Origin of the sequence: Vibrio sp. Scap24 (assembly GCF_013394185.1) — a bacterium.
GTDB classification, from domain to species: Bacteria; Pseudomonadota; Gammaproteobacteria; order Enterobacterales; family Vibrionaceae; genus Vibrio; species Vibrio pomeroyi.
In genome coordinates, this window is sequence record NZ_CP041332.1 from 2,076,178 (window position 1) to 2,306,863 (window position 230,686).

General features: G+C 45.1%; 188 protein-coding genes, 23 tRNA genes, 9 rRNA genes, 1 other RNA gene and 1 riboswitch (1 of these 222 cut by a window edge). Of the genes, 161 read left to right on the forward strand and 60 right to left on the reverse strand.

Annotation, left to right across the window (positions count from 1 at the left end; genetic code table 11):
- Positions 1-88: 88 nt before the first annotated feature.
- The 3 genes from FLM53_RS09185 to rsgA form a co-directional block, all read right to left on the reverse strand.
- Positions 89-1,504 carry a DASS family sodium-coupled anion symporter gene (locus FLM53_RS09185; RefSeq protein WP_176680786.1) on the reverse strand — a complete coding sequence of 472 codons (1,416 nt, stop codon included), beginning with the start codon at positions 1,502-1,504 and terminating at the stop codon, positions 89-91.
- 297 nt (positions 1,505-1,801) lie between these two features.
- A complete protein-coding gene (gene asd, locus FLM53_RS09190; protein WP_176680787.1) occupies positions 1,802-2,713 on the reverse strand; it encodes an archaetidylserine decarboxylase in 912 nt (303 codons plus the stop codon).
- Positions 2,714-2,838: 125 nt separating this feature from the next.
- On the reverse strand, positions 2,839-3,894 hold the full coding sequence (rsgA, locus tag FLM53_RS09195) for a small ribosomal subunit biogenesis GTPase RsgA (RefSeq protein WP_176680788.1): 1,056 nt from the start codon (positions 3,892-3,894) through the stop codon (positions 2,839-2,841).
- 150 nt (positions 3,895-4,044) lie between these two features.
- On the opposite strand from rsgA, the gene orn reads away from it, so the two are divergent.
- The 17 genes from orn (at position 4,045) to FLM53_RS09280 (ending at position 6,604) form a co-directional block, all read left to right on the forward strand.
- On the forward strand, positions 4,045-4,590 hold the full coding sequence (gene orn / locus FLM53_RS09200) for an oligoribonuclease (RefSeq protein ID WP_176680789.1): 546 nt from the start codon (positions 4,045-4,047) through the stop codon (positions 4,588-4,590).
- Positions 4,591-4,770: 180 nt separating this feature from the next.
- Positions 4,771-4,846: transfer RNA gene (locus tag FLM53_RS09205), tRNA-Gly, on the forward strand.
- A gap of 53 nt (positions 4,847-4,899) precedes the next feature.
- Positions 4,900-4,975, forward strand: a tRNA-Gly gene (locus FLM53_RS09210).
- 36 nt (positions 4,976-5,011) lie between these two features.
- Positions 5,012-5,088, forward strand: a tRNA-Met gene (locus tag FLM53_RS09215).
- A 33-nt stretch (positions 5,089-5,121) separates the two neighbouring features.
- A tRNA-Gly gene (locus FLM53_RS09220) sits at positions 5,122-5,197 on the forward strand.
- Between the two features lie 85 nt (positions 5,198-5,282).
- A tRNA-Met gene (locus tag FLM53_RS09225) sits at positions 5,283-5,359 on the forward strand.
- A gap of 33 nt (positions 5,360-5,392) precedes the next feature.
- Positions 5,393-5,468 (forward strand) — tRNA-Gly (locus FLM53_RS09230).
- Positions 5,469-5,504: 36 nt separating this feature from the next.
- Positions 5,505-5,581, forward strand: a tRNA-Met gene (locus FLM53_RS09235).
- A 33-nt stretch (positions 5,582-5,614) separates the two neighbouring features.
- Positions 5,615-5,690, forward strand: a tRNA-Gly gene (locus tag FLM53_RS09240).
- 36 nt (positions 5,691-5,726) lie between these two features.
- Positions 5,727-5,803, forward strand: a tRNA-Met gene (locus FLM53_RS09245).
- A 33-nt stretch (positions 5,804-5,836) separates the two neighbouring features.
- Positions 5,837-5,912, forward strand: a tRNA-Gly gene (locus tag FLM53_RS09250).
- Between the two features lie 36 nt (positions 5,913-5,948).
- Positions 5,949-6,025, forward strand: a tRNA-Met gene (locus FLM53_RS09255).
- Between the two features lie 33 nt (positions 6,026-6,058).
- Positions 6,059-6,134: transfer RNA gene (locus tag FLM53_RS09260), tRNA-Gly, on the forward strand.
- A 49-nt stretch (positions 6,135-6,183) separates the two neighbouring features.
- Positions 6,184-6,260 (forward strand) — tRNA-Met (locus FLM53_RS09265).
- A 33-nt stretch (positions 6,261-6,293) separates the two neighbouring features.
- Positions 6,294-6,369 (forward strand) — tRNA-Gly (locus FLM53_RS09270).
- A gap of 49 nt (positions 6,370-6,418) precedes the next feature.
- A tRNA-Met gene (locus FLM53_RS09275) sits at positions 6,419-6,495 on the forward strand.
- A gap of 33 nt (positions 6,496-6,528) precedes the next feature.
- A tRNA-Gly gene (locus FLM53_RS09280) sits at positions 6,529-6,604 on the forward strand.
- Positions 6,605-7,237: 633 nt separating this feature from the next.
- On the opposite strand, the gene queG is transcribed toward FLM53_RS09280, so the two are convergent.
- Positions 7,238-8,380, reverse strand: a complete 1,143-nt coding sequence (queG, locus tag FLM53_RS09285; protein ID WP_176680790.1) for a tRNA epoxyqueuosine(34) reductase QueG — start codon at positions 8,378-8,380, stop codon at positions 7,238-7,240.
- 211 nt (positions 8,381-8,591) lie between these two features.
- Here queG and tsaE point away from each other — a divergent pair, with 211 nt between their 5' ends.
- From tsaE to hflC, 8 genes are all read left to right on the forward strand, one after another.
- Complete coding sequence (gene tsaE, locus FLM53_RS09290; RefSeq protein WP_017632706.1) at positions 8,592-9,056, forward strand: tRNA (adenosine(37)-N6)-threonylcarbamoyltransferase complex ATPase subunit type 1 TsaE; 465 nt, start codon at positions 8,592-8,594, stop codon at positions 9,054-9,056.
- Positions 9,050-10,771 carry an N-acetylmuramoyl-L-alanine amidase gene (locus tag FLM53_RS09295; protein ID WP_176680791.1) on the forward strand — a complete coding sequence of 574 codons (1,722 nt, stop codon included), beginning with the start codon at positions 9,050-9,052 and terminating at the stop codon, positions 10,769-10,771. Before tsaE ends, FLM53_RS09295 begins: the two co-directional genes overlap by 7 nt.
- A gap of 103 nt (positions 10,772-10,874) precedes the next feature.
- Positions 10,875-13,034 carry a DNA mismatch repair endonuclease MutL gene (mutL, locus tag FLM53_RS09300; RefSeq protein ID WP_176680792.1) on the forward strand — a complete coding sequence of 720 codons (2,160 nt, stop codon included), beginning with the start codon at positions 10,875-10,877 and terminating at the stop codon, positions 13,032-13,034.
- Between the two features lie 143 nt (positions 13,035-13,177).
- Positions 13,178-14,110, forward strand: a complete 933-nt coding sequence (gene miaA, locus FLM53_RS09305) for a tRNA (adenosine(37)-N6)-dimethylallyltransferase MiaA (protein WP_176680793.1) — start codon at positions 13,178-13,180, stop codon at positions 14,108-14,110.
- Positions 14,111-14,303: 193 nt separating this feature from the next.
- Entirely contained in the window at positions 14,304-14,567 is a 264-nt protein-coding gene (gene hfq, locus FLM53_RS09310; RefSeq protein WP_017059927.1) for an RNA chaperone Hfq, read from the forward strand.
- Between the two features lie 44 nt (positions 14,568-14,611).
- Positions 14,612-15,919: a ribosome rescue GTPase HflX gene (gene hflX, locus FLM53_RS09315; RefSeq protein WP_017059928.1), complete on the forward strand. Its 1,308-nt coding sequence runs from the start codon at positions 14,612-14,614 to the stop codon at positions 15,917-15,919.
- 27 nt (positions 15,920-15,946) lie between these two features.
- Positions 15,947-17,143, forward strand: a complete 1,197-nt coding sequence (gene hflK / locus FLM53_RS09320; protein ID WP_176680794.1) for an FtsH protease activity modulator HflK — start codon at positions 15,947-15,949, stop codon at positions 17,141-17,143.
- A gap of 2 nt (positions 17,144-17,145) precedes the next feature.
- The gene (gene hflC / locus FLM53_RS09325; protein ID WP_017632701.1) at positions 17,146-18,123 is read left to right on the forward strand and encodes a protease modulator HflC; all 978 of its coding nucleotides are present in this window, start codon (positions 17,146-17,148) and stop codon (positions 18,121-18,123) included.
- Between the two features lie 162 nt (positions 18,124-18,285).
- Here hflC and FLM53_RS09330 read toward each other — a convergent pair whose 3' ends face one another.
- On the reverse strand, positions 18,286-18,474 hold the full coding sequence (locus FLM53_RS09330; protein WP_026084436.1) for a DUF2065 domain-containing protein: 189 nt from the start codon (positions 18,472-18,474) through the stop codon (positions 18,286-18,288).
- Positions 18,475-18,646: 172 nt separating this feature from the next.
- Here FLM53_RS09330 and FLM53_RS09335 point away from each other — a divergent pair, with 172 nt between their 5' ends.
- Both FLM53_RS09335 and FLM53_RS09340 read left to right on the forward strand, forming a co-directional pair.
- Complete coding sequence (locus tag FLM53_RS09335; protein ID WP_010434108.1) at positions 18,647-19,963, forward strand: adenylosuccinate synthase; 1,317 nt, start codon at positions 18,647-18,649, stop codon at positions 19,961-19,963.
- 298 nt (positions 19,964-20,261) lie between these two features.
- Complete coding sequence (locus tag FLM53_RS09340; protein WP_017632699.1) at positions 20,262-20,897, forward strand: tetratricopeptide repeat protein; 636 nt, start codon at positions 20,262-20,264, stop codon at positions 20,895-20,897.
- A gap of 145 nt (positions 20,898-21,042) precedes the next feature.
- Here FLM53_RS09340 and FLM53_RS09345 read toward each other — a convergent pair whose 3' ends face one another.
- Positions 21,043-22,452 carry an amidohydrolase gene (locus FLM53_RS09345; RefSeq protein ID WP_176680795.1) on the reverse strand — a complete coding sequence of 470 codons (1,410 nt, stop codon included), beginning with the start codon at positions 22,450-22,452 and terminating at the stop codon, positions 21,043-21,045.
- Between the two features lie 248 nt (positions 22,453-22,700).
- Between FLM53_RS09345 and rnr the strand changes: the two genes are divergently transcribed.
- The 5 genes from rnr to rplI all read left to right on the forward strand — a co-directional run bounded on the left by rnr (position 22,701) and on the right by rplI (position 27,894).
- The gene (gene rnr, locus FLM53_RS09350; protein WP_176680796.1) at positions 22,701-25,202 is read left to right on the forward strand and encodes a ribonuclease R; all 2,502 of its coding nucleotides are present in this window, start codon (positions 22,701-22,703) and stop codon (positions 25,200-25,202) included.
- A 176-nt stretch (positions 25,203-25,378) separates the two neighbouring features.
- Positions 25,379-26,119, forward strand: a complete 741-nt coding sequence (gene rlmB, locus FLM53_RS09355; RefSeq protein ID WP_017632696.1) for a 23S rRNA (guanosine(2251)-2'-O)-methyltransferase RlmB — start codon at positions 25,379-25,381, stop codon at positions 26,117-26,119.
- A 554-nt stretch (positions 26,120-26,673) separates the two neighbouring features.
- Entirely contained in the window at positions 26,674-27,063 is a 390-nt protein-coding gene (rpsF, locus tag FLM53_RS09360; protein ID WP_004741278.1) for a 30S ribosomal protein S6, read from the forward strand.
- A gap of 112 nt (positions 27,064-27,175) precedes the next feature.
- A complete protein-coding gene (rpsR, locus tag FLM53_RS09365; protein WP_000090472.1) occupies positions 27,176-27,403 on the forward strand; it encodes a 30S ribosomal protein S18 in 228 nt (75 codons plus the stop codon).
- Between the two features lie 38 nt (positions 27,404-27,441).
- Positions 27,442-27,894, forward strand: coding sequence for a 50S ribosomal protein L9 (rplI, locus tag FLM53_RS09370; protein WP_017632695.1), 453 nt, complete (start codon positions 27,442-27,444; stop codon positions 27,892-27,894).
- A 201-nt stretch (positions 27,895-28,095) separates the two neighbouring features.
- Here the strand turns inward: rplI and FLM53_RS09375 are convergent, their stop codons facing one another.
- Entirely contained in the window at positions 28,096-28,980 is an 885-nt protein-coding gene (locus tag FLM53_RS09375) for a DUF481 domain-containing protein (RefSeq protein ID WP_176680797.1), read from the reverse strand.
- A 175-nt stretch (positions 28,981-29,155) separates the two neighbouring features.
- Here FLM53_RS09375 and FLM53_RS09380 point away from each other — a divergent pair, with 175 nt between their 5' ends.
- The 3 genes from FLM53_RS09380 to FLM53_RS09390 are packed head-to-tail and all read left to right on the forward strand — an operon-like array spanning position 29,156 to position 32,868.
- Positions 29,156-30,547 (forward strand): replicative DNA helicase, encoded by a 1,392-nt coding sequence (locus tag FLM53_RS09380; protein ID WP_016767560.1) that lies wholly within the window; start codon positions 29,156-29,158, stop codon positions 30,545-30,547.
- Between the two features lie 6 nt (positions 30,548-30,553).
- A complete protein-coding gene (gene alr / locus FLM53_RS09385) occupies positions 30,554-31,639 on the forward strand; it encodes an alanine racemase (protein WP_176680798.1) in 1,086 nt (361 codons plus the stop codon).
- 23 nt (positions 31,640-31,662) lie between these two features.
- Complete coding sequence (locus tag FLM53_RS09390) at positions 31,663-32,868, forward strand: BamA/TamA family outer membrane protein (RefSeq protein WP_176680799.1); 1,206 nt, start codon at positions 31,663-31,665, stop codon at positions 32,866-32,868.
- A gap of 117 nt (positions 32,869-32,985) precedes the next feature.
- On the opposite strand, the gene FLM53_RS09395 is transcribed toward FLM53_RS09390, so the two are convergent.
- Entirely contained in the window at positions 32,986-33,405 is a 420-nt protein-coding gene (locus tag FLM53_RS09395) for a secondary thiamine-phosphate synthase enzyme YjbQ (protein WP_176680800.1), read from the reverse strand.
- A 326-nt stretch (positions 33,406-33,731) separates the two neighbouring features.
- Here FLM53_RS09395 and pgi point away from each other — a divergent pair, with 326 nt between their 5' ends.
- Complete coding sequence (gene pgi / locus FLM53_RS09400) at positions 33,732-35,384, forward strand: glucose-6-phosphate isomerase (RefSeq protein WP_176680801.1); 1,653 nt, start codon at positions 33,732-33,734, stop codon at positions 35,382-35,384.
- 140 nt (positions 35,385-35,524) lie between these two features.
- Here the strand turns inward: pgi and FLM53_RS09405 are convergent, their stop codons facing one another.
- The 5 genes from FLM53_RS09405 to FLM53_RS09425 all read right to left on the reverse strand — a co-directional run bounded on the left by FLM53_RS09405 (position 35,525) and on the right by FLM53_RS09425 (position 38,332).
- Entirely contained in the window at positions 35,525-35,986 is a 462-nt protein-coding gene (locus FLM53_RS09405; protein ID WP_017059940.1) for a chemotaxis protein CheX, read from the reverse strand.
- A gap of 17 nt (positions 35,987-36,003) precedes the next feature.
- Positions 36,004-36,462 carry a zinc uptake transcriptional repressor Zur gene (gene zur, locus FLM53_RS09410; protein WP_026084434.1) on the reverse strand — a complete coding sequence of 153 codons (459 nt, stop codon included), beginning with the start codon at positions 36,460-36,462 and terminating at the stop codon, positions 36,004-36,006.
- 479 nt (positions 36,463-36,941) lie between these two features.
- Positions 36,942-37,334 (reverse strand): hypothetical protein, encoded by a 393-nt coding sequence (locus tag FLM53_RS09415; protein ID WP_176680802.1) that lies wholly within the window; start codon positions 37,332-37,334, stop codon positions 36,942-36,944.
- 12 nt (positions 37,335-37,346) lie between these two features.
- The gene (locus tag FLM53_RS09420; protein WP_176680803.1) at positions 37,347-37,619 is read right to left on the reverse strand and encodes a hypothetical protein; all 273 of its coding nucleotides are present in this window, start codon (positions 37,617-37,619) and stop codon (positions 37,347-37,349) included.
- Between the two features lie 101 nt (positions 37,620-37,720).
- Positions 37,721-38,332 carry a S24 family peptidase gene (locus FLM53_RS09425; RefSeq protein WP_017078247.1) on the reverse strand — a complete coding sequence of 204 codons (612 nt, stop codon included), beginning with the start codon at positions 38,330-38,332 and terminating at the stop codon, positions 37,721-37,723.
- Positions 38,333-38,472: 140 nt separating this feature from the next.
- Between FLM53_RS09425 and FLM53_RS09430 the strand changes: the two genes are divergently transcribed.
- From FLM53_RS09430 to FLM53_RS09515, 20 genes are all read left to right on the forward strand, one after another.
- Positions 38,473-38,736: a pyocin activator PrtN family protein gene (locus FLM53_RS09430; protein WP_176680804.1), complete on the forward strand. Its 264-nt coding sequence runs from the start codon at positions 38,473-38,475 to the stop codon at positions 38,734-38,736.
- 2 nt (positions 38,737-38,738) lie between these two features.
- Positions 38,739-38,933, forward strand: a complete 195-nt coding sequence (locus FLM53_RS09435) for a hypothetical protein (RefSeq protein WP_132941225.1) — start codon at positions 38,739-38,741, stop codon at positions 38,931-38,933.
- A gap of 2 nt (positions 38,934-38,935) precedes the next feature.
- Positions 38,936-39,130, forward strand: a complete 195-nt coding sequence (locus FLM53_RS24000; protein WP_048662771.1) for a hypothetical protein — start codon at positions 38,936-38,938, stop codon at positions 39,128-39,130.
- On the forward strand, positions 39,130-40,959 hold the full coding sequence (locus FLM53_RS09440) for a replication endonuclease (RefSeq protein WP_176680805.1): 1,830 nt from the start codon (positions 39,130-39,132) through the stop codon (positions 40,957-40,959). Before FLM53_RS24000 ends, FLM53_RS09440 begins: the two co-directional genes overlap by 1 nt.
- Before the next feature lie 65 nt (positions 40,960-41,024).
- Positions 41,025-41,342 carry a hypothetical protein gene (locus FLM53_RS09445; RefSeq protein WP_176680806.1) on the forward strand — a complete coding sequence of 106 codons (318 nt, stop codon included), beginning with the start codon at positions 41,025-41,027 and terminating at the stop codon, positions 41,340-41,342.
- Positions 41,335-41,874 (forward strand): hypothetical protein, encoded by a 540-nt coding sequence (locus FLM53_RS09450; protein ID WP_176680807.1) that lies wholly within the window; start codon positions 41,335-41,337, stop codon positions 41,872-41,874. Before FLM53_RS09445 ends, FLM53_RS09450 begins: the two co-directional genes overlap by 8 nt.
- The gene (locus FLM53_RS09455) at positions 41,861-42,328 is read left to right on the forward strand and encodes a hypothetical protein (RefSeq protein ID WP_176680808.1); all 468 of its coding nucleotides are present in this window, start codon (positions 41,861-41,863) and stop codon (positions 42,326-42,328) included. The genes FLM53_RS09450 and FLM53_RS09455 overlap by 14 nt, the downstream gene beginning before the upstream one ends.
- Positions 42,237-43,052 (forward strand): hypothetical protein, encoded by an 816-nt coding sequence (locus tag FLM53_RS09460; protein WP_370780645.1) that lies wholly within the window; start codon positions 42,237-42,239, stop codon positions 43,050-43,052. Before FLM53_RS09455 ends, FLM53_RS09460 begins: the two co-directional genes overlap by 92 nt.
- A 131-nt stretch (positions 43,053-43,183) precedes the next feature.
- On the forward strand, positions 43,184-43,312 hold the full coding sequence (locus tag FLM53_RS24005; RefSeq protein WP_256099348.1) for a hypothetical protein: 129 nt from the start codon (positions 43,184-43,186) through the stop codon (positions 43,310-43,312).
- Between the two features lie 12 nt (positions 43,313-43,324).
- Entirely contained in the window at positions 43,325-44,140 is an 816-nt protein-coding gene (locus tag FLM53_RS09465) for a major capsid protein P2 (RefSeq protein WP_050621038.1), read from the forward strand.
- Between the two features lie 9 nt (positions 44,141-44,149).
- The gene (locus tag FLM53_RS09470; RefSeq protein WP_004735826.1) at positions 44,150-44,422 is read left to right on the forward strand and encodes a hypothetical protein; all 273 of its coding nucleotides are present in this window, start codon (positions 44,150-44,152) and stop codon (positions 44,420-44,422) included.
- 2 nt (positions 44,423-44,424) lie between these two features.
- Positions 44,425-44,571, forward strand: a complete 147-nt coding sequence (locus FLM53_RS09475; protein WP_170960258.1) for a hypothetical protein — start codon at positions 44,425-44,427, stop codon at positions 44,569-44,571.
- Positions 44,571-44,777 (forward strand): hypothetical protein, encoded by a 207-nt coding sequence (locus FLM53_RS09480; RefSeq protein WP_004735824.1) that lies wholly within the window; start codon positions 44,571-44,573, stop codon positions 44,775-44,777. The genes FLM53_RS09475 and FLM53_RS09480 overlap by 1 nt, the downstream gene beginning before the upstream one ends.
- On the forward strand, positions 44,758-45,681 hold the full coding sequence (locus tag FLM53_RS09485; protein WP_176680810.1) for a hypothetical protein: 924 nt from the start codon (positions 44,758-44,760) through the stop codon (positions 45,679-45,681). Before FLM53_RS09480 ends, FLM53_RS09485 begins: the two co-directional genes overlap by 20 nt.
- Complete coding sequence (locus tag FLM53_RS09490) at positions 45,678-46,328, forward strand: hypothetical protein (protein ID WP_102435957.1); 651 nt, start codon at positions 45,678-45,680, stop codon at positions 46,326-46,328. Before FLM53_RS09485 ends, FLM53_RS09490 begins: the two co-directional genes overlap by 4 nt.
- Positions 46,328-47,011: a hypothetical protein gene (locus FLM53_RS09495; RefSeq protein ID WP_176680811.1), complete on the forward strand. Its 684-nt coding sequence runs from the start codon at positions 46,328-46,330 to the stop codon at positions 47,009-47,011. Before FLM53_RS09490 ends, FLM53_RS09495 begins: the two co-directional genes overlap by 1 nt.
- Positions 47,012-47,084: 73 nt before the next feature.
- On the forward strand, positions 47,085-47,513 hold the full coding sequence (locus tag FLM53_RS09500) for a M15 family metallopeptidase (protein WP_176680940.1): 429 nt from the start codon (positions 47,085-47,087) through the stop codon (positions 47,511-47,513).
- A 36-nt stretch (positions 47,514-47,549) separates the two neighbouring features.
- A complete protein-coding gene (locus tag FLM53_RS09505; RefSeq protein WP_176680812.1) occupies positions 47,550-47,768 on the forward strand; it encodes a hypothetical protein in 219 nt (72 codons plus the stop codon).
- On the forward strand, positions 47,768-47,929 hold the full coding sequence (locus FLM53_RS09510; RefSeq protein ID WP_176680813.1) for a hypothetical protein: 162 nt from the start codon (positions 47,768-47,770) through the stop codon (positions 47,927-47,929). The genes FLM53_RS09505 and FLM53_RS09510 overlap by 1 nt, the downstream gene beginning before the upstream one ends.
- 862 nt (positions 47,930-48,791) lie before the next feature.
- Entirely contained in the window at positions 48,792-49,181 is a 390-nt protein-coding gene (locus FLM53_RS09515; protein WP_176680814.1) for a hypothetical protein, read from the forward strand.
- Positions 49,182-49,279: 98 nt separating this feature from the next.
- Here the strand turns inward: FLM53_RS09515 and FLM53_RS09520 are convergent, their stop codons facing one another.
- Positions 49,280-50,353, reverse strand: a complete 1,074-nt coding sequence (locus FLM53_RS09520) for a site-specific integrase (RefSeq protein ID WP_176680815.1) — start codon at positions 50,351-50,353, stop codon at positions 49,280-49,282.
- Between the two features lie 104 nt (positions 50,354-50,457).
- On the opposite strand from FLM53_RS09520, the gene dusA reads away from it, so the two are divergent.
- The 22 genes from dusA (at position 50,458) to FLM53_RS09630 (ending at position 74,681) form a co-directional block, all read left to right on the forward strand.
- Positions 50,458-51,462: a tRNA dihydrouridine(20/20a) synthase DusA gene (dusA, locus tag FLM53_RS09525; RefSeq protein ID WP_019822275.1), complete on the forward strand. Its 1,005-nt coding sequence runs from the start codon at positions 50,458-50,460 to the stop codon at positions 51,460-51,462.
- A 211-nt stretch (positions 51,463-51,673) separates the two neighbouring features.
- Entirely contained in the window at positions 51,674-51,895 is a 222-nt protein-coding gene (gene pspG, locus FLM53_RS09530; protein ID WP_017632687.1) for an envelope stress response protein PspG, read from the forward strand.
- Positions 51,896-52,030: 135 nt separating this feature from the next.
- Positions 52,031-52,702: a TIGR04219 family outer membrane beta-barrel protein gene (locus FLM53_RS09535; protein WP_256099349.1), complete on the forward strand. Its 672-nt coding sequence runs from the start codon at positions 52,031-52,033 to the stop codon at positions 52,700-52,702.
- Between the two features lie 201 nt (positions 52,703-52,903).
- On the forward strand, positions 52,904-53,134 hold the full coding sequence (locus tag FLM53_RS09540; RefSeq protein ID WP_017632684.1) for a hypothetical protein: 231 nt from the start codon (positions 52,904-52,906) through the stop codon (positions 53,132-53,134).
- Positions 53,135-53,257: 123 nt separating this feature from the next.
- Positions 53,258-55,123 (forward strand): assimilatory sulfite reductase (NADPH) flavoprotein subunit, encoded by a 1,866-nt coding sequence (locus FLM53_RS09545; protein WP_176680817.1) that lies wholly within the window; start codon positions 53,258-53,260, stop codon positions 55,121-55,123.
- Positions 55,123-56,850, forward strand: coding sequence for an assimilatory sulfite reductase (NADPH) hemoprotein subunit (cysI, locus tag FLM53_RS09550; protein ID WP_176680818.1), 1,728 nt, complete (start codon positions 55,123-55,125; stop codon positions 56,848-56,850). The genes FLM53_RS09545 and cysI overlap by 1 nt, the downstream gene beginning before the upstream one ends.
- Positions 56,843-57,619 (forward strand): phosphoadenylyl-sulfate reductase, encoded by a 777-nt coding sequence (locus FLM53_RS09555; RefSeq protein ID WP_176680819.1) that lies wholly within the window; start codon positions 56,843-56,845, stop codon positions 57,617-57,619. The genes cysI and FLM53_RS09555 overlap by 8 nt, the downstream gene beginning before the upstream one ends.
- A gap of 641 nt (positions 57,620-58,260) precedes the next feature.
- A 16S ribosomal RNA gene (locus FLM53_RS09560) occupies positions 58,261-59,815 on the forward strand.
- Between the two features lie 349 nt (positions 59,816-60,164).
- A 23S ribosomal RNA gene (locus FLM53_RS09565) occupies positions 60,165-63,056 on the forward strand.
- 129 nt (positions 63,057-63,185) lie between these two features.
- A 5S ribosomal RNA gene (gene rrf / locus FLM53_RS09570) occupies positions 63,186-63,301 on the forward strand.
- A gap of 376 nt (positions 63,302-63,677) precedes the next feature.
- Positions 63,678-65,232: ribosomal RNA gene (locus FLM53_RS09575) — 16S ribosomal RNA — on the forward strand.
- 67 nt (positions 65,233-65,299) lie between these two features.
- Positions 65,300-65,376, forward strand: a tRNA-Ile gene (locus FLM53_RS09580).
- Between the two features lie 14 nt (positions 65,377-65,390).
- Positions 65,391-65,466, forward strand: a tRNA-Ala gene (locus FLM53_RS09585).
- 294 nt (positions 65,467-65,760) lie between these two features.
- A 23S ribosomal RNA gene (locus FLM53_RS09590) occupies positions 65,761-68,652 on the forward strand.
- Positions 68,653-68,746: 94 nt separating this feature from the next.
- Positions 68,747-68,862, forward strand: a 5S ribosomal RNA gene (gene rrf, locus FLM53_RS09595).
- 375 nt (positions 68,863-69,237) lie between these two features.
- A 16S ribosomal RNA gene (locus FLM53_RS09600) occupies positions 69,238-70,792 on the forward strand.
- 67 nt (positions 70,793-70,859) lie between these two features.
- Positions 70,860-70,936 (forward strand) — tRNA-Ile (locus FLM53_RS09605).
- Between the two features lie 14 nt (positions 70,937-70,950).
- Positions 70,951-71,026 (forward strand) — tRNA-Ala (locus FLM53_RS09610).
- A gap of 294 nt (positions 71,027-71,320) precedes the next feature.
- Positions 71,321-74,212, forward strand: a 23S ribosomal RNA gene (locus tag FLM53_RS09615).
- A 94-nt stretch (positions 74,213-74,306) separates the two neighbouring features.
- Positions 74,307-74,422: ribosomal RNA gene (rrf, locus tag FLM53_RS09620) — 5S ribosomal RNA — on the forward strand.
- Together the 16S, 23S and 5S rRNA genes with 6 tRNA genes alongside form the textbook arrangement of a ribosomal RNA operon.
- Before the next feature lie 45 nt (positions 74,423-74,467).
- Positions 74,468-74,544: transfer RNA gene (locus FLM53_RS09625), tRNA-Asp, on the forward strand.
- 60 nt (positions 74,545-74,604) lie between these two features.
- Positions 74,605-74,681 (forward strand) — tRNA-Trp (locus tag FLM53_RS09630).
- A gap of 831 nt (positions 74,682-75,512) precedes the next feature.
- Here the strand turns inward: FLM53_RS09630 and FLM53_RS09635 are convergent.
- Positions 75,513-76,793, reverse strand: a complete 1,281-nt coding sequence (locus FLM53_RS09635; protein ID WP_176680820.1) for a sodium:proton antiporter — start codon at positions 76,791-76,793, stop codon at positions 75,513-75,515.
- 169 nt (positions 76,794-76,962) lie between these two features.
- On the opposite strand from FLM53_RS09635, the gene metH reads away from it, so the two are divergent.
- Entirely contained in the window at positions 76,963-80,640 is a 3,678-nt protein-coding gene (metH, locus tag FLM53_RS09640) for a methionine synthase (RefSeq protein ID WP_176680821.1), read from the forward strand.
- Positions 80,641-80,756: 116 nt separating this feature from the next.
- Here the strand turns inward: metH and lysC are convergent, their stop codons facing one another.
- A complete protein-coding gene (gene lysC / locus FLM53_RS09645) occupies positions 80,757-82,124 on the reverse strand; it encodes a lysine-sensitive aspartokinase 3 (protein ID WP_176680822.1) in 1,368 nt (455 codons plus the stop codon).
- Positions 82,125-82,232: 108 nt separating this feature from the next.
- Positions 82,233-82,410, reverse strand: a riboswitch (Lysine riboswitch).
- Positions 82,411-82,586: 176 nt separating this feature from the next.
- On the opposite strand from lysC, the gene FLM53_RS09650 reads away from it, so the two are divergent.
- Complete coding sequence (locus FLM53_RS09650) at positions 82,587-83,726, forward strand: alanine--glyoxylate aminotransferase family protein (RefSeq protein WP_176680823.1); 1,140 nt, start codon at positions 82,587-82,589, stop codon at positions 83,724-83,726.
- Positions 83,727-83,830: 104 nt separating this feature from the next.
- Here the strand turns inward: FLM53_RS09650 and FLM53_RS09655 are convergent, their stop codons facing one another.
- The 4 genes from FLM53_RS09655 to FLM53_RS09670 form a co-directional block, all read right to left on the reverse strand.
- Positions 83,831-85,594 (reverse strand): PglL family O-oligosaccharyltransferase, encoded by a 1,764-nt coding sequence (locus FLM53_RS09655; RefSeq protein WP_176680824.1) that lies wholly within the window; start codon positions 85,592-85,594, stop codon positions 83,831-83,833.
- Between the two features lie 96 nt (positions 85,595-85,690).
- Positions 85,691-88,522: an excinuclease ABC subunit UvrA gene (gene uvrA / locus FLM53_RS09660; protein ID WP_176680825.1), complete on the reverse strand. Its 2,832-nt coding sequence runs from the start codon at positions 88,520-88,522 to the stop codon at positions 85,691-85,693.
- A 149-nt stretch (positions 88,523-88,671) separates the two neighbouring features.
- Positions 88,672-89,544: a UTP--glucose-1-phosphate uridylyltransferase GalU gene (gene galU / locus FLM53_RS09665; protein WP_176680826.1), complete on the reverse strand. Its 873-nt coding sequence runs from the start codon at positions 89,542-89,544 to the stop codon at positions 88,672-88,674.
- 157 nt (positions 89,545-89,701) lie between these two features.
- Positions 89,702-90,349 (reverse strand): LuxR C-terminal-related transcriptional regulator, encoded by a 648-nt coding sequence (locus tag FLM53_RS09670; RefSeq protein WP_176680827.1) that lies wholly within the window; start codon positions 90,347-90,349, stop codon positions 89,702-89,704.
- A gap of 278 nt (positions 90,350-90,627) precedes the next feature.
- On the opposite strand from FLM53_RS09670, the gene FLM53_RS09675 reads away from it, so the two are divergent.
- The 26 genes from FLM53_RS09675 to tldD all read left to right on the forward strand — a co-directional run bounded on the left by FLM53_RS09675 (position 90,628) and on the right by tldD (position 122,027).
- On the forward strand, positions 90,628-91,185 hold the full coding sequence (locus FLM53_RS09675) for a single-stranded DNA-binding protein (protein WP_176680828.1): 558 nt from the start codon (positions 90,628-90,630) through the stop codon (positions 91,183-91,185).
- Positions 91,186-91,346: 161 nt separating this feature from the next.
- Complete coding sequence (gene csrD, locus FLM53_RS09680; protein WP_176680829.1) at positions 91,347-93,362, forward strand: RNase E specificity factor CsrD; 2,016 nt, start codon at positions 91,347-91,349, stop codon at positions 93,360-93,362.
- Between the two features lie 2 nt (positions 93,363-93,364).
- Complete coding sequence (locus FLM53_RS09685; protein WP_176680830.1) at positions 93,365-94,807, forward strand: MSHA biogenesis protein MshI; 1,443 nt, start codon at positions 93,365-93,367, stop codon at positions 94,805-94,807.
- Positions 94,807-95,454 carry a type 4a pilus biogenesis protein PilO gene (gene pilO / locus FLM53_RS09690; protein ID WP_176680831.1) on the forward strand — a complete coding sequence of 216 codons (648 nt, stop codon included), beginning with the start codon at positions 94,807-94,809 and terminating at the stop codon, positions 95,452-95,454. The genes FLM53_RS09685 and pilO overlap by 1 nt, the downstream gene beginning before the upstream one ends.
- On the forward strand, positions 95,447-95,779 hold the full coding sequence (locus FLM53_RS09695; RefSeq protein ID WP_176680832.1) for an MSHA biogenesis protein MshK: 333 nt from the start codon (positions 95,447-95,449) through the stop codon (positions 95,777-95,779). Before pilO ends, FLM53_RS09695 begins: the two co-directional genes overlap by 8 nt.
- A 15-nt stretch (positions 95,780-95,794) precedes the next feature.
- A complete protein-coding gene (gene mshL, locus FLM53_RS09700) occupies positions 95,795-97,432 on the forward strand; it encodes a pilus (MSHA type) biogenesis protein MshL (RefSeq protein WP_176680833.1) in 1,638 nt (545 codons plus the stop codon).
- Positions 97,433-97,485: 53 nt separating this feature from the next.
- Positions 97,486-98,325, forward strand: coding sequence for an ExeA family protein (locus FLM53_RS09705; protein ID WP_176680834.1), 840 nt, complete (start codon positions 97,486-97,488; stop codon positions 98,323-98,325).
- Between the two features lie 2 nt (positions 98,326-98,327).
- A complete protein-coding gene (locus FLM53_RS09710) occupies positions 98,328-99,479 on the forward strand; it encodes a lipopolysaccharide assembly protein LapB (RefSeq protein WP_176680835.1) in 1,152 nt (383 codons plus the stop codon).
- Positions 99,469-101,193 (forward strand): GspE/PulE family protein, encoded by a 1,725-nt coding sequence (locus FLM53_RS09715; protein ID WP_176680836.1) that lies wholly within the window; start codon positions 99,469-99,471, stop codon positions 101,191-101,193. Before FLM53_RS09710 ends, FLM53_RS09715 begins: the two co-directional genes overlap by 11 nt.
- Positions 101,194-101,205: 12 nt before the next feature.
- Entirely contained in the window at positions 101,206-102,429 is a 1,224-nt protein-coding gene (locus FLM53_RS09720) for a type II secretion system F family protein (protein WP_176680837.1), read from the forward strand.
- 3 nt (positions 102,430-102,432) lie between these two features.
- Positions 102,433-102,888: an MSHA biogenesis protein MshF gene (locus tag FLM53_RS09725; RefSeq protein WP_176680838.1), complete on the forward strand. Its 456-nt coding sequence runs from the start codon at positions 102,433-102,435 to the stop codon at positions 102,886-102,888.
- 79 nt (positions 102,889-102,967) lie between these two features.
- Positions 102,968-103,543: a prepilin-type N-terminal cleavage/methylation domain-containing protein gene (locus FLM53_RS09730; protein ID WP_123924416.1), complete on the forward strand. Its 576-nt coding sequence runs from the start codon at positions 102,968-102,970 to the stop codon at positions 103,541-103,543.
- A 35-nt stretch (positions 103,544-103,578) separates the two neighbouring features.
- Positions 103,579-104,037 carry a prepilin-type N-terminal cleavage/methylation domain-containing protein gene (locus tag FLM53_RS24135; RefSeq protein ID WP_176680839.1) on the forward strand — a complete coding sequence of 153 codons (459 nt, stop codon included), beginning with the start codon at positions 103,579-103,581 and terminating at the stop codon, positions 104,035-104,037.
- Positions 104,038-104,183: 146 nt separating this feature from the next.
- Positions 104,184-104,675: a prepilin-type N-terminal cleavage/methylation domain-containing protein gene (locus FLM53_RS09740; RefSeq protein ID WP_176680840.1), complete on the forward strand. Its 492-nt coding sequence runs from the start codon at positions 104,184-104,186 to the stop codon at positions 104,673-104,675.
- Complete coding sequence (locus tag FLM53_RS09745) at positions 104,672-105,241, forward strand: prepilin-type N-terminal cleavage/methylation domain-containing protein (RefSeq protein WP_176680841.1); 570 nt, start codon at positions 104,672-104,674, stop codon at positions 105,239-105,241. The genes FLM53_RS09740 and FLM53_RS09745 overlap by 4 nt, the downstream gene beginning before the upstream one ends.
- Positions 105,242-105,988 carry a prepilin-type N-terminal cleavage/methylation domain-containing protein gene (locus FLM53_RS09750; RefSeq protein WP_176680842.1) on the forward strand — a complete coding sequence of 249 codons (747 nt, stop codon included), beginning with the start codon at positions 105,242-105,244 and terminating at the stop codon, positions 105,986-105,988.
- Entirely contained in the window at positions 105,978-106,406 is a 429-nt protein-coding gene (locus FLM53_RS09755) for an MSHA biogenesis protein MshP (RefSeq protein WP_176680843.1), read from the forward strand. Before FLM53_RS09750 ends, FLM53_RS09755 begins: the two co-directional genes overlap by 11 nt.
- Positions 106,407-106,409: 3 nt before the next feature.
- The gene (locus tag FLM53_RS09760) at positions 106,410-110,996 is read left to right on the forward strand and encodes a DUF6701 domain-containing protein (protein ID WP_256099350.1); all 4,587 of its coding nucleotides are present in this window, start codon (positions 106,410-106,412) and stop codon (positions 110,994-110,996) included.
- A gap of 150 nt (positions 110,997-111,146) precedes the next feature.
- Entirely contained in the window at positions 111,147-112,190 is a 1,044-nt protein-coding gene (locus FLM53_RS09765) for a rod shape-determining protein (protein WP_017062957.1), read from the forward strand.
- 94 nt (positions 112,191-112,284) lie between these two features.
- Complete coding sequence (gene mreC, locus FLM53_RS09770) at positions 112,285-113,172, forward strand: rod shape-determining protein MreC (protein ID WP_176680844.1); 888 nt, start codon at positions 112,285-112,287, stop codon at positions 113,170-113,172.
- Positions 113,162-113,650, forward strand: a complete 489-nt coding sequence (gene mreD, locus FLM53_RS09775; protein WP_010434372.1) for a rod shape-determining protein MreD — start codon at positions 113,162-113,164, stop codon at positions 113,648-113,650. Before mreC ends, mreD begins: the two co-directional genes overlap by 11 nt.
- 7 nt (positions 113,651-113,657) lie before the next feature.
- On the forward strand, positions 113,658-114,302 hold the full coding sequence (locus FLM53_RS09780) for a nucleoside triphosphate pyrophosphatase (RefSeq protein ID WP_176680845.1): 645 nt from the start codon (positions 113,658-113,660) through the stop codon (positions 114,300-114,302).
- Between the two features lie 20 nt (positions 114,303-114,322).
- Positions 114,323-115,792 carry a ribonuclease G gene (gene rng, locus FLM53_RS09785; protein ID WP_017061363.1) on the forward strand — a complete coding sequence of 490 codons (1,470 nt, stop codon included), beginning with the start codon at positions 114,323-114,325 and terminating at the stop codon, positions 115,790-115,792.
- Between the two features lie 10 nt (positions 115,793-115,802).
- A complete protein-coding gene (locus FLM53_RS09790) occupies positions 115,803-119,675 on the forward strand; it encodes a YhdP family protein (RefSeq protein WP_176680846.1) in 3,873 nt (1,290 codons plus the stop codon).
- 74 nt (positions 119,676-119,749) lie between these two features.
- On the forward strand, positions 119,750-120,562 hold the full coding sequence (locus tag FLM53_RS09795) for a carbon-nitrogen hydrolase family protein (protein WP_176680847.1): 813 nt from the start codon (positions 119,750-119,752) through the stop codon (positions 120,560-120,562).
- A 19-nt stretch (positions 120,563-120,581) separates the two neighbouring features.
- Positions 120,582-122,027: a metalloprotease TldD gene (gene tldD, locus FLM53_RS09800; RefSeq protein WP_008220563.1), complete on the forward strand. Its 1,446-nt coding sequence runs from the start codon at positions 120,582-120,584 to the stop codon at positions 122,025-122,027.
- Positions 122,028-122,134: 107 nt separating this feature from the next.
- Here the strand turns inward: tldD and FLM53_RS09805 are convergent, their stop codons facing one another.
- Positions 122,135-123,514 (reverse strand): PhoH family protein, encoded by a 1,380-nt coding sequence (locus tag FLM53_RS09805; RefSeq protein WP_061019100.1) that lies wholly within the window; start codon positions 123,512-123,514, stop codon positions 122,135-122,137.
- A gap of 467 nt (positions 123,515-123,981) precedes the next feature.
- Here FLM53_RS09805 and rapA point away from each other — a divergent pair, with 467 nt between their 5' ends.
- Entirely contained in the window at positions 123,982-126,891 is a 2,910-nt protein-coding gene (gene rapA / locus FLM53_RS09810; protein WP_176680848.1) for an RNA polymerase-associated protein RapA, read from the forward strand.
- Between the two features lie 110 nt (positions 126,892-127,001).
- Here the strand turns inward: rapA and FLM53_RS09815 are convergent, their stop codons facing one another.
- Positions 127,002-128,279 (reverse strand): NRAMP family divalent metal transporter, encoded by a 1,278-nt coding sequence (locus FLM53_RS09815; RefSeq protein WP_123306216.1) that lies wholly within the window; start codon positions 128,277-128,279, stop codon positions 127,002-127,004.
- 158 nt (positions 128,280-128,437) lie between these two features.
- Here FLM53_RS09815 and FLM53_RS09820 point away from each other — a divergent pair, with 158 nt between their 5' ends.
- Together FLM53_RS09820 and FLM53_RS09825 are read left to right on the forward strand one after the other, a co-directional pair.
- On the forward strand, positions 128,438-129,172 hold the full coding sequence (locus FLM53_RS09820) for a pseudouridine synthase (protein WP_176680849.1): 735 nt from the start codon (positions 128,438-128,440) through the stop codon (positions 129,170-129,172).
- Positions 129,173-129,209: 37 nt separating this feature from the next.
- A complete protein-coding gene (locus tag FLM53_RS09825; protein ID WP_176680850.1) occupies positions 129,210-130,172 on the forward strand; it encodes a D-2-hydroxyacid dehydrogenase in 963 nt (320 codons plus the stop codon).
- Positions 130,173-130,276: 104 nt separating this feature from the next.
- Here FLM53_RS09825 and FLM53_RS09830 read toward each other — a convergent pair whose 3' ends face one another.
- The 4 genes from FLM53_RS09830 to argR form a co-directional block, all read right to left on the reverse strand.
- The gene (locus tag FLM53_RS09830) at positions 130,277-130,714 is read right to left on the reverse strand and encodes a universal stress protein (protein WP_017630727.1); all 438 of its coding nucleotides are present in this window, start codon (positions 130,712-130,714) and stop codon (positions 130,277-130,279) included.
- Positions 130,715-130,821: 107 nt separating this feature from the next.
- A complete protein-coding gene (locus tag FLM53_RS09835; RefSeq protein WP_176680851.1) occupies positions 130,822-133,401 on the reverse strand; it encodes a TRAP transporter permease in 2,580 nt (859 codons plus the stop codon).
- 255 nt (positions 133,402-133,656) lie between these two features.
- Positions 133,657-134,625, reverse strand: coding sequence for a TAXI family TRAP transporter solute-binding subunit (locus FLM53_RS09840; protein WP_017630725.1), 969 nt, complete (start codon positions 134,623-134,625; stop codon positions 133,657-133,659).
- A 343-nt stretch (positions 134,626-134,968) separates the two neighbouring features.
- The gene (argR, locus tag FLM53_RS09845; RefSeq protein ID WP_004740827.1) at positions 134,969-135,439 is read right to left on the reverse strand and encodes a transcriptional regulator ArgR; all 471 of its coding nucleotides are present in this window, start codon (positions 135,437-135,439) and stop codon (positions 134,969-134,971) included.
- A 332-nt stretch (positions 135,440-135,771) separates the two neighbouring features.
- Between argR and mdh the strand changes: the two genes are divergently transcribed.
- Both mdh and FLM53_RS09855 read left to right on the forward strand, forming a co-directional pair.
- Complete coding sequence (gene mdh / locus FLM53_RS09850) at positions 135,772-136,707, forward strand: malate dehydrogenase (RefSeq protein ID WP_176680852.1); 936 nt, start codon at positions 135,772-135,774, stop codon at positions 136,705-136,707.
- 126 nt (positions 136,708-136,833) lie between these two features.
- A complete protein-coding gene (locus FLM53_RS09855; RefSeq protein ID WP_026084232.1) occupies positions 136,834-137,028 on the forward strand; it encodes a hypothetical protein in 195 nt (64 codons plus the stop codon).
- A gap of 98 nt (positions 137,029-137,126) precedes the next feature.
- Here the strand turns inward: FLM53_RS09855 and ispB are convergent, their stop codons facing one another.
- Entirely contained in the window at positions 137,127-138,098 is a 972-nt protein-coding gene (ispB, locus tag FLM53_RS09860; RefSeq protein WP_176680853.1) for an octaprenyl diphosphate synthase, read from the reverse strand.
- 268 nt (positions 138,099-138,366) lie between these two features.
- On the opposite strand from ispB, the gene rplU reads away from it, so the two are divergent.
- The 6 genes from rplU (at position 138,367) to folA (ending at position 142,318) form a co-directional block, all read left to right on the forward strand.
- Positions 138,367-138,678: a 50S ribosomal protein L21 gene (rplU, locus tag FLM53_RS09865; RefSeq protein WP_004740823.1), complete on the forward strand. Its 312-nt coding sequence runs from the start codon at positions 138,367-138,369 to the stop codon at positions 138,676-138,678.
- 19 nt (positions 138,679-138,697) lie between these two features.
- Positions 138,698-138,955, forward strand: a complete 258-nt coding sequence (gene rpmA, locus FLM53_RS09870) for a 50S ribosomal protein L27 (protein WP_004735905.1) — start codon at positions 138,698-138,700, stop codon at positions 138,953-138,955.
- Positions 138,956-139,221: 266 nt separating this feature from the next.
- Entirely contained in the window at positions 139,222-140,394 is a 1,173-nt protein-coding gene (gene cgtA / locus FLM53_RS09875; protein WP_176680854.1) for an Obg family GTPase CgtA, read from the forward strand.
- 165 nt (positions 140,395-140,559) lie between these two features.
- Positions 140,560-141,327 carry a threonine/serine exporter ThrE family protein gene (locus FLM53_RS09880; protein WP_176680855.1) on the forward strand — a complete coding sequence of 256 codons (768 nt, stop codon included), beginning with the start codon at positions 140,560-140,562 and terminating at the stop codon, positions 141,325-141,327.
- On the forward strand, positions 141,327-141,800 hold the full coding sequence (locus FLM53_RS09885; protein WP_176680856.1) for a threonine/serine exporter family protein: 474 nt from the start codon (positions 141,327-141,329) through the stop codon (positions 141,798-141,800). The genes FLM53_RS09880 and FLM53_RS09885 overlap by 1 nt, the downstream gene beginning before the upstream one ends.
- Before the next feature lie 38 nt (positions 141,801-141,838).
- Positions 141,839-142,318, forward strand: coding sequence for a type 3 dihydrofolate reductase (gene folA / locus FLM53_RS09890; protein ID WP_017632189.1), 480 nt, complete (start codon positions 141,839-141,841; stop codon positions 142,316-142,318).
- Between the two features lie 76 nt (positions 142,319-142,394).
- Here folA and FLM53_RS09895 read toward each other — a convergent pair whose 3' ends face one another.
- The 6 genes from FLM53_RS09895 to lptD form a co-directional block, all read right to left on the reverse strand.
- Positions 142,395-143,198: a symmetrical bis(5'-nucleosyl)-tetraphosphatase gene (locus FLM53_RS09895; protein WP_176680857.1), complete on the reverse strand. Its 804-nt coding sequence runs from the start codon at positions 143,196-143,198 to the stop codon at positions 142,395-142,397.
- A 29-nt stretch (positions 143,199-143,227) separates the two neighbouring features.
- A complete protein-coding gene (gene apaG / locus FLM53_RS09900; protein ID WP_004735899.1) occupies positions 143,228-143,608 on the reverse strand; it encodes a Co2+/Mg2+ efflux protein ApaG in 381 nt (126 codons plus the stop codon).
- Positions 143,609-143,696: 88 nt separating this feature from the next.
- A complete protein-coding gene (rsmA, locus tag FLM53_RS09905; protein ID WP_017632191.1) occupies positions 143,697-144,512 on the reverse strand; it encodes a 16S rRNA (adenine(1518)-N(6)/adenine(1519)-N(6))-dimethyltransferase RsmA in 816 nt (271 codons plus the stop codon).
- The gene (gene pdxA / locus FLM53_RS09910) at positions 144,509-145,498 is read right to left on the reverse strand and encodes a 4-hydroxythreonine-4-phosphate dehydrogenase PdxA (RefSeq protein ID WP_176680858.1); all 990 of its coding nucleotides are present in this window, start codon (positions 145,496-145,498) and stop codon (positions 144,509-144,511) included. The genes rsmA and pdxA overlap by 4 nt, the downstream gene beginning before the upstream one ends.
- Complete coding sequence (gene surA, locus FLM53_RS09915; protein WP_176680859.1) at positions 145,488-146,783, reverse strand: peptidylprolyl isomerase SurA; 1,296 nt, start codon at positions 146,781-146,783, stop codon at positions 145,488-145,490. Before surA ends, pdxA begins: the two co-directional genes overlap by 11 nt.
- 42 nt (positions 146,784-146,825) lie before the next feature.
- Positions 146,826-149,165, reverse strand: coding sequence for an LPS assembly protein LptD (gene lptD / locus FLM53_RS09920; RefSeq protein ID WP_176680860.1), 2,340 nt, complete (start codon positions 149,163-149,165; stop codon positions 146,826-146,828).
- 149 nt (positions 149,166-149,314) lie between these two features.
- Between lptD and djlA the strand changes: the two genes are divergently transcribed.
- Both djlA and FLM53_RS09930 read left to right on the forward strand, forming a co-directional pair.
- The gene (gene djlA, locus FLM53_RS09925) at positions 149,315-150,169 is read left to right on the forward strand and encodes a co-chaperone DjlA (RefSeq protein ID WP_176680861.1); all 855 of its coding nucleotides are present in this window, start codon (positions 149,315-149,317) and stop codon (positions 150,167-150,169) included.
- 58 nt (positions 150,170-150,227) lie between these two features.
- The gene (locus FLM53_RS09930; protein ID WP_019826910.1) at positions 150,228-150,773 is read left to right on the forward strand and encodes a DUF924 family protein; all 546 of its coding nucleotides are present in this window, start codon (positions 150,228-150,230) and stop codon (positions 150,771-150,773) included.
- A gap of 97 nt (positions 150,774-150,870) precedes the next feature.
- Here the strand turns inward: FLM53_RS09930 and FLM53_RS09935 are convergent, their stop codons facing one another.
- The 5 genes from FLM53_RS09935 to leuA form a co-directional block, all read right to left on the reverse strand.
- Positions 150,871-151,653 (reverse strand): DUF547 domain-containing protein, encoded by a 783-nt coding sequence (locus tag FLM53_RS09935; RefSeq protein ID WP_176680862.1) that lies wholly within the window; start codon positions 151,651-151,653, stop codon positions 150,871-150,873.
- A 206-nt stretch (positions 151,654-151,859) separates the two neighbouring features.
- Positions 151,860-152,462: a 3-isopropylmalate dehydratase small subunit gene (gene leuD / locus FLM53_RS09940; protein WP_017632198.1), complete on the reverse strand. Its 603-nt coding sequence runs from the start codon at positions 152,460-152,462 to the stop codon at positions 151,860-151,862.
- 14 nt (positions 152,463-152,476) lie between these two features.
- A complete protein-coding gene (gene leuC / locus FLM53_RS09945) occupies positions 152,477-153,889 on the reverse strand; it encodes a 3-isopropylmalate dehydratase large subunit (protein ID WP_017632199.1) in 1,413 nt (470 codons plus the stop codon).
- Between the two features lie 117 nt (positions 153,890-154,006).
- Positions 154,007-155,098: a 3-isopropylmalate dehydrogenase gene (gene leuB / locus FLM53_RS09950; protein ID WP_176680863.1), complete on the reverse strand. Its 1,092-nt coding sequence runs from the start codon at positions 155,096-155,098 to the stop codon at positions 154,007-154,009.
- 98 nt (positions 155,099-155,196) lie between these two features.
- Positions 155,197-156,744, reverse strand: a complete 1,548-nt coding sequence (gene leuA / locus FLM53_RS09955; protein ID WP_048657988.1) for a 2-isopropylmalate synthase — start codon at positions 156,742-156,744, stop codon at positions 155,197-155,199.
- A gap of 568 nt (positions 156,745-157,312) precedes the next feature.
- Here leuA and FLM53_RS09960 point away from each other — a divergent pair.
- From FLM53_RS09960 to FLM53_RS10005, 10 genes are all read left to right on the forward strand, one after another.
- On the forward strand, positions 157,313-157,972 hold the full coding sequence (locus FLM53_RS09960) for a TetR/AcrR family transcriptional regulator (RefSeq protein WP_176680864.1): 660 nt from the start codon (positions 157,313-157,315) through the stop codon (positions 157,970-157,972).
- Positions 157,972-159,309: an efflux RND transporter periplasmic adaptor subunit gene (locus tag FLM53_RS09965; RefSeq protein ID WP_176680865.1), complete on the forward strand. Its 1,338-nt coding sequence runs from the start codon at positions 157,972-157,974 to the stop codon at positions 159,307-159,309. Before FLM53_RS09960 ends, FLM53_RS09965 begins: the two co-directional genes overlap by 1 nt.
- Positions 159,306-162,413, forward strand: a complete 3,108-nt coding sequence (locus FLM53_RS09970) for an efflux RND transporter permease subunit (protein ID WP_176680866.1) — start codon at positions 159,306-159,308, stop codon at positions 162,411-162,413. Before FLM53_RS09965 ends, FLM53_RS09970 begins: the two co-directional genes overlap by 4 nt.
- Positions 162,414-162,623: 210 nt before the next feature.
- Entirely contained in the window at positions 162,624-163,148 is a 525-nt protein-coding gene (locus tag FLM53_RS09975; protein WP_176680867.1) for a phosphatase PAP2 family protein, read from the forward strand.
- A gap of 54 nt (positions 163,149-163,202) precedes the next feature.
- Positions 163,203-164,258 (forward strand): MJ1255/VC2487 family glycosyltransferase, encoded by a 1,056-nt coding sequence (locus FLM53_RS09980; RefSeq protein ID WP_176680868.1) that lies wholly within the window; start codon positions 163,203-163,205, stop codon positions 164,256-164,258.
- 346 nt (positions 164,259-164,604) lie between these two features.
- On the forward strand, positions 164,605-165,564 hold the full coding sequence (leuO, locus tag FLM53_RS09985) for a transcriptional regulator LeuO (RefSeq protein WP_176680869.1): 960 nt from the start codon (positions 164,605-164,607) through the stop codon (positions 165,562-165,564).
- A gap of 201 nt (positions 165,565-165,765) precedes the next feature.
- Positions 165,766-167,574 (forward strand): long-chain fatty acid--CoA ligase, encoded by a 1,809-nt coding sequence (locus FLM53_RS09990; protein WP_102321197.1) that lies wholly within the window; start codon positions 165,766-165,768, stop codon positions 167,572-167,574.
- Between the two features lie 459 nt (positions 167,575-168,033).
- Positions 168,034-169,773, forward strand: a complete 1,740-nt coding sequence (locus FLM53_RS09995; protein WP_176680870.1) for an acetolactate synthase 3 large subunit — start codon at positions 168,034-168,036, stop codon at positions 169,771-169,773.
- Between the two features lies 1 nt (position 169,774).
- Positions 169,775-170,269, forward strand: a complete 495-nt coding sequence (gene ilvN / locus FLM53_RS10000) for an acetolactate synthase small subunit (protein ID WP_008219984.1) — start codon at positions 169,775-169,777, stop codon at positions 170,267-170,269.
- A gap of 113 nt (positions 170,270-170,382) precedes the next feature.
- Positions 170,383-172,266: a GGDEF domain-containing protein gene (locus tag FLM53_RS10005; RefSeq protein WP_176680871.1), complete on the forward strand. Its 1,884-nt coding sequence runs from the start codon at positions 170,383-170,385 to the stop codon at positions 172,264-172,266.
- Between the two features lie 583 nt (positions 172,267-172,849).
- On the opposite strand, the gene FLM53_RS10010 is transcribed toward FLM53_RS10005, so the two are convergent.
- Complete coding sequence (locus FLM53_RS10010; RefSeq protein WP_176680872.1) at positions 172,850-173,521, reverse strand: GntR family transcriptional regulator; 672 nt, start codon at positions 173,519-173,521, stop codon at positions 172,850-172,852.
- Positions 173,522-173,696: 175 nt separating this feature from the next.
- A complete protein-coding gene (gene pykF / locus FLM53_RS10015) occupies positions 173,697-175,109 on the reverse strand; it encodes a pyruvate kinase PykF (RefSeq protein ID WP_017061403.1) in 1,413 nt (470 codons plus the stop codon).
- Between the two features lie 429 nt (positions 175,110-175,538).
- Between pykF and FLM53_RS10020 the strand changes: the two genes are divergently transcribed.
- The gene (locus FLM53_RS10020; RefSeq protein ID WP_176680873.1) at positions 175,539-176,309 is read left to right on the forward strand and encodes a DeoR/GlpR family DNA-binding transcription regulator; all 771 of its coding nucleotides are present in this window, start codon (positions 175,539-175,541) and stop codon (positions 176,307-176,309) included.
- Positions 176,310-176,415: 106 nt separating this feature from the next.
- Positions 176,416-178,248: a glutamine--fructose-6-phosphate transaminase (isomerizing) gene (glmS, locus tag FLM53_RS10025; RefSeq protein ID WP_176680874.1), complete on the forward strand. Its 1,833-nt coding sequence runs from the start codon at positions 176,416-176,418 to the stop codon at positions 178,246-178,248.
- Between the two features lie 103 nt (positions 178,249-178,351).
- Here glmS and FLM53_RS10030 read toward each other — a convergent pair whose 3' ends face one another.
- From FLM53_RS10030 to rpsU, 6 genes are all read right to left on the reverse strand, one after another.
- Positions 178,352-179,620, reverse strand: coding sequence for an O-acetylhomoserine aminocarboxypropyltransferase/cysteine synthase family protein (locus FLM53_RS10030; protein WP_176680875.1), 1,269 nt, complete (start codon positions 179,618-179,620; stop codon positions 178,352-178,354).
- Positions 179,621-179,823: 203 nt separating this feature from the next.
- Positions 179,824-179,899, reverse strand: a tRNA-Ile gene (locus tag FLM53_RS10035).
- Positions 179,900-180,062: 163 nt separating this feature from the next.
- Positions 180,063-181,907 (reverse strand): RNA polymerase sigma factor RpoD, encoded by a 1,845-nt coding sequence (gene rpoD, locus FLM53_RS10040; protein WP_017629389.1) that lies wholly within the window; start codon positions 181,905-181,907, stop codon positions 180,063-180,065.
- A 99-nt stretch (positions 181,908-182,006) separates the two neighbouring features.
- The gene (gene dnaG / locus FLM53_RS10045; protein ID WP_176680876.1) at positions 182,007-183,758 is read right to left on the reverse strand and encodes a DNA primase; all 1,752 of its coding nucleotides are present in this window, start codon (positions 183,756-183,758) and stop codon (positions 182,007-182,009) included.
- A 119-nt stretch (positions 183,759-183,877) separates the two neighbouring features.
- Positions 183,878-184,321: a GatB/YqeY domain-containing protein gene (locus FLM53_RS10050; RefSeq protein WP_123326438.1), complete on the reverse strand. Its 444-nt coding sequence runs from the start codon at positions 184,319-184,321 to the stop codon at positions 183,878-183,880.
- A 25-nt stretch (positions 184,322-184,346) separates the two neighbouring features.
- Positions 184,347-184,562 carry a 30S ribosomal protein S21 gene (rpsU, locus tag FLM53_RS10055; RefSeq protein WP_004396009.1) on the reverse strand — a complete coding sequence of 72 codons (216 nt, stop codon included), beginning with the start codon at positions 184,560-184,562 and terminating at the stop codon, positions 184,347-184,349.
- Between the two features lie 258 nt (positions 184,563-184,820).
- Here rpsU and tsaD point away from each other — a divergent pair, with 258 nt between their 5' ends.
- Complete coding sequence (tsaD, locus tag FLM53_RS10060) at positions 184,821-185,837, forward strand: tRNA (adenosine(37)-N6)-threonylcarbamoyltransferase complex transferase subunit TsaD (RefSeq protein ID WP_123284137.1); 1,017 nt, start codon at positions 184,821-184,823, stop codon at positions 185,835-185,837.
- Positions 185,838-185,943: 106 nt separating this feature from the next.
- On the forward strand, positions 185,944-186,759 hold the full coding sequence (locus tag FLM53_RS10065; RefSeq protein ID WP_176680877.1) for an alpha/beta fold hydrolase: 816 nt from the start codon (positions 185,944-185,946) through the stop codon (positions 186,757-186,759).
- 60 nt (positions 186,760-186,819) lie between these two features.
- Here the strand turns inward: FLM53_RS10065 and plsY are convergent, their stop codons facing one another.
- Positions 186,820-187,416, reverse strand: a complete 597-nt coding sequence (gene plsY / locus FLM53_RS10070) for a glycerol-3-phosphate 1-O-acyltransferase PlsY (RefSeq protein WP_017629384.1) — start codon at positions 187,414-187,416, stop codon at positions 186,820-186,822.
- Positions 187,417-187,554: 138 nt separating this feature from the next.
- Here plsY and folB point away from each other — a divergent pair, with 138 nt between their 5' ends.
- From folB to FLM53_RS10085, 3 genes are read left to right on the forward strand one after another with little or no spacing between them, the layout of a single operon-like run.
- Positions 187,555-187,914 (forward strand): dihydroneopterin aldolase, encoded by a 360-nt coding sequence (gene folB / locus FLM53_RS10075; RefSeq protein ID WP_004735969.1) that lies wholly within the window; start codon positions 187,555-187,557, stop codon positions 187,912-187,914.
- Positions 187,911-188,393: a 2-amino-4-hydroxy-6-hydroxymethyldihydropteridine diphosphokinase gene (gene folK, locus FLM53_RS10080; RefSeq protein ID WP_123287345.1), complete on the forward strand. Its 483-nt coding sequence runs from the start codon at positions 187,911-187,913 to the stop codon at positions 188,391-188,393. Before folB ends, folK begins: the two co-directional genes overlap by 4 nt.
- Positions 188,394-188,409: 16 nt before the next feature.
- Positions 188,410-189,213, forward strand: a complete 804-nt coding sequence (locus FLM53_RS10085) for an undecaprenyl-diphosphate phosphatase (RefSeq protein WP_176680878.1) — start codon at positions 188,410-188,412, stop codon at positions 189,211-189,213.
- A 91-nt stretch (positions 189,214-189,304) separates the two neighbouring features.
- On the opposite strand, the gene FLM53_RS10090 is transcribed toward FLM53_RS10085, so the two are convergent.
- Complete coding sequence (locus FLM53_RS10090) at positions 189,305-190,621, reverse strand: multifunctional CCA addition/repair protein (RefSeq protein WP_176680879.1); 1,317 nt, start codon at positions 190,619-190,621, stop codon at positions 189,305-189,307.
- Between the two features lie 36 nt (positions 190,622-190,657).
- Here FLM53_RS10090 and FLM53_RS10095 point away from each other — a divergent pair, with 36 nt between their 5' ends.
- Together FLM53_RS10095 and FLM53_RS10100 are read left to right on the forward strand one after the other, a co-directional pair.
- Positions 190,658-192,328, forward strand: coding sequence for an ExeA family protein (locus FLM53_RS10095; protein WP_176680880.1), 1,671 nt, complete (start codon positions 190,658-190,660; stop codon positions 192,326-192,328).
- Positions 192,328-193,302, forward strand: a complete 975-nt coding sequence (locus FLM53_RS10100; RefSeq protein ID WP_176680881.1) for a general secretion pathway protein GspB — start codon at positions 192,328-192,330, stop codon at positions 193,300-193,302. The genes FLM53_RS10095 and FLM53_RS10100 overlap by 1 nt, the downstream gene beginning before the upstream one ends.
- Before the next feature lie 124 nt (positions 193,303-193,426).
- On the opposite strand, the gene FLM53_RS10105 is transcribed toward FLM53_RS10100, so the two are convergent.
- The 3 genes from FLM53_RS10105 to FLM53_RS10115 all read right to left on the reverse strand — a co-directional run bounded on the left by FLM53_RS10105 (position 193,427) and on the right by FLM53_RS10115 (position 196,315).
- Positions 193,427-194,038 carry a TIGR04211 family SH3 domain-containing protein gene (locus tag FLM53_RS10105; RefSeq protein ID WP_017629377.1) on the reverse strand — a complete coding sequence of 204 codons (612 nt, stop codon included), beginning with the start codon at positions 194,036-194,038 and terminating at the stop codon, positions 193,427-193,429.
- A gap of 205 nt (positions 194,039-194,243) precedes the next feature.
- Positions 194,244-195,506: an inorganic phosphate transporter gene (locus FLM53_RS10110; RefSeq protein ID WP_176680882.1), complete on the reverse strand. Its 1,263-nt coding sequence runs from the start codon at positions 195,504-195,506 to the stop codon at positions 194,244-194,246.
- A 128-nt stretch (positions 195,507-195,634) separates the two neighbouring features.
- Complete coding sequence (locus FLM53_RS10115; protein WP_017629376.1) at positions 195,635-196,315, reverse strand: TIGR00153 family protein; 681 nt, start codon at positions 196,313-196,315, stop codon at positions 195,635-195,637.
- Positions 196,316-196,522: 207 nt separating this feature from the next.
- Between FLM53_RS10115 and FLM53_RS10120 the strand changes: the two genes are divergently transcribed.
- Positions 196,523-198,040 (forward strand): inorganic triphosphatase, encoded by a 1,518-nt coding sequence (locus FLM53_RS10120; protein WP_176680883.1) that lies wholly within the window; start codon positions 196,523-196,525, stop codon positions 198,038-198,040.
- A 51-nt stretch (positions 198,041-198,091) separates the two neighbouring features.
- Here the strand turns inward: FLM53_RS10120 and FLM53_RS10125 are convergent, their stop codons facing one another.
- Positions 198,092-198,841, reverse strand: a complete 750-nt coding sequence (locus FLM53_RS10125) for a potassium channel family protein (protein WP_176680884.1) — start codon at positions 198,839-198,841, stop codon at positions 198,092-198,094.
- A 97-nt stretch (positions 198,842-198,938) separates the two neighbouring features.
- Here FLM53_RS10125 and FLM53_RS10130 point away from each other — a divergent pair, with 97 nt between their 5' ends.
- From FLM53_RS10130 to hldE, 3 genes are all read left to right on the forward strand, one after another.
- On the forward strand, positions 198,939-200,195 hold the full coding sequence (locus FLM53_RS10130; RefSeq protein WP_176680885.1) for a methyl-accepting chemotaxis protein: 1,257 nt from the start codon (positions 198,939-198,941) through the stop codon (positions 200,193-200,195).
- 211 nt (positions 200,196-200,406) lie between these two features.
- The gene (gene glnE, locus FLM53_RS10135; protein ID WP_176680886.1) at positions 200,407-203,256 is read left to right on the forward strand and encodes a bifunctional [glutamate--ammonia ligase]-adenylyl-L-tyrosine phosphorylase/[glutamate--ammonia-ligase] adenylyltransferase; all 2,850 of its coding nucleotides are present in this window, start codon (positions 200,407-200,409) and stop codon (positions 203,254-203,256) included.
- 120 nt (positions 203,257-203,376) lie between these two features.
- Positions 203,377-204,807 carry a bifunctional D-glycero-beta-D-manno-heptose-7-phosphate kinase/D-glycero-beta-D-manno-heptose 1-phosphate adenylyltransferase HldE gene (gene hldE / locus FLM53_RS10140; protein ID WP_176680887.1) on the forward strand — a complete coding sequence of 477 codons (1,431 nt, stop codon included), beginning with the start codon at positions 203,377-203,379 and terminating at the stop codon, positions 204,805-204,807.
- 98 nt (positions 204,808-204,905) lie between these two features.
- On the opposite strand, the gene tolC is transcribed toward hldE, so the two are convergent.
- Positions 204,906-206,231: an outer membrane channel protein TolC gene (gene tolC / locus FLM53_RS10145; protein ID WP_176680888.1), complete on the reverse strand. Its 1,326-nt coding sequence runs from the start codon at positions 206,229-206,231 to the stop codon at positions 204,906-204,908.
- A gap of 227 nt (positions 206,232-206,458) precedes the next feature.
- Between tolC and nudF the strand changes: the two genes are divergently transcribed.
- From nudF to parC, 6 genes are all read left to right on the forward strand, one after another.
- The gene (gene nudF, locus FLM53_RS10150; RefSeq protein WP_017629370.1) at positions 206,459-207,088 is read left to right on the forward strand and encodes an ADP-ribose diphosphatase; all 630 of its coding nucleotides are present in this window, start codon (positions 206,459-206,461) and stop codon (positions 207,086-207,088) included.
- Between the two features lie 4 nt (positions 207,089-207,092).
- Positions 207,093-207,533 (forward strand): DUF1249 family protein, encoded by a 441-nt coding sequence (locus FLM53_RS10155; RefSeq protein ID WP_008222561.1) that lies wholly within the window; start codon positions 207,093-207,095, stop codon positions 207,531-207,533.
- 58 nt (positions 207,534-207,591) lie between these two features.
- Positions 207,592-208,416, forward strand: coding sequence for a 3',5'-cyclic-AMP phosphodiesterase (gene cpdA / locus FLM53_RS10160; protein ID WP_176680889.1), 825 nt, complete (start codon positions 207,592-207,594; stop codon positions 208,414-208,416).
- The gene (gene yqiA, locus FLM53_RS10165; protein ID WP_176680890.1) at positions 208,416-209,021 is read left to right on the forward strand and encodes an esterase YqiA; all 606 of its coding nucleotides are present in this window, start codon (positions 208,416-208,418) and stop codon (positions 209,019-209,021) included. Before cpdA ends, yqiA begins: the two co-directional genes overlap by 1 nt.
- Before the next feature lie 239 nt (positions 209,022-209,260).
- A complete protein-coding gene (gene parE, locus FLM53_RS10170) occupies positions 209,261-211,141 on the forward strand; it encodes a DNA topoisomerase IV subunit B (protein ID WP_017629367.1) in 1,881 nt (626 codons plus the stop codon).
- Positions 211,142-211,144: 3 nt separating this feature from the next.
- On the forward strand, positions 211,145-213,403 hold the full coding sequence (gene parC / locus FLM53_RS10175; RefSeq protein ID WP_176680891.1) for a DNA topoisomerase IV subunit A: 2,259 nt from the start codon (positions 211,145-211,147) through the stop codon (positions 213,401-213,403).
- A 117-nt stretch (positions 213,404-213,520) separates the two neighbouring features.
- Here the strand turns inward: parC and degS are convergent, their stop codons facing one another.
- The 3 genes from degS to zapG form a co-directional block, all read right to left on the reverse strand.
- A complete protein-coding gene (degS, locus tag FLM53_RS10180) occupies positions 213,521-214,585 on the reverse strand; it encodes an outer membrane-stress sensor serine endopeptidase DegS (RefSeq protein WP_176680892.1) in 1,065 nt (354 codons plus the stop codon).
- A gap of 158 nt (positions 214,586-214,743) precedes the next feature.
- Positions 214,744-216,099, reverse strand: coding sequence for a Do family serine endopeptidase (locus tag FLM53_RS10185; RefSeq protein WP_176680893.1), 1,356 nt, complete (start codon positions 216,097-216,099; stop codon positions 214,744-214,746).
- Between the two features lie 127 nt (positions 216,100-216,226).
- On the reverse strand, positions 216,227-216,682 hold the full coding sequence (zapG, locus tag FLM53_RS10190; RefSeq protein ID WP_017629363.1) for a Z-ring associated protein ZapG: 456 nt from the start codon (positions 216,680-216,682) through the stop codon (positions 216,227-216,229).
- 220 nt (positions 216,683-216,902) lie between these two features.
- On the opposite strand from zapG, the gene zapE reads away from it, so the two are divergent.
- The 8 genes from zapE (at position 216,903) to sspB (ending at position 223,241) form a co-directional block, all read left to right on the forward strand.
- Positions 216,903-218,006 carry a cell division protein ZapE gene (gene zapE / locus FLM53_RS10195; protein WP_176680894.1) on the forward strand — a complete coding sequence of 368 codons (1,104 nt, stop codon included), beginning with the start codon at positions 216,903-216,905 and terminating at the stop codon, positions 218,004-218,006.
- A gap of 247 nt (positions 218,007-218,253) precedes the next feature.
- On the forward strand, positions 218,254-218,682 hold the full coding sequence (gene rplM / locus FLM53_RS10200) for a 50S ribosomal protein L13 (RefSeq protein WP_010434689.1): 429 nt from the start codon (positions 218,254-218,256) through the stop codon (positions 218,680-218,682).
- Positions 218,683-218,695: 13 nt separating this feature from the next.
- Positions 218,696-219,088 carry a 30S ribosomal protein S9 gene (gene rpsI, locus FLM53_RS10205; RefSeq protein ID WP_004740758.1) on the forward strand — a complete coding sequence of 131 codons (393 nt, stop codon included), beginning with the start codon at positions 218,696-218,698 and terminating at the stop codon, positions 219,086-219,088.
- A 330-nt stretch (positions 219,089-219,418) separates the two neighbouring features.
- Positions 219,419-220,009: a ubiquinol-cytochrome c reductase iron-sulfur subunit gene (gene petA / locus FLM53_RS10210; RefSeq protein ID WP_004740757.1), complete on the forward strand. Its 591-nt coding sequence runs from the start codon at positions 219,419-219,421 to the stop codon at positions 220,007-220,009.
- Positions 220,009-221,274 carry a cytochrome bc complex cytochrome b subunit gene (locus tag FLM53_RS10215; RefSeq protein ID WP_017629361.1) on the forward strand — a complete coding sequence of 422 codons (1,266 nt, stop codon included), beginning with the start codon at positions 220,009-220,011 and terminating at the stop codon, positions 221,272-221,274. The genes petA and FLM53_RS10215 overlap by 1 nt, the downstream gene beginning before the upstream one ends.
- Positions 221,271-222,008 (forward strand): cytochrome c1, encoded by a 738-nt coding sequence (locus FLM53_RS10220; protein WP_017629360.1) that lies wholly within the window; start codon positions 221,271-221,273, stop codon positions 222,006-222,008. The genes FLM53_RS10215 and FLM53_RS10220 overlap by 4 nt, the downstream gene beginning before the upstream one ends.
- A gap of 97 nt (positions 222,009-222,105) precedes the next feature.
- Entirely contained in the window at positions 222,106-222,741 is a 636-nt protein-coding gene (sspA, locus tag FLM53_RS10225) for a stringent starvation protein SspA (protein ID WP_017629359.1), read from the forward strand.
- 5 nt (positions 222,742-222,746) lie between these two features.
- Positions 222,747-223,241: a ClpXP protease specificity-enhancing factor gene (sspB, locus tag FLM53_RS10230; protein WP_256099351.1), complete on the forward strand. Its 495-nt coding sequence runs from the start codon at positions 222,747-222,749 to the stop codon at positions 223,239-223,241.
- Between the two features lie 91 nt (positions 223,242-223,332).
- On the opposite strand, the gene FLM53_RS10235 is transcribed toward sspB, so the two are convergent.
- Genes FLM53_RS10235 through FLM53_RS10250 form a run of 4 tightly spaced genes read right to left on the reverse strand, consistent with a single transcriptional unit; the run spans position 223,333 to position 226,750 of the window.
- Positions 223,333-223,938: a BON domain-containing protein gene (locus tag FLM53_RS10235; RefSeq protein ID WP_176680896.1), complete on the reverse strand. Its 606-nt coding sequence runs from the start codon at positions 223,936-223,938 to the stop codon at positions 223,333-223,335.
- A gap of 16 nt (positions 223,939-223,954) precedes the next feature.
- Positions 223,955-224,545 (reverse strand): phosphoheptose isomerase, encoded by a 591-nt coding sequence (locus FLM53_RS10240; protein ID WP_010434705.1) that lies wholly within the window; start codon positions 224,543-224,545, stop codon positions 223,955-223,957.
- Positions 224,546-224,547: 2 nt separating this feature from the next.
- On the reverse strand, positions 224,548-224,946 hold the full coding sequence (locus FLM53_RS10245; RefSeq protein WP_017629356.1) for a YraN family protein: 399 nt from the start codon (positions 224,944-224,946) through the stop codon (positions 224,548-224,550).
- Positions 224,933-226,750, reverse strand: a complete 1,818-nt coding sequence (locus FLM53_RS10250) for a penicillin-binding protein activator (RefSeq protein WP_176680897.1) — start codon at positions 226,748-226,750, stop codon at positions 224,933-224,935. The genes FLM53_RS10245 and FLM53_RS10250 overlap by 14 nt, the downstream gene beginning before the upstream one ends.
- 61 nt (positions 226,751-226,811) lie before the next feature.
- Here FLM53_RS10250 and rsmI point away from each other — a divergent pair, with 61 nt between their 5' ends.
- From rsmI to FLM53_RS10275, 5 genes are all read left to right on the forward strand, one after another.
- Positions 226,812-227,678 carry a 16S rRNA (cytidine(1402)-2'-O)-methyltransferase gene (gene rsmI, locus FLM53_RS10255; protein WP_017062903.1) on the forward strand — a complete coding sequence of 289 codons (867 nt, stop codon included), beginning with the start codon at positions 226,812-226,814 and terminating at the stop codon, positions 227,676-227,678.
- 195 nt (positions 227,679-227,873) lie between these two features.
- An RNA gene (gene rnpB / locus FLM53_RS10260) (RNase P RNA component class A) lies at positions 227,874-228,313 on the forward strand.
- A 228-nt stretch (positions 228,314-228,541) separates the two neighbouring features.
- Positions 228,542-229,492, forward strand: a complete 951-nt coding sequence (gene rsmH / locus FLM53_RS10265) for a 16S rRNA (cytosine(1402)-N(4))-methyltransferase RsmH (protein ID WP_017629354.1) — start codon at positions 228,542-228,544, stop codon at positions 229,490-229,492.
- Positions 229,493-229,495: 3 nt separating this feature from the next.
- Positions 229,496-229,813: a cell division protein FtsL gene (gene ftsL / locus FLM53_RS10270; RefSeq protein WP_176680898.1), complete on the forward strand. Its 318-nt coding sequence runs from the start codon at positions 229,496-229,498 to the stop codon at positions 229,811-229,813.
- Positions 229,810-230,686, forward strand: partial view of a penicillin-binding transpeptidase domain-containing protein gene (locus FLM53_RS10275; protein ID WP_132762223.1) — the beginning only. It continues 881 nt past the right edge of the window; only the first 877 of its 1,758 coding nucleotides appear in the window; the start codon lies at positions 229,810-229,812; its stop codon lies beyond the right edge, outside the window. The genes ftsL and FLM53_RS10275 overlap by 4 nt, the downstream gene beginning before the upstream one ends.

Consider the following 230,686-nt stretch of genomic DNA (forward strand, 5'->3'; position numbering starts at 1 on the left):
CCGATAGTTATCCGTGATATAGCACGAATAGGCGCTAAATTTACATTTAGCGCCTTAGTCAGGAGTAAGGGTGATCGTTGAACGGTTATTAGGTAATGATGAACAACGCGAGGTAAACCATCAACAAGCCGACAATCCCCAAGATGATACCCATCTTAGCCATGTCTTTGCTTTCGATAAGCCCAGTCGAGTAGGCCAGTGAATTGGGCGGTGTTGATACTGGAAGAATCATGCCGAGTGATGCAGAGAAGGCAACCACAACCAACAAGCCTTGTAAGCCACCAATCGCAACTAGGCTTTCCATCGATGCACCAATCGCAGCGGCTATTGGCATCAGTAAGTTAGCAGTCGCGGTGTTCGACATGAAGTTTGCCATTAACCAGCACACGATAGACAACGTGAGAACGACGGCAGCAGGTGAGAGCGACTCATAGTCAATCGCGTGTGCTAACGCTGCTGCTAAACCTGTCTTATCAAGGCCGATACCAATCGCAATACCACCTGCAACCAGCCAAAGCACATCCCAGTTGATCAGCTTGAGTTCTTCTTTGCCCATGATGCCTGTCAGAGTGAACACAGCCAGTGGAATGATAGAGACCACGTAGGTGTTCATGCCGTGCAGCTTGGTGGTCATCCACAACAAGATGGTCGCCGCGAAGGTGATGTAAACCACGATCGCTCGCCAGCTCTTTCTGAACTGCCCATTGAGCTTGAGTACCATGTTTTTCTGCTTGGAAGGAAAGATTTTCTGAAGAAGGAACCAAGCTATAGTGAGTTGGATGATCACAAAGGGTAAGCCCATCATCATCCAGCTCAAGAAGTCGATGGTGTTTTCACCGGTTAGGTATTGCAGTGCGATGGCATTGGGTGGAGTGCCGATGGGTGTCGCGATACCGCCAGTATTGGCCGCGATGGGAATACACAACACGAGCGCTTTGATACCCATATCGCCTTTTGGTGCAGATGCCACGATAGGGCCGAGCAGTGCTAGCATCATAACGGTGGTAGCGGTATTCGACATGAACATCGAGAACACAGCAGTGATCAACATTAAACCGAGCATGATGAAGCGCGGTTCTGTACCAAATGGTTTCAATAGAACTCGAGCTAGATTGTTATCGAGTTCGTACTTAGATGCAGAGATCGCAAGTGCGAAACCACCCATGAACAGAATAATGATTGGTGATGAAAATGCACCGAATATGTCGGTATATTTGATTAAATCACCGAGATCGTGACCTGCTGGTGGGTTTCGAAATAGGTGCAGGCCTTTGTCGGAAATCATCACCAGTTCAAGTGCAATGATCAGTATCGAGGTGGCGAAAACTGGAACGGGCTCAAGTACCCAAAGCAGGGCAGCAAGTAGGAATATCGCTAGCAGGCGGTGTTGAATCAACGTCAGGTCATCGATAGGTATTGAATCTATTGGCATGAATAACACGCCTAAGGGAATCGCAAAACAAATCAACAGCTTGACCATAACGCCAACATTGAGTTTAGGCATGTACAAAGACCCTATGAATAAAATATCTTCAAATAGAGTAAGTTATCTGGATTTTTGGTACTTGGAGACGGGTTATAAAATCGAAAAGTTGTTTAAGGTTTCGACAGTTGTTTTGTTTTTGGTCAATCTTTTTTCTTGGTAATTCAACGTACTGATCGTTGAGAGCAAGGTTGTCGGTAGTTAGATTGATTGAAATCTTGAAGGGAAGCGTCTCGAACTAGATAAGAAAAAGGCGCGTTCTTCTCTGAAATAGAAAAAGTAACGCGCCTTTAAAACTGAATGAGTTAACTCAAACGGTTAAGCTTGGTCAGTATTCTCTGCTGAATCAACAGTTTCAGTCTCAACTTCTTTGCCAGCAATGTGCGCGAAAGGTGTACCTAGAACGGTCTTTTCGCCATTTTGCATTGTGTCGTCGAACTTGATCGCATCTTTCGCAAACAGGTTAATAACCGTTGAACCAAGCTTAAAGCGACCCATCTCTTCACCTTTCTTCAAGATGATAGCTTTATCACCTTGTGCTGGGTAATCCCACTTGTAAACCGAGTTACCGCGTGGTGGAGTGATAGTGCCAGCCCATACTTGCTCGATGCAACCTACGATAGTTGCACCAACCAACACTTGTGCCATTGGGCCAAATTCCGTATCAAAGATACACACTACGCGCTCGTTACGTGCGAATAGGTTTGGAACGTTCTCTGCTGTTAATGGGTTTACAGAGAAAAGGTCACCCGGAACGTAGATCATTTGGCGCAGTGTGCCGTCGCATGGCATGTGCACACGGTGGTAATCACTTGGAGACAAGTAAAGCGTTGCGAATTCACCGTCTTTAAACTCATCTGCTAAGGCTGCATCACCACCTAATAGCTCGCGAGCTGAGTAATTGTGACCTTTAGCCTGAATCAGTTGGCCGTCAGTAATTGGACCAAATTGGCTTACGCGAGCATCGGCAGGGTGAACGATAACAGACTCGCCTTCAGCGATAGGGCGCATGCCTTCTTTCAATTCACGTACGAAGAATTCATTGAATGTTTTAAAGTGCTTTGGATCGCTATGCAGAGCTTCATCCATGTTCACTTTGTATTGCTTGATGAACCAGTTGATGATCGCTGTCGTTAAGCCGCCCGCTTTAGCAGACGCAAGTTTGCCGACTAGACGAGTCAGTCCATGTTGTGGAATCCAGTACTGCAATCCAACTTTAATCTTATCCATTGTATTAATTTTCCAATGCTATTTGTTGTTCAATTAAATCTGTCGATGATGCTTTAGGGCGCGAGATGTTACTTAAATTCGCGCCAATTGTCAGTAAATGCACACATTTGTTCACAAAAACGCGATTAGAGATCCGCTTTTTTGTTGCGTGAATACTGACGGTTATCTTTGTTATTTGCCATGCTTTCAATGATGCGATGGTAGTTGTCGAAACGCAGTCGACTGATCTTTCCATCTTCAACAGCCTCGCGCAGGATACAGCCAGGGTCATCATTGTGCTTGCAGTCGCGGAACTTACAGCCGCCAAGGTAAGGCTTGAATTCGATGAAGGCTTCAGTGATTTCGTCCGCTTCAAGGTGCCATAGGCCGAACTCACGAACCCCTGGAGAATCGATAAGATCACCGCCAGAAGGGAAGTGGTACAAACGAGCTGCGGTGGTGGTGTGTTGGCCAAGACCTGAGTTCTCAGAGACTTCACCCTCTTCAATGTCTAGCGTTGGCATTAACGCATTCACTAGGCTTGATTTACCCACACCAGACTGACCAACGAAGATGTTGATGCGATCTTTGAGCTCAGCTTCCAGCTCTTTGATGCCGTAGCTAGATTCTTTACTCACGAACATCACTTTGTAGCCGATCTTCTCGTACTCTTTAAGCGTCTCACGGTATTCCGCAATCTGTTCTTCGGTCAGCAAGTCTACCTTGTTCAGAACAACAAGAGGTGCGATGTTGACCGTTTCAGAAGCGATCAAGTAGCGATCGATAATATTAAGTGATAGCTCTGGTAGCACAGCCGATACGATAACCATTTGGTCAACGTTAGCCGCAACCGGTTTTAGGCCGTCGTAGTAATCAGGGCGAGTCAGCATTGAAGTTCTTGGTTCAACGGCTTCTACAACGCCAGAAATACCAGCCATGGATTCTAAGCCTGCACGCCAAGTCACTCGGTCACCAGAAACCAATGTCTCGATACTACGGCGTAAGTTACAACGATGAACTTCGTTTGTTTCAAGATCTTCGATATCAGCATGTTGGCCAAAGCGCGTAATCACGAGTCCGCTTTTGGTTCCGCCAAGCATGTTCTCATCCCATTGGATAGAATCTTCTTTCTTGAGTCGCTTGTTCTGGTTGCTACGTACTCGACGTACCTGACCTTTGGTTAACTTCTTTTTTTTAGCCACAATTTTTCACTTAACACATCTAACTTGATGATTGGGAACTCAAACTGGGTGTTGCTGGTGCCACATGATTTCGATGGCCCTAAAGCTAGTTTGAGTATAGTTATTTGGGTATAGTACCTCTTTTACACTTAAACAAATAGGCGACGCCTTATGTCCTTTAGCGATCAGAACCTAATTTGGGTAGATCTAGAGATGACAGGACTTGATCCTGAAACTCATAAAATCATTGAAATTGCGACTATCGTTACCGATAGTGAGCTTAACATCCTTGCTGAAGGACCTGTTTTGGCTATTCACCAACCTAAGAGTGAATTAGACAAGATGGACGAGTGGTGCACAACGACTCACACCGGCAGCGGCCTAGTGAAGCGAATCCAAGAAAGCACGGTTTCAGAGCAAGATGCCATCCAACAAACGATTGAGTTTCTTGAGAAGTGGGTACCAAAAGGTAAGTCTCCAATCTGTGGCAATAGCATCGGTCAAGATCGCCGCTTCCTATACAAGCACATGCCAGAATTGGAAGAGTACTTCCACTACCGTTATGTCGATGTAAGCACGCTGAAAGAGCTGACTCGTCGTTGGAAGCCTGAAGTGTTAGACGGTTTTTCAAAGTCTGGAAGTCACCTAGCACTTGATGATATTCGAGAGTCGATCGCAGAGCTGCAGTACTACCGAAAAACGATTATTAACATCTAGTCGGATAAAATGATCACGTTTATCTAACTTTTCAGGGACATAAGAGCTAATTTTTTTGCAAATCTGTGTGCTTTTACAGCAGTTGAGTAAAAAGTTTCGTAATTTTGCATTAAGGACTTGCATCACAAAAAAATGCTCTTATAATTCGCAGCCCTGAACGGCGAAAGACGTTTTCAGATTGCGATACTAGCTCAGTTGGTAGAGCGCAACCTTGCCAAGGTTGAGGTCATCGGTTCGAACCCGATGTATCGCTCCAATTTGTAGGTTATGGCGAAAGCGGTAATCGAAAGGTGAAAGACCTTTTATAATGCGATACTAGCTCAGTTGGTAGAGCGCAACCTTGCCAAGGTTGAGGTCATCGGTTCGAACCCGATGTATCGCTCCAAATTAAAGAATCATCAACTTAAATGATGCATCCGGACGCGGGATGGAGCAGCTTGGTAGCTCGTCGGGCTCATAACCCGAAGGTCGTCGGTTCAAATCCGGCTCCCGCAACCACATTACAGTTAAGCGCGACAGCGATTAACTTATGCGATACTAGCTCAGTTGGTAGAGCGCAACCTTGCCAAGGTTGAGGTCATCGGTTCGAACCCGATGTATCGCTCCAAATTCAATTCTTAGAAGTCATCTCCTTGAGAAAGTACTCAGAATGAAAATGGTTTAGTCTCATTGTCTTAAACAATGCATCCGGACGCGGGATGGAGCAGCTTGGTAGCTCGTCGGGCTCATAACCCGAAGGTCGTCGGTTCAAATCCGGCTCCCGCAACCACATTACAGTTAAACGCGATAGCGGTTAACTTATGCGATACTAGCTCAGTTGGTAGAGCGCAACCTTGCCAAGGTTGAGGTCATCGGTTCGAACCCGATGTATCGCTCCAAATTAAAGAATCATCAACTTAAATGATGCATCCGGACGCGGGATGGAGCAGCTTGGTAGCTCGTCGGGCTCATAACCCGAAGGTCGTCGGTTCAAATCCGGCTCCCGCAACCACATTACAGTTAAGCGCGACAGCGGTTAACTTATGCGATACTAGCTCAGTTGGTAGAGCGCAACCTTGCCAAGGTTGAGGTCATCGGTTCGAACCCGATGTATCGCTCCAATTTAAAGCCTCATTGTCTTAAACAATGCATCCGGACGCGGGATGGAGCAGCTTGGTAGCTCGTCGGGCTCATAACCCGAAGGTCGTCGGTTCAAATCCGGCTCCCGCAACCACATTACAGTTAAGCGCGATAGCGATTAACTTATGCGATACTAGCTCAGTTGGTAGAGCGCAACCTTGCCAAGGTTGAGGTCATCGGTTCGAACCCGATGTATCGCTCCAATTTAAAGCCTCATTGTCTTAAACAATGCATCCGGACGCGGGATGGAGCAGCTTGGTAGCTCGTCGGGCTCATAACCCGAAGGTCGTCGGTTCAAATCCGGCTCCCGCAACCACATTACAGTTAAGCGCAACAGCGGTTAACTTATGCGATACTAGCTCAGTTGGTAGAGCGCAACCTTGCCAAGGTTGAGGTCATCGGTTCGAACCCGATGTATCGCTCCAAATTAGTCTCCTAGAGACAAGACTCATTGACTTAAACAATGCATCCGGACGCGGGATGGAGCAGCTTGGTAGCTCGTCGGGCTCATAACCCGAAGGTCGTCGGTTCAAATCCGGCTCCCGCAACCACATTACAGTTAAACGCGACAGCGGTTAACTCATGCGATACTAGCTCAGTTGGTAGAGCGCAACCTTGCCAAGGTTGAGGTCATCGGTTCGAACCCGATGTATCGCTCCAAATTAGTCTCCTAGAGACAAGACTCATTGACTTAAACAATGCATCCGGACGCGGGATGGAGCAGCTTGGTAGCTCGTCGGGCTCATAACCCGAAGGTCGTCGGTTCAAATCCGGCTCCCGCAACCACATTACAGTTAAGCGCGACAGCGATTAACTTATGCGATACTAGCTCAGTTGGTAGAGCGCAACCTTGCCAAGGTTGAGGTCATCGGTTCGAACCCGATGTATCGCTCCAGCTTTCTTCTAAAAAAGCTAATAAGATACTTTAAACCACCGTGTTTTTCTTTAGATCACAGAGTTTAAAGGCGACCTTAGAGGTCACGCTCTTTCTTTAATGCTGCGAAGCATAATCCCCCAAAAAAGCAAATAATCCTCCATCATGGTGGATATTTTTTTGTCTTAAATTTTTCTTAGCAGCTGGAATGCTAGTAAACATCAGGTCTCTGAAGCAGATACTTGAGGTTTTTCACATCTATAAACAGACTTATCCACAAATAGTTCGATGTGGATAACTTGGTTGATAAAGTTATTTCAGGCTTAATTCTTTATATATCTCAAAAAGATCTTTCTTGTTTTCAATATATTAGCTGAATCATAGTGTTGGTAACTTGCTGTTTTTTATAAGGTTAGTTGTGTATCTTTAATTTGATAAAAGATCGTTAACTTGTTGTTTTTTGATCTTAATCATTTATCAGCACTGTGTTTAACTTTGTGCGGGTGTCGGAAGTTTACGAGAGATCTGAATTTTTTCCACATTGTTAAAATTGAGAACAAGGTCAAACATTGTTCTAAAATTATGTGCAACGGGTTGTCTTAAATATTGGACTGCTGATGTGGTGCAACGAGACAATCCTTGATACTTAAAGGGCTAGGCATCTCTTGGAAGGCCTTTCTCAACAATACGTATCAATCTATGCTTTTTAGTGGCGATTTTGCTGCTACCTTCTTGCGCGCTATTTGAGTTGGGTAACTGCTGTAGTTGTTTTTGCAAAGCCCACTCAATGTGAACGTCCAGTAAGTCACTTTCCCCTCGATGAGACTCAAGCGTTTCAACAATACGTTGTTGAAATGGTGCATTGCCCATCGCGACGAAAATATTGCGTAGCCATTGGGTGTGACCAATGCGTCTTATTGCTGAACCTTCCATTTTCTTCAGGAAGGTTGCTTCGTCCCAACTTGAAAGTGAAACGAGATCAGCTTCTTGGAAATCTTCTCTACGGTGGAAGTCAGTTTGTTCTGTGATATCAGCTTCACGATTCCACGGGCAAACTAATTGGCAATCATCGCAACCGTAAATACGGTTTCCTATCGCGTCTCGAAATTCTTCAGGGATCACGCCATCATATTCGATGGTTAAGTACGAGATACATTTGCGCGCATCTACAATGCCATCTGCAATAATGGCACCTGTTGGACAAGAAGTGATACATGCGGTGCATTTACCACACTGGTCAACACTAGGCTGATCGACTGGAAGAGGGATATTAACCAGTAGCTCTCCTAAGAAGAACCAAGACCCAGCGTCTTTATCGAGAATAAGCGAGTGTTTACCTGTCCAACCCAGTCCTGCTTTTTGAGCAAGCGGCCTTTCCAAGATAGGCGCTGAATCCACGAAAGGGCGTGAGTCTAAACCTTCGACCTCTTTCTCTATTCTTTGTCCCAGCTTTTTCAACTGGTTACGGAACAATTTGTGATAATCGCGGCCTAAAGAGTAACGGCTGATATAGCCTTGAGTGGTATCGCTTAGGTTAGAGGCAAATTGAGCTGCTGGTGGTAGGTAGTTCATTCGGGCGCTGATCACTCGAATGGTGCCAGGGTGAAGCTCATCAGGACGTGCTCGCATCATTCCATGTCGAGCCATCCAATCCATTTCGCCGTGATTACCCGCATCTAGCCATGCTTGAAGAGGAGCTTCGTGTTCACTTAAATCAACATCGCAGATGCCAACTTTTTGAAAGCCTAACTCTTTTCCCCAAATTTTAATTTTTTCAGCAAGATGGTCTAGGTTCATGGCTTGATTCTTATCGATTAAAATTAGGTTCGGCAAAAATGGGGGCGGATCTTAACGGATCTTAGTGGTATTGACCAGAACAGACGTGTTTTGAGCAGTATTTTTCATAGAACTTACACTTGAGTGCTTGTCTCCCAAAAGCATCACGGTTTACTATTCTTGTTCTTTTGATTTTTATATAGTCAACGATCGATTTTTAGAGAACGTATTCATGAGCACTAAACAATTTACTTTGAAAGATGAACAAGCAACGATTCAACTAGGAACGGAGCTTTCTAATCTTTGCTCACAGCAGACGACTATTTATCTGCATGGTGATCTTGGCGCAGGTAAAACGACGTTCAGTCGTGGCTTTGTAAAAGCACTTGGCCATCAAGGAAATGTAAAGAGCCCAACGTATACTTTAGTTGAACCTTATCAACTTGCAGATTGGCAGGTGTATCATTTCGACCTATATCGCCTAGCCGATCCTGAAGAACTCGAGTTTATGGGGATTCGTGATTACTTTACCCCTGACGCGATCTGTTTGGTTGAATGGCCTGAAAAAGGCTATGGCATGCTGCCAGAAGCGGACATGGATATTGATATTCGTTACCAAGACGATCACCGTATTGTTTCTTTAACCGCTAATAGTGAATACGGACAGCGCTTACTTAGTCAGTTGGAGTTATGTTGATTTCTAAACGCCTTTTTTCAACGGTAGCCATGATGGCTGCTGTTTTCTCTTTATTGTTTTCATCATTTGTTTCTGCGAATTCACTGAAAGGTTTGAGGGTTTGGCCCTCACCTGAAGAAACTCGTGTGGTTATCGATCTCAAATCAGAAGTCGACTTTAGCTATTTCACCTTGAGTAGCCCAAGTCGTTTAGTCGTCGATCTAAAAAATACTGAGTTAGCAACCAAGCTACCTGTCGTGGTGAAAGATAGCCCTGTGTTATCGAAAGTTCGTAAGAGCTCTCCACCGCAGAAAGGGACGTATCGCTTAGTTTTTGAATTAAAGAAATCCTCTAATGCAGAACTCTTTAAACTGAGCCCAACACCGGGTGGTCAATATGGTCACCGCTTGGTTATCGATCTTCCTCACGGTGCGAAGAGTAAGAGCAAACCAGCTACAACGCCGAGCAAGCCGACCGTAAGCAAAGACATTAATCAGGTTAAGCGTCAAAAAGACATTTTGATCGTGATTGATCCTGGCCACGGTGGTGAAGACCCGGGTTCGATTGGTCCTACGCGTAAATACGAAAAAGACGCGACTCTAAGCATTTCTAAAAAGCTCGCGGCACATCTCAATGCAGTGCCGGGAATAAAGACACGCTTAACACGTAATGCCGATTACTTTGTAAACCTGAACCGACGTGTTGCGATTGCTCGTGAGAATGAAGCTCACTTGATGATCTCTATTCACGCCGATGCTTTCACGACGCCTCAACCAAGAGGTGGTTCGGTGTTTGTATTGAATACTCGACGTGCAAATACAGAGATCTCTCGCTGGATTGAGAACAAAGAGAAGCAGTCTGAACTGCTTGGTGGTAGCGGTGCGGCTTTCACCGGCAATATCGATGATAAGAACGTGAACCAAACCTTGTTGGATTTGCAGTTCAGTCACTCGCAAAAAGAAGGTTATAAGCTGGCAACGGCAATTCTTTCTGAAATGGGTAAGGTTGCTAAGCTACACAACAGCAAGCCGATTAACACCAGTTTGGCAGTATTACGTTCACCACAGATTCCATCAGTACTTGTCGAAACTGGCTTTATTTCGAACCCGACGGAAGAGAAACTGCTTTTCCAGCGTTCGCACCAAGACAAACTAGCGCGTGCTGTAACCAAAGCCGTGGTGAAGTATTTAAAAGCTAACCCACCTGAAGGGATTATCTTGTCGAATGCAACATCATCAACGGGCAGTGTAAGCCAACATAAAGTGTCTCGTGGCGAATCTTTATCGGTGATCGCGAGCAAATATGGCACATCAACGCAGGCCTTGATGAAACTGAACAATCTGAAATCAAGCAGCCTAGCGATCGGCCAAGTGCTTAAGATTCCGGGCAACGCTTCAAGTTCATCATCAAGCAGTGCTGTTAAAACGAAAACTATTACTCACACGGTTAAGTCTGGAGAGTACCTAGGCAAGATAGCCAGCCGCTACAAAGTATCGGTGGCAGATATCAAACGTGAGAACCGCTTGAAATCAGAGACGGTGAGAGTGGGCCAAAAGTTACGTATTACGGTTGAAGTTAAAGATGTCCCTCTGCGCAAACATAAAGTCGCAAGAGGCGATTACCTTGGCAAGATTGCGTCAAAATATGGCGTGAGCGTTAACAGTATTCGCCAAGCGAACAAGCTACGCTCTGATGAACTGGCGATAGGCCAAGTTCTGATTATTCCGCATAAATAATTTTGGTAACAACTCAGTGACTTCAAGCGCGAGAATACTAACTTAGAAGTGCGAACATAAACGTATAAGCGTTTTCATCAATGGCAGTAAGGTAGCAATTAATATGACGATCAAAATACTGCCAGCTCGCTTAGCGAACCAAATCGCAGCGGGTGAAGTGGTAGAAAGGCCAGCCTCTGTTGTAAAAGAGCTGGTTGAGAACAGTTTGGATTCTGGTGCGACACGTATCGATATTGATATCGAGAAAGGTGGCGCCAAGATGATCCGCGTTCGTGACAACGGTAAAGGCATCGTTAAAGATGAGCTTGCCTTGGCACTGAGTCGTCATGCTACCTCCAAAATCCACACTCTTGATGACCTAGAGGCAATTGTCAGCCTTGGCTTCCGTGGTGAAGCGCTGGCGAGTATCAGCTCTGTTGCGCGCTTAACTATGACTTCACGCCCTGCGACTCAAGATCAAGCGTGGGCTGCACACAGTGAAGGCCGAGATATGCAGGTGAAACTGCAGCCTGCGGCGCATCCCATTGGCACCTCTGTTGAGGTGTTGGACTTGTTCTTCAACACGCCTGCTCGTCGCAAGTTCTTGCGTACCGAGAAAACCGAATTCACGCATATTGATGAGCTGTTGAAACGCATCGCACTGAGCCGTTTTGATGTGACGATCAACCTTCGTCATAACGGCAAGATGATTCGTCAGTATCGTGCGGCAAAAACGGATGTTCAGGCTGAGAAACGTATCGCTGCAGTGTGTGGTAATGCGTTTGTTCGTCACATGCTTAAGATTGAACTTGAACATCAAGGGTTAAAACTTCATGGCTGGATCACTACGCCTGAAGGGGCAAGACAGCAAAGTGATCTGCAATACTGCTATGTGAATGGCCGTATGATGCGTGACAAACTGATCAATCACGCGATTCGTCAAAGCTACGAGACCAGTCTGCGTCCAGACCAATTCGCAACGTATGTGTTGTTTATTGAGTTGGACCCACATCAAGTCGATGTGAATGTTCACCCTGCTAAACATGAAGTGCGTTTCCATCAAGCGCGCCTTGTGCATGACTTTATTTACCAAGCATTGAGTGATGGCTTAGCACAGAGCAAGCAGATCGATGCTGCACCTATCAATCAGTCTGCTTTCCACCAATCAGAAGCGCCGAATTATCAACAAGATGGTTCGATGTCTGATATTGGTAATACCGCGGGGTTCTCTGAGCCAGCAAACAGAACACCGACTAACTCGGATTATGCATCGGTCTCAGATAGGGAGCGACACGCCATTGAGCAAACACCAGCCTACCCAAGAAAAGCCGAATCTGAGCAGGCTCATGATAAGCCTCAACACAGCGTTAATGATGGTGGGCGACACTATGCTTCATCAAGCAGTCCAAGTTCATCAGCTGGCCGAAGCTCGTCTGCCAGTGAAAGTAGTTTTACAGGATCGCCTCGCCAAGAGTGGATAGAGTCTCGATCTGCACCGAAGAAAGAAAAAGAACCACACCAACATCATGCTGAGCCAGCACCTTCAAAGCGCGAAGTTAAGGCCTATAAAGAGCTTTTAAAAACGCCAGACTTTGATGAGCACACTGTGGAATTCACCTCTCCTCAAGAACAGGTGGTGCAAACAACGCCTGCAGAAGCAGAGATGGTTCCACAAAAAACAGTTAGCTTGAAGCCAAGAGCACCAGTGACGGATTTAGGGAAAGCGGTTTCGATTGTTGATCGTCAATATCTCGTGATGGGCAATAAGAATGGCTGTGTCTTGGTTTCTTTAGCCAAGGCTGAATTATTGCGTGTTGTTGGTCAGCTTGATACTCGAGATGGCGGGTTAAAAAGCCAACCGTTATTGGTTCCGTTATCTATCAAGCTTGGTAGCGAGTTGGTTGAGGTTGCGAAAGCGCTGAGTCCAACATTGGCATTGCTGGGTATTGAGCTTAAAGCTCGAAACAGTGAAGCTGTGATGGTGATGGGTGTACCGTCTCCTTTGAGGCAGCAAAACTTACAAATTCTGATCCCAGATCTGTTATCGTACGCGGCTTCAATAAATACCCAGAGTGTAATGAAGCAGTCTAACGACCTGTTGCCATCCTTGGTTAACTGGATCGGGATTCAAACCGCACAAGTAAAAAGCGACTACACTTTATCTGAAGCGGTTCAATTAGTTGGGGAACTTGAACAACTTTGGCATGGTCTACTTCCATTAGATGATCCAGAGTTTGTTAATCCTATCGACTTTTCAGCGACTATTGCGGCATTTATGGCTTAATTTACGAGTACATTAAGCTTATTTACGGCTTCGGCTGTTTATGATTTAACTTTTGGCGATGACACCCCTTTTTAGCGGAATGTATCGCGATATAAAGCCCTTTGCTAAAAAGCGCTATAACAGAGAAACAAATACTAAATATCATGACTGAAAAATTACCTTTAGCGTTGTTTTTAATGGGCCCAACGGCATCAGGAAAAACAGATTTAGCTATCCGCTTACGTCAGAAATACCCAGTAGAGATCATCAGTGTCGACTCGGCATTGATCTACAAAGACATGGATATCGGCACCGCTAAACCGGATGCGGAAGAGCTTGCGCTCGCGCCTCATCGCTTGATTGATATCCTGGATCCAAGCGAAGCGTACTCTGCGGCAGATTTTCGTCGTGATGCGATCAATGAAATGAATGCAATTGTAGCGGAAGGCAAAATTCCGCTGCTTGTTGGCGGAACCATGCTTTACTACAAGGCATTGTTGGAAGGTTTATCGCCATTACCCGCAGCGGATCAAGAGATTCGTAAGCAGATTGAAGCGGAATCTATCGAGCAAGGTTGGCAGGCTCTGCATGATCAATTAAGAGAGATAGATCCCGTATCCGCTGAAAGAATACACCCAAATGATCCACAAAGGCTTTCAAGGGCATTGGAAGTTTATCGAATTTCGGGTAAAACATTAACTGAGCTAACTCAAACGAAAGGCGATAGCCTGCCATTTCGTGTAAAACAATTTGCTATAGCTCCCAAGGAAAGGACTGAACTCCATCGCCGCATTGAACTGCGTTTCGAGAAGATGATAGAAGCGGGTTTTGAAGAGGAAATGAAGGCGTTGTACGCCAGAGAAGATCTTCACCCTGAGCTACCATCGATCCGATGCGTTGGTTATAGGCAGATGTGGGATTATTTAGACGGTAATTGTGATTTAGACGAAGCGGTTTTCCGTGGTGTCTGTGCAACCCGTCAGTTGGCCAAGCGACAGATCACCTGGTTGCGCAGCTGGGATGATTTAACTTGGTTAGATAGCGAAAACATTGAACAAGCGTTAGAAACTCTTTCAGATGCAATAGCATCTGATTAGTATTGCTGTGTATAATGTGATCGCTTTTGCGTGAATATACTCTGGAAAGGATCCGTTATTGAGGCTTTTAAAAAATCACAGCCTTTCAATAACAACGGAGTTTTTTTATTCATTTAGCTCAGATGCAAAGGCCGCACCTTTTTGTGCACCACTAGCTAAATAATTACAACAAAATACAAATAAGGAAAATAAAATGGCTAAGGGGCAATCGCTACAAGACCCATTCCTAAATGCACTCCGTCGTGAGCGCATTCCAGTCTCTATCTATCTTGTTAACGGCATTAAGCTGCAAGGTCAGATCGAGTCTTTCGATCAATTCGTGATCTTATTGAAGAACACTGTAAACCAAATGGTTTACAAGCATGCGATTTCTACTGTGGTACCTGCACGTGCAGTAAGTCACCACAGCGGCGAGCAACGCACGCCATCTGATCGTCCAGAGAAGACTGAAGATTAATCGTTCAATTGATACAGCTTGCGCTGTAATAAGGAGTTGGTTGCTTGTTTGACCGTTATGAATCCGGCGAGCGAGCCGTACTTGTTCATATCAACTTCACGCAAGAGGGAGAATGGGAAGACCTGAGCGAATGTGAAATGCTGGTCTCCTCAGCGGGGGTAGAAACGCTACAAGTTATTACTGGTAGTCGACAATCCCCACTCCCTAAATACTACGTTGGAGAAGGTAAAGCCCTAGAAATCGCACAAGCTGTTCAGCTAACTGGTGCTGAAATTGTGATTTTTAACCACTCCCTCTCTCCTGCCCAAGAGCGAAACCTCGAGCAATTGTGTAAATGTCGTGTGATTGATCGCACGGGTTTGATCTTAGATATCTTTGCACAACGTGCACGAACTCATGAAGGTAAGCTACAAGTTGAGCTCGCTCAGCTTCGTCATATCTCTACTCGACTGATTCGTGGTTGGACTCACCTTGAAAGGCAGAAAGGTGGTATTGGTCTTCGTGGTCCAGGTGAAACTCAACTGGAAACCGATCGACGTTTGTTGCGTGACCGTATAAAGGCAATATTACGTCGTTTAGCGAAAGTGGCTAAACAGCGTGAACAAGGACGACGTGCTCGTAATCGAGCTGAAATCCCAACAATTTCTTTGGTTGGTTATACCAACGCAGGGAAATCAACACTTTTCAATCGAATCACTAGTGCAGGTGTTTATGCTGCAGACCAACTGTTTGCAACCTTAGACCCAACACTACGTAAGATTGATTTGGCAGATGTCGGGCCTGCAATTCTCGCAGATACCGTAGGTTTTATCCGTCATCTACCACACGACTTGGTCGCTGCGTTCAAGGCTACGTTACAAGAGACGCAGGAAGCTGACATTTTGTTACATGTTGTTGATGCCAGTGACGACCGCTTTCGTGAGAACATTCAGGCGGTTCATGAAGTATTAGAAGAAATCGATGCTCATGAAGTGCCAACCCTTGTAGTCATGAATAAGATTGACTGCATGGAAGACCAAAAACCTCGAATTGAAAGAGACGAAGAGGGCGCACCTCGCGCTGTTTGGGTTTCTGCAATGGAAGGAGAAGGTATTGAACTGCTGTTCGAAGCTTTAACTGAGCGTTTAGCTAGCCAGATGGTTCAATTCCGGTTGTGTATTCCACATCAACATCAGGGTCGTATTCGCAGCTTATTCTTCGAGATGAAATGTATTCAACAGGAAGAGTATGATGAAAATGGTAACTTGTTGATAGATATCCGAATGCAACAAATAGATTGGTCTAAACTTGAAAAAAGAGAAGGGGCGCTCTTAGGTGACTTTATCGTTACCAAAGAGACTGCTACAGTATAACGTCATATCAAATGATGGAGCTTTCTAATGGCGTGGAATGAGCCTGGAAATAACAACAACGGCGATAATAACGGCCGCGATAATGACCCTTGGGGTAATAAAAATAATCGCGGCGGCCGAGATCAAGGACCGCCAGATCTAGACGAAGTTTTTAGCAAACTAAGTCAAAAGTTAGGTGGCAAGTTTGGTAAAAAGGGTGGCAACGGACCATCTATCGGTGGTGGCGGCGCAATTGGCTTTGGTGTCATTGCCGTTATCGCGATTGCTATCTGGTTCTTCGCGGGTTTCTACACCGTTGGCGAAGCAGAAAGAGCAGTAGTACTTCGACTGGGTCAGTTCGACCGTATCGAAGAACCTGGTCTTAACTGGCACCCACGCTTCATCGATGAAATCAGTGATGAGCAGCTAGTAAACGTTCAAGCGATTCGTTCTCTACGTGCGTCAGGCACCATGCTGACTAAAGACGAAAACGTTGTGACCGTTGAAATGGGTGTTCAATACCGTGTTTCTGACCCATACAAGTACTTGTATCGTGTAACGAATGCGGACGATAGCTTACGCCAAGCGACAGATTCTGCGCTTCGTGCAGTAATTGGTGACTCACTGATGGATAGTATCCTGACAAGTGGTCGTCAACAGATTCGTCAAAGCACTCAAGAAACGCTAAACCGTATTATCGATAGCTACGATATGGGTATTCTTATTGTTGACGTGAACTTCCAGTCAGCACGTCCACCTGAGCAAGTTAAAGATGCATTCGATGATGCAATCGCGGCTCGTGAGGATGAAGAGCGTTTCGAACGTGAAGCTGAAGCATACCGAAATGACATTCTTCCCAAAGCAACAGGTCGTGCTGAGCGTTTGAAGAAAGAAGCGGTGGGTTACTCAGAGCGCACAGTTAATGGTGCTCTAGGTCAAGTAGCTCAGTTCGAGAAACTGCTACCTGAATACCAAGCAGCTCCTGAAGTAACACGTAACCGTATGTATCTAGATACAATGGAAAAAGTGTACTCAAGCACATCTAAAGTCCTGATTGATTCTGAATCAAGCGGTAACTTGCTATACCTACCAATTGATAAGCTAGGCGCTCAAGGTGGTTCTCAGTCGGGCACTCGCCCTGCAAAAGCACCATCAACTTACGATCAAATTGAGTTAGAAACTCAAGCGGATCCAAAGTCTAGCACTCAAACTCGTTCAGACAGTTCACGCCAAGGGAGATACTAATAATGCGTAAATTAATGATCCCTGTATTAGTTGTGACGATTGCTCTTCTATTGATGTCACTGTTTGTGATTCAAGAAGGCGAGCGTGGCATGGTAATTCGTTTTGGTCGAGTTCTCGATGACAACGGCGTATCACGAATCTATGAACCAGGCCTGCACTTTAAACTGCCAATGTTTGATCGCGTAAAAGTACTTGATGCTCGTATTCAAACGATGGATGGTCGTTCTGACCGTTTCGTAACATCAGAGAAAAAAGACGTTCTAATTGATACTTACGCAAAATGGCGTATTGCTGATTTTGGACGTTTTTATCTGAGTACTGGCGGCGGCAATATCATGACGGCAGAAGCACTTCTTGAGCGTAAAGTGACAGATGTTCTTCGTTCTGAAATCGGTTCTCGTGAAATTAAGCAGATCGTATCAGGCCCTCGTAATAAAGACATCCTGCCAGACTCTGCTGATAGCGAAGTTGTTACAACGGTAGCGGCTGCAGAAGCTTTAGAAGTTGATGGCGAACGCGATAAGATCATGGAAAACGTTCTATCTGGAACGTCAGAAAGTGCGATGGCTGATTTAGGTGTTGAAGTTGTTGATTTCCGAATGAAGAAGATTAACCTTCCTGACGAAATCAGTGAATCTATCTACCGCCGTATGCGTGCAGAACGTGAATCGGTTGCTCGTAGACACCGTTCTCAAGGTCGTGAGAAAGCAGAAGTTATCCGTGCTCAAGCTGAGCTAGAAGTAGCGACTGTTCTTGCGGAAGCTGACCGTACTGCTCGAGTGACTCGTGGTGATGCTGATGCAGAAGCTGCGAAGATCTACTCTGACGCGTACAACAAGGACCCTGAGTTCTTTGGCTTCATGCGTTCACTGCAAGCTTATGAGACATCATTTAGCGATAAGAGCGACATTCTAGTACTGGATCCGAAGACAGACTTCTTCCAATACATGAATCAAGCAAGCGGTGTTCAAGCAAAATAAGCTGATTCGTTAGTTGAAAAGCGAACGCTTAGTTCAAGTAGCGAAATACACTAAAGTTAAAAAGGCTCCCACCATGGGAGCCTTTTTGTTTTCTGGCAGCTGAACATTCACTGTTTTGGAATCTCAGGGAAGCCGCTCAACAGCGTTGTGCTTTGAGATAGCCTAACGGTAAGTCATGAACGCGATAACCACTCCTGCAACAACAAGGCAGCCTCCGATACGGCGCAGCTGAGTGTCTGGCTGTTCACTGAGTTGAGCGACCATGTTTCTCCAACCATTGGGCGCAATTAAGGGACCAAGCCCTTCGACGATAAGAACAAGCCCAATAGCGAGCCAAATTGATTGAGACATGCTTCTGCCTTTTGTCTGTAAAAACACAATGATATCAGTATCTTTACACATCTTCGTTCGAATATCGCTGGTTTATTTTTGTACAGCGTTAACGTTTATGAACAAAAAGTGACTGCAAGAAGTGTGATTCAGTGCTAGAATCCATTTTTAATTAGCAACAGAAATTGGAAAGATGGGAAATAACGTAGTCGTTCTAGGCACCCAATGGGGTGATGAAGGTAAAGGTAAAATCGTTGACCTTTTAACTGAAGATGCAAAATACGTGGTTCGCTACCAAGGCGGTCACAATGCAGGTCACACACTTGTAATTGACGGTGAAAAAACCGTTCTTCACTTAATTCCATCAGGCATCCTACGTAATAACGTTAAATGTGTTATTGGTAACGGTGTAGTATTATCGCCTGACGCACTTCTTAAAGAAATGAAGCCTCTTGAAGATCGCGGTATTCCAGTACGTGAACGTCTTTTCATCTCTGAAGCTTGTCCTCTAATTCTTCCGTACCACATTGCTATCGACAACGCGCGTGAAATCGCTCGTGGCGCTAAAGCTATCGGTACAACGGGTCGTGGTATCGGTCCAGCTTACGAAGATAAAGTTGCTCGTCGCGGTCTACGCGTTGGCGACCTTTTCGATAAAGAAGCATTCGCTGAGAAGCTAAAAGAAGTTATGGAATTCCACAACTTCCAACTAGAGCACTTCTACAAAGCTGAAACAGTAAGTTACGAAGAAGTTCTTGAGCAAGCGATGAGCTACGCAGACATGTTAACTGCGATGGTTATCGACGTAACTGACGAACTAGACGCAGCACGTAAGCGCGGCGACAAGATCATGTTCGAAGGTGCTCAAGGTACGCTACTAGATATCGACCACGGTACTTACCCATACGTAACGTCTTCTAACACTACTGCTGGTGGTGTTGCTGCAGGTTCTGGTTTCGGTCCTCGTCACATCGGTTACATCCTTGGTATTACTAAGGCTTACTGTACTCGTGTTGGTTCAGGTCCATTCCCAACTGAGCTATACGATGGCCTTGAGAAGCAAGACCCAGTTGGTAAGCACCTAGGCGATGTTGGTCACGAGTTTGGCGCAACAACTGGTCGTCTACGTCGTACTGGTTGGTTCGATGCTGTTGCTATGCGTCGTGCAATCCAAATCAACTCTCTATCTGGTATGTGTCTAACTAAACTAGACGTTCTAGATGGCCTAGAAGAACTGAAAATCTGTACTGGTTACAAGATGAAAGACGGTTCTATCCTAGAAGTTTCTCCAATGGCTGCTGAGTCATTCGAAGAAGCGACGCCAATCTACGAAACAATGCCTGGTTGGTCTGAAAACACATTTGGTGCTAAATCTATCGACGCGCTTCCACAAGCTGCTCTAGATTACATCAAGCGTATCGAAGACCTAACTGGCGTTCCAATTGATATCGTATCAACTGGTCCAGATCGTAACGAAACTATCATCAAGGTTCACCCATACGGCGCATAATGCCTGTTGAGTGATTACCACAGCACGTAAAGTGCTTGATAATTAAATCGTTTCTAAAAGCCGACTTTATTAAGTCGGCTTTTTAATACCTGCAATTTAGTGTCGAAACGTTAGGTGATGATCTTTTGAACGCCATCTGGCAAAATATTGCCCATTAGCGGCAAGTTTTGTCTAAAGCCGTCAAGGTTATTGCCGATACAGATATCATGGAAAGTGAAGTTCACCCTGTTTTGGTGCGTGTAGACATTGTCTATCGCCCTCAATAGATAACTTTAGCGACAGATAATAGAGTGCAGGTATGAAGCTACGAATTGTAGCAGCTTCATTGATAATGGCGCTGAGCTCACCCTTGAGTCATGCTAATTTGGCTGATGTGGGAGAGCCTGTTCCAATCTATACAGAAGCTGAACTGATAAAATTAATCGAAAATAATCAACACCTAGAGCGAGTGAAAGCTGATAAGTGCCAGTTAGTCGAAGATATCGTTGCTCGTGCAACGCGTATTAGCTTGCCTTCTTATGAGTTTTTATACGGTGATATGCTGGCTTGGGGCGTGTGTGTTCCACAAGATGTAGAGCTTGGTCTTTACTATATGGAAAACGCAGCACATCAAGGCTTACCAGCGGCACTTGAACAGTTAGGACGTTATTATTCTCGTGGCACCTTGGTGCAACAAGACAAAGAGCGCGCGATTCCGTATCTACGTGAAGCGGCGTCTATGGGCAACTTAAGTGCGAGTATTCACTTAGCTGAACTGCTGTTGCGCGACTATGGTAGCCCGCTGGATTATGAAGATGCTTACCGTTGGTTATATAACTCGGTAACAGCAGACCAAAGACAGCACAAGCGTATTACTGTGCTTAGAAGTGGCTTAGAACAAAGAATGCCAGACAATATTATTGCTCGAGCGAAACGTCGAGATGTGTTCTGGTAATTGAGAAGGCTATTGAAGGTTGATGATTAACTCCTGCACTCGTTAATCATCAATATTAAGGTAGTTAGAAATAGAAAGGCCTCGTTGGTGAATACCTGCGAGGCCTTTTTGATTTCAACGGAAAGCCGTTCATTAACTATTGGTGTTATTGAACCACTTCACCTGACTCAATCACGGTATCACGAACGACTTTAGTGAAATCGAGCGCTTCTTGGCGGATCTTGTCTTCGTCTACCGTTAGCATGTCGCGATCTTTCATGATGATCTTGCCATCAACGATCGTGTGACGAACGTTGCCTGAGTTTGCGGAATACACTAACGCTGAATATGGGTTGTACACTGGCACCATGTTTGGAGCCTTAGTATCGATCACTATGATGTCCGCTAGCTTACCTGTTTCAAGAGAGCCGATCTTATCTTCCATATGTAGTGCTTTTGCTGCACCCATGGTTGCCATGTCGATCACTTTGATCGGCGGCATCGCTGCACGATCTTTGTTTACTAGCTTGTGAACCTTAGCTACTTGGTTGAACTCATCAATCGTGCTCAGTGTGTTACCCGACATTGGTCCGTCAGTACCTAAACCGATACGTACGTTCTCGTCATACATCTTAAGTGCTGGTGATACGCCTTTTGCCGATTTGATGTTGGCACTCATGTTATGAGCCACACCCATATCCGATTTCTTCACAAGTTCGATGTCATGGTCATCAACAAGGATCATGTGCGCACCAACTAGGTTCTTGTTTAGCGCACCGATGCTGTTCATGTACTGAACCGGAGATAAACCATCTGAGCGTTCTGCAATTTTCTCTTCTTCACGGTGCGACTCGGCAAGGTGAATCATTACTGGTACATCAAGCTCTAGTGACAACTTAGAAATCTTCTGCAGGATCTCTGTGGTGTTGGTGTAAGGGGCATGCGGCGCAAATGCTGGCGTAATACGTGGGTGATCTTTGTATTCTTCAATGAAGTTCAGCGCGTATTTGATGCCTTCTTCCGCATTGGCAGCATCGGCAACTGGGAACTTAATTACGGTTTCACCAAGAATGGCACGCATACCGATTTTATCGACGGTTTTTGCCACTTCATCCTCGAAGTAGTACATATCGGCATAAGTGGTCACGCCGCCTTTTACCATTTCAACGTTACCTAGGTTGGCACCAATACGCACCATATCGCGCGATACTAGCTTCTTTTCTAGTGGGAAGATGTAGCGGTGCAGGCGGTCTGGCACATCATCGGCCAGCGAACGGAAAACCGTCATCGATACGTGAGTGTGAGTATTGATAAGACCCGGCATCACGATATCACCATCAACGTCTAACACTTGCTTCGCTTGGTACTGCTTTTCCAATGAAGCATCACCAACAGCAATGATTTTGTTGTCTTTGACGACAACTGTACCGCTCTCATAAACCGTTTTGTCTTGGTTCATGGTGAGAACCATCGCATCGGTAATCATTAGGTCAGCTTTTTCCATTGCAGAACTTGCGAATGGGAACAGCGCTAGGCTCGCCATAGCTGAAGCCAATAGGGTGCGTTTTAATTTCATATCAATACTCAGAACAGGAGTTGGTAAAGTGCGTGGATAATAGTGTATTTCATTCATGGCGCAAACGTTTGTTTTATCGATTGCTTAAAAATCTGATGATAGTCCACAGCTATGAAGTGATGTTTCACAAAATGAAGATATGTATCAATCTGAGGTTATTTGAGGGTTTTCTAAAGCATATCTGTAGCTTACCTCTAGCATCAGATATACTAGGGGTATATACCTTCCTTGCTTAAGCAGGCCCGCCTATGTCAAAAAACACACCGATGTCAGAAAACACGACAGCTACAACCAATGTTGACCCTTTTGCCGACCGAGAGTCGAAAAATTACGACAACCCAGTACCAAGCCGAGAGTTCATTCTATCGTTTCTAACAGAAGCGAATATCCCAATGAACCGCAACGATCTATTCGAAGCTCTTGGCCTTGCTGGCGAGGAGCAATACGAAGGGCTGCGTCGCCGTTTACGTGCTATGGAGCGTGATGGACAACTGGTCTTTACTCGTCGCCAATGCTACGCACTACCTGAAAAGTTAGAGCTGATTAAAGGCTATGTGATTGGTCATAAAGACGGTCATGGCTGGGTTCGCCCAGATGGCAGCGTGGGTAAAGATAACGATATCTTACTTCCACATCACCAGATGAAAACCATCATGCATGGTGACTATGTATTGGCTCAGCCTACTGACAACAGTAAGCGTGGTCGTCGTGAAGGTCGTTTGGTTCGCGTACTTGAAGAGCGTACCACTCCGTTAGTGGGTCGTTTTTTCCTTGAGTACGGTCATTCTTACGTAGTTGCTGATGATTCACGTATCAGTCATGACATCCTAATTCCAACCGAGCATAAAGGCGGAGCTCGAATGGGTAATGTGGTTGTGATTGAAATTACGGATCGTGGCGGTCGTTCTCGTAACATGATGGGCAAGGTGACTGAAGTTCTTGGTGAGAACATGGCGCCGGGTATGGAAACGCAGATCGCGATCCGTACTCACCAGATCCCACAAGAGTGGCCTGAAGCGGTTGATAAGCAAATCGAAAACCTAGGTGAACATGTTCCTGAAGAAGCAAAAGAAGGCCGTGTTGATCTGCGCAAGCTGCCACTGGTTACCATTGATGGCGAAGACGCGCGTGATTTCGATGATGCGGTTTTCTGTGAAGCGAAGAAAGGCGGAGGCTGGCGCCTATGGGTGGCGATTGCTGACGTAAGTTACTACGTTCGCCCAGATACAGCGTTAGACAAAGAAGCGATTAACCGTGGTAACTCGGTATATTTCCCATCGCAAGTTGTGCCTATGCTGCCAGAAGTACTTTCTAATGGCCTGTGTTCATTGAACCCGCAAGTAGACCGTCTGTGTATGGTGTGTGAGATGACTATCTCAGACAAAGGTAAGCTATCGGGCTACAAGCACTACGAAGCGGTAATGAACTCTCATGCTCGTCTTACTTACAACAAAGTAGGCGCGATCCTAGATGGCAACGAAGAGCTTCGTGAGCGTTACGTTCAAGAAGTGCCGCATCTAGAAGAGTTGCATAAAATGTACAAAGTGCTGAAGAAGACTCGTGATGAGCGTGGTGCGATTGAGTTCGAAACAGTAGAAACCAAGTTTATCTTTAATGCGGATCGTAAGATTGACCGTATTGAACCTGTTGTTCGTAACGATGCACACAAGATCATCGAAGAGTGTATGATTCTTGCGAACATCGCATCGGCGTCTTACGTAGAAAAAGCGAAAGAGCCGGCTCTGTACCGTGTTCACGAAACTCCAGGTGAAGAACGCTTAATGGGCTTCAAGAGCTTCTTAAGTGAATTAGGTTTAACACTGGAAGGTGGTCTGTCGCCATCTCCGGTAGACTACGCACAACTGATGCAACAGATTAACGAGCGTGAAGATCGTGAGTTAATCCAAACCATGCTATTGCGTTCAATGAAGCAAGCGGTCTACAACGCCGATAACGCAGGTCACTTTGGTTTAGCTCTTAAGCGCTATGCTCACTTTACCTCGCCGATTCGTCGTTACCCTGACTTGCTATTGCACCGTGCGATTAAGTACCTAATTGCGAAAGAAGGTGGTCGTAACAGTGAACGTTGGACGCCAACGGGTGGTTACCACTACACTTTCGATGATATGGACTTCTACGGCGAGCAGTGTTCTATGACTGAGCGTCGTGCTGATGATGCAACGCGTGAAGTGAACGACTGGCTGAAATGTGAATACATGCAAGACCATGTCGGTGAAGTGATGGATGGCGTGATTGCCAACGTGACTGGCTTCGGTTTCTTTGTACGTCTAACGGAACTGCACATTGATGGTTTGGTACACATCTCTGCGCTTGCGAACGATTACTACCAATTTGATGCTGTTGGTCAGCGTCTGGTTGGTGAAAGCTCAGGTAACATCTACCGCTTGGGTGATTCGGTTAAAGTGAAGGTTTCTGCAGTTAACTTAGAAACTCGCCAAATCGACTTTGACTTAGAAGACACCGATCGTCAGCCGCGTGGTAAAGGCAAAACAGCCAAGAAGCGTGCAGCAGAAGCGATGAAAAAAGCGAAAAGCAAGAAGCGCTCTGCGGTGAAGAGCAATAAGCCGGGCGTTTCAGCGAAGCCTTTAGTCGAGCCAACTAAGCGACCAGATGGAAGCAGCGAAGGCCCAGCTAAGAAGAAAAAGTCATCGAACAAAACTGGTGCTGCTAAAGCGCGTGCTAAGAAAAAGCGTGCTGCAACCCGTAAGCCAAAGGCTGATAAGTCTTAAGACAAGGTCATTAAGGCGCTGTGCTAATTAGCTATAGCGCCTCACTCAGTTAATATGAGCGTATCTAAATGCGAGGGTATCAGGCGGAAGATGCATGCTCTCGAAATAAACAATACAGAGATGAATACGTCGGTTTGATGTCATTCTTCTCTGAGCAATAAGAGTAATTTGAGACAATGAGTAACGAATTTATTTACGGTATTCACGCGGTGAAAGCCGTACTAGAAAAAGATCCAGCACGTTTTATCGAAGCGTATGTACTGAAAGGTCGCCAAGACGAGCGTCTTCTTCCATTACTAAATCAACTGCAACAGTTCGGTGTGTCGATCCAACAGATGGGCCGTAAGCCGCTTGATGAAAAAGCACAAGGTGCGAATCACCAAGGTATTATCGCTAAGGTGAAGCCTGCTAAGCAGCTTAATGAAACTCACCTAGACGACATTTTAGCGCAGCACGAACAACCGCTATTGTTAGTTCTAGATGGCGTAACAGACCCTCACAACCTAGGTGCTTGTCTGCGTAACGCGGATGCGGCGGGTGTGGCGGCAGTTATCGTACCGAAAGACCGTTCTTCGCCGTTAACGGCAACAGTTAGCAAAGTAGCGTGCGGTGCAGCTGAAACAGTTCCTCTAGTACGTGTAACTAACCTGGCTCGCACAATGCGTGCACTGCAAGAACAAGGCGTATGGTTTGTGGGCACGGCAGGTGAAGCAACGCATGACATCTACCAAGCAAAACTAACAGGCCCACTTGCGGTTGTGATGGGCGCAGAAGGTGACGGTATGCGTCGTCTAACGCGTGAAACCTGTGATGACCTGATCAAGATCCCGATGGCTGGTAGCGTATCAAGCCTGAACGTGTCTGTGGCGTCTGGTATTTGTTTGTTTGAAGCGGTACGTCAGCGCCTAGCTCAATAACCTTCGACGGAACACAGTATAGCGACTTAAGTATCTGAATTTATTAGCGCTCACCACTTGCTGGTGGGCGTTTCTTTTTAGGCTGTTATGAAAGAAGTGATTGGTTTGTCAGATGGCAAGGGGCTGTTGCTCTTTCGTGGTTGAATTTTGTTCGAGATAAAATCGTTTTAGGCGCGGCGAAGAGTATATAGCCTAGTCATTCTAAGCAAATATTCTTCAACAAAGCATAAAACGATTTTAGCCGAACCCTTCGGGCAGCCTTTGTGGTTCATTTCTACTGCGTTATCGGCTTTTTATGTAGGCTAGCTACACGTCAAAGCCTCTGTCTTGTATAAATTTCCCACAAAGAGCTGCAAAAGCCAGCTCGAAAGATTAACAGCCCCTAAATGGCGAAAGAAAAACTGTTTCATTATTCGCCAAATACCGCTTGCCAATACAGGGTTCTTTCTATAATATTTGCCGTCCTTAAAACTCGGTCATTTATCTTTAGTTCCTTGCTTCCTCTGGACGACCGGGCCACTCGTGGAAGCTAATAATCCGTAAGGAGCAACCAAATGCGTCATTACGAAATCGTATTCATGGTTCACCCTGATCAAAGCGAGCAAGTTGCTGGCATGATCGAGCGTTACACTGGTTCTATCACTGAAGCTGGCGGTACTATCCACCGTCTAGAAGACTGGGGTCGTCGTCAAATGGCTTACCCAATCAACAAGCTTCACAAAGCTCACTACGTTCTTATGAACGTTGAAGCTGGTCAAGAAGTGATTGACGAGCTAGAAACTGCTTTCCGTTTCAACGATGCAGTTCTACGTAACATGATCATGCGCACTAAAGGCGCTGTGACTGAGCAATCTATTATGCTTAAGCAAAAAGAAGAGCGTGCAGAGCGTGCTCCTCGTCGTGAAGAGCGTACAGAAGCTAAACCAGAAGCAGCTGCTGAGTAATTCTTTTTTGGCTTAATGCCTTAAAAAATTCTCAACTTGTTTTAGGTCGTTGATAGTTATTTCGATAATTGTGAAAGACCGCTTTACTAAATTTAAGATCAGGAGATAGCCCATGGCTCGTTTCTTCCGTCGTCGTAAATTCTGCCGTTTCACTGCAGAAGGCGTACAAGAGATTGACTACAAAGACGTAGCAACTCTTAAAAACTACATCACTGAAGCTGGTAAAATCGTACCTAGCCGTATCACTGGTACAAGCGCTAAGTACCAGCGTCAACTAGCTCGCGCTATCAAGCGTTCTCGTTACCTAGCTCTACTACCGTACACTGACAAGCATCAGTAATCGGTAATAGTTAATAATAGTTTAAGAGGACTAAGATAATGCAAGTTATTCTACTTGATAAGATCGGTAACCTAGGTGGCCTTGGCGACCAAGTAAACGTTAAATCTGGTTACGCTCGTAACTTCCTTATCCCACAGGGTAAAGCAGTTATGGCAACTAAAGACAACGTTGCTATGTTCGAAACTCGTCGTGCTGAACTAGAAGCTAAAGTTGCTGAGCAACTAGCTGCTGCTGAAGCTCGTGCAGAGAGCGTTAACACTCTAGAAGGCGTTTCAATCGCTTCTAAAGCTGGTGACGAAGGTAAACTATTCGGTTCTATCGGTACTCGTGACATCGCTGACGCTATTACAGCGGCAGGTGTTGCAGTAGCTAAGAGCGAAGTACGCCTACCTGAAGGCGCTCTACGTAACATCGGCGAATTCGAAGTAAGCATCCAACTTCACTCTGAAGTTTTTGCTACTGCGAAAATCGCTATCGTTGCAGCTGAGTAATTTCAGTACCAAGACGAATTCTTTCTTTATGAAAGTTTTAAACACCAGCTTCGGCTGGTGTTTTTTTATGTCTGGAATATAGGAAAAATAAGGGAAGGTTAAAGTAAGCAAAAAGCTTACGGTGATCCATAAGCTCTTATTGCTGAACAGACAGTACCGTTAAGAATGGAATTGCTCTGAAGATAAGAATTAGTTTTAACATTAGAATTGGAAGAGCAGGTTAATCGATAGTACAGAGTCTTCTTTGCTTAACCCTTCAGGTACCTTATCGTGGTATTGGCGAGAGTGAGCGATTTTAAGTGCGATATTGTCAGTAATATCGTTGATCGCTTCTAACTCGGTATCGAACTTCAAGTTACTGTGACCAGACACCAGCGTCACATCGGCTTTCAGCTGCAAATTCTTCAACACCTGCCAAGACGTATTCACGTTGCCACGAAAAATCGCTTCTTCAACAATCTCGGGGAAGATGATGTCATCATCGTCTAATTCATCGAGATTAGGTTCTTGGTAACGAAAACCCGGACCTACTTCGACTTCCAACACAAACTCTTCGGTATTCGAAAACTGGTAACCCAAACCACTAGATACTGTGTAGTCCTTAAAGTAGGCGCTGTATCGAGAGTCGACACCTTTAAAGCTGCCGTAAAGATAGGTTTTAGGGCTTAACTTGTAGTCACTCTGAGCTGAGTAAGTCGATTGCCTTTTATCTTCTTCACCGTCTTTGTAGAGGTTGTAGTATTTCCATTCGCCACTGGTTCTGTGACGGCCAGCCGTATACTCACCGTTTAGGCGTGCATTCAACGAACGTGAATCAGAATTACCAGTATGCGACTGATATCCAAATTCGACTTCAGTTTTGAGTGGGCTTGGCAGTTCTGTGTCACTCGTATCACTTGGTGCGATATCCATATCTTTTTCTTCAGGTGTCGGTGCAACGACGATCGGCTCAGTAGTAGGTTCTGGTACTACTATAGAGTCGAGGATTGCATCAACAGAGCCTTTAGCATCATCAGCGAAGGCCATCGGAGTGCTCAGGAGACCAGTGCTTAGAAGACCAGTGCTCAGAGCCAATAATTTGGACACGCATACCTCAGTTATACAGTGAATGAATGGAAGGATCGTAATGCTACCCTTGGTTAATTCCGTCAGCAATAAGTAAATTCTTCCTGAAGAATAAAACAAACTCATAGGATCGGATTACAAATGAGTGTTCTTGGGTATAATGAACGATCATTATTAGTTATTGAGTGTAGTCATAGTGGATACCAAAAGTCAGAAATCAGCCAACGATCAGGTGGACGCCATCAAGGTCCCGCCACATTCATTAGAAGCTGAGCAATCTGTGATTGGCGGTTTGTTATTGGATAACGAACGCTGGGATACGGTTGCCGAAAAGGTTGTGGCCAAAGACTTTTATAGTCGTCCTCACCGTCTGATCTTTGAAGCGGTAAAAGATATCCTTGAAGAGAGCTCTCCTCTGGATCTTATTACACTCTCTGAACACTTAGAGCTACGCGAGCAACTTGAAGAAGTGGGTGGCTTTGCTTACCTAGCTGACTTAGCTAAAAACACACCAAGTGCAGCAAATATCAATGCTTATGCAGATATCGTGGCACAGCGTGCACTTGTTCGTAGCCTAATTGGTGTCGCGAATGAGATTGCGGATTCTGGTTATGACCCACAAGGTCGTACATCGGAAGAGCTGGTTGATCTTGCGGAAAGTAAAGTCTTCGCGATTGCTGAAGGCCGTGCAAGTGAAAACGAAGGTCCGCAAAACGTTGATAGCATTCTAGAGAAGACGCTAGAACGTATCGAAATCCTATACAAAACGCCACAAGATGGTGTGACAGGTGTCGATACGGGTTTCAACGACCTCAATAAAAAGACGGCTGGCCTGCAAGGTTCTGACTTAATCATTGTCGCTGCTCGTCCATCGATGGGTAAAACGACCTTCGCGATGAACTTATGTGAAAACGCGGCGATGAAGCAAGATAAGCCCGTATTAATCTTCTCGCTGGAGATGCCAGCTGAACAGCTGATGATGCGTATGCTTGCGTCACTTTCTCGCGTAGACCAAACCAAGATTCGTACTGGTCAATTGGACGATGAAGATTGGGCTCGTATCTCGTCGAGTATGGGTATTCTGATGGATAAGAAGAATATGTATATCGATGATAGCTCGGGTCTAACGCCAACAGAAGTTCGTTCTCGTGCTCGACGTATTGCTCGTGAACACGATGGTATCTCTATGATCATGATAGATTACCTTCAATTAATGCGTGTACCTTCATTATCAGATAACCGTACTCTTGAAATCGCCGAAATCTCTCGCTCATTGAAAGCGTTGGCGAAAGAACTGAACGTTCCGGTTGTCGCACTTTCTCAGCTTAACCGTTCCCTAGAGCAACGTGCTGATAAGCGCCCAGTAAACTCGGATTTGCGTGAATCAGGTTCGATCGAGCAAGATGCCGATTTGATCATGTTTATCTATCGTGATGAGGTTTATAACCCAGATAGCTCACTGAAGGGCATTGCTGAGATCATCCTTGGTAAACAGCGTAACGGTCCTATCGGTTCGGTTCGTCTGACATTCCAAGGTCAACATTCCCGATTTGATAACTATGCAGGTCCTGCATTTGATGATGAGTAATCGTTAATGACGTATATGAAAGCAGCGACAGCAAGCATTGATCTTAGTGCGTTGGAACATAACCTTCGCCAAATCAAGTCGAAGGCTCCGCAATGTAAAGTCATGTCGGTTGTGAAAGCGAATGGCTACGGACACGGCTTACTGCATATTGCTAAGCACTCAAAGAACTCAGATGCGTTTGGTGTAGCTCGTATTGAAGAAGCCTTACAACTGCGTGCTGGTGGTATTGTTCAGCCGGTTTTATTGCTAGAAGGTTTTTACTCTTCAGGCGATTTACCAATATTGGTGACCAATAACATCCAAACCGTGGTGCATTGTGAAGAGCAACTGAGCGCTCTAGAAAATTCAGTTCTAGAATCACCCGTTGTGGTGTGGCTGAAAGTTGATAGCGGCATGCATCGCTTAGGTGTTCGTTCTGAACAATATCAAGATTTCGTTGAGCGCCTGCATCAATGTCCTAACGTGGCTAAGCCTTTGCGTTACATGAGCCATTTTGGCTGTGCTGATGAGTTAGACAAAGCAACCACAGAGCAACAGACTGAATTATTCCTATCTCTGACAGAAGGCTGTGAGGGTGAGCGTTCTCTTGCGAACTCTGCAGGTTTACTTGCTTGGCCAGATAGTCATTTAGATTGGGTTCGTCCTGGGATCATTTCGTACGGCGTATCACCTTTTGTTGATAAGTCGGCTCAAGAGCTTGGTTTCTTGCCTGTGATGACTCTGACCTCTCACCTGATTGCGGTTCGTGATTTGAAAGCTGGCGAAAGTGTGGGTTATGGCGGTAATTGGACCAGCGAGCGTGATACCAAGGTTGGTGTAATCGCAATTGGTTATGGTGATGGTTACCCTCGTACTGCACCTAACGGCACGCCAGTGTTCGTCAACGGTAGAAAGGTGCCAATTGCAGGCCGAGTATCGATGGATATGTTAACGGTCGACTTAGGCCCTGATGCGATCGATCAAGTGGGCGATGAAGCGACGCTATGGGGTAAAGATTTACCTTCAGAAGAAGTGGCAGAACATATTGGCACTATCGCTTATGAGTTGGTCACTAAGCTGACTTCTCGTGTTGCGATGGAGTATGTGAAGTAGCTATGGGTCTTGTAAGGTAAATTATGTTCAAGCGAACGACTCGACACTGGTTAACGTCAGCAATGGCATTACTCGGTGTTAGCTTTTCTTCTTCAGCCTTAAGTGAAGAAAAAGATACCGCTTTTGTCCCTTTCTATTTCAGTACTGAAACGATGGGCAATACCTTTGGTGTTGCGGGGGTCGCAAAGGGTGTTTGGCAACCTCAAGCTGCTCTGTTTGGTATGGCGCTTTATTCTGACAAAGACAGCTATGTTGGTTTTCTCTCTGCGTTTAACTATGCCTTGTCTGAGAACGTGTTGTTCAGCACTCAGATGTATCAAGCGCGCTTCAACGACAATCCGTATTACATTGGCTCTCAAGGCGATAACGATTCATCTATCGATGATAAAACCATTGCCGATGGCTTAGAGCAGAACTATCAGTTTGAGTTTAAGTATTTGCTGCCTTGGGGCAATGTAGCAGAGCATGGTTTGCTTGGCGCTTTTCAGCCAATCAAAGATGTGAGTTTTGCTTCTCCCGTTGAGTCGGGTGTCAGCTCGATTATCTTCACGCCTTTTTATACCGCTCGTGAGCTAGAAGGTTTAAATAATAGTGAAGAAGCAACAGGCTTTAGTTTAGCGTTTGATTGGGATAACCGTGATAGCACACGTAACCCAACTAAAGGTTCTCATACCAACCTTGAGTTTACTACGGGTGCCGATAGTTGGTCTGATGATGACTTGTGGTTGAAGTGGACGTTCCAGAATAGTCAGTATTTTGCTTTAGGTCCGTTAGGGGACTTATTCGACCAACAAGTCGTGGCATTTGATTTCTATACGGCTGATACACCAACGTGGGATAACTGTTCAGGTCAAGATTGTGCTCGTCCACCGGAAACGGAGCAAGCTCGATTGGGTGGCTTGTATCGCTTACGCGGCTACACCGGAGGTCGCTACCACGGGCGCTCGGCGGTGCATTACTCTGCAGAATACCGTGTACTTCCAGATTGGCAGCCACTGGGAGATATCCCACTGATTAACTACTACGATTTGCCTTGGTGGCAATGGGTGGCGTTTGCCGAAGTAGGGCGTGTTGCGGATGAGTACGATATCAAAACACTGCACACGGATATGAAATGGAGCCTTGGCGGCGCGGTTCGTTTCCAAGTGGAAGGCATTGTTGTTCGTGCGGAATTAGCGCGAGGCGGCGATGAAGGAACCTTTAGGGTTATGATAAACCAGCCCTTCTAAACCTTTCGGCCTACAGTAGGCCAAATACTATATTTACAAGAGTGGTAGTGGAAGTACACCACTCTTTTTTATTAACAAGGCATTGTTTTTATTAAGAAAATCTAGTTTTAAAGCCGTCTACTCACCTTGAATTGTAGCAATTATTGTTCGGCTTCCACCACAATCTCGATGTTCACCTAAGTAAATACCCTGCCATGTTCCCAAAGCTAAACGACCGTTGGTGATCGGGATTGTCACACTGTTGCCAAGTGTCGATGCTTTAATGTGAGCAGGCATATCATCATCGCCCTCATAGGTGTGTCTGTAGTAAGGAGCTCGCTCTGGGACAAATTTATTGAAGTGCGATTCCATATCGCTACGGACAGTCGGATCGGCGTTCTCATTCAGCGTTAGGCTGGCAGAGGTATGCTGAATAAAGAGATGTAATAAACCAACAGATAGAGAATTGATATCGTGTATCTGTTGTTCAATTTCATCAGTAATGAGATGGAATCCACGCTTTCGTGCATTTAGGTGTATAGTCTTCTGAATCCACATACGCCATCCTTTATAATGTATTTGGAAAAAAAGTGGTTTAACGCTATCTTTTGAACTTGAATTTATCAGGTCTCGCTCACATTTAATTATGTTAGAGCTAGAGTCTGCTCCGATCTTTCTGTCAGGAATTCGAATCCTGATTTATCTCAAGGTGCAGCTCTTCATATACGGCATAATACGTCGTGAAAAAAAATTACAAAGAATCTTTCAGTGGTGATGCGGTTTGGTCATCACAGAAAAATATAAACTTTCGCCTAATCGGGGGTTCTATTCATCACCCAGGTGACGTTTAGAATAAAACCTACAGTAACATCGGGATAGATACCATGTTGAAAAATATCAACCCAACGCAAACACAAGCGTGGAAAGCTCTAACTGCACATTTTGAGTCTGCTCAAGATATGGATATGAAAGAGCTATTTGCTCAAGATGCAAAGCGTTTCGAGAGCTTTTCTACTCGTTTCGGTTCAGACATCTTAGTGGATTACTCTAAGAACCTAATCGACGCTGAGACTATGCAGCACCTATTTGCTCTTGCAAACGAGACTGAAGTTAAGTCTGCAATTGAAGCGATGTTTGGCGGTGATGCAATCAACAAGACTGAAGGCCGTTCAGTACTTCACACAGCTCTACGTAACCGTAGCGACAACCCAGTAATGGTTGATGGCAAAGATGTAATGCCTGCTGTTAACGCTGTACTAGCAAAAATGGAACTGTTCACGCACCGCGTCGTTTCTGGTGAGTGGAAGGGTTACACAGGTAAAGAGATCACTGATGTAGTCAACATCGGTATCGGCGGTTCGGACCTTGGTCCATATATGGTGACTGAAGCGCTAACACCATACAAAACTCGCCTAAACATGCACTTCGTTTCTAACGTAGATGGTACTCACATCGTTGAGACGCTTAAGCCTCTAAACCCAGAAACAACGCTATTCCTAGTTGCATCTAAAACTTTCACTACTCAAGAAACAATGACGAACGCGCACTCTGCACGTGATTGGTTCTTGGCTGAAGCGGGTGACAACGCACACGTTGCTAAACACTTCGCAGCACTATCAACAAACGCAACAGCAGTAGCTGAGTTTGGTATTGATACTGACAACATGTTCGAATTCTGGGACTGGGTTGGTGGTCGTTACTCACTATGGTCTGCGATCGGTCTTTCTATTTCTCTTTCTGTAGGCTTCGATAACTTCGTCGAGCTACTAGAAGGTGCTCACGAGATGGATAACCACTTTGCTTCAACTGAGTTTGAAAGCAACATTCCAGTAATCCTTGCGCTTATCGGTATTTGGTACAACAACTTCCACGGCGCTGAGTCAGAAGCTATCTTACCTTACGACCAATACATGCACCGTTTCGCTGCGTACTTCCAACAAGGTAACATGGAATCGAACGGTAAGTTTGTAGACCGTGAAGGCAACCCAGTAGAGTACCAAACAGGTCCTATCATCTGGGGTGAACCAGGTACAAACGGCCAGCACGCTTTCTACCAACTGATTCACCAAGGCACTAAGCTGATCCCATCAGACTTCATTGCGCCTGCTATCAGCCACAACCCTGCATCTGATCACCATCAGAAGCTGATGTCTAACTTCTTTGCTCAAACTGAAGCACTTGCTTTCGGTAAGACAAAAGAGACAGTAGAAGCTGAATTCCTAGCAGCTGGCAAAACGGCTGAAGAAGTGGCTGAACTAGTACCTTTCAAAGTATTTGAAGGGAACCGCCCAACGAACTCAATTCTTGTTAAGCAAATCAACCCTCGCTCTTTAGGTAACCTAATCGCGATGTACGAGCACAAGATCTTTGTTCAAGGCGTTATCTGGAACATCTTCAGCTTCGATCAATGGGGTGTAGAACTTGGTAAGCAACTAGCAAATCAAATTCTTCCAGAGCTTGCTGACGACGCACAAGTAACGTCTCACGACAGCTCAACGAACGGTCTAATCAACGCATTTAAAGCACTTAAAGCTTAATTGAGTTGATAGCTTAGAAAGAAACGCCAACCTTAGGGTTGGCGTTTTTGTATCAGTAGAGTAAGCAATGGTTAAATCGCAGGTAATAAAAAGGCTGACGTATCGACGCCAGCCTTCTAAATATTTTGTTGTAGCTACTTCTATTCGAAGCAGATCTCGATGAAGGCATTACCCCATTGAGATGAGAAAGGCATGATGATGATCGCTCCATCACACTTGTGACGAATCGTATGGCCTTTACCTGAAACCACGATTGGCGTTGCCATGTCGAAGTCAAAGCCGCTTTCTGCAAGAATACGTTTTGCACCACCTGTTACCATGTTAGTGATTTCACCCACCATATCGGTCACTTCTTCGTTGAGGCCGTTTGGTCGTTCACCTAGCATGTTTTCCATGATTTCGAGAGCGAGACCTTCATCGAAGGTGATCGACATCGAACCACGAGACTGTGTACCCACCATACCGATCAGGCCAGATACATCACCACGAGCGATTTCATCTTTCTTCACTCTTGGTTTTTGTGGCTTCAATTCTAGAGAAGCCATCGTTTTTAATACGTTCATCAAAGAAGCTAAAAACGGGTTTACAAATTCAGCGCGCATAATGTTCTTCTATAATCTTATTCTTTCATCTCAGAGGAGCAGCTTTGGCAAATGCCATGTGATTCAATGACATGATTGGTCAATTGAAAGCCATGCTTCTCAGCGTTACTCGCGAGTAGAGTGACAAGCGCATCGTCTTGCAGTTCTATCACAGTGCCACATTTATCGCAGATCAGTAGTTGAGAGAAATGTTTGTCGGCATTGCAAGAACAGCAGCATATAAAGCTATTGGTTGACTCAACTCGGTGAATGAAACCTTGTTCTAACAAGAAATCTAAAGCGCGATAAACCGTAGGTGGTTTGGCTTGTGGTTCACTGACTTTCAACTGCTCTAACAATTCATAAGCACTGGAGGCTTTTTTATTAGAGAGAATGAGCTCAAACACTCGCTTTCTCTGAGGCGTTAATCTAACACCTCGCGATGCGCATATCCCTTCAACTTGCTCTATTAATGTGTGGTCCAAATTTTTCACCATTCAATCGGCCATCCCTATTCAAACTCTATTTCTAGGTTACTACGTTTTGGGGGCCAATGATTTCTATTAAAGTCAGGTACAGAGCGTATTGTGACCCACGACTTTGAATAAGACAAGGTAACTCAAAATGACAGTGTGACTCAAGGCATAACTGATTAGTGAGGTTGAATTAGAGATCTGGTGAATAGGTTTATAAAAAAAGTGTGAGGCAAAGTTCATATAGCACAAACAGGGCATAGCATTTACAATAGCCGACCTTGCTTTTGCTGGGTATTCCAGCATATTTTTTTGACTCGCTACTAGGGTACTTTGCCATGACACATTCATGTAGGTTGTCCGTCGCTCCAATGCTCGATTGGATTGATTAAGCAGCCTTAGCAAGGGCTGAGCGAGTTTGAGGGGTACTATAGGGATACTAATTTGTTCAATAGGGACTCATGAGACTGATAAACATGAGCCCAAATAATAGTAGGTAGCCTCTAGGAAAGCATTTTCCAAAGGTAAAAGTAACCAGTAGCGACGGCCGCAATTTTCGAACCAAAGCAAAGCCACGTAAAAATGTTGCCCGCCCCTGTTACTTCGAAATCTGCACTTTCTATAGCTTCATAATTATCGCCATGCTGCTTTTTTAGCTCGTTTTCTTTAATTCTGTCCATCACGCCCCAAAAGGCTGAGCCAATAACCGACTGTAACAAATCAAGAGCTAAAGCTACTACAAACCATTTTAGAGCGGTAGTCTCGATAGCTAAGTTGGCTTTTTGCTGAACGAGTATCCAAACGACAGCGATACCAGCCAAAGCAATTTGTCTATTCGTAGCACTAGCTGCAGCAGTATATGCATTAAATTCGTTTCTCAGAAATTGTAAGTTCATCTCTTACCACTCCTAAATCGCATGCTTTGGAGCTTTAGGTCCACCACTACGTGTGTTTTTTACTAGGGTTCTTCCCTTTATCAGCTCGCCTTGTTCGCCATTTGGGGTGTAATGAACAACTACTCGTCGTGCTTTCCATCTCCCTCTGTGCGATGTGTTGTTTACGACTTTGGCAACAAGCATTCCCGATTCTGGTGAAACCGTGAATGTAATTTGTGTTTTCTCTTTCTTTTTGGCTTTGCGTTGCTGCTTTGAATCTTGAGCTTTTTCTTTATTAGTAAGCATTTCTTTCTCCATTCATTGAGTGATGTGTGATTTGAATGGATAATACATTGAAAGCTATGCATATTATACATTTATGGTTTGGTGTTTCATAAGATGTGATCTTACATCCTCTGCCCCGACCAAACGACTTCGCCAATAATCTGAAAATCTTCATTCTTCAGATCATCTTTGAGTAATTCCCAGTTTTCATAAGTATGGTTGTCACTAACCACCTTAATCACCTTTGGCATGAACTGAAGTCTCTTAACCATCAGTTGGCCATCGAAGCGAAAAACATAAACACCGTCCCCAGAAAACTCATCAACTTTATGAACCATAACTAACGCTTGGTTTTTTAGTGTTGGCGCCATGCTGTCGCCTCTAACGGGCATCAAGAAAACCTCATTAGGGTTAACGCCAATACTTTTGCTTATGAATTCTTCACTAAAGACGATTTCAGTCGACTTCTCTTCCCTTTCTACAAGTGCGCCATGTCCTGCGCTAACTTCCACATCATAGAAATCTAGAGTCATATATCCTTTTGGCGTCCCGAAACCGTCTCGTTCCTGTGCCATTTCTTCGGCTTTAAGAAAAATATTTTCAGGGATTTTTTCGCGTGATCGCCATGTTCTGACTGTGGACGGTGAAACACCTAAAGCCTTTGATAAATCTGTAATTTTTGCTGTTTTGGTAAGTTGCTTAAGTTCTGTTATTTGTTCATCAATAGTTTTCAAAGGGCACCTCTATTAAAATAAAAGCGTTGCAATAGCGTCTCATCGTTAATATTATTCAATCGCTTTAGGGACGATTAGGACGGTTTTGAATCGCTTAGAGTCTCATTTTGTTGCTTAGATAATAGATTAATAGGTGAGCTATGAATACAAACTTTGCGTTATTAGCCCGTTTCGGAAACCCAACGGTAGAGTTGAAACAAGTTAGCCAAGAATTCTTTGGTATTACCTCAAGGACAGCTGAACAAAGAGCGAAAGCTTGTGACTTTCCCGTCCCTACCTTCAAGTTGCGCGATTCAGAGCGCAGCCCGTCATTAATCAAGATAGAAGACTTAGCTGCTTACATTGATAAGCGCCACTCTGAGGCCATGCAAGACTGGCTATCCGTAAACGGATCAGAGGGTTGAACATGAATAATGTAACTACTCCGATTCACAGCGTTAGCGTAGACCTTTCTCATTCGAGTGAAGCCAAAGAGCTTTTAATGATAGTTAAAGGCCGTTTGTCTTGGTTAAGCCCGTCCTCACCTGAGTTTGAATTTTTATCTCCGATTTATAAGCAGTTGGTCGAAGCCGCAACTTTATTGGAAAGTTTGGAGGAATAGACATGCAGGTATCTGACCCGATCCACTTACCTTGCCCCGATATGCTTGGCATGGTTGACCCAAAACCGGAACTACGCGAACGCTCTATTCATTTGATAGAGCAGTTACGTGAAAAACATGGTTTATCGAAGCGTTCAAAGCGCAAAGCTAGACCGATGAATTACGTTTGCACAAATCATTCGTGTACGGGGCTGTAATGAACGAACAAGCGATGATAGCCGCACTTGCTAACATGGAAGCGAAAAGTGACGCAGGGGAACTCCCTCGTTACTCTGCATTCACTAAACGCTTCTTTCCTCGCTTGCCTAAAATCGTGCGTAACGATGTGAAGCGTAAAATAGCCAACCGTAAACAACGCCAAAACCCGACCAAAGAAAACCTGATACTAGCGGCAGAAGATGCCGTTAAATTTGGGCTAAAAAGAGCGCACTTCATTGAAGACAAATTCCCGTTTGTTGATAGTCGCGCCAAGACTCGAACTCAACCGTTAAGCCACGACATTTTGATGCGTGATGATGCCGTTAGTGAACTAGCAAAAAAGTTCGCTGATAAGTGTGCGTTACTGCTTACCGAAGAAAGCCAACCCGAAGTATTCAAAAGCTTTTTAGATGCGATAGAGCATGTTTACCAATTGCAAAAGGCTGAACTAAAAACGATTCATGTTAATGCGCCACAAGTGAACCTCAAAAAGCGCGATAAGAAACCGGAAGAGTTAGAACAAGACCTACAGGTAGCTGTGCTCAAGATGCAATCTGAATCTTGGATTGAGGGACGTTTGTTACACCTCCGAGCACAATACATTGAGTATTCACAAATCACGCTTGAACGAGTTGGTCAGGGAAAACATCAGTCACCGGTGATCAGTGCGTTGTCATTTGCTAACTGGAAACAGAAACAGCGTGACGCTAAAGCATTCCTTGAAACGATGGCCGTAATGAATAACGAGACGGGCGACTCATTCAATCTTGAAGATGTGATCAAGAGAACCACTGCTAATCCAGAAAATCGTCGCATTGAAATGATGGTGCGTTCCCGTGGTTTTGAAGAGTTAGCTCAAGACTTGGGTTATACCGCGCTTTTTATTACTTGGACGCTGCCGAGCAAATATCACCGAGTATCTAAAAATTGGAAAGGTGCGAGTGTGAAAGATGGTCACCAAGTACTTATGCAGCAATGGGCGTTAGGTCGAGCGCTCATAGCTAAAGAAGAGATTCATTACTTTGGTTTTCGAGTGGCAGAACCACACAAGGACGCAACCAGTCATGCTCACTACTTTTTGTTTTGTTCACCTGACGATAAAGACTTCATTATCGATACCTTAGAGTCGTGCGCTATCTCTGAGGATACGTTCGAACTAGGTTCTGATATTTCGCCTCGTTTTGATGTGAAAGAGGCTGATCCTAAAAAGGGCGGGGCGACTGCCTACATTGCCAAATACGTATCGAAGAACATCAACGGAAAGCACATGCCAGAGAATGAGGGTGAAGAATCTGCTTATCGTGCTCGTGCTTGGGCTTCCACTCACCGAATCCGTCAGTTTCAGCAATTTGGTGGTAAGCCTGTTTCCCTTTGGCGAAATCTACGCAGGGCAAAACCGGAACAGACCATGATAGACCCAAAGCTCGAAGAGCTGCGCCAAGCGGCAGATTCTTCGAAGTGGTCGCTGTTCTGCCAATTAGCTGATAGTGCAAAAGTTGCCTACCAATCGAAACAAAACCAATACGGTGAAACAACCAAAAAGGTGATCGGCTTTTCTTGGCTCGGTCGTCTTATCGAAACGTCTAGCGAGTGCTATTCGCTCGTTAAGAAAAAAGACGTGAAGCGTCTTCAAGAGGCGCGGAGCGTCTCACCTTGGAGCACTGAAAATAACTGTAACTCTCCCTTAGTTGAACATCTTCAACGCGCGACCGGATGGAGCGTGGAGGGAGTCCAATGCTTGATATCACCGCTAATGCGGGGAGCCAAAGTTCAAATTGATAAATACACGAGTATCAGCTTTAGAAACAACCGTCTGATTGTGTATTAAACCATTGCCAACGATGTGAATCAGGGGCTAAACACTAAACAACGTCGTGAGACAGAGGATTAAAAATGAAAATACTATCGCTTGAAGAGTGCCAAAGAGATTTAGCCGCTTTGGATGCGGCTGAAAAGCTAACGAGCAACATGAAAGTGGAAATCGACCGTTTCAAAGAAATGGATACCAGCAAGCTCATGAAAAAAGCCATGGGAATGCTGATGGGTGGCAACCTATCACTGGAAGCGTTAGGGCTTCCCGTCAATTTATTTGAGCAATTAGAGCAGCTCGAAAAACTCAACGGGGTGGCGCGCAGTAAATACCGAGCTGTCGTTGTGGCTAACCAAGAAAAGCTTAGTGAAGTGGAGAGCGTTGAGGTGAAACATGGCTAAATATGAAAACCCTGTTCGTGGGTATATTTCCTGTCCTGTTTGTCAGTCTGCAGCCACTACTCACCAAGTGGGTGAGGGACAATTGATCGCGTCTGGTGAGCCACCAAAAAACAGTCGTAACATTGGACTCATGTATTACCGTTGCCCTGAGTGCGGTAATAGTTCGAATAGTAAAAAGGTTACGGAGTTCATCAAAGCAAATTCTGTCGCAGAGTTAAGCGACCTTAAACCGAACTCAACCGAAAAAGGTTCGGTTATTGAGTCTGATTTGATAACTGAGCCTAACCCTACCGATGCAATTGAGTTAACCGAATCGGTGCAAGTGGATGAAGTCAGTAAAGACGAGGTTTCTAACCGAGAGGTAACCGAAACGGTCGTCACTGAAAAAACAGAAAGTCCCCTAAGTAAATTCCCCTTTAAACGAGTATTCGCGGGGTTAGCGTCGGTTATCTTCATCATTTGGGCTGTGTCTCAATTGCTACCGAAAGCCCCAACCGAACAACCGCAAGGGGGTGAGCATGGAGCAAGCTAACGAAACCTTACCAGGTGAGCAAGTTGAACTGGATGATTGGGGGGATTTTGGCTCTGTTATTCATCAGCTTGAAGAACAAGAGAAAGCCGAGAGCGATTTAGTCGGCTTAACCGAGCCAACCGAAACGGTAACCGAAGATAAAACAGAAGCGATGGCGGGCTTACTGAATATCTTGTTTGCCTTAACCGAGCAAGCGACTTCCATCATTTCAGGAGTTGAATTTGAGTTTGACGGTAAAGGTAAGCAAGCGGTTATGGATGCGGCTGAGCCTGTCTTTGCAAAACACGGTAGTACGCTTATGGGCGTGTTTGGGGATTACATCGAAGAGGCGACCTTATTGCTTGCGGTTCTTGGTTTGATTTATGCCTCTAAAAAGCAATTGGTCATGCTGCAACAATCAAAGGAGGTGGACGGTGAAAAAACCGAAGCCCCTAGCCCTACCGAACCCCGTTAACTCGAACCCGTCACATGATGCCGAGCACACCATTTATGTTGCGGGAACAGGAGGAGGTAAAACCTCAGCCGTTAAGCATTTGGGGCTAGTCCCTAAAACGGCTCAAGCGGTCTTTTTTGACCCCTACACCAACTACGCAAGGAGTAAATTTCAAGGTCAAATGTGCCACGGAACTTCATCACGCTTAACCTTTGTCAAAACGCTCATTATGGCGCGTCGTCGCGGTGGCTCGTTTAAGCTGGCCTACATTCCAGCAAACGGGGCAACGGCCGACGAATTAGAGTTCTTTGCGTCGGTGGTGTGGTCGGTGGGTAACGGTCGGGCTAGCCAGCTCTATACCGTGATCGAAGAATTGGCGTCATGTGTTGAAACCTCGGGCAAGCTTCGAGGTCGTGCGGGTGAGCTTTTGCGCGGAGGTCGTCAATACGGTCTGGTGGTGCATACGGTGTTTCAACGAGGGCAAGAAGTACCAAAAACCGTGACTGAACAATCAAGCGTTTGGTGGGTGGGCGCGGTTAACTCAATGAGTGATGCTCACTGGATAGCGGATAAACGTGGGTTGGATGTGAATATCGTGGCGGGGCTAAAGTCTGCCAAGGTCAATAAAGAACGCATTGGTAAACCGATAGCCGAATACTTATTGATTGGTGATGGTATCGGCAATATCGAGCACAAAGCGTTTAACTGTCAGTCAGGCTCTAAGCTCAATTTAAACTACCGTTAATCGGCCTTTTTAACCTATAGGTTACCCGTTCAACCTATAGGTTACTTTCCCTTCCTTTTTTTACCTCACTCCTATTTGATAAACGCTCAATTTGATTATTCACAATCCAACGTCGAGAGACAGGGGAACTCATGAAAGCTCAACATAAAAACATGTTGATTGCTGTAGCACTGACCTTACTGGTGATTGCCATCATCAATAACGTATCAACGCTAGAAGCAGTCAAAGAACTCATTAACGGCAAGCGTGGCTGGTTTTAAGGAGATATAAACATGTCAGTAAAACCAATCAAACTTAATTCAATGGTCGGTGCTGCTTGGGGGCAAAAAGGTACGCTACCTATCCCAGTAGGCCCTACTTATCAAGAGCTGGTACTAGAGACCAATGCCGAAGCTGCCGATATCGAGCGTTTGTCTATCACGCTTAATGCAGAAGAAATCTATGTCTTAACGGGCAGTGAGATTTTGATGCTTGAGCGTTACAAACAACGCGCTCATACAACAGGCCACTACGTGATCCCATTTAGTGATATTTCCGCACGTACTAAAAATGGTGTTCGTTACACGGGACTGGTGACGGAAGCGGGTGACAACATTCACTTAGATATCCAGTTCAAAGCGAAAGCCAGTGGCGACCCGCTATCGATTCAAGTCCATGCGTGGGTGACGAATGCGCAACCTGCACGAATCATCGTGCCAATGGTTAAGCGTGAAACCATGCCAGCGAACGCGGCAGGGGTGAACGAATTCACAAGCCTAGTATCAAGCCCATTGATTAGTTTACGTCGTGCGCACTTTATGCACACGGGTATCACTAAACTTGAAGTTGAGCGCGACTTTGTCAAAGAGTATGAAGCTAACAAGTTTATCAATGAAGCGAACGCCAAGCGTAACGAACGTACACCTCAAGCGGGTTACTTTCACTTCGATCCTATTGTGCGTGGTTTTTCTATCGATGAGCTATTTCCAACACAGCACAGCTCTAACTTGAAGTTCTCAGTAACAACGAGTGACGTAGCAGGCTCAATCCCTATTTTGGTTGAATCGGTGAAAGTGGTTCGCCCTGAAATGCTCGCGGGTCGAAGCTAAGGAGCCGATATGAGCTTTTTTGATGACCTCTTAGAGTTTGGGGGCGGTGCGCTTGATAGCGTGGGTGAAAATGCCGATTGGCTGTTTGGTGATGATGACAATTCATCTAACCCGAACACTACCCAGCAACCTAACGCACCCGTTGTTGATAATAACGGCAACGCTGTTACAACCCCTCAAGGCTCACTGGTAGCGAAAGATAACACCCTGCTTTATATCGGTGGTGGTATTGCTGCGCTGTTAGTGCTGGTTCTGCTTGTTGTCATGCTGAAAGGTAAATAGTTATGCCATTACTTTTCATTGGTTTAGGTGGGCTTGGGCTTGGATCTGCACTTGGGTTTGGTGTGAGTCAGGGCATCAATAAGGCTCTGACTGCTACCGCGTTGATTGCCCTGTTATACCTTGCCTACAAATCGGGAGTGTTTCGCTAATGCTAGGTTCATTAACGTCTTTAACGGGTGGCGGTGGCTTGACGGGCGGGTCTTCGGGTCCAGCAAAATCAGGTAATACGTCTAACACCACAAATAACAGTGGCTTTACTGCTGGCGCAATGAATTTTGGCAGCAACAACGGCATACCGTGGTGGGGAATTGCGCTTGTTGCTCTGATTGCGCTGTATGTTCTCACTCGAAAGTAACTTAATTCCTGAAACTTGGGGCAATGCCAAGCCGAGGCTATGTAAAGCCCTTGGTGATTACCTCAAACAAGCAGAAATTGAAGTTCAAGAGGGGCGAGAGTCCCTTTATCGAGTGGAAGATACCTACATGTTACTGCGCGGAGAGCAATCACAATCAGGCTCTAAGGAGTTGGTGGTGGTTGCGTTAGCGGGTGATATGGCAGCGGGTACGCTCAGTGCAATTAATCACGGTAAAGCGAACGGCTTTGACTCCATTCGCGCCCACTTTAGCAAACGCGGAGCCCATCGCTATATTCAGCGTAAATTACGATTGCCTGTTCGAGAGGTTGAAACTCACAAGAATGAGCATGTATTACAGATAAGGTTTGATGATATGGGCGGGAAAAGTAGCTCAAGAAGTGACGCTAAAACCGTCACCACAACCACAAACAAAAGCAATAGCCAAGGTATCGGTGGCGATAACAATGGCTTTGCGCTGTCAGGGATAGAAAACTCTGACATTAATTTAAGCATGACTGACCATGGCGCAATGGCGGTTGCAGGTCGAACGGCAGAAGAAGCGTTTAATTTCGGAACTGACGCATTAGATTTTTCAACAGATACCGTTGATGCATCTTTGGGATTTGGTGAGAAAGCGTTAGACGGAGCGTTCAGTTTTGGTGAGAGCGCATTGGATGCAAATACAAATCTTAGCGAGCACGCGATAGATTCCATTAAATCCATGGCAGGCCAACAAACGGAAACGACCAAAGCAGCACTTGCCATAGCAGGGGCAGCAAAAGCGCGAGAGCAAACGGGTGAGAACGAAAGTAATAACGAGCTACTGAAAAATGTGTCTCTTATTGTCGGGATTCTCGTCTCGTTATTAACGATGGCTTATATGTTCGCGGGGCGTAAGCAATGAAGCAACTGCATACCTTAAATACTGGTGAAGCAATTAAATTTAACGCAGGTCAGGCTGGTAAGTATCTCATCATGCGTGAGGCCAGTAATACCGTCATGCTGCGCGGTGATGCTCTGCGACCTGTAGAGATTGAACGCGGTGACACGGTTGATATCACTCGTTTTGACGAGCTTGAACTTTTTAATCACAAAGCGGATGCCGTGACGATTGAATATCAAATCGCAGATGTGCCAATCATCACCAAAGCGCAAAAAATTGATATCAGTAATTCGGTAGCGATTAGCGAGATTTTAACGCCCATTACCGTTGATAAAGTTCTATCCCCTATAAAGGTGGGCGAAGTCCAAACCGAGGTAAAAACACGCATTCAAAATGACGTCCTCAAGGTGGAAAAGCTTGCTGATTTGTACACCTTGCAAAAGGTCGGCAGTGGGTTATTGGATTTAACAAGCGATGAGCAAACTATTGATGGGAAAGCTGGGCGTAAAGGGCTCTTTATTCAGGCTTCTACCGACAATGCCAGTCCTGTGTTGGTGCAAGGCTTAATTGATCTTACAGCTGGCGGTCATACATTAATTCAAACGGATGCCATCGTGACACTGCAAGGTGCCATAGGCGATAGCGTCAAAGTAGGGGAGTTTATCTAATGTTCCAACTTTCAAACCCACCCCAAGCCTCTTCGAGTTCGGGCTCAGTTGGGGAAGTCGGGGCTAATGTCTTGGCCTGTATTCCTCTAAGTGCTCAAAATGGCGGGAGTGCGTCCGGTTTCGTGACCATCTTAAATAACCTTTATGACGATCCTGAGCGTAGTTATAACGCGGCTCTGTATCATCGAAATGAAAGCATTAATGGTGAGTGGGGTCGAAGAATGCAATTAAAGTCAGCAGTCGATTTGATAACGAAAGCGGAGCCTTATGATTCTGTATCGTTAATGATGTCGGTCACGCTCAAAGGGAAGATAAATCTTGATGCGTCAACGGCTGCGAAGGTGAGCGCGTTAGATACTCCTATTTCTTGCGTAATCGGAATTAAGACTCAAGCCGCCCCATCATATAGAGGCGCGTATTGCAGTGTGACAGCTGCGTACTCTTCGAGTGATTCTTCATTGGTCTTTGGTGGCTCGTCTGATGTTGTTCTTAATGTTCAAGCGGGCGATGTAGCCAGTATTGCTGAATCAGAACTTCAAATTTCTTTCGATGTGGAAGATATAACTAATGATGTGATGGTTTACTTGGAAGAGGCACCTGCAACGTTAGAAAACTTGTTTGGGCTTATTCATGTCAAAAAGGCGTGGATTGCTGAGGAAGCCGTTTATCCGGTGCCTGATTAACAAGGGTTTGGTGGTAATGAATATTAAGTATTTGCTAGTACTGGTTTTCCTAATCCTGTTTGGGGGGTACCTAATGAAAAAAGACAAGATAATCAAAATAGTGAGTGGCTTTGCTTTATCAGCGAGAAGTGAGATGCGCATGGTGGGTGTGCGCGGTGATTTAAAGCGAGTCGTTCGCCGCGCTATTGAGCTAACCCCGTTTGATTTTGGCATTACGTCAGGTAAGCGCACCGCAGAGGAACAGAACGCTCTATTCAAACAAGGAGCAAGCCAGTTAGACGGATACAACAAAAAAAGCCGTCACCAATCAGGCTGCGCGGTTGATTTTGTCGTGTACGACGAAAACGGCAAAGTGACGTGGGGCTTTAGTTATTACGAACAAGTGAGTTGGGCATTCAAGCAGGCAGCGGATGAGTTAGGTATTCCGATTGTATGGGGCGGTGATTGGGTCAGCTTTAAAGATGGTCCTCATATCGAACTCGATAGAGCCCATTACTCATAGTTACACCATCAAGTATTTAAGGAAGAGCAAATTACTATGAAAAGCTTATTAGAAAAAATCGGAATTGACCTTGACCAACCATCCACCAAAAAGGGTTTAGCGTTACTTGGCGCGGGAGCTGCTTTGGTAGCTGGTCACCCTGAGCTTATCACCGCAAGCATATCGGCAGATGGTGTTCAATTCGGTGGCCTTGTTGGCGCAAGTGCTCCAATAGTATTTGGCTTATGGGAAACTCTACGTAATGAGTTCAAGTAATGGCAGAGTATCAAACAATAATTGTTGCCGTTGTTAGTGCCTTGTCTAGCGGTGTTGGTGTGGGGATAGCGCTTAAAACGGATGTGAAGTGGTTGCGGCTGATGATGGAAAAGATGGATGAGAGATTAACTAAGCTTGAAAATAAAAGCCTTAGTTCGTAGGGGGCATTGATCAAATGAGACTATCGTTAGTTCTTAAGTGATACCTGCGTAAAGCAGAACAACCAGTAACAAGGTTCAAAGGCAACAAGAGAAAATAGACATGCTAGAACCAACATTTCCTTATGAATACACTATAAGCAATATTGCTGTAAGGACATTGCTGGCAACTCTACGCCCTAAAGAATAAGTAATTGGCAACTAAATGTGATTTAGATCACATTTTTTGTGATTTATATGATATTTTTAAAGTACTGGTTATTCATCCATGAATGCGGTGTATATACATCAAATACGTATAATATGCGCATGTAAGAGGCAGTACGCAGTTTTTACGCACTATCGCAGTAATGTATTTGTTTTGACAAAAAATGCACCTATAGCGCTTTTAGGGGCGTTTGATATTAAATTGAGATTGAAGTTGACAGTTATTGAGACGTCAGTATAATTCCGCGCCCTAAGAACGGCTATCTGCTGGCATTGACCTTCAGGTCGATAGCAATTAGAGTTCGTTTGTAGTCAGTAGTTAATGGAATTTATTCCATTAAGACTATACAAAATTTTGTCTCTGGCTTGATAACCCAGAAGACGATCTGAAGGATTAAGAACCCTGAGGATGTAAAACAAAGTCCGTTTGAACGTACATCAAAATGACTATAAACATTAAGCCCGTTCCCTGTAGGTGACGGGCTTTTCTCGTGCCTTGAGTTTGCATATGAGAACTTATGTGGTAACATATCAATATTCAAGTGAAAATACCTTCATATCTAGCTTGAATACATCTGTCTTATCAACAGATTGAAATGTAAATGTCGGCTCTTAACCGACTTAATGTACGAATGCATAACCTACAGAGGTAATACTAATGCGAAATGTAAACTTGAAACAAAATCAACCTAGCCTACACAAAGTGGGACACCCAATCGTAAAGCTAACAGAGAAACAATTCACTAACTACAGCAGCTTATGGGCTTCTCGTCAGGCTGGTAAATTGTCTAAAACAGCTCAATTGCTCAAAGCAATCTCTGATAACCCTCTCTCCCAAACTAATGAACTAAGACAACTAGCTGGTTGTAGTAATGTCCCTGACTTAGTGAATTCAATTAATAAAAAGCTGATGAGTAAAGGCTTAATGGTTATTCGTGTTGAACCCGTTGGTGTGGCTCGAAATGATGACTTCCATTTTTGGTGTCTAATTGAAGCACCAATCATGAATATTCCAGTGCAAATGGCTGTTAATGACCCTCTTAACTAGCACTTATATCAGCTATTAATTAAAGCACTACGATTGTAGTGCTTTTGGCATGTCTCAATATTCTTAACTTATTATCCGTAGAGTTAGTGGAAAAAGATTCATTGCGGAGTCTTATTGTGTAATTTATGCGGAAACAGTTGTGTATACACCTGCCATAATATGTTTAGGTTCCTATGACCTGTCACTTGGGCTACCTCTTCAATGGAGTAGCCCTTTTCAAATAGTCTACTAGCTCCCTCTCTCCGCAAATCGTGATACCTCAAGTCCTCAATACCTAATTCGTTTCGTACTCTTTGAAATCCGGCACTAACACTACGCGAGTTGTATGGGAAAATGAGTTCGCCTTTGTTCGGTTGTTTAAGTGCGATCTCAAATGACTCACCAAGTAACGGAACAATCATGTGGTTGCCCTCTTTCTTTCTTGGGTCTTTTCTGTCTCTGACGAGTATTGTTTTATGTTCTTGGTTGAGATCTTCCCAACGCAGCTTGCACACTTCACCTATTCGCATACAAGTAAGAATGCTGAAATCAAGAATGTCGGTGAATGGGATTCGAGTTGTGCCGTTTGGCCGGAAAGACTCACGTTGTTCTAATCCAAGCCTTAAGCATTTCAGTTCTTCTGAAGTAGGGCGGCGTGTTCGTTTCTGACTCTTACCAACTAACCCCATATCAATCAGAACGGGTACGGCTTCATCAAATATTTGGTGATTGGTATCGATGTTGAAGACAGGCTTAGACTTTTTCATTACAGAACGTAGGTAAGCAATATCATGATAAATCGTTGCGGGTTTGGCTCTTGCGCCTCTTCTATTTTTACAGTGCTCGATTAAATCGCTAGTTCGTAGCTGATTACTCTCAACTTGGGCGATGTCGCAATCCCTAAGCATTTTAATAACGTAGCGTTTTGTGCGGCCTGTATTGTCCCAGAGATCACGCTCAGCCATGAACAAATCGAGGAGTACCGAAAGGGGGACTGTTTTTGGCTGATTGAGTACCCCTTGAGCTTCTAGTTCAGCTACCCTTTTTTTACCGAAAGCTTTAGCGAGTGCTTTCTTTTTTAGAGTTTTGCTTTCCCTGTGTATAATGCGCGAATTCTTTTTAACGATGATTGTTACCTTGAACCTTGGTTCACCGCTTTTTAGCTTTCTGGTCTCGATGGTATAACTTGCCATTGTCCAACTCCTAAAGGGGTACTTGAGGGGTACTACAGGAAGTAATTCCGTTTAATTCTAGGTAATTCACTGTATGTTTGTACAGTATTAATTGAGACTGAATCATGACAAACACTAATAAAACCAGTAAATACGCTAGTAACCGACTTTCTGTTGCACCCATGCTCGATTGGACTGACCGCCACTGTCGTTACTTTCACCGTTTGCTTTCTCAGCAGACTCTTCTGTACACGGAAATGGTAACAACGGGCGCGATCTTACATGGTAAGGGCGACTTCCTAGAATATAACGAGCAAGAACACCCTCTTGCACTTCAACTTGGTGGTTCAAACCCTGTTGATTTGGCTGCTTGTGCCAAGCTTGCTGGCGAGCGCGGCTATGATGAAGTGAACCTAAACGTAGGTTGCCCTTCAGACCGAGTTCAAAATGGTCGCTTTGGTGCGTGCCTAATGGCTGAGCCTGAGCTGGTGGCGGATTGTGTATCGGCAATGAAAGAAGTGACCGATATTCCAATCACAGTGAAAACGCGTATCGGTATCGACGATCAAGATTCTTATGAGTTTTTAACTAAGTTTGTTTCTACGGTTTCAGAAAAAGGCGGCTGTGAGCAATTTACTATCCATGCACGTAAAGCATGGCTGAGTGGTCTAAGCCCGAAAGAGAACCGAGAGATCCCACCTCTAGACTACGATCGTGCATACCAAATCAAAAAAGACTTCTCAGATCTAGTGATCGCAGTAAACGGCGGTATCACTACGTTAGAACAGACTAAAGAACATCTTCAGCACCTTGATGGTGTGATGATCGGTCGTGAGGCTTACCATAGTCCATTTATTCTTGCGGAAGTTGACCAACAGATCTTTGGCTTAGATACGCCAATTAAGAAACGCTCACAAGTTGTGGAAGAGATGTACCCTTACATTGAGCGTGAACTTTCAAATGGTGCGAGCCTAGGGCATATCTCTCGTCATATGCTTGGTTTGTTCCAAAGCATGCCGGGTGCGAGACAATGGCGTCGCTACATCAGCGAAAATGCGCATAAGAAAGGCGCAGGTATCGAAGTAATGCAGACGGCATTGGCTAAGATTCCTAAAGAGCTGAACGTATAGCCTCTCTCAAGGTGAAGAGTCTAAGTTAAGGTTAAATTCGCCATTAGAGGCTAAATTTACCACTCTGATTTATTGAAAAGCCACGCATGGAAATGTGTGGCTTTTTATTTGATTGATAAATAAGGGTTTTATTGTTTTTTGTAACTTGGTACAGAAGCTGCAATGTTAGAAAGTAGGAAAGATAGGTCATGAACTCATTAGGGAGACCATTATGTTTGAATTAATCTTTGTTCTTATTTTCGTAGCAACCCTGCTTGTCACTGGTATTACGTTTATGACGGTATTGGCCGCAACTGGCGTAGCACTGTTAGTCATGCTGGTCTTGGGTATGATGAGTGTTGTTTTTAAGCTGTTGCCTTGGTTGATTGTGATTGCAATCGGTGTGTGGTTTTTCAAAAACTATGTACACAGTTCTAATCAAAGACGTTACTAACGTCATGGTGCCGTCAAATCTTTATTCACCAGCGGTTTATCGTTCTAGTCTTTAAGATGTGTGATAGAATTTTCCCCAATAATCTATGAATGTGCATACACTTAGCACAACGATATGGAATTGGAGCTATCTCAAATGAATAAAATGCCATTAATTGCTTTAGTGGGAATGCTATCTTTAAGTTCGGCAGTGGCTGCTGAAGAAGAGTTTTCTTACACGGCTAAAGTCGGTGCCGATATGTGGTGGGGAAGTACCAAGCTAAACGAAGTGAGACAAGACGAAGATTCTAACTCTCCTTCTGTGTATTTCGCATTTGAGCATAATGCCCCTATGCTGCCAAATGCTAGCTTCCGTTATACGTCTATTGATACGGATGCGTTGGCTTTTGATAAGTACGACTACACGTTTTACTACACTCTGTTAGAGCATAAGTTGATGAACTTCGATGCGGGTGTGACGTTTACTCAGTATTCAAACTCTAACTACATCGAACCAATAGCGACAAGCGCGAAGACGTCAACTTTTGATGAGTTTACATGGAGTTTCTACGGTAACGCAGAGATCAACGTTCCTGATACCAATTTCGATATCATTGGTACGATGGAGTTCGGTGATAGCAGCGGCATAAAGAGCACGGACTTAATGGCAGGTGTTCAGTACCGAATTCCTGTGTCAGAATCTGAAATTGCTCTGCGTGGTGGCTACCGTGTTATCGACCTAGACTCAGATGAGTTCTTTAAATCTGATCTAGGTAAAAACTTTGTCATGGTAGATGGCTGGTTTGCTGGTGCGGAAGTTCGTTTCTAAGCGATTAAAGCTTATTTTGAAAAGCATTTAGAACAAATTTTAAGAACGTCACTTTATTAAGTGGCGTTTTTTATATCTATTGATTATATCTTTCTGGAATTAGTTAGCACATTCATCACTTTCGACCATCCTTATACAGAGAGCTGATTAGCGTCTATTCTTATAGAGTCTATGTTGTGAGGTCAAAGCAAGGGATGGAATATGACACTCAATGAATTACGAAATTTATATCGAGAAAACCTACTAGTGGAAGCGGTCATAGAGCCCTCAATACAAGAAGGGTCTTGGGTTGTAGAGTTTCGCCATATGGGAGGCGGCTTTGTTCTGCTCACTGATGTTCATGGTGAGGAGTGCCATTATGCGGATCTAGACTTAGCATCTAAGTCGGCAATGGCGGTTGGCTTTCAGCAAGTACGGATCGAAAACCAGTAAGTCAAATTGCGTTTCAATCGGTTTTTACTTCCAAAAAGTTATAAAACATACTTTTCTATTCTTTCTTGTTATTAAAAGGAGTGGTTAATCTATCGTCACGCAATGATTAGGGATGTCGTGACCATGTCTTTAAATAAGAAAGAGTCTTCACAAAATAATAATGCACAGTCTGGGGCTAATGAGTTACCTGGGCTAGCTGCACCACTTAATGACCAACAATTAGGTCATCTTCAGCAAACTGTTTCTGAATTATCTTCTCAGCAACTGGCATGGGTCAGCGGCTATCTTTGGGGTGTGAGCCAAGCTCAGCCTGTAGGTGCAGCCGCACCAATCGCTCAAGCAGCCGCTGCTGTAGCCGCTAAACCAGCGGGTAAGCTAAGTATTATCTTTGCTTCTCAAACGGGTAACGCGAAAGGTGTTGCTGAATCGCTTGAAGCAGAAGCCAAAGCCTTAGGGATTGCCGTCGAGCTTTTCGATGCTAGTGACTACAAAGGTAAGAATCTAGCGAAAGAGACACACGTCATTTTTGTAGCATCAACCAATGGTGAGGGCGAAGCACCTGATAACGCTATTGAGCTGCACGAATTCCTTCAGTCTAAGAAAGCGCCAAAGCTAGCAAACCTACAATATGGTGTGATTGGTTTAGGTGACTCAAGCTACGAGTTCTTCTGCCAAACCGCCAAAGACTTCGATAACTTCCTGTCTAAGCTTGGAGCTAAATCGTTTGTCGATCGTCTTGATTGTGATGTCGATTATGAAGCGTCTGCAACAGAGTGGCGTGCGAAAGCGCTGTCACAAGTTCAAGAAGCATTGTCAACGGGCGCTGAAGCGGAAGTAGTTCAGCTACCAGTAGGTCAAGCGGCTGCTGGTCATTCGCAATACACTAAACAAAACCCATACACAGCGACATTGCTAACAAGTCAGAAGATCACTGGTCGTGACTCGGGTAAAGATGTTCGTCATATCGAGATTGATCTTGATGAGTCTGGTATCACTTACCAACCGGGTGACGCGTTGGGTGTGTGGTATGAAAACAGTTCAGAATTGGCGAATCAGATTCTCGCGAAGGTTGGGCTGTCTGGTATTGAGAGTGTCGATGTAGATGGTGAAAGCTTATCTATCCATAGCGCTCTAGTGAGCAAGTTCGAGATCACCACTTCAAACCCTCAGCTTGTAACTAAGTTTGCAGAGCTTTCGGGCAGCAAGAAGTTAATCAAGCTGGTGGAAGATAAAGACAAGCTTCGTGAATATGCAGGCAATACTCAGATCGTTGACGTACTAGCAGAGAAGAAAACCAAGTTATCGGCTGATGAGTTATTGGGCCTATTACGTAAGCTGACTCCGCGTCTCTACTCTATTGCATCGAGCCAAGCAGAAGTGGATGAAGAAGTTCACTTAACGGTTGGCTTAGTTGAATACCAAAAAGGTGAAGAATCTCGCTTAGGTGGAGCATCAAGCTTCTTGGCTCAGCGCCTTGAAGAAGGTGGCGAAGTTAAGGTGTTTGTAGAGAACAATAATAACTTCAAGCTACCACAAGACGACAACACGCCAATTATCATGGTCGGCCCAGGCACAGGTATCGCACCTTTCCGCAGTTTTGTTCAAGAGCGTGAAAATAATGATGCTCAAGGTAAGAGCTGGTTATTCTTCGGCGACCGTACCTTTACTCAAGATTTCCTATACCAAGTTGAATGGCAGAAATACCTCAAATCTGGTGCGCTAACTAAATTGGATGTTGCCTTTAGCCGTGACCAAAAAGAAAAAGTTTATGTTCAAGACCGTTTAATAGAACAAGCAGAGCAGGTTTGGCACTGGCTACAAGAGGGCGCGTACCTTTATGTTTGTGGTGATGCGACTCGAATGGCGAAAGATGTTCATGAAGCGTTAGTTACGATAGCGGAAAAACATGGCAACCAAAGCCGTGAGCAAGCTGAACAATATATTAATGATTTACGTAAAGCGAAACGTTACCAAAGGGATGTGTACTAATGAGCAAGCAAGTAATAGAGCAAGAAGTGCTAGGTCAAGTACTTGGACCTTTGGCTGACAATGAGCGTTTGAAGCGTGAAAGCAAGAATCTACGCGGTACGATTGAACAAGATCTTCAAGACCGTATAACTGGTGGTTTTACCGCAGACAACTTTCAGCTGATCCGCTTCCACGGTATGTATCAACAAGACGACCGTGACATTCGCAACGAGCGTGCAAAACAAAAGTTAGAACCTTTACATAATGTCATGCTTCGTGCGCGTATGCCTGGTGGCATCATTACACCTAAACAATGGTTAGCGATTGATAAGTTTGCAGATGAAAGTACCTCTTATGGGTCTATCCGTCTAACAACACGTCAAACTTTCCAGTTCCATGGTGTGTTGAAGCCGAACATTAAATTGATGCACCAAACGCTAAACAGTATTGGCATTGATTCAATTGCGACAGCAGGTGACGTAAACCGAAATGTTCTGTGTACAACAAACCCGGTTGAGTCCGAGCTTCATCAAGAAGCGTATGAGTGGGCGAAAAAGATCAGTGAACACCTACTACCTAAGACTCGCGCTTATGCAGAAATTTGGTTAGATGGTGAAAAATTAGAAACGACAGACGAAGAACCTATCCTAGGTAGCAACTATCTACCGCGTAAGTTCAAGACGACGGTTGTGATTCCTCCACAGAATGACGTGGACGTTCATGCCAATGATCTTAACTTTGTTGCGATTGCTAAAGACGGAAAGCTGGTGGGCTTTAACGTGTTAGTGGGTGGTGGCTTAGCTATGACGCACGGCGATACTTCTACCTATGCACGTAAAGCTGACGACTTTGGTTTTGTACCATTAGAGAAGACATTAGATGTAGCAGCAGCGGTTGTGACTACACAACGTGATTGGGGTAACCGTTCAAACCGTAAGAATGCAAAAACCAAATACACATTAGACCGTGTTGGCATTGATGTGTTCAAAGCGGAAGTTGAAAAGCGTGCCGGTGTCGAGTTCTCTGAAAGTCGTCCTTATGAGTTTACTGGCCGTGGTGACCGGATCGGTTGGGCGGAAGGTATCGACGGAAAACACCACTTAGCACTGTTTATTGAAAATGGTCGTTTACTTGATTTCCCAGGTAAGGCTTTGAAAACGGGTGTGGCTGAAATTGCGAAGATCCACAAAGGCGATTTCCGCATGACTGCAAACCAAAACTTAATTGTTGCGGGCGTGTCGACGAGCCAAAAAGCCAAGATTGAGAAACTGGCACGTCAATATGGTTTGATGGATGACGCGGTAAGCGAGCAACGCAAAAATTCAATGGCGTGTGTGGCATTCCCAACATGTCCTCTAGCAATGGCAGAAGCCGAACGTTTTCTTCCCGAGTTCGTGACAGATGTTGAAGACATTCTCAAGAAGCATGGATTACCAGAAGAAGATAACATCATCCTTCGAATCACTGGTTGTCCAAACGGTTGTGGTCGCGCGATGTTGGCTGAACTTGGTTTAGTGGGTAAAGCACCAGGTCGCTACAATATGCACTTAGGTGGGAACAAAGCAGGTACTCGTATTCCTAAGATGTATAAAGAGAACATCACATCAGCTCAGATCTTGGAAGAGATTGATTCACTGGTGGGACGCTGGGCTACAGAACGACAAGACAATGAAGGCTTTGGCGATTTCACTATCCGAGCTGGCATCATCGAAGAGGTGATCATTTCAAAGAGGGATCTGCATGCATAATTCTGTCGCTTCAAAGCTGAAGTTAGCAGAACTACTCGCATTGACTAAGACGGAGCAAATACTTCGTCTTGGACAAATTAATTCTGAGTTAGAACAGCTAACAGCATTAGAAAGAGTTAAGTGGGCATTAGAAAACTTGGAAGGAACACATGTGGTGTCTTCAAGTTTCGGCATTCAAGCCGCGTTAATGCTTCATTTGGTCACACAAGCAAAACCGGATATTCCCGTTATTTTGACGGATACAGGTTATCTATTCCCTGAAACGTATCGCTTTATAGATGAGTTAAGTCAGAAGCTGACTCTAAACCTTCAAGTCTTCCGAGCGCAGCAGAGCCCTAATTGGCAAGAAGCGCAATATGGCAAACTTTGGGATCAAGGTATAGAAGGGATAGAGAAGTACAACAAGCTTAATAAAGTAGAACCGATGAGACGTGCGCTAGATGAGCTTGAGGCTGGGACATGGTTTTCCGGTTTAAGAAGGGAGCAATCTCAATCGCGTGCAAACTTGCCAATTTTATCTATTCAAAATGGTGTGTTTAAATTCTTGCCGGTAATCGATTGGACGAATAAAGATGTTCACTACTACCTAGAAGAACACGGCCTAAGTTATCACCCGCTTCGAGAGCAGGGTTACCTTTCTGTTGGAGATACACATACGACTAAGAAATGGGAGCCGGGTATGACGGAAGAAGAAACCCGTTTTAATGGGTTAAAACGAGAATGTGGGCTTCATGAGGATGATGGAGAGCAATATGGCTCTGGGATTTAGATTCCTTTCTATTTAAAAGGCTGCCATAAGGCAGCTTTTTTGTTTCTAGGGGATAAGATTAAAGCGATTGTGGATAAGTCTGTGGTTATTTTGTAGGTACTTTGTAGTTAAAGTTGCATAAATAAGGCTTTGGGTGTTTATTCGGCATGTAGTCGTTATTTTTGCATTTTTCTTTAATAAACACTTGCCAATGTGATGAACATCTCTATAATGCCGCCTCATTGACACGGCAGACGCCACAAGGCTTCAGCGAAGAATGTTAGTGAGGCAACTAGCTTTAAGCGATTATTCGCTTCTACTTTTAGAAAGTAGAAATTAATTTTCAAAAGTGTTTGACACTGAGAATTAAATCGCTAGAATGGCCGCCTCTTCCGAAGTGATGTAAGTCACAATGAAGAGAAGCTCTTTAACAATTTAAACCTATCAATCTGTGTGGGCACTCGTTGATGAATATCAAAACGTCATTCTCAGGAATGGCAGTTACTTAGGTAACAAAATTGATTTCAATGAACTGAGTGACCAATACAAATAACTTCGGTTATTTGGCACAGTCAATTCATTATCATTCTGTTGGAATGGTAATAGCTTTAGAATTACTTTTTGTAGTTTTGAAGTCAGTATTCGTTGAGTCACAAAATCTTAAATTGAAGAGTTTGATCATGGCTCAGATTGAACGCTGGCGGCAGGCCTAACACATGCAAGTCGAGCGGAAACGACACTAACAATCCTTCGGGTGCGTTAATGGGCGTCGAGCGGCGGACGGGTGAGTAATGCCTAGGAAATTGCCTTGATGTGGGGGATAACCATTGGAAACGATGGCTAATACCGCATAATGCCTACGGGCCAAAGAGGGGGACCTTCGGGCCTCTCGCGTCAAGATATGCCTAGGTGGGATTAGCTAGTTGGTGAGGTAATGGCTCACCAAGGCGACGATCCCTAGCTGGTCTGAGAGGATGATCAGCCACACTGGAACTGAGACACGGTCCAGACTCCTACGGGAGGCAGCAGTGGGGAATATTGCACAATGGGCGAAAGCCTGATGCAGCCATGCCGCGTGTATGAAGAAGGCCTTCGGGTTGTAAAGTACTTTCAGTTGTGAGGAAGGGGGTAACGTTAATAGCGTTATCTCTTGACGTTAGCAACAGAAGAAGCACCGGCTAACTCCGTGCCAGCAGCCGCGGTAATACGGAGGGTGCGAGCGTTAATCGGAATTACTGGGCGTAAAGCGCATGCAGGTGGTTCATTAAGTCAGATGTGAAAGCCCGGGGCTCAACCTCGGAACTGCATTTGAAACTGGTGAACTAGAGTACTGTAGAGGGGGGTAGAATTTCAGGTGTAGCGGTGAAATGCGTAGAGATCTGAAGGAATACCAGTGGCGAAGGCGGCCCCCTGGACAGATACTGACACTCAGATGCGAAAGCGTGGGGAGCAAACAGGATTAGATACCCTGGTAGTCCACGCCGTAAACGATGTCTACTTGGAGGTTGTGGCCTTGAGCCGTGGCTTTCGGAGCTAACGCGTTAAGTAGACCGCCTGGGGAGTACGGTCGCAAGATTAAAACTCAAATGAATTGACGGGGGCCCGCACAAGCGGTGGAGCATGTGGTTTAATTCGATGCAACGCGAAGAACCTTACCTACTCTTGACATCCAGAGAAGCCAGCGGAGACGCAGGTGTGCCTTCGGGAGCTCTGAGACAGGTGCTGCATGGCTGTCGTCAGCTCGTGTTGTGAAATGTTGGGTTAAGTCCCGCAACGAGCGCAACCCTTATCCTTGTTTGCCAGCGAGTAATGTCGGGAACTCCAGGGAGACTGCCGGTGATAAACCGGAGGAAGGTGGGGACGACGTCAAGTCATCATGGCCCTTACGAGTAGGGCTACACACGTGCTACAATGGCGCATACAGAGGGCAGCAAGCTAGCGATAGTGAGCGAATCCCAAAAAGTGCGTCGTAGTCCGGATTGGAGTCTGCAACTCGACTCCATGAAGTCGGAATCGCTAGTAATCGTAGATCAGAATGCTACGGTGAATACGTTCCCGGGCCTTGTACACACCGCCCGTCACACCATGGGAGTGGGCTGCAAAAGAAGTGGGTAGTTTAACCTTTCGGGGAGGACGCTCACCACTTTGTGGTTCATGACTGGGGTGAAGTCGTAACAAGGTAGCCCTAGGGGAACCTGGGGCTGGATCACCTCCTTATACGAAGATATTCACGATAAGTGTCCACACAGATTGATGGTTTAGATTTAGTTAAAGCCAGAGCTTTAATTAATAACGCAAGTTATTGATTAAAGCTTTTTGCTTTATGCTCTTTAACAATTTGGAAAGCTGACTGATTGATTACTTACGAGTAATTCAATCAAATTTAAAAGTTCTCAATGTTTATCTTTTAGATAAACACAACAAACACATTCAAGTGTCTTGTATTCGATTCAAACTTGTTTGAATCACATTGAGTCCGGCAAACAGTCATTGAGAACTAACCCTTCTTAATGACAACCAAAAACCTTGGTTAGTTGCCATACACTAAGACCCTTTCGGGTTGTATGGTTAAGTGACTAAGCGTACACGGTGGATGCCTTGGCAGTCAGAGGCGATGAAAGGCGTAATAACTTGCGATAAGCCCAGATTAGGTAGTAATAACCTTTGAGTCTGGGATTCCTGAATGGGGAAACCCACTTACATAAGTAAGTATCCTGTTGTGAATACATAGCAACAGGAGGCAAACCGGGGGAACTGAAACATCTAAGTACCCCGAGGAAGAGAAATCAACCGAGATTCCGAAAGTAGCGGCGAGCGAAATTGGATTAGCCCTTAAGCTTTTAATGAGACAGATGAAGGCTCTGGAAAGTGCCGCAGTAAAGGGTGATAGCCCCGTAATCGACATCTCATCATCAGTGAAAACGAGTAGGGCGGGACACGTGATATCCTGTCTGAATATGGGGGGACCATCCTCCAAGGCTAAATACTACTGACTGACCGATAGTGAACCAGTACCGTGAGGGAAAGGCGAAAAGAACCCCTGTGAGGGGAGTGAAATAGAACCTGAAACCGTGTACGTACAAGCAGTAGGAGCACCTTCGTGGTGTGACTGCGTACCTTTTGTATAATGGGTCAGCGACTTAATTTTAGTAGCAAGGTTAACCGTTTAGGGGAGCCGTAGGGAAACCGAGTCTTAACTGGGCGTACAGTTGCTAGGATTAGACCCGAAACCAGGTGATCTAGCCATGGGCAGGTTGAAGGTTGAGTAACATCAACTGGAGGACCGAACCGACTAATGTTGAAAAATTAGCGGATGACTTGTGGCTAGGGGTGAAAGGCCAATCAAACCTGGAGATAGCTGGTTCTCCCCGAAAGCTATTTAGGTAGCGCCTCGGACGAATACTACTGGGGGTAGAGCACTGTTAAGGCTAGGGGGTCATCCCGACTTACCAACCCTTTGCAAACTCCGAATACCAGTAAGTACTATCCGGGAGACACACGGCGGGTGCTAACGTCCGTCGTGGAGAGGGAAACAACCCAGACCGCCAGCTAAGGTCCCAAAGTATAGCTAAGTGGGAAACGATGTGGGAAGGCTCAGACAGCCAGGATGTTGGCTTAGAAGCAGCCATCATTTAAAGAAAGCGTAATAGCTCACTGGTCGAGTCGGCCTGCGCGGAAGATGTAACGGGGCTAAGCTATACACCGAAGCTGCGGCTACGTACCTTAGGGTATGTGGGGTAGGGGAGCGTTCTGTAAGCCGTTGAAGGTGGTCTGTAAGGGCTGCTGGAGGTATCAGAAGTGCGAATGCTGACATGAGTAACGATAAAGGGAGTGAAAAACTCCCTCGCCGGAAGACCAAGGGTTCCTGTCCAACGTTAATCGGGGCAGGGTAAGTCGACTCCTAAGGCGAGGCCGAAAGGCGTAGTCGATGGGAAACGGGTTAATATTCCCGTACTTCTTACAATTGCGATGGGGGGACGGAGAAGGCTAGGTGGGCCTGGCGACGGTTGTCCAGGTTCAAGTACGTAGGCGGAAAGTTTAGGTAAATCCGGACTTTCATAACGCTGAGATACGATGTCGAGCTACTACGGTAGTGAAGTCATTGATGCCATGCTTCCAGGAAAAGCCTCTAAGCTTCAGATTGTAAGGAATCGTACCCCAAACCGACACAGGTGGTCGGGTAGAGAATACCAAGGCGCTTGAGAGAACTCGGGTGAAGGAACTAGGCAAAATGGTACCGTAACTTCGGGAGAAGGTACGCTCTTATCAGTGAAGTCCCTTGCGGATGGAGCAGACGAGAGTCGCAGATACCAGGTGGCTGCAACTGTTTATTAAAAACACAGCACTGTGCAAAATCGTAAGATGACGTATACGGTGTGACGCCTGCCCGGTGCCGGAAGGTTAATTGATGGGGTTAGACTTCGGTCGAAGCTCTTGATCGAAGCCCCGGTAAACGGCGGCCGTAACTATAACGGTCCTAAGGTAGCGAAATTCCTTGTCGGGTAAGTTCCGACCTGCACGAATGGCGTAATGATGGCCACGCTGTCTCCACCCGAGACTCAGTGAAATTGAAATCGCTGTGAAGATGCAGTGTACCCGCGGCTAGACGGAAAGACCCCGTGAACCTTTACTACAGCTTGGCACTGAACATTGAACCTACATGTGTAGGATAGGTGGGAGACTTTGAAACCGCGTCGCTAGATGTGGTGGAGTCGTCCTTGAAATACCACCCTTGTAGTTTTGATGTTCTAACGTTGGTCCCTGAATCGGGATTACGGACAGTGCCTGGTGGGTAGTTTGACTGGGGCGGTCTCCTCCCAAAGAGTAACGGAGGAGCACGAAGGTGGGCTAAACACGGTTGGACATCGTGTGGTTAGTGCAATGGCATAAGCCCGCTTGACTGCGAGAATGACAATTCGAGCAGGTGCGAAAGCAGGTCATAGTGATCCGGTGGTTCTGAATGGAAGGGCCATCGCTCAACGGATAAAAGGTACTCCGGGGATAACAGGCTGATACCGCCCAAGAGTTCATATCGACGGCGGTGTTTGGCACCTCGATGTCGGCTCATCACATCCTGGGGCTGAAGTCGGTCCCAAGGGTATGGCTGTTCGCCATTTAAAGTGGTACGCGAGCTGGGTTTAGAACGTCGTGAGACAGTTCGGTCCCTATCTGCCGTGGGCGTTGGAAAATTGAAGGGGGCTGCTCCTAGTACGAGAGGACCGGAGTGGACGAACCTCTGGTGTTCGGGTTGTCATGCCAATGGCATTGCCCGGTAGCTAAGTTCGGAATCGATAACCGCTGAAAGCATCTAAGCGGGAAGCGAGCCCTGAGATGAGTTTTCCCTGACGCTATAAGCGTCCTTAAGGGTTGTTCAAGACTAGAACGTTGATAGGCAGGGTGTGTAAGTGCTGCGAGGCATTGAGCTAACCTGTACTAATTGCCCGTGAGGCTTAACCATACAACACCCAAGGGGTTTTGTGGACTCAAAGACAGACCTTGAATGAGTTTGAAAGAGACTTTTAAATACAGTTTTCCAGATTATTTTGCCTTCAGTTTTTAAAAAAGCTGAAAGTAAAAGCAAAATTTGCTTGGCGACCATAGCATTGTGGACCCACCTGATTCCATGCCGAACTCAGAAGTGAAACACAATAGCGCCGATGGTAGTGTGGGGCTTCCCCATGTGAGAGTAGGACATCGCCAGGCTTTAATTTCGACTTTGTCTATTAAATAGACAAGTCACCATAGAGTTCTAAGTTTTCTTAGTATTTTATGTTGACTTTCAAAGTAGAAAGCGTATTATACGCGTCCTGCTTAAGTGCTAAGGCACTGAAAGCAAAGCTCTTTAACAATTTAAACCTATCAATCTGTGTGGGCACTCGTTGATGAATATCAAAACGTTATTACTTAGGTAATAGTAGTTACTTCGGTAACAACATTGATTTCAATGAACTGAGTGACCAATACAAATAACCTCGGTTATTTGGCACAGTCAATTCATTACCATTCTGTTGGAATGGTAATAGCTTTAGAATTACTTTTTGTAGTTTTGAAGTCAGTATTCGTTGAGTCACAAAATCTTAAATTGAAGAGTTTGATCATGGCTCAGATTGAACGCTGGCGGCAGGCCTAACACATGCAAGTCGAGCGGAAACGACACTAACAATCCTTCGGGTGCGTTAATGGGCGTCGAGCGGCGGACGGGTGAGTAATGCCTAGGAAATTGCCTTGATGTGGGGGATAACCATTGGAAACGATGGCTAATACCGCATAATGCCTACGGGCCAAAGAGGGGGACCTTCGGGCCTCTCGCGTCAAGATATGCCTAGGTGGGATTAGCTAGTTGGTGAGGTAATGGCTCACCAAGGCGACGATCCCTAGCTGGTCTGAGAGGATGATCAGCCACACTGGAACTGAGACACGGTCCAGACTCCTACGGGAGGCAGCAGTGGGGAATATTGCACAATGGGCGAAAGCCTGATGCAGCCATGCCGCGTGTATGAAGAAGGCCTTCGGGTTGTAAAGTACTTTCAGTTGTGAGGAAGGGGGTAGTGTTAATAGCGCTATCTCTTGACGTTAGCAACAGAAGAAGCACCGGCTAACTCCGTGCCAGCAGCCGCGGTAATACGGAGGGTGCGAGCGTTAATCGGAATTACTGGGCGTAAAGCGCATGCAGGTGGTTCATTAAGTCAGATGTGAAAGCCCGGGGCTCAACCTCGGAACTGCATTTGAAACTGGTGAACTAGAGTACTGTAGAGGGGGGTAGAATTTCAGGTGTAGCGGTGAAATGCGTAGAGATCTGAAGGAATACCAGTGGCGAAGGCGGCCCCCTGGACAGATACTGACACTCAGATGCGAAAGCGTGGGGAGCAAACAGGATTAGATACCCTGGTAGTCCACGCCGTAAACGATGTCTACTTGGAGGTTGTGGCCTTGAGCCGTGGCTTTCGGAGCTAACGCGTTAAGTAGACCGCCTGGGGAGTACGGTCGCAAGATTAAAACTCAAATGAATTGACGGGGGCCCGCACAAGCGGTGGAGCATGTGGTTTAATTCGATGCAACGCGAAGAACCTTACCTACTCTTGACATCCAGAGAAGCCAGCGGAGACGCAGGTGTGCCTTCGGGAGCTCTGAGACAGGTGCTGCATGGCTGTCGTCAGCTCGTGTTGTGAAATGTTGGGTTAAGTCCCGCAACGAGCGCAACCCTTATCCTTGTTTGCCAGCGAGTAATGTCGGGAACTCCAGGGAGACTGCCGGTGATAAACCGGAGGAAGGTGGGGACGACGTCAAGTCATCATGGCCCTTACGAGTAGGGCTACACACGTGCTACAATGGCGCATACAGAGGGCAGCAAGCTAGCGATAGTGAGCGAATCCCAAAAAGTGCGTCGTAGTCCGGATTGGAGTCTGCAACTCGACTCCATGAAGTCGGAATCGCTAGTAATCGTAGATCAGAATGCTACGGTGAATACGTTCCCGGGCCTTGTACACACCGCCCGTCACACCATGGGAGTGGGCTGCAAAAGAAGTGGGTAGTTTAACCTTTCGGGGAGGACGCTCACCACTTTGTGGTTCATGACTGGGGTGAAGTCGTAACAAGGTAGCCCTAGGGGAACCTGGGGCTGGATCACCTCCTTATACGAAGATACTCACGATAAGTGTCCACACAGATTGATTAGGTTTAGAAAAGTTAAGAGACGATATTGGGTCTGTAGCTCAGCTGGTTAGAGCGCTCGCCTGATAAGCGGGAGGTCGGTGGTTCAAGTCCACTCAGACCCACCAATATCGACCTAGATGGGGCTATAGCTCAGCTGGGAGAGCGCCTGCCTTGCACGCAGGAGGTCTGCGGTTCGATCCCGCATAGCTCCACCATCTTTAAGGGTTTTTCCCTAAGAATCTTTAAAAATGGTTTCGAAAGAAATCAAGCTCTTTAACAATTTGGAAAGCTGACTGATTGATTACTTACGAGTAATTCAATCAAATTTAAAAGTTCTCAATGTTTACCTTTAAGGTAAACACAACAAACACATTCAAGTGTCTTGTATTCGATTCAAACTTGTTTGAATCACATTGAGTCCGGCAAACAGTCATTAAGAATTAACCCTTCTTAATGACAACCAAAAACCTTGGTTAGTTGCCATACACTAAGACCCTTTCGGGTTGTATGGTTAAGTGACTAAGCGTACACGGTGGATGCCTTGGCAGTCAGAGGCGATGAAAGGCGTAATAACTTGCGATAAGCCCAGATTAGGTAGTAATAACCTTTGAGTCTGGGATTCCTGAATGGGGAAACCCACTTACATAAGTAAGTATCCTGTTGTGAATACATAGCAACAGGAGGCAAACCGGGGGAACTGAAACATCTAAGTACCCCGAGGAAGAGAAATCAACCGAGATTCCGAAAGTAGCGGCGAGCGAAATTGGATTAGCCCTTAAGCTTTTAATGAGACAGATGAAGGCTCTGGAAAGTGCCGCAGTAAAGGGTGATAGCCCCGTAATCGACATCTCATCATCAGTGAAAACGAGTAGGGCGGGACACGTGATATCCTGTCTGAATATGGGGGGACCATCCTCCAAGGCTAAATACTACTGACTGACCGATAGTGAACCAGTACCGTGAGGGAAAGGCGAAAAGAACCCCTGTGAGGGGAGTGAAATAGAACCTGAAACCGTGTACGTACAAGCAGTAGGAGCACCTTCGTGGTGTGACTGCGTACCTTTTGTATAATGGGTCAGCGACTTAATTTTAGTAGCAAGGTTAACCGTTTAGGGGAGCCGTAGGGAAACCGAGTCTTAACTGGGCGTACAGTTGCTAGGATTAGACCCGAAACCAGGTGATCTAGCCATGGGCAGGTTGAAGGTTGAGTAACATCAACTGGAGGACCGAACCGACTAATGTTGAAAAATTAGCGGATGACTTGTGGCTAGGGGTGAAAGGCCAATCAAACCTGGAGATAGCTGGTTCTCCCCGAAAGCTATTTAGGTAGCGCCTCGGACGAATACTACTGGGGGTAGAGCACTGTTAAGGCTAGGGGGTCATCCCGACTTACCAACCCTTTGCAAACTCCGAATACCAGTAAGTACTATCCGGGAGACACACGGCGGGTGCTAACGTCCGTCGTGGAGAGGGAAACAACCCAGACCGCCAGCTAAGGTCCCAAAGTATAGCTAAGTGGGAAACGATGTGGGAAGGCTCAGACAGCCAGGATGTTGGCTTAGAAGCAGCCATCATTTAAAGAAAGCGTAATAGCTCACTGGTCGAGTCGGCCTGCGCGGAAGATGTAACGGGGCTAAGCTATACACCGAAGCTGCGGCTACGTACCTTAGGGTATGTGGGGTAGGGGAGCGTTCTGTAAGCCGTTGAAGGTGGTCTGTAAGGGCTGCTGGAGGTATCAGAAGTGCGAATGCTGACATGAGTAACGATAAAGGGAGTGAAAAACTCCCTCGCCGGAAGACCAAGGGTTCCTGTCCAACGTTAATCGGGGCAGGGTAAGTCGACTCCTAAGGCGAGGCCGAAAGGCGTAGTCGATGGGAAACGGGTTAATATTCCCGTACTTCTTACAATTGCGATGGGGGGACGGAGAAGGCTAGGTGGGCCTGGCGACGGTTGTCCAGGTTCAAGTATGTAGGCGGAAAGTTTAGGTAAATCCGGACTTTCTTAACGCTGAGATACGATGTCGAGCTACTACGGTAGTGAAGTCATTGATGCCATGCTTCCAGGAAAAGCCTCTAAGCTTCAGATTGTAAGGAATCGTACCCCAAACCGACACAGGTGGTCGGGTAGAGAATACCAAGGCGCTTGAGAGAACTCGGGTGAAGGAACTAGGCAAAATGGTACCGTAACTTCGGGAGAAGGTACGCTCTTATCAGTGAAGTCCCTTGCGGATGGAGCAGACGAGAGTCGCAGATACCAGGTGGCTGCAACTGTTTATTAAAAACACAGCACTGTGCAAAATCGTAAGATGACGTATACGGTGTGACGCCTGCCCGGTGCCGGAAGGTTAATTGATGGGGTTAGACTTCGGTCGAAGCTCTTGATCGAAGCCCCGGTAAACGGCGGCCGTAACTATAACGGTCCTAAGGTAGCGAAATTCCTTGTCGGGTAAGTTCCGACCTGCACGAATGGCGTAATGATGGCCACGCTGTCTCCACCCGAGACTCAGTGAAATTGAAATCGCTGTGAAGATGCAGTGTACCCGCGGCTAGACGGAAAGACCCCGTGAACCTTTACTACAGCTTGGCACTGAACATTGAACCTACATGTGTAGGATAGGTGGGAGACTTTGAAACCGCGTCGCTAGATGTGGTGGAGTCGTCCTTGAAATACCACCCTTGTAGTTTTGATGTTCTAACGTTGGTCCCTGAATCGGGATTACGGACAGTGCCTGGTGGGTAGTTTGACTGGGGCGGTCTCCTCCCAAAGAGTAACGGAGGAGCACGAAGGTGGGCTAAACACGGTTGGACATCGTGTGGTTAGTGCAATGGCATAAGCCCGCTTGACTGCGAGAATGACAATTCGAGCAGGTGCGAAAGCAGGTCATAGTGATCCGGTGGTTCTGAATGGAAGGGCCATCGCTCAACGGATAAAAGGTACTCCGGGGATAACAGGCTGATACCGCCCAAGAGTTCATATCGACGGCGGTGTTTGGCACCTCGATGTCGGCTCATCACATCCTGGGGCTGAAGTCGGTCCCAAGGGTATGGCTGTTCGCCATTTAAAGTGGTACGCGAGCTGGGTTTAGAACGTCGTGAGACAGTTCGGTCCCTATCTGCCGTGGGCGTTGGAAAATTGAAGGGGGCTGCTCCTAGTACGAGAGGACCGGAGTGGACGAACCTCTGGTGTTCGGGTTGTCATGCCAATGGCATTGCCCGGTAGCTAAGTTCGGAATCGATAACCGCTGAAAGCATCTAAGCGGGAAGCGAGCCCTGAGATGAGTTTTCCCTGACGCTATAAGCGTCCTTAAGGGTTGTTCAAGACTAGAACGTTGATAGGCAGGGTGTGTAAGTGCTGCGAGGCATTGAGCTAACCTGTACTAATTGCCCGTGAGGCTTAACCATACAACACCCAAGGGGTTTTGTGGACTCAAAGACAGACCTTGAATGAGTTTGAAGAGTTACTTTTAAATTACAGTTTTCCGAATTTTAAAATTTGCTTGGCGACCATAGCATTGTGGACCCACCTGATTCCATGCCGAACTCAGAAGTGAAACACAATAGCGCCGATGGTAGTGTGGGGCTTCCCCATGTGAGAGTAGGACATCGCCAGGCTTTAATTTCGACTTTGTCTACTAAGTAGACAAGTCACCATAGAGTTCTAAGTTTTCTTAGTATTTTATGTTGACTTTCAAAGTAGAAAGCGTATTATACGCGTCCTGCTTGAGTGCTAAGGCACTGAAAGCAAAGCTCTTTAACAATTTAAACCTATCAATCTGTGTGGGCACTCGTTGATGAATATCAAAACGTTTTATCATTAGATAAAACAGATTCTTCGGAATCAAAATGATTTCAATGAACTGAGTGACCAATACAAATAACCTCGGTTATTTGGCACAGTCAATTCATTATCATTCTGTTGGAATGGTAATAGCTTTAGAATTACTTTTTGTAGTTTTGAAGTCAGTATTCGTTGAGTCACAAAATCTTAAATTGAAGAGTTTGATCATGGCTCAGATTGAACGCTGGCGGCAGGCCTAACACATGCAAGTCGAGCGGAAACGACACTAACAATCCTTCGGGTGCGTTAATGGGCGTCGAGCGGCGGACGGGTGAGTAATGCCTAGGAAATTGCCTTGATGTGGGGGATAACCATTGGAAACGATGGCTAATACCGCATAATGCCTACGGGCCAAAGAGGGGGACCTTCGGGCCTCTCGCGTCAAGATATGCCTAGGTGGGATTAGCTAGTTGGTGAGGTAATGGCTCACCAAGGCGACGATCCCTAGCTGGTCTGAGAGGATGATCAGCCACACTGGAACTGAGACACGGTCCAGACTCCTACGGGAGGCAGCAGTGGGGAATATTGCACAATGGGCGAAAGCCTGATGCAGCCATGCCGCGTGTATGAAGAAGGCCTTCGGGTTGTAAAGTACTTTCAGTTGTGAGGAAGGGGGTAACGTTAATAGCGTTATCTCTTGACGTTAGCAACAGAAGAAGCACCGGCTAACTCCGTGCCAGCAGCCGCGGTAATACGGAGGGTGCGAGCGTTAATCGGAATTACTGGGCGTAAAGCGCATGCAGGTGGTTCATTAAGTCAGATGTGAAAGCCCGGGGCTCAACCTCGGAACTGCATTTGAAACTGGTGAACTAGAGTACTGTAGAGGGGGGTAGAATTTCAGGTGTAGCGGTGAAATGCGTAGAGATCTGAAGGAATACCAGTGGCGAAGGCGGCCCCCTGGACAGATACTGACACTCAGATGCGAAAGCGTGGGGAGCAAACAGGATTAGATACCCTGGTAGTCCACGCCGTAAACGATGTCTACTTGGAGGTTGTGGCCTTGAGCCGTGGCTTTCGGAGCTAACGCGTTAAGTAGACCGCCTGGGGAGTACGGTCGCAAGATTAAAACTCAAATGAATTGACGGGGGCCCGCACAAGCGGTGGAGCATGTGGTTTAATTCGATGCAACGCGAAGAACCTTACCTACTCTTGACATCCAGAGAAGCCAGCGGAGACGCAGGTGTGCCTTCGGGAGCTCTGAGACAGGTGCTGCATGGCTGTCGTCAGCTCGTGTTGTGAAATGTTGGGTTAAGTCCCGCAACGAGCGCAACCCTTATCCTTGTTTGCCAGCGAGTAATGTCGGGAACTCCAGGGAGACTGCCGGTGATAAACCGGAGGAAGGTGGGGACGACGTCAAGTCATCATGGCCCTTACGAGTAGGGCTACACACGTGCTACAATGGCGCATACAGAGGGCAGCAAGCTAGCGATAGTGAGCGAATCCCAAAAAGTGCGTCGTAGTCCGGATTGGAGTCTGCAACTCGACTCCATGAAGTCGGAATCGCTAGTAATCGTAGATCAGAATGCTACGGTGAATACGTTCCCGGGCCTTGTACACACCGCCCGTCACACCATGGGAGTGGGCTGCAAAAGAAGTGGGTAGTTTAACCTTTCGGGGAGGACGCTCACCACTTTGTGGTTCATGACTGGGGTGAAGTCGTAACAAGGTAGCCCTAGGGGAACCTGGGGCTGGATCACCTCCTTATACGAAGATATTCACGATAAGTGTCCACACAGATTGATTAGGTTTAGAAAAGTTAAGAGACGATATTGGGTCTGTAGCTCAGCTGGTTAGAGCGCTCGCCTGATAAGCGGGAGGTCGGTGGTTCAAGTCCACTCAGACCCACCAATATCGACCTAGATGGGGCTATAGCTCAGCTGGGAGAGCGCCTGCCTTGCACGCAGGAGGTCTGCGGTTCGATCCCGCATAGCTCCACCATCTTTAAGGGTTTTTCCCTAAGAATCTTTAAAAATGGTTTCGAAAGAAATCAAGCTCTTTAACAATTTGGAAAGCTGACTGATTGATTACTTACGAGTAATTCAATCAAATTTAAAAGTTCTCAATGTTTACCTTTAAGGTAAACACAACAAACACATTCAAGTGTCTTGTATTCGATTCAAACTTGTTTGAATCACATTGAGTCCGGCAAACAGTCATTAAGAATTAACCCTTCTTAATGACAACCAAAAACCTTGGTTAGTTGCCATACACTAAGACCCTTTCGGGTTGTATGGTTAAGTGACTAAGCGTACACGGTGGATGCCTTGGCAGTCAGAGGCGATGAAAGGCGTAATAACTTGCGATAAGCCCAGATTAGGTAGTAATAACCTTTGAGTCTGGGATTCCTGAATGGGGAAACCCACTTACATAAGTAAGTATCCTGTTGTGAATACATAGCAACAGGAGGCAAACCGGGGGAACTGAAACATCTAAGTACCCCGAGGAAGAGAAATCAACCGAGATTCCGAAAGTAGCGGCGAGCGAAATTGGATTAGCCCTTAAGCTTTTAATGAGACAGATGAAGGCTCTGGAAAGTGCCGCAGTAAAGGGTGATAGCCCCGTAATCGACATCTCATCATCAGTGAAAACGAGTAGGGCGGGACACGTGATATCCTGTCTGAATATGGGGGGACCATCCTCCAAGGCTAAATACTACTGACTGACCGATAGTGAACCAGTACCGTGAGGGAAAGGCGAAAAGAACCCCTGTGAGGGGAGTGAAATAGAACCTGAAACCGTGTACGTACAAGCAGTAGGAGCACCTTCGTGGTGTGACTGCGTACCTTTTGTATAATGGGTCAGCGACTTAATTTTAGTAGCAAGGTTAACCGTTTAGGGGAGCCGTAGGGAAACCGAGTCTTAACTGGGCGTACAGTTGCTAGGATTAGACCCGAAACCAGGTGATCTAGCCATGGGCAGGTTGAAGGTTGAGTAACATCAACTGGAGGACCGAACCGACTAATGTTGAAAAATTAGCGGATGACTTGTGGCTAGGGGTGAAAGGCCAATCAAACCTGGAGATAGCTGGTTCTCCCCGAAAGCTATTTAGGTAGCGCCTCGGACGAATACTACTGGGGGTAGAGCACTGTTAAGGCTAGGGGGTCATCCCGACTTACCAACCCTTTGCAAACTCCGAATACCAGTAAGTACTATCCGGGAGACACACGGCGGGTGCTAACGTCCGTCGTGGAGAGGGAAACAACCCAGACCGCCAGCTAAGGTCCCAAAGTATAGCTAAGTGGGAAACGATGTGGGAAGGCTCAGACAGCCAGGATGTTGGCTTAGAAGCAGCCATCATTTAAAGAAAGCGTAATAGCTCACTGGTCGAGTCGGCCTGCGCGGAAGATGTAACGGGGCTAAGCTATACACCGAAGCTGCGGCTACGTACCTTAGGGTATGTGGGGTAGGGGAGCGTTCTGTAAGCCGTTGAAGGTGGTCTGTAAGGGCTGCTGGAGGTATCAGAAGTGCGAATGCTGACATGAGTAACGATAAAGGGAGTGAAAAACTCCCTCGCCGGAAGACCAAGGGTTCCTGTCCAACGTTAATCGGGGCAGGGTAAGTCGACTCCTAAGGCGAGGCCGAAAGGCGTAGTCGATGGGAAACGGGTTAATATTCCCGTACTTCTTACAATTGCGATGGGGGGACGGAGAAGGCTAGGTGGGCCTGGCGACGGTTGTCCAGGTTCAAGTACGTAGGCGGAAAGTTTAGGTAAATCCGGACTTTCTTAACGCTGAGATACGATGTCGAGCTACTACGGTAGTGAAGTCATTGATGCCATGCTTCCAGGAAAAGCCTCTAAGCTTCAGATTGTAAGGAATCGTACCCCAAACCGACACAGGTGGTCGGGTAGAGAATACCAAGGCGCTTGAGAGAACTCGGGTGAAGGAACTAGGCAAAATGGTACCGTAACTTCGGGAGAAGGTACGCTCTTATCAGTGAAGTCCCTTGCGGATGGAGCAGACGAGAGTCGCAGATACCAGGTGGCTGCAACTGTTTATTAAAAACACAGCACTGTGCAAAATCGTAAGATGACGTATACGGTGTGACGCCTGCCCGGTGCCGGAAGGTTAATTGATGGGGTTAGACTTCGGTCGAAGCTCTTGATCGAAGCCCCGGTAAACGGCGGCCGTAACTATAACGGTCCTAAGGTAGCGAAATTCCTTGTCGGGTAAGTTCCGACCTGCACGAATGGCGTAATGATGGCCACGCTGTCTCCACCCGAGACTCAGTGAAATTGAAATCGCTGTGAAGATGCAGTGTACCCGCGGCTAGACGGAAAGACCCCGTGAACCTTTACTACAGCTTGGCACTGAACATTGAACCTACATGTGTAGGATAGGTGGGAGACTTTGAAACCGCGTCGCTAGATGTGGTGGAGTCGTCCTTGAAATACCACCCTTGTAGTTTTGATGTTCTAACGTTGGTCCCTGAATCGGGATTACGGACAGTGCCTGGTGGGTAGTTTGACTGGGGCGGTCTCCTCCCAAAGAGTAACGGAGGAGCACGAAGGTGGGCTAAACACGGTTGGACATCGTGTGGTTAGTGCAATGGCATAAGCCCGCTTGACTGCGAGAATGACAATTCGAGCAGGTGCGAAAGCAGGTCATAGTGATCCGGTGGTTCTGAATGGAAGGGCCATCGCTCAACGGATAAAAGGTACTCCGGGGATAACAGGCTGATACCGCCCAAGAGTTCATATCGACGGCGGTGTTTGGCACCTCGATGTCGGCTCATCACATCCTGGGGCTGAAGTCGGTCCCAAGGGTATGGCTGTTCGCCATTTAAAGTGGTACGCGAGCTGGGTTTAGAACGTCGTGAGACAGTTCGGTCCCTATCTGCCGTGGGCGTTGGAAAATTGAAGGGGGCTGCTCCTAGTACGAGAGGACCGGAGTGGACGAACCTCTGGTGTTCGGGTTGTCATGCCAATGGCATTGCCCGGTAGCTAAGTTCGGAATCGATAACCGCTGAAAGCATCTAAGCGGGAAGCGAGCCCTGAGATGAGTTTTCCCTGACGCTATAAGCGTCCTTAAGGGTTGTTCAAGACTAGAACGTTGATAGGCAGGGTGTGTAAGTGCTGCGAGGCATTGAGCTAACCTGTACTAATTGCCCGTGAGGCTTAACCATACAACACCCAAGGGGTTTTGTGGACTCAAAGACAGACCTTGAATGAGTTTGAAGAGTTACTTTTAAATTACAGTTTTCCGAATTTTAAAATTTGCTTGGCGACCATAGCATTGTGGACCCACCTGATTCCATGCCGAACTCAGAAGTGAAACACAATAGCGCCGATGGTAGTGTGGGGCTTCCCCATGTGAGAGTAGGACATCGCCAGGCTTTAAATTATGAACGACTTGTCAGCGACGACAAGTAGTCCACTGCGGAGTGGTAGTTCAGTTGGTTAGAATACCGGCCTGTCACGCCGGGGGTCGCGGGTTCGAGTCCCGTCCACTCCGCCACTTATTCGATAACCTCGCCTAGTGCGAGGTTTTTTCGAATCTGAAGTAAGATAAAGTTTTAGGGGTGTAGCTCCAATTGGCAGAGCAGCGGATTCCAAATCCGCGTGTTGGGAGTTCGAATCTCTCCACCCCTGCCATATTTAAGGCTCTAGCAGAAATGCTAGAGCCTTTTTGCTTTTTGGCGTTAGACATGTAATTGACAGATCAGCAGATTCCGCTAACACCAAAACACCACGTGTTGGGAGCTCATCCCTCTCTACCTCAACCATATATATGACCTGAACAGAAATGCTGAGTTTTTTGTATCTGTCACTTTTTAAAAGTGGTTAAGAAATAAGCCTCAATCTCCTTAAGGCTACACTTCAGAATCTAAAGCGTTTGAGCTAGCAAAACTCTTATATACGCTTCTACGGCGAATATCTTAGCTTCTAGGCGTTGATCTAATAGAGTAAATCTAATTAACACCATGCAACTCTCATCCTTTGAGTAGTCGATGGCCGGATAATTAGGCTTTATCCTGTTTCACCTCTTCTTTTTTGATGTATCACCTGTTTAGCTAGCTTAAGTCGTCGTTACTCTCGCCCCTAACTCTAAGATGACTTACTCCTCTCTCGTTTCTCACCACTTTCACTTGATTTGAAATTACTGGTTTAGGTTGCTAACGGTCATTTACACTATTAACCCTCATATCTATATTTTTGTGGTTTTGGGTTCTATCAAAGCGAATTATAGGCATTGAGCTTAGCTGCTTTAAAGCTTGTTTAGTTAGTACTCTCGCGCAGTTTATGATTTGGGAATACAGAGAAGTCCATGATTGAGTCTAGTTATCTGTTCTTGGTAAAAGAAGGTTGAGGACTGTTAGAATCTAGGGGCAAGACAAGATGAATATGGAGAATTAAGCCTTCAGTGGTAGATGGATATAAAAAAGGCCGCTTAAGTAAGCGGCCTATGTTCACAAATAGGGAGTGTTAATCTAACTCTTTCTCGGCTTGTTTTGCTTTCTCTATCATAGGAGTAATCGTTGAGCCTTGAACCAGAATCGAGAACACTACAACGGCATAGGTCATGACAAGGATTATCTCTTTAACATCTATCGCCTTGTCTTCAATTACCCAGATACCTGAAGGGATTGAAAGAGCCATTGCTAGTGCTAAGCCGCCACGTAAGCCGCCCCAAGTTAGAATATTGATTGACCATGGGTTGTAAGTTCTAAAGCGTTTAAATCCAATGTATGACAAGAAAACACTTAGGTAGCGCGCACTCAATACGAGAGGGACTGCGAATGCCATTAAGATCCAGTCTTCTTGGTGGAACTTGAACAGTAGCATCGACATACCAATCAACAAGAATAGTACGCCATTTAAAAACTCATCTATCAGTTCCCAGAAGTGGTCTAGGTGGTCTTCACTCTCTTTAGAGAACCCAATAAAACGAGTCCAGTTACCAATCATGATACCGGATACCACCATAGCTAGTGGACCTGATACATGTAAAACCTCAGCGAAGGCATAACCAGCCGTTGGTATACCGATGGTTAGTAGTAGCTCCATTGAGTGGTCATCGGTGTTGCTGATTAGATAATGAAATATCAAACCTAAAGCAAATCCGTAGACGATACCACCAATAGCCTCTTGGACGAACAGCATGGTTACGCTGCCTACCGTCGGTGCTTCTGTGCCGAATGCGATGGTAAATAGGGTAACGAAGATGACTAAGCCAAAGCCATCATTAAATAGAGACTCTCCTTCGATTTGAGTTGAGATTCGTCTTGGGGCATCAAGTTTCTTCACTATCGCTAACACTGCTATTGGATCGGTAGGAGAGATTAAAGAACCAAAGAGTAAGCAATAAATCAGATCAAATTGAATACCGATGAATTGACAGAATCCATAGAGCACAAAGCCGATAAAGAATGTTGAAAACAGAGTAGCGCCCAACGCGAGTACCGTTATTTCCCACTTCTGGTCTTTTAGGTTCGGTAATTTAATTCCTAAACCGCCAGCAAAAAGTAAGAAGCCAAGTATTCCTTTGAGTAGGAAGTCTTCAAAGTTGATACTGGCAACGGTTTCTGAGGCGATGTCAGCCAGTTGGAACCAATTATTTTGTCCTGCAATGATAATCAATAGAGACAGCATCATTGAGCCAGCAGTGATGGCGATGGTTGTCTGCATTTTACCAATTTTGGTATTCACGAAAGCAATGAGCATTGCCGCTGCGGATAAGAAGCATAAGGTGTAATAGACCGACATTGGGATTCCAACATGTAACAAAGTATGAATATGAATTTTCGTTCTCTCATGCTCAAATAGCAAACATTTTTTTGTCATGAGTCGGTAATCAATTTCCTTTTTTAGACGTCTAGACTCCTTTTTAATGTGTGATAGGATGGAGGAATAATTAAAGGAATGAGGTTGTACCGTGGGAAGTAATGTAAGGCAAAAGATTGACGCTCTGTTGAAGCAACGAATTTTACTGATTGATGGTGGCATGGGCACCATGATTCAGGACTATAAATTGGAAGAGCAAGACTATCGTGGTGAACGCTTTGCTGATTGGCATAGTGACCTAAAAGGTAACAATGACCTTTTAGTGCTGACACAACCTCAGCTTATCAAAGACATCCATTCACAATATTTGGAAGCTGGGGCTGACATCCTCGAAACCAATACCTTTAACGCTACAACCATTGCTATGGCCGACTATGATATGGAAAGCCTTAGTGAAGAAATTAACTTTGCTGCCGCTAAGCTTGCCCGTGAAGCGGCTGATGAGTGGACGGCAAAGACCCCAGAAAAACCTCGATTTGTGGCGGGTGTATTAGGTCCGACTAACCGTACTTGTTCTATCTCTCCAGATGTTAATGATCCGGGTTATCGTAATGTGAGTTTTGATGAGTTGGTTGAAGCTTACTCTGAATCGACTCGCGCGCTTATTAAAGGCGGTTCAGACCTAATTCTTATTGAAACTATCTTCGATACACTAAACGCTAAAGCGTGTGCTTTTGCGGTTGAATCTGTTTTTGAAGAAGTGGGCATAACTTTACCTGTAATGATCTCCGGTACCATTACTGATGCATCAGGTCGTACACTTTCAGGCCAAACAACAGAAGCCTTCTACAACGCCCTTCGTCATGTTAAGCCTATCTCGTTTGGTTTGAACTGTGCATTAGGCCCTGACGAGCTGCGTGAGTATGTCGGTGAGATGTCTCGTATCTCTGAGAGCTTTGTTTCTGCTCACCCTAATGCAGGTTTGCCTAACGCATTTGGTGAGTATGACCTTTCACCCGAAGACATGGCTGAGCATGTTAAAGAGTGGGCTGAAAGTGGTTTCTTGAACTTGATTGGTGGTTGTTGTGGTACCACGCCAGAGCATATTCGCCAAATGTCTGAAGCGGTTAAAGGTGTTACCCCTCGTCAATTGCCAGACCTACCAGTATCGTGTCGTCTATCCGGTTTAGAACCTCTGACCATTGCAAAGGACTCTTTGTTTGTTAACGTTGGTGAACGTACGAACGTGACGGGCTCTGCCCGCTTTAAACGCTTGATCAAAGAAGAGCTTTACGATGAAGCGTTGAGTGTTGCTCGTGAGCAAGTTGAAAATGGCGCTCAGATCATCGACATCAACATGGATGAAGGGATGTTGGACGCTGAAGCGTGCATGGTTAAATTCCTTAATCTATGTGCTTCTGAACCTGAGATATCAAAAGTACCAGTAATGGTCGACTCTTCAAAATGGGAGGTTATCGAAGCTGGCCTGAAATGTATTCAGGGTAAAGGTATCGTTAACTCGATCTCTCTGAAAGAAGGCAAAGAGAAATTTGTCGAGCAAGCTAAGTTGGTTCGTCGTTATGGTGCAGCCGTCATCGTGATGGCTTTTGACGAAGTTGGTCAGGCTGATACTCGAGAACGCAAAGTAGAGATCTGTACTAATGCCTACAACATTCTTGTTGATGAAGTTGGCTTCCCACCTGAAGACATTATTTTTGACCCGAACATTTTCGCGGTTGCGACTGGCATCGATGAGCATAACAACTATGCGGTCGATTTCATTGAAGCAGTGGGGGATATCAAGCGTGACCTCCCACATGCGATGATCTCTGGTGGCGTGTCGAACGTGTCGTTCTCATTCCGCGGCAATAACTACGTTCGTGAGGCAATCCACGCAGTATTCCTATATCACTGTTTTAAGAATGGTATGGATATGGGCATCGTAAACGCTGGTCAGTTAGAAATTTACGATAATGTTCCTGAAGACTTGCGTGATGCTGTTGAAGATGTAGTACTAAACCGCCGTGATGATTCGACGGAACGTTTGCTTGATATGGCAACTGAGTACCTAGAGCGAGCAGTTGGTAAAGTTGAAGATAAGTCAGCTCTAGAATGGCGAACTTGGCCTGTAGAGAAGCGCTTAGAGCACTCTTTGGTTAAAGGTATTACAGACTTTATAGTTGAAGATACCGAAGAAGCTCGCGTTAATGCTTCTCGCCCTATTGAAGTGATTGAAGGTCCTCTAATGGACGGCATGAACGTTGTAGGTGACCTATTTGGTGAAGGTAAGATGTTCTTACCACAGGTAGTTAAGTCTGCACGTGTAATGAAGCAGGCTGTTGCGCACTTAGAACCGTTCATCAACGCGTCTAAAGAAGTGGGTGCGACTAACGGTAAGATTCTGTTAGCGACCGTTAAAGGCGATGTGCACGATATCGGTAAGAATATCGTTGGCGTGGTTTTGCAGTGTAATAACTACGAAATTATCGACTTAGGTGTAATGGTTTCTTGTGAAAAGATTCTTAAGGTCGCTAAAGAAGAGAACGTCGACATTATCGGCTTATCTGGTTTGATCACGCCATCTCTTGATGAAATGGTACACGTGGCCAAAGAGATGGAAAGACAAGGCTTTAAGCTCCCTCTATTGATTGGTGGCGCAACTACCTCTAAAGCGCACACCGCGGTGAAGATTGAGCAAAATTACTCTGAGCCAGTTGTTTATGTAAACAACGCCTCTCGTGCTGTGGGTGTGTGTACCTCACTTCTCTCTGACGAATTGAAACCTGCTTTTGTCGAGAAGTTGGATATCGATTATGATCGTGTTCGTGATCAACATAATCGTAAGAAGCCTCGCACCAAGCCTGTGACACTTGAAAAAGCTCGTGCTAATAAAGTGGCCATTGATTGGGATGCTTATACACCACCGGCACCAGCTAAACCGGGAGTACACATATTCAATGACTTTGATGTGGCTACGTTACGCAACTACATCGATTGGACGCCATTCTTCATGACGTGGTCTTTAGTTGGCAAGTACCCTGCGATTCTTGAGCATGAAGAAGTGGGCGAAGAAGCAAAACGTTTATTCAAAGACGCGAACGATCTACTGGACCGCGTGGAGAAAGAAAAGCTACTTGAAGCTCGTGGTATGTGTGCCATGTTCCCTGCCAATAGTGTTGGTGATGATATTGAGGTGTATACCGATGAATCTCGTACTGAGGTATTGAAGGTTCTGCATAACCTTCGCCAACAGACAGAGAAACCAAAAGGCTTTAACTACTGCTTGTCTGATTACATTGCTCCAAAAGAAAGCGGTAAAGCGGATTGGATTGGTGGCTTTGCGGTTACTGGTGGTATTGGAGAGCGTGAACTAGCTGATGAATATAAAGCGAATGGAGATGACTACAATGCCATCATGATTCAAGCCGTTGCCGATCGATTGGCTGAAGCGTTCGCGGAGTACTTGCATAAAGAAGTGAGAAAGGATATTTGGGGTTACTCGCCAGATGAAGACTTATCGAACGATGATTTGATTCGTGAGAAATACCAAGGTATTCGTCCTGCTCCAGGTTACCCTGCTTGCCCTGAACATACAGAGAAAGGTACGTTGTGGGAGTTAATGGACGTTGAGAAAGCGATTGATATGTCATTAACGTCGAGCTATGCGATGTGGCCTGGTGCTTCTGTGTCTGGTATGTATTTTTCACACCCAGATGCTCGATACTTTGCGATTGCACAGATTCAACAGGATCAAGTGGATAGCTATGCCGATCGTAAAGGCTGGGATATGTTAGAAGCTGAGAAGTGGTTAGGTCCAAACATTAACTAGCATTTTAGCTACAACGAGCTTTGATTCGTAAAGTAAAAAAGAGAAAGGGTTGCTTAATTGCAACCCTTTTTGTATTTGTGATTTAGTTATTTATCTGTCAATGATAAACGGGCTTTCTACTCAAATAATTCTTGGTGAAGTTTCTGAATCGCTAGCTTAGACACTGATTCATTAAGAAGGAAGCACAGGTTATGAGGGCTTGCACCGTAACAAATCATACGCAGGTTGAAATCTTCTAGAGTACCGAATACCTGTTTTGCGTAGCCTTTGCTTTCGCTCATGTTGTTACCAATAAGAGCAATTAGGCATAGGTCGTGCTCAATATCGACAGAGCAAAGCTCTTCAAGTTCAATACGCGCTGCTTCTGGTAATTCAGGAGCACCACCTGATGTGTCAGTTTGATCCAGCGTAAGTGAAACGCTGATCTCTGATGTGGTGATAAGATCGACAGAGATCTTATGTTTAGCAAGGATCTCGAACACTTTCGCTAAGAAGCCATAAGCATGGAACATATTAGCACTGCGCAGCGTAACCATGGTTTGGTTGCAGCGCAGGGCAAGTGCTCTGAACAGAGGAGAGCTTTCTACTTGCTGGCGAATCCAAGTTCCACCTAACTCTGGTGCTTTTGAAGAACCGACAAAGACTGGAATTTGATGGCGCAGTGCAGGCACTAGCGTCGATGGGTGCAATATCTTCGCGCCGAAGTTTGCCATTTCCGATGCTTCACTGAAGCTGATTTCTGGGATAGGAGAGGCCTTAGGAGCAATACGTGGGTCGGTAGTATAGATACCCGGAACATCCGTCCAGATCTCTAAGCCAATCGCTTGTACCGACTCGGCAATCAGTGCAGCTGAATAATCACTGCCACCGCGGCCTAGGGTCGTGGTGTTACCTTCGCTATCAGCACCGATAAAGCCTTGGGTAACGACAACTTGTTGTTGGCACAGTGGAATCAATTTCTCTTTTGCCAAAGCAGCAATCTCTTCTAGCTGTGGTTCTGCTTTTCCGAAATCATCATTGGTGCGCATCACTTCTCTGATATCGAAACGAACCGCAGGTGTTCCGCGCTCGCGAAGGATTTGAGCAAGGATGTGTGTCGACATCAACTCGCCACATGCTACGAGGTGATCAGTCAGCTTAGTGCTTGCTTGAAATGATGCGGCTTCTGCTGCGCTCGCAATGTCATCAAGAATGTTATGAACTTCTTTTTCGATGCTGATTGGATCTGCAAGTTGGTCAAGAATAGCATTGTGGATGTCGGCTAATTGCGTCATCAATTCTTGGCGGCGAGCTTTGTCTTGAACTCCGTTTGCGAGTTCCACTAGCAAGTTAGTCACGCCAGAACACGCGCTGCTTACGACCAGTTTCGTATTTGAGTTGTTTTCAATAATGGCAGCACAACGGCTCATTGCTTCAAAGTTGGCAACACTTGTTCCACCAAACTTAGCGACATTAAAAGAACCAGCTACATTAGATGCACTCACGATATATCTCCCACGACTTCCTAAAATAAAATTACGGTTGGGTAATCCAACGTCCGATGTTTTTCGAAGAGAGTTTTAGAGCAAAAAGAGAGGAATTATTAGAATAGTAACCTCAGAAGCTCTTCACCATATAGAAATGGCGACAGTTGAAGGGATTCAGCCCGCTCAACCGACAATAAAGGTCCTGCATCCTTTTATTATCTCGGCACTGCTCCCCATTAATGTTTTGTATTGGAAATGCGGTTCCACAAAACATCTGCCTGGGCAGTGCTCCTCTTCTGCTAGATAGCCGTTTCATTGAACGTGTTTGCGGTAACAATGTCAATCCGTAACTTGAGATAATTGAAAAATAATTTTAACAATTATGTGACAGTGGTTTGACCTCAATACTTATGGCTAATTGCTGAGGTAATCAATTTGCTTTAGGGTGGATTGTTCACAACATTAACGTAAGGGATGTACATGTCTAATTTAACACTCACTACTGCTATCGATAGCTTTTATCCACCACACCGAACGTTAATGGGACCAGGTCCTTCTGATATTTCACCTCAAGTACTGCAGGCTCTAATCCGTCCGACGATTGGTCACTTAGACCCGCTGTTTATTGCGATGATGGATGAGCTTAAACAGCTTCTTAAATACGCTTTCCAAACTGAAAATGAATTTACGATAGCGGTTTCTGCACCGGGCAGTGCAGGTATGGAAACCTGTTTTGTTAACTTGATTGAACCTGGTGAGAAGGTAATCGTTTGCCGTAACGGTGTTTTCGGTGAGCGTATGCGCGAGAACGTTGTTCGCTGCGGTGGTGAAGCCATCCTTGTTGATGACGAGTGGGGCAAGCCCGTTTCAGTTGAAAAGGTAGAACAAGCATTGGCAGAAAACCCCGATGCCGTTGCCGTTGCATTTGTGCATGCCGAGACATCAACTGGAGCACTATCGGATGCTCAAGCTATCTCGGCTATTGCTCGTCAGTTTAATGCGTTAACTATTGTCGATGCGGTGACATCATTAGGTGGTGTGCCATTGCTGGTTGATGAATGGCAGCTTGATGCGGTTTATTCGGGAAGCCAGAAATGTCTATCTTGTGTGCCGGGTTTGTCTCCAGTGACTTTCTCCCAGCGTTCGGTTGAGAAAATGAAGGCGCGTCAATCACCAGTGCAAAGTTGGTTCCTAGACCAGAGCTTGGTATTAGGTTATTGGAGTGGCGAAGGTAAGCGTAGCTATCATCATACTGCACCTGTAAATAGTCTTTATGCGCTGCATGAGTCTCTTGTGCTACTAAAAAATGAAGGCCTAGATAATGCCTGGTCTCGCCATCACGCAATGCATCAAGAGTTGAAAGAGGGCGTCGAAGCTTTAGGGCTGAAATTTGTGGTTGATGAAGATAGCCGCTTACCACAACTTAACGCACTTTATTTCCCTGAAGGGATTGATGAAGCACAAATCAGAACTCAGCTTTTAGAAGAGTATAACCTTGAGATTGGTGCAGGACTTGGTTCTCTAGCGGGCAAAGCGTGGCGTATCGGCCTAATGGGCTATGGTGCGCGAAAAGAGAATGTCGCGTTGTGCCTAAAAGCGCTAAAAGATGTTTTGAAATAGCTGCAATAAACTGAAATTAAAAAGAAAAGCGCACGAGAGATCGTGCGCTTTTTTGTGTTTGTTCTAAAGATAAAACGCGGAAGTCATACCTCGTTAGCTGCTAACTACTCTGCCGACGAGACGTTGTTCTCAGCTTGAGATATTTTTTTGTATTGAACCTGTGAAAAGTCTCTGTTTGGAAATAAAAACTTTGCTTCGCTGCGGATCTGTTCCGCTTTGCTTTCTTCCCCTAAACCTTGGTAAGCAAGAATCAGATTGCTGTAGAAAGCAGGTCTTGGCTTACTTTTTATGATTTCTAGCGACCAATCTATATAAGGTTGGATTAGGCTAGAGTCGGCTTTGTACAGACCAATATTAAGATAAGTGCTGTATATGTCCCAGTCGTAGCGATCTTTCCAAACTACTGGGTTAGTCACTTGTTTGAGAATATCTGGGTTTTTAGGTTTAGATAGCTCGAACTTAGTCAGTACATAGTTAGTGTGCAGTGCGCTTAGCATATAGAAGCTCACCAGGATCGGTAATACCAAGCTGCTCACTCTAAACAAGGTTTTACTGATGATACTGAACGGCTGCTGATAGTGACGTGAAGCACGCTGATCCACCCAGTAAATCAAAATGATGAAGGTTATCCAGTGAATCGCCGAATGATAAAACGGGTACTCCAGCTGAGAGTGCAAGAGTATCGGTATAAACAGAGCAAGTAATGCTAGGCGTGTACCCTTTGCTGAACTTGTTATACGAGACATCACCAATACTGCGGCAATCAAGATCCCTATGATTGGCACTATGCCACCTTCAACCCCCCAAAATAGAAACTCATTGTGCGGGTGATCCATAGAAGGAAGCCCCGGATGATAATTTGAGTTCAGTTGATGCTGACGAGCTGTATATAGTGTGTATTCAGATTCGAACTTTCCGTAGCCATAACCGGTAAATGGCTTTTCGATCATCATGTCTAACGCTTGTGGGAAGGTGTAAGCGCGAGGGCTTTCTAAGTTCGCTTTCTTGCTAGCGATACTATCTGTAGCGCTAAGGTTTATTACAGTAAACGCAACCACAATACCGACAGCAACTGATGAACACCATCCGTAGAAGCGCTTTTTGGTCGAGAATTTGTATAGGTAAGGAAGAATACACACAAAGCCGATGAGTGCCGCTAACCACCCTGTGCGTGATGCGATGATGATCAGTAGTGGCACGGTTAAAGTTGGGGTTAGATACAGTAAGAAAGATTCGCTGATCTTGTGATTATACTTAGCGGGCTGTCTTGCTAAAAGGTAAGCAGAAAGCACAAAACCCGTTGCTAGGAAGCTGGCCATTACATTGGGTTGCTGGAATATTCCGTAAGGGCGATTAGCCGCAGTGTTGTAGCCAAATAGGTTACCTGGCTCTAATACAAAATATTGCACATAACCAAATAGCGCTTGTATGACGACAGCGAGTACGATGAACCACAGCATACGTTGTTTGTGTTTGTTGCTGAATTTGAACTGCTGAAGGACTACAAATAAAGCAAAACCTGCCCATAACCCAAGTAATCGACCTGAAGCCCCTTCCGGCGAAGCATTGCTGTATAAAATCGGCAATGTAAGTATCATGCAGCTGATCAATAAACCTATGGTTAACTTGGAATACTTGAGTACTCGATTGGTCGCTAGTTGATAAAAGCCAATGGCTAAGGTGAAGCTCAGTGCTAACCAAGTGGTAGGGTTAAAGGATAGAGCAAGGCCTGAGCCCCCTGGATTAGGCATGAAAAAATGCATGGCGAGTAAGAACACAACAGCTAATGAAGCGAGGAATGCTTTGTTGAGTGGTAACTGAGTGATCTGATTTTCTAGCTGGGTACCGCTAGTATGTATTGTTGCCATAAATCCCTAACCTTATAAAAACAGAGCTTGTTCCTTCTGAAACAAGCTCTGTTACTTTAACACTTTTCTGTCTGCTCACAGGGCGCTATTTTACACCTACTTCAAATTTAACATAGGCTTAAGGAAGCGAGCGGTGTGTGAACCTTCGACCAATGCCACATCTTCTGGTGTGCCTTCTGCAACAATCTCACCACCACCTTGTCCGCCTTCTGGACCTAAATCTAAGATCCAGTCAGCTGTTTTTACGACATCTAGATTATGTTCAATGACTACAACAGTATTACCGTGATCACGTAGGCGATGCAGTACCGTTAATAGTTGCTGGATATCGTGGAAGTGAAGGCCTGTTGTTGGCTCATCGAGAATGTATAAGGTTTTACCTGTATCTCGTTTAGACAGCTCGCGAGCCAATTTAACACGTTGTGCTTCACCGCCAGATAAGGTGGTTGCCGCTTGACCTAAGCGAATGTAAGAAAGGCCTACATCCATAAGCGTTTGCAGTTTACGTGCAATCACTGGAACTGGATTAAAGAACTCACGCGCATCTTCGACAGTCATTTCAAGAACTTCGTCAATGGTTTTACCCTTGTAGCGAACTTCTAGTGTTTCACGGTTGTAGCGCTTACCTTTACATACATCACACGGTACATACACATCCGGTAAGAAGTGCATTTCTACCTTGATAACACCATCGCCCTGACACGCTTCACAGCGTCCGCCACGTACGTTAAAGCTGAACCTTCCCGCTTTGTAACCGCGTGAACGTGACTCTTGTGTGCCAGCAAAAAGTTCACGAATAGGAGTGAAGATTCCAGTATAGGTTGCAGGGTTTGATCTTGGTGTGCGTCCTATTGGGCTTTGATCAATATCGATTACCTTATCGAAATGCTCTAACCCTTTAATCTTTTTATGTTTTGCCGGTACTGCTGTGGTTGCACCATTAAGTTGAGTGTGAGCGACTTTGAAGAAGGTGTCGTTAATTAATGTCGATTTACCCGAGCCCGATACACCCGTAATACAGCTAAATAAACCCACAGGGATAGTAGCTGTCACATTCTTTAGGTTGTTGCCTGTCGCCCCAACGATCTCTACGACTTTCTTCTTGTCGATTGGTGTTCGTTGTTTTGGTACTTCAATTTCTTTCACGCCACTCAGATATTGGCCTGTCAAAGAGTTCGGGTTGTCGATGATGTCTTGCATGGTGCCTTCTGCAACCACGTGACCACCGTGAACACCAGCGCCCGGGCCAATATCGATGACATGGTCAGCACAGCGAATAGCATCTTCATCATGTTCTACAACAAGTACCGTATTGCCTAAGTCTCTCAAGTGAACCAAGGTTTGCAGTAGACGTTCATTATCACGCTGGTGGAGGCCAATTGACGGTTCATCCAACACATACATAACACCCACTAAGCCAGCACCGATTTGACTTGCGAGACGAATTCGTTGTGCCTCACCACCAGACAGAGTTTCAGCACTGCGTGATAGGTTAAGGTAGTTCAAACCAACGTTAACCAAGAAATGTAGGCGGTCATTGATCTCTTTCATCACTTTATCGGCGATCTGCCCACGCTGACCGTCTAATTTCAACTCCTGGAAAAATTGCAGTGCATCAGCAATGCTGAGCTCAACGATTTCAGGTAGTGTTGTATCGCCGATAAATACATTTCGAGCTTCTAGTCTCAGACGAGTACCATCACAGCTTGAACATGACTTCGTAGAGATGTATTTAGCAAGATCCTCTCGAACTGAGCTTGATTCCGTATCACGGTAGCGACGCTCTAGTGTATTTAAAATACCTTCAAACGGGTGACGCTTAACGCGGATATCACCACGGTCATTGATGTATTTGAATTCAACTTCAGTACGACCAGAGCCTTTGAGAATTATCTCTTGAGTCTTCTTTGGTAGAGAATTAAACGGCGCAAACAGATCGAAACCATAATGCTCTGACAGTGATGTTAGCATCTGGAAATAGTAGTAGTTCTTTTGATCCCAACCTTTAATTGCTCCTTCAGCAATGCTTAGGTTTTCATCCAAAATCACTCGGCTCGGGTCAAAGTATTGCTGAACACCTAGTCCGTCACACGTACCACACGCACCTGCTGGGTTATTGAATGAGAACAAGCGAGGTTCAAGTTCTTGCATGCTGTAACCACACTTGGGACAAGCGAAGTTCGCAGAGAACACTATCTCTTCTTGATCTGTTTCGTCCATCCAGCCAACAACCGCAATACCGCCAGATAGCTCCAGTGTTGTTTCAAACGATTCAGCCAAGCGTTGTTGTAGATCTGGGCGCACCTTAAATCGGTCAACCACCACTTCTATCGTGTGTTTCTTATGAAGTTCTAGTGCTGGTGGATCGGACAAATCACAGGTCTCACCATCAATACGTGCTCGAATAAAGCCTTGAGCCGCTAAGTTTTCTAGTGTCTTTACGTGTTCGCCTTTACGCTCTTTAACGATCGGCGCAAGTAACATCATCTTTGAGCCTGCAGGTAACTCAAGTACCTTGTCCACCATTTGGCTGATGGTTTGCGCAGCTAGGGGGATGTTGTGATCTGGACAGCGAGGTTCGCCCACTCGAGCGTAAAGTAGTCTCAGGTAATCATAGACTTCGGTAATGGTACCTACGGTTGAGCGTGGGTTATGAGAGGTCGATTTTTGCTCTATCGAGATAGCTGGAGATAAACCTTCGATGTGGTCTACATCGGGTTTTTCCATAAGAGATAGAAATTGGCGAGCGTAGGCAGACAAAGACTCAACATAGCGACGTTGCCCTTCTGCGTAGAGAGTATCAAACGCAAGTGACGACTTTCCTGAACCGGATAGCCCTGTGATAACAGTGAGTTTATCGCGGGGAATTGTTAGGTTAACGTCTTTGAGGTTATGCGTACGAGCGCCTCTAATTTCTATTTTATCCATCTCAACAGACCATGTAATTTTAAGTGGCTAAAGTATTACATAGAGTGAGATTTGTGCAAAGTTTTACTGGATAAAAAAACAGTAAACAAAAAAGGGCGACTCAAAGAGCCACCCTTTTAAAATTCGAAACGTTACTTCTTAGAGAGCCGTTATGTTTCTTTTTGCGTTGAATGTTTGCCTAGCTCAACTTGCTTTTGGTCTTTCTTGTATAGGTTTTCAAAGCAGTAGTTTGTTGCTTCGATGTAGCCTTCAACACTACCACAGTCAAAACGTTGGCCTTTAAATTTGTAAGCCAATACACAGCCCGCTTTTGCTTGTTTAAGCAATGCATCAGTAATTTGGATCTCGCCGCCTTTACCTGGTTCAGTCTGTTCGATCAGCTCGAAGATATCTGGAGTCAGAATATAACGACCAATGATCGCTAGGTTGCTTGGTGCTGTACCTTGTTCTGGTTTCTCTACCATGTCATCGACACGGAAAAGATCGTCTTTGATCATCTCGCCAGAGATAACACCGTACTTGTGTGTTTCTTCTTCAGGTACTTCTTGTACTGCAACGATAGAACAGCGGAACTGCTTGTATAGTGCAACCATTTGAGCTAGCACGCCTTGTTGCTCGTTCACACAAAGGTCATCGGCAAGCACAACTGCGAACGGTTCATCACCAACTAGTTCACGACCCGTTAGGATAGCGTGACCTAGGCCTTTCATCTCGCGTTGGCGGATGTAAGTGAAGTTTGCTGCTTCAATCGTTTCACGGATATTAACTAGAAGGTCTTCTTTATTGGTACCACTGATCTGGTGCTCAAGCTCGTAGTTCTTATCGAAGTGATCCATGATTGAGTGCTTACCACGGCCAGTAACAATGCACATGCCGTCCATACCAGCTTCGATTGCTTCTTCTACGCCGTATTCAATTAGCGGCTTGTTCACAACAGGCATCATTTCTTTAGGCATTGACTTAGTTGCTGGTAAAAAACGTGTACCGTAGCCAGCTGCCGGGAAAAGGCACTTTTTGATCATGATAAGACCCTTTATCTATAATAATTATTGATTCAACCTGAATGGTTGATATTTCTGAGGGCAACTCTAGCATAAGTTATGTCGAAAATTCAGCAACAATACCTATGGTTTATTAGAGCTTCCCTCAAAATTATCGTCAGTTTAAGAGGCGGATCAATTATGCAAGTAGATTCTGGTTAGCCCAGGCGATGGCTTGGACTCTATTTTTAACCGCTAACTTACGGAATATTTGATAGAGATGGGATTTGACCGTGAACTCACTAATGAACAAGTCATCGGCAATTTGTGTGTTGGATGAGCCGGATTGAAGGCAACGAATAACCTGAATCTCTCGAATGGTTAAGTCGACATTGGTTGGGGTCGTGTTGGTATTGACCATATTGCGGTAGTAAAACAGCAGTTGATTGGTCACTTTTCTTGGTAGCCAGTTATCACCATCAATCACTTCTTGAAGGCCATGCGCAATCTTGTCCTTTTTATCGGTGCTATAAAAGAGACCTTTCAGTACACCATAAGTAAGAAGCTCCGAAGTCGGCAGTTGCTGTGGAACATTGAATAAGATGATCTCATGGTTTTTCCACATCACGGTCAGGTTGGGATAGATAATAAGTAGTTGTGGTACCTCCTTATAGTCGACAAGCAGGATGCGGTTACTCTGCTTTCTGTCGACTAACATTAAGTCGTCCGGAGTCATTTTGTAGAGAATGATGGATAAGTGTTTTTCTATTTCTTTTACATGTAGGTAAGTGTCACTCGGGTCGATGCACAGAAAGTGTAAAGTGCGAGCGTATCGGGATTTTCTCATTGAAACTCCGTGTTTAAGTTGGGTGAGATTTCACGTTGTCATGCACGCTTTGGCTTCTCTAGCGCAATAGTAGTGACTTGCGTTGAATATCAATTCCCAAAGTAAATGAGTGGTTTGTAAGTGGAGAAAAAAGCAACATCGCTCTGAATATCATGATTTGTTACGTTTTTATTCTTTGTAGTGAGGAGAGAATAGGAATGCGATTTATCACTGTAGAAAAGCATGCTATTCTTGTGCGCTAAAATTTTCTGAGACTATGAATTTAGACGGAGCAAATCATGGCTAGCCGTGGAGTTAACAAAGTTATATTAGTGGGTAACCTAGGTAATGACCCAGAAATTCGTTACATGCCTAATGGCGGCGCGGTAGCGAACATTACCATTGCAACGTCAGAGTCATGGCGTGATAAAGCAACTGGCGAACAGCGTGAAAAAACAGAATGGCACCGTGTTGCTCTGTTTGGCAAGCTAGCTGAAGTTGCTGGTGAGTACCTACGTAAAGGTTCTCAAGTTTACATTGAAGGTCAACTTCAAACTCGTAAATGGCAAGATCAAAGCGGTCAAGATCGCTACACAACTGAAGTGGTTGTTCAAGGCTTCAACGGTGTAATGCAAATGCTTGGCGGCCGTGCTCAAGGTGGTGCTCCTGCTCAAGGTGGTATGGGTAACAACCAACAGCAAGGTGGTTGGGGTCAACCGCAACAGCCACAACAACAGCAGCAACAATACAGTGCACCTGCTCAACAGCAGAAAGCACCTCAACAACAAGCTCCTCAGCAGGCTCAACCTCAATATAATGAGCCACCGATGGATTTTGATGATGACATCCCATTTTAATCCCTGTTTTTAATATATTATAAAGACAGTATTAAATTGGAAAAAGCCGCGTTCATCGCGGCTTTTTGTTACCTAGAATTCTTAACGCTTTATTTACAACGTCAATTTATAGTATAAGTAGCAATACGGTATAATGTGAGTTGAAAAGGATTTCGTTATTCATGAGATATACCCCCACGCTAAAATTGAGCACCCGATTAGTCGCATTTGTCACAGTGATAGTTATCAGCGCGATGTTCATTCTTTTTATAGGTGGCACCCTTTCGTTCAAGCGCATCGGGCAGGAATATTTAGACCATTATTTGGTGGGAATAGTCGACGTTGTAGATAAAGAAATGGAAGATCCAGATGCTGCGTATTCAATGCAGCGTTGGATGCCTAAGATGTTGCAGGCTAGCAATATCGTAGAGATGAAACTCTCAAATAAGACGGGTATTGTTTACCGCTTCAAAGATACTTCCCCACAAATTGATCCGAATCGCCTCTATGAGAAAAGCTTCACTTTAGAGCGTAATGAAGGTTACCAAATCGAATTCAAAGCATTGCCTCCTTATATTGGTTACAACTACTCAATAGAAGCGATGTGGTCGATTACTTTAGCGGTTGCTTTGATCATTTTCTGTTTGGCTCATGGTGTTCGATGGTTGAAAGAGCAGTTAATGGGCTCTGAAATGTTGGAAGAGCGCGGACGGATGATCCTTGCAGGACAAGTTGAAGCACATGCAAAAGGCGATGAGCGAGAGTGGCCCTTTACGGCAAGTGAAGCACTCGATGTGTTGATTGAAGAGTTAAAAGATGCACGCCAAGAGCGTAGCCGTTTCGATACCTTCATTCGTACTCATACTTTCTTAGATAAACTCACTGGCACAGCCAACCGAGTGCTATTCGATAACAAGCTTGAATCGGCATTGCATGAAAGTGGTGCGCGTGGTGGTGTGTTGTTAATACGTATCGATGAGTGGGAACAAGTTCGTGATGCCAATGATAAGCAAGTGACCGATGGCTTTATTATTGAAGTCGGTGAAGTCTTATCGAATATTGTTCAGCGCTACCCTGATGTTATTTTCTCTCGTTATTACGAAGCGGACTTTGCGGTATTTATTCCACACCAAGGAGCAAAAGATATTGCGACCTTGGCGGCTCAATGTTTAAGGCAGTTAGATAAGCTAACCCCACCGGAGCCATTAGAGTCGGATAATTGGTGTCATATCGGCGTGACCATGTATACCGAGGGTGAGCGTCATAGCCAGATTATGGATGAGGCGGAAACCGCACTAAAAAGTGCTCAGTTGGAACGCATTAACAACTGGAGCCGTTACCCTAAACAGAATAAAAATGAGCTTGATAGAGGCAGCGTTCGTTGGAGAACATTACTAGATAAAGCTCTGCTTCCTGAAAATTTGGTAATCTTTGCTCAGCGGTGTTACCTTATGCCGGAATCTGGTCAAGCTAATGAATTACATAGAGAAATATTCACTAGAATTCAGGATCCAGACAAAGGTTTATTGAAATCGTCTCGATTTATGCTTGCGGTAGAGCAAGTGGGTTATCAAGCTCAAATGGACCAATCCGTGTTGAAGGTTTTGTTGAAATCTTTGAAAGAATCAACTCAATCGATTAACTACTCGGTGAACCTGAATGTCACTCCGTTTGCGAGTAAACAGCATTTTAAGTGGTTTAGAAGCGAGTTATTACAACTCTCAGCTCAACATCGCTCTCAGCTGGCTTTTGAATTTCCAGAAGGTCATCTTATTGCTCATCTTGATTATATGAGACCGGTGGCAAAGATGCTGCGAGGATTAGGGTGTAAAGTCATTGTTGGTCAAGCTGGGCGAACCATAGTTAGCACACACTATATAAAGGATTTGAAGGTTAATTATATTAAGCTTCATCGGAGCTTAATTAAGAAAATCGATCAAAGACATGAGAACCAGCTGTTTGTCCGAAGTTTAATAGGGGCATGCGGTGACTCTCCAACTCAAGTTATCGCGGTTGGGGTCGAGACAAAACAAGAAAAGAATACCTTGATAGAGTTAGGCATTAACGGCTATCAAGGGAGATATTTCGACGAAGAGCAACAAATTATTCCTTTGCCTCACCAAGGTGAAAAGACAGTGAAAGCTGAATCTGTTGTAAAAGTTGGTCGAAGAAATCGATGGCGTAAGAGTAGTAGTTAAGCATGAATTTTAAAGCGATTTTAGACAAGATAAAGCCAACGAATAATAAAGGCAGCTCGCAAGTTGTTATGTTGGGCAATGATGCTGTTTATATTTCATCGACAGAGCAAGAATCTCAAGTCACTCACATTCCTGTAGTAAATGGGGACTGGGAAAGTGCACTAAAAAAATCGCTTAACAGTGAGGCTTTTACCAGCAGTAGCCTTCAATTGATAGTTTGTGCTAACTATTACCAAACTTACCAAATTGATAAACCGGACATTCCAGAGAGTGAATGGTCGGTTGCCTTGCCTTTTTTATTGAAAGATCTTGTCGCTGAAAGAGTGACTGAGATTACAGCAAGCGCGGTAACACTACCGACATCAAATAAACTGCAAGTGTATGTTTTACCTAAAAAGCTGTTAGATAAGCTTTTAAACATTACTAACTCAGCGCAAATAGAGCTTAAAGGTGTTGCTCCTGAAGATGAAATCTGGGGCTATAGTGCCGGCGAACTCTCTAATTTTATACTTCTACAACGCAGCTCAAATTCACACTTTAAGTTGGGTGCGTTTGTTGAGAATACAGTCTGCTTCCAAAGAACGATTCGCAGTGTGGTTCCACCTTTAACGGGTGTTGCATCCAGCGCACTGCAGTTAGATGGCCTTGCTTTAGAACTCCAGCGTTCGATTGACTACCTTTCTTCTCAAATCAAGGGAACTCAACTTCATCAGTTGAAGATCTGTTGTGATGAAGAAGATGAAGCAGAATTACAAAGTGCGTTAAACAATACACTGAGCTCAACGGTTTCTTTACTGGTTGAAGGTGAGCGTGAAAACTCTGAAAGCTTGTTAGTTAAGCTCGCTGCTGAAAAAGATGCGTTTAACGTCAATCTTTACCCTGAACACCTGAAGCCGAAAAAAGAATATTTCACATTAACGAATGTGGTCGCGAGTTGGGGGCTTGTCTGTGGCTTGCTTCTTGGCGGTTACTTTGTGATGCAATACCAAATATCGAATTTGGACGAAGAACTAACAGCTTTGCAACATGACTCCAATCAAGTTAACAAGCAAGTTAACCAGTTGAAGAGTAAGTTAACTGAGCATAAACCGTCTCCGGAGAAAGTCGCCGCCGTTGCTCGTCTCAAACGTGAGACACAAGCAAAAAAAGAGGCGTTGAAGGCCGTTGGGCAATACGACGAATCCCAGCAAGTCGGGTATTCTGGCGTCATGAATTCCCTAGCTACATTAGGCCGAAATGACATCTCTCTTTCGCACATCTATATGACTCACGATACTTTAGATCTTAGTGGTTTAGCTCGTAATGCTAATGTCGTTCCAAACTGGATTGGTCAGTTTAAAAGTGAACTTAATTTGGTTGGCCGCACTTTTGAAAAACTCAAAATAGGTCGCAATGATCAAGATGTGGTGACGTTCGAGTTAAGCACTCGCAGGGAGAGTAAATAATGCAGCAGTGGAACCATCTGAGCGATAAGTTTCTTGCATTAAGCCAAAGAGAAAAATGGCTACTTTTCGTGTGTGGCTTTGTCGGTTTATCAATGCTTGTATTCACCTTATTGGTTGAGCCTGCATACCTCGACTTACAAGCGAAAAACGCTAAGTCGATGAGTCTGATGCAGTCAAATCAAAGGCAGCAAGGTGAGTTACTTGTTCTGCAAGCTAAGTTAAACAAAGACCCAGACAAAGAAATTAATATCGAGTACAAAAAGCTATTAGTAGAAAGCCAAGACCTTTCGCTTCAACTGTCAGAGATTGTCGATGGACTGATCACGCCTTCTCAAATGTCACAGTTATTGGAAAGTGTTCTCAATGCTGGCCATGGACTTAAGCTGGAATCCTTGGAATCACTAAAACCAGAAGCGATTTCAAATAACAAAGAGACTAGCGAGTACTCAGGCTACTTTCTTCACCCTGTGAGAATGGAACTAACAGGCAGCTACTTTGATATTTCAGCTTATCTTCAAGCCCTTGAGTCTCTTCCGGTGAGTTATTACTGGCGTACATTTGAGTATTCAGTAGAAGAATATCCTAAAGCTCGACTTGTGTTCGAGGTTTACACACTTGGTACCAGACAGGAGTTTATCGGTGGCTAGAACTCTATTGTTGTCCTTGCTGTTTAGTAGTTCCCTTGTGTGGGCTGAGCAAGATCCAACGGCGCCATTAGGTTGGCTTTCACCTCAACAAAAAACAGCGCCAGCTAAAAAGGCGCCAGTTCAATATCGTTTACCATCTCTAGAGAGCATTGTTTGCAAGGGTGATACACCTTGCTATGCGATTATGAATGGTCAGATCCTCGGTCAAGGGGAAACGATCAGAGGGTACCGAGTTAAGAACATAGATCCAGAATACGTCACTCTGCAGAGAAGCTCTAAGCAGTGGAAATTAGAGATGTTCTCTTTAGATGTTAAGAATAATTAAGGTTAGAGTGAAGACATGCGTAAACTTGTAGTAGCAATCCTAGTGTCATCTTTAGTCGGCTGTTCGATGGGGCATCGCGATCCTGTTGAAATTAAAGAGTCTTTGAATGAATCAATTAATGAAGCTAACAGTAAAGCGCTTCATGAGCTTCCTTCATCAGTACAAGATGATCTTATGCCTCAACTCGATTCGGACTCTGCATCGCCAGGAATGGAAACGGTTAAGCGTTTTCGCATTCAGGCTAAAGGCGTTGAAGCGAGAACCTTCTTTGCAAGCTTAGTGAAAGGAACAGAGTACAGCGCCGCTATTCACCCAAGCGTCTCTGGAAACCTTACGCTTAATCTAACCGACGTGACGTTGGATGAAGTGCTAGCTGTTGCTCAAGACATGTATGGCTACGATATCGAAAAGCGTGGCAAGGTGATTCAGGTTTACCCTGCAGGCCTTCGCACAGTGACGATCCCTGTCGATTACCTACAAGTTAAGCGTTCTGGTCGTTCATTGACGACGATCACTACAGGCACTATCTCCAATTCGGACAACAGTTCGTCGAGCTCTTCAAGCTCAGACTCTAACTCGTCGAATTCATCTAACTCTTCTAATACATCAAACTCGACATCGAATGGTGGTACAGAGATTGAAACCACATCTGAAAGTGATTTTTGGCCACAGCTTGAAGCAGCGGTTGCTCACTTGATTGGCTCGGGGGATGGGCAAAGTGTCGTGGTTACACCGCAAGCGAGTGTGATTACCGTACGCGCTTACCCGGATGAGATCCGTGAGGTTCGTGAGTTCCTCGGTATTTCTCAGAAACGTCTGCAACGCCAAGTTATCTTGGAAGCCAAAATCATGGAAGTTACCCTGAGTGATGGTTACCAACAAGGTATTAGCTGGTCGAACTTATCTAAGTCGATTGGTAGTGGTGGTGTTGTTATTGACCGACCAGGTGGAACATTGCCTCCATTAGATGCAATCAGCTCTTTGTTAGGTGGACAAACCAACGTAACGATTTCAGACGGTAGCTTTGAAGCGGTATTGAGCTTTATGGATACTCAAGGTGATCTCAATGTTCTCTCTAGCCCACGCGTAACGGCCGCAAACAACCAGAAAGCGGTAATCAAAGTTGGTACAGACGAATACTACGTGACGGATTTATCAAGCTCGGTCGGTAGTGGTGACAATGCTAATGTTGCGCCGGAGGTTGAGTTGACGCCATTCTTCTCTGGTATCTCTTTAGATGTGACCCCTCAAATAGATGATAAAGGCAGCGTATTTTTACATGTTCACCCTGCCGTTATTGAGGTAGAGGAAGAGGTGAAAGAGCTCAACCTAGGTTCAACAACGGGGTTAGTACAACTTCCTTTGGCGAAAAGCTCTATTCGCGAATCGGACTCCGTGATTCGAGCTCGAGACGGTGACGTGGTTGTTATTGGTGGTTTGATGAAATCCAACACCACTGATGTGACGTCTAAAGTTCCGTTCCTCGGTGACATCCCTGCATTAGGTCATTTATTCCGTAATACCAATCAGTTGACTCAAAAAACTGAGCTCGTGATCTTGCTTAAACCAACGATCGTGGGTGTGAATACTTGGCAAAATGAGTTGGAGCGTTCTCGTGATCTTCTTCAAGAGTGGTTCCCTGATGAAGAGTAAATGCTTACTTTCTCAATATAGAGTGGCAGTGTCTCACTAAGCTAGGTCGTCATATGTATCAAGCTCACTTTGGTTTTGAACAACTGCCATTTACGTTAACACCGAATACTGATTTCTTTTATGGTTTGGCGCCTCATTTTGAGGCGATTCAAACGGTCATCTCCGCGTTAGAAATGGGAGAGGGTGTAATCAAAGTTACCGGTGAGGTGGGCACGGGGAAAACCATGGTCTGTCGGATGCTGGTAAATCATTTAAAGGATTGTACGGCGTTAATCTATTTGCCAAACCCTGTGCTGTCCGGCGCTGATTTACGTCACGCTGTCGCTAAAGAACTTGATTTGACCATCGATAATGAAGCCACTTTAGTCGATAACATTCAGCATAAGTTGATTGATTTACACAACTCCGGTTTGAGGGTGGTCGCTATACTTGATGAGGCGCAAGCTCTATCCGATGAGGCTCTTGAAACCTTAAGGCTGTTCGGCAACCTTGAAACAGAAGATAAGAAATTACTTCAGATAGTGTTACTTGGACAGCCTGAATTGGACGCTCGATTAGAGGCGTACCACCTAAGACAATTTCGTCAAAGAATTACATTCAGTTCAACACTGAGGCCGCTGACGCTCGATGAGACGGTAGCTTACATTGATAATCGAATTACTAAGTCTGGTGGCAATCCTGAATTGTTCAGTTTGAATCAAAAAAAGGCGATTTTTCGTTCTTCAGTGGGTATTCCAAGGTTGATAAACCAGTTGTGTCATAAGGCTCTTTTGCTCTCGTTCAGTGAAGATAAGAAAAGTATCGACAATCAGCATCTGTTCTCCGCCATGCACGAAACTTACGATGTGTGTAAGCCTAAATTTAAAACGCCAATACTGTGGGGTTGGAATTAATTATGAGTGTCATTAATAACGCCTTGTCTGAATTGGCAAAGAAAAAATCAGCGACTTCAATAGAAGCTGCCGTTGTGCCGAAAGTAAAAACACGCTCTCCTTTCGTTTGGGTTGCTGCGGGTTTTACTCTCAGTTTAGCTATGGGCGGTTGGGCGATTTCACAAGGCCCTGCTGTCGATAGCTCAATATCAACTCGTGACGTTCAGGTTGCTGTGGTTGATAACGCTGAAGATGAGCCCAAAACAATAGTTACTCCACTTGTATCGTCACCAACTAAGAAGTTAGTGACGATAGATTCTGCGAACCTTTCAGCTGACAACGCGACGATCGTTAAAAGCACTCAAACTCAGTTTGCTAAGTCCGAGTCAGTTGTTGCATCGACTCAGGTCGTGACAAAGCCGCAAGCAACCCCTAAATCTCAAAGCGTGCCTAAAGCGGAAGTTGCAAAACCAATCTATGTTGCTAGTGCAGCTAATAAAGATGCCAAGTCACTCCCTAATGATTCCAAAGCGTTTGGTGATTCAGAAAATAGCGGAATAATGATTGAGCAGGTCGAGTTAACGTCTGAGCAACTCTCTATTAATGCCCAAGGTCGAGCTCAGAAAGCGCTTGATGCGAACGATCTTGATGGTGCGTTGAAAGGTTATAACGAAGCGCTTCGATACGCCCCAAGAAATGAAGATGTTCGTCAGAAGCTCGCAATTCTCTATTTTGGTAAGGGGGATACGCGTAAAGCCTACGAACTTTATCAGTCTGGTATCAAACTTAACAACAACAGCGAAAAGCTGCGCTTAGGTTTATCAAAACTGCTGGTTAAAGCAGACCAATCTGAAGCGGCTTTGAGTCCATTGATACATTTACCGCCTAATCCAACTCAGGACTATTTAGCGATGCGTGCCGCGCTGAGCCAAAAATCTCAGCAAGAAGAGATTGCATTAGAGAGTTATCAAAAACTGGTTGAGATTGATTCGGATAATGCTCGCTGGTGGCTAGGTTTGGCTATCCAACAAGAGCGACAGCTTGATTTTACGGCGGCAAAACAATCTTACCAAGGTGCGCTAGTCAGAGTCGGCATCTCATCTCAATCGCAAAGCTTTGTGCGAGATCGATTAAAAATAATCAATGCTTTAGAGGAGAGTAGCGATGCAAATTAGATTAAGAAAAAGGCTTGGTGATTTGCTCGTTGAAGAGGGCATTATTACCGAGGCTCAAGTGGAACAAGCACTTGCCTCTCAAAAAAGCACTGGCCGTAAGCTAGGTGATGCACTGATTGAACTTGGCTTCTTGTCAGAACAGCAAATGCTGAGCTTCTTGTCGCAACAGTTAGCTATTCCACTTATCGATTTAAGTCGAGCTGTTGTCGATGTCGAAGCGGTTCAGCTTTTACCTGAAGTACACGCTCGTCGTCTTCGTGCTTTGGTTATCGGACACCAAGGCGATACTTTGCGTGTTGCAATGAGTGATCCAGCCGATTTGTTTGCTCAAGAATCCTTGCTTGGCCAATTAGGTGATTACGCACTCGAATTCGTTGTTGCTCCAGAAAGGCAGTTAGTTGATGGTTTTGATCGTTACTACCGAAGAACCAAAGAGATTGCCTCATTTGCAGAGCAGCTTCACGCCGAACACCAAGTTAATGAAGCTTTCGATTTTGATATTGCCGAAGAAGACAGCGACGAAGTTACGGTTGTTAAGCTGATTAACTCACTATTTGAAGATGCGATTCAAGTTGGCGCTTCCGATATTCATATCGAGCCAGACTCAAATGTACTGCGCCTTCGTCAACGTATTGATGGTGTGTTGCATGAAACCTTGTTAAACGAGGTTAATATCGCGTCTGCTCTAGTACTGCGCTTAAAGCTGATGGCAAACCTCGATATCTCAGAGAAGCGTCTTCCTCAAGATGGTCGCTTCAATATTCGAGCGAAAGGCCAATCTGTCGATATTCGTATGTCGACCATGCCAGTACAGCACGGCGAGTCTGTGGTGATGCGTCTTCTTAATCAATCTGCTGGTTTACGTAAATTGGAGTCGTCGGGTATACCGAGTGATCTTCTGGTTCGTCTTCGTCAACAGTTACGTCGTCCACACGGCATGATCTTGGTTACTGGCCCTACTGGTTCGGGTAAAACGACCACCTTATACGGTGCGTTAAGTGAATTGAACGAACCGGGTAAAAAGATCATTACCGCAGAAGACCCGGTGGAGTACCGCCTTCCTCGTGTTAACCAAGTTCAGGTGAACCCTAAGATTAATCTCGATTTCTCTACGATCTTAAGAACCTTCCTACGTCAAGATCCCGATATTATTCTTATTGGTGAGATGCGTGACCACGAAACCGTAGAAATAGGCTTGAGAGCAGCGCTGACAGGTCACTTAGTCTTAAGTACCCTGCATACCAATGATGCGGTAGACAGTGCACTGCGTATGATGGATATGGGCGCTCCGGGTTATCTGGTAGCAAGTGCCGTTCGAGCTGTAGTCGCTCAGCGATTGGTTCGTAAAGTGTGTAACGACTGTAAGGTTGAAGATGAGCTAGATGAACCTCGCAAGCAATGGTTGAGCGTTCGCTTCCCAAATCAGGTAGGCGTTCCATTTATGAAAGGGCGTGGTTGTCAGAACTGTAACCTAACGGGTTATCGTGGCCGTATTGGTGTCTTCGAGATGTTGGAGCTAGAGCAAAACATGATGGACGCGCTTAGAGCCAATGATGCCGTTGGCTTTGCTCAAACGGCGAGACAGTCTGAAAACTACAAACCGCTCTTAGCTTCTGCGATGGAATTGGCTTTACAAGGTGTCGTGAGTCTCGACGAGATAATGCACCTTGGTGAAGGCGATGCGTCCGGTGCAACCGACCCAATTTATCTGTAGGGGTAGAGTGATATGCCAACTTATCGTTATGTAGGTCGCAGTTCTGATGGCAGTCAAGTTACTGGCCAACTGGATGCGAATAACGAAGATCTCGCTGCTGAAAGCTTGATGAGTAAGGGGATCATTCCAACCTCAATCAAGTTAGGTAAAAGTGGCGGCTCTGTATTGGATATGGACGTTTCTAGCCTGTTTACGCCCAATGTCCCTCTTGAGGTGTTGGTTCTGTTTTGTAGACAGTTATACAGTCTAACTAAAGCGGGCGTGCCACTATTAAGGTCGATGAAAGGCCTCACTCAAAATTGCGAAAACAAACAGCTGAAAGCAGCACTTGAAGAAGTGGTCGCTGAGCTCACCAATGGTCGTGGGTTAGCAGCATCGATGCAGATGCACCCCAAAGTATTCAGCCCATTGTTTGTATCGATGATTGGTGTTGGTGAAAACACGGGTCGTTTAGATCAGGCTCTGCTGCAGTTGGCTGGATACTATGAGCAGGAAGTTGAGACTCGTAAGCGAATCAAGACTGCGATGCGTTACCCAACCTTCGTTATCAGCTTTATTTTGATTGCGATGTTCATTCTTAACGTCAAGGTTATTCCACAGTTCTCGAGCATGTTCGCACGTTTCGGTGTCGACCTGCCGCTGCCTACTCGTATCTTGATTGGTATGTCGGAGTTCTTTGTTAATTACTGGGGCTTAATGCTCGGAGTGATCTTTGGTCTTATCTTTGCTTTTAAAGCCTGGGTTAAGACAGACAAAGGATTAGAGAAGTGGGACAGATTACGTTTGAAGATGCCAGTGATCGGTGGCGTTGTAAATCGAGCGCTATTGTCACGTTTTTCTCGTACCTTTGCTTTGATGCTAAAGGCGGGCGTACCACTTAACCAGTCATTAGCTTTATCGGCTGAGGCTTTGGATAACCGCTTCCTAGAACTTCGAGTCCAAGCTATGAAATCGGCTATAGAAGCGGGTAGTACGGTGTCATCCACTGCTATCAACAGCGAAATTTTCACACCTTTGGTGATACAAATGATTTCCGTCGGTGAAGAGACTGGTCGGATTGATGAGTTGCTGCTTGAAGTGGCTGATTTTTATGATCGAGAAGTCGATTACGATTTGAAAACCTTAACCGCCAGAATTGAACCGATTTTGTTGACCATAGTTGCGGGTATGGTGTTGATTTTAGCTCTGGGTATTTTCTTACCGATGTGGGGAATGCTCGATGCAATCAAAGGCTAAGGAATGCTAAATAACCTACAGCGCTCACGTTTTGTTATTTGGACTGTGGTTATCCTTTTTCTTGTGATTGGATTACTTTCGGCATGGGAAACGGTAGAAGAAGAAGCGACTAATACGGCATTTATCGTAGCGAGCAAACGAATTCTTGAGCAAGCAAATCTGTTCAAACAACAGTATTTGTTAAAGAGTACTAAACGAGAAAATGATTCAGAATCATCAAAGGTCTACAGCAGAACTGGGTGGATAATGCCGATTCAGGGCTCAGAGCGAGACTGCAATTATTGGCTGGATCAATTATATCCCCAAGGGAGCATTTTAGGGCTAAGCTCTCCAAGTGTTGAAGATAAAAGTGATAACATACAGTTTCATTGTAGTTATCATTATAGCGATAAATATCAGATAGATATATTACTCGAAAGAGAAAGGTTTAGTGTGAAAGCCAATATTTTGGCTTTGTGAAAATATTGACAGTTTTTTTATGGTTTTATACGAGCGCGAATGTATAATGCGCGTTAATAATTAGATGAGTAGGTAGAAAATGCTTAAGAATCAAAAGGGTTTCTCCCTTGTCGAATTAGTCATAGTGATCGTGGTCGTTGGTTTATTGGCGGTAGCTGCTTTACCTCGTTTTCTCGATGTGACAGATGAAGCCAAGAAATCAAGCATTGAAGGCGTTGCTGGTGGTTTTGCAACCGCAGTATTGTCGGCTAGAGCACAATGGGAAGCAGAAGCTAGACCATCAGAGAAGATAGGTGTTGAAACATACAATACTGTAAATTATGATGGTGTTGATTTTTGGTTAACAAGATCAAAGAACAGTAGCAACGTCGATACCGACTTTCGAGATGGCTACCCTTGGACTCTGAACAACAATTCTGGCACCGCGCCACAAGATATTTCAGATAAAACATGTTCTGAACTAATGGAAAACTTGCTGCAGAACCCACCTAAAGTTGGTGAAGTTTCAGTTGTTGCTAGTGACTCAAATTACAAATATTCAGCGCAAGCGAATTCAGGTGATGCAACGTGTACTTACGTTCAATTAGAAGGTAGTACTGAGCACCAATTTGTTTACGAAATTAAAACTGGTCGTGTGACCGTAACTTTGCAGTAAGTCTGCGTAAAATTAAACATAGAGAGAGCTTAACTATGAAAAGACAAGGCGGTTTCACCCTAATCGAACTAGTGGTTGTAATTGTTATTCTAGGTATTCTTGCTGTAACTGCGGCGCCACGTTTCCTAAACCTGCAAGATGATGCTCGTACGTCTTCTTTAGAAGGCTTAAAAGGTGCAATGGCTGGTGCGGCAGGTATCGTATATGGCAAAGCTGCAATTGATGGCTTAGAGGCTATTTCTTCAGGTCGAGCAGTCTCTGGCGCTAACGGAAATGATATTAATGTAGTGTTTGGTTACCCTGAAGCTACATCTGCTGGTATTGGCAATGCAGTATCAGGTTTAGCTGAAGATTGGACGGTAATTTCGTCTGCAACTGGTGCTATTGCATACGGCTTTGACAACAACACTACGTGTTTTGTAACTTACGCGATCGATGCTACAGCAACAACAGCTCAAGAGCCGAGAATTACAGTTACTTCTTGTACTGATTAATTTGTAAATTTGAGAAAACAGAGGCCAGCTCTTGCTGGCCTTTTTTCTATCTACTACACATAAATATCAAAACTATTCATATACATAAGATCGTAAGTCTCGTTATCTTGTATAATCAGTATTCGCTTGGCAGTTAGAGGCTTATTATGGATAACAACCCCATACCCAAAGGCTTTACTCTAGTAGAGCTGATCATCGTTATCATTATCCTCGGTATTGTTTCTACCTTTGCCGCGAGTCGCTTCATTGGTACATCTAGCTATTCCAGTTTTACTGCACAAGAGCAAGCCATCTCAGTCATTCGCCAAATCCAAGTCAATCGAATGCAATCGAATGTTTCCTCTGCTAATGATAGCTTTCGCCTTGCTATTAATGATGACTGTTTAGGTTCAGTCACCGCTTGCAGTTTAAATTTATCGAATAGTACGCAAAAATCACAAGCCGATGCGCGTAGTGATTATGTGCGCATACCAGATATAGAGTTTTCTCCTACAAATACAATTATCGACTTTGACTTACTAGGTAACCCTTCGGTGAGTGCTGGAGTGAATATTACTATTAACTCTACTTCTTCAAATAATAGCGCCCAAGTTTGTATTAATTCTCAAGGTTACGTGCGCGAGGGAGCATGTTTATGATGCGCTCACGTGGCTTCACTCTTATTGAAAGTATTGTGGTGATTATCGTATTGGGCATTGCGATGGTCACGATTACTAGTTTTTTAGCTCCTCAAGTGGCGAGCTCCGCTGACCCTCAATATCAAAACCGCTCAGTAGCTTTAGGGCAGAGTTTGATGAATCAAATATTGGCGCGTGGCTTTGACGAGCATAGTGATTTTGAGGGAGGTTTGGTTCGTTGTGGTGATGCTGGAGAGGCGTCATGTTCTGCGCAAAGTGAGCTAGGAACTGATGGTTCAGAAGCTACTCCCGCTGCTTTTAATGACGTAGACGACTATATTGGCTGTTGGTACACAGATACCACCGAGTCAGCCTGTACTTCATCACCCAAGTACCCATTATCCAATATCTTAGATGAAAATATTGAAGGCAGTTATGCCAATTTTCGGGTTGAAGTATCTGTGTTTTACGATGGCAACATGGATGGAATTGATGACAACGCAATTGGCACGATGAAGCGTGTTGAGATACAGATCTTTGGTGGTAACAACCGCTACAGCGTTATCGCTTACAAGGGGAACTACTAAATGAAGCAACGTGGTTTCACCTTAATTGAGATGATTGTAACGATTGTTGTGGTTGCGGTTATCGGGCTAGCTATTGCCGGTTTTGTTGAATATGGGATGAAAGGGTATGTTGACACTATCGATAGACAAAAGGTACAAGTAAAAGGGCAGTTTGTTGTAGAAAAAATGTCGCGCGAGATAAGCCACGCGGTTCCTAATAGTTTTACTGAAGACCAGACTTTTTTACCGGCACCTGCTTTTGATAGAAAGTGCCTTTCATTCTATCCGATCAAATACTCCGGCTTTTATTACTTTGATGAGGCTAACAATAAGCTTGATTTCATCGTTGGACAAGATTCTCCGACTCTAGATAATGATGATTACATTATTATCAATCCAACTAGCTTCAATGATCTTGCTGCAATATCAAGTAAACGTATCGATGTGTCAGGTGCGACACAAAATAACAATGCTTTTAGTGTGCCTGTAGTTAGCCTAGCTAGCGAATCTCCCGCTAAACGACACTACGTTTATGATCAGAATAGTCATGTGAGCTATTGTCTTGTTAATGACACCATACAAAATCAAGGTCTAATCCAGCGCAATGGAGTCACTGTGGCGGATAGTATCAATTATGCGGAAAGTAATTTTCGTTACGAAGAGCCAAGCTTACAAAAAGGTGGTGTGATACACATCGACCTTGTACTTGAACAAAATAACGAAGTAAGTGTTTACCAACAAGATGTGCAGGTACTCAATGCGCCATAGAAAATCATCTCAACAAGGTAGTGTTTTGGTCGTCGCAGTCTTTGTTATTGTGGTGATGGGTTTCCTTGCGACTTCTTTAGTGCAAGTTCAGTGGTCAAATCACGATACCTTGACGCGTAAACAGCTTGGTACACAAGCCTGGCTACTCGCGCATTCTGCTAATGAATGGGCACTTACTCAAGTTTATCCATTAACTGTTTCGCCTGCGGTCTCAACCAGTGTGAGCACCGTGTGTAGCAACTTAAACTCAAATCAAGTGAGTAGTGGTATGTCGACCATCTGTACTGTTGACCAATTAACCTGCCGTCAAATTGGTACTTTAGATGGTGTTGGCTTTTTCAAAATTGAATCAACAGCCATTTGTGGTTCAGGTATTAACCAAGTGCAACGAATTCAAGAAGTTTGGGTGAAGGAGTAGTTAATGTATCAATTAAAGATATATGTAGGTACAAGCAGCACTAAATCTTTGGTTTTGGTCTTAGCCTTCATTGTATTCTTGTTTTCTTCATATTCAGTCTCTGCTGGGACAACATATGTATTCCCGAATGATACTGGATATTGTCAAGGAAACTGGGTTTCGAGTGAGAATCGTTGTAACGGTAAGATATACTTGGCTGAGGGTGACAGTATAGTCAATTCTACCGGTGCTCCTGTTACCATTACTTCAAATAGTGATATTCAAATAGAAGATAGCCAAATAGGTAGTTCAGACGCTCCAATCAATTTTGTAGCAAATAAAGGGATAACCACTGATAAGGGACAATCTGTAATCTATGGCAATTTAACTGCTAAGAACGATATTGTTCTCAAAGGTGCTGTAGTCTGTGATGGTCAAGTTGTATCTACACATGATGATGTAAAGTTGGAACCCGACTTCGGAGGGAACTATATATTTTCATCTACACGAGCAATTAAGGCTGATGATGATGCAATTATAAAAGGCTCATCTATTTGTGGACGAGTTGTTGCTGATGATAAAGAGTATGAGAGCTCTGACTTTTATTGCGGGGTCGATGATGCTAACTGCAATTACTCAAATAGAAACTGTCCTGTAGATACCTATCAATCACTTTGTAATATTACTCATCCGCCAGAGTTAGAAGACGTACCTTATGAGTTTGGTTCTATTGAAGGTATGGATTGTACCCATGGGTGTAACCTATTGTTCCAAAAGCAATATGAGAACCCTATTGTATTCTTAATGTCGACTATTAACCCTGATGATATCGTAAATAGTGTACCAACTAAGGCGAGTGTTGCGACTATTTGGGATTCAAAGAAAGGTGCCACAATTGAGAGTGAATCGGCTGAGAGCTATAGCTCCACGGATCGAATGTCGCCTATTTACTACTTTGTTACTGAGCCAGGAAGGTTAACATTTTACGATCATAATGGAGCTAAGGTTTATGGTGAAGCTGGCAGTGTCGTAACTTCGAAAGCTCAATGTAAGGGTAATGCCTGTGGTAGCTCTGATTGGGAAACGGTCTCATATCAGGGAGGGGGTATTACCAACCCAGTGATTATGGCTCAAGTACAGGGTAAGGATCAAGATTGGGCAACAACAGCCATTTCGGGCTTAACGAATCAACAATTCAAACTAGCATTAGAGCGTGGTAGGCAAGGACCAACCTCCTCAGCTAAGAAAATCGCGTACTTAGCGGTTCCTACCTTCTCCGGTCAAGATGAATCTAAATCATCAAAAATTGAGTTTTTTCAAGCTCCGGGATCTTACAATCAGAAAATCGAAATTGAACCAGATAAATCTATTGGTTGGTCATGCATCAACAATGAAATATCGCTGCATCAAAATTTTAATAAATTTGGTGTGATTGCGAATAAGCAAACCCGGAACGGGGGGGACGGTGGTTGGCTTCGTTATTGTAAGCAATACGTGAGCGGTGGATCATCACAATTTACGTTCGCATTTGATGAAGATGCTACTTCTCTTAGTACTCGTAAGCATGGTGCTTATGAATCAGTAGGCTACTTTGCTTTTGAAATTCCTGAAGTCGAAATTCCAGTCAACGTATGTAACTTGTTCCCTGAGCCTATCCAAAGTTGGACTGGGATTGAGAGTTCATTGATTATTAATAATGGGGGTGACACAACTTTCAATGGCTGGTCTCCCGATTACCTTGATGCTTTTTCAATTGAAAATGATCGGTCTTGGGACCCATCTAATCCTGACCCTGAGAGTTTGCTTTTAGTCGGATTTGACTTAGAGGGAGGTACAAATCAAATGTACAACCATGATGTCTGTGGAGATGATTTAGGTTGTGCTGTAGGGAATGAAGATAGTCAACTAAACCGACGAAAGATTGACCATAACTTGTTGCCTAATGTTCCGAGTCGTTCTGTAACAGAAACCCTGGCTATTGATAAAAACATCAAGTCTAGATGTGATGCGTCAAACTTGTGTTCATTTGAGTTAGCAGGAGCTAATGCTAATGTGTATATCAATGAAGACCTGAAACGACTATATATAAATGATTTAGGCAATGAGTATCCAGAAATAAGGGTTCACCTCAAAGATGGTTTATATATTGATGATTTCGAAATATCAAATGGTAGTGGCTTAGTATTAATTATCCCTGAACAATCATCAGTAACTTTTAATAACTTTTTGGCTTCGGATACAAACCGAAGTGATTTTATATTTGAAAATAGCTCTAAAATAAATGTAGTTACAAGTTTTAAATTTAGTAATAGCGTCGATATTGTTAATGAGAACGCATACCCAATCATTTATGCTCCAGATGCAACTGTGCAGTTGAAAGGAAACTTTAGAGGCTTTATTTTAGCGAAAACACTTAACCTGCCAAACTTACTTACAGTGGAAGGCGCAGTTACTGCTGCGAGCGTTGTTTCGCAGAGTGGTTTAGTTATTAATAAGCCTGACTATAGCTGCCCACTTCCTCCACTTCCGACTGGTTCTCTTGTCGTTACCCCAAAATATTCTCATGTTTTAACCTGTGAAGTCGCAGAAGTTGAATTTAAAGTCGTAGATGATGACGGCAATGTAATTAGTACAGTTCAAGATGATTTCACTGCATCATATGCCCCAAATTCTTCAGGGAAGTGGTGTGAAGATAAGAATGGGAGCAGTTGCTCTACATCTTCAGGGGACTATCAAAGTCACTTTGTGAATGGGCAAAGAACGCTGTACTTATCTTCTTCTAAATTAGAGAGTTATGATGTTAGTGGTTCCTGGAATGGTGAGTTCGAAACGGCAGCATCAAAAATTAACTTCGTACCCTATAAGTTTGATGTTGATGAGCAGTTTGTTGTGGCTGGCGAGGGGTACGACGTGACGGCAAAGGTATCGTCATGCAATACGCAAGATTCGTCGTTGTCACAAGATTATGTCGGTACGCCCACTGTGAGTTTAGATATAGTTCAGCCTGCGAGTGGAGACGGTGCGACAAGCTTACTAGATTACACTCCAGATTTTGAGTTAAGTGATCAAGGTGAAACAACCGATACACTTTCGATTCAAGAGTCAGGTCAATTCAAGGTAACGTTGACCGACAACAGCTTTGACTGTAGTGAAATATCGGGCTGTCCTGAGAGTGGTATTGATAAACTTTCAGGTAGCTTCTTGGTGAATTCTCGACCTTGGAAATTTGCCATCTGCACGAGCAATAATTCTGATGGAAACAGTAGTAGTGGGAGTGCGTTTGCTGCGGCTAGGGAAGAGTTTGACGTGTTTGCTAAACCTATTCGGTTCACGAGTGATGTAAGTCAGCAATGTAATAATAGCTTGGTAACACAAAACTATTTGCTTTCTGCAGGTGCGGTGGGTGCAACTCATACATTAGATACACCTAATAACAGTGGTGCAGTGTTAGGGAGTTTAGAACCGACTAGTCAACTGACTCAATCTAGCTCTGATATAGTACTCGCAGATAATGGCTATAAATTTAAAAACTTAGAATATTCAGAAGTGGGTAGCTTCAATTTTACAGTGACAGAAGATTCGGACAGTTTTTACGGCAAGATCCTTGGTGGCTTCTCTGGAAGTAAATCAATTGGCCGCTTCTATCCAAAGTACTTCCTGCAAGAGAATCCTGAATGGAATGTCGCGAATCAAAACGATATTGCTTATTTAGATCAGCCTTATGACTCAAGCATTCATCAAGTGTATCCAATGGCATCTGGTGAAAGCAGTGTCGGCAACGCGCTCAACAATTATCGTTTCTTCCATTCAGACTTACAGGCGAAATTTGGTGTTCTAGATGACACAGCTATCGATAACGAGTTCTTACTGGATACTGAGGCAGGCACTTGGTCTAATGATCGTAAGCATTGGTTGTTGAATGATAGTGCCGCTGTTCTTCAGCGAGTTACGGATTCTGATGATGTTAGCCGAAGAGATATACCGTTTAATACGTCAGACGCTAACTCCACTATTACTCACTTCGGCTTGACTGTTGTAGGAGTTGATCCTGTTTCATTTACTGACTCTGATACTTTGACTGGCTCTGTCGAGTTCCCGGTCCAGCCTCCAGCTCGTTATGGCCGAATGGCGCTTGATGATATTGGTGGTAATTCCGGTACTACTCTAACTATTCCGCTGCGAGCTGAGTTCTGGGATGGTAGCGAGTTTATTGTTAACGAGGATGATGACCGCAGCACCTTCAATAGCTCAAATATTTGCAAGCAAGTCATTTGGACCAGCAATACAGTGAACACTACATTAACTTCACTTAATGGTAGTGGGGATGTTGATGATGGAGATGAAGAGGTCACAGCAAGTCAAAATACGCCAGCAGGCACAGATTCTCCACGTGAACAAGTCCGTCTGTGGTTAAGAATGGATGAGTCTGAGCCTGATAGTGATGGCGGAAATAACATCTCATGTAGTGGCAGTGATCAAGATCAACCATGGTTGCGCTACAATTGGCGTCAACTAGGCGATGAAGATCCCTCCACCGTCGTCACATTTGGCATCTATCGCGGTAACGATCGAGTGATCTACCGAGGGGAAAGTGGCTTAACAGGTCAGTAATAATATAATTTTTGCCCCTTAAGTTAGGAATCTGTAAGAAATTGCGGGTTTCAGTCCATGTTTATACTTCAATGCCTTGCCGAGACAGCAAGGCATTGGTACATTTAGTGCAATTTTTGTCTTCTAATTCTTGCAGGATGAGCGAAGAATATGTTTAAAAAACTTCGTGGCATGTTTTCAAACGACCTATCGATTGATTTAGGTACAGCCAATACCCTTATTTATGTAAAAGGCCAAGGCATTGTTCTTGATGAGCCTTCAGTTGTAGCTATTCGCCAAGATCGTGCGGGTTCTGCAAAGAGTGTCGCTGCTGTTGGTCACGCTGCTAAGCAAATGCTTGGTCGTACGCCTGGTAACATCTCAGCGATCCGTCCAATGAAAGACGGTGTAATTGCCGACTTTTACGTAACGGAAAAAATGCTTCAGCACTTCATCAAACAAGTGCATGACAACAGTGTGCTTAAACCAAGCCCTCGCGTTTTGGTTTGTGTACCTTGTGGTTCAACGCAAGTTGAGCGTCGTGCTATCCGTGAATCTGCGCTAGGTGCTGGCGCTCGTGAGGTTTACCTAATCGATGAGCCTATGGCTGCAGCGATTGGTGCAGGCCTACGTGTATCTGAACCAACAGGTTCAATGGTTGTTGATATCGGTGGTGGTACTACTGAAGTTGCGGTTATCTCACTAAACGGTGTGGTTTACTCGTCTTCTGTTCGTATCGGTGGTGACCGTTTTGATGAAGCGATCATCAACTACGTTCGTCGTAACTACGGCAGCTTGATCGGTGAAGCGACAGCAGAGAAGATCAAACACGAAATCGGTTCAGCTTACCCTGGCGATGAAGTAGAAGAGATCGAAGTACGTGGTCGTAACCTTGCAGAAGGTGTGCCTCGTAGCTTTAGCCTAAACTCAAATGAAATCCTTGAAGCACTTCAAGAGCCTCTATCTGGCATCGTATCTGCAGTGATGGTTGCACTTGAACAGTGTCCACCAGAGCTAGCTTCTGATATCTCAGAAAACGGTATGGTACTAACAGGTGGTGGCGCACTGCTTAAAGACCTTGATCGTCTGCTAACAGAAGAAACAGGTATCCCTGTTGTTGTTGCAGAAGAGCCATTAACGTGTGTTGCTCTAGGTGGCGGTAAAGCCCTAGAGATGATCGACATGCACGGCGGCGATCTGTTCAGCGAAGAATAATATCTAGTGTTAGGCTCTTTTCTTATCTAGTTTTATGTAAAGAGCCTAGGACCTTGTCTATAGGATCAAATGTAGCTCTAGGACCAAATATAGAATGAAGCCAATTTTTGGTAGAGGTCCCTCTCTACAATTGCGCCTGTTTTTTGCTGTAATTTTATCAGCCAGCCTTATGCTGGCTGATAGTCGTTTAGATGCTTTCTCAAATGTCCGCTATCTATTGAACAGCATGGTTGCACCTATTCAATATGCAGCTAACTTACCTCGCACTATGTTCGACGGTGTTTACGACCGCTTTAGCACTCGTAAAGGGCTGATCGAATCCAACCATAATATTAAACGTGAAGTCTTGCGACTGAAGAGCGAGTTGATTCTGCTTGAGCAATATCAAGAAGAAAACAAACGCCTACGTAAGCTATTGGGCTCTCCGTTTATCCGTGACGAAAAGAAAGTCGTTACTGAGGTTATGGCTGTTGATACTTCTCCATACCGTCATCAAGTGGTTATCGATAAAGGCTTGATTGATGGGGTGTATGAAGGTCAGCCGGTGATTAACGAGAAAGGTATTGTTGGTCAAGTCACCTTTGTTGCCGCTCATAATAGCCGCGTCTTGCTGCTGACTGATGCAAACAATGCGATTCCTGTTCAAGTTATTCGTAATGATATCCGTGTGATTGCATCGGGTAATGGCATGATTGATGAAATTCAACTAGAGCACATTCCAGCCAGTACCGATATTCAAGAAGAAGATCTGTTGGTGACTTCAGGGTTAGGCGGGGTATATCCAGAGGGATATCCAGTCGCTTATGTGTCTGCGGTTGAATCGGATCCTAAACGTGAGTTCGCCGTTATTAAAGCAGAGCCTGTGGTTGAGTTTGATAAGCTCAGATACCTGTTGCTTGTATGGCCAGACGAAAATAAGCAAAAACAAGCGGATCAATCCAGCATAGAACAAGCAATGTTAGAGGGCGAAAATGGCCAATAGCGTTTTAAGAAGCAAGGTCGTAATTGGCTGCTCATTTTTGATCGCGCTTATTCTGCAGACGATCCCTTGGCCTGGTAGTTTAGATCTATTCAGACCTTCTTGGTTACTACTGGTTACCTGTTATTGGGTCCTAGCATTGCCTCACCGTGTTAACGTAGGTAGTGCTCTGATTCTGGGCTTGTTGTGGGACCTGTTGATTGGCTCGACGTTAGGTATTCGAGGCATGATGATGGCAATAGTGATGTACATCATTGCGCTGAACTTCCTTGTGATCCGCAACATGGCGTTATGGCAACAAGCCATGATCATTGCTGCATTGACGGTGTTGTTTGAGGTATTGATATTCTTTGGTGAATATTTGATCCAAGATGTCGTTTTCAATCCATTATCGCTATGGAGCGCATTGATAAACTGTATACTTTGGCCTTGGATGTTTTTATTAATGAGACGCGTGCGTCGCCATTGGCATGTGAGGTAATGTGACGATGGAAAAGAAACATTTAGTTTTGGCATCCGGTTCACCACGCCGCAAAGAATTGCTATCTCAACTTGGGTATGAGTTTTCTGTTCTCGTAACTGACGTTGAAGAGTGTAAACACGCCCAAGAAACCGCCGAAGAGTACGTTAAGCGACTATCTTTAGATAAAGCTTTAGCGGCGCTGTCTTTATTAGCGACGAATCCTTCTGAAAAGCAGCATGTCGCTTCTGGTTCTGATACTGTAGTTGTTAGATCTGATGCTATTTCTCTTGATTCTGAAACAGTTGTTCTTGGCTCTGACACCGTAGTGGTAAGCCAAGGGCAAGTGCTCGAGAAGCCAGCCGATTTTTCTGACTCTAAGCGTATGCTTACTCAGTTAGCGAATGAACGTCATCAAGTGATGACGGCAGTCTCTGTGGTTTCAGAAGAAAAACAAAAAACAGAAATCGTTATTACCGACGTATGGTTTAAACCCCTCAGTGAAAAAGAAATAGAACAATACTGGCAAACAGGGGAGCCATGCGATAAAGCCGGTAGCTATGGGATCCAAGGTTTGGGTGGACGCTTTGTTACCCGAATCGAAGGTAGTTATTACGCCGTTGTCGGCTTACCTTTATTTGAAACGGACCAGCTACTGCAAGAATTCTTATAATTACTAATCTGAGGTGCACCATGAGTGCTGAATTGTTGCTGAACGTGACCCCGAGTGAAACTCGCGTGGCCATGATTGAAGGGGGAGCTCTTCAAGAGATCCATGTCGAACGAGATGCTCGACGCGGTATCGTAGGAAATATCTATAAAGGACGTGTAAGCCGTGTTCTTCCAGGAATGCAGGCGGCTTTTGTGGATATAGGCCTAGAGAAAGCAGCTTTTTTACACGCCTCTGATATTGTTCCGCACACTGAATGTGTCGCTGAAAACGAAAAGAAGCAGTTTCAGGTTCGCGACATTTCAGAGCTTGTTCGCCAAGGACAAGACATTGTAGTTCAAGTGGTCAAAGATCCACTTGGTACCAAAGGTGCCCGCTTAACCACAGATATCACTCTACCATCTCGTTACCTCGTCTTTATGCCGGGCGCTAGCCATGTTGGTGTTTCTCAGCGTATCGATAGCGAGTCTGAACGTAACCGCCTTAAGAAAGTTGTATCGCGTTACTGCGATGAACACGGTGGCTTTATCATCCGTACTGCGGCTGAAGGCGCTGACTCGAATGAACTTGCACAAGATGCGGCATTCTTGAAGCGACTTTGGCTAAAGGTTCTTGAGCGTCGTGGTAAACACAAAGCGCGCACTCGTCTTTATGGTGAGCTTTGCCTAAGCCAACGTATCTTGCGTGATTTCGTTGGTACTGAGTTGAGCAAGATTCAGGTCGACTCTCGTCTAGAATATGAAAACCTTAAAGAGTTTACTTCTGAATATGTGCCGGAGCTGACGGACAAGCTTGAGCTGTATGAAGGTGATAAGCCGATCTTTGATATGTACGATACCGAGAATGAAATTCAACGTTCATTGGATCGTAAAGTCGAATTAAAGTCTGGTGGGTATCTGATTATCGACCAAACTGAAGCTATGACTACAGTTGATATCAACACTGGTGCGTTTGTCGGTCGTCGTAATCTAGAGGAGACGATTTTCAACACCAACGTCGAAGCGACCCAAGCGATTGCTCGTCAGCTGCGTTTGCGTAACTTAGGTGGCATTATCATTATCGACTTTATCGATATGTTGTCTGAGGAGCATCGTAAGCGAGTACTAACTTCTTTAGAGGCTGCGCTCGACAAAGATCGCGTGAAAACCAATATTAATGGCTTCACGCAGCTTGGTTTGGTTGAGATGACGCGTAAGCGTACCCGTGAAAGTATTGAGCATATTCTGTGTTCTAGTTGCCCAGCTTGTGAAGGTCGTGGCAGCGTGAAGACAGTCGAAACCGTTTGTTATGAAATACTTCGAGAGATCACGCGTGTGAACCGTGCCTACGACGCCGATAAGTTTGTTGTCTATGCGGCAGCAGCTGTTGCCGAGGCGTTAGAAGGCGATGAATCACATGCGCTTGCTGAGCTTGAAGTGTTTATTGGTAAACAAGTTAAAATCCAGGCTGAGCCTCTGTACATACAAGAGCAGTTTGACGTTGTTATGATGTAATGGAAATTTTGTGAGCTCAAGCGTTACTCTGATTCTACGTGCATGTTTATGGTTAGTGGTTACTCTCTTAGTAACGCTAGCCATTGCCGTTACTACACTTCGTGTAGCCTTACCCAATTTAAACAAGTATCAATCTGAAATTGAGCTTTGGGTAAACCAACATTCCGGTTTTGACTTTTCAATTCAAGACGTGGGCGGTTTTTGGCGTAACACTCACCCCTCTATTGCTCTGCAAGGCGTAAAAGCCAGCCTTCCTAATGCAGAAGATGTGACTTTCTCTGTTGAGCGTGTTGAAGTCGAGTTTGACTTGATTCAATCGGTTGTTCAGATGCGTCCTGTCGTGGCAGATCTGGTCATGAATCAAATGTACCTCGATATTCGCACTATTGATCTGTTTGCTGCGCAAAACGGCACAGAGAAGCCCAAAGATTCGGGTTCCTCTAAGCGTGTGATGCAAGAGCTAGATAATCTATTGCTCAAGACTTTAGTGGATGTGACCGCTAAAGATTCCACGATTTTATATCGAGCTGTTTCTGATGAAGAACGTCAGTTGGATATCGAAACCCTGAAATGGCAAAATTCGGGCAAACACCACCTTGCGGAAGGAGTGGTGAGTATTAAAGACGCCAACCTTAACTCTTTGTCAGTGAGTGCTAACTTTATTGATGGCGGATCGCTGACAGATGTGACGGGCGAGTTTTATGTCAGTGCAGACAGTATCTCAGTAAAGCCTTGGTTAACGCGCTATATGCAGGCCGAATCTGGCATTGAAACGGGCACTGTGAGCTTGAATAGCTGGCTAACACTGCGTAATAGCAAACCTGTGAGCGCTTATGTTGAGGTTTTGCCTTCGGAATTAACATGGAACGAAGATGGCAAGCATGACTTGATGCTTGAATCCGGTGTTTTTAAGTTGTCTCCGATTGATGATGGTTGGCAAGTAAATGGTCACTCACTTAATTTGAGAACTGACGATACGCCTTGGCCAGAACTAGATGTGGCATTTAAGTGGAACAAAGGTCCTTGGGAGCTGAATGTCTCTGAACTCAATATTGAGACCATTACTCCGCTGATTAAGCTTCTGCCGGATTCAGAGCAATCCACCAAAATGATTAATGTATTGGCACCTGGCGGTTCTGTTTCTGATATTCGCGTATCAATGGGGTCAGGCATCGAGAGTCTACGTTATTCAGCGAGCTTTTCTGATCTTGCTATCGAGCAATGGGAATTAGTTCCAGGCTTTAGCCAAGTGTCCGGTAGCGTGTTTGGCTCTGCATCAGAAGCGAAAGCAAGCCTACATGTTATTGACGATGTCTTCCCTTATGGTGATGTTTTCCAAGCGCCGTTGAATATCAAACAGGGTCAGGTTGATATCGTTTGGCAGCAAGATGAAAACGGCTGGAAGCTTTGGTCCGATAAAGTCACGGCAGCCACGCCTGATCTGCAAGTACTAGGCGCATTTCGCTTAGACTTTCCAAAAGATGCTAGCCCATTCTTATCGTTCTACGGTGAAGCGGACGCTTACAATGTCGGCGAAACATGGCGTTACCTACCAACGTTAGCACTTGGGCAAGACCTGACCGACTACCTTTCAACTGCGATTCAAGCGGGTAAAGCGGATACCGTAAAGCTGCTGTGGCATGGCGAGTTAGCGCAATATCCGTACACTAATCATGATGGTATTTTCCAAGTTTGGGTGGGGTTAGAAGACGCTAAATTCAGCTTCGATACCGCGTGGCCATTGATTACCGACCTTCAACTTGATCTGTTATTTGAAAATGATGCGATGCATCTAGATTCTCGCTCAGCGCAGTTGATGGATGTAACGGCAGACCGAATCACCGGACGTATTCCTTACTTAGGGGAAGGCGGTCATATTGAGATTGAAGCCAAGGCAACAGCATCTGGCAATGCGGTACGAGATTACATGACGTCTTCGCCGCTGGTGGGGTCGGTCGGCGCCGCGTTAACTGCCCTTCAAGTCAGTGGTGATGTCTCTTCGGAGTTTCAGCTTAATATCCCGTTTGATTCGGATAAAGAAGCAAGAGCGTGGGGTTACGCTGACTTAAACGAAAACCATGTTGAGATTGAAGCGCCACCTATGGTGCTAGAGAACACCACAGGTCGTATCGAATTTGATAATGATGTGGTGACGGCGAATGGCCTTGCTGCGGATTTGCTGAAGCAAGGTATCTCGATTGACTTTAAAGGCCTGAATGATGGCCCCGGCTATGCGGTTGATATCGATGTGCTAGGCGATTGGGATGTTAAACCTCTGGAGCCTTACATTGGTGAACAATGGCTAAGCCGTCTGTCTGGTCATGCACAATGGCAAAGTCAGATTGATATCCAGCTCAATGATATCGGTTTTACATACCAACTTGATTTGCAGTCCGACCTAAAATATTTGGCAAGTGATTACCCGTATCCATTGGCGAAAAAGTCGTTGGAAAGTGGTTCAGCAAGGCTACAAGCGTCGGGCAACCAAGAAGCAATAACTGCACGTTTGCAACTGCCGAATACTAAGTACCAAGCTGAAATCGATATTACAGGCGATGTGCCTGAGTTAACGGCGACTAACTTAGTTCTTGGCCGTGGTGGCTATAAAATTAGCCCTGTTGTAGGCCATCATGCACTGATTCGTACTGACAAATTTAATGCGGATGATTGGTTATCGGTTGTGATGGAGCCCGTACAGCCGTCAACTGCTGTACTGAGCCAAATGAATACGCCAACCATTCCTGCGCCAAGCCGCATCACCTTTGAGAGTAAAGAGCTGATCTTAGGCGGTATTTCTTGGAATGATGTTGATTTTAGCGCGCGTAAGAACAAGCAAGCGTGGCAGATGGAAGTGTCCAGCCAAGAGCTAGAAGGTGACATTAATTATCTACCTCCTTACGATTTAACGGTTTCACTGGATCGTTTGCATCTGTTTGTTCCTGAGTGGAGCGACAAAGACAAGCAAGAGCAATTACTGCAACGCAAACCGCAAGAAGCGCCATTGATCTCTGAACTAGATAGAAAGATCCATGATGCGATGCCAAATTTGACGCTGACTCTTAACGATTTTTGGCTGCAAGGCTATAAGGTCGGTAAAGTTGATGTTGAGATGGCTAGACAAGATAACCGTATTGATTGGAAGAAGATTCAGGTTCGTAGCGGCGGCAACAAAGCGGATGTCAGTGGCTGGTGGGAACTGGACGGTGACAAGAGTCATTCCGCGCTAACGGTTGATGTTGAAGGTGAAAATAACAGCGAGCTAATGGAACGCTTCGGTATTACTTCCGGTATTCAAAAAGCGCCATTTGCATTGGAAGGACAACTGAACTGGGATGGTTCGCCTTGGGGAATCAAAATGGATACCCTTGATGGCAACGTCAAAACCAAGTTTGGCAAAGGCATTATCTCAGATGTGAGTGGTGCGGCTCGCTTGCTCGGTCTGTTTAGCTTGGATTCGATCATCCGTAAGATGCAGCTCGATTTCTCTGACGTGTTTGATAAAGGCATGGCATTCAACAGCATTACAGGTACGGGTGAGATTCAAAACGGTATCTTCCTAACCAACGACCTGAACATGGATGCGGTGGCTGGTGAAATGAAGATTAAAGGCATAGCTAACCTGAATACGCGTCAGGTCGATGCTGAGGTGAACTTCACCCCAGATATTACCTCGGGTATTCCAGTATTAACGGCGTTTGCGGTAACCCCTCAAACCGCGTTGTACGTATTGGCGGTGACCACGGTGATTTCGCCAGTTGTGGAAGTCTTTACTCAGGTTAACTACTCAGTGAAAGGACCGCTTGATTCACCGACCGTGAGTGAGTTGTCTCGTAGCTCTGGTGAGTTCCAGTTACCAGAGAAACTGAGGAAATTAGCGGAATAGTCGTTAGATGCTAGCGAGTTAATATGCGGCTAAATACAGATTTCTGAATCATAATGAATGGAGAAGCGGTACACATGGATTGTGTTGGATTGATTCAAATGACTTCAGGCCCTAATCCTGAAAGCAACCTCGGTTATCTCGCTCAAGAGATAGTGAAGTGCAAAGAGTTAGGGGCTAAGTGGGTAGTTTGCCCTGAAAACGCATTGGTTTTTGGCAGCAAAGCAGACTATCACCAATATGCAGAGCCTTTAAATGACGGTCCATTGCAAAAGCAATTGTCTGATCTAGCCAAGCTTCATCGTGTTTGGATTGTTGTTGGCAGTATACCGATAAGGTCAGCCAAAGGCGTGACTACTACCACCTTGGTGATTGATGATTTTGGCTGCTTGGTTGCTCACTACGACAAGCTACACATGTTTGATGTGGATGTCGCTGACGCCCATAAGTGTTATCGAGAGTCCGATATTTTCACACCGGGTGACCAAGTTGTGACAGCGGAAACGCCTTTTGGTCGCTTAGGTTTGAGTATTTGTTATGATGTGCGCTTTCCACACTTGTATTCCGAGCTACGTAAGCAAGGTGCGCAAATCATAGTAGTTCCGGCAGCGTTTACCGCAGTAACCGGACAGGCGCATTGGGAAGCATTATTAAGATGCCGTGCGATCGAAACACAGTCGTGGATCGTCGCGGTAGGGCAAGGTGGTAAGCACCCTTGTCAAAGAGAAACATGGGGACACTCTATGGTGGTTGATCCCTGGGGAAGAGTGGTCGCACAGTTAGACCAAGATCCTAAAAGTATGGTGGTTGAGATAGACACGTCCAGTTGCGAATCAATCAGGCAAAATATGCCCATCGCGCAACACTCTCGATTTACCAATCAATTTTAATTACAAACAAGAGCCATCTATGAGCATTAATCAAATTGAAGAAGCGCTACTGAACCCAACAGGGCTTACGGAGCAAAATATCGCAGATACATTGGCGAGCATTGCTACCCGCCAAATTGATTATGCTGATATTTACTTTCAGTCAAGCTGGCACGAATCTTTGGTGCTAGAAGACAGCATTATTAAAGACGGCTCTTTCAATATCGATTGCGGTGTTGGTGTTCGCGCGGTATCTGGCGAAAAGACCGGTTTTGCTTACTCTGACCAAATCCAATTGGATGGCCTTAAACAGAGCGCAATTGCGGCTCGTGGTATCGCGAAGCAAGGTCAAAACGGCAAGGTACAAGCCTTTAAACGCAACTCTAACCAAACTTACTATGATGCAGTTAACCCGCTAGCAAGCTGGGAAAAACAGCAGAAAACAGAATTACTGAAATCATTAGATGCCTACATTCGTACTAAAGAGCCTATGGTGACTGAAGTGTCGGTCAGCCTAAGCGGTGTGCATGAGCAGATGCTGGTTGCTGCGACTGATGGAACTTACGCAGGCGATATTCGTCCGCTGGTTCGTCTATCAATCAGTGTACTTGCTCAGAAAGGCGATCGCCGTGAACGTGGTAGTGCTGGTGGCGGTGGTCGTTTTGGTTACGACTTTTTCCTAAGCGATGACAAAGGCACTCAGGTTGCTTACCAATTTGCGGATGAAGCGATTCGCCAAGCGCTTGTTAACCTTGAAGCAGTTGCTGCGCCTGCTGGTGCAATGCCTGTGGTTCTTGGTTCTGGTTGGCCGGGCGTTCTTCTACACGAAGCCGTAGGCCACGGTTTAGAAGGCGACTTTAACCGTAAAGAGTCTTCAGTATTCTCGGGTAAAGTTGGCGAGCAAGTCACTTCAAGCCTATGTACGATTGTCGATGACGGTACATTGACCGATCTTCGTGGTTCATTGAACGTCGATGATGAAGGTGTCAATGGTCAGTACAATACGTTAATCGAAAACGGCATCTTAAAAGGTTACATGCAAGATAAGCTGAACGCTCGCCTAATGGGTGTAGCACCGACAGGTAATGGTCGTCGTGAGTCTTACGCGCATCTTCCAATGCCACGTATGACGAATACATACATGCTACCGGGCGAACACACGCCGGAAGAGATCATCGCAACGGTTGAGAAGGGTATCTACGCACCGAACTTCGGCGGCGGTCAGGTGGATATTACATCAGGTAAGTTTGTATTCTCAGCTTCTGAAGCGTACATGATTGAAAACGGCAAGATCACTCACCCAGTGAAAGGCGCGACGCTAATCGGTTCTGGTATTGAAGCAATGCAGCAGGTGTCTATGGTCGGTAACGACCTAAGTATCGACCGTGGTGTTGGTGTGTGTGGTAAGGCTGGTCAAAGTGTACCTGTGGGGGTTGGTCAACCAACATTGAAGCTAGACTCGCTAACTGTTGGTGGTACTGAGTAACTCAGGTTAGCCTCAACAAGTCTGTTTAAAAAAATAAATTGAAAAGCGCCTCCAATGTGAGGCGCTTTTTGTTTTTATATTACTGATTCAGTGAGCGTATAGAGTCACTACATGTTCTCTTCCGCAAACTCTGCCAGTCGGCTACGCACCACACCATTGAGGTGGATGTTGGCACTGCCTTCGAAGTTTTTAAAACGCTCAACCATGTAAGTTAAGCCTGAAGTCACGGGGGTTAAGTAGGAAGAATCTATCTGCGCTAGGTTTCCTGAGCAGACGATCTTAGTACCTTCACCACAACGGGTGATGATGGTTTTGATTTGTGAAGCGGTGAGGTTCTGACACTCATCGAGAAGCACAAACGCATTCTGAATCGAGCGTCCACGCATGAAGTTAATCGATTTGAACTGGATATTGGCTTTGTCACAGATGTACTTCATCGACCCTTCGGTGCAGTGGTCGTTTTTGTGTAGCGCTTCCAGTGTATCGGTCACAGCAGCCAACCAAGGCAGCATCTTCTCTTCTTCGGTACCCGGAAGGAAACCAATCGACTCACCAATGTCGGGCGTGTTTCGGGTTACGATGATCTTATCGAACTGTTTACGTTCAATAGTTTGTTCAAGCGCAGCGGCCATAGCTAACAGTGTCTTACCACTACCTGCCGCACCAGTGAGGATTACAAGGTCAATATCGGGGTCGAGCAGGGCATCGATCGCCATACCTTGATAGACGTTTTTGGGTGTGATGTCCCACGCTCTGCGATTCATCAGTCTTTCGCGACTGAGGTCTCTCAATGTAATGCTTTCTGGTTCAATCTCTTCGACTCGAGCGGCAAAGTCACTCTCTTCGTCAATCACATATTGGTTGAGGAACGTAGGTTCGAACGGTTCTCTTGCTAAGGTGTGCAGCGTCTTGCCACCTAAACTTCTGCTCTCGACATTGTCGATACCATCCCAAAAGGAACCTTCGAGTTGTTGAAAGCCCTTGGTGAGGTATTGGATGTCATCGATCAGTTGGTCGGTTTGGTAATCTTCAACAAAGCGAACGCCTGCGCCTTTGGCTCGTAAGCGCATGTTGATGTCTTTGGTGATGAGAACCACTTCGCGTGGTGCGCGCTTGTTTTGAAGATAGAGGACTGCGTTGAGGATTCGGTTATCGCCAGCTTTGTCGTCGGCGAAGGCCTTGATGCTTTCTTGAAGTTCGTAATCAGCGAGTATTGAAATACTGCCAGAGGCGTTAATGTCTTTAGAGAATGGAATGCCTTCCGATATTTGGTCTGGTGTGGCTTCCCTGAACAGATCTTCGAGCGTTCGAATCGCAATTCTCGCATCTCGAGCAACGTCTCTCTTACTGTCTTTGATTCTGTCGAGTTCTTCTAGCACTGTCATGGGGATAACGACATCGTGCTCTTGGAAAGAAAATATAGCGAAGGGTTCGTGAAGTAGGATATTGGTGTCTAAAACAAATAGCTTCCGGTTGGTCTCGCCCATAGCATCTCCTTGCCGACGTGCGGCTTGCCTTGCATTCATTGAACGTAGATAAAGCTCTTATAAAGATTAGTATCTGATTCTGGTGATAGTCAACTACTCACCTAAACTTCATCTAGAGGAATACCGCCATATCGTTGTCGATGAATATGGCGTATTCGTTTGAGAGCAGCAATCTGCTACCTATAGATTAACCATGATTTTTTGACAGTTTGATTGCACTGGCGAAAACAGAAAAAAAGCACGAAATCATCTCCTTTAGGCGTGACCTAAATCACAGCATCGAGTAAGATTAGCGACCTTTTTCTGCACCATTTTCTCGAGATATTTATTATCTAGAGCGCACTTAAAAAGTGGCTGCAAACTAGGTATTTTTGGCTATATTTTTAGTTCGGGAGTGATAATGCTCTTGTTCAAAATTGCAGTTAAAAAAGACCAAATTCCAACTATAAGATTGAGGTAGTCGATTCATGACATTTGCTTTGGGGCAACGCTGGATAAGCGATACGGAGAGCGATTTAGGTTTAGGTACCGTTGTAGCAATGGATGCTCGCACAGTGACACTAATGTTTGCAGCATCAGAAGAAAACCGTGTGTATGCACGTACTGATGCTCCCGTAACCCGAGTAACGTTTAATGTAGGCGATGTCATCGAATGCCAAGAAGGTTGGTCTCTGTCTGTCGAAGAAGTTATCGAAGACAAAGGACTGCTAACCTACTTAGGTACTCGCGAAGATACCCAAGAAACAGAAGTCGCTCTGCGTGAAATCTTCTTAAGCAATCAGATCCGCTTTAACAAGCCACAAGACAAGCTGTACGCAGGTCAAATCGACCGTATGGATAACTTTGTGTTGCGTTACCGAGCGCTAAGTAATCAATACCAACAACACAAGAGCCCAATGCGCGGCCTGTGTGGCATGCGTGCTGGCTTGATTCCTCATCAGCTGTACATTGCTCATGAAGTGGGTCGTCGTCACGCTCCACGTGTTTTACTTGCCGATGAAGTTGGCCTAGGTAAAACCATCGAAGCGGGTATGATCATCCACCAACAAGTGTTGTCTGGCCGTGCTGAACGTATTCTGATTGTTGTGCCTGAAACTCTACAACATCAATGGTTAGTAGAGATGATGCGTCGTTTCAACCTGCACTTCTCGATCTTTGATGAAGAGCGTTGTATCGAATCTTTCGCTGAATCAGATAACCCATTTGATACTCAGCAATACGTTCTATGTTCTCTGGATTTCCTACGTAAGAGCCGTAAGCGCTACGAGCAAGCACTTGAGGGTGAGTGGGATCTGTTGGTTGTCGATGAAGCGCACCATCTTGAGTGGAGCCAAGACAAACCAAGCCGCGAATACCAAGTGGTGGAAGGCTTAGCTGAAAATACATCTGGCGTACTACTACTGACTGCAACCCCAGAGCAATTGGGTCGTGAAAGCCACTTTGCACGTCTACGCCTACTGGATCCTGATCGTTTCTACGATTACGAAGCATTTGTTGAAGAAGAAGATCAATACGCGCCAGTTGCTGATGCCGTAACAGCGCTATTCTCTGGCGAGAAGCTTGAAAACAGTGCGAAGAATCAGATTACTGAACTGCTTTCTGAGCAAGATGTAGAGCCTCTATTCCGTGTTATCGAAGGTGATAGTAGCGAAGAAGAGCAGGCATTAGCTCGCCAAGAACTAATTGATAACCTTATGGATCGCCATGGTACTGGCCGTGTTCTATTTAGAAACACACGTGCTGCTATCAAAGGTTTCCCTAAGCGTAACGTAAACCTACTGCCGATGGACATTCCAACGCAGTACACAACCTCGATGCGTGTATCGGGCATGATCGGTGGCAAGATGGCACCAGAAGCTCGTGCGATGAAGATGCTGTACCCAGAAGAGATCTTCCAAGAGTTTGAAGGTGAAGACTCAAGCTGGTGGCAGTTCGATTCACGTGTTAACTGGTTGATTGAAAAGATTCAAGACAAGCGCAGCGAAAAGATCCTAGTGATCGCGTCTCGTGCAAGTACAGCTCTTCAATTAGAACAAGCACTGCGTGAACGTGAAGGTGTGCGTGCAACCGTATTCCACGAAGGCATGTCGATTCTAGAGCGTGATAAAGCCGCGGCTTACTTTGCTCAAGAAGAGGGCGGTGCTCAGGTTCTGATCTGTAGTGAAATCGGTTCTGAAGGTCGTAACTTCCAGTTTGCGAACCAACTAGTGATGTTTGACCTTCCATTCAACCCAGACTTGCTTGAGCAACGTATCGGCCGTTTGGACCGTATCGGTCAGCTGCGTGACATCGACATTCATGTCCCTTACCTAAAAGGCACATCACAGGCGATTCTAGCGCGTTGGTTCGATGAAGGTCTGAACGCATTTGCAGAGACTTGCCCAACGGGTCGCACGGTTTACGACAAGTACTCAGATGTTCTGATTGAAATGCTGGCTTCTGGTAATACAGAACAGCTTGATGAAGTGATTGAAGAGTCTGCCAAGCTAAATCAAAGCCTAAAAGCGGATCTAGAAAAAGGCCGAGATCGCCTGCTAGAAATGCACTCAAACGGCGGCGACAAAGCGCACGAAATTGCAGAGAAGATTGCATCGACTGATGGTGATACTAACCTAGTGACGTTTGCACTGAGCCTGTTCGACACGATCGGTTTGAACCAAGACGACAAAGGTGAAAATGCGCTAGTTGTGACACCATCTGAGCACATGATGGTACCAAGCTACCCTGGTTTACCTTACGAAGGCGCAACCATCACGTTCGACCGTGATACCGCCCTTTCTCGTGAAGACATGAACTTCATTAGCTGGGAACACCCAATGATTCAGGGCGGTATTGATCTGCTACTGAGTGAAGGTGTGGGTGCATCTGCGGTATCGCTACTGAAAAACAAAGCACTGCCAGTGGGTACTATCCTGCTTGAGTTGGTTTACCTTGTGGATGCGCAAGCACCGAAACGCAGCGGTATCAGTCAGTTCCTGCCTAAGACACCAATTCGTTTGATGATGGATGGCCGTGGTAACGATCTATCTGCTCAGGTTGAATTTGATAGCTTTAACCGTCAGCTAAGCCCTGTAAACCGTCACTTAGCGAGCAAGCTCGTGAACTCGGTACAAGGCGAGATTCACAAGCTAATCGAAGCGGGTGAGACGCATGTACTGCCGAAGGTTGAAGAAGTTCGTCAGCAAGCTCAGAAAGATATGCAAACTAACTTGAACGGTGAACTAGAGCGTCTACAAGCGCTTAAAGCTGTGAACCCGAATATTCGTGATGAAGAGCTTGAGGTTATCGAAGCTCAAATCAATGAACTGACAGGTTACATCAGCAAAGCTCAGGTTCAGCTAGATTCATTACGCTTGATTGTGGTTTCTCACAACTAGTTTGAATTAGCGGAATGCTTCAACGAAATAAGGCCTTCATTACGAAGGCCTTATTGTTATCTAGCGTTTGAAAGATGTATTGGTTGTTGAAAGCTGTATTGGCTGAGGAATTACATCAACCACTTCCACCAAACAAATACCGCTAGGAAACCAAATAGGTAAACAAGACCTGCTACAGACAACCATTTTAGTTTGGTGCCAATCGCTAGAGCTTCAGGAAGCTTGGCTTTGTTTACCAAAATGAAGTTAAGCAGAGCGAAGAACGGTGTCGTTGCAAACGCAAGTACCATTGCAAAATCCAACATTGGCATCAGCGCAGCACTGAAGAACATCACAATCGCCAATGCCGCGATAGAGACAATGATTATCCAGCCTTGCAGCATGCGTGGGCTCGACTCTTTTTTGAATAACAGACGTTGTGATTCAGCAAGTACACGTGAGTAGCCGTCGATAACCGTAATTGTGCTGCCAAAGATACAGAAGAAAGCAATGATGGCGATGAGCGGACGAGACCATTCACCAATCGTTGAGGCGTAGATACCCACCAATTGATGAGTGAAACCAACGCCAGAGCGAGACAGTTCAACACCTGAACCGTGAAGCACTAGAGCACCTAAAGCCACGAATACTAAAGCAAGCAGCGCCGTACCAATGTAGCCAACGTTGAAATCGAATAAGGCAGATTGAGCTGTGACTTCTTGCTTCTCTTTTTGGCTTTTTAGCCACATAGAGGTGATGCTGGATATCTCGATAGGTGCTGGCATCCAACCCATAGTCACCACGATAAAGCCGATAGCGGCCAACGACCAAGGTGATGGAGGAACAAAAGCCGCATCAGGTTCAACAGGAGAGCCAATAGCAATTGCGACAGCGGCTAGAGTGGTGATCGTTAGGATCGCCATGATCGCTTTTGAAAGGGTATCAAGAGCACGATAGTGGCCTGCAAATAGAATGATCAAACAGGTTGCTAAAACGATCATGCACAATGTGCTGGTGGCTAATTCGAAAGGAACAAAGTAGCTAAGTAAACTTGCACTGAACAGTAACAAAGCAGCCGTGTTCACGACGGCGGAAATGGCGCTCAATATTGAAAAGATCACAAGGTATGGGCGACCTAGATTAGAGTAACCCTCAACCAAGCTTTGACCTGTTCCCAATGTATATTGGATACCGGCTCTAAAGAATGGGTATTTAAATACGTTAACCAGAATAATAAGAGCAGCGAGCTGCCAGCCATAAATCGCACCAGCTTTGGTCGAGGCAACTAAATGTGAGCCACCTACAGCTGCTGCGGCCATCATAATGCCTGGACCAAGAGACTTGATTAAACTTGACAGGGGAGCAGAGGTTTGTGTTTTTTCGGTGGTTGTTTTAACCGTACTTTCCATCATTTTTCCTTTGATGCTGACTTCTTATTTTCCGTTACCCTATCAATACCATGTTTTGTAAAGCCGTCAACTTTTATGTACGAAAATGTTGGAAATTGTATTTAATAATAAACAAATCAACCGTAAATTATTTATTCACCAGTAATTAAGAGGCTTCAATGGCGTTAGAACAGTACACACCACCACGTGAACCGTGGATCGACATTGTCTATCAAGATGACGATATTCTTGTCGTGAACAAGCCTGCTAGCCTACTTTCAGTACCGGGAAGATTGCCAGAGCATTACGACAGTATGTGGAGTCGGTTGGTTGAAGAGTTTGCTGATATTCAGGTCGTGCACCGCTTGGATATGTCGACATCGGGTTTGATGTTGTTGGCTAAACACAAACAAGCTGAGCGCCATTTGAAGAAGCAGTTCCAATATCGACTGACACATAAGCTCTATTACGCACGAGTGTGGGGGGCAGTAGAAGAAAAAGAAGGGCTCATTGATCTGCCACTCATTTGTGATTGGCCGAATCGCCCTAGGCAGAAAGTATGTTTTGATGACGGTAAACCATCGCAGACTCGCTATGTGGTAGAGCAAGAAGAGGCTCAAACCACCTTGTTGAAGTTACTGCCGATTACTGGCCGCTCTCATCAGTTGCGTGTGCATTGTATGGAAATAGGGAACCCAATTGTGGGCGATGAGTTTTATGCAACGCCTGAAGCTTTTGAGTATAGCGATCGTCTGGCTTTGCATGCGTGTGAACTAAGTTTCTATCATCCTGCGAACAATCAACTGTTCAAAGCCTTTGTCCCTTGTGAGTTTTACCCTCAAGCGTCACCACAAATTGAACAGCACTTTGAAATTGCGCCAGAGCTTCCAGACTACAGTAAGCTAAAGGCTTAGAATAAGAGTAACCAATCGACTTATCCAAGGAAGTACAATGCCAAAGCTGAAAGTAGTCTTTCTCGACCGAGCTACCATCCCATCTCAAATTAATTTAAAACCTCTTAGCTTTGAACATGAATGGATTGAGTACGACTTCACAACTCCCGAACAAGTCTTAGAGCGAGTTGAAGGTGCCGATGTCGTGATCACCAATAAAGTGGTGCTCAATAAATCGAATTTGGCTCAAGCACATCAACTTAAGCTGATCGCTGTTTCTGCGACAGGTGTCAACAATGTCGATGTAGACTACTGCAAAAGTAATAATATCGCAGTGGCTAACGTACAGGGTTATGCGACTCAATCGGTACCTGAGCATGTGATTGCAATGCTGTTTACGTTAAAGAGAAACCTCGTCGGCTATCACCAAGATATTGAAGCGGGAGAGTGGCAGAAGGATAAGCAGTTCTGCTTTTTTACTCATCCGATTCAAGACGTGGCGGGCAGCACATTGGGCTTAATGGGCAGTGGCAGCTTAGGGCAAGCAACGGCGATATTAGCCAAAGCAATTGGTATGAAAGTTATTTTTGCTGAGCGAAAAGAAGCAGAGTCTTGTCGAGAAGGGTATCTGCCTTTTGATACGGTATTGCAGCAAGCGGATGTGATCAGCTTACATTGTCCATTGACTGAAGCGACTCGGAATCTGATTTCAGATCAAGAGCTAGCAATGATGAAACCAAGCGCGGTGCTGATCAATGCGGGGCGTGGTGGATTGGTCGATGAGAAAGCCCTCGTTGAGGCCTTGAAAAACCATGAGATTGCCGGTGCGGGTATGGATGTGTTCACACAAGAGCCCGCAGACAGCTCGAATCCACTATTGGCCAACAGCCACTTACCTAACTTACTGCTGACACCACATGTGGCGTGGGGCAGTGATAGTTCCATTCAAAAGCTATCGGATATCTTAATGGACAACATAGATGGCTTTGTTGCAGGTAATCCGCAGAACTTAGTGAGTTGATTCTTGAGGTCTTTACTACGATTGGTATTCAGCGAGTAGACCTCAAAACAAAAAAGGTTGGCTTTTAGGCCAACCTTTTTAGATCGTTGTGTTGATTAAGTGATTTAGCCTTGCGGCTTAACAACCAATACATTGATTGGTGAGTTCTGTACCACTTTGCTCGCAACAGAACCCAGTACCACTTTGTCGATTTTCGAACGCTTATGGCTAGGCATCACAATAAGGTCGGCGCCAAGCTTTTCTGCGTAATCAAGAATCGTCGCGTAAGTTTTACCTTCAGCAACGTGAACCTTATATACCACTTCATCGTCGATGTGTTTGTCGGCAAACTCTTTCAGCTGATTTTTAACATCAAGCTTCATTTGGTTCGCTGCATCTTTCGGGAAGTAAGACGCCACCATCGACATGTGGATGCCCGGTAGTACGTTTAGAATGTGAATCTCAGCATTACTGTGTTTTGCGTGCCATACCGCTAGCTCGACAGCTTTGTCAGAAAAGCCTTTGTCGTTAAGATCAACGGGAACAAGGATTTGTCTATACATGTATTCGTCTCATTTTAAGCAGCGCCTAGTACTTACCAAGCGCTGTCATTATCTTTTCCATGTAATAAAAAAGCCAAATAGGGTTGAGCACTACTTGGCTCTATCCATTACGCGCTAATCTCATCCTTACGAGCACGTCTTCTTTGGTTCATTGCTAAACCAATCAAAATCAGTAGGGCAGGCAAGAATACCCACTCTTTCATCGGTCGATCTGCGTCTTGGATAACGGATTTAATTTCCCAATCAAAGTCAATGCCGGCTGCTTCTGCTGGGCTGCCAAATTCAACCATATCAACAATCATCTTGTCGTCGGCTTGTGTCAGCATTAGACCCATTGAAGCAATACGGTCTTCACTTGTTTTCGCAGAATCTTCAAATGGAAGGCGAACCGTCTTCTCAGAATAGTTACCTTCTAAGTTTTCGCCACCTACTCTCAATTCAAGTGATTGTCCCACAGATAGGTTTTCTGTGATTTGAGCGATCTCAACTCCAGGTGAAAGAACTTTCTCTGGATAGATCATGTCCCACCAGAAACCTGGGCGGAAGAAAGAGAAGGTCAGAACGATAAGAAGAATCGTTTCCCACCACTTGTTCTTCGTGAACCACCAACCTTGTGTCGCTGCTGCAAAGATAAGTACCGCAGTCACAGAGGAGAAAATCGTCAACGCTAAGTGCCACCAAGAATCAATACCCATCAACAGAAGTTGGGTGTTGAAGATGAACATGAATGGCAGAATCGCGGTACGAATATCGTAGGTAAAGCCTTGAATACCAGTACGAATCGGGTCTGATTTCGCAATCGCGGCTGCAGCAAACGCTGCGAGACCTACGGGAGGTGTATCATCGGCAAGAATACCGAAATAGAACACGAATAAGTGCACCGCAATCAGTGGGATGATAAGACCGTGCGCAGCGCCCAGAGTAACGATTACCGGAGCCATCAGTGTTGATACAACGATGTAGTTTGCTGTGGTTGGTAAGCCCATGCCTAGGATCAAGCTGATTACCGCAGTAAATAGCAGCATAAGAATGATGCTACCGCCTGAGATAAACTCAACGAAATCCGTCATTACAAGGCCGATACCCGTCAGAGTCACCACGCCTACAACCGTACCTGCAGCAGCTGTCGCTACACCGATACCGATCATGTTACGTGCACCTGAAACCAAGCTCTCTGCTAGGTCAACGAAGCCGGCTTTAGTTTGCTCTGTAAGATCGTCAGATTTGTTCATCAGAGTCATCAAAGGACGCTGAGTGATTAAAATGAAGATCATGAATACTGTTGCCCAGAATGCAGATAGACCTGGAGAGAAACGTTCAACCGTTAAACACCAAACTAGCACTACGATAGGCAGCAGGAAGTGTAAACCAGATTTAATCGTTGGACCTGGATCTGGAACTTCTTTTAGATCCGCATCGATTTCCATGCCGCCTTCAGCTGCGTATTTTGCAGATACGCGAACCAGAGCAACATAAGCGATCAATAGCGCCACCGTTACGATTGGTGTTGCCGCATCGCCAAACACATCTTTCGTCCAACCCACACCGTAGTAAACCGCGGCACTGATAACACATAGACCCAAAATGGTGCCAGTGAAAGACAGTAAGCTTTGTACGATAGTTGGTGTGTGACGGCGAGGTAGACCAGTCATACCTGCTTTACATGCTTCTAGGTGAACAATGTAAATCAGAGCGATGTAAGAAATCAGAGCTGGCAGTAGCGCTGCTTTGATAACTTCCACATACGAGATGCCCACATATTCAACCATCAAGAATGCTGCAGCACCCATGATAGGTGGTGTTAATTGACCATTGGTTGAAGCTGCTACTTCTACTGCACCGGCTTTTGTACCCGGGAAACCAACACGCTTCATTAGCGGGATAGTAAAGGTACCCGTGGTTACCACGTTTGCAATAGATGAACCTGATACCAGACCAGATAAACCAGAGGCTACAACGGCTGCTTTTGCTGGACCACCTTTCATGTGACCAAGCAGAGAGAATGCAACCTTGATGAAGTAAGCACCAGCACCAGCACGTTCCAGCATTGCACCAAACAGTACAAACAAGAATACAAATGACGTTGATACGCCAAGAGCTACACCGAATACACCTTCCGTTGTTAGCCACAGATGCGACATTGCCTTGTTCAGGCTCGCACCTTTGTGGGCAATAACGTCTGGCATGTGTGGACCGCCAAAGGTGTAAAGTAGGAATACTGCCGCCACAACCATAAGAGGTGGACCTAAAGCGCGTCGTGTTGCTTCAAGCAGTAGAACCATACCAAATACGGCTGCAACAATATCGAATGTTGTTGGCGCACCCGAACGACCGGCAAGTTCAGTGTAGAAAATATAGATATAAGAAGCTGAAAAACTACCTACTAGCGCCAATATCCAGTCGACTGCAGGGATGTGATCCCGAGGCGAGTTCTTCATGGCTGGATAAGCGGTAAAGGCTAGGAAAATAGCAAACGTAAGGTGAATTGCTCGAGCTTCAGTGTCGTTTAAAATTGCGAAGTTAAAAATGAACGGCAGCGGAGATGCATACCAAAGTTGGAACAGTGACCAACATAGAGGCACAAACCATAAAATACGGCCTTGGATACCGCGAGGGCTACGCGCACCAGTGTCTGATTGTGCCACCATTTCTTGCACATCTGGAGACGGTGATGTTGTCTGCGTCATGTACTTTATCCTTATTATTGATGGTCTGCCTTTCTTACGAACAACGAGACGTTATTTATTTCCTATCTAGTGTAGTGAATGGATAGGGAAATGCGTTTGTTTGTTCGTCTTTGTCTTAGGCTTGATACGAAGGTAAGTTCGCCAAATTGGAGAAACTTAAAGGTCTGATCTTTTCACTTAAGTTATTTTTATAAAACGTGAAAAGCCAATAAGGAGGGCTAGCCTCCTTATTGGTGTAGTAGGCTTAAAGTAGAGTTACTTTAGAAGGCCCACTTCTTTGTAGTATTTTTCTGCACCTGGGTGAAGAGGGATAGAGATACCCGCTTTAACCATGTCTTCTTTCTTCAGGTTAGCAAATGCTGGGTGTAGGCGTTTGAAAGTGTCAAAGTTTTCAAATACTGCCTTAGCAACGTTGTATGCAACTTCTTCAGAAACGTCTGAAGTTGTTACCATAGTTGCTGCAACACCGAAGCTGTTTACGTCAGCGTCTGTACCGCGGTACATGCCAGCAGGAACTGTGCTGTAAGCGTAGTATGGGTTTTCAGCTACGATCTTGTCGATCTGTGGACCTGTTGCTGAAACCAGTTTTGCATCACAAGACGTTGTTGCTTCTTTGATTGATCCGTTCGGGTGACCAACCATGTAGATGAATGCATCAATCTTGTTGTCACAAAGTGCTTGTGAACGCTCAGAACCTTTAAGTTCAGAAGCCAGCTTGAAGCTATCGTTTGTCCAACCCATAGCGTCCATTACAACACCCATAGTTGCACGGTCACCAGAGCCTGGGTTACCAATGTTTACACGCTTACCTGCAAGGTCAGAAACATTGTTGATGCCAGCATCGGTACGAGCAATGATGTTGAACGGTTCTGTATGTAGAGAGAACATAGCGCGAAGTTTCTTGTATTCGCCCTGATCTTTGAACTTACTTGTACCGTTGTAGCCGTGGTATTGCCAGTCCGATTGAACAACACCGAAATCTAGTTCACCAGCACGGATGGTGTTAACGTTGTAGATTGAACCACCAGTAGACTCTACAGAACAACGAATGTTGTGGTCTTTGCGGCCCTTGTTCACTAGCTTACAAATCGCACCACCAGTTGGGTAGTAAACACCCGTAACTGAACCAGTACCAATTGTGATGAACTCTTGAGCGTTAACTGCGCCAGCGCCCATTACAGCAGCTGCAATAGCACCAACTTTAATAAGTTTGGTAAATGCCATGAATTTCCCTTCCTTTATTCATTATTAACCCTGAAACAAGTGTAGTTGTTTCTGGAGTTTCCTATTTGGAAACGGCACCTTTTTCAATCCATGTGATGAAAAAGTGTCTGAATAATATCAAAAATTGGCAGAAAATTACTCGAATGTTAAAAGATATAGCTAAAAAATCTAACAAATGATGCGTAGATCTCGTGTTTAATTTGCTACTGAGTTTTTTAAAATCAATGGTTTAGTGTTGTTCAGAGGAAGGGGAGGTAGATATTCTAGGATGTGATTTGGATCACGAAGCAAATAGATATTCGTGATCCATTAATACGATGGATAGTTATGAAACTATGAGCAATTAGCCAGCGTATTCAAACAGTTCGCACACTGAATCGAACAGTTGCTTGGTCGTTACCGATAAGGTTGGTGTAATAAAGATAGTATCATCGCCTGCGACCACGCCCAGTATGCCTTCCGACTTACCTAGTGAGTCTAACAAACGAGCGATTAGTTGAGCCGCACCAGGGCCAGTGTGTATCACAACCAATGCATTGTTGTGGTCAATATCTAATACTAATTCTCTTAGCGAGCTAGAAACGGTTGGAACACCCAGTTCAGCAGGAAGACAGTAAACCATCTCCATTTTCGCGTTACGAGTTCGAACAGCACCAAACTTGGTTAACATACGCGAGACTTTAGATTGGTTGATGCTTTCAAAACCTTCGTGTTTTAGGGCATCCACAATTTCGCCTTGTGAGCCAAAACGTTCTTCTTTTAGTAAGGCTTTAAATGCACGAACTAAGTTGTCTTGCTTTTCTGTATTGCGCATATGTCATTCTTATTCATTAACAAAGATGTTTGCATATTCTCGCATACATATTCAATTTTAGCCAAAACATCCCTGTAATTTGTTAGTCATATCACTGTAAATATTTAATAGAATAATGTGTTATTTGCGACGACTTATTTTGTTATTTCAGACGATTATCGCCATAATGCGAACTTGCTGTGTAGCACGGTTTTATTGACTTGCGCGAAGTCGCAAAGCTAGCGTTAATTGATTGTAATCACTTTGTGATTAATATAGTTTTTTAACTTAGGTTTAGCTCAAGAATTACCCTACAAAGAATCTATAAGAGAAAGCTCTCAAGGAGAATAACAATGAAAGTAGCTGTTATTGGTGCCGCTGGTGGCATCGGTCAAGCCCTAGCCCTACTACTTAAGAACCGCCTGCCTGCTGGTTCAGATCTTGCACTTTACGACATTGCACCGGTAACTCCGGGTGTCGCTGCCGATCTTAGCCATATCCCAACGCCTGTTTCGATCAAAGGTTACGCGGGTGAAGATCCAACTCCAGCACTAGAAGGTGCGGATGTTGTGCTAATTTCTGCAGGTGTTGCTCGTAAGCCTGGTATGGATCGTGCGGATCTTTTCAATGTGAACGCTGGCATTGTTAAGTCTCTTGCAGAGAAAATCGCAGTTACTTGTCCTACTGCTTGTGTTGGTATCATCACTAACCCAGTAAACACGACAGTGCCAATCGCTGCTGAAGTACTTAAGAAAGCAGGCGTTTACGACAAGCGTCGCTTATTCGGTATTACTACTCTTGATGTGATTCGTTCAGAAACGTTTGTTGCTGAGCTGAAAGACAAAGATCCAGGCGACATCCGTGTTCCTGTTATCGGTGGCCACTCAGGTGTAACTATCCTTCCTCTACTTTCTCAAGTTGAAGGCATAGAGTTCACTGACGAAGAAATCGCAGCACTAACGACTCGTATCCAAAACGCTGGTACTGAAGTAGTCGAAGCTAAAGCTGGCGGCGGCAGTGCAACACTATCTATGGGTCAAGCGGCTTGTCGTTTCGGCCTTGCGCTAGTGAAAGCTCTTCAAGGCGAAGAGAACGTGATTGAGTGTGCATACGTTGAAGGTGAAGGCGAGCACGCACCATTCTTCGCTCAACCAGTTAAGCTAGGTAAAGAGGGCGCAGAAGCGATCCTTAGCTACGGCGAACTGAGCGACTTCGAACGTAACGCTCTAGACAGCATGCTAGAAACGCTAAATGGTGATATCGAGATTGGTGTTGAATTCGCTAAATAAGCGATACAACATTTAACTCAGGTTATAATTGCTAATAAGAGCCGGTCATTATGATCGGCTTTTTTTGATCCTTGGATTTGCCTCATTCGTAGACAGTGTTTTATAGAGTCGAGTGGAGCAGCAATTATGAGCCGCATTCAAAAAGGAATGAGCGTCCATTTCCATTTAGGTCGATTGGGGAAGATCCTCGTTATCGATGAACAAGAACAATTTGCGCTGGTTGAGTCATACAACAGCCATGAGCAGTACGCAGTGCCGCTGGAAGAGATAGAAGAAGTCGAAGCTCAACTTCCGTTGTCGTTAGAGTCGAGTCGTTACTGAAGCGGATTTGGAAAGATTTTCGTGAGGATCAAAAAAAGAGCCCTGAGGCTCTTTTTTATTATCTATGTAATGTTGTCTATATAGAAGACATTACACAGCTACTTGCTGCGTTTAACAGCCAAGTGAGCAAGTGTGGTCAGTGCTTGCTTATATTCAGAGTCAGGCAGTATAGAAAGCTCAGCAATCGCTTTGTCGGCTTCTTCATAAGCCTTAGTAGTCGTGTACTCTAATGAGCCTGTCTCTTTCATTACAGCCATAATGTCGTCGAGACGCTCCATTCCGTTGGCTTTTTCAATAGCTTCACGAATCATGCTTGCTTGTTCAGCGGAACCATTATGCATTGCGTAAAGTAGAGGCAGTGTTGGTTTGCCTTCAGCAAGGTCGTCACCAACGTTCTTACCCATCTCTTTACCATCAGCAGTGTAGTCCATCACATCGTCAATCAGTTGGAATGCGGTGCCTAGGTACTTGCCGTAGTTTTGCATAGCCGTTTCGATTTCAGGTGACGACTCAGTAAGAATCGCGCCAATTTGGGTCGCAGCTTCAAACAAGCGAGCAGTCTTAGAGTAGATTACCTGCATGTAGCTTTCTTCTGTAGTGTCTGGGTTATTGCAGTTCATTAATTGTTGAACTTCACCCTCGGCAATCACGTTTACCGCTTCACTCATTAACTCAAGGATCTTTAAAGATCCTAGCGTTGTCATCATTTGGAACGAGCGAGTATAAATAAAGTCACCCACCAAAACGCTAGCAGCATTACCAAAAGCTGCATTAGCTGTCGCTTTACCGCGTCTCATGTCCGATTCGTCGACGACATCATCATGAAGTAGGGTTGCTGTGTGAATAAACTCGATAAAGGCTGCAGAGGTGATATGAGCTTCACCTTGGTAACCAAGAGCGCGAGCAGATAAAAGAGCAAGCAAAGGGCGTAGGCGTTTACCACCGCCGCTAACGATATAAAAACCAAGCTGGTTGATTAAACTTACGTCAGAATTAAGTTGGGCTTGAATTGTTTCATTCACTTTTGCCATATCATTGGCAGTAAGCGTTTGGATAGCTTTAAAATCCATTGTTCATCCGGCTGAAGTTAGACCCTGTAAGGCTTATACGTTGTATTTAATTGTTGAATAATACACTAAAAAACGTTGATTAATACATCGCTAAAGGGCATGATTGCCGCACTTTTCTTTGGCGAACAGGTTTTCGCCAATTTTTTAAAAATATGGCTTGTCATAGCGCCATGATTCCCGTAGAATCTGCGCCCTATTGATTAGTTTAGCGCACACCCGAGTTGTACAAATAACAACCATAGGCTGTGCGGAAAAAGCGGAGTAAAATATGTACGCTGTTTTCCAATCTGGTGGCAAACAACACCGAGTAAGCGAAGGTCAAACACTTCGTTTAGAGAAATTAGACGTTGAAACTGGTGCAACTGTTGAATTTGATAAAGTTCTTCTTGTTGCTAACGGCGAAGAAATCGCTGTTGGTGCACCTCTTGTTGAAGGTGGCAAGGTTACTGCAGAAGTAGTACAACACGGTCGTGGCGATAAAGTAAAAATCGTTAAGTTCCGTCGTCGTAAGCACTCGCGTAAGCAAGCTGGTCACCGTCAGTGGTTCACTGAAGTGAAAATCACTGGCATTAACGCTTAAGTATTAGGAGAGTTTAACAATGGCACATAAAAAAGCTGGCGGTTCTACTAATAACGGCCGCGATTCAGAAAGCAAACGTCTTGGTGTTAAGCGTTTTGGTGGTGAATCTGTTCTTGCAGGTAACATCATCGTTCGTCAACGTGGTACTAAGTTCCACGCTGGCACAAACGTTGGCATCGGTAAAGACCACACTCTTTTCGCTCTTACTGAAGGTAAAGTGAAATTTGCTGTTAAAGGTCCAAAAAACCGTAAGTTTGTAAGCATCGAAGCTGAGTAATTTAATCTTTAACTAGATTATTTTAATAGCTTTCAAGCTGAATTCAAAAGCCCTGCCGATTCGGCAGGGTTTTTTATTTATAGCGAGAATAAAAAAGCAGACGCTCTTGTCTTAGCTTTAATAAGCTTAAAGCAAAGAACCTCTCCTTCTTTGTTCCTTGGTTGCAGGTCGGCCTAGATCTTAGGTGATCGATCTAAACACGGATCTGCTAGAATTTATATCACTCCATGATGAGTGGTAACGCAACGTAAGTGCGGAGTTAAAAAATGAAATTCGTTGATGAAGCGGTAGTAAAAATAGAAGCCGGTGATGGCGGTAATGGTACAGTAAGCTTTTGGCGCGAAAAGTTCGTCGCTAAAGGTGGTCCTGATGGCGGCGACGGCGGTGACGGTGGTGATGTTTACATCCAAGCGGATGAGAACTTAAACACACTGATCGATTACCGTTTCCAACGTTTTTACAATGCAGAGCGTGGCGAGAATGGTCGCGGCGGTAACTGTACTGGTAAACGTGGTAAAGATATTACGCTGAAAGTACCAGTTGGTACGCGTGCGGTTGATATCCATACCAACGAAATCGTTGCTGAAGTTGCTGAACACGGCAAAAAAGTAATGGTTGGTAAAGGTGGTTGGCACGGTCTTGGTAACACGCGTTTTAAATCGTCTGTTAACCGCGCTCCTCGTCAAAAGACAATGGGTACTAAAGGTGAAGTTCGTGAACTGCGTTTAGAACTTCTTCTATTAGCTGACGTTGGTATGCTTGGCCTACCAAACGCAGGTAAATCTACCTTTATTCGTTCTGTATCAGCAGCGAAACCAAAAGTAGCGGATTACCCGTTCACAACTTTGATCCCAAGCTTGGGTGTGGTGAGTGTGGTTCCTGAGAAGAGCTTCGTAGTAGCCGATATCCCAGGTCTAATCGAAGGTGCTGCTGATGGCGCTGGCCTTGGTATTCGTTTCTTGAAGCACCTTGAGCGTTGTCGTGTTCTGCTTCATATGATCGATATTATGCCGATCGATGAATCTGATCCTATTCAGAACGCACTGACGATCATTGATGAGCTTGAGCAATACAGCGAAAAAGTGGCACAAAAACCTCGCTGGTTAGTATTCAACAAAGTTGACCTAATGCCTGAAGAAGAAGCAGACGAAAAGATTCAAGAAATCATCGATGCTCTAGGTTGGGCAGGCGAATACTTCAAGATCTCTGCTGTGAACAAAATGGGCACAAAAGATCTTTGTTTCAAACTAGGTGAGTTCATGGAGAACCTACCTCGTGAAATTGAAGAAGTTGAAGAAGAAGAAAAAGTAGACTTTATGTGGGACGACTACCATAAAGATGCGATGAGTGGTAAGAATGTCGTTACTGAAGATGATGACGACTGGGATGATTGGGACGACGAAGAAGATGACGGTCATGTTATCTACGTTCGTGACTAATCCTCGTATTTCTTATGAACACTTAGGCCGCTTCTTCTAAAGAACGCCGATAGTTTTATTAAACCGCAATGAAAATTGCGGTTTTTTTGTATCTAAATCATTATGTACTATCGGATTTTAATGCAGAATTTATTCTAACTAGTTAACGCCTATGGGAAGGAAATCATGGCATCAAAGCAAAGAGCGATCTCAAGACTGGTCGCTCAGTCAGGACAAATGTTATTGGCACACGGTGCTGAAAGCACTTTAGTGGGCGACATTATGCGCCGCATTGGTATCGCTTGTGGGGTGGACGAAGTGGAAGTCGCACTATCAGCCAATGCGCTTGTAGTCACAACCGTAATGAATGATCACTGTATCACCACCACTCGAAGCTGTGCTGATCGTGGTATTAACATGCAAGTGATCACCGACATTCAACGCGTTTGTATCATGATGGAGAAGGGAATTCTCGATTATGGATTGGCGTATAAAAAGATCCAAAGCATAAGCCCTGAACGTTATAACCGCTGGATAGTGGTCGTGATGATAGGACTGTCGTGTGCCTCTTTTAGCCGCCTTGCGGGTGGAGATTGGCAGGTATTCATGATGACCTTTATTGCGTCTGCTTGTGGCATGATCGTCCGACAAGAGATTGGTCATCGTCATTTCAATCCGCTATTAAACTTTGCAATCACGGCTTTCGTGACCACTACTATCTCTGCTCAAGCAGTTCTCTACAATATCGGTGGTCAGCCAACAATCGTAATGGCTTCGTCGGTGTTGATGCTCGTACCAGGCTTCCCTCTGATCAACGCCGTTGCAGATATGCTTAAAGGCCATATAAATATGGGCTTAGCGCGCTTTACCATGGCCAGTCTACTCACACTTGCCACAAGCTTAGGTATTGTCGCTGCGATGAGTCTGTCTGGTGTTTGGGGGTGGGCGGGCTAATGAGTCTTTTTGAATTATTTCTAGGTTTGATTAACGATATGTTTTTCGCCGCGATTCCCGCTGTCGGATTCGCATTGGTATTTAATGTTCCACAACGCGCCTTAATTTATTGTGCGCTGGGCGGCTCTATCGGTCACGGCAGTCGTTACTTGATGATGCACTTTGGTATTCCTATTGAGTGGGCCACATTTTTTGCCGCAACCATAGTAGGCATGATTGGCGTCCATTGGTCGCATAAATTGTTAGCGCACCCTAAGGTGTTTACGGTCGCAGCCCTGATTCCAATGGTTCCAGGCGTGTTTGCCTTTAAAGCGATGATAGCCATGGTTGAGATAAACAGAGCAGGGTACAGCCCTGAGCTACTGGCAATGTTGATGGAGAACTTTTTGAAATCGATGTTCATTATCGCAGGGCTGGCGGTTGGCTTAGCTGTGCCTGGGCTGTTATTCTACCGCCGTAGACCTATCGTCTAGCATCAATTTTCTCCAGTTAAGGACAGGACTTTCGATTTATGATCATCAGCATGATTGCAGCAATGGCAAATAACCGTGTAATAGGTAAAGACAATCAGATGCCTTGGCATTTACCTGCGGACTTCGCATGGTTCAAGCGCTCAACTATGGGTAAACCTGTCGTAATGGGACGTAAGACCTATGACTCAATTGGGCGCCCTCTGCCAGGTCGATTGAACGTTGTGATCAGCCGCGATGAGAGCTTAGAGATAGAAGGGGTAACGACAGTTACTTCGATTGAAAATGCTCTTGAGTTAGTCAGCGATGTTGAAGAGGTGATGATTATCGGTGGTGGTTCAATCTATGAAAGCTGCCTCCCAAAAGCAGACAAGCTGTACCTGACCTATATCGATTTTGATGTTGATGGAGACACTCAATTCCCAGACTGGGGAGAAGGTTGGAAACAGAGCTTTAATGATACTTATCAAGCGGATGAGAAAAACAAACACAACATGGAGTTTGTGATCCTCGAACGTTAACTATGCTGAAATAGTTCGGCTCTGAAGAATGCTTGCGCTACCGTCCCAGCTAGTGCAAGCTTCTCGTATCTCTTTTTTATAGCGCCTTTTGAGTAAAAAACTGTTTGTCTTCCCAGCGAAGTGCCGTTAGCTCTCCGCCCCAAACACACCCAGTATCAAGCCCAATCACATCCTTTCCGTTATAGCCCTCAAGTGCCGCCCAGTGCCCAAATAGTACGGTTTTATCTAACTGAATTCTTTGAGGAAGGTCGAACCAAGGAATGTATTCGTTGTCAGTGACCTCTTTTGGAGGAAGCTTGCACCCCATGTCTAATCGCCCATCAGGAAAGCAGAAGCGCATACGTGTAAAGCTATTGATCGCGTATCGGTAACGTTCTATATCGCTCAGTTCTTTCGACCATAAGTCAGGAGTGTTGCTGTACATGTTCTCAATCAGCCACTTCCATTTTTTTGAGCGTAATAGACCTGTGATCTTTTTGTTCTCTTTACGCGCTCGCTTTACTGTCCATTGCGGAGATATACCCGCATGGGTCATGACAAATTGATCATGTTCTTGCATCAATGGCTGTTCTCTAAGCCACTCAAGCAACTCATCTTTGTCATCAGCATCTAGGATCTGCTGAGTTTGGTCTTTCTTTTTTGCTGGAAAAAGACCAAGCGAGACGGCGAGCAGGTGTAGGTCATGATTGCCTAATACCACCTTCGCAGATTCTCCTAAAGATTTGATAAACCTTAGTGTATTAAGTGACTTAGGGCCTCTTGCGACCAAGTCACCAGCGACCCACAAAGTGTCTTTTTGTTTATCAAATTTGACGGTTTCAAGTAAGAGTTGAAGTTCGTCGAAGCACCCTTGGATGTCTCCGACAATATAATTCGACACAGTATTTTCCTGTAGATGCTGAAGGATGACTAATTAAGAATGTTCGGGATTGCGAGTCTGAATGGATCGACCTCAGTGATGAAATCAATGCCTTTGTTATCGGTCATCACATAGTGGCCCTGCATAACACCCACAGGGGTTTCGATGACGGTGCCACTTGTGTAAGTGTATTCGTCGTTGGCTTCAATCACGGGTTGTTGTCCAACCACGCCATCACCTTCAATGGTGAGTTGTTTGCCGTTAGAGTCGGTAATCAACCAGCGGCGAGACATCAGCTGCACCGTTGTTTTGCTTAGGTTTTTGATGGTAATGATGTAGGCGAAGACGTAACGGTTCTTCGTTGGCTCAGATTGCTCCTCTATGTATTTAGAGTGAACCTGGCATTTGATACAAGGCGTAGATATATCCATATTCGCACCTTTTGTTGTTGGTATACTTAATGTAATTAAAGTATTACATAAAAAAGGCTCCTAACCGAAGTGTAGGAGCCTTTTTTATTTATTTATCAGCGTTGTGACTGTCGTGCAGCCAGTTTGCCATGTCGACAAACTGCTCGAGCGTTAAGTTTTCAGGACGCATACTTGGGTTGATACCAAGTTCTTCAAGCACTTCCTTATCAATTAAGCTCTTGTAGCAGTTACGAACCGTTTTACGGCGTTGGTTAAAGCCTTCACGACAAACACGATCTAACCATTTTAGATCTTTTGCTGGGTAAGGTAACACTTCGTATGGTTGCAGACGTACAACTGCAGAGTCTACTTTCGGTGGCGGAACGAAGGCCGTTGGTGGCACTTCCAGTACAGGTGTTACTTTGCAGTAGTATTGAGCCATTACAGTAAGACGACCGTAAGCTTTGCTGCCAGGGCCTGCCGCCAAACGGTTAACCACTTCTTTTTGAAGCATAAAGTGCATATCTTGCACGTCTTTATGGAATTCAAAAAGGTGGAACATCAATGGTGTAGAGATGTTATATGGCAAGTTACCAAAGATGCGTAGCTTATTGTTTGGCTTAACAAGCTCTTGGAAGTCGAACTTCATCGCATCGCCTTCGCGGATTGTTAGCTTATCAGCCAAATCCGGATGGTTACGAAGACGTTCTGCAAGGTCTCTATCCAATTCGATAACAGTAAATTTATCGACAAGCTTACCTACCGGCTCCGTAATTGCGCCAAGGCCTGGGCCGATTTCTACTAGGTTTTGACCTGGTAGTGGGTTAATGCTCGATACGATGCCATCAATAATGTATGGATCGTTAAGGAAGTTTTGACCAAAACGTTTACGCGCTTTGTGTCCTAAGTGGACATCATTTCTCATTGCTTTTTCTCTACTAATTCAATGGCGTGCGTGAGCGCTGTTCTAAAGCTCCCTGTATCGGCTTGGCCTTTCCCTGCCAAGTCTAAGGCGGTACCGTGGTCGACTGATGTGCGAATAAACGGTAAGCCAAGCGTGATGTTCACTGAGCGACCAAACCCTTTGTATTTCAATACCGGGAGTACTTGGTCGTGATACATACCTAAAACAGCATCTGCATCTTGCAAATATTTTTCATTAAAGATGGTGTCTGCTGGCAATGGGCCAACTAAATTGATGCCATCTTTTTGGCGAATTTTTTCTAGCGTAGGGGTGATGGTTTCTATTTCTTCACGACCCAAACAACCATCTTCACCTGCATGTGGATTCAAGCCACATACGTAGATAGTTGGTTTCTCAATAGCAAACTTTTCAACCAAGTCTTTATTCAGAATCGCAATAATTTGCTCTAATCTGTCTTCGGTTACGGCTTGAGATACATAAGCTAGTGGGATGTGTGTTGTTACTAGTGCAACACGCAGCCCTTCAGTTGCCAACATCATCACCACGAGCGGTGTATTGGACTTCTCTGCAAAGAACTCGGTATGGCCGCTAAAAGCAACGCCAGCTCGGTTAATTACACCCTTGTGAACGGGGCCGGTGACAATAGCATCAAATTCATTATTCATACAGCCAATTGCTGCGGTTTCTAAAGTATTTAATACGTAATGACCGTTAGCCTCGTTGAGTTGGCCAACTACAGCCGTTTCAGCGAGTGGAACATGTTTCACAACCAGTGTGCCTGAGCGTTGTGGTTGCTTAGCCGCATCGGCGTCGTAGTCCAGTAGCTCTACTTCAATCCCCAGCAGTTCAGCACGTTCCGCGAGTAGGTTTTTATCGGCACAAACCACGAGTTGATGAGGCCAGCTCTCTTGAGATAGCGCCAGAGTTAAATCTGGTCCTATCCCTGCTGGTTCACCCGCGGTAATGACAATACGTTTAGTTGTCATCTTGGTCGTCCTCAACCATTTCAACAAAGGCACTTGCTCTTACTTCTTGCAGCCAAGCACCAGCTTCTTCGTTGAACTTACGGTTAAATAGAATTTGGTAAGCTTTGTTCTTTAACGCTGAATCTGTACGGTCAACCTCACGACGGTCAAGAACTTCAACGATATGCCAGCCATGAACGGTCTTAAATGGTGCGCTGATTTTACCTTCTGGTAGCGTCTCTACTTGGTGCTTGAACTCTGGTACGTACAAGTCAGGTGTTTGGTAGCCTAGCTCGCCGTCTTGAACCGCAGAACCTGGGTCTTGGCTGTATTGCTGAGCCAGGTCACCGAAGCTCGCTTCACCGGCATTAACGCGACGCGTGATTTCTTCAAGTTGCTCCTTCGCGCCATCATCGCTTAGGATCACTGTAGGCTTAATCAAAATATGACGTGCATTCACCTCAGTTACCGCAACCGTTTCTAGGCCTTTCACATCTTCAATTTTTAGAATGTGGAAGCCAACACCGCTACGGAATGGGCCAATGATGCTGCCTTTATTCTGCATTTTGATTTGGTCTGCAAAAATGGTTGGCATCTCTTCTTTACGCATCCAACCCCAATCACCGCCTTGCAGTGCTTTAGGGCCCTTAGAGTAAGTATAAGCCATGGTGCTGAAGTCTTTGCCTGAGTTTAGTTCTTCAACTAAATCTTTAGCTTGAGCTTCTAGCTCTTCTTTTGTTTGATCATCATTAAAGCGAAGTTGAATGTGACCAATTTTGTATTGAACCGTCGCGTTAGTCTCTTGCGCTAAGATGTCTGCAAGGTTATCGACTTCTGCTGGAAGAATGTTGATACGACGACGAACGAGCGCGTTACGAGCTTCGCTTGCTGCGATCTCTTTTCTTACTTGCTCACGAAAAGCGTTGTAGCTAAGACCTTCTTCAGCAACCGATGCGGTAAGTTGTTCTACGGTTTGGTTGTTGTCTTTCGCGATGCCTTCGATTGCTTGATCAAGTCGGGCATCATCAATACGAACACCGATACGTTCCGCTTCTTGAGTTTGAATCGTATCGATGATCAGTTTTTCTAGCACTTGTTCATTCAACACATCTTGTGACGGTAATGTTTGACCACTTTTCTTAGCGTTTGCGCGTAGCGTTTTCATCGAAGCATCGATGTCACTTTGCAAAATCACGCCTTCGTTCACGATCACTTTTACGCTGTCGAGCTCAACTGGTTCTGCGTAGCTTGTTGATAAAGTACAAGCTGCTGCGATAGCAATTAATGTGCGTTTCCACAATGTCATGTGTAATCCTTTAAATTTACTGATGTTTTATCAATAAAAAAATTAGTTGTTTAAGAAGAATGGGCGACCGTAGCTCAATGAGTTATCAGAGCTGCTATCTCCAACAGCGCCTGAGTCAGAACCGATATTGGTACCGAAACCAACAATACCGAAGTTCACACTGAAGTTGTTTTCATATTCAGGTGTGGTATTAGGATCACTAATGTTGTTCGTCAAACGGTTACTATAGGTAAAGCCGATGTACCAACAATCCGATCTGTAGTTTAAACGAGCTAACCACTCTAGATCTTCTTGTGTGGTTAAATCATAGAAATATTGAGCACTTGTGCTCCACTTCGGTGAAATTTGGTAGGCACCAAGTAAGCCTGCTTGTGAGATACCATCTCTTGTGATTGATGATACGTCAAAATCTACAGTTTCATTTATGTACTCTTCTGTAACGTAGCGGTAGTTGGTTTGTATATAGCCGCCAGCAAAACGGTACTCAAGGGTGCTGTTAGCAAGTTGCATCGAAGATGAATCAATGTCGTATTGCACGCCGCCATGGTAGAAAAGGTAATCATCATAGTTGAAGTCCATTTCAATCGCCCAAGATGAATAATTAGTTTTATCACTTGAGTCTTCATTGCTTAAAGTTTGCTTTGCATCTTTATCAAAATAGAAAATTTGACCAAAGGAGATGTTTAAGCGCTCTCGGTACTCATCATCAAAAAAGCGAGATGATGCGCCATAGCTAATTTGATTTGCTGATGCAATGCGGTCTACACCACTGTATTTACGGCTTCTGAATAAACCATAGTAATCAGTCTGTAGTAGCGTTGTATCGTAAAGGCCAATCTCGCTTTGATCTTCTTCCGGTACGTAAAGGTACTGAACCTGGGGCTCTAGCGTTTGTGTATAGTTGCCAACAATTGTAGTATCTCGCTCAAGAATGATACCTGCATGGCTTCTAAATTCAGGGATAACACGGCTAGTGGACTCTTCTAAGCCCTCATAATCTGATCCTGCACCGGTATCAACGCCATCAAGATCTTGTTGGTAGTATGTACCGAGTAATCGAGCTTCGGTTGTCCAAGTACCCCAAGTATTACCCACCGGGACGGTTATCCCTGGCTCAACGTGTACACGAGTAGCTGAAGGCTTACCTGAAGCGTCGGTATCAAAGAGAGATACATGGCTGATCATGTCGAAGTCTAAGTAATCCATTACCTCTGGAGCATAATAGTTATACTCGAGTTGTGGCATTAGTCGATAAGGTAAATTATTCGTTGTATCGGTTAGGACTTGGAAATCTCGGACAAGCACCGATGCATCCCAGTTTTGAGAGCGGTAAGTCGCCTTACCTTCTTGAAGCAGTTGCCCATCTTCACGGTTACCAATGCTACTTGAACTCACGTCGGTGAAGTAATCAATATCACTGACTTTTGAGTAATCAACCTCAAACAACCAAGATTGCTGGAATATACCTGAGTGCTGTAGCTGGGCGCCCCAGCGGTCACCTTTGTCTTTGAACTTTTTGTCATCGGGGAGGTACTCGGACTCAATGCTGCCTGAACCAAAATCAGTTAAGTAACGGAATTTACTGTTAAGCTGAGTGCCACGCTCTTGCATGTACTTAAAAGTCGTTTCCAAGTCGTAGTTTGGCGCTAAGTTCCAATACACAGGGATTTCAGCTTCGAAGCCATCGCTTGAGCCGTACGAAACCGTTGGATACAGGAAGCCGGTCTTACGCGTATCACCAATAGGAACAGTTAAATAAGGTAAGTAGAAAACCGGCACGCTCTGGATTTCAAAGCGTGGGTTATAAAACGTTGCTTGTTCTTCATTTTGGTCGACGTCGATACTTGATGCTCTTAGGCGCCAGGCGTTATCGCCAATAGGGCAAGAGGTTATTGAGCCATCTTCTATTTCGTAAACAGCTTTGCCTGTCTTAGATATGTATACCGCATTACCACGGCCTGGTTCGCAAAGAAATTCGTAGTCGGTATTTTCTAGCGTCATTTCATCTGTAGTCAGATTGTTAGTTGCTCTATCCGACACTGACTTTATTTGACCGTCACTAAAGTTTACGTTGCCTTCAGCTACAACGATGTTTTCTTGTTGGTGAAGCGTTACATTATCGGCAAGAATGGTCTTGTTTCCTTGCGTAACTCTTACATCACCTGAATATATTGCCTTGTCACCATTGATAGCCTCTAAGCGATCTGATTCCACATGAGCGGGCAGTTGTGTCTCGTTTTCGGCAGCGGGTTCGATCAAGCATTGATCTATAGAGGGCATTTCCTGCACACTACTATCGGTTATTGTTTCAGCTTGAGTTGTCGACACGTATAAGGCGGTGCTTATAGACGCGGCTAACAAGGTGCGGGAAAAACATTGCATGAAGTTGAACTATCCTGTGTCACTAGATGAAGGGTTGATCTAGTATCAATCCAATTAATAAAGCATTTTCCTTATGATAAAGGAAATATTAGCATTCAGCACCATAAGACAGCAGTACTCAGATAAAATTCATAGATAGAGAACACATAATGCAAATATTTGGCAAAATTTTGGGCGCTTTTTTTGGCTTTTTATTTGGAGGTCCGCTTGGTCTAATTTTTGGCCTATTTTTAGGGCACCAATTCGATAAAGCTCGTCGATTGACCCAATCGGGCTTTAATACATCTGGTTTTGGACGAGGACCGAGCCAAGCCGAAAGGCAAAATGAGTTTTTTAAATCTGCTTTTGCAGTTATGGGACACGTTGCTAAGGCCAAGGGGCAGGTTACGCCAGAAGAGATTCAGCTTGCTTCTACAATGATGGAGCGAATGAACCTGCATGGCGAGCAACGTAAAGCGGCGCAAGATGCATTCCGTGACGGTAAAGAAAGCGACTTCCCGCTAAGTGATGTACTTGAGCGCGTAAAGATCTCGTCAGGTGGGCGTTTTGATCTTCTGCAGTTCTTCCTAGAGCTTCAAGTTTCAGCAGCATTTGCAGATGGAAGTCTGCACCCAAGTGAGCGTCAGGTTTTGCATAAGATTGCTCAAGGCCTTGGTTTCTCAGCAGAGCAACTTGAACGTCGTTTGCAGATGCAAGAAGCAGCGTTCCGTTTCCAACAGCAAGGTGGAAGCTTTGGTGGCCATCAAGGCCATGGGCAATCATCAGGTTGGCAACAGGCTTCACAACAGAACCAGCTAGGCGACGCATATAAGGTTCTTGGTGTGAGTGAAAGTGCTGACGGTAAAGAGGTGAAGAAAGCCTACCGCAAACTGATGAATGAGCACCACCCAGATAAACTGATGGCGAAAGGTTTACCGCCAGAGATGATGAATGTTGCGAAAGAGAAATCGCAAGAAATTCAAAATGCTTATGACTTGATAAAAAAAGTTAAAGGTTTTAAGTAACAGAACATAAGCCGAGCCATGACATTAAATGACTCGGTTTTTTATTAAAGGGAATTATATGACGGTAACGTATCAGGATGTTCTAGAGTTTTGGTTCGATGAATTGACGCCAAAAGACTGGTTTACTGGCGGCGAAGAAATTGATGCTTTGATTGAGGCTCGCTTTTCTGACTTACACCGATCAGCAGCTCAAGGTGAGCTATTTGAATGGCGACAAAACGCACAAGGACGATTGGCAGAGATTATCGTGCTTGATCAGTTTTCTCGCAATATTGGTAGAAACAGTCCGGCAGCTTTTTCGGTTGATCCGATGGCGTTGGCTCTAGCACAAGAGGCGGTAGCGGGTGGTTTTGATCACCAACTTAACGAGCAACAAAAAAGCTTCCTGTATATGCCTTATATGCATAGTGAGTCTTTGTTAGTCCATGAACAAGCCGTGGAGCTCTTTTCTCAAACGGGATTAGAACATAATTTGGATTTTGAGTTTAAGCACAAGGTTATCATTGAGCGTTTTGGTCGTTACCCTCATCGTAATGAAGTGCTAGGGCGAACTTCAACGTCTGAAGAAGTGGAATTCTTGCAGCAACCGGGATCAAGTTTTTAATTGTAGAGATACGGTCAATATTTGAGAAGAGGCTAGTGGTTGATAAAACCCTAGCCTCTTTTTTGTTTTGCTTTAGTTATGAAGTTTAGCGTTATAGCTAGTTAGCTTGGTTGAGCGACCAATCGTACTCATAGTTGATTTTGTTAGTACTCGGTACTGACTTAACTCGATATTGGTCTAGGTGTTGAATAAGCTGCTTTTGGTCACCAAAATCCACAGCAAACCACTCATAAATCGATGATAGCTGGAGCTTATTACCTTTAACCAACACACCTTTATCACTATTAACAAATTCAGACGCTGCTTGTTCCAGTAGAGTTTCGGTGTTGTCAGAAGTAAAGGCTTGAGGTTGGAGGTTAGGGCAACCTAAACTCGCACAATTTACCGCGTAGTGTGTGCGGGGATCTTGCCAAATAGGTCTTAAAATCCGATGCTCAATATCATTGAGTGTCAGTGATTTACCGTTGACGACGAAGACATCATCTCCCCATGGGCCAAAGCTAAATAGGCCTCCGAGCTTAGTGATAGATTTAACTGGGTAGGCATCTAGAATCAAATCGACAGTCACGGCGTTGTATAGATTAACCCAATAGGCATACTGCTCCGCTTTTGAATAGTCGAGCGGATTAACCTGTTCTAGTCTCTTGATGTATTGCTTGAGTTTGGTCTTATCGGCAGTGTTCACCGCTTGGTAGCGAACTAGGGTATTTTGACCTTGTTGAACTAAGTAGTTGTCGAGGAATCGCTGCCAATCTTGATGAGATACCTGTTCTAGATTGGTTTCGTCGCTTTGATTCCAGTATGGCCAAAGATCGGATTTAGGTGCAGACCAAGCTAAGGTTGAAAAAAGTAGGCTGATAATAACGAGTAGTTGTTTCATGGCATTCTCCTGATGACTGACTACTAAGACCTTATGCTTTGCGATTTTCTTTCATGGCTCTTCAGTTAAATAGCGGAACTGATCTATATAAAGGGCTGAGCTTAATAAGCACATTAAGTTAAGCAAAAAGCTCAACCAAACAAAAAAGGTTGGCACTGAGCCAACCTTTTCGATTTTTGAAACTGTTTTTCTATTTCAAGGCTTCTTTATTTTAGGAAGCTTGGAATCTTTTCTTCATACGCTGAAATCTTGTCGGCGTGTTGAAGTGTTAGGCCGATGTTGTCTAAGCCGTTCAGTAGGCAGTGACGACGGAACTCATCAATTTCAAATGAGTATTGTTTGCCATTCGCGCTCACTTTCATTGCTTCTAGATCGACAGTCACTTCAGCACCTTCATTCGCTTCGACGAATTGGAAGATCTCATCCACTTCTTGCTCAGTCAATCGAACTGGAACCATTTGGTTATTGATCGAGTTACCGTAGAAGATGTCTGCAAAGCTTGGCGCAATCATCACTTGGATACCGTAATCAGCAAGAGCCCAAGGTGCGTGTTCACGAGATGAACCACAACCGAAGTTCTCACGAGCCAGTAGAATCGAAGCGCCTTGGTAGCGTGCCTCATTCATTACAAACTCAGGATTTGGTTGTTGGCCAGCGTCATCTAAGAAGCGCCAATCGTGGAACAAGTGCTTACCAAAACCGATGCGGTTTACTTTCTGTAGGAACTGCTTTGGAATGATCGCATCAGTATCGATGTTGGCCGTATCTAGAGGAACGACTAATCCGGTGTGTTGTTGAAAACCTGACATGTTAAATCCTCTAATTAAAGTTCACGAATATCGACAAAGTGACCAGCGATCGCTGCTGCTGCAGCCATTGCAGGGCTAACTAGGTGCGTACGACCATCACGGCCTTGGCGACCTTCAAAGTTACGGTTTGATGTAGAAGCACAGCGTTCTTGTGGACCAAGACGGTCGTTGTTCATTGCAAGACACATAGAACAACCCGGTAGGCGCCACTCAAAGCCTGCTTCTTTGAAGATAACATCTAAGCCTTCGGCTTCGGCTTGAGCTTTTACTTGCTCAGAGCCCGGAACGATAAGCGCTTGTACATGTTTTGCAACTTGGCGACCTTTCGCTACCGCTGCTGCTGCTCGCATGTCTTCGATACGTGAGTTAGTACAAGAACCCACAAACACTTTATCGACATTGTATTCAGATAAAGATTTACCTGCTTCAAGGCCCATGTAAGCTAGCGCTTTTTCTGCTGATGCTTTTTCAACAGGGTCTGCGAAGCTTTCTGGTGCTGGGATTGGCGTGTCTACCGAGATAACCTGACCTGGGTTTGTGCCCCAAGTTACTTGTGGTTTGATGTCTGCCGCTTCTAGTGTCACAACCGCATCGAATTCTGCATCAGCATCGGTTTTTAGCGTATCCCAGTATTGGATTGCTGCTTCTAAGTCTTCGCCTTGTGGAGAGAACTTACGACCTTTGATGTACTCGTATGTAGTTGTATCTGGAGCAATTAGGCCAGCTTTAGCACCAAGCTCGATAGCCATGTTACATACCGTCATACGACCTTCCATCGTAAGGTCAGTAATTGCCTCACCACAGAATTCCACAACGTAGCCAGTACCGCCAGCAGCTGTTGTTTTACCGATGATTGCTAGCACGATATCTTTTGCAGTGATGCCCGGTGCTACCTTGCCTTTTACTTCGATCTTCATCGTTTTAGCGCGAGCTTGTTTTAGCGTTTGAGTGGCTAGAACGTGCTCAACTTCTGAAGTGCCGATACCGAATGCTAACGAACCAAATGCACCGTGTGTTGCAGTGTGTGAGTCACCACATACGATGGTCATGCCCGGTAGCGTAATACCTAGTTCAGGGCCCATTACGTGCACAATACCTTGGTATTTGTGGTTGAGGTCGTAAAGCGTTACACCAAACTCTTCACAGTTCTTCGATAGCGTTTCCATTTGGATACGAGCCATCTCACCAGAAGCGTTAATGTCTTTGGTTTGGGTTGATACGTTGTGATCCATGGTCGCGAATGTCTTGCCAACTTGGCGAACTTTACGGCCTTTTTCACGTAAACCATCAAAGGCTTGAGGTGACGTTACTTCATGGACTAGGTGACGGTCGATATAAAGGATCGGGTTTTCGCCTTCCGCTGCTACTGCAACGTGCGCGTCGTAAACTTTTTCGTATAAGGTTTTGGCTTGCTGGTTTGTCGACATAGCTTTTCTTCCTTGGGAGCATCAGTCCCAGTGTTTGTTTCGAGCCAAGTCATGCAATTTTGCAAACTTGGCTTGATATTATTCTTATGTACTTGCTTCTAGTTTCGAGCGGTTAGCCTATGAAGCTAAGATGTACTCTGCGATCTTGTCACCCATTTCAGAGGTAGTAAGCGCTTGGTTGTCACCTGCAAGGTCTGCTGTTAGCTCGCCTGCTGAAAGCGCTTTAGATACTGCAGTCTCAATGTCTTGTGCTGCCGCTTCTTCGCCTAGGCTGTAACGAAGCATTAGCGCAGCAGAAAGAATCTGTGCGACTGGGTTTGCGATGTTCTTGCCTGCGATATCCGGAGCACTGCCGCCCGCAGGTTCGTATAGGCCGAAGTTGCTTTCGTTCAAGCTTGCAGAAGGAAGCATACCCATAGAGCCAGTGATCATTGCACACTCATCAGAGATGATGTCGCCGAAGATGTTTGAACATAGCATCACGTCAAACTGAGAAGGATCTTTGATTAGCTGCATGGTCGCGTTGTCGATGTACATGTGGTTTAGCGTTACATCTGGGTAATCTTTTGCGATTTCTTCAACGACTTCACGCCATAGGATAGAGCTTTGTAGAACGTTCGCTTTATCGATTGAGTAAACGTTTTTGTTACGTAGGCGTGCAGATTCAAAAGCAATCTTTGCAATGCGCTCGATTTCGTAGCGGTGGTAAACCTCAGTATCAAAAGCCTTTTCAGTTGCGCCTTCGCCTTCACGACCTTTAGGTTGGCCGAAGTAGATGCCGCCTGTTAGCTCACGGACTACCACGATGTCGAAACCGTTACCTGAGATGTCAGCACGTAAAGGAGAGAAAGACTCTAAACCTTTATGGATTTGTGCAGGACGTAGGTTGCAGAACAGTTGGAAGTGTTTACGTAGAGGAAGTAGGGCACCACGCTCTGGTTGATCATTTGGTGGAAGGTGTTCCCATTTAGGACCGCCAACAGAACCAAAAAGCACAGCGTCAGATTCTTCACAGCCAGCTACTGTTGCTTCTGGAAGTGGACAGCCGTGGTTATCAATTGCAATACCGCCAACATCATACTCTTCGCGAGAAAAGCTAATCGCGTGCTTCTTTTCGATCGCGTCTAGCACTTTATGTGCTTGTTGCATTACTTCTGGGCCAATGCCATCACCAGGTAGTACGGCAATTTTGTATGATTTATCAGTCATGTTAATCCTTTAATTCTTTGTTACTGAGCCATTTGGCTCGTTTTAAATTTTGTCCCTAAAGCCAATAACATCGGCTCTAGGGCTCTGTTATTGGGTACTTAAACTGTCGCGATTTTTTGCTGTTTCATTTCAGCAATGGTGTCTGCGCGTTGAATGCTATTGATAACATGCAGTAGCGCCTGACCAGAAGCTTCAACGATATCGGTTGATACGCCTGTACCGTGGTACTTGCGGCCTTTATAGTTAGCAATAATATCAGCTTGGCCTAGGCCATCTTCGCCTTCACCTTTCGCGGTAAGGTCGAATTTATCCAATGCAATTTCGTACCCCGTTAAGCGGTAAATACATTGGTATAGCGCATCAACAGGGCCGTTACCGACAGCCGCTTCGCATTTCTCTTCATCACCACATTGAAGCTTGATGCTGGTGGTAGACATAACACTACCAGATTGTACGCTTAGGTAGTTAAGTTTATAGAAGTCATCTTCGTCGCGTAGATTTGCGAAGTGCATTAGTGCTTCTAGGTCGTAATCGAATACTTGGCCTTTACGGTCAGCAAGCTTCAAGAAGTCTTCGTACAATGAATCTAGGTTGTACTCATTGTCTTTGTAGCCCATTGCATCCATGTGGCTTTTAACGGCTGCACGACCACTGCGGCTTGTTAAGTTCAATGCTTTGTTCTTCAAGCCAATAGACTCAGGCGTCATGATCTCGTAAGTGTTCTTGTTCTTAAGCATGCCGTCTTGGTGGATACCTGAAGAGTGGCTGAATGCGTTAGCACCAACGATTGCTTTGTTGTCTTGAATTGGCATGTGGCAAAGCTGGCTAACCAACTTACTGGTACGGTGAATCTCTTTATGATCCAAGCCTGTGTGAACACCCAAAAGCTCTTGACGAGTTTTGATGATCATTGCGATTTCTTCTAAAGAACAGTTACCCGCACGCTCACCAATACCATTGATTGTGCCTTCAATTTGACGAGCACCTGCTTGAACGGCAGCAATTGAGTTAGCAACCGACATGCCTAAGTCATCGTGACAGTGAACAGAGATGATCGCTTGATCGATGTTTGGTACGCGATCAAATAGCGTTTGGATAATGCCACCAAACTCATTCGGTACTGTGTAGCCTACGGTGTCTGGAATGTTGATGGTTTTTGCGCCAGCGTTGATCGCGGCTTCAACCATACGACATAGGTTGTCGATAGGTGTACGACCGGCATCTTCACAAGAGAATTCAACATCATCGGTATAGTTACGCGCATGCTTTACCGCTTTCACTGCCATCTCGACAACATCGTCGTAGCTGCGGCGTAATTTGTCTTGTACGTGAACCGTCGATGTAGAAATAAAGGTATGAATACGGAACTGTTCAGCCACTTTTAGTGCTTCGGCTGCGGCATCAATATCTTTCGCTACTGCACGAGAAAGCGCACATATACGGCTATCTTTAATATTCTTTGCGATGGTTTGTACTGATTCAAAATCGCCTGGTGATGACACAGGGAAACCCGCTTCAATAACATCTACACCCAGTCGTTCAAGTGCATAAGCGATCTGTAATTTCTCTTTTACCGTTAAGCTTGCAGCCAACGCTTGCTCGCCATCACGTAAGGTCGTGTCAAAAATTATCACTTGATCGTTCATGGGTGCTTCCTTATATCGATAATGAATCGATTGCTATCCAAATTATTATTAAGAATGATGTTCTTTTAAAAGTGCCAGTTACAAAAAAACCCGCTCAGCGCGGGTTTTAATATTTGTGTAGTTCTTGACCCACAACTTACCCGCGCGATTGGTTCACGATAAGGAGAAGTTTCAGCAGTCGAGAAGAAGAAAAAATCATTACACAAATATCCGTAAATAAACTGTTAACACCATATTTACCGCAATTTATTCTGAGCGTCAAACAAGAAAATCCAATATCAGCGTGCTTTGGCGGTGTTTTGGTTTGGTTTGTGCTGCTTGTGTGTTGTTTGTTGGTGTTATCGGCTGATTGAGTGTTTTGTATTGGGCGGTTAGTTTATCGTTTGGCTGATGTGTAGGTTAAAACTTTGTAGTAAATCTTTTTGATGGAACGATTCACCAAAAAAATCACAAGCGTGACCAAATTAATTAATCACATGATTAAATAATGAGTAATTAATCTTCTACTGTTACGCCTGTTTATCTCTATAATTAATCAGATGATTAATTATAGAGATGGATTTTTTCCATGACGGTACGAAAAGCGGGGCGACCTCAAAAGAACTTAGATGTTCGACAGTTATTAATTGAGCATGCTCGTGATCTGTTTGTTGTTCTGCCATACGACAAGGTCTCGACACGCCTGATTGCTGAGCGTGCGGGTGTCAATATTGCGATGATCCGTTATTACTTTGGCAGTAAGGCCGGGCTGTTTGAAGCCATGCTGCGTGAAACGCTACGACCGATGCAATTGCAGATGCAAAGGTTGGTTGAAGAAGGTAGTCATGAGAGCTTTCTTGACCTAATGCGGACTTACTACAAAGAGATGGTCAAGGTACCTAAGTTTCCTCGCTTGCTAGCCCAAGTGATGAATATGCCTCCCTCTGAAGTGCAAAGAGAATTGCTCGAAAAGGTTTTTCACGATGTCGCTAAGCCAGCTCAGGATGTCATTTTTGAAAAACTGGTTGAACAAGGCGTTTTAAGAAAAGAGATGGATCCCAAACTCTGCCGCGTGTCGTATATAAGCTTGATGGTGTTCCCGTTCATTGCGCCCCCACCTTTGCTTGCTATTCATGGTATTGAGATTAATGAAGAATTTCTTAACCGCTTAATCGAACACAACATTAAATTGATGACAGAAGGCTTTATAAATACGCCTAGCCCTTCTTCTGTGCAGGACCAAAGATAATGAAAATAAATAAAAAACTACTCTTCTTTCCAGCACTTGCGGTTGGTGTGATTGGCCTTGTCGCCGCGATTAACTTGAAGCCGGATCTTCCAACCAAACCTGCGGGTGATAGAGCCCGCTTAGTTGATACAGTAAGCCTAGAGCAACAACTGATAGCGCCGTTAGCGGTTGGCTTTGGCAAGGTGGTGCCGAAAGTCGAATGGAAAGCAATTGCCGAGGTAACAGGGCAGATTGTCTATCGACATCCAGATCTTGAAAAAGGGCAGGTGATCTCTGCAGGAACGGTCGTGCTCAAAGTTGATCCATTGGATTACGAATTGAAACTGATACAAGCAGAGGCGGATCTAAAATCAAGCCAAACCTCATTAGCGAAATTGAATCAAGAAGAAGACAACCTTAATCAGACTCTTAAGATCGAAAAGAATCGCTTAGTGATCAGTAATAAAGAGTTACAACGTAAACAGGATCTGCGTAAGAAAGGGCTGACTTCGCAGTCTGATGTCGATCTACAAAAACAAAGTGCGCTATCTCAACAGAAGTTGGTATTAGATATCGCGAACCAAATCGCATTAATGCCAGACGAAAAACGTGTTGCGGAAGCGGTGATTAAGGTCAATGTATCTAAAGTCAAAGAGGCGCAACGCTCTCTCGATAAGACTACCGTCACTTTACCAAGAGCGATGCGAATTGCTCAAGTTGATATCGAGCAAAATCAAGTGGTTAACCTTCAACAAGAGATGTTTATTGCTCACGGGATTGATGTTATGGAAGTGGAGGCGCAACTTTCTATTCACGATATGCAAACCTTAGCCTCCAGTTTTAAGCAGTTCCCTCGCGATACCGCAGGAATTCCTAATCCTTATGAAGCGCCAATCAAAGCAAGCATCCAACTTAACAGCGGTAACCTGAACCTTAGCTGGCCTGCGAAGGTAGCAAGAATCAGCGAAACGGTTGATGAAAACCAAGCGACGGCGGGGATTATTCTCGAGATCGCTCAAGACTATTCACAACTGCAGCCAGACAGCGCAACGCCGTTGGTTAATGGTATGTTTGTAAAAGCCGAGATTGAAGGTGTAGCGAATCTGAGTTGGGTTCTGCCGGAGCGAGCACTGCATGGTGATAAGGTTTACTTGATGGACGACAATCAACGCTTGCAAGTGGTGAATGTTGAAGTGCTTTATCGCAGAGACAATCAAGTGGTTGTGAGTGGTGAGCTACAAACCGGAGACAAGTTGGTTCTAAATGATGTCCTGCCAGCTATCGAGGGCATGTTATTGAAAGAGTCGAACTCTGAAGAGGATGAGCTTGAATCGGATACTCAGGAGAGTGCGTCATGATCAAGTTCTTCTCTAGGCACCCAACAGCAGCCAACTTGTTGATGCTTGGATTGTTGATCATGGGTATAAGCTCATTATCAACAATCAAGCGTGAAACCTTCCCCGCTTATGATCCGCCTTACATTATGGCAGCCATCGTTTATCCCGGCGCTTCTCCACAAGAAGTGGAAGAGAGCCTATGTGTGCGAATGGAAGATGCAGTAGACGGCTTAGCCAACATTGAAGAAACTCAGTGTGAGGCGATCGAAGGTAGCGCACGTCTAATTCTGAAGTTAAATGAGAAAGCGGATATTGGCCGAATGCTGGTGGACGTGCAAACCCAGATCAACGCGATCAATGACTTCCCAACCGAGATTGAATCACCTGTTGTTCAAGAGCTAGATTGGAATGAACCAGTTGTTGATATCGCCATCACAGCCGAAACGTCGTGGCCGGAACTTAAGGCCTACGCGGAAGATCTTAAGCGCACTATGAAGCTCGATTACGGTGTATCTTTGGTCGAGGTCAGCGGCTTCTCAGATCATCAATATCGTGTTGAGTTGGATACCCAAGCGATTCGCCAGCTGGGTTTGAGCGTCGGTGATATTGCAGATCAAATTGGTCGTCAGAATGTGAAGCTTCCGAGTGGTAACGTTGAAACACCTGATAAAAACTTCCTGATTCGTTTTGACGAGAGACGAATCACACCGGTTGAACTTGAAAGTATCGTGGTTGGTTCTGCGCCTAATGGCTCGGTGATCCGTTTGAGAGACATAGCCAAAATAACCGACCGCTTTGAGCTGGATGAACAGAAGGTGTTATTTGATGGCAAGCCTTCGGCGCTGCTTAAGATCAGTAAGAACAAAGAAGACGATGCGCTGCGAATCAAAGAGAACGTAACACGATTCGTTGAAGATCAAAGCGCGATTGCTCCTGACGGTGTGACGCTACAAATGACCAACGATCTCTCCTCTGTGCTGTGGGATCGTTTAACCATGATGGCGCGTAATGGCTGGCAAGGTATTGTGCTGGTGTTCGCCACCATGTGGCTGTTCTTCAGCTTACGTTATTCATTTTGGGTAGCGGCGGGGTTGCCGGTAGCCTTCCTTGGTGGTTTGTTTTTGATGGCCAATCTTGGTTTATCGATTAACATTATGTCGCTGGTCGGACTGTTGATGGCGATTGGTATCATGATGGATGACGCCATCGTGATTGCCGAATCGATAGCGTCCCATTTAGATCGGGGGCAAAACGTTGATGATGCGGTGTACAACGGCGTTAAGAAAGTGTTTCCCGGAGTGTTGTCTTCTTTCTTAACCACGGTGTGTATTTTCGGTAGCTTACTGTTCCTAGATGGCGAGATGGGCGCGGTGCTTAAGGCCGTTCCTCAAGTCTTGATTTTGGTGCTGTCGTTGAGCTTGATTGAAGCCTTCCTGATCCTACCTAATCACCTATCTCATTCATTACACAAAGAAAAGAATGACAAGCCAGCGCTGCGTTTTAAGGTTGTGTTGCTTGAGAAGTTTGAGAACTTCCGTAATACCACTTTGATGAACATGGTTGAGAAAGTCGTGACGTTCCGCTACGCCTTTATGGGCGGAGTGATTACGCTATTGTTGCTTTCAGTAGCCTTGATTGCTGGCGGGGTTGTTAAGTTTCAACCTTTCCCTGAGCTGGATGGTGATATTGCCGAAGCGCGTATCATTCTTCCACCGGGCGCATCACTGTCTCAAACCGAAAAAGTGGTCGATAAAATTGTCGCGTCGGCTGAGCGTTTGAACAAGCAATGGAGCGAAGAGGTTGAAGAAGGCAATACACTGGTCGAGCACATAACTAGCCAATTCAATGCTAACGCCGATGCCAATGAATCTGGCCCACACCTAGCCACAGTGCGCTTAGACTTACGCGGAGCAGAGAGTCGTAATACGGTGATCGATGATTTCATCGATGCATGGCGAGAGGACATCGGTGAACTTGCAGATCCAATCTCACTGGTATTCAAGCAACCGACCATGGGGCCGGGTGGTCGCGCTATCGAGATTCGAGCTAAGCATGATGACCTAAGTGCATTGAAATCCGCTTCTCTGGATATTCAGGAATACCTTAATCAGTTCGATGGCGTGCACGGTGTGCTTGATGACATGCGCATGGGTAAAGAAGAGATCTTGGTGAAGCTGCGTCCGGGCGCTGAAACCTACAACGTGAATGGGCAGATGATCGCTTCTCAATTGCGTGCGGCTTTCTTCGGTCAGACAGCGGATGAGATTCAAATTGGTGTCGAGAATATCTCGATTGAGGTTCGTCTTGATAAAGAACAAGCGGGTGATTTACAGCAACTGGCTAACTTCCCAATCATCACCGCAGATGGCAGTCAGATTCCATTAGCTACCCTGGCAACGTTAGATTTTCAACGTAACTACGTGCGAATCCAACGTATCGATGGCCTGAGAACCATCAGTATCTTTGGTGACATAGATAATAAGAAGGCGAGCTCTTCCGCGATTTTAGCTCAGTTCCAAAAAGAAGAAGCAGCTAAGCTGATTCAAAAATACCCGGGCTTACGTTTTGATTTTGAAGGCGAAGCCAAAGATGCCGCTAAGACCGGAGCCTCGATGGGCAAAGGTTTCTTATTGGGCTTATTCGGTGTGTTTGCGATTCTTAGTTATCAATTCCGAAGCTACTTGGAGCCTGTGGTCGTGATGTTGGCGATTCCACTGGCGTTCATTGGTGTCGTTGTTGGTCACTGGTTGTTAGGTCACGCACTGAGTATGCCAAGCATGATGGGCTTTGTGTCGCTAGCAGGGATCGTGGTCAATGATTCGATTTTGTTGGTGCAATACATACGTCACCATGTCGATGAAGGGGATAGCGTGCATGACTCGGTTGTTAAAGCCAGCCGCGAGCGTTTCCGTGCGGTATTTTTAACGTCTATGACTACGGCCGCAGGTTTATTGCCGCTGTTAACGGAAACCAGCTTACAGGCTCAGGTTATTCAGCCTCTGGTTATTTCGATTGTGTTCGGGATATTTGCCTCAACCTTGTTGGTGCTGTTTATGATCCCTGCGGCCTACGCTATCTTGGCTGACTTTGGTTTAGTGAAAAAGCACGAGCCTCTTTCGCTATAGAGCTTTGAAGCAAGAAAAGAAGTAATAAACAATGAAGCGGCCTAGTGCCGCTTTATCTTTATAGGGTGTTTTTGTCATCACCTTAGCCTGAGGGGGCTTCATTGCACACCCCAAGGAAATTTCATTTTAGTTCATTCAAAACGTCACTTAACTGTCATTTGTTGGGCATAACTTGACCCTTAACTGAATAAGAATTGTTAAGGAGATCGTATGCGTACTATCGAACCTATTGTCCGCTGGGATGTGGCATTTTCTGTTTTCTGTTTGAAAAACCGTTATAGCGGGCAACATGCAACACTCAGTAAAGCGGTGTCTCATACTGGGGATGGACACCTTTACGTGTTAATCGCGTTGATTGCTTTGCTGGCGGATAGCAGTACTGGCCGAGATTTTCTCTTGGTCGGTTTAACCGCGTTTGCTATCGAGCTGCCTATCTACTGGTTCGCAAAAAATACCCTCAAACGCCGCAGGCCAGCAGAGTTCTCTTCACTGCTTTATTCCCACATTGTGCCATCCGATAAATACAGCCTGCCATCTGGGCATTCCGCGGCGGCTTTTGTTATGGCGACTCTAATCGGACATTTCTATCCGAGCTTATATCTCTTTAGTTTGTTTTGGGCGATAGCGATCGCTGGCTCTCGAATCTTACTTGGTGTGCACTTTTTAACAGACGTATTGATAGGTGCCGCTTTGGGCATTGCTTGTACGAGCCTAGCTATCAGTTTCATTCTGTAATCATTTTGTTGGCAATCTCTGCCGCGTTTAAGTGGTAACTCTAAAGGAAAAAGCATGAAAATCTTATATGGCGTACAGGGCACTGGAAATGGTCACATCGCGCGTGCGAGAGCAATGGCCGTCGCCTTTCGTCAGCAAAATATCGATGTCGACTTTCTATTCTCTGGACGAGAAGAGAGCAAGTACTTCTCGATGGAAGAATTTGGAAACTACCAAACCCGCAGTGGCTTAACGTTTTACAGCGAGCAAGGGCAGGTGAAATACGGCAAAACATTCATCAAGAACAACATCTGGCGATTTCTGAGTGAGATTAACCAGATCGATCTGACACCGTATGATTTAGTGCTTAACGACTTTGAGCCTGTGACTGCTTGGGCAGCTAAAAGACAAGGCGTACCTTGCATAGGTATAAGCCACCAAAATGCGTTCCGCTATGATGTGCCTAAAGAAGGCGGCAACTGGATTGAGCATTCTGTGATTCAACACTTCGCCCCAACCGAGCACTCAATTGGACTGCACTGGTATCACTTTGAACAGCCGATATTGCCACCGATCGTTCATACACTCACAGGTGAACAACAAACCAAAACGCCGCAAGATTTCACTTTGGTCTATCTGCCGTTTGAGGATCTAGAGGCGATTTCAGAGCTTCTGATGAAGTTCATTTCTCATAATTTTGTCTGTTATCACCCGAATGTGATTGAGCAAAGCCGAGTTGAAAATATTGAGTTTAAACCGCTCAGTCATGCAGGCTTCCAATTCGACCTCAGCCAGTGCTCAGGTGTGGTGGCAAATGGAGGATTTGAATTACCCTCTGAAGCTCTAACGTTGGGTAAGAAGTTGCTCCTTAAACCGCTTGATGGGCAGTTTGAACAACAGAGCAATGTGGCGACGCTAGAGGCGCTTGGATTGGCTCAAACAATGAGCTTTTTAGACCCTGCTATCTTGCGTGGTTGGCTCAACGAAAAACAAGCGGAAGTGGTCACTTATCCAGACGTCGCGAGCGCACTTGTTGAGTGGGTATTGGCAGGAAATTGGTCCAACCAAGATGACTTAAGAAAGCAGCTTTGGGACAAGGTCGACTTTCCTAGTTATGCATCGCTCACCTAACTCATAAGTGTTATTTCTGAATTAACTAGCTGAACAATTCACGCGTTCAATAAATTGTAACAAATGTAACCAAACGATAGAACAGCTAAATAAGTCGAAATGAAACTCATAAGTGACGCATTTTATGTTTTTTTATAACTCTATAAATTACTGATTTTTAGGTGTTAATTAATCATTAAGGTAAAATAAAATTATTCTTTATCAATCTTGTTGGTAGCTCGAGATGTATTGGTTAATAGTAATGGTAATCCGAAAAACATCGGTCTGATAAATATAAGAATTAGTGGTTATCTATTCCCATACCATTACCAATTTAACGCTGTCGAACCGACAAGAGGCAACTTGAATGTTAGAGAAAAAAGACGCAATGAGTGCAATTGCAAGCTACAGAATGGAAAGCACACTTCGTGGAGTCGACTTAAACTTATTGACTGTATTTGATGCAGTTATGCAAGAGCAAAACATTACACGTGCAGCTCACAATCTGGGTATGTCTCAGCCAGCTGTAAGTAACGCTGTTGCTCGTCTAAAAGTGATGTTCAACGACGAACTATTCATGCGTCAAGGTCGTGGTATTCAACCGACTCAACGTGCTCGTCAGTTGTTTGGCCCAATCCGCCAAGCGCTACAGTTAGTACGCAACGAACTACCAAGTTCTGTGTTCTCTCCAGAGTCGTCTTCTCGTCTGTTCAAACTTGCGATTTGCAGCCCTTGTGACATGCGTTTTGCACCTAAGATCATGTCGACAATTAACGAGCAAGCACCAAGCGTTAAACTGCACATGGATGCTGAGTTCGACCGTCAGCTTTCTGAGCGTATGCGCTACCAAGAAATCGACTTCGTAATCGATTACGCTCGCTTTGATGAGCAAGGTTTCTCAAGCACTGAAATCTTCCAAGATGAGTTGGTTGTTGTCGCTTCTGCTTCTCACCCACGCATTAACGGTGAAGTAACAGCGGCAGAGCTACTTAACGAAAAGCACGCAAAACTGTCTCGCATTCACGGTCAACGTAGCTTCTCTGAGCAAGCTTACCGTGACCTAGATTGCATGCCTTTCTACGAAGGCACGAGCCTAAGCAACGTTCTTTACGTTGTAGGTCAGTCTGAGCTAGTAACGATTGCTCCTCGTTGGATGGTAGAACATGCAGCAAACAAAGAGCAGCTTCAGATTCTAGACTTCCCATTTGATAATGCGGCAATTTCAGGCTTCCTAAGCTGGCACGAATCAAGTGAAAAGGACAAAGGACACATTTGGTTACGAGATCAGTTAATGATGATCTGTGGCGAAGTAGTGGCACTTAACTAGACACTAATCCCTATGTTTTATAAGCCCTAAGCTAGGAGTCTGGCTTGGGGCTTTTTTGTACCTGCTATTTTTGTTGATAGAAAACTTAGCGTGAGACGTACTATTACTTATAACTTTGAGCTTCATCAGTTGCCTTTTCCATGATCAGAGGTACACTTGTGCGCTCAAAAAAGCTTACAGGTGTAAGCCAAAGGTAAAGAGATGGCCAATTTAGATTTTCATATCGTAAAAAGACTTCGTGACCAAATTGCCCAAGGCGGCAACCGTACAGCTTTGAAGCACAAAGTAGACAATGTATGGCAAGGTATTAGCTGGGAGCAGTTTGGACAACAAATCGATACGCTTTCATTAGCACTATTGGCTCAGGGACTGAGAGTTCAAGATAAGATCGGTATCTATTCAAACAATATGCCTCAATGGACCGTGGCAGATTTTGCATCTTTACAAGCTCGTCTTGTGACTGTGCCGATTTATCCAACCAACACAGCAGCGCAGTCGTCTTACATCATCCAAAATGCGGATGTGAAGATCTTATTCGTTGGTGAGCAAGTTCAATTTGACGCGGCGGTGAGCCTATTTGAAGAGTGCGAACAGCTAGAAGTGGTTGTCGCGATGTCTGATGATATCGACCTTCAAGGCCATAGCTTTGCGGTATCTTGGGCTGATTTCATGGCGCGCGGTGTTGAGGCTCAACAAGCTGAACTTGATGCTCGTCTTGCAGATGCAAGCATGGACGACTTGCTGACTCTTATCTATACCTCTGGTACAACTGGCCAGCCGAAAGGCGTAATGCTTGATTACACCAACATTGGTTATCAATTAGAAGGCCACGATGAGCGTCTAAGCTTAAGCAAAGACGATGTCTCGTTGTGTTTCTTACCTCTATCTCACGTATTTGAGCGAGCGTGGACTTTCTACGTTCTCTATAAAGGCGCAACCAACTGTTACCTGCAAGATACGATGCAGGTGCGTGATGCGCTGAGCGATGTGAAACCAACCGTAATGTGTGCGGTTCCACGTTTCTACGAGAAGATTTTCTCTGCGATTCACGAGAAGGTTTCGAAAGCGCCGTTTATCCGTAAGGTTCTATTTACTTGGGCGGTGAACATGGGAGCAAAACTCTCTGTTTGTCACCAAGAAGGTCGCACGCCTTCACTAATGCTGAAGAAGAGCCATGCGCTAGCAGACAAGCTTGTGTTATCTAAACTGCGAGCACTGTTAGGCGGCAACATCAACTTCATGCCATGTGGTGGCGCGAAGCTAGATGAAACCATTGGTCGTTTCTTCCATGCTATCGGTATCAACGTAAAACTTGGCTACGGCATGACAGAAACCACAGCAACGGTGTCTTGTTGGGATGACCGCTGCTTTAACCCTGATTCTATCGGTATGTCTATGCCGGGCGCAGAAGTTAAGATTGGTGCTCAGAACGAGATTCTTGTTCGTGGTCCAATGGTGATGCGTGGCTACTACAAGATGCCTGAAGAAACCGCGAAAACATTCGATGAACACGGTTTCTTGAAAACTGGTGATGCGGGTCATTTTGATGAAAATGGTAACCTGTTCATTACTGACCGTATCAAAGAGCTGATGAAAACCTCTGGCGGTAAATACATTGCACCGCAAGTGGTGGAAGGCGCGATTGGTAAAGATCACTTTATCGAACAGATTGCCGTTATCGCTGACACACGTAAATTTGTTTCGGCACTGATTGTTCCTTGTTACGACTCGCTAGAAGAGTACGCAAAAGAACTGAACATCAAGTACCACGACCGTGTTGAGCTTATCAAGCACCACCAAATCGTTGAGATGCTAGAGAAGCGTGTGAATGACCTGCAGCAAGAGCTCGCGAAGTTTGAGCAAGTTAAGAAGTTCAAGCTATTGCCGAAAGCGTTTTCTATGGATGATGGTGAACTGACGCCGACCCAGAAACTGCGTCGTAAGGTTATCAACGATAAGTATCAAGACGAAATCGAAGAAATGTACACTGAAAAGTCGAAAGATAAGTAGTTTTCTACTGAGATAAATTTTCAGTTGTTTAAAAATCCCCCTACGAATGTGATTGCATTTTTAGGGGGATTTTTTGTATCTAGTGACCAAGCACAATGTGCGAAAGCGCACACAGATAAGCTCGATATTTATCGATAATTAGCGATTCATTTAAATATTAAGTGCTTTTTTTTGTTCTATTTCTAGTTTTAATATCTAGTTATTAATCTTAGTTTGGGTTTTATTTGATGCTTTAAGCTAATAGTTGGTTTTTTGACATGATTGTCGGATAACAGGTGTTAGACCAGATGATAATAAAGCGTTAAAGTTGTTTCGTATTACTGTTTGTTGTTATCACGACAGACAGCATAGCCGAAAAAGTGGAAGTATTTCGAATTAGGCTACGAATAAGCCCTAGACTATGAAAAACCAGCCCAACATGTTCACCAAATATGATTGGAAACTGGTGAGGAGAGCAATATGACAACAAAACCTGAAACAGCAATGTTATCCGGCGCTGAGATGGTGGTGCAGTCTCTAATTGAAGAGGGTGTAGAACAAATCTTTGGTTATCCAGGTGGTTCTGTACTTGATATCTACGATGCGCTGCATGCTAAAACTGCTGAAATTAAACACGTATTAGTACGACACGAACAAGCCGCTACCCATATGGCTGATGGCTATACTCGTTCTACCGGTAAACCGGGCGTAGTACTTGTGTGTTCTGGTCCAGGCGCAACCAATACCGTTACAGGTATTGCGACAGCGTACATGGACTCAATCCCAATGATTGTTATTTCTGGTAACGTACCAAATAACCTGATTGGTAACGACGCCTTCCAAGAGTGTGACATCGTCGGTGTATCTCGCCCGATCGTTAAACACAGCTTCCTAGTTAAGAAAGCGGAAGATATCCCTGAAGTCGTTAAAAAAGCCTTCTATATTTCAACGACAGGACGTCCTGGTCCTGTGGTTATCGATCTGCCGAAGGATATCCTAAACCCACAAATCAAGCTTCCTTATGAATACCCTGAAACGATCAAAATGCGTTCGTACAACCCAACGGTTACGGGTCATAAAGGTCAAATCAAGAAGGCACTAAAAGCACTTCATGAAGCGAAGAAGCCGGTACTTTATGTCGGCGGTGGTGCAGTTATCTCTGAAGCAGACCAACAGCTGATTAAATTGGCTGAAGCACTTAATTTACCCGTTGTAAGTACCCTAATGGGTCTTGGTGCCTTCCCTGGCACTCATAAGAACTCTTTGGGTATGCTGGGCATGCACGGTTTGTATGAAGCCAATATGGCGATGCACAATGCCGATCTTATCTTTGGTGTCGGTGTACGTTTTGATGACCGTACTACCAACAACCTAGACAAATACTGCCCGAACGCGAAAATCATGCACATTGATATCGACCCATCGTCGATCTCTAAGAACGTGAAAGTGGATCTACCGATTGTAGGTTCTGCAGAAAAAGTTCTAGAAAGCATGGTGAACCTGCTGATTGAGCAAGGTGGCACTAACGATGCTGAGGCGATGGAAAGCTGGTGGAGTGAAATCAAACAGTGGCAAGAGCGTGATTGCTTAGCTTATGAGAAATCTTCTGAGCGCATTAAGCCACAACAAGTTATTGAAACACTGCACAAAGTAACCAATGGCGATGCGTATGTTGCCTCGGATGTTGGTCAGCACCAGATGTTTGCTGCATTGTACTACCCATTCAACAAACCACGCCGTTGGATTAACTCGGGTGGCCTAGGCACGATGGGCTTTGGTTTACCTGCTGGTATGGGTGTTAAGTTTGCTAAGCCAGACGAAGAAGTGGTTGTTGTAACCGGTGACGGCAGTATTCAAATGAATATCCAAGAGCTGTCGACGGCGCTGCAATACAATATCCCAGTTAAGATTATTAACCTGAACAACCGTTTCTTAGGAATGGTTAAACAGTGGCAAGACATTGTTTATCAAGGTCGTCACTCTAACTCATATATGGACTCTGTTCCTGATTTTGCTGCCATCGCGGAGGCTTATGGCCACGTAGGTATGCGCATTTCATCTCCGGATGAATTGGAATCAGGTTTGGAAAAAGCACTGGCGATGAAAGACCGTTTGGTATTTGTCGATATCAGTGTTGATGACACCGAGCACGTATACCCAATGCAGATCAAAGGCGAGGGTATGGATAACATGTGGCTAAGCAAAACGGAGAGAACATAATATGAGACACATTATTTCACTACTAATGGAAAACCAACCGGGTGCGCTTTCTCGTGTGGTTGGCTTGTTTTCTCAACGTGGCTACAACATCGAGTCATTGAACGTATCTCCAACTGATGATCCAACACTTTCTCGTTTGAACGTGACAACTAACTCCAGCGAAATGCAGCTTGAGCAGATCCAGAAGCAGCTGCATAAGCTGATCGATGTACTTAAGGTACAAGAGGTCTCTGAGCTTGAGCACATCGAACGTGAACTTCTGATGGTAAAAGTACGTGCGAGCGGCTTTGCTCGTGCAGAAGTGAAGCGTACAGCGGATATTTTCCGTGGTCAGATCGTTGATGTGACAGCTTCGCAATATACGGTGCAAATGGCGGGCACGAGCGAGAAGCTTGATGCTTTCATTCAGGCTTTGTCTGAAGTAACGGAAGTACTTGAGGTAGCGCGAAGTGGCGTGGTTGGTATCGCTCGTGGTGAACGAGCGCTGAAAGCCTAGACGATAAGTCTTTATAAAATAGCTTTAAAGCCGCTTTTTTAAGCGGCTTTTATTTTGTTAATTTTTTAGAGTGCTATAATCCCGCGCTCGACTTCCATTCACCTGAGTTAGCAATGAGAACTAAAAAATCAATAATTACATTGCTGATTATCTCTATCACACTGTCTTCTGCTGTAGGGTTGTATTATTTACAACGCTATCAAGACGTTAAAACTCAGAGCTTCAATGAGTCGGCAAAACAAGCCCTTCATCAATTGGTCTATGCAGAACGAGACTACAACCTTCTAAAATCTCAATTAGTCTCTGTTATGGAGTTACTCAGCCATAGCCAAAGTTTAGTTAATTTCGCCTCTTCTCCATCAGACCAAACCAAAAACCTGCTTGAAGAAGTGTGGCAGTCTGTTCTAGTGAACCAAAAATGGTACACACAAATTCATCTGCTTGATATTTCCGGTAAAGAACTAGTGCGTGTGAACTATTCGTCTGCAACAGGCGAGGTGACGTTACCTCAGCACCTTCAAGACCGATCGGAATCGAGTTACTACCAATTTGCACAAGGCTTGGAACGTGAAGAGATTGGCGGCTGGGGGATAGAACTTGAAACCGAACATGGCGAGTTAACCTATCCTTATAAACCCGTTCTGCGAGTCTTCACTCCCGTTGAAACACCAGAGAAGCGTGTCGGCTATCTTGTGATTAATTTGGATGTTTGGGGACTGTCTTCGCGTCTTAATTTCTCACCGGATTATGATTTTCGATCTGAGGTCGTCAATGAGTCGGGCTATTACATTGCGAGTAACAACAGCAGTAAGCTTTTCGGTGATTCCGTTCCAGAAAGAAAGAGCTTCAACCTAAAAAATCTCGCGCCTAAGACATGGGAAGCGATTTCTCGTGAACAAATGGGCACGGTGTTTGAAGACGGTAACCTGTTCGCGTTTAACACGGTCAAGCTCGCGAATAATCAAAAAATGCACCTGTTGATCCACTTGAACGAGAAACAGCTTCTTGATCGAGCTGAGCGTGATTTGAATGATCTTGCCCACGAAGAGATCATTGTTCTATTTACCGTTCTGATTTTCGCCTTTCCATTTGCTTATCTGGTGACGCACTATCGACGTCGTAGTTTGGAAAGTAAATTAGCACGTGCGGCATTGAACGGCATGTCGGCAGTGATGATCTCTGACAAGCAACATCGTGCCATGATGATCAATAACGAATTTGAAAACATGACGGGTTACAGTAAAAACCAAGTCATCGGCCACAATGCCTTGCAGCTGCTGCTGGAAAATACCGAGCAGGTGCTCTCTAGTGAATCTATCTGGCAGCACCTAGAGCAAGAGGAAGTGTGGGAAGGAGAGGTGCTGTGTAAGAACAAGCTTCGTATTCCTTTTACTGCCATCATGCGAGTCCATGCGGTCAAAAACAATTCGGGCAAAGTGAGTTATTACATTACCTCGTTGGTTGATATCTCGGTAAGGAAAGAGCTTGAAGTGCGTCTGCGTTTTCTGAGTGAGCGAGACGCTTTGAGTAACCTCTGGAACCGACGTAAGTTCGAAGAACAACTGGCTTACTATTCTCGCTTGGTTGAGCGTTACCCTAATGAAGCCACCACTTGTTTAGCCTTAGTCGATATCGATAACTTTAAGCGAATCAATGATGAGCTTGGCCACGATGAGGGTGACCGCGTGATTGCGCGCGTTGCTGGGCTCTTACAAGATAGCCTTCGCAGTACCGACTTTGTTGCTCGTGTTGGGGGAGAAGAGTTCGCATTGCTGATGCCACACACGTCGCTGCCGGAAGCGAAGCGCGTGTTAGACCGATTACGCATTGAGATAGAGTTAGCAGCCGGTACTAAGGTGACGGTGAGTGTTGGCTTTACGGATTTAACCAGTAACAGCACCCGCTCATACAAATGTGCGGACGTCGGTCTCTACGAATCGAAATCCTCTGGTCGCAATACGGTCTCTATGTGTCCTAGCCACGCTGATGTTGCTTAGCTTTCTGCCTATTTAGTTTCTTTCTTCTCTCTGACTCATCTCTTTAAACTACTTTTCGATTGATTTTGCCTTCCCTGCTCTTTATTAGGAATCTCACTTTTGAGCGACCTATGTCACAAAATCTATACAGTTAGACTAAAGTCTAATATTGGTGATAATTTGAGCTAAACTGAACAAATAGTAAACTACCTTGCTTCAGATTACATCGTGCTTAACGGTGTAATAAATAGAGTGTTTACCAGATGTAAAAGGATGACACCGTTAACTTAATTCAACTGATTAGCTAGCTTTTTCAATGGTTTGAAAAGCAGCAGTAGAATTAGGTTAGCTGGAGCAAGAGTTTGGGGATCATACAGTCTGGTTAAAAGAGGCGTGGTATGTTTGTCGATTTTTTAGTGAGGTTAACCATAGGCACATTAGCCATTCTTGGCTTTCAATTGAGTGCTTTGTATTTTTTACCTATGGTTGTGCTGCTCAATACTCATCACAAAGAGTTTTTTGGGTGGTAGTTCAGTCGTAATACTGGAAACAAAAAACGGAGCCATTGGGCTCCGTTTTTATTTGGTTAGAAACTACTTTAGCGTTATGCCGCTTCGATAACTTCTTCAATTCGTTTCATTGAACCTAGCAGGTGTTGATCAAGCAGTTCAGTCGCTTGTTCTACATTTTTCGACAGTACTAGCTTCATGATCATTTCGTGCTCATCAATATTGAACAGATCATCAGACGCGCTTTCAGCAGACATCGCTAAGAAGCGGTAACGTTTTACTTGGTTGATCAGGTCATCAAAGAACTTAAACATGTTCTCTGAATCAGCGCCTTCAAGTAACGCAACGTGGAATTGTTGGTGACGCTCTTCCCACTCAACACAATCAAACTCTTCTGATACGTGCTGTACTCGTGACAATTTATGGTAAGACGTAAGTACATCTAGTTCCCAGCTCTCATCACCCGCTGAAATCGCCTTTTTGAGTAGAACAGAAGAGACAACACGAAGGCTTTCGTATAGATCATTCAGTTCTTTCTTTGATACAGGAGATACCCAGCAGCCTTTTTGTGGCTCAAGCTTTACGTATTTGCTCCAAGATAATTGTACCAAGGCTTCGCGAATTGGAGATGCGCCTACGTTGTATCGTGCTTTTAGATCAGCAACAACGAGTTTTTGGCCTGGGGTTAACTCACCATTAAGAATATCTTGGCGAATCATCTTTGATACTTTGTCAGTGAGCGTAGGACTAGACATTACAAACCTCATGTATATTGATTTCTAGTCTGCTAATCCGTCTCTTAGAAAGAGCCCATTGGAAGTTAACAGTACGTAGTTCTATTGTGATTGATAATACAGCGTACTGAAAAGTTAGGCAAGATTTTGTTTCATAAAAAAAGAGGGCCGAAGCCCTCTTTTATATTTTATGCGAATCGGTTCATTCTTATAGAACGTGAACAGATGCCGTGTTTGTAGTACCAGAAGCTACTAGAGCACCAGAAACCATAACTACGATGTCGCCTTTGTTACCTAGGCCAGATTGTAGAGCGATTTCTTTACCGTTGATGTAGAACGCGTCTGTGTTCTCGATAGAGTCAACAAGAACTGGCTTAACACCTTTAGTAAGAACTAGCTGTGCAGCTGTCTTTTCGTTAGTTGTTAGAGCAAGGATGTTTGCAGTTGGGAAGTACTTACGTACTGAACGTGCAGACTTGCCGCCTTCAGTTGCAACAACGATTAGAGGAGCAGCTAGCTTCTCTGCTGTGTCTACAGCGCCTTTACATACTGCTTCAGTGATGCGTAGACGTGGGCTGTCTAGACGAGAACCTAGCTCAGCTTTAAGAGCAGAATCAGTACGGTTCGCGATTTGAGCCATGATAGTAACAGCTTCAACTGGGTACTTACCTTTAGCAGTTTCGCCAGAAAGCATTACTGCATCAGTACCATCCATGATTGCGTTCGCAACGTCACCCGCTTCTGCACGAGTTGGACGTGGGTTGCTGATCATAGAGTCAAGCATTTGAGTTGCTGTGATAACCATCTTACGTGCACGGTTACACTTCTCGATCATCATCTTCTGAGCGAAGATTACTTCTTCAGCAGGGATTTCAACACCTAGGTCACCACGAGCAACCATGATGCCGTCAGAAGCTTCAAGGATTGAATCGAAGTTATCTACACCTTCTTGGTTTTCAATCTTAGAAATGATGTGGATGTTCTCGCCGCCGTTAGCGTTTAGAAGCTCACGGATTTCTTTAACGTCTTCTTCTTTACGGATGAAAGAAGCAGCAACGAAATCTACGCCTTGCTCACAACCAAACTTAAGGTCAGCTTTGTCTTTCTCAGAAAGAGCAGGAAGTTGAACAGAAACGCCAGGAAGGTTAACACCTTTGTTTTCGCCTAGAGCACCGTTGTTAAGAACTTTACACTTAACTTCAGTTTCTGTTGTTGCGATAACTTCCATTTCGATAAGGCCGTCATCAACAAGGATAGTGTTACCTGCAGTTAGGTCTTTAGCGAAACCTAGGTAAGTTACTGCAACTACGTCTTTGTTACCAACAACTGTTGCGTCAGTTGTGAAAGTGAACTCTTGACCAGCTACTAGATCTACGTCGTTACCATCTTCAAGTTTGATAGTACGGATTTCTGGACCTTTAGTATCTAGAAGGATAGCAAGTTGCTCACCTTTGTTTTCCATTACTTTACGGAAGTTCGCGATACGAGTGCCGTGCTCTGCGAAATCACCGTGAGAGAAGTTAAGACGCATAACGTTCATGCCAGCATCTACTAGTTCAGTTAGCTTCTCTACAGATTCAGTTTTAGGGCCAATCGTACATACGATTTTGGTCTTTTTCATGGAAGGTACTCTCCGGTAAGTATTGTTACAATTTGAAATTTATTTAAGTTCTGAAGATTGGTCCGCTACATCAACATTTTGTGCCTGTTGTGTAAAAGCGCGGGACTTCCAATATGTCCTTCAGAGTTGTAAGTCTTTCATCAATTTTAGTCATTTTATGACCAAAAGATTTTGATTCAATATCGGTTTTCTGTGACTTACCCCACTATATAGGCGGTAAGTTGCAAAAAAATAACAGTCAGTTTTGTAATTTTTTTTCTTTTCGGGTGCGGATTCTACCACCTAATGACTTCAATATCACTGCTTAACAATTGTCTTAGGACAAGGTTTTATCGCTATTTATTAATTTTTTGGATCAAAATAAATGGACTAAATAGTTTCGTTGCAACTATAATATGTTTCATATCGAAACTTAACGGTCTTTTTTAAATGTCGAAACGAAACACTCAGCTCAGAAGACATGCAATTTCTAACCTAGTGAACGAAAAAGGGGAGGTTAGTGTTGATGAATTATCCGCTAAGTTCGAAACCTCAGAGGTCACTATTAGAAAGGACTTGGCGTCTTTAGAGAAAAACGGTCAGCTTTTACGCCGTTATGGTGGTGCGATTTCGTTACCGAAAGAGGTTGTGAACGAAGAACTGGGTCAACAAGTTTCGACTCGAAAGCTTTCTTTGGCAAAAGCTGCTGCAGATTTAATTCGTGACCATAACCGTATTGTGATCGACAGCGGCAGCACAACAGGTGCCCTAATTCAGCAGCTAAACAGTAAGCGTGGTTTGGTGGTTATGACCAACTCATTGCATGTGGCTAACGCTCTTAATGAGCTGGAAAGTGAACCGACGCTACTCATGACCGGCGGCACTTGGGATACCCATTCGGATTCTTTCCAAGGCAAAGTCGCAGAGTCAGTACTGCGTGCTTACGATTTTGACCAACTGTTTATCGGGGCTGATGGTATCGACCTCGACAGAGGCACAACCACATTCAATGAGTTGGTTGGCCTGAGTAAAGTTATGGCTGAAGTGTCACGAGAAGTGATCGTGATGGTTGAGTCTGAAAAAGTGGGACGAAAGATCCCCAACTTAGAGCTGGCTTGGAACCACATCGATATTTTGATTACCGATACAGACTTGAGCAAAGAATCTCAAGCAAGTATCGAGTCACATGACGTTCGAGTGATCCTGACTGATCCAGCTTAAAACTAATTTTAAATATTATGCATTTAACTTCCTATAATTGATCTTATTAAAGATATGGCCTTTGCTTGCTGCCAGTAGGAATAAACAAAATTGATGGAGTAAAACTATGTGTGGAATTGTTGGTGCAGTAGCACAACGTGATGTAGCCGAAATCTTAGTAGAAGGCCTTCGCCGCCTAGAATACCGTGGCTACGACTCTGCAGGTGTCGCTGTGGTTGATAGCGAATCTAACCTAACTCGTGTTCGCCGCTTAGGTAAAGTACAAGAGCTAGCAGACGCGGTAGAAGAGCAACAAGTGATTGGCGGTACAGGTATCGCTCACACTCGTTGGGCAACACACGGTGAGCCGTCTGAAGCGAACGCACACCCACACATGTCTGGTGATATCGCAGTTGTACACAACGGCATTATCGAAAACCACGAAGCACTGCGTGCTCTGCTGCAAGAGCGTGGTTACGTATTTACTTCACAAACGGATACAGAAGTTATCGCTCACTTAGTTGAGTGGGAACTTCGTACTTCTGATTCATTGGTTGAAGCTCTGCAAAAAACAGCTAAACAGTTAGACGGTGCGTACGGCACGGTTGTGGTTGATCGCAAAGATCCTAGCCGCATTGTTGTTGCTCGTTCTGGTAGCCCAATCGTTATTGGTTTTGGTGTGGGTGAGAACTTCCTAGCATCAGACCAACTTGCACTACTAAGCGTAACTCGTCGCTTCATGTACTTAGAAGAGGGTGATGTTGCTGAGGTTACTCGTCGTGATGTAACAGTATTTGATGTAGCGGGTGAGCGTGTTGAACGTGAAATCGTTGAATCTAACGCAGAACACGATGCAGGTGACAAAGGTAAATACCGTCACTTCATGCAGAAAGAGATCTTCGAACAGCCAACCGCGTTGATCAACACAATGGAAGGTCGTATCTCTGAAACTTCGGTTATCACTAACGCAATTGGTGTTAAAGCTGAAGAGATCCTAAGCAAGGTTGAACACGTGCAGATCATCGCATGTGGTACTTCTTACAACTCAGGTATGGCCGCTCGTTACTGGTTTGAGTCTCTAGCGGGCGTAAGCTGTGACGTAGAGATTGCTTCTGAATTCCGTTACCGTGATTTCGTTGTTCGCCCGAACAGTCTACTCGTCACTCTGTCTCAGTCTGGTGAAACGGCTGATACGCTTGCTGCACTTCGTCTTGCAAAAGAGAAAGGCTACATGTCAGCAATGACTATCTGTAACGTTGCGGGTTCTTCACTGGTTCGTGAATCTGATTTTGCTTTCATGACTCGCGCCGGAACAGAGATCGGTGTAGCTTCAACTAAGGCTTTCACAACTCAACTAGCAGCAATGCTGATGATGGTTACTTCAATTGGTCGTCTGCAAGGTCGTATTAATGAAGAGAAAGAAGCTGAAATCGTTAAAGCGCTGCACGAGCTACCAACGGCTATCGAACAAGCTCTAGCATTCGATAAAGAGATCGAAGCGCTAGCACCTGACTTTGCTGATAAGCACCACACATTGTTCCTAGGTCGTGGCGAGTTCTACCCAATCGCAATGGAAGCGTCTCTGAAGCTGAAAGAGATCTCTTACATTCACGCAGAAGCATACGCTGCTGGTGAACTAAAGCACGGTCCTCTAGCACTTATTGATGCTGACATGCCTGTAGTAGTAATTGCACCAAGTAATGACTTACTAGAGAAGCTGAAATCAAACGTTGAAGAAGTACGTGCTCGCGGCGGTCTACTTTACGTATTCGCTGACCAAGACGCTGGCTTTGAAAGCGATGAGAACATGAAGATCATCAAGATGCCTCATGTAAGCGAAGTTACAGCGCCTATCTACTACACTGTACCGATGCAGCTGCTGTCTTACCACGTAGCGCTAATCAAAGGTACCGATGTTGACCAACCTCGTAACCTAGCGAAAGCGGTAACCGTTGAGTAATCGACAGATTATCTAAGCAATAGATAATAAGAAGCCCATCCAATGATGGGCTTTTTTGTACCTGTTACTTTGCAAGCTTATCTTCTAGTGTTGCTTATAAGTCTTAAGCGTTAAGAGCTTGCTCTAGGTCAACCAAGATATCTTCGATGTGCTCAATCCCTACTGATAGGCGAATCATCTCTGGTGACACACCAGCCTGCTTTTGTTCCGCTTCGCTTAATTGACGGTGCGTTGTAGAAGCTGGGTGACAAGCAAGAGACTTGGCGTCGCCAATGTTCACTAGGCGCTTGAAGATTTGCAGCGCGTCGTAGAAGCGAACACCTGCTTCATAGCCGTCCTTCAAGCCAAAAGATAAAATAGCCGATGGCTTACCTTGCATGTATTTTTCAGCAAGCGGGTAGAATTCTGAACTCGACAAGCCTGCGTAGCTTACCCAACTGACCTTCTCGTGTTGTTTGAGATATTCAGCTACTTTCAATGCATTCTCTGTGTGTCGCTCCATGCGTAGCGACAACGTCTCTAAGCCTTGCATCAGCATGAAAGCATTCATTGGCGACAGTGCGGCGCCTGTATTGCGTAGTGGAACCGTTCTAGCGCGACCAATAAACGCAGCTTCACCAAAGGCTTCGGTATAAACCACACCGTGATAAGAAGGCTCTGGCTGATTAAACACAGGGAAGCGATCTTTGTGTTCTGCCCATGGGAACTTGCCTGAGTCGACAATCACGCCACCTAATGTTGTTCCGTGACCACCAACGTATTTGGTTAGTGAGTGCACTACGATGTCAGCGCCAAAATCGATAGGCTTGCAAAGCACTGGTGTCGCGACTGTGTTATCGACAATCACGGGTACACCCTGCGCGTGAGCAAGTTCTGCGACACGCTCTAAGTCGATAATATTACCCGCTGGGTTACCAATACTTTCACAGTAAACCGCCTTGGTTTTTTCATCGATCAGCGCCGCTAAGCTTTCTGGTTTGTCATCTTTAGCAAAGCGAACTTCGATCCCTTGGTTGGGTAGCATATGAGCAAATAGGGTGTACGTGCCGCCGTAAAGTTGAGGTGTCGAGACGATGTTGTCACCGATCTGTGCCAAGGTTTGAATCGCGTAGTTAATCGCGGCACTGCCCGCACTTACCACTAAACCTGCAATACCACCTTCTAAGGCAGCCATGCGCTTTTCTAGCACATCATTGGTCGGGTTCATTATACGAGTGTAGATGTTGCCGGGTACTGCAAGGTTAAATAGGTCGGCACCGTGTTGTGCATCATCGAATTCATACGCGACGGTTTGATAGATAGGTGTTGCTACCGATTTAGTCGTTGGATCAGTTTCGTAGCCGAAGTGAATCGAGAGCGTTTCGTCTTTCATGTGTCTTCCCTGAACAATTGATTGATTTGTGTACATTCATATTGCCGATTTTTCTATAAAAGAAAAGTAAGCTTAGTCACAGAGAAGCAATTGGAATTGTGTGCGGGACGATTCGTTATTCTTTAGAAGTGCAGGGTGTGATTTGTACTATTCCAGAAAAGCAAAAAGCCAGAGCAGCATGAACTGTTCTGGCTTTTCTAATTTGGTGGCCCCTCCCAGATTTGAACTGGGGACCGAACGATTATGAGTCGTGCGCTCTAACCACTGAGCTAAGGGGCCGTAGGGCATAGATTATAGGGGAAGCATTCAGTGGTGTCTAGACACTATAAGGGGCAATTCCGCTTACATCTTAGCCACTTAAATCACACGGATAAAAAAAAGGTGAGCCAACGCTCACCTTTTCTTATTTATGCTTAAAAGCTAACCACACTTGAGTGTGCGATTACTCGTCTAGGAAGCTACGCAGAGTTTCTGAGCGGCTTGGGTGACGAAGTTTACGCAGTGCTTTTGCTTCGATCTGACGGATACGTTCACGAGTTACGTCGAACTGCTTACCAACTTCTTCGAGAGTGTGGTCAGTGTTCATGTCGATACCGAAACGCATACGCAGTACTTTAGCTTCACGAGGTGTTAGGCCAGCAAGAACGTCTTTCGTTGCACCGCGTAGGCTTGTTGCCGTTGCAGAGTCTAGAGGTAGTTCTAGCGTTGTATCCTCGATGAAATCACCTAGGTGCGAATCTTCGTCGTCACCGATTGGTGTCTCCATTGAGATTGGCTCTTTAGCGATTTTCAGTACTTTACGGATCTTGTCTTCAGGCATTTGCATGCGTTCAGCCAACTCTTCCGGAAGTGGTTCACGACCCATCTCTTGTAGCATTTGACGAGAGATACGGTTTAGTTTGTTGATCGTTTCGATCATGTGAACCGGAATACGGATAGTGCGAGCTTGGTCGGCAATCGAACGAGTGATTGCTTGACGGATCCACCAAGTAGCGTAAGTAGAGAACTTGTAACCACGACGGTATTCAAACTTATCTACGGCTTTCATCAGACCGATGTTACCTTCTTGGATTAGATCCAGGAATTGTAGACCACGGTTTGTGTACTTCTTAGCAATCGAGATTACTAGACGTAAGTTCGCTTCAACCATCTCTTTCTTCGCACGACGAGCTTTCGCTTCACCGATAGACATACGACGGCTGATGTCTTTAATGCTTTGAACAGTAAGAGACGTCTCTTTCTCGATCATATCCAGTTTTTGGATTGAGCGACGGATGTCATTCTCGTTACGTTTGATCTTTTCTGCGTATGGCTTGTCAGAAGCAAGAACTTCATCCAACCATGCTTCGCTAGATTCGTTGCCAGTAAATAGAGCAATGAAAGATTTCTTCGGCATTTTGCCGTACTCAACCGTTTGACGCATGATTAGGCGTTCTTGGGTACGTACACGATCCATAGAGTTACGCAGTTCGTTTACTAGGTAATCAAACTGTTTTGGTGTAAGACGAAACTCTTTGAATACGTCTTGCATCATTGTTGTTGCAAGCATAGCTTTCGGGCTTTCATGGCCGTACTCGTTGATCGCTAGTTGACGATTCTGGTAGCTAGTACGAAGTGCTGTGAACTTCTCAAGAGCAAGCTCAGGATCAATACCTGTATCTTCTTCTTCCTCTTCCTCGTCGTCTTCAGCGTCTTCTTTGTCTTCGTCTTCCAGATCTGTTTCAGCAAGTTCTGAACCGATGTGAGTTGCCGTTGGCGCAGCAGTGCCATCGTCATCTGGGTCAACAAAGCCATTGATTAGGTCTGTTAAGCGAATCTCTTCTGCTTGTACGCGGTCAAACTGTTCCAAGATGTATGGAATAGTGCCTGGGTACTCAGCAACAGAAAGTTGAACCGTATTGATACCATCTTCAATACGTTTCGCAATGTCGATTTCGCCTTCACGAGTCAGTAGTTCAACCGTACCCATTTCACGCATGTACATACGAACTGGGTCAGTAGTACGGCCAATCTCGCTTTCTACGCTTGAAAGCGCAGCAGCTGCAGCTTCGGCTGCATCTTCATCTATATTGGCATCGTCATCATTAAGTGCTAGATCATCAGCATCAGGTGCAGTTTCAACTACCTTGATACCCATGTCGTTAATCATTTGAATGATGTCTTCTACCTGTTCAGAATCCACGATTTCTGCAGGTAGGTGGTCGTTTACTTCGGCGTAGGTCAGATAGCCTTGTTCCTTGCCTTTAATAACAAGTAATTTAAGCTGTGACTGCGGATTTTGATCCATAGATGATATCCAACTTCAGGTCTGGTGAAGGACGTTGCATTCTCAAATGCAAACCAATTATGTTAACAAATTTATTAAATGCTGACTAATCAAACAGGGTTACGCTTTTAGATCTAGCATTAAAGCTAGTAGCTCCCTTTTTTCTTCGGCTGATAAACCGACGCTTCTTGCTTTGGCCTGCAGGTTTTCAATTTGTTTTTCAACGCACTGGGCAAGTATATTGTCCAATGAGTCTAAAAATATGTCTTCTTGATTGTCTTCGTCGAGGGGGATTTCCCAGCTCGCGAGACGAGACAGAAGAGCCTCATGTTTATTGTGTCGCCAATGCTCTAATAATTGGCCTGTGTTGATATGGGGATGCTCGTGGCATTTATCAAGTACTTCGACGAATAAACTTAGTCCAGGCAACTGTAAGCCTTTGACACTTGATAAATCCGGTACCATATCAGCATAGCTCGGATTTTGGATAAGCAAAGCGATAACTTCACGCATTGGAGTGCGCTTCAGCTCTTTATGCGGTTGAGGTGTCGGGTTCTGTGTATGAACTCGTGCACGTCGCAATTGGTTATCAAATCCAGTCCGCTCATCGAGCAGTTTTTCGAGCAGTTCTTGGAAGTAACTGTCAGGAATTTTGTTAATCAAGGCGCTAGCGTGTGCACGCAGTGCCGATTTTCCTTCCGTTGTTCCCAAGTTCAACTTATGTATTTCAATCAGGTTATCGAACAAATAGGTCGAAAGCGGCGTCGCATTATGAACGAGCTGTTCGAAAGCGGCTTTGCCGTGCTCTCTTATATAGCTATCTGGGTCTTCACCGTCTGGCAAGAATAGAAACTTGAGTGTGTTCCCCGTTTTCAGGTACTCAAGGGCATTTTCTAATGCACGCCACGCGGCTTCTTTACCTGCTCGGTCACCATCGTAACAACAAACCACAGTGCTGGTTTGGCGGAACAACATTTGAATGTGGTCGCCAGTTGTTGAGGTACCCAGTGATGCCACTGAATAATCGACACCGTATTGCGCAAGAGCTACGACATCCATGTAACCTTCAACCACAAGTACTTGCGGCGGTTCACGGTAGGCTTGCAACACTTCATAAAGGCCGTAAAGCTCTTTACCTTTATGGAAGATAGGTGTTTCCGGTGAGTTCAGATATTTTGGTGTTCCGTCTTCTAAGACACGACCACCAAAACCAATCACACGGCCGCGACGATCGCGAATCGGGAACATCACGCGTCCACGGAATCGGTCGTATCGGTTACCTTTATCGTTCTCTATTAACATGCCGCCGGTCACGAGCATGTCTTGGGCTTCTTTCTGTTGGCCAAAGTTCTTACGAACTAAGTCCCACTCATCCGCCACATAACCAATGCCAAACTTCTGGACGATTTCGCCAGATAGGCCGCGATTCTTTAGGTATTCAATCGCTGGTTTGTTGGCTGATATTTTCAGCTGAGAGCGATAGAACTGGCTGATGCCGCCCATCAAATCATATAGGTTACGTTTTTGTTCGCTGTTGGCTCTAGGTGTTGTTGATATCTCGCCGCTGCGCTGTTCTCTAGGAACATCGAGCCCTAAGTAAGAAGCTAGTTCTTCAATGGCTTCAACAAAATCGAGACGTTCGAACTCCATAATGAAGTCGATAGCATTACCGTGTACGCCACAACCAAAGCAGTGATAAAACTGTTTTTCTTGGCTTACGCTAAAAGAAGGGGTCTTTTCGTTGTGGAATGGGCAACAAGCACCATAGTTTTTGCCTTTTTTCTTAAGTTTCACGCGTGCGTCCACAATGTCGACAATGTCGAGACGAGCTAGGAGATCATCGATGAAACTACGCGGGATGTGTCCTGCCATAAAACCTTAGAAAAATGCACTAACTGAGAGTGTGGATAATAATAGTTTGAATAGGTTACAGATACAAACAAGCCGTGCGTTCCGAAGGATTGCACGGCTTGTTGCAATTTGATTTGGGATTAAGCGAGTTTAGAACGAACTAAACCACTAACTTTACCCATATCTGCACGCCCTTGAATTTGTGGTTTCAAGATAGCCATTACTTTACCCATGTCTTGCATGCCCGCAGGTTGAGCTTCTGCAATTGCGCTATCAAGTAGTGCAATAACTTCTTCATCAGTTAGCGGTTGAGGCATAAAGCCTTCAAGTACAGCAATTTCTGCTTTTTCCACGTCAGCAAGATCTTGACGATTTGCCGATTCATATTGAGCAACAGAATCGCGACGTTGCTTAACCATTTTAACTAATACAGCAAGAATGTCGTCGTCGTTCAGAGTGATCCGTTCGTCAACTTCACGTTGCTTAATTGCTGAAAGAGCTAAGCGGATAGTGCCAAGGCGCGGTTTGTCCTTGGCTTTCATCGCTAATTTTTGCTCTTCTTTGAGTTGTTCAATAAGAGCCATAACTCAGTCCTTATGGATTAAGTTATTAGTACAGGCGAACGCGACGTGCGTTTTCGCGAGCTAGCTTCTTAGCGTGACGCTTTTGAGCTGCTGCTTTAGCGCGTTTGCGAACTGTAGTTGGCTTTTCGTAATGCTCGCGACGGCGAACTTCAGAAAGGATACCTGCTTTTTCACAAGAGCGCTTGAAACGACGTAGTGCAACGTCGAACGGTTCGTTTTCACGTACTTTAACTATTGGCATATGCCTTTCACCTCAGGGGTTATTCATTATCGCTGGCTACTCAGTACCAAATCAGAGAAGTTACCCATCGAGCTAACTCTCTATTCGCGTTTGGCCATTAACCAGCTTGATCAAAAATGGTGCGGAATTTTAATCCGATCACAGTAGCTTTGTAAAGCACTTTGTCGATTATAGTCTGTACAATATTTGTTTGAAGAGCTTAGGCAGGGTAATATTGCGCTAATTTCCCATTTTAGACGAAAGCGTGCCGAGAAAATTATGCGCATTATTGGTATTGAAACCTCTTGTGATGAAACAGGAATCGCAATTTATGATGATGAGCAGGGGCTGCTTTCTCATCAATTATATAGCCAAGTAAAACTGCACGCCGATTACGGTGGTGTGGTACCTGAGCTTGCTTCACGTGACCACGTGAAAAAGACCATTCCACTGATTAAAGCCGCTTTAGCGGAAGCTAACCTAACATCGAAAGATATTGATGGTGTGGCTTACACGGCTGGCCCAGGTTTGGTTGGCGCATTGCTTGTTGGCGCAACGATTGGCCGCAGTATTGCTTACGCTTGGGGCGTACCGGCAGTACCTGTTCACCACATGGAAGGTCACCTTCTTGCGCCAATGCTAGAAGATAATCCACCGCCGTTCCCATTTGTGGCACTGCTGGTTTCTGGCGGTCACACCATGATGGTTGAAGTGAAAGGTATTGGTGAATACAAGATCCTTGGCGAATCGATTGATGATGCGGCGGGTGAAGCCTTTGATAAAACGGCTAAGCTGATGGGCTTAGATTACCCAGGTGGCCCGTTGCTTTCTCGATTAGCAGAGAAAGGAACGCCAGGTCGCTTTAAGTTCCCTCGTCCTATGACCGATCGTCCGGGCCTAGACATGAGCTTTTCTGGTCTAAAAACATTTGCAGCGAATACGATTCGTGACAATGAAAACGATGATCAAACTCGTGCGGATATTGCTTACGCATTCCAAGAAGCGGTTTGTGGCACCTTGGTAATCAAGTGTAAGCGTGCCTTGGAACAGACGGGCATGAAACGTATAGTGATTGCTGGTGGTGTAAGTGCAAACAAACAACTGCGTGTTGAGCTTGAAGCGCTTGCTAAGAAAATTGGTGGTGAGGTTTACTACCCACGCACTGAGTTCTGTACTGATAACGGTGCAATGATCGCTTATGCGGGTATGCAACGCCTAAAAAATGGTGAGACTGCTGACCTTTCAGTTCAAGCTACACCACGTTGGCCGATTGACCAATTAGAGCCAATTGCTTAATACATCAAGATGTTTCGATAAACGGTCGCCTAGTGCGGCCGTTTTTATATCCTAGCTTACCGACTATATGTCGATAAATAATTGCTGATAGAGATTAGGGAAGAAGATGAACAAGTTCACTGTAGATAATCAATCGATGGCTTACCTAGACGAAGGTGAAGGCCCGGTTGTTGTATTGGGTCACAGCTACCTTTGGGATAGCGCAATGTGGAAGCCACAGATCGAGGCATTGAAAGCTCAGTACCGTTGTATTGTGCCTGAGCTTTGGTCTCATGGTGAATCTGAAGCGGCACCGAGTGCAATGCGTAACCTGAAAGATTACGCTCAACATGTTTTGGCACTGCTTGATCACCTAAACATCGATAAGTTTTCAGTTGTTGGTTTATCGGTTGGTGGTATGTGGGGAGCGGAGCTTGCCGAATTAGCACCCGCGCGAATTCAGTCATTGGTATTACTGGATACCTTTGTGGGTTTAGAGCCAGAAGTTGCGCACGCTAAATACTTCAACATGTTAGACATCATCACTCAAACTAAGATGGTTCCTCAACCGATTGTTGAAGCGGTGGTTCCACTGTTCTTTGCAAACGATGCTCAAACCAACACACCTGATTTGGTAGCAGGCTTTACTCAGCAGTTATCTGAACTTAAGGGTGATAAAGCAGAACAAGTGGCTCGTATCGGCCGAATGGTCTTTGGGCGTCGTGACATGATCGAATCAGTAGAGAACTTTGCACTGCCTGTGTTGATTGCGGTAGGGCAAGAAGACAAACCACGCCCAGTGCTTGAGTCATACCTAATGCACGATTGCATTACAGGGAGTGAGTTAGTGGTAATTCCTAGCGCAGGTCATATTAGTTCGCTAGAGCAGCCAGAGTTTGTGAATACGATGCTAAAAGGCTTTTTAGATAAACACCTGCTATAAGCACTCTCGACAGCTAAAACTTATCGGCTTAAATCTTTATATTCAAAAGGGTATATAAGGTTAAGCCGATTTTTTTTGTCCGAGTTTTGGTTCACTGCCATCAAGTAATCGTCGGATATTCTGATGGTGACGCAACACGATCAAACAACACAGCATGGCCACGGGCAGTGTGTATTGCGGTTTGACTAACCAAGCGTAGAAAGGTGCAAGTAGCACGGTGACCAGTGCAGCTAAAGAAGAGTAACGAAACAAAAACGCGACCACTAGCCATGTCGCCATGATCATTCCCGTTAGATCGAATCCTATTGGGGCGATAGCGCCAAGTGCAGTTGCGACACCTTTACCACCTTTAAAGTGGAAGAATATTGGGTACATATGGCCAAGACAGGCTGCAATTGCAACAACGCCTAAAATGATTGGGTCGATTTTTAGGTAGTAACCAAGCCAGACAGGGATCGTACCTTTTAGCATGTCGCAAAGCAGTACTGACGCTGCTGCACCTTTGCCGCCAACACGTAACACGTTGGTTGCTCCAGGATTATTCGAACCCACCGTTCTTGGGTCAGGGAGCCTCAAAACTCGGCATATCAAGACCGCACTAGAGATTGAACCTAGTAAGTAGGCAGCAATGATCATGATAAGTGCCAATGGGGTCATGTCTGTCCTTAAACGGTTATAAGCCTAACGATGGGAAAATAATGCTCAATCCAAGAGTAATTGATATCATATCTCGAATTACGCAAATAATACGTTTTTTTCCCCAATATGGGTATCCGACCTCTAAAAGGACAAGTCATGGCACTGGATAAAGTTTTCATTGAGCAGCTAGAAGTAATTACAACGATCGGTGTTTACGATTGGGAACAAGAGATCAAACAAAAACTGGTGCTTGATATTGAAATGGCTCATGACAACCGCCCAGCCGGTAAGAGTGATGATGTTGTTGACGCTTTGGATTACTCAACAGTGAGTACCGCTGTGCTTGACCATATTGCTAACGGTCGCTTCCTATTGGTTGAGCGAGTGGCAGAAGAAGTCGCTGAGTTAATCATGACTCAATTCTCTGTGCCTTGGATTAAGATCCGCCTAGCGAAGCCGGGTGCCGTTCCACAAGCAAAAGCTGTTGGCGTGATCATCGAACGAGGCCAAGCATGACAGTAGCCTATGTTGGTGTTGGCACGAACATAGACCGCGACAAGCATGCAAGGGTGGCATGGACAGAGCTTCAATCGTTAGGAATTAACCTTAAATGCTCTAAAATCTATCACTGTGAGCCTGTGGGTTTTAATAGCCACCCGTTTTATAACTTTGTGATAGAGCTCGACACATCACTTTCATTGACTGAATTTTCACAGCAACTTCGTAAAATTGAGTTTAAATGGGGTCGCTCTCAAGATGCACACAAACTTCAAGATCGAAAGCTCGATCTTGATATTGTGCTGTTTGGAGACGTGGTATCTGAGCGCGAACCAGAATTACCACGCAGTGATATCTATAAATATCCTTTTGTAACACAACCACTTTATGATCTCTGTCCTGCGAGAGTGATCCCGCAAGACGGACGAACCGTCAGTGAAATATGGCAGAAGATGCAGCAATTAGACTCGCTCTCTGTTGTAGATATAAAACTATAATTTTTTAAGGTAAGTAATGAGTTATTTTGAAGCGTTTATATTGGCGTTGGTGCAAGGCTTTACTGAGTTTCTACCTATTTCCAGTTCTGCACACTTAATCCTCCCTTCTGCTGTTTTAGGCTGGGAAGATCAAGGCTTGGCTTTTGATGTCGCGGTCCATGTTGGTACTTTGGCTGCCGTGGTTATCTATTTCCGCAAAGAAGTGGTGTCTCTGTTGAGTGCTTTCTTTGGTTCGGTATTTAAAGGCGACCGCAGCAAAGAAGCGAAGCTGGCGTGGATGATCATTCTCGCGACGATTCCTGCGTGTATCTTTGGTCTGCTAATGAAAGACATTGTTGAGCTTTACCTGCGTAGTGCATGGGTGATCGCGATAACCACTATCGTCTTTGGTCTGCTTTTATGGTGGGTGGACAAGAACTCAAGCCTACGTGATGACGAATACCAAGCGGGTTGGAAAAAAGCCTTGTTCATTGGTCTTGCTCAAGCAATGGCGATCATTCCGGGCACATCTCGTTCTGGCGCAACCATTACTGCAGCGCTTTACCTTGGCTTTACTCGTGAAGCGGCAGCTCGATTCTCTTTCTTGATGTCTATCCCAATCATTACTTTGGCTGGTGGTTACTTAGGTCTTAAGTTGGTGACAAGCGGTGACCCAATCCATGTTGGTACCCTGCTAACGGGTGTTGCGGTGTCTTTCATCAGTGCTTATATCTGTATTCACTTCTTCTTGAAGCTTATCTCTCGTATGGGCATGACACCATTTGTTATCTACCGCCTAATTCTAGGTTGTGGTCTGTTTGCTTTCTTAATGATGCAGTAACAGGCGCTGATGACCGTCTCGTCGTAAGATTGAAACAAAAAGCCCGCTTAATTGCGGGCTTTTTCATGCGTGTTTATCAGCGCACTAAAGATTAGTTATTCGCGAGTTCTGCGAGGGCGCTTTCAATTGCCGCAGCTCTGCGCTTCTCTTGCTCTTCTCGAATCTCTTTACCTTGAAAGCCATCGGAAATAATAGCCTTAACTTCAACTTGCAGCGCTGCTTGATAGGCCGCTTCAAAGCGAGCTTTTTGAGGATATGGTTGATCTTCTAAACCTTTACGACCAGCGTGGTCAGCTTGGCAGCATAGAAGAATGTCGTTGAGCCTGTCTGGTTTACGCCAAACATCGAACTTGTTCAAAACCTTAAGAAAAGTCGTGGGCTTAAGTTCACCCGCGCGATGAATGTTTGAGTGCTGCTCACACACTAATAGTGCGAGATCTCTGAATTCATTGGGCACTCTTACTCGTTCACAAAGCTTCTTAATGATCTTCACGCCAGTATGGCAGTGCATTTTGTGGCTTGGCCACTCGGCTTGTGGAGTCACGCCTTTGCCTAAGTCATGCACTTGAGCAGCAAAACGTACGGGCAGTGATGGGCTTAGTAATGCAGCTTGTTGAGCCACCATCAGCGTGTGAATACCTGTGTCGATTTCAGGGTGCCATTTCTCAGGTTGAGGGACACCAAATAGAGCGTCAATCTCTGGCAAAACAACCGCGAGTGCTCCGCACTCTTTCAACACAGAAAGGAATACTTCTGGGTGTGGTGTGCTGAGTGATTTGTGCCACTCTTGCCAAACACGCTCTGCCGTAAGATGTGCGAGTTCACCAGATTGAACGATTTCACTCATCATCAACATGGTTTCAGCTGCAATCGTAAAGTTGAGGTGGTGAAGCTTGGCAGCGAAACGAGCTACACGCAGCACACGAAGTGGATCTTCAACAAAGGCATCGGATACGTGTCTAAGAATACGATCTGAGAGATCTTGCTGGCCGTGATAAGGATCGTGCAGGTTGCCTTCATCATCTTGAGCGATGGCGTTGATCGTTAGATCGCGACGCATGAGATCTTCTTCTAGGCTGACATCCGGAGCGAAGTAACATTCGAAGCCTGTGTAACCAGAACCTGACTTTCTCTCAGTGCGAGCCAGTGCGTGCTCTTCCTTGGTTTTTGGATGTAGGAATACCGGGAAGTCTTTACCTACCGCAGTGAAGCCAAGGCTTTCCATCTGTTGAGGGGTACTGCCGACCACGACCCAATCTTTATCATAGCTATCAATATTGAGTAGCTTATCGCGCACCGCCCCACCGACTAGATAGCGCTGTAGCCCATTCTCTTTTGGTAGGCTATCGTATATTTGCAACTTATCACCTCGAAATGTTTTATCACTGCTGGACTTTACGGCAAGCAATGGTACTTTCCATTAATCGTAATTATAGGGCAGCACATGTATAAGGAATATTTTGGCTTCGTTGAGATGCCATTTTCGATTGTACCAAATTCTCGTTATTTGTTTTTGAGTCAACGTCATCAAGAAGCGATGCAGAACCTACAAGCCGGCTTAGGCGAGGGTGGGGGCTTTGCGATGCTTACTGGTGAGGTAGGTACCGGGAAAACAACCGTCGCCAAAGCGATGCTGTCTTCACTCGATAATCAGACTCAAGCTGGCCTTATACTCAACCCTACGTTTTCCAACACCGATTTGCTTGAAGCTATCTGTGATGAATTTGAGGTCGACTACCCTGAACAAGCATCGCTCAAGCAGCTGAGTCAGGCGATTCATCATTTCCTGCTTGATAGCCATGCAGACGGTATTCAAACCTTATTGGTCATTGATGAAGCGCAACACCTCGCAGCCGATGTGTTGGAACAGCTGCGCCTTCTAACCAATTTGGAAACCGACAGTCGCAAGCTGTTAAAAGTGCTGCTGGTTGGTCAACCCGAATTACAACAGCACCTACAGACCACGCAGCTACGTCAGCTCGCACAGCGAATTACTGGTCGCTATCACCTATTGCCTCTTAATACGGAAGAAACCGGCAAGTATATCGCGTTTCGTTTGGAAACTGCGGGTGGCGAACAGATGCTGTTTTCGAATCGCTCCATCAAGCTGATCGCCCAATACACTCATGGTATTCCACGGTTGATTAACTTGGTGTGTGATAAAGCGCTGCAATTGGCTTTTCATGACGGAGAGCAGTTACCAAGCAATGAAACCGTCAGTAGAGCCTGCCAACAGGTTATGGCTTTTCAGGCGGATGTCTATCATGTTGAGAAGCCTCGTGGCGCCGGTGTAGCGCCAAAAATGTTTCAGTATGCAGGTATTGCTGCATTAAGTGTCGGTCTTGCCATTGCGACCTTTAATTTCGCACCATCTTATATCGATTCATGGTTACCTGCTGAGACGGAAAGTGAAGCTAAAACTGAGGTGTTGGCACACGCTCAGCGTTCACTGGTAGCCGATACTCCAAAGTTGGTTGCTGAACCTAAGCCAGCTAAGTTCGCGCTGCCGCAACATATCCAACAACACTTGATGCAGGGAACCAACCGTTCTCTTGCGATTAAAGATCTCTACACACTATGGGGGTATCAATCCTCTTTGCGTGATGGCTTGTGCTTAAGTGAGCCACAGAGTGTTTTTGTGTGTGAACAGCATCATTCTGATTTAGCGTCTCTGTTAGAACTCGGCATGCCAGTGGTGCTCAATCTCGAAATCGACCAAGAACCTGTATTTGCAGTGCTCTATGGTGTGTCTGAGGATTCAGTCGAACTGCTCGTTAACGAAAAGCTACTGGCGATGCCAAAGCAATCCTTAGAACAAGTATGGCAAGGCGACTATGTCGCGATTTGGAAGCAGCCGTTAAGAGAGACCCTTAAAGAGGGTTATCAAGGTGAGGCGATTGCTATGCTTGATTTGCTGCTTTCTGAAGTCTTGGGTGAAGTGGTGTCTGGCAGTGATGTGTTTGATAACGAGTTGAAAATGAAGGTGGAAGCCTTTCAGATTTGGCAAGGGATGTCTGTCGATGGCATCGCAGGTAAGCGCACACTCGCAAGATTGCAAAGATTGGCGCAGCTTGATTCCCCGAAGTTGATGTCATTGGAAGGAGGGGCAAGCTAATGTCTCGCATTATGCATGAGCTTAAACACTCTTCTGGAAAACAGTCGTCTCTTAATCAGCACTCTCTTGGCAAGCCAAGCTTCAAAGGCTACCAGAATCATCATGTGCCTAGCTCTGCTAAAGGGATGAGCAACAAACGCGGTTCATCTTTAGCGATGGGTCTACTCCTAGTTTTGGTACCTTCTTTGCTGGTAGGTGGGGTTCTTGTCTATCAATCGTATAGCCAGCAACAGACACACTTAGCAAGCCAATCTGCTAATGCCGTGATGACAGAGTCAAAGCCTAAGCCAGAGCTTGAACTGCAAACCGTTGAAGCCGGAACAAAGAGTGAAGCAACAGCTGTCGAGCCTGCACAAGATGATGCCTTGTTTGCTGTACGTGTTGCTCCGACAAACAAAGCGTTAAAAGCCTTACCGCGCCAAGAGGTATACGCGCAGGTTGAGCTAGAAAGTAACAATATCTCGGGTGGAACAACCGTCGCGATGGCCAATACCGATAGCACACCGCAAACAACAGCGAATGTAGAACCGGTAGCAACCCAAGCAACGGTTCAATCCAGTTCGAATGATGAGAGTGCTGACCGACAAGCCGATAGTGATTTGCTGCAAGGACTGGATCTTACCGAGCTACCACCCGATCTGGCATTGAAGCTTGAATCCATCATGGGTGAACAACAAAATGATGCACCTGAACCGATGGATTCTAGACCCGCTGGAGAAATGGGGTCACAGGTCATCGAGTTAGAAACGCATACCAATAGCTTGTCTGGAGTGCTACCTAAGTTAGATCTACAGACTCACATGTACTCAAGCAGTGAAACCAAGCGTTGGGTCAAAGTGAATGGTCACGAAGTGGCGCAAGGGGATTGGATTGACCAAGACATTCAGCTACTTGAGATTAAACCGCAATCGGTGGTTATTGAGTTCAATCAGCAGAAGATAGAAATCCCAGCGCTGTATGAGTGGAAAGGTTAGTGACGTTGCTATTGGCATGGTAGCTGAGTAGAAATTCAAGACAAATAAAAAGGAGCACCTCGGTGCTCCTTTTTGATATTCGCTACTGGATTTACCTTAGTGAAAGGCAAGTAAAGCGGTTAGCTTACGCCCAGCCGTTTGGTGACTTTCTGCGACGAGGCATGATGTGTGGTAGAACAAGGCCTAGAAGTAGACCAATACCTGCAACACCACCACCGTACATGAAGTACTTCAGTAGTAGGTCATCTTTCTGCGTGTCTAGCTTAGCGCGCAGTTCACGGTTTTCTGTTTGAGAGCTTGTTAGCTGTTGGCTAATTTCGCTGTAGTTCTGTTCAAGCTCAGCAATTTGCTTGTTACGAGAATCTAGAGAGCTCGCTAGGCCAGCTTTTTCACTGTCAGCACTTTGACGAGCGTTTGCTAGCTTGCCTTTTACTTCAGTCAGCTCTTTCTCTAGTTTAGGCATGCGCAGTGCCATGCTTTCTTGAGTGCTTACAAACTTACTTTCAACCCAGCCTTTACGGCCGCGGTTGTCTTGAATTTGGGTGTAACCCGTGCTCTTGTTAGTTTGTAGGTATGTAATCTTCTCACCAGCGTCAACACTACCGATGATACGGAAGGTATTGTTTGGGCCAGAATGCATATAAGTAAATAGTTTGTCAGCAATATAACGGTCTTGTGCAAAGGCAGCTGGAGCCGCAAGCATTGCGAACAAAACTAAGCTAATCAGTTTTTTCACAGTAAATCCCTTAACGATTCAAATTGGGTAGGCGGATGAGTCAGCCTCAATTAGCAAATAATATTTAGTTTCTTTATGCGGTGCAACAAAGAAGGGAGGCAAAGCCTCCCTTTCTGTGCGTTTGAGTCAATAATGACATGGCATTTACATATCGTTACTGAAGCTCACACTATTCTGACGCTAGTTATCACTAACGCAGTCGCGATTACATAGTAAACGCAGCTTGAATTCCGTAGAAGAACACAACAGCAAGTAGAGCACCTGCAGGTAGTGTCACAATCCAAGAAGCTACGATATTACGTACAACGCCTAAGTTCAGTGCTGCGATACCACGAGCAAAACCAACACCCAATACCGCACCAACAAGTGTTTGTGTAGTAGAGATTGGAAGGCCAGTACCTGAAGCTAGTACAACCGTACATGCAGTTGCAAGTTGTGCAGCAAAGCCACGGCTTGGTGTTAATTCTGTAATACCAGTACCAACGGTTGCCATTACTTTATGACCCATTGTAGCAAGACCAACAACGATACCGAAGCCACCTAGAGGAAGAATCCACCATGCGATAGTACTCTTACCTGTGATTTCACCCATGTGCTCAACCGTTGATACAACAGCTGATAGTGGACCAATCGCGTTTGCAACGTCGTTTGAACCGTGTGCGAAAGCCATCGCACAAGCTGTGATAACCATTAGTACAGAGAAGATGCCTTCTACGCCAGCAAAGCCGTGGTCTTCTTCGCGGTTAGCGAATTTCTTCTGGATGTATAGGTAACCGCCGATCATAACAAGAGCAGAAACGCCTGCAGCCCAAACCCATGCTTCAGTGTTGCTTAGGTGAAGACCTACGTGCTTAAGACCTTTCTTGATAGTTACAAGTGCAATGACCATTGTAGTAATGAACATGTATACCGGTACAAAACGCTTCGCATTGAATAGCGGGTTTTCCGTATCAAAGATCAGTCGCTGCGCACTCACAAATATCACGTAAGCGAAGAAGCCGGAAATAACAGGTGTGATAATCCAACTGCCCACAATGCCTTGAACACTGTTCCAGTCAACCGCTTCTGTACCTACAGAGATACAAGCAAAACCGATGATTGCACCGATGATTGAGTGAGTAGTAGAAACAGGCCAGCCCATGTATGAAGCTAGAAGTAGCCATGTACCTGCAGCTAGAAGTGCAGACATCATACCGAACACAAGTACATCTGGTTGATGAGCGAATAGAGATGTTTCGATAACACCTTTACGGATCGTATCGGTAACTTCGCCACCGGCAAGATATGCGCCAGCGAATTCAAAGATCATTGCGATAATGATCGCTTGTTTAACGGTTAGAGCTTTAGAGCCTACTGAGGTGCCCATTGCGTTCGCAACGTCATTTGCACCAATACCAATAGCCATCAAGAAACCGAAAGCTGCTGCAACAATAATCAGGACAGTGCCGTAGTTAGCAAGGATATCCATCGTAATACCTAGTTGTTTGATAACAAGCGGAGCAAATTTAGACGCAAAAAACCGCTCAGCGAGAGAAATACTCAGCGCATAAGTGGTTTGTTCAAAAAGTGCTCTTCGTTATATGGTTAACGTATGATTTAAGATCGAGAAAGCATTACTTCAAGACGAGCGCCTACACGCTGTGCTTGATCTGCAATACCACCAACCCATTCAAGAATTTTGTATAAGAACATGATATCAACTGGATTCAGACCGTCTTCGATCGCCATCAATTGTTGGCGTAGTTCGATCTGCATCGCATCCGTGTCATCTTCAATTACATCTAATTGATGAATCATTTCAGCAACGAGTGTTACTTCACGGCCTTTAAAGCCAGTTTCAAGTAATTCGTCTAGTTCATTGATTACGTTTTGTGCTTGGTTCGCTGCATCTAGACAACGTTTAACGTAAGCGATGAAGTTTTCTTGTAGAGGAGCAGGAATGACAAGTTGACGACCATATACACGGCCAGCAATGTCTTTCGCTAGGTTTGCTAGTTTGTCTTGCTGTGTTAATAGCTCCAACATATCGGTGCGATCAACTGGCATAAACAAACCACGAGGAAGTTTAAGGCGAATTTCACGTTTTAGTACGTCAGCTTCTTTCTCAAGGTGAGAAATTTGAGCTCGAATTTCAGCTGCTTTTTCCCAGTCACCCTTTGAAGAAACTTCAAAGAAATTAACTAGGTGAGAACAACATTCGTTCACGCATACTACGTGACGCTGCAAAGGTTTAATTGGGGACTTTGCAAATAACCCCATAATTGTATTTACTGGCATGGTCATCCAACCTAATAAATAATAACCTTAAAACAACATACACCATATTCATGGTGAAATGTTAAGCGATGGCTACAAAGTCGCGCATGTTAACCTAATCAATCTCTCATTAAAACTGTTTTAGATCATCATAAGGGCGATATTTCTGACTTGCCGAGTTTTTAAATTGGCAATATCCTGTCCCTATCTTCACAGAAAGGTATAACTATGGAAACCGAGATAGAACTGAAGTTTTTTGTTTCTCCTGATTTTTCAGATACTTTACGCAATAAAATTGCTGAAACTAAAGTACTTCAGCACAGTTGTCGTGAGCTAGGTAACATCTATTTTGACACCCCTGACAACTGGCTACGTAAGCACGATACAGGCTTGCGCATTCGACGCTTTGATGACGTATTTGTACAAACCGTAAAGACCGCAGGACGTGTCGTTGCTGGCTTGCATCAAAGGCCGGAATACAACGCTGAACATGACAGCAATGAGCCTAAGCTCGCTCTGCACCCAGAAGATATCTGGCCAGCAGGTAAAGACATCGAAACACTGCAAGCTGAGCTTACACCTCTGTTCTCTACTAACTTCACTCGTGAGCAGTGGTTGATTGGTATGCCAGATGGTAGCCAAGTTGAAGTGGCTTTTGACCAAGGCTTTGTTGAATCTGGTGACCAGCAAGAGCCCATTTGCGAAGTCGAACTGGAGCTTAAATCCGGTCAAACCGATGCTCTATTTACACTGTCTCGTCAATTCTGCGAGCAAGGTGGCATGCGCCTAGGTAATCTCAGCAAAGCTGCTAAGGGTTACCGTCTTGCTCAAGGTTATCAAGGAGATGAAGTTACTCCTTTGACCTTAGTTGATACTGACAAAAGTGACACCGTTGAATCGTGTTTCATTCAATCTTTAGAGCATGCTCTCGCTCATTGGCATTATCACGAGCAGATTTTCACCGAGCGTCAATCGATTGAAGCGTTGCATGAGATCAGTCACTCACTGAGCTTTATTCGCCAAACCTTCACTATCTATGGCGGCATTGTTCCAAGACGAGCAAGTGCGATTTTACGTCAAGAGTTAAAGTGGCTTGAGCAAGAGCTTGAGTGGCTAAAAAGCTATGACCACTTTGAAGATTTGTTGGAAGATAAAGGCCATGTGCTGCGCAAACTCGATGCGCGTAAGTTCTTGGTCGCTGAGCTGAAAGAGATGCAAGAGCAACTTCCAGATCGTGAAGACTTGCTTACCTTGCTGAGTTCGGCTCGCTACACCGGTTTATTGCTAGACCTGAGCCGTTGGATCCTGTCTCGTGGTTGGCAGCCTTTCCTAGATGAAAAAGCGCGTGAGCAAATGGCTCGTGGTATCGAATGGTTTTCGGTGAAGCAGCTTGATCGCACATGGGCGGACTTGATGGAAGCTTTCCCACCTGAACGTGTGATGACCAGCCAAGCGTATATTGATCAGCAATACCGTTTGATGCGCAATTTATACTCAGGTGTGGGTTTCGCGAGCTTGTATGATGATGATGAGCGCAACAGCTTCCGTCTGCCATGGGCTGACATGGTACAAGGTATCGATGACTTGCTGGCACTTAAGACATTAGAGCCGTTAACTGAGAAGTTAGAAGGCGATGAGAAGGTTCAGCTAGAGCGTTGGTTGGCTCGTCAAGAGGTATCTATCCTGCATGCGATGGAGCAGACGCGCCAAATCAGTGTAGAAGTTGAGCCATACTGGCAAGACTAACCTCAACACCAGTATCAATATAAGTATGAATTTGAAAATAGGGCTTCGGCCCTATTTTTTTGTTTGTTTTTCCAGAGCATCTAGCCGTTCAAGTATCAGTTGTTGCTGTTCTAAAATCTTATCTAACTTGCGCTCTTTGCTTTCTCGTTGCTGATTTTGAAGATCAGTCGGAGAGGTAATCAGAGAAGTAATCAAACCTGAGATCATACCGAATACACCCACCCCACAGATGATCACCATCGAAGCCACTAACTGACCGGAAGTCGTCACTGGGTAATGGTCGCCATAGCCCACAGTACTGATGGTCACAAACGCCCACCATAAAGCATCATGACCCGTAGTTATGTTGGCATTGGGATCTTTGTGCTCCAACAGCAAGATCGTGCCAGCGCCGATAGTCAGTAAGATCACCAATAGCAGAATGATCGAGGCGAAGGTGGTCTCTTTACGATTGCGAAACAGCTCTCTGAATACTCGTTTACTTGAACGCAGAACGAGGATGACACGCAAGATCTGAAAAATGCGAGCGAAACGAAGCGGTTCGACCATAGGGATGCTTGCTAAGAAATCGATCCAATGTACTTTTAGGTATTCTTTCTTGTTTTGTGATCTGAATAGATCAATCGTGAGCTGAAAAAGAAAAACACTACAGATTATAAAATCGAGGCCGATAAGGACTTGTTTCGATTCTTTATCAATCGGCGCAAACAACAAGCCAGAGATCACAAATAACGCTAAGAAAGAGAGAATCAGTGATAATAAGCTCATCGGGTTGGTTGTGTCTTTGATACTATTTAACATTCATACGAGGCTCAAAATAAATCGCGAACTGTGACTCCAATAGCCATCTCGCGGATATAGAAGCCATCAATATATAAGAGTTAATGGAGAACTGACAATGACTAAACTGTCATTCAAGCCGTGGGAAAGGGTAATCTCTGACGTTCGTCTCGTTCCAAAAATGGTCATGCTGATGATATTCAGCACTATCTTGATCATTTCGAAGCAACTATGGGACGCGAGCACATTTTACGATTCATTGCTTGCAGTAACGAACAATGCGCAAGTTGCACAGCAGCATTACGAGACTTACCTAGTTCAAGTGGTTTGGCAAACAGCCTTGATGATCATTGTGTTTGTGGTTCTTCTATTAGCAGCGGCGCGAGTAATGCTGCGCCAAACTCAATACCTAAGCGATGCAATCAAAACCATGGCAGACAAGAATCTGTCGATGCCAATTCACATGGATTGTAAAGATGAATACGGCGATGTGGCACGAGAGCTTGAGAAAACACGAGTGCAACTGCACGACATGGTTAAAGCTCAGGTTGCTTCTTCAGATGAGCTGTTTGCTTTGACAGAAGTGATGACCATCAGCATGTCAGAAACCAAAGAGTCGGCTCAAGAAGAGTTCAACGAGATCGATCAGCTGGCAACGGCAATGAGCGAGATGACCTCTACGGTTCAAACGGTGGCTGAACATGCACAAAGTGCTTCTTCTCTAACAGAGCAGGCATCAGGCCAAGCATTGACGGGTCAGAAGTTCGTTCAGGGTTCTGTGTCTAAGATGAGTGAACTGTCTTCAGATATCGCAGCTTCAGCGGCAGCGGTAAACCAAGTTGAAGAGCGCGTGGATTCAATCGGCAGCGTTGTGGGTACTATCCAAGGCATTTCAGAACAAACCAACTTACTGGCACTAAACGCAGCGATTGAAGCGGCGCGTGCTGGTGAAGCGGGTCGTGGTTTTGCGGTTGTTGCTGATGAGGTTCGTAACCTTGCACAACGTACGCAACAAGCGACGGTAGAAATTCAAGACATGATCAGCCACCTACAAACCAGTGCGAATTCGGCTGTAGAGCTGATGGAAAAGAGTGTTGTAGAAGCGGCTGAAGGTGTGGATCTGGTGACCAATGCGGGTTCTGAGCTGGATGGCATCGTAAGCCAAGTAAACCAAATTAATGACATGAACTTCCAAATCGCAACCGCTGCAGGCCAACAAAGCAGTGTTGCTGAAGAGATGAGCGTTAACCTAACTAATGTTCGAGAACTGGTTGAAGCCTCTGTCGTCGTGGTTGGTGAGCTGCTTGAGACCTCTCAACTAATGGAAAGCAACGCGCAAGAACTCGACGGTAAGATTAAGCAATTCAAGGTCTAGCTTTAAGCTCCAAATCCTTGTTGCTAGAGCCTACTTTCTAAAGAGAAAGGCTTAACTCGATAAGTTCACTGATAAAACGCCCACATTGCTAATGTGGGCGTTTTTTATTGGCGTAACTTTGGTATAACTTAGCTTTAGTTTTAAAACTCGCTATTGAAGACTAGAACCGATAACCCGAACGTTCGTCGCGCAGCTTATACAAGGAAGAAACATGCCATTGCCTTCTCAACTCGTCACTCACTCACAGTCTGCTTTTGAGCAATTGCTAGAACATCAAAGTGAAGCCATTAGTATTTGGTCTGAGCCACTTATTGAAGATCTCAAACGTGTATTAGGATTGAGTTGTTTTGTGGGCGATTGTTTACAACGTGACACGACATTATCCACGACCTTACCGGAGATGTTGGCATGCGAAGAACGCGCTGAGGAGTATCGTGGACGATTGGCTGAATTACTTGCTGGTTGTGCTGATGAGATGAGTGGTCAGCGTGTGTTGCGTCAATTCCGCAACCGAGAAATGACCTATATTGCGTGGCGTGACTTCATGGGTTCTTGGGAGTTAGAGCAAAGCCTAAATCATCTATCGATGCTGGCTGAGGCGATGATCTTTGAGACCTATCAATGGCAGTACGATATTTGTTGTAAAGAGTGGGGCACACCTTGTAATGAACAGGGTGAAGCGCAGCCGATGCTTATCATTGGTATGGGTAAGCTAGGTGGTGGTGAGCTCAACTTCTCTTCTGATATCGACCTGATTTTTACCTATCCTGAAAATGGCGAGACCCAAGGCGCTAGACGCAGTATTGCCAATGCGCAGTTCTTCACGCGTTTAGGTCAACGTATTATCAAGGCGCTAGATCAACAAACCTTTGACGGATTCTGTTATCGCGTCGACATGCGCCTGCGCCCATTTGGTGAGAGTGGTCCATTGGTAATGAGCTATGCAGCATTGGAAGATTACTACCAAGAGCAGGGGCGTGATTGGGAGCGCTATGCCATGGTCAAGGCTCGTGTGATGGGTAGTGAAATGTACCCTGAATATCAAGAGCTTCGCCAGATGCTGCGCCCGTTTGTCTTCCGTCGTTATATTGATTTCAGTGCGATTCAATCTTTGCGTCGTATGAAGTCGATGATCAGCAGCGAAGTGCGCCGCCGTGGTTTATCAAACAACATCAAGCTGGGTTCTGGTGGTATTCGCGAAGTAGAGTTTATCGCGCAAGTCTTCCAATTGATTCGTGGTGGACGTGAACCTAGCCTACGTGGCCGAGGATTGCTGGAAACCCTAACGGCTATCGAGTCACTGCATCTACTAGAAACAGAAGAGGTAGCTCACCTGTGTGATGCTTACCTATTTTTACGTCGTCTTGAAAACCTACTGCAAGCGATGGCTGACAAACAAACTCAAACCCTGCCTGATGGGGAGTTCGAACAACTGCAACTTGCTGTTGCCATGCAGTTTTCTGATTGGGATAGCTTGATTAAAGCAACTCGCGCTCACATGGCTAATGTACACACTGTGTTTGAAGATTTGATTGGGGTTGATGAAGAAGACGCCAACCCTATTGCGAGTCACTTTAGTGAGTTGTGGGATATGGCGCATAAGCCGGACGTTATTGAGCATGTATTGGAACATGACATTGCTATCGCCAACCCACCAGAGGCGGCAAAAACCATCATTCAATTTAAAGTTGATCTAGCTAAGAAGACTCTGGGTCCACGAGGACGCGAAGTTCTCAATCGACTGATGCCAAAAGTCTTTCAAGCTTTGTATACCGCTAAGGATGCAGAGTTTGGCTTATCTCGAGTGCTTCATCTACTGCATAAAGTCGTCACACGAACCACTTACCTAGAGCTATTGGACGAACACCCTGCCGCGTTGACTCAGCTTGTGCGTTTGTGTACTGCAAGTCCGATGATCTCGGAGCAGCTTGGTCGCTATCCAATTCTATTGGATGAACTTATCGACCCTCAGCAACTCTATAATCCAGTGCCTTTGGAGTCTTATAAGACGGAACTGCGTGATTATCTTGCACGTATTCCTGAAGACGATATGGAGCAGCAGATGGAAGGTCTGCGTCAGTTCAAACAGACCTGTATCTTGAGAATCGCTGCCGCGGATATTGCGGGCGTACTGCCTGTGATGAAGGTCAGCGATCACCTTACTTACTTGGCCGAAGCGATTGTAGAGGCAGGTGTTAACCAAGCTTGGCTGCAGGTGTCGGCTAAATTCGGTGAACCAACTCATGTTAAAGATCGTGAAGGTCGTGGTTTTGCGGTTGTTGGCTATGGCAAGGTCGGGGGGTGGGAGCTTGGCTACAACTCAGACCTAGACATTGTGTTTATGCACGACTGCCCAGTACACATCTATACTGATGGTAAGAAAGAGATCGATGGACGCCAATTTTACCTGAGATTGGCTCAGCGCATTATTCATATTTTCTCGACCAGAACTGCTTCTGGGATTTTGTACGAAGTCGATACTCGCCTACGTCCTTCGGGCGCCTCAGGTTTGTTGGTTAGCCCGACCGATGCCTTTGATGAGTATCAGCACAATGACGCGTGGACGTGGGAGCATCAAGCACTGACTCGTGCTCGTATGATTTATGGAGATGATCTGTTGGCGTCTGCGTTCAATAAAACACGTCATGAAGTACTGTGCTTGGCTCGTGATGAAGCGACACTTAAAAAGTCTGTTGTGGATATGCGTGAAAAAATGCGCGGTCATCTTGGTGGTAAAAAAGCCGATAGATTCATGCTGAAACAAGATGCGGGTGGCATTACCGATGTTGAGTTCTTAGCTCAATACTTGGTGCTGCGATACAGCAGTGAAAAGCCTAAGCTGACTCGCTGGTGTGACAATGTACGAATCTTTGAAAGCTTGTTATCACAAGGCATAATGGACGAGCAACAAGGCATGGCATTGACCAACGCCTATACCACGCTAAGAGATGAAATCCATCACCGCAATCTACTCAATCTAGATGCGGATGTGGCGATTGATAAGTTCGAAATGGAAAGAGAACATGTAGTTCAAGCTTGGAAGCAGTGGATGGAAGCATAAGTTGTCTTTTGCTTATCTGTCACAGTGCCTATCGAGATAGGTTTTACTCATTTTTATATGGTTTAGCCACTGTAATCAGTGTGCTAGACTCTAGCCAGATTCGATTTTTGGAGTTCAACAATGAAACCAATTCTACCTGACTACAGCCAATCAGGTGTTCTTATTGTCGGTGACGTCATGCTTGATCGTTACTGGTATGGTCCAACTGGCCGTATTTCGCCAGAAGCACCTGTACCCGTTGTAAAAGTAGAAAATAACGAAGAGCGCCCTGGTGGTGCTGCCAACGTTGCAATGAACATTGCCTCTCTTGGTGGTCATGCTCATGTTGTTGGTTTAACTGGTAAAGATGAACCAGCTGAGGTGTTAAAAAATACCTTGGGTGCACTTAAGGTTAAGTGTGATTTCGTTGAGTTAGAAGACTACCCAACGATCACTAAGCTGCGAGTGATGAGCCGTGGTCAACAGTTGATCCGTCTTGATTTTGAAGACAAATTTGAAAACACCGACCCTGAATTGGTTTTATCTCGCATGGAACAAGCGCTTCCTAATGTTCGCTCTGTAATCCTGTCTGATTACGCGAAAGGTGCATTGGAGCATGTGCAGAGCTTTATTCAAAAAGCGCGCGCGGCCAACGTTCCTGTATTTATCGATCCGAAAGGTGCTGATTTAGAACGTTATCGTGGTGCGACTCTGCTTACGCCAAACATGGCAGAGTTCGAGCTGGTAGCTGGTAAGGTTAAATCTGAAGAAGACCTTATCGAGAAAGGCATCGCTTTGATTGAGAAGTATGACTTCGAAGCTTTGTTAGTGACTCGTAGTGAGCATGGTATGACGTTACTGCGTAAAGGTCAGGCACCATTCCATTTGCCGACTCAAGCGAAGGAAGTGTATGACGTGACAGGTGCTGGTGATACGGTTATCTCTGTCCTTGCAGCTTCTGTTGCCGCTGGTAAGCCACTGGATGAAGCGTGTGCATTAGCGAATGCGGCGGCTGGTGTGGTCGTTGGTAAGCTCGGTACATCGACACTGTCTACGATTGAATTAGCGGAAGCGATTCACGGTAGCCAAGATACAGACTATGGCGTGATCTCTGAAGCGGCACTGGTCGAAGCGGTGAAGCGTGCTCGTGCTAAAGGCGAGAAAGTGGTGATGACTAACGGCTGTTTTGATATTTTGCATGCTGGCCATGTTTCTTACATGAACCACGCTGCTGAATTAGGCGATCGTTTAATCGTTGCTGTGAATACTGATGATTCAGTGAAACGTTTAAAAGGCCCTGGTCGCCCTGTAAATCCTACCGATCGTCGTATGGCGGTCCTGGCTGGCTTAGGCGCAGTTGATTGGGTTGTTCCGTTTTCTGAAGATACGCCTCAACGTTTGATCTCTGAAGTGCTACCAAGCATCTTAGTGAAAGGTGGCGATTACAAACCTGAAGAGATTGCTGGTGGTGCGGAAGTGATTGCTGCTGGCGGTGAAGTGAAAGTGCTTAACTTTGAAGACGGTTGCTCGACTACTGAAATCATTAAAGCGATCAAAGGCGGTCGAGGCTAACCTTCGGTCTTTTAGCTTCTATGCTCGCTTTTGAATAGATAATAAAAATGCCGCTCAATGAGCGGCATTTTTATAACTGTAACTTTAGTAACTAAGAATTACTTACTTGCTACTTTTAGACCTGCGTTTACATCAACAATGTCTTGTTCACTTAGCGTACCAACCGCTTGGCGAAGCTGAAGCACACTTAGGATGTAGTTGTAACGAGCATCTGAAAGGTTTTTGTTCGCATCGTATAGACGACGAGTCGAATCAAGTACGTCAACAATAGTACGAGTACCAACATCAAAACCAGCTTCTGTTGCTTCTAGAGCAGACTGAGCAGACACTACAGATTGTTCATAAGCGCGTAGAGCACCAATCGAAGCACTGATGTTGTTGTTGAATGCACGTACGTCTTTCACAACGCTACGGTAAGTCGCTTCTAGATCTTCACTTGCTGCAACGTAGTTGTATTCAGCCTGTTTAGTCAAAGAAGTTGTGTTACCACCCGTGTATAGAGGCACAACTAAGTTCAAGCCAATGTTTAGGTTGTCTTGGTCGTAATCTTGGGTGCTGTTTGATTGATCTGAAAGAGCGTAGCTACCATCTAGTGTTAAGCTTGGTAGGTGACCAGAGCTTGCTAGAGAGATGTTGTCTTTTGCTACGTCTTGAGAGATACGTGCAGCCAATAAGCTCAGGTTCTTTTGTTCTGCTTGTTCAACAAGCGCAACGGCAGACTCAGAAGATTTGCTTGCTGAGAAACGATCAGTATCTAGGATGCTTAGGTTAGAGTGTTCCTGACCTGTAATCTCACGAAGCCCTTCGTAGCTATTCGTTAGGTCGTTCTCTGCAAGAACTTCATCAGCCAAAACGGCATCGTACTGAGCTTGCGCATCATGTACATCGGTGATTGCTGAAAGACCTACTTCAAAACGCTGTTTAGTTTGCTCTAGTTGACGAGCAACTGCTGCTTTCTCTGCACGAACAAACTCTAGGTTATCTTGAGCGCGAAGTACTTCGAAATATGCTGTCGCAACACGAAGAATCAAGGCTTGTTGTTCTGCCGCGTAAGCTGAATCAGATTGACGAGCGGTTTTCTCTGCCGTATCTAGTGTGATCCATGAAGAGCGCTGATAAAGCTCTTGGCTGAAGCCGATAGCAGCTCCCCAAGTGTTGTTATCAATGCTTGAATTACCAACACCTGATGTATCTCGATCACCACGATTAATGTCGTAGTTTGCTGTTAGATTAATTTGTGGTAGCAAATCACTACGGCTTGACGTTACTGCTTCAAAAGCGGCATCGCGCTGCGCTGCTGAACGAAGAAGTTGTGGATCGTTCTGTTTTGCTTGGTCGTAAACTTCAGCTAGCGTATCAGCAAAAGCTGACGAACTCAGGCTGCCAATTGCTGCACTGATAAATAGTGGAAGCAGTTTTTTCATTTTCCTATTCCTGCCTTTTATGGAATTTTCTTTAAAAGAGTTTAACCCAGTTTGGTGGTAATTTACTCGAAACTTTGCACTTTTTTACAGTTAACTGTCCACTCGTGCAATATTTATTTTTTAAAACTTAACTTTAATTATAAATTTTATATAAAAAGTTGAACCTTATCCTTGGTAGTTAACTCGGACAATGAGTAAACTATAAAGATCACTTAGTGGGGTACCAAATGCAACAGTATGACAATCAACGACATGAGTTTACTCCGCAAGATGTGGAAATAGTCTCAAAAGAGACGCTGTTTCGTGGTTTTTTCAAAATGGTTAAGTACACATTTAAACATAGACTGTTTGAGGGCGGCTGGAGCCAACCAATACAGCGTGAGATGTTTGAGCGTGGTCATGCTGCCGCTTTGCTACCTTATGATCCTGTGCGTGATGAAGTGGTGATCGTCGAACAGATCCGTGTCGGTGCCTTAGAGCATGAGAACCCATGGCAATACGAAATTGTTGCCGGGATCATTGATACCGATGAATCACCGCAAGACGTTGCTCGTCGCGAGGCGATGGAAGAAGCGGGAGTCGAAGTCGGATCTGTGTTGCCTATTACTTCGTATTACCCTTCATCTGGTGGTTGCTCAGAAAAGCTCGACGTTTTTGTTGGCTGTGTTGATGCAACGACTGCAAAAGGGGTGCACGGACTGGATTACGAAGGTGAAGACATTCGTGTACAAGTGATGAGTCGCGAAGCTGCTTATCAGTTAGTAAAAGACGGTGTGTTTGAAAATGGAGCCACGATCATTGCGCTACAGTGGCTACAATTGAACTACCAAGAATTACAGTCAGAGTGGATAGATTAACGTCATGCCAAATATAGCGGTCAAAAAACCGTATCATGTTGATCTTGCTGAATTGATGCGAGTTTACGAGACTAACTATGCCAAACTTAACGCTTTGTTACCGGTTGGACATGAGGTTGGTGACGTTCGCTGTTACCAAGCCGTTAATATGGTGTATCAATTGACAGTGAATGAGGTCACAAAATACACCACATTAATAGATATATGTCAGAGTGACGCGATGCCAGTGTTTCCTTTGCCAAAAATGTCTGTCAGGCTATATCACGACGCTCGAGTTGCAGAAGTGTGCGCTAGCGGGGATTTTTCGCGTGTCAAAGCGAAATATGACTATCCCAACACTAAGCTTCTGCAAAAGGACGAGAAATTTCAATTGAATAAATTTCTTGGGGAATGGTTAACGTTTTGTTTAAAAACTGGTATCAGCCGAACCCCAATTGCCTTTTAATTGAGCCTATTTAAGAACACTTTAAAGTCTAAACAGTAACGTATCTGGATTTGTTATTTTGGAATTATCACACACTTCAAAATTTGATGAGAGCAGTATTAAGCTTGTGCAGCTAACGGACACGCATTTATTTGCGCCGAGCAATGGCAGCTTATTAAGCATCAACACTCAAGATAGCTTTCGTGCTGTAGTCGATGGCATTGTTAGTCAGGACTTTGACTACCAAGCGATCTTAGCGACGGGTGATATCTCGCAAGATCACAGTGCTGAGTCGTACCAGAAATTTGAGTCAGGGATTCAGCCTTTAGAAAAGCCTTGTTACTGGCTTCCGGGCAACCATGACTTCAAACCGAATATGGGTAGCGTTTTACCATCTCCACAAATTCAATGCGTTGAGCATGTCTTGCTAGGTGATAACTGGCAGATGGTGATGTTGGACTCGCAAGTCGTGGGTGTACCTCATGGGCGACTCAGTGATCAACAGCTCGATCTACTCGAGCAAAAACTATCAGAATTCCCAGAGCGCAATACCTTGGTTCTACTGCACCATCATCCGTTATTGGTTGGTAGTGCATGGTTGGATCAACATAACCTTAAAGATGCTGACCAGTTTTGGGATGTGGTTCAACAACACACCAATGTGAAAGCCGTGTTGTGTGGTCATGTTCACCAAGACATGAATCGAGAGCATCATGGTGTACAAGTCATGGCAACACCGTCGACTTGTGTTCAATTCAAACCTAACTCGAATGACTTTGCGGTGGATACTTTGTCTCCAGGTTGGCGAGAGATTGAATTGCATCAAGATGGCACGGTGACCACGCAAGTTCGCCGTTTACCTCATGGGCAATTCCTACCTGACTTTGCTGCAGGCGGTTATTAATGACTGGCTCCGATACACAAACCACTAAGCCATCACTGCTTCTTTATATTCACGGCTTTAACAGCTCATCGCGTTCCCACAAGGCGACGGTGATGGCAGATTACTGTGCAGAGTATCGCGCTGATATCAAGGTGATTACCCCTCAGCTTCCGAGTTTTCCTCAGCAAGCGGCACTTCATTTGCAAACGCTGGTGGAGCAATACAAAGATCAGTACCAGATCGCATTAGTCGGCAGCTCGTTGGGTGGCTACCTTTCAACATGGCTTAATAGTCACTATGGTTTTAAAGCGGTTGTTGTTAACCCGGCAGTGAAGCCTTATGAATTGTTGGCTGATTATTTAGGTGAGCAAGTAAACCCATACACAGATGAACGATATGTACTGGAAACAAAGCATATTGATGAATTGAAGGCGTTAGATGTGCCGGCTATCGAAAAGCCGAGCGACTTCTGGCTGCTTCAGCAAACGGAAGACGAAGTTCTGGATTACCGACAAGCGGTAGAGAAGTACCAAGGTGCAACACAGACAGTAGAAGAGGGTGGGGATCATAGCTTTGTTGATTTTGAACGCTACCCACAGCAAATCATCACCTTTCTAAATCTTTAATCTGTTCCACCAATCGAGTGATTTTCTCTTGTTTGCCTGTTATTTCATCTATCAATGGTGAAATATCATAGTTTGATGTCTTAGTTTTTGAACTAGCTTGACATCATTACTCAGCTTCCAGACTATATTCCCCAATACTTCGCTCGTTCGCTCTACTATGACGGTTCATAGTAATGATTCTGCTTTAGTGAAACTAGAGCCAGCGAACTGACGCAAACTTTTTGAGTAAACTCCGTATTATGACTGAACAATATAATGCAAAAGACCTCGAGGTACTTGAAGGTCTCGACCCTGTGCGACACCGCCCGGGAATGTATACCGAGACAGAAAGACCTAACCACCTTGCCCAAGAAGTCATTGATAACTCGGTCGATGAAGCACTAGCGGGACACGCTAAGAAGATCAAAGTTGTGCTTCATGCAGACCAATCGTTAGAAGTTACCGATGACGGCCGTGGTATGCCCGTTGATATCCACCCTGAAAAAGGGATCTCAGGTGTTGAGCTGATCTTAACCAAGCTCCACTCTGGCGGTAAATTCTCAAACAACAACTACAAGTTCTCTGGTGGTTTGCACGGGGTAGGTATCTCGGTTGTAAACGCACTATCAAAACGTGTTGAAGTGACCGTTCGCCGAGAAGGTCAGGTTCATGAGATCGCACTTGAAGGTGGTCATGCCGTAACAGAACTGACTGTAACAGGCACTTGTGGTCATCGTAACAGCGGTACATCAGTCCATTTCTGGCCTGATCCAAAATACTTCGATAGCCCAAAATTTTCGACACTTCGCCTTATCAATAACCTAAGAGCAAAAGCGGTACTTTGCCCAGGTTTAGAAATCACCTTTGTCGACAAAGTTGGTGGTGAAGAGCACAAATGGTTCTATGAAGATGGTCTAAAAGATTACCTTGCAGAAGGCGTGAAAGGTTACACCTTATTGCCAGAAGAGCCTTATGTGGGTGAATTCGTTGCTGAAACGGAAATGGCTAACTGGGCAATTATCTGGCAACCAGAAGGCGGTGATATGATCACCGAGAGTTACGTGAACTTAGTTCCGACCAAGCAAGGTGGTACACACGTAAACGGTCTTCGCCAAGGTCTGCTTGATGCAATGCGTGAGTTCTGTGAATTCCGTAATCTACTGCCACGTGGCGTAAAGCTAACGGGTGACGACATCTTCGATCGTTGTTCATACGTGCTATCTGTGAAGATGCAAGACCCTCAGTTTGCTGGTCAAACAAAAGAGCGTTTATCTTCTCGTCAAACCGCAGCGTTTGTTTCTGGTGTGGTAAAAGATGCCTTCAGCCTTTGGTTGAATGAAAAACCGCAACTGGCAGAGCAGCTAGCTGAAGCTTGTATTGCCAATGCTCACCGACGTATGCGCGCGAGCAAAAAGGTTGTGCGTAAGAAGATCGCATCAGGCCCAGCACTGCCGGGGAAACTAACTGACTGTTCGGTTCAAGATTTAAGCCGCACCGAAATCTTCTTCGTGGAAGGGGACTCGGCGGGTGGTTCGGCTAAACAAGCTCGCGATCGTGAGTTCCAAGCAGTAATGCCACTGCGCGGTAAGATCCTAAATACATGGGAAGTGTCAGCAGACCAAGTTTTGGCTTCACAAGAAGTACACGACATCTCTGTTGCTTTGGGCATTGACCCTGACAACGACGATTTATCAGGCCTACGTTACGGTAAGATCTGTATCCTTGCCGATGCGGACTCGGATGGTCTTCACATCGCAACACTTCTATGTGCGTTATTCACTCGTCACTTCAGCGCATTAGTTGAAGCGGGTCATATCTATGTAGCAATGCCGCCACTGTATCGTATCGACTGTGGTAAAGAGGTGTTCTACGCATTGGATGACGATGAAAAAGATGGCGTGCTTGAGCGTCTGTCTAAGAAGAAATCCAAAATCAACGTACAACGATTCAAAGGTCTGGGTGAGATGAACCCACTTCAGTTGCGCGAAACCACCATGGATCCAAACACTCGTCGTCTTGTTCAATTAACCATTGATGATAACGAAGCGACTCTTGAGATGATGGACATGCTGCTAGGTAAAAAGCGCGCTGATGATCGCCGCACATGGCTACAGACTAACGGTGATATGGCCGAGGTATAATGGATGTCTAACGAAATTACATTTGATGGCGTTGAACAGTTGCCAATGCGCAAGTTCACCGAAGACGCCTACTTAAACTACTCAATGTACGTGATCATGGATCGTGCATTGCCTTATATCGGTGACGGCCTTAAGCCCGTTCAGCGCCGTATTATCTATGCGATGTCTGAGCTTGGTCTATCGGCCGCTTCGAAATATAAAAAATCAGCACGTACCGTTGGTGACGTACTAGGTAAGTATCACCCACACGGTGACTCTGCTTGTTACGAAGCGATGGTACTGATGGCACAGCCGTTCTCTTACCGCTACCCACTGGTAGATGGTCAAGGTAACTGGGGTGCACCGGATGATCCTAAATCATTCGCTGCGATGCGTTATACCGAAGCAAAACTGTCGAAGTTTGCTGAAGTTCTGCTTGGTGAATTAGGTCAGGGAACCGTTGATTGGCAACCAAACTTTGATGGCACGATGAAAGAGCCTCAGATGTTGCCAGCACGTCTTCCTCATATCTTGCTTAACGGCATCACAGGTATTGCGGTTGGTATGGCGACTGACATCCCACCTCACAATGTCCGTGAAGTGGCGAACGCAGCGATTCATTTGATTGATACTCCGAAAGCTGAACTTCCAGATGTGATGGGTTTCATTCAAGGCCCAGATTACCCGACAGAGGCTGAGATTATTTCGCCGAAGTCGGACATCGAAAAGATCTATCGTACAGGCCGTGGCAGTATCAAGATGCGCGCAGTTTGGCATAAAGAAGGCTCTGATATTGTTATCACAGCTCTGCCTCACCAAGTGTCAGGAGCTAAGTTGCTTGAACAAATCGCTAACCAGATGCGAGCTAAGAAGCTACCAATGGTTGACGATCTGCGTGATGAGTCGGATCACGAGAACCCAACGCGTATCGTAGTGGTTCCTCGTTCGAATCGTATCGATTGTGATCAGCTGATGAGTCACCTATTTGCTTCGACGGATCTAGAGAAGAACTTCCGTGTTAACTTGAACATGATTGGCTTAGACAATCGCCCTCAAGTTAAAGGTCTGGTTCAAATCCTGAAAGAGTGGATCGAGTTCCGTCGCACAACCGTTCGTCGTCGTCTGCAATACCGTCTAGACAAAGTATTAGCTCGCCTGCACATCTTAGAAGGCTTGCTGGTTGCTTACCTCAATATTGATGAAGTGATTGAAATCATTCGTACAGAAGACGAACCATGTCCTGTGCTGATGAGCCGCTTCAATATTACTGAGACACAAGCGAACGCTATCTTAGACATTAAACTTCGTAACTTAGCTAAGTTAGAAGAGTTTAAGATTCGCGCCGAGCAAGAAGAGCTTGAAGCAGAACGCGATAAGCTTGAAAAACTACTGGGTTCTGAGCGTCGTCTAAACACCCTGATCAAGAAAGAAATCCAAGCGGATGCCGAGAAATATGGTGACGATCGTCGTTCTCCATTGGTTGAACGTGCAGAAGCGAAAGCGCTAACAGAGCGTGACCTTGTTCCTAGTGAGCCAATCACGGTTGTGTTGTCTGAGAAAGGTTGGATTCGTCATGCGAAAGGGCATGAGGTTGATGCTGAGGGCTTGAACTACAAGTCTGGCGATAAATTCTTAGCAAGCGCTAAGGGTAAGAGTAATCAACAAGCGGTGTTCCTCGGCAGTGATGGCCGAAGCTACTCCCTTGAATCTCATTCATTACCCTCGGCACGAAGCCAAGGTGAGCCGATTACAGGCCGCCTGAACGTGAGCCCTGGTACTTCTATTCGCCAAGTGGTGATGGGAGAGAATGAGCAGCTATGGTTAGTCGGTTCTGATGCTGGGTACGGCTTTGTTTGTAAGGGCAGTGATCTACTGTCGAAGAACAAGAGCGGTAAAGCGTTAGTGAACTTGCCACAGTCTTCTGAAGTGATGATGCCAAGCCCGATTGCTGATTTGGACAGTAACCAGATTCTAGCGATTACTAACCAAGGGCGTATGTTGTTGTTCCCGATTAAAGACCTACCTCAACTGAGCAAAGGTAAGGGTAACAAGATCATCAACATCCCTTCTGCGAAAGCAAAAGAGCGTGAAGAGTTTGTATCGCACTTGATGGCTATCCCAGAGAATGCAACGCTGACTATCTACGCGGGTAAACGTAAGCTTGGTTTGAAACCATCGGATCTCGAGAACTTCCGTGGTGAGCGTGGTCGTCGTGGTGGGTTACTGCCTAGAGGATTACAGCGAGTGACTCGTATCGACATCGATGAGCCAAGTGAATCATAGAGAAACTTGATACCATCTTCGGATAAAAGAAAACCCAGCCTGAGAGCTGGGTTTTTTGTATCTGTATTCTTTTGTATTCGTACTTTAGCCGTTTGAATCGCTACCTTTAGAATTGCTCTACAAACGAGTATCTTCAGCGATGGTGACCTTAAGCGTCTTGTTCTCACCTTGGCGCAGAATACCGACATCAATAACCGTACCTGGACGTAGGTCAGTAACAATATCCATCACGCTCTGACGTCCATTAACTTGGGTGTTGTTGATGCTAACAATGATATCTTGCGCTTCAAAGCCTGCATCAGCTGCTGGTCCGTTCGGGTCTATGCCTAATACAACAATCCCGCCGATGTTCTTGGTGCCAAGCAAACGTGACGTGACTGAGTTGATGTCTTGGCCATCAATGCCGATATAACCACGAATCACACGACCATCCGCGATGATCTTCTCCATGATTTTATTTGCTAGTGGGTAAGGGATAGCAAACGAGATCCCGTAGGTTTCCATATCCGTAGCTTGTTGGAAAGAAGCGGTATTGATGCCAACTAACTCACCTTGTGAATTAACCAGTGCACCACCAGAGTTACCTTCATTGATCGCCGCATCAGTTTGAATAAAGGCTTGATGCCCATCAGCACTGATCGAAGAGCGACCCGTTGCCGAGATGATGCCGAAGGTGGTCGTTTGGCCTAGGTTATATGGGTTACCGATCGCCAGTACCACATCACCGACGTTGGCTTTGTAGCTTGGGTTTAATGGGATCACTGGTAGGTTGTCACCGCTGACTCTCAGTATCGCGATATCGGTGCGTTTGTCTGAGCCGACAAGTTGTGCGGCAGCGACTCGGCCATCCTGAAGTGCCACTACGATTTGGTCAGCTTGAGCAACCACGTGGAAGTTAGTAATGATATAGCCTTTTTCGCTGACAATTACTCCTGAACCCAAACCTTGAGTCAGCAGTTTGTTGCGATCGCTTTCTGCATATTTACGGCTATAAATGTTAACCACAGCTGGTGCCGCGCGGCGTACAGCTTGATTAAATGAAATCTGAAGCGAACCGATGTTATCCACTTTAGGGCTGGTAACATCAGAAACAATAGCGGGTCTCAAGCTTGGAAATGCAAGAAGAATAAGCGCCGCTGAAACAAGTCCAAGGGAAATAGAACGAAATAGAAAGGACAGCATGTTTCCCTCTTCAACAAGTAAGGTGTGAAGCCTCCGTAGATGGATGACTGACTTGATTACTAGTGAAGCATAGCATTTTGATTCATCTAAAGAAAAGGGAGACTGAGTAAGTTTAAAGCAAACTTACCGAGCCTCCCTATTATTACGCTGACGTACGACTATCGAATAACGAGGTAGATAGTCCTGTCGCCACGTTGGATATTTAACGCCAATACGCCCGGTTGTTTCTCAAGAATCTTTCTAAATTCAGCAAGGTTTTTAACGGTTTGGCGGTTGACGCCGATAATGATGTCGTCTTTGAGAAGTTGATAAGCCTCTGCTGGTGAGCCTTGAGCCACACTTGACACCTTCACGCCTGTTGCTGAGTCGCTGTCTGTTGTGTTGGTGAGCTCAGCGCCAGCAAGTCCTTCGTGGAGTTTTTCGGCTTGTGTCTTGCTGTTAGTCGATTCACCAAGAGTTACGTCAAAGGTCTTACTTTTCCCATCGCGAACTACACCAAGCTCAATCTGCTTACCCGCACCTAGAGTTGCCACTTTGGCTCTCAGTTCACTAAAGGTATCAATGCGCTTACCGTTGATAGAGACAATAATATCGCCCGCTTTCAGGCCTGCTTTGTCTGCGGCACTATCAGGTACAATTTGGCTCACAAAGGCCCCTTTACTGGATTCATAACCTAGTGCCTCTGCCAATTCAGAGGTGACTTCACCACCTTGAACACCAAGCATACCGCGTTTTACTTCACCGAAGTCGAGGATTTGTTCTGTCAGGTTTTTCATCATATTGGATGGGATTGCAAAGCCGATACCGACATTACCTCCGTTAGGGCCAAGAATGGCTGTGTTGATACCAATCAGTTCACCGTTGAGGTTCACTAATGCACCACCAGAGTTACCGCTGTTGATGGCTGCATCGGTTTGAATGAAGTTCTCAAAGTTTTCTAGGTTCAGGCCGCTACGACCAAGTGCAGAAACAATACCGGATGTCACGGTTTGCCCAAGTCCAAATGGGTTACCAATTGCGACACTAAAATCACCGACTCTTAATTTGTCTGAGTCTGCCACTTTTATTTGGGTAAGGTTCTTGGCTTTTTCTAGTTTAAGCAGTGCGATATCAGACATCTGATCGCCACCGATAAGCTCGGCATCGTATTCTCGACCATCATGAAGTTTTACTTTGATATCGTCGGCACCATTAATCACATGGTAGTTAGTCACGATATGGCCTTTCTTGGCATCAATGATCACACCAGAGCCTAACCCGCGGAATGGGCGCTCTCGTGTTTGTTCGGGGCCAAAAAAGAATTGAAATTGTTCAGGGATTTGCTGACGTTGTACCTGTTTGCCTTCTACGGCAATACTAACCACAGCGGGGGTCACTTGTTCAAGCATAGGCGCGAGGCTTGGTAATTGTTCGTTACCCACACTTAATGGCAGTGCGGCCGTTGCTTGAATGGGGGTGATGATTGAACTTAAGCTTAAAGTCAGTACTGATAAAGCAAGCAAAGGTTTTTTCATCATAAACTCCTCTCTAGTTAAGGTCTTACCCCTCTCAATACGTGTAATAAGTATGAGAAGTTTCAAATGACCTGAGTGAAAGTTATGACTCAAAAACCTTTGTAAAGTTCACAGAAGTGTTAAATGTTTATGATGCTTTTGCTGTCACTACATCAGGAGCATCAATGATCTCTTTCTTCTGTTCTGTAAATAAACCGGTTGCGCCATTCGCGTAATCTTTCGGTTGTTCCTCAAGAGTCGCTTCTTTAATTGAAGGCTTATCTTGTGATTTGTCCGAATGAGCCGCAGCTGTTTTCACAAACGGGTTGTCTTGCTCTGGCAGGTTAGGAATCAGCTCTGAGCTTGTTTTTTCCATGTGTTGGTACAGTTTCGTGTAGTCCTTACCTAAGGTGTCCAACATTTCTGCTGATTTCGCAAAGTGGTCAGCCAGCTCTTGTCGCTGCTGTTCCAGGGCAAACTTTGCGCTATCCAATTCTTTCTGTACGTTCTTTTGTTTTTTGTATTCAGGTGTCATAAGACGAGAAATAGCGACACCTAAAATAACTCCGACTAGTAAACCGGCAACGGCATACATCCAAGGCATAACAGCTCCTTATTATTGTTTTTTAACATGTTTGTTACTGCTTAGTTACACGTGCTACGGCTCCATGGTACTATGAGAAAGCCGCAGTATAAAGAGAAATGCGTGTGCGCTAGTTAGCAGTTTAGTGCTGCATTATTCACCGCATTACTTAATCTATCGTACTGTCTGAGCCCATTTTTATTTGCTGTCTGAATATCGCTTTCATTGTGGAAATGTCGTCATGAATCCCATCAAAAAATACGAACAAGATATAAAAGAACATGGATTTCAAAGAGATCCAGCACAAGAGCAAGCAGTTAAATCTTTAGATGAACTCTTTCATCAATTCCAAGATTACATGAATACGCCCATTCCTCAACTGACTCGATTCCAGAAATTGATGGGTAAAAAGCCAGAACTGCCACAACCACCGAAAGGCCTCTATTTTTGGGGCGGTGTAGGGCGCGGTAAAACTTACCTAATGGATACGTTCTACGATGCTTTACCGACCACTAAAAAAATGCGTGTTCACTTTCACCGCTTTATGTATCGAGTGCATGATGAGTTGAAGGCACTCGGTAACGTCAGTGATCCATTGCCTTTGGTCGCCGATAAATTGAAAGAAGAGGCGGATATTATCTGTTTCGACGAATTCTTTGTTTCTGATATCACGGATGCCATGATCCTAGGCACTTTGTTCCAAGAGTTATTCGCTCGTAACGTTATCCTGGTGGCAACCTCAAATATTCCGCCGGCAGATCTGTATCGTAACGGTTTGCAACGCGCGCGCTTTTTGCCAGCAATTAAGCTGATTCAAGATAACTGCCACATTCTTAATGTTGATAGCGGCATTGATTATCGCCTACGTACCTTAGAGCAGGCTGAAATTTATCATTACCCGCTGGATAGCCAAGCGAATATCAACCTCGAAAAGTATTACGCTCAGCTCGTTGGTGAAGATAAAGAGAAGCTTAAGCAGATCGAGGTCAATCACCGCCAACTGGATGTCGTTGAAGCGAGTGATGGTGTGCTGCATGGTACTTTTGCTCAGCTTTGTCAGTCGGCTCGTAGCCAGAATGACTACATTGAGCTCTCACGTGTTTACCATACCGTTCTGTTGGCTGATGTACTGCAAATGGACGCGACTTCAGATGATGCAGCGAGGCGCTTTATCGCGTTGGTGGATGAGTTCTACGAGCGTAATGTGAAATTGATTATTTCAGCGGAAGTTGAGCTCGAAAAATTGTATACCCATGGCCAGCTAGAGTTTGAATTTAAACGTTGTCAGTCGCGTTTAATCGAAATGCAGAGCCATGAATATTTGGCAAAAGAACACTTAAGTTAGTTCTGATTATCTCGAATAAGAAATAGAATTAAAAAAATCGTGATTTTGTTCAAAAAGAGGTGATTTTTTCTTCGCTCTTCTCTATAATCCTGCGACCTACCGTTACTGCGGGCCTCTAGCGATGAGTAAAATCACGTTATGCCAAGAGTTTTCCAACACTCGAAGGGGTGATGAATGGTAACTCTTAGACAGTGGGAATACGCGAGTATTCCTTAAGTGTAAATTTTTTAAATAGGTAATTATTAGCATGAAAACTTTCGTTGCTAAACCAGAAACTGTAAAACGCGACTGGTATGTTGTAGACGCTGAAGGCAAAACTCTTGGCCGTCTAGCAAGTGAAATCGCTTCTCGCCTACGCGGCAAGCACAAAGCAGAATACACTCCTCACGTAGACACTGGTGATTACATCATCGTTGTTAACGCTGAGAAAGTTGCTGTAACTGGTAACAAAGCTAAGGGTAAGGTTTACTACCGTCACTCTGAGTTCCCAGGTGGTCTTAAAACTATCACTTTTGAAAAGCTAATTGCTAAGAAACCAGAAATGGTTCTAGAACTAGCAGTTAAAGGTATGCTTCCACGTGGTCCTCTAGGCCGCGCGATGTACCGTAAGCTTAAAGTGTACGCTGGTACTGAGCACAACCATGTTGCTCAACAGCCACAAGTACTAGACATCTAAGGGGATTATGAAAATGGCAGAGAATCAATACTACGGCACTGGTCGTCGCAAAAGCTCAGCAGCTCGTGTTTTCATCAAACCAGGCTCTGGTGAGATCGTAATCAACAAGCGTAGCCTTGATGTTTACTTCGGTCGTCCAACTTCTCGTATGGTTGTTAAGCAACCTCTTGAGCTAGTTGAACTAACTGAGAAACTTGACCTTTACATCACTGTTTCTGGTGGTGGTATTTCTGGTCAAGCTGGCGCAATCCGCCACGGTATCACTCGCGCTCTTATGGAGTACGATGAAACTCTACGTCCTGCTCTACGTGCAGCTGGCTACGTTACTCGTGACGCTCGTTGCGTTGAACGTAAGAAAGTTGGTCTACGTAAAGCACGTCGTAAACCTCAATTCTCTAAGCGTTAATTTTTCTTTACGAAAAAGTACACGCTCCCAGTTTTATTGCTGGAATTGTGGTTCAAAGCTCGGCTATATGCCGGGCTTTTTGTTTTTATACCCCCGCTAAACGCTTTCCCTCCCTCGTTTTATTTCCAAATTCTTATATTTTGAAAGCTTTTGTAACCCAATGTGCGCTTTGCCTCATGATTGTTACAAAAAGGTAGCTTTATCTTGTCAAAAAGTAGGGTTTTATTTATCATTTGCCGTCAATAAATAGAACTAAATACATATTTTGTTAGCCATGCTCTTTAATCGGAATAATTTCAATCCATAAGGAGCAAATGGGAGAATGTTTGGATGAGCAACGCGCCTTTAAATAACGGTCGCAGGCGTTTCTTAACCGCAACAACAGCCGTTGTTGGTGGTTTAGGAGCAGCTGCTGTAGCCGTGCCTTTTATTAAATCATGGAATCCGAGTGCCAAGGCGAAAGCTGCGGGCGCGCCGGTGGAAGTGGAAGTCAGTAAGTTGGAACCGGGACAAATGGTTCGTGTCGAGTGGCAAGGTAAACCTGTATGGGTTGTACGCCGTGCTGAATCGGTATTAGAAAATCTAAAGTCTATTGGTGGTCAACTTCGTGATCCTCAATCTGAAGCTGAACAACAACCTGAATACGCACAGAACGAATTCCGTTCGATTAAGCCGGAATTCTTCGTTGCTGTTGGTTTCTGTACGCACTTAGGTTGTTCTCCAACTTACCTGCCAGATTCTTTTGCAGAACAAGTTCAGGGTGTTAAGTCTGGTTTCTTCTGTCCGTGTCATGGTTCGAAATTTGATATGGCTGGTCGAGTATTCCAAGGCGTACCTGCACCGTTGAACCTTGTTGTGCCAAAGCATATGTATTTAAGCGACACCAAGATCCTTATCGGTATTGACGAGGGAGATGCATAATGCAAGGACTACTAGACTGGGTAGAAAAACGTATACCCGCGATGAATGCTTACAAAAAGCACTTATCTGAATACCCAATGCCTAAGAACTTTAACTTTTGGTACCTTTTCGGTTCTTTGGCAATGTTGGTGTTGGTTAACCAAATCCTTACAGGTATTTGGCTGACAATGAACTACGTACCGTCTGGCGACGGTGCATTTGCTTCTGTTGAATACATCATGCGTGATGTGGAATACGGCTGGCTACTGCGTTACATGCACTCGACGGGTGCTTCGGCATTCTTCGTTGTTATCTACCTGCACATGTTCCGTGGTCTAATCTACGGTTCTTACCAAAAACCTCGTGAGCTACTTTGGATCTTCGGTATGTTGATCTTCTTAGTGCTTATGGCTGAGGCTTTCATGGGTTACTTACTACCATGGGGTCAAATGTCTTACTGGGGTGCTCAGGTAATCATTTCTCTGTTTGGTGCGATCCCTGTTATCGGTGATGACCTAACGCTTTGGATCCGTGGTGACTACATCATCTCTGGTGCAACGCTGAACCGTTTCTTCGCACTGCACGTTATCGCACTACCAATTGTTCTTCTGCTGCTTATCGTACTTCACGTACTAGCTCTGCACGAAGTGGGTTCAAACAACCCAGACGGTATCGAGACTAAGCTTCCGAAAGGCACAATGGGCGACGACTACAAAACTCAGTTCCCATTCCACAAGGATTACACTAAGAAATACGACATCATCGACTCTATTCCTTTCCACCCATACGGGACTGTGAAAGATATGGTAGGTGTTGCTGGTTTCCTATTCTTGTTCTGTTATGTGCTGTTCTTTAACCCAGAGATGGGTGGATACTTCCTTGAGCCGCCTAACTTTGAAGCTGCAAACCCACTGAAAACACCAGAGCACATTGCTCCAGTTTGGTACTTCACGCCGTTCTACGCTGTACTTCGTGCTGTTCCTGATAAGCTGCTAGGTGTAGTAGCAATGGGTGCATCTATTGTTGTGCTATTCCTACTGCCATGGTTCGACCGTTGTAAAGTGCGCTCTTACCGTTACCGTAGCAAACTGCATTTGATTAACATCATCCAATTCACAATAAGCTTTATTGCGCTTGGTGTACTTGGTGCGCTTCCAGCAACGCCAACATACACGCTACTAGCTCAAATTTTTAGCTTAGGTTACTTCATGTTCTTCGTTCTACTGTGGTTCTACAGTAAAAATGAAGCGACGAAACCATTACCAGAAAGGGTGACATTCAAATGAAAAAGTGGATTGTAATTTTATTTGCTATGTTGCCGTCATTGGCGATGGCAGCGGGTGCAAACGTACCATTAGACAAAGCAAACAACGACTTAACAGATAAAGCTTCATTGCAAAATGGCGCTAAGATGTTCATGAACTACTGTTTTGCTTGTCACTCAACGCAGTACCAACGCTATGAACGTGTTGCGAATGATTTAGAGATCCCAGTTGATCTAATGAAGGAAAACCTGATTTTCGATCCTGAAGCGAAAATCGGTAGCTTGATGGTTAACGCTATGCCTTCAGAGCAAGCGGCAAGTTGGTTTGGTGCTCCGCCACCTGACCTAACTTTGGTTGCTCGTGTTCGTGGTGCCGATTGGCTATACACGTACCTTCGTACTTTCTATGAAGATCCATCACGTCCATTTGGTGTGAACAACATTGTTTTCCCAAGTGTTGGTATGCCGCACGTTCTTGAAGAGCTGCAAGGTATCCCGACACCAATCTACGATACTCACATGGTAGATGGCGAAGAGGTAACAGTAGTTGTTGGTACTGAAACTGACGGTTCTGGTGAACTAAGTTCTGGTGAATACGACGAAGCGGTTCGTGACCTTGTTAACTTTTTGGTTTACTCAGGCGACCCAGTTCAACTTGAGCGTCACGCTATGGGTTGGTGGGTAATGGCCTTCTTAGTCATCTTCACTATCATCGTGATTTTGCTTAAGAAAGAGTATTGGCGTGATGTGCACTAATTGTGCTATAATACCGTGCTAATTCCCAAATTATGTTAATGTTCAATGGAGGCTTTAGGCCTCCATTGTTTTTATTTAAAGTGTACTGGAGGGCTCCATGGCTGTAGCTGCCAATAAACGTTCTGTAATGACTCTTTTCTCAAGTGCTTCTGATATGTATAGCCATCAGGTGCGCATCGTTCTTGCTGAAAAAGGCGTAAGTGTTGAAGTTGAGTTGGTTGATGAGAAAAATCTACCAGCAGAGCTTGTTGAACTGAACCCGTACAAATCAGTACCAACTCTTGTTGATCGTGAGCTTGCTCTATATGACTCAAAGATCATCATGGAATACCTAGATGAGCGTTTTCCTCATCCACCATTGATGCCTGTATACCCGGTTGCTCGTGGTAATAGCCGTCTAATGATGTACCGCATTGAGCGTAACTGGTATTCAGTTGCAGAGAAGATCGTTAAAGGCAACGCTGAAGAATCTGAAGCAGCTCGCGTTAAACTACGCAACGACCTACTGACTCTTGCTCCAATCTTCGCTGAGTATGAATACTTCATGAGCGAAGAGTTTAGCCTAATTGATTGCTACCTAGCTCCGCTACTATGGCGTTTACCTGAGCTTGGTATTGAACTGATTGGCCCTGGTTCTAAAGAACTTAAAGTTTACATGAACCGCGTATTTGAACGTGATTCATTCCTAGCTTCTCTAACTGAAGCTGAGCGCGAGATGCGACTAGTTCGCTAAGCGTTATGGATATTTCAAATATGACACCACGCCGTCCATACATGCTTCGTGCATTTTACGATTGGCTGGTTGATAACGAATTGACTCCCCACCTTGTTGTTGAAGCAACATTACCGGGTGTGCGAGTACCAGAAGAGTTTGTTCAAGATGGTCAGATCATTCTGAACATCGCGCCTCGTGCTGTTGGACAACTTGAACTGGGTAACGAAGCTGTGACGTTTAGTGCACGCTTTAGTGGTCGTCCACACTCTGTGATCGTGCCACTTTATGCTGTACAAGCGATTTACGCTCGTGAGAACGGTGCTGGCACCATGTTTGAACCTGAAGAGGCTTACATGGAAGCGTTCGAAGAAGGGATTGAAGACACTCCTTTTGAAGAACCAGAAAAAGGCCCATCTTTGAGCGTAGCAACGGCAGATGTAGATGCTGAAGAGCCTGACTCAGACCCTGAGCCACCTCGTCCAGCAAAAGGTCGCCCAAGCCTTCGTGTTATCAAATAACGTTAGTTAAATAACGAACCCGAATAAAAAAAGCAGCGACTCGTCGCTGCTTTTTCTTTTTGTACAATACGCTAAAGCTTCAAATAAAACGCTAGTTAACAGCTGTCTCTTCTTCGCCATATTCAAATGCTCGGATCACCTGTTTTACACCAGAGACATTACGCGCCACTTCGGTTGCGATATCCGCATGTTCGCGAGAAACCAGTCCAAGTAGGAAGACCTCTGAATCCTCAGTAATTACCTTCACTTTAATGCCATTCAGTTCAGCATTAGCTAATAGTGCAGATTTCACCTTAGTAGTAATCCAGCTGTCGTTACTGATGGCACTGATCGACAATGGTTGTTTAACACGAACCTGATTGTGGATGCTCTCTACGCCAGCCACATCTTTAGCTTGGCTTTCAAAGGCACGGCGCTCGGCGTCTGTGGTCGCTTGTCCCATCAGTACAACTGAACCTCGGTAAGAGCTCGCAGTGATGCGAACATTGCCACGGTAGGGTTGTTTATTGGTGATGGCTGCGACTTCAAATTCGATATTGTTGTCGTTCCAAATTTCTTTGGTGGTTCGAGTATCAGTGACTAAGTTCGCTGTGGTTGCTGCACCAGCAATGAAAATGCCAGCACAACCAGATAGGGACAGTGTAAGTAGCGAAACACTAATCAGCTTAAACAGCCTCATAGAGGTTAATGATTTCATTGTGATGCTCCGTATATCACTCTTCGTGAGCTGGGAAGAGAACTTGATCGATTAGGTCACATAGGCAGTGCAGTGTCACCATGTGTACTTCATGAATGCGCGCGGTACGGTGTGAAGGGATACGAATCTCTACATCGTGTTCACCAAGTAAACCTGCCATTTCACCACCATCTTTACCCGTAAAGGCGATAATGGTCATGTCACGAGTTACTGCCGCTTCCATTGCCTTGATGATGTTCTTGCTGTTACCGCTGGTAGAGATAGCTAACAGGATATCGCCAGTTTGACCAAACGCGCGTACCTGCTTAGAGAAGATCTCTTCATAGTGGTAGTCGTTAGCAACTGCCGTTAGCGTGGTGTTGTCTGCCATTAGCGCCATCGCTGGAAGGCTAGGGCGCTCGGTTTCAAAGCGATTAAGTAGGCACGACACAAATTGCTGAGCATTCGACGCCGAACCACCGTTACCACAACAAAGAATTTTGTTTCCGTTAAGCAAGGTCGCAACCATGGCTTGAGCGGCATGCGTGATTGCGTCTGGCAGGGCTTCTGCAGCCGCAATTTGGATTTGAATACTTTCTGTAAAACTTTCTTTAATGCTGTCTAGCATGTTTATCCTTGGGTAATCGCGTTTTGAATCCAATTGATATTGTCATTCGGCCCTTCAATGGCAACGATATCAAATCTGAAATCTGTAGAGTGCACCGACAGGCCTTGCTGCATCAGCCAAATATTAGCTGTTTTGAGTAGCTTCTGTGACTTCTTGGCTGTCACCATTTCTGCGGCATGTCCGTAGCGGGTTTGCTTGCGGTATTTTACCTCGGCAAACACAATCGTGTTGTTATGGCGCATTATAAGATCAATCTCGCCACATTTTGCTATGAAGTTTTCTTGAATTAACGATAAACCGTGGTTAATCAGATAAGATTTTGCCACGGCCTCGTATTTATCACCCACCTGTTTGTGGGTGATAGTTGGTTTCGCTAAGAACGTTCGGCTAAAAAGCCCCATGCTCTGCCCAGCTGATTTCACGTTGAACAACACAGTTGTTGTCGATAGTGAGCACACCTGTTTCACCAGGAATGCTGTAACCCTGAACGGCCTTCATCTGTGGAAGAGCATCCATTAGGTAGTAAGCATCCATCCCTAACGCTTGCAGACGTTTTTGGCCATTTGAGTATGACGGCCATAGGTCGTTTAGCTCTTTGTTAAGCTCGTTCTTGTTCTCAACCAATAGTGGGATATCGCTGTAGAACACACCTGTCAGGTCTTCATACTGCTTATCACCGCTGTTGCTGCGTGAGTTTGAGAACAGAGCAGGCTGGCTAGCATCTGGGTTAATCGCCACTTCAATGAAAGGCTTGATCAGCGTTAGCTCTGAGTTTTTCGCCACAATGTACACTGAATCGATATCACGACGGCTACGCGGCTCAGTTTCTAGGTCAAGGTTAAGCAGACCATCCATTTGAGCGATACGTTGTTGGCTCTCTTGTAAGCCAAATACCTGATTCACATTACGTTGTAGTTGACGCTTGTCTGAGAATAAGCTGATTGCTACATCATTACTGCTGTATTTTTTCCACTCTTCTTTAAACGCTTGTTCAACGCGATCACCTAAACGTCCTTTTGGAGCAAGGATAAGCGGGTACTTGTAGCCTTGAGCAAAAAGATGCTTCGCTGCTTGAGCGACTTCTTGTTCAGGCGATAGAGCGAGATAGCAAATATTGGTATCAGGTTCTAGTTGCGTTGGAATGTTCAGAGCTAGAGCCGGAATCGAGTTCTCGTGGTTTTTCTGTGCTTGCTGAAGCTTAGTTATGTTGCTCTTAATTAGCGGGCCAACAATGAAATCAACGTTGTTCTCTTCCAGTGTCGCTTTAATCTCAGCAGCACTTTGCACATTGGTATCCATGACTGTCAGCGTTGCATCTTCTTCGCGTTCTTTGTCGTTCATCATCGCAAAGATGAAGCCATCACGTACCAGTTGTGCTTGCTTACCGTATTTACCCGTTAGCGGCAGCAACAGTGCAGTGCTGGTTGGCTTGCTGATCTCTAGCGCCAAGATGTCGGTGATCGCCTGAGGTGTGTAAGTCGCAGCTGGGTGCTGAGGATTCTCGGCTAACCAATCAGACAGGGTTTCCTGCAGGTTTGGAAGATTCGAGTTCAGCGTCTTCATGTAGATAGCCAGTTGTAACCAACCAGAAAGCACATCTTCTGTCGGCGATGTTTTCAGTTCTAGAATCTCGTATTGAGAGTAGCTATTCAGGTTTTGCCAAATACGGTCGGCAGTTTGCTGTTGAAGCTCTTCGTCAGCTTCTAGGTACTCTGAATAGAGCACTAACTCACGGCTTGCCTCGAAATACTCACTCTTCATCTCTGAGATGTTCGCGCGTAGCTCGTGATAATCTTTCCACTGTTCGTCAGGTAGCTTCCACCAAGGCTGAAAGTTCAGTTGGCTATAAGCTTGATCAGGCTGTGAGTTATTGACTAACAGCTGAGCGCGAGCCAATTGCCATTCTGCCTGTTGAACTTCACTCAGCTCTTGTTTAGCCAAGCGTTTGATAAGCAATGTTGCTTGATCGGTTTTTCCAGCTTGCACAGAAGCTTTAAGCGCCATGATTAACCAGTCGTTTTGTAGACTTCCTTTGCTACTATCCGCCTGCATCATGTAACTTTCAGTTGATTGCGCTGGATCTAGTGTAATATCAACGCTCGTTGGTGCTTGAGGACCTGAAGAACAAGCCGCCAATGTAATTGCTAATGCAATTGGAGTTAGTAAGCGTGGTACACTGAGTCTCTTATGGTTCATCGTTGCCATGAGTTCTTTAAATTCCGTATAAATTTGTATCTATATTAATCGTTGAAGTGATGGTAAACAAATGACAGATAACAAAACCTTGCTCACAGAGAGCCCAACTCTCTACATTGTGCCAACCCCAATCGGAAATTTGGGAGATATCACTCAAAGAGCAATTGAAATTTTATCAAGTGTCGATGTTATTGCAGCCGAAGACACACGCCACACGGGTAAGCTGCTTGCTCACTTCAATATATCAACCAGAACGTTCGCTTTACATGATCATAATGAACAAACTAAAGCGCAAGTTCTAGTCGAAAGGTTATTAGAAGGTCAGTCTATCGCATTAGTCTCTGATGCGGGTACACCTTTAATCAGTGACCCAGGTTACCATCTTGTATCACAATGTCGTCAAGCGGGTGTGAGAGTTGTGCCACTTCCTGGCGCTTGTGCTGTGATTACGGCGTTGAGTGCGTCTGGTTTGCCATCTGATCGTTTCAGCTTTGAAGGCTTTTTACCTCCAAAGAGCAAAGGTCGTAAAGATAAGTTCTTAGAGATCGCGAAAGCAGAGCGAACGTGTATCTTCTACGAATCACCTCACCGCATCTCAGACTCTCTACAAGACATGCTTGAGATCTTAGGCCCAGACCGCGAAGTGGTATTAGCGCGTGAGCTGACTAAGACATTCGAAACCATTCAAGGATTGCCATTGGGTGAGCTTATTGAGTGGATTGAAGAAGATTCGAACCGTAAGCGCGGTGAGATGGTGTTACTGATTCATGGTCATCGTGAAGAAGCGAGCACAGAACTGCCAGACGAAGCGACTCGTACGCTGGGTATCCTAACTAAAGAGTTACCTCTTAAAAAAGCGGCGGCAATGACAGCTGAAATCTACAACCTGAAAAAGAATGCGTTATACAAGTGGGGCCTTGAGCACTTAGATGGTTAAGGCTGAATAGGTAAATAGCTGCTCAGTGTATAAGTTGCTAGAGCGCTATTTCAAAGCTTGTGAGGAATGAGGGCAAACCCTTCATTCCTCTTTTTTTGCCTAGATTGTGTGAAATTCATGCGTTTACTTAGCGGTTTGCAGCATATTTGTGATCTCGCTAGACACTGCACTCTAATCTCTATACAATCCGCCCTCGGAGTTGAACGGGTAATCGCTGCTTTGCTGATGTCCTTCGGGAGACTGACGTTGAGGTCCTTCGGGAAACTGACGTTGAAGTCCTTCGGGAGACTGGCAGAGGGGAGGAACGTCCGGGCTCCATAGAGCAGGGTGCCAGATAACGTCTGGGGGGCGCGAGCCCACGACAAGTGCAGCAGAGAGAAGACCGCCGATGGCCTCATTTCTTCGGAAGAGGCACAGGTAAGGCTGAAAGGGTGCGGTAAGAGCGCACCGTGCGACTGGCAACAGTTCGTAGCAAGGTAAACTCCACCCGGAGCAAGATCAAATAGGCCCTCACATTGCGTTGCTCGCGTATGGGGGCGGGTAGATTGCTTGAGCCTGTGAGCGATTGCAGGCCTAGACGAATGGTTACCGCCGCGCAAGCGGAACAGAACCCGGCGTATGTGTCAACTCCACCTATCTAAAGAACCCATCATTACTTAACGGTAGTGATGGGTTTTTTGCTTTATATTGACGTAAATTATTTAGATTTCCTTAGAATCCTTCATCCTGATATGAGCTTGGGTCAAAAATTCCCAAAGCCTATACACAATATGGTGGAGATACAGCGCGAAATCAGTACACTAAAACGTTAACAGAACAAATTATTGCCGAACTATTGGCTCAATCCACTCACTGAGAAGACTATGACAGAAGCATTCAAACATATTTCAGTATTGCTTAACGAATCTATTGACGGACTTGCGATCAAACCTGACGGTACCTACATCGATGGTACTTTTGGCCGTGGTGGTCACAGCCGTACAATCCTGTCTAAACTGGGCGAGAATGGACGACTCTTTAGTATCGACCGCGATCCACAAGCGATTGCAGAAGCACAAAAGATTGATGACCCTCGCTTTACGATTATTCACGGCCCTTTCTCAGGTATGGCTGAATATGCAGAGCGTTATGACTTAGTCGGTCAAGTGGATGGCGTTTTACTGGATTTAGGTGTTTCTTCACCACAGTTAGATGATGCAGAACGTGGCTTTAGCTTTATGAAAGACGGCCCGCTTGATATGCGTATGGATCCAACGTCAGGCATTCCTGTCTCTCAGTGGTTGGTTGAAGCGGATCTAGATGACATCACATGGGTTATTCGTGAGTTTGGTGAAGACAAACACGCTCGTCGTATCGCGAAAGGCATCATTGCTTATCAAGAAAACGAAGAGAACGAACCGTTAACGCGTACTGGCCAGTTGGCTAAGCTTATCTCTGATGTGGCTCCAAAGAGCTTCAAAGAGAAAAAGCACCCAGCGACACGTGCTTTCCAAGCATTCCGCATCTACATCAACAGTGAACTTGAAGAGATCGATACGGCACTAAAAGGCGCGGCAAGCATTCTTGCTCCTGAAGGCCGTTTGTCTGTTATCAGCTTCCACTCACTTGAAGATCGCATGGTGAAACGCTTTATCCGTAAAGAGAGCCAAGGCCCTCAAGTTCCACACGGCTTACCTTTGACTGAAGAGCAGATCAAAGCGCTAGGCAGTGCTGATCTTAAGCCAGTAGGTAAGGCGATCAAACCATCGAAAGGCGAAGTGGATGAGAATACTCGTTCACGTAGCTCAGTATTACGAATCGCAGAAAAGCTATAGTCAATGAAGACCTCCAAACCAAACTTAACCAAGATAATATTTTTTGATTTGATCTCCGTGGGTAAAGTCCCATTGGTGCTTCTTATCTGTATCTTCGCGAGTGCGATGGGGGTCGTTCTTACGACACATATGTCACGTCAGGCGATCACGCAAAAAGACATGGCATTAGTGGAGCGAGAACAGCTTGATGATGAGTGGCGAAATTTAATGCTTGAAGAGACGGCTTTGGCTGAACACAGCCGTGTTCAAGCATCGGCGAAACGAGAGCTAGACATGAAACGTCCAGACTCTGACAAAGAAGTTGTGATCACACTGAAATGACCGGTAAAAAGGAAAAAGCACCCGCGAAAACCGTTAAGAAACCAACGAAAGAGCGTGTGAAGAGCGAAAAGGATTCGGATCCCATTCTGATTAAATGGCGTTTTAACGTTGTTATTGCTTTCGTGTTTCTTGCCTTTGCTGCACTCGTAGGTCGTGTGGCTTACATCCAAATCATTGAACCAGATAATTTAATTCGTCAGGGTGACCTTCGCTCGGTACGTGTTAAAGCTATTCCTTCCGCTCGCGGTATTATCTCTGACCGCAATGGCGAACCGCTTGCTGTGAGTGTTCCGGTAGAAGCGGTATGGGCCGACCCTAAGACCATTTTCGATAAAAATGGCATGGCTCAAATTGATCGTTGGTATGCGTTAGCCGATGTACTTGGCCTAGAACGTCAATCGATGATCGACAAGATCTCTAGCAACAAATCCCGCCGATTTATTTATTTACAAAGACAAGTTAGCCCTGCGATGGCTAAGTACATTCGTGAGCTAAAGCTGGTGGGTGTTGGCCTTAAAGCTGAATCTCGACGTTATTACCCAGCAGGCGAAGTCAGTGCGCACCTTATTGGTGTGACCGGAATAGATGGTCACGGCCTAGAAGGCGTTGAGCGCAGCTATGATAAATGGCTAACGGGCGAGGCGGGTAAGCGAACTATCCGTAAAGACCGTTACGGGCGTGTTGTTGAAAACATTGCTCTAGAAGAGCGTGAAGAGGGTAAGCCTCTTGAATTAACGATCGATCAACGATTACAAGCCATTGCGTATCGAGCAATTAAGCAGGCCGTGGCCGATCATAAGGCGACTTCTGGCTCTGCGATTTTATTAGATGTAAAAACCGGTGCCGTGTTGGCTATGGTTAATGCCCCTTCAT

Excerpts from the sequence above, each read along its gene's own strand:
- FLM53_RS09825 (WP_176680850.1), top strand. The coding sequence starts at position 129,210 with ATGCCAAAGCTGAAAGTAGTCTTTCTCGACCGAGCTACCATCCCATCT.
- apaG (WP_004735899.1), bottom strand. The coding sequence starts at position 143,608 with ATGGATATATCTACGCCTTGTATCAAATGCCAGGTTCACTCTAAATAC.
- FLM53_RS09415 (WP_176680802.1), bottom strand. The coding sequence starts at position 37,334 with ATGAACTTACAATTTCTGAGAAACGAATTTAATGCATATACTGCTGCA.
- FLM53_RS09975 (WP_176680867.1), top strand. The coding sequence starts at position 162,624 with ATGCGTACTATCGAACCTATTGTCCGCTGGGATGTGGCATTTTCTGTT.
- FLM53_RS09750 (WP_176680842.1), top strand. The coding sequence starts at position 105,242 with ATGAAGCAACGTGGTTTCACCTTAATTGAGATGATTGTAACGATTGTT.
- orn (WP_176680789.1), top strand. The coding sequence starts at position 4,045 with ATGTCCTTTAGCGATCAGAACCTAATTTGGGTAGATCTAGAGATGACA.
- FLM53_RS09520 (WP_176680815.1), bottom strand. The coding sequence starts at position 50,353 with ATGGCAAGTTATACCATCGAGACCAGAAAGCTAAAAAGCGGTGAACCA.
- rplU (WP_004740823.1), top strand. The coding sequence starts at position 138,367 with ATGTACGCTGTTTTCCAATCTGGTGGCAAACAACACCGAGTAAGCGAA.
- mshL (WP_176680833.1), top strand. The coding sequence starts at position 95,795 with ATGCGTAAACTTGTAGTAGCAATCCTAGTGTCATCTTTAGTCGGCTGT.
- FLM53_RS09480 (WP_004735824.1), top strand. The coding sequence starts at position 44,571 with ATGCTAGGTTCATTAACGTCTTTAACGGGTGGCGGTGGCTTGACGGGC.
- FLM53_RS09935 (WP_176680862.1), bottom strand. The coding sequence starts at position 151,653 with ATGAAACAACTACTCGTTATTATCAGCCTACTTTTTTCAACCTTAGCT.
- hfq (WP_017059927.1), top strand. The coding sequence starts at position 14,304 with ATGGCTAAGGGGCAATCGCTACAAGACCCATTCCTAAATGCACTCCGT.
- folB (WP_004735969.1), top strand. The coding sequence starts at position 187,555 with ATGGCACTGGATAAAGTTTTCATTGAGCAGCTAGAAGTAATTACAACG.
- FLM53_RS09450 (WP_176680807.1), top strand. The coding sequence starts at position 41,335 with ATGGCTAAATATGAAAACCCTGTTCGTGGGTATATTTCCTGTCCTGTT.
- FLM53_RS10010 (WP_176680872.1), bottom strand. The coding sequence starts at position 173,521 with ATGAGGTTTGTAATGTCTAGTCCTACGCTCACTGACAAAGTATCAAAG.
- dnaG (WP_176680876.1), bottom strand. The coding sequence starts at position 183,758 with ATGGCAGGACACATCCCGCGTAGTTTCATCGATGATCTCCTAGCTCGT.
- mdh (WP_176680852.1), top strand. The coding sequence starts at position 135,772 with ATGAAAGTAGCTGTTATTGGTGCCGCTGGTGGCATCGGTCAAGCCCTA.
- FLM53_RS09970 (WP_176680866.1), top strand. The coding sequence starts at position 159,306 with ATGATCAAGTTCTTCTCTAGGCACCCAACAGCAGCCAACTTGTTGATG.
- FLM53_RS09555 (WP_176680819.1), top strand. The coding sequence starts at position 56,843 with ATGCATAATTCTGTCGCTTCAAAGCTGAAGTTAGCAGAACTACTCGCA.
- rpsI (WP_004740758.1), top strand. The coding sequence starts at position 218,696 with ATGGCAGAGAATCAATACTACGGCACTGGTCGTCGCAAAAGCTCAGCA.
- FLM53_RS09390 (WP_176680799.1), top strand. The coding sequence starts at position 31,663 with ATGTTCAAGCGAACGACTCGACACTGGTTAACGTCAGCAATGGCATTA.
- pilO (WP_176680831.1), top strand. The coding sequence starts at position 94,807 with ATGCAGCAGTGGAACCATCTGAGCGATAAGTTTCTTGCATTAAGCCAA.
- hflC (WP_017632701.1), top strand. The coding sequence starts at position 17,146 with ATGCGTAAATTAATGATCCCTGTATTAGTTGTGACGATTGCTCTTCTA.
- leuO (WP_176680869.1), top strand. The coding sequence starts at position 164,605 with ATGTTAGAGAAAAAAGACGCAATGAGTGCAATTGCAAGCTACAGAATG.
- FLM53_RS09715 (WP_176680836.1), top strand. The coding sequence starts at position 99,469 with ATGCAAATTAGATTAAGAAAAAGGCTTGGTGATTTGCTCGTTGAAGAG.
- FLM53_RS09765 (WP_017062957.1), top strand. The coding sequence starts at position 111,147 with ATGTTTAAAAAACTTCGTGGCATGTTTTCAAACGACCTATCGATTGAT.
- FLM53_RS09720 (WP_176680837.1), top strand. The coding sequence starts at position 101,206 with ATGCCAACTTATCGTTATGTAGGTCGCAGTTCTGATGGCAGTCAAGTT.
- FLM53_RS09340 (WP_017632699.1), top strand. The coding sequence starts at position 20,262 with ATGAAGCTACGAATTGTAGCAGCTTCATTGATAATGGCGCTGAGCTCA.
- FLM53_RS10115 (WP_017629376.1), bottom strand. The coding sequence starts at position 196,315 with ATGCCAGTAAATACAATTATGGGGTTATTTGCAAAGTCCCCAATTAAA.
- FLM53_RS09295 (WP_176680791.1), top strand. The coding sequence starts at position 9,050 with ATGTTGATTTCTAAACGCCTTTTTTCAACGGTAGCCATGATGGCTGCT.
- tolC (WP_176680888.1), bottom strand. The coding sequence starts at position 206,231 with ATGAAAAAACTGCTTCCACTATTTATCAGTGCAGCAATTGGCAGCCTG.
- FLM53_RS09335 (WP_010434108.1), top strand. The coding sequence starts at position 18,647 with ATGGGAAATAACGTAGTCGTTCTAGGCACCCAATGGGGTGATGAAGGT.
- plsY (WP_017629384.1), bottom strand. The coding sequence starts at position 187,416 with ATGACCCCATTGGCACTTATCATGATCATTGCTGCCTACTTACTAGGT.
- FLM53_RS09490 (WP_102435957.1), top strand. The coding sequence starts at position 45,678 with ATGAAGCAACTGCATACCTTAAATACTGGTGAAGCAATTAAATTTAAC.
- FLM53_RS09505 (WP_176680812.1), top strand. The coding sequence starts at position 47,550 with ATGAAAAGCTTATTAGAAAAAATCGGAATTGACCTTGACCAACCATCC.
- FLM53_RS09430 (WP_176680804.1), top strand. The coding sequence starts at position 38,473 with ATGAATACAAACTTTGCGTTATTAGCCCGTTTCGGAAACCCAACGGTA.
- rsmA (WP_017632191.1), bottom strand. The coding sequence starts at position 144,512 with ATGAGAAATGATGTCCACTTAGGACACAAAGCGCGTAAACGTTTTGGT.
- FLM53_RS10215 (WP_017629361.1), top strand. The coding sequence starts at position 220,009 with ATGCAAGGACTACTAGACTGGGTAGAAAAACGTATACCCGCGATGAAT.
- FLM53_RS09460 (WP_370780645.1), top strand. The coding sequence starts at position 42,237 with ATGCCTCTAAAAAGCAATTGGTCATGCTGCAACAATCAAAGGAGGTGG.
- FLM53_RS10235 (WP_176680896.1), bottom strand. The coding sequence starts at position 223,938 with ATGAAATCATTAACCTCTATGAGGCTGTTTAAGCTGATTAGTGTTTCG.
- FLM53_RS10110 (WP_176680882.1), bottom strand. The coding sequence starts at position 195,506 with ATGGATATCCTTGCTAACTACGGCACTGTCCTGATTATTGTTGCAGCA.
- FLM53_RS09455 (WP_176680808.1), top strand. The coding sequence starts at position 41,861 with ATGGAGCAAGCTAACGAAACCTTACCAGGTGAGCAAGTTGAACTGGAT.
- ftsL (WP_176680898.1), top strand. The coding sequence starts at position 229,496 with ATGAAGACCTCCAAACCAAACTTAACCAAGATAATATTTTTTGATTTG.
- petA (WP_004740757.1), top strand. The coding sequence starts at position 219,419 with ATGAGCAACGCGCCTTTAAATAACGGTCGCAGGCGTTTCTTAACCGCA.
- hldE (WP_176680887.1), top strand. The coding sequence starts at position 203,377 with ATGAAACCAATTCTACCTGACTACAGCCAATCAGGTGTTCTTATTGTC.
- FLM53_RS10130 (WP_176680885.1), top strand. The coding sequence starts at position 198,939 with ATGACTAAACTGTCATTCAAGCCGTGGGAAAGGGTAATCTCTGACGTT.
- rpmA (WP_004735905.1), top strand. The coding sequence starts at position 138,698 with ATGGCACATAAAAAAGCTGGCGGTTCTACTAATAACGGCCGCGATTCA.
- mutL (WP_176680792.1), top strand. The coding sequence starts at position 10,875 with ATGACGATCAAAATACTGCCAGCTCGCTTAGCGAACCAAATCGCAGCG.
- FLM53_RS09855 (WP_026084232.1), top strand. The coding sequence starts at position 136,834 with ATGAGCCGCATTCAAAAAGGAATGAGCGTCCATTTCCATTTAGGTCGA.
- FLM53_RS09475 (WP_170960258.1), top strand. The coding sequence starts at position 44,425 with ATGCCATTACTTTTCATTGGTTTAGGTGGGCTTGGGCTTGGATCTGCA.
- FLM53_RS24000 (WP_048662771.1), top strand. The coding sequence starts at position 38,936 with ATGCAGGTATCTGACCCGATCCACTTACCTTGCCCCGATATGCTTGGC.
- FLM53_RS09440 (WP_176680805.1), top strand. The coding sequence starts at position 39,130 with ATGAACGAACAAGCGATGATAGCCGCACTTGCTAACATGGAAGCGAAA.
- rpoD (WP_017629389.1), bottom strand. The coding sequence starts at position 181,907 with ATGGATCAAAATCCGCAGTCACAGCTTAAATTACTTGTTATTAAAGGC.
- argR (WP_004740827.1), bottom strand. The coding sequence starts at position 135,439 with ATGCGCAATACAGAAAAGCAAGACAACTTAGTTCGTGCATTTAAAGCC.
- leuB (WP_176680863.1), bottom strand. The coding sequence starts at position 155,098 with ATGACTGATAAATCATACAAAATTGCCGTACTACCTGGTGATGGCATT.
- FLM53_RS09485 (WP_176680810.1), top strand. The coding sequence starts at position 44,758 with ATGTTCTCACTCGAAAGTAACTTAATTCCTGAAACTTGGGGCAATGCC.
- FLM53_RS09980 (WP_176680868.1), top strand. The coding sequence starts at position 163,203 with ATGAAAATCTTATATGGCGTACAGGGCACTGGAAATGGTCACATCGCG.
- djlA (WP_176680861.1), top strand. The coding sequence starts at position 149,315 with ATGCAAATATTTGGCAAAATTTTGGGCGCTTTTTTTGGCTTTTTATTT.
- FLM53_RS09880 (WP_176680855.1), top strand. The coding sequence starts at position 140,560 with ATGGCATCAAAGCAAAGAGCGATCTCAAGACTGGTCGCTCAGTCAGGA.
- uvrA (WP_176680825.1), bottom strand. The coding sequence starts at position 88,522 with ATGGATAAAATAGAAATTAGAGGCGCTCGTACGCATAACCTCAAAGAC.
- FLM53_RS09545 (WP_176680817.1), top strand. The coding sequence starts at position 53,258 with ATGTCTTTAAATAAGAAAGAGTCTTCACAAAATAATAATGCACAGTCT.
- csrD (WP_176680829.1), top strand. The coding sequence starts at position 91,347 with ATGAGATATACCCCCACGCTAAAATTGAGCACCCGATTAGTCGCATTT.
- rplM (WP_010434689.1), top strand. The coding sequence starts at position 218,254 with ATGAAAACTTTCGTTGCTAAACCAGAAACTGTAAAACGCGACTGGTAT.
- dusA (WP_019822275.1), top strand. The coding sequence starts at position 50,458 with ATGACAAACACTAATAAAACCAGTAAATACGCTAGTAACCGACTTTCT.
- FLM53_RS09830 (WP_017630727.1), bottom strand. The coding sequence starts at position 130,714 with ATGTATAGACAAATCCTTGTTCCCGTTGATCTTAACGACAAAGGCTTT.
- FLM53_RS09655 (WP_176680824.1), bottom strand. The coding sequence starts at position 85,594 with ATGGCAACAATACATACTAGCGGTACCCAGCTAGAAAATCAGATCACT.
- rpsR (WP_000090472.1), top strand. The coding sequence starts at position 27,176 with ATGGCTCGTTTCTTCCGTCGTCGTAAATTCTGCCGTTTCACTGCAGAA.
- sspB (WP_256099351.1), top strand. The coding sequence starts at position 222,747 with ATGGATATTTCAAATATGACACCACGCCGTCCATACATGCTTCGTGCA.
- FLM53_RS09515 (WP_176680814.1), top strand. The coding sequence starts at position 48,792 with ATGCGAAATGTAAACTTGAAACAAAATCAACCTAGCCTACACAAAGTG.
- FLM53_RS09795 (WP_176680847.1), top strand. The coding sequence starts at position 119,750 with ATGGATTGTGTTGGATTGATTCAAATGACTTCAGGCCCTAATCCTGAA.
- FLM53_RS09965 (WP_176680865.1), top strand. The coding sequence starts at position 157,972 with ATGAAAATAAATAAAAAACTACTCTTCTTTCCAGCACTTGCGGTTGGT.
- FLM53_RS09635 (WP_176680820.1), bottom strand. The coding sequence starts at position 76,793 with ATGTCGGTCTATTACACCTTATGCTTCTTATCCGCAGCGGCAATGCTC.
- FLM53_RS09730 (WP_123924416.1), top strand. The coding sequence starts at position 102,968 with ATGCTTAAGAATCAAAAGGGTTTCTCCCTTGTCGAATTAGTCATAGTG.
- FLM53_RS10085 (WP_176680878.1), top strand. The coding sequence starts at position 188,410 with ATGAGTTATTTTGAAGCGTTTATATTGGCGTTGGTGCAAGGCTTTACT.
- FLM53_RS09995 (WP_176680870.1), top strand. The coding sequence starts at position 168,034 with ATGACAACAAAACCTGAAACAGCAATGTTATCCGGCGCTGAGATGGTG.
- FLM53_RS09435 (WP_132941225.1), top strand. The coding sequence starts at position 38,739 with ATGAATAATGTAACTACTCCGATTCACAGCGTTAGCGTAGACCTTTCT.
- rpsF (WP_004741278.1), top strand. The coding sequence starts at position 26,674 with ATGCGTCATTACGAAATCGTATTCATGGTTCACCCTGATCAAAGCGAG.
- FLM53_RS10125 (WP_176680884.1), bottom strand. The coding sequence starts at position 198,841 with ATGTTAAATAGTATCAAAGACACAACCAACCCGATGAGCTTATTATCA.
- FLM53_RS09330 (WP_026084436.1), bottom strand. The coding sequence starts at position 18,474 with ATGTCTCAATCAATTTGGCTCGCTATTGGGCTTGTTCTTATCGTCGAA.
- FLM53_RS09395 (WP_176680800.1), bottom strand. The coding sequence starts at position 33,405 with ATGTGGATTCAGAAGACTATACACCTAAATGCACGAAAGCGTGGATTC.
- FLM53_RS09725 (WP_176680838.1), top strand. The coding sequence starts at position 102,433 with ATGCTAAATAACCTACAGCGCTCACGTTTTGTTATTTGGACTGTGGTT.
- pspG (WP_017632687.1), top strand. The coding sequence starts at position 51,674 with ATGTTTGAATTAATCTTTGTTCTTATTTTCGTAGCAACCCTGCTTGTC.
- FLM53_RS10030 (WP_176680875.1), bottom strand. The coding sequence starts at position 179,620 with ATGAAAGACGAAACGCTCTCGATTCACTTCGGCTACGAAACTGATCCA.
- FLM53_RS09820 (WP_176680849.1), top strand. The coding sequence starts at position 128,438 with ATGGCGTTAGAACAGTACACACCACCACGTGAACCGTGGATCGACATT.
- FLM53_RS09990 (WP_102321197.1), top strand. The coding sequence starts at position 165,766 with ATGGCCAATTTAGATTTTCATATCGTAAAAAGACTTCGTGACCAAATT.
- FLM53_RS10220 (WP_017629360.1), top strand. The coding sequence starts at position 221,271 with ATGAAAAAGTGGATTGTAATTTTATTTGCTATGTTGCCGTCATTGGCG.
- lptD (WP_176680860.1), bottom strand. The coding sequence starts at position 149,165 with ATGCAATGTTTTTCCCGCACCTTGTTAGCCGCGTCTATAAGCACCGCC.
- cgtA (WP_176680854.1), top strand. The coding sequence starts at position 139,222 with ATGAAATTCGTTGATGAAGCGGTAGTAAAAATAGAAGCCGGTGATGGC.
- rplI (WP_017632695.1), top strand. The coding sequence starts at position 27,442 with ATGCAAGTTATTCTACTTGATAAGATCGGTAACCTAGGTGGCCTTGGC.
- yqiA (WP_176680890.1), top strand. The coding sequence starts at position 208,416 with ATGACTGGCTCCGATACACAAACCACTAAGCCATCACTGCTTCTTTAT.
- rpsU (WP_004396009.1), bottom strand. The coding sequence starts at position 184,562 with ATGCCAATAGTTAAAGTACGTGAAAACGAACCGTTCGACGTTGCACTA.
- FLM53_RS10245 (WP_017629356.1), bottom strand. The coding sequence starts at position 224,946 with ATGGGGCTTTTTAGCCGAACGTTCTTAGCGAAACCAACTATCACCCAC.
- leuD (WP_017632198.1), bottom strand. The coding sequence starts at position 152,462 with ATGTCAGGTTTTCAACAACACACCGGATTAGTCGTTCCTCTAGATACG.
- FLM53_RS10185 (WP_176680893.1), bottom strand. The coding sequence starts at position 216,099 with ATGAAAAAACCTTTGCTTGCTTTATCAGTACTGACTTTAAGCTTAAGT.
- FLM53_RS10100 (WP_176680881.1), top strand. The coding sequence starts at position 192,328 with ATGTCTCGCATTATGCATGAGCTTAAACACTCTTCTGGAAAACAGTCG.
- FLM53_RS09705 (WP_176680834.1), top strand. The coding sequence starts at position 97,486 with ATGTATCAAGCTCACTTTGGTTTTGAACAACTGCCATTTACGTTAACA.
- rsmH (WP_017629354.1), top strand. The coding sequence starts at position 228,542 with ATGACAGAAGCATTCAAACATATTTCAGTATTGCTTAACGAATCTATT.
- FLM53_RS09445 (WP_176680806.1), top strand. The coding sequence starts at position 41,025 with ATGAAAATACTATCGCTTGAAGAGTGCCAAAGAGATTTAGCCGCTTTG.
- FLM53_RS09805 (WP_061019100.1), bottom strand. The coding sequence starts at position 123,514 with ATGGGCGAGACCAACCGGAAGCTATTTGTTTTAGACACCAATATCCTA.
- FLM53_RS09345 (WP_176680795.1), bottom strand. The coding sequence starts at position 22,452 with ATGAAATTAAAACGCACCCTATTGGCTTCAGCTATGGCGAGCCTAGCG.
- FLM53_RS09930 (WP_019826910.1), top strand. The coding sequence starts at position 150,228 with ATGACGGTAACGTATCAGGATGTTCTAGAGTTTTGGTTCGATGAATTG.
- glmS (WP_176680874.1), top strand. The coding sequence starts at position 176,416 with ATGTGTGGAATTGTTGGTGCAGTAGCACAACGTGATGTAGCCGAAATC.
- FLM53_RS10005 (WP_176680871.1), top strand. The coding sequence starts at position 170,383 with ATGAGAACTAAAAAATCAATAATTACATTGCTGATTATCTCTATCACA.
- ispB (WP_176680853.1), bottom strand. The coding sequence starts at position 138,098 with ATGGATTTTAAAGCTATCCAAACGCTTACTGCCAATGATATGGCAAAA.
- mreC (WP_176680844.1), top strand. The coding sequence starts at position 112,285 with ATGAAGCCAATTTTTGGTAGAGGTCCCTCTCTACAATTGCGCCTGTTT.
- FLM53_RS09510 (WP_176680813.1), top strand. The coding sequence starts at position 47,768 with ATGGCAGAGTATCAAACAATAATTGTTGCCGTTGTTAGTGCCTTGTCT.
- parE (WP_017629367.1), top strand. The coding sequence starts at position 209,261 with ATGACTGAACAATATAATGCAAAAGACCTCGAGGTACTTGAAGGTCTC.
- FLM53_RS09465 (WP_050621038.1), top strand. The coding sequence starts at position 43,325 with ATGTCAGTAAAACCAATCAAACTTAATTCAATGGTCGGTGCTGCTTGG.
- FLM53_RS09535 (WP_256099349.1), top strand. The coding sequence starts at position 52,031 with ATGAATAAAATGCCATTAATTGCTTTAGTGGGAATGCTATCTTTAAGT.
- rng (WP_017061363.1), top strand. The coding sequence starts at position 114,323 with ATGAGTGCTGAATTGTTGCTGAACGTGACCCCGAGTGAAACTCGCGTG.
- tsaD (WP_123284137.1), top strand. The coding sequence starts at position 184,821 with ATGCGCATTATTGGTATTGAAACCTCTTGTGATGAAACAGGAATCGCA.
- ilvN (WP_008219984.1), top strand. The coding sequence starts at position 169,775 with ATGAGACACATTATTTCACTACTAATGGAAAACCAACCGGGTGCGCTT.
- FLM53_RS09760 (WP_256099350.1), top strand. The coding sequence starts at position 106,410 with ATGTATCAATTAAAGATATATGTAGGTACAAGCAGCACTAAATCTTTG.
- FLM53_RS09540 (WP_017632684.1), top strand. The coding sequence starts at position 52,904 with ATGACACTCAATGAATTACGAAATTTATATCGAGAAAACCTACTAGTG.
- rapA (WP_176680848.1), top strand. The coding sequence starts at position 123,982 with ATGACATTTGCTTTGGGGCAACGCTGGATAAGCGATACGGAGAGCGAT.
- rsmI (WP_017062903.1), top strand. The coding sequence starts at position 226,812 with ATGACAGATAACAAAACCTTGCTCACAGAGAGCCCAACTCTCTACATT.
- alr (WP_176680798.1), top strand. The coding sequence starts at position 30,554 with ATGACGTATATGAAAGCAGCGACAGCAAGCATTGATCTTAGTGCGTTG.
- leuA (WP_048657988.1), bottom strand. The coding sequence starts at position 156,744 with ATGAACGATCAAGTGATAATTTTTGACACGACCTTACGTGATGGCGAG.
- glnE (WP_176680886.1), top strand. The coding sequence starts at position 200,407 with ATGCCATTGCCTTCTCAACTCGTCACTCACTCACAGTCTGCTTTTGAG.
- FLM53_RS09670 (WP_176680827.1), bottom strand. The coding sequence starts at position 90,349 with ATGAGAAAATCCCGATACGCTCGCACTTTACACTTTCTGTGCATCGAC.
- FLM53_RS10065 (WP_176680877.1), top strand. The coding sequence starts at position 185,944 with ATGAACAAGTTCACTGTAGATAATCAATCGATGGCTTACCTAGACGAA.
- folK (WP_123287345.1), top strand. The coding sequence starts at position 187,911 with ATGACAGTAGCCTATGTTGGTGTTGGCACGAACATAGACCGCGACAAG.
- galU (WP_176680826.1), bottom strand. The coding sequence starts at position 89,544 with ATGATCAAAAAGTGCCTTTTCCCGGCAGCTGGCTACGGTACACGTTTT.
- leuC (WP_017632199.1), bottom strand. The coding sequence starts at position 153,889 with ATGTCGACAAACCAGCAAGCCAAAACCTTATACGAAAAAGTTTACGAC.
- FLM53_RS09650 (WP_176680823.1), top strand. The coding sequence starts at position 82,587 with ATGTCTAATTTAACACTCACTACTGCTATCGATAGCTTTTATCCACCA.
- pykF (WP_017061403.1), bottom strand. The coding sequence starts at position 175,109 with ATGAAAAAGACCAAAATCGTATGTACGATTGGCCCTAAAACTGAATCT.
- FLM53_RS09685 (WP_176680830.1), top strand. The coding sequence starts at position 93,365 with ATGAATTTTAAAGCGATTTTAGACAAGATAAAGCCAACGAATAATAAA.
- cysI (WP_176680818.1), top strand. The coding sequence starts at position 55,123 with ATGAGCAAGCAAGTAATAGAGCAAGAAGTGCTAGGTCAAGTACTTGGA.
- FLM53_RS10020 (WP_176680873.1), top strand. The coding sequence starts at position 175,539 with ATGTCGAAACGAAACACTCAGCTCAGAAGACATGCAATTTCTAACCTA.
- FLM53_RS09755 (WP_176680843.1), top strand. The coding sequence starts at position 105,978 with ATGCGCCATAGAAAATCATCTCAACAAGGTAGTGTTTTGGTCGTCGCA.
- FLM53_RS09470 (WP_004735826.1), top strand. The coding sequence starts at position 44,150 with ATGAGCTTTTTTGATGACCTCTTAGAGTTTGGGGGCGGTGCGCTTGAT.
- FLM53_RS10250 (WP_176680897.1), bottom strand. The coding sequence starts at position 226,750 with ATGGCAACGATGAACCATAAGAGACTCAGTGTACCACGCTTACTAACT.
- tldD (WP_008220563.1), top strand. The coding sequence starts at position 120,582 with ATGAGCATTAATCAAATTGAAGAAGCGCTACTGAACCCAACAGGGCTT.
- miaA (WP_176680793.1), top strand. The coding sequence starts at position 13,178 with ATGACTGAAAAATTACCTTTAGCGTTGTTTTTAATGGGCCCAACGGCA.
- degS (WP_176680892.1), bottom strand. The coding sequence starts at position 214,585 with ATGCTGTCCTTTCTATTTCGTTCTATTTCCCTTGGACTTGTTTCAGCG.
- parC (WP_176680891.1), top strand. The coding sequence starts at position 211,145 with ATGTCTAACGAAATTACATTTGATGGCGTTGAACAGTTGCCAATGCGC.
- FLM53_RS09835 (WP_176680851.1), bottom strand. The coding sequence starts at position 133,401 with ATGACGCAGACAACATCACCGTCTCCAGATGTGCAAGAAATGGTGGCA.
- zapG (WP_017629363.1), bottom strand. The coding sequence starts at position 216,682 with ATGCCTTGGATGTATGCCGTTGCCGGTTTACTAGTCGGAGTTATTTTA.
- FLM53_RS10155 (WP_008222561.1), top strand. The coding sequence starts at position 207,093 with ATGCCAAATATAGCGGTCAAAAAACCGTATCATGTTGATCTTGCTGAA.
- FLM53_RS09675 (WP_176680828.1), top strand. The coding sequence starts at position 90,628 with ATGGCTAGCCGTGGAGTTAACAAAGTTATATTAGTGGGTAACCTAGGT.
- rnr (WP_176680796.1), top strand. The coding sequence starts at position 22,701 with ATGTCAAAAAACACACCGATGTCAGAAAACACGACAGCTACAACCAAT.
- FLM53_RS09500 (WP_176680940.1), top strand. The coding sequence starts at position 47,085 with ATGAAAAAAGACAAGATAATCAAAATAGTGAGTGGCTTTGCTTTATCA.
- FLM53_RS09780 (WP_176680845.1), top strand. The coding sequence starts at position 113,658 with ATGGAAAAGAAACATTTAGTTTTGGCATCCGGTTCACCACGCCGCAAA.
- mreD (WP_010434372.1), top strand. The coding sequence starts at position 113,162 with ATGGCCAATAGCGTTTTAAGAAGCAAGGTCGTAATTGGCTGCTCATTT.
- FLM53_RS10095 (WP_176680880.1), top strand. The coding sequence starts at position 190,658 with ATGTATAAGGAATATTTTGGCTTCGTTGAGATGCCATTTTCGATTGTA.
- FLM53_RS10050 (WP_123326438.1), bottom strand. The coding sequence starts at position 184,321 with ATGGCTCTTATTGAACAACTCAAAGAAGAGCAAAAATTAGCGATGAAA.
- FLM53_RS09840 (WP_017630725.1), bottom strand. The coding sequence starts at position 134,625 with ATGGCATTTACCAAACTTATTAAAGTTGGTGCTATTGCAGCTGCTGTA.
- FLM53_RS09815 (WP_123306216.1), bottom strand. The coding sequence starts at position 128,279 with ATGGAAAGTACGGTTAAAACAACCACCGAAAAAACACAAACCTCTGCT.
- pgi (WP_176680801.1), top strand. The coding sequence starts at position 33,732 with ATGTTGAAAAATATCAACCCAACGCAAACACAAGCGTGGAAAGCTCTA.
- tsaE (WP_017632706.1), top strand. The coding sequence starts at position 8,592 with ATGAGCACTAAACAATTTACTTTGAAAGATGAACAAGCAACGATTCAA.
- FLM53_RS09885 (WP_176680856.1), top strand. The coding sequence starts at position 141,327 with ATGAGTCTTTTTGAATTATTTCTAGGTTTGATTAACGATATGTTTTTC.
- FLM53_RS09745 (WP_176680841.1), top strand. The coding sequence starts at position 104,672 with ATGATGCGCTCACGTGGCTTCACTCTTATTGAAAGTATTGTGGTGATT.
- FLM53_RS09185 (WP_176680786.1), bottom strand. The coding sequence starts at position 1,504 with ATGCCTAAACTCAATGTTGGCGTTATGGTCAAGCTGTTGATTTGTTTT.
- FLM53_RS10240 (WP_010434705.1), bottom strand. The coding sequence starts at position 224,545 with ATGCTAGACAGCATTAAAGAAAGTTTTACAGAAAGTATTCAAATCCAA.
- queG (WP_176680790.1), bottom strand. The coding sequence starts at position 8,380 with ATGAACCTAGACCATCTTGCTGAAAAAATTAAAATTTGGGGAAAAGAG.
- zur (WP_026084434.1), bottom strand. The coding sequence starts at position 36,462 with ATGGTGAAAAATTTGGACCACACATTAATAGAGCAAGTTGAAGGGATA.
- nudF (WP_017629370.1), top strand. The coding sequence starts at position 206,459 with ATGCAACAGTATGACAATCAACGACATGAGTTTACTCCGCAAGATGTG.
- surA (WP_176680859.1), bottom strand. The coding sequence starts at position 146,783 with ATGACATTGTGGAAACGCACATTAATTGCTATCGCAGCAGCTTGTACT.
- rlmB (WP_017632696.1), top strand. The coding sequence starts at position 25,379 with ATGAGTAACGAATTTATTTACGGTATTCACGCGGTGAAAGCCGTACTA.
- FLM53_RS24135 (WP_176680839.1), top strand. The coding sequence starts at position 103,579 with ATGAAAAGACAAGGCGGTTTCACCCTAATCGAACTAGTGGTTGTAATT.
- FLM53_RS09710 (WP_176680835.1), top strand. The coding sequence starts at position 98,328 with ATGAGTGTCATTAATAACGCCTTGTCTGAATTGGCAAAGAAAAAATCA.
- FLM53_RS09405 (WP_017059940.1), bottom strand. The coding sequence starts at position 35,986 with ATGCGCGCTGAATTTGTAAACCCGTTTTTAGCTTCTTTGATGAACGTA.
- sspA (WP_017629359.1), top strand. The coding sequence starts at position 222,106 with ATGGCTGTAGCTGCCAATAAACGTTCTGTAATGACTCTTTTCTCAAGT.
- FLM53_RS09420 (WP_176680803.1), bottom strand. The coding sequence starts at position 37,619 with ATGCTTACTAATAAAGAAAAAGCTCAAGATTCAAAGCAGCAACGCAAA.
- asd (WP_176680787.1), bottom strand. The coding sequence starts at position 2,713 with ATGGATAAGATTAAAGTTGGATTGCAGTACTGGATTCCACAACATGGA.
- FLM53_RS10120 (WP_176680883.1), top strand. The coding sequence starts at position 196,523 with ATGGAAACCGAGATAGAACTGAAGTTTTTTGTTTCTCCTGATTTTTCA.
- zapE (WP_176680894.1), top strand. The coding sequence starts at position 216,903 with ATGAATCCCATCAAAAAATACGAACAAGATATAAAAGAACATGGATTT.
- FLM53_RS09495 (WP_176680811.1), top strand. The coding sequence starts at position 46,328 with ATGTTCCAACTTTCAAACCCACCCCAAGCCTCTTCGAGTTCGGGCTCA.
- FLM53_RS09740 (WP_176680840.1), top strand. The coding sequence starts at position 104,184 with ATGGATAACAACCCCATACCCAAAGGCTTTACTCTAGTAGAGCTGATC.
- hflK (WP_176680794.1), top strand. The coding sequence starts at position 15,947 with ATGGCGTGGAATGAGCCTGGAAATAACAACAACGGCGATAATAACGGC.
- folA (WP_017632189.1), top strand. The coding sequence starts at position 141,839 with ATGATCATCAGCATGATTGCAGCAATGGCAAATAACCGTGTAATAGGT.
- FLM53_RS09960 (WP_176680864.1), top strand. The coding sequence starts at position 157,313 with ATGACGGTACGAAAAGCGGGGCGACCTCAAAAGAACTTAGATGTTCGA.
- FLM53_RS24005 (WP_256099348.1), top strand. The coding sequence starts at position 43,184 with ATGAAAGCTCAACATAAAAACATGTTGATTGCTGTAGCACTGACCTTA.
- pdxA (WP_176680858.1), bottom strand. The coding sequence starts at position 145,498 with ATGACAACTAAACGTATTGTCATTACCGCGGGTGAACCAGCAGGGATA.